Below are 230686 nucleotides of genomic sequence, written 5' to 3' on the forward strand. Positions count from 1 at the left end.
CGGTCCAGGACTTCCTGGCCGCCGTGCAGGCGGCCGGCGTCACCGGGCTGGAACCGGCGCTGTTGAACAACGGTTACCGGGTGTGCGGGGAACTCTGGAATGGCGGCGTGGACGGTGTCCAGGCGGCCAAGGACCTGCAGAGGCGCTATCCGGCACTGACCCTCAAACAAGCGGCTCAATTCGTTCTCGCCGCGGCTGAGAACCTGTGCCCGACAAGTGCCTACGCCGGTGTGTACAACTGGTGGGAATCCGGCGGCGGTGCCGGTGCCGGCGGGGGCGGTGGCGCCGCCGGCGGCGGAGGCGGATGACCGCTGAACTGCTACGAACTCACCAGGTCGAAAATCGCCACGAAAGCCATGTCTCGTCACTGGAAAAGCACGCCGCGGTAGGAGCCGAGGGGCCAGACGTTGCCCTCCGGATCGCTTAGGCCGAACGTGCGTGAGCCGACATCGGTATCGTGCAGCTCAGCCGCAAGGCCGAGTGGCCAGATGATCGCAGGTGCCTCGACACGGCGATTGCCAGGAGCGCATACAGCACCGAAAAGCGCTGGAATGCAAGGCTATCCAGCGTCGCTGCCGAAGACCGACCAGCACACCCGAGACCGAGAAAGTGCGCCACTCCCTCGTCGATGGTCAGTTGGTCGATGTCGGCGACAAACCCACGCTGGTGTCACACTCGATGTCATCGGTGTTACACTCGACTATGCCTACGGCCCGTCCGCGCCACGCCATCACGGAAACCGATGAGATCACCGCCGCGCTTGCGGTAGCACGCAAAGTGTGGCCAGACCTCGCTGACAAGCCGGGCGCACTGCTGCGTCGCCTCATTCTGACCGGCCGTAACAGCCTCGTCCACGACTTCGCCGCCACGGAGCAGGCCCGCCACCAGGCCATTGACGCAACCAGCGGCGCGTTGGCTGGAGTCTTCGGGGCCGGTTATCTGGCCGATCTGCGAGAGGACTGGCCAGAGTGATCCTGTTGGATGCCAGCGTCTTGATCGGGCACTTTGAACCCGCCGACGCGCACCACGCCCAGGCGACGGCACTGCTGACCGCCCACCTGGCGGATACGTTCGCGGCCAGCGTCATCACCCTTGCCGAGGTATATGCCGGTGCCGCACGGGCCGGTCAAGCGCGGCGCCTCAACGAGCTTCTCGAGCAATTGGGCATCGAGGAGTTGAGCCTTCCCGGGGGCGCGGCGCCGCGTTTGGGTGAGCTTCGCGCGGCAACCAATCTGAAGATGCCTGACTGCTGCGTCCTCTACACCGCTGAGCACCACGGCGCGGCGATCGCCACGTTTGACGACAAGCTGGCCGCCCGGGCGGGCGAGGTTGGGATCGCGGTGGTCACCGATGACAGCCGGTAGATGTCACAAGAATCCACCCCGGAATCCCCTGCTCACTTTTCGACCGGAACCGACCTCGGGATTCATTCGGGGAACATTCTTGTGGCGGCGAATCAGTTCGGCCGCGCTGACGCCGCGCGGCGAGCTTTGTGCTGCAGGCTTTTCCAGGGCTGCGCACCAGCGCGCCGACCGCGACACCAGCGTCGAGCAGCGCTGAAGAGATCGCTGCCATCGCGTCCTTTTTGCTGTCCCGCGACGCGTCCTACATCACCGGCACAACGATCGACGCCTCCGGCGGCCGTACCTAGGTGGCTGGTGTTTTTCGCGTGGCGTTGACCGGGTAATCGGGTGCGGTCGGCGAGAATGGTTGGGTGAGTTTGGGTTTGACGCCGAAACAGGCGGATTTGTGGCGGTCGACGGTGGATTTCTGCGAGGGCCGGGTGGCGCCGGACTCGATTTACAGCGTGCTGCACCGGGAGTGCTTCAACTTGTTCGGCGATGAAATGTTCGCCGACTTGTTCACCGATGTCGGCCGGCGCAGCGTGCCGCCGATGATTGTGGCGGTGGTGATGGTGTTGCAGCGCATCGAGGGGCTTTCGGATCGGGAGGCGGTGGATCGGTTCGCGTTCGACGCGCGGTGGAAGTATGCCGCGGGCGGGCTGGACTTCGATTATCCGGGGTTTGTGCACACCGTGTTGGTGGACATGCGCGCGAGGCTGGCCCGCTCGGATCGCCCGGACCGGATCTTTGAGGTCACCCTGCAAGCGGCCAAGGCGGCCGGGCTGGTGGGCCGTAAGCGGGTGCTGGACTCGACCCCGCTGTATGACGCGGTGGCCACCATGGACACGGTCACATTGATCCGCTCGGCGATCCGGGGACTGCTGGCGGTCGCCGGCGCGGAGCTGCAACCCGCGCTGCGGGCGCGGCTGTCCCGCGACGACGACTACGTCAGCGCCGGCAAACCGGTGTGTGACTACGACGACGTGGCGGCGCGCGAGGCGCTGGTGGACGCGCTGGCCCGCGACGCGTCTGCGCTGCTGGCCTGCCTGGATGAGCAGGCGCTGAAGCCCGAGGTGGACAAGGCGGCCAAACTGTTGGCCACCGTGGTCGGCCAGGACCTCGACCAAGACGCCGCCGACGGGATATTCCGCATCGCGCGCCGTGTGGCCGCCGATCGGGTGATCTCCACGGTGGACCCGCAGGCACGCCACGGCCACAAGACCTCCGCGCGGGGTTTCGACGGATACAAGGGTCACATCGCGATCGACCCCGACGCCGAGATCATCACCGCCACCGAAGTCACCGCCGGCAACGCCGGCGACGCCCAACCCGCCACCGACCTGCTGGCCGGCGACCTACCCACTCCGGTGACCAGCGACACCAACACCGCCGACGGAGATTGCGTTGATCCTCAGGACGACTCGAGCCTCGGTGCAAGTGCTGGCACGACGACCGCGGCCAGCGCGGTCGGTGATGGTGATGGCGACGGGAGCGCCCCCAGCGTGTGCGGAGCCCAAGACCAGCGATGCCCGGCGGTTTACGGCGACGCCGCCTACGGTGCGGGCAAACTGCTGGCCGTGTTGGAAACCGCGGGCGCGGAAATCTTCACCAAGGTGCAGCCACCGACCGCGCCGGGTGGCCGCTACGCCAAGGACCGCTTCGTCATCGACCTCGACGTCGGCACGGTCACCTGCCCGGGCGCGGTGACCGTGCCGATCCGCCCGGCCAAGGGCGGCGGCGGCAACGCGGTGTTCGGCCCGGCTTGCGCCTGCTGCCCACTGGCCGAGCAGTGCACCAGCTCAACCGCCGGGCGCACCATCGCGATCAGCCGCTACGAGGCCGAACTCACCCGTGCTCGCACCACCCAAGCAGATCCGGGCTGGGTCGCCGACTACAAGGCCACCCGGCCGAAAGTGGAACGCAAGATCGGCCACCTGATGCGCCGCCGCCACGGCGGCCGCCGTGCGCGCGTGCGCGGCACCACCAAGGTCGCCGCCGATTTCTCCCTGCTGGCCGCCGCGATCAACCTCGCACGCCTGGGTGTGCTCGGATTACACCGGGAAGGCGCAAACTGGGCCGCCGCCACGACCTGAGGCCGGTCGGCGATGCCAACCGGCCCACCAGGACCGCCTGTAGACCAGCCAAGCAACGGAATCGCCAATCCCGACAACCGAATTCACCTGAGCTAGGAACCGCTCACGACCACACGAGCATCGCCCAATAGCCCGACCGGTCAACCAGCGCCCCCACAATGGCCGTTCGACACCAGCCACCTAGGACACTCCCTTGGCGCCCCGACGCGCGCCGCCGTTCGTTCGAAGTCCCCGCACGAACGTCACAATGTGCCGCCGTGCGGCGGAGGGCCAGTCGGCAGTAGCCGGCAGCGGGCTCGCGATCAGCGTGCCGCACACCGCAATATCGGAAGCGTCGACGTCGTCGCGAATAGAGCCGTCGGCCTGGCCCTGCGCGAGGAACTTCGTGATCGCTCCCAGGACCTGCCTGCGCGCCTGGATCGCGGCGTCATCACGAAGCTGCTCAGCGCCTCGTAACGGCATCGCCACCAGTTGATCGGCGAGATTCAGGCATTCGAGCAAATACGATTCGATGGCCTCGGCGCCGGTCAGTCCGTCGGCCGCGATCCGGGCGAGAGTTGCGAGAAGCAGCTCGTAGCCACGCCGCTGAAGCTCCCCCAGCAACGCTGCCCGATCCGCGAAACCCCGATAGAAGGTGCCCACCCCGACACCGGCAGCGTCGGCGATGTCGGTGAGTGGCACGTTATGTCCGCGGCTTGCCATCAATTCGGCGGCGGTGCGCAGAATCTTCTCGCGGTTCTCCAACGCGTCTCGGCGCACGGCCCGGTCTCGACTCCGCTCGGGGCTGGCAGGCATCGGTCGAGTGTCACACACCGATCGCTGACCTACGGGTTGACGTCGCGGACCGTTTGGACAATGCTTCATAGCGGAATAATACTTCCGCTAATACCGGTCCGGAGGGGGAAGGCGCGGCGTGGGCGATTTCAATCAGGCACAAATCGAGGAGTTTCGCGCCAACCGCGGACGGCTCGGCGGAGCGTTCGAGGGAGCACCGGTGCTCCTGCTGCACAGCATCGGTGCTCGCAGCGGACACGAGCGCGTGAACCCGGTGATGTACATGGCCGACGGCGATCGCTATCTCGTATTCGCCTCAGCCGCAGGCGCGGACAACAATCCGGCCTGGTACTGGAACCTGCGGGCGCATCCCGATGCGGAAATCGAAATAGGCGACGACCGTCTCGACGTGCACGCCGTCGAACTAACCGGTGCAGAACGCGACGCCAAGTACGCCTTACAGGCGGAGAAATTCCCGGGATTCGCGGACTACCAACGCAGGACAACCCGCACCATCCCGGTCGTGGCCCTGTTGCCTCGCTCCAGTCCCTCGTGAACACAGTCGTAGCGGCGCTACGAACTCAACTGCACGACAACGTGTTCGAGTACGGCGATGACGAGTACGCCGTAGCGACGAGCCCCGACAATTGCAGCTTCTCTCAGCACCCGCGCGCGGTCGTGCGGCCGTCGTCGCCTGACCAGCTTGCGCGGACGGTCAAGTGCGCGGCGGCCTTCGGTGCCACCATCGTGGTGCAGTCCACCGGCCACGGAGCGGGACGTCCGATCATTGGCGACAAGATACTGCTCGACACCTCTGCCATGAACGCCGTGGCCATCAATCCGAGCACGCGCACCGCTCAGGTCGGCGCCGGCGCGAGGTGGCGGGTTGTGCAGGAATCGACCTGGCAGCACGGTTTGTTGGGTTTGAGCGGGACGTCACCGACCGTGGGTGTACCCGGGTACATCTTCGGCGGCGGCGTGGGATGGCTCACCAGGAAACACGGCCTCGCGTCGGCGGCGTTGCGCTCGGTGGACTACGTCGACGGCACCGGCCAGCTGCGGCACGCGTCCGAGGACGCGAGCGATCCCGTCGATCGTGAAGCGCTGTGGGCGTTTCGCGGCGGCGGGGGCATCGGAATCGCCACCTCCGTGGAGATCGACCTGTTCCCCATCGCCGACTTGTGGACGGGCTACCTCCTCTGGCCGGCTGCCGCGTTGCCCGACGTCGCCGACGCGTGGACCCGAGCACTCGAGTCGGTTACCGAGTCGGTGACCAGCTCCCTGTCGCTATTGCACCCGCCGCCCGTAGGGCCATTCCCCGAGGAACTGCTCGGCGCGCCCGTCGTCCACCTCTCCTATGCCTCGCCAGACGGGCGAGGCGGGCTGGATGCGATGCGTGACGCGCTACATCGCGCCGCCACGCCGATCGTGGACACCACCGGGCCCGGCGACACCGCATCGCTGTCAGCGATACACCTCGACCCACCGTCGGCCGTTCCCGGCCGCGGGACCGGTCGATGGCTGAGCGCAGCCGCGGCCGGCGTCATCGAGGCGATGTTCGACGCGGCGAGGGTCGGCAAGCCCGACGGATTGAACATGATCGAATTGCGCCACACGGCAACCCAAGTCACCGGAGTTGACGGCGCATTGGCCACCGTGCCCGCACCGTTTCTTCTGCACGCCGTCGCGGCGGCCGCCGATGACGGGGCCCGGATCCACGCTGACATGACTCTCCGCCAGTTGGAAACCGCGAGCCACGCCGCGGCGATCGGTCGGTCGGCGCCATCGTTTTGCGATGGACAACCCGAGATTGCCGACGCATTTTCGCCCGCTGAAGTCGCACGACTCCAAGAAGTGCGAGCCAGCCTCGACCCAGCTCACCTATTTGCGGTGCAACGGAATTCAACAATCTAGCGCGGCAACGCAGATGAAGTAAGATTCCCGCTTTCTCCGACCGCGCTGCTCGTGATGAAGCCGAGGGGCGCCTCGTCAAGCGGCGCGACGTCACCGGACCTTCAAACGATCAATGCCGAGATATGCAAGCAATGCCATCAATTCGTTATCGCAGTGCCTCAAGCAAAGGCGACCCTTGATCAGCTCGATTTGTCAGGGCCGCCGCCCAGGCTCCGGTTTCGCACGGGACCTCTTTACGTGGCCGGAGCCAACGGCAGTGACGCGTACGTCGAGGAAATGGTGCAAATGTACATTAAACCGAAGTTACTGCGGGTTTTGAGGTGGTTTGGTGGCTTGACATGCGGTATTGGGCTGTTTGACATTTTGAATGTAGTCAAAATACTGGTGTGTCGCACCTGGTAAGTGGACCGTGATCAGCTATATTGCTGATTATGTCGCGCGGTAGTGGGAAAGTTCACGTAGTCAAAGTTCGGCGGTCTCATGTGAATAAGCAAGGCCAGCAGCGTGATTACGAATCGGTGTATCTACGCCGCACGTTCCGTGACGGCGCTAAGGTCCGCAACGAGACGGTGGCCAACCTGTCGATGTTGCCCGCAGAGACGATTGCCGCGATCGAGGCCACCTTGAAAGGCCAAACACTGGTGGCGGCGGGCTCGGAGTTCGACACCGTCCGTAGCTTGCCGCATGGGGATGTGGCGGCGGTGGCGGCGATGGCGGCCAAGGTGGGTATGTCCGCCCTGCTGGGTCCGGCATGCCGGTCACGGGATCTGGTGTTGGGGTTGATCATCTCCCGGGTGGTTCGGCCGGCGTCCAAGCTGGACACTGTGTCGTGGTGGGCTGACACCACCTTGGGTGCTGATCTGGGTATCGCTGGCGCGTCCACCGACGAGATCTACGCCGCGATGGACTGGCTGGTCGGGCGCCAAGACGGGATCGAAAAGAAATTGGCCGCCAAACACCTTGACCCGCGCGTCAACCCCTCGAAGATGGCGTTGTTCGACCTGTCGAGCACGTGGATGACCGGCAGCCACTGCGAGCTGGCGGCACGCGGGTATTCCCGGGACGGCAAAAAAGGGTTGCCGCAGATCAACTTCGGGGTGCTCGGTGACCGGGAGGGCCGTCCGGTGGCGGTGCGGGTGTTCCCCGGCAACACCGCTGACCCCACAGCGTTCACCAAGATCGTGGCCGATCTGCAAGACACGTTCAAACTCGATGATCTGGTGATGGTCGGTGATCGGGGCATGATCACCACCGCCCGCATCAACGCCCTGCGTGAACTCAACGAAGCGGGTGCGAGTTTCGGGTGGATCACCGCTTTGCGCAACCCGGCGATCGCCGCGCTGGCCGCCGACCAAGGACCCTTGCAGATGAGCCTGTTCGATCAGCAGGACCTGGTCGAGATCGCTCACCCCGACTATCCCGGTGAACGCCTGATCGCCTGCCGCAACCCGGCATTGGCTGACCAGCGTGCCCGCAAACGTACCCAGCTGTTGGCCGCGACCGAGAAACTGCTAGAACCCCTCACCAAGCGGGTGGCAGCCGGCCGGCTCGCCGGGGCCGCTGACATCGGCAAGGCGGTGGGCAAGGTGTTGGGAAAATACAAGATGGCCAAGCATTTCCACACCACCATCACCGACAGCGGTTTCACCTACCACCGCAACCAACACAACATCGATGCTGAAGCCGCCCTCGATGGCATCTACGTGATCCGCACCAGCGTCGACGCCACGGAACTGACCCCAGCCCAGGTGGTGGAATCCTACAAAAACCTGGCCAACATCGAACGTGACTTCCGCAGCATCAAAACCGACGACCTGCAAGTGCGCCCCATCCGCCACCGGCTGCAAGACCGCGTCAAAGCCCATCTGCTGATCTGCATGCTGGCCCGCTACCTGCTCTGGCACCTGCGTAAAGCCTGGGCGCCACTAACATTCACCGACGAAAACCCGCCGGTCCGGGACAATCCCGTAGCCCCCGCACAGCGCAGCACCGACGCCGCGGCTAAAGCCGCCACCAAACAAGACGCCCACGGCCACCCCTTACGGAGTTTCGCTGGCTTACTCCAACACCTCAAGACTTTGACCCGCAACAGGATCCGCTACCACAACACCGACATCGAGATCGACAAACTCGCCGACCCCACCCCCGAACAACGCCGCGCATTCGACCTCATCGAAGCCACCATCCCCCTCACCATCGCCGCATAGCCAGGTAGACAAACACCACACCACCAAACCCGCCAAAACCCCAGCTCAAACCAGGAAAACCCCTACCAAAGCAGCAGTAACTTCGGGTTAAATGACGGGTCGACCCCTGGATAGGAATACTCGCGACGGCGTCACACCCAACCCGGTTGCCGATCCCCCGCTACCCCGCCGGAGGCGGGCAACACGCCAGGGCCATTCATGGATAACCGCTGATATCCACGAGGAAGTACGGCGCCGAGGCGCACGTTCGAAGAATCGACCCCGGCGCGGGATGGGTAGCGAGCAAGCGATCACTCGGCGTCGGCCAGGAACCATTCCACCAGCTGCTACACCAGGTGATCAGGAACCCACCACGTCGAAAATCGCCGCGGCGGAGGTGGGCTCTTCTGCCGTAGTCGTGGGTCTGTGACCAGGGGGCTTGTGGCCCAACGCCGTGTCCTGCTTACGTTTTGGACTGTTATCGGGTTCAAGACGAAGGAGGGTGTACGGCGTTGGGTAAATCCAGGGTATTCGCGACGGTCCTCGGTGGCCAGGACATGGTCGTCGATGACGTGATGATCGAGACGGAGACTTCGCGCGGAAAACAGCCGGTGACCAGCGAGGTGCTGGTGTTTGAGGTGCGGCCCAAGGCGAACCAGGCCAGCCGGTGCTCGCGGTGCCGCAAACGCTGTGCGGGCTATGACGGCGGGGAGGGGATCAGGCGCTGGCGCACCCTGGATCTGGGGACGACGAAGGCCTATCTGCAGGCCGCAGCGCCGCGGGTAGCCTGCCCCGAGCATGGAGTGGTGGTGGCCCACCTGCCCTGGGCGCGGCCCGGGGCCCGTCACACCTGGGCGTTTGAGGACACAGCCGCGTGGTTGACCGCGCATGCCGCGATCAGTGTGGTCGCGGTGTTTTTGCGGGTGGCCTGGCGCACCATCGCCGCGATCGTGGGCCGGGTGGTCGCCGATGGCCGCGACACCAACGACCTGCTGGCCGGGTTGACCCGCATCGGCATCGACGAGATCGCCTACCGCAAAGGCCACCGCTATGTAACCTGCGTCATCGATCACACGACAGGCCGGCTGGTGTGGGCAGCCGAAGGCCGCAACCAGGACACCTTGGGCCGGTTTTTCGACCAGCTCGGCGCCCAACGTGCCGCGGCGTTGACTCACGTCAGCTGTGATGGGGCGGAATGGATTCACGCCGTGCTGCGGGACCGGGCCCCGGGTGCGGTGATCTGCCTGGATCCGTTTCATGTCGTGGCCTGGGCGCTCAAGGCCCTCGACAAGGTGCGGGTGCGTACCATGGCCCGCGCCGGTGTCCGCGACCGGCACGCGATGTGGGCGACCCGCAAGAACCCGGCCGATCTGACCGGTGAGCAACGCACCAGCCTCGCGTCGATCACGGCTACCAACGCCACGCTGTATCGGGCGTATCTGCTCAAAGAGCAACTCCGCGAAGTGTTTCGGGTCAAAGGCCGCGACGGCCATCGCCTGCTGGCCGGTTGGTTGTCCTGGGCGTCGCACTCGCGCATCCCGGAATTCGTTGCCGTAGCCCGCACCGTCCGCCGTCACAAGGAGCTCATCGGCAACACTCTCGACCACCAACTGTCGAATGCCCGCTCAGAGGCGACGAACACCCACCTGCGGGCATTGACCACGCGTGCGTACGGGTTTCACAGCCCTGAGGCGATGATCGGCATGGCCATGCTCACCCGCGGCGGCCTATGCCCCGCACTGCCCGGTCGAGCAGCATGAAACCAGACCCACAGAAACGTCAGGAGACCCCGGAGGTGACGGCCTTGTCGGCGTTCCCCTCGTCGTGCAGCAGCATGCGCACCCCGACGCGGCCGGGCCGGCCGGCATGCGCCGTGCCCTCGACGCGGAACGGACCCACCTTGCCGCGCGACATGAACATCACGTGCCAGCTGACCACCTGAACCTTGCGGGTGCCGGCGGCCTCGGCGGCGAGGTCGGTGGCCGCGGTTTCCAGGACGACGTGCTGGGGCCCGATGTGCAGGGCCGCGTCCGGAGAGGCGAGTTCGGCGCTGAGCGCGGGCAGCACCCAGTGGCCGTCGTCGCGCCGGCTGGCGCCGAAGGCCTGCCACAGCGGCGGCAGGTCGGGCGAGTCCTCGATCACCAGCTCGGTGCCCGAAACATCCATCCTGTCCAGGCCTTCGGGTGGGACACCGATGATGGCCCCCTGGCCCTCGTTGAACGCGAGGACCCGGTCGGGGTGGTCGGCGTCGACGATCGTGCAGCGTCCGTACCCCATGGTCCGGCCCTGGTGCACGATGCCCGATCCGACGATCTCGATCCTGCCGACGTCGTAGCCGGGGTCGACGATCTGCACCGAGGCGATCACGGGGTTGGGCACCGCGACCATGTCGGTCTGGCATCCCTCCGGTGAGGAGATCGCCAGCGGCGCCACCATGAGCCCGCCGGCCTCGTTGCGCATGTCGCGGCGGATGGTCACGGTGTCGTCGGGCTCGCCGAAATCCATCGACGAATGCTTGCGGCCGATGTAGCGGTAGCTCAGCAGACCCGTCCAGCGGCGGTACAGTTCGTCGCGGTAGGCCGCGGAGTCGCCGGCCAACTCCCGGATGTCGCGCAGTTGGTCGCTCAATCCCGGCCGCCTTTCCCCGATGTCGGGCTCCCGCACTGCTGAGCGACTGTACAGACTTCGGGGTCGGTGGGGCCAGGAGCCGATCAGCTTTCGACGGCCTCGAGCAACGCCTCGGCGGCAAGCCGGCCCAGCGCGTCGGACGCGAGCGGGCTGTCGCCGCTGAGCAGCCGGCGGTCCCGGTGAGTCATGCCGGTCATGTCGTCGTTGCGGATCGTCACTCCCTGCTTTGCCAGTAGATCGCCGACGAGCCATGGCAGATGACCGGGCAGGTAACCGATTTCGACGTTCGGCCCCTTGTCGAGTGCGTCGGGGAAGACACAGACCGAGTAGCCCTTGAACGGCGACTCGTCCTTGTCCAGCGCGCCGGCGAGCAACGCGGCCGGGCCGTGACACAGCGTGATGATGAACCTGTCGTTGGCCAGGGCCCAGTCGAGCGTGCGCCCCACCGTCCGGCTGTCGGGGAGTCCCACGACCGCGCCGTGGCCGCCGGGGATAAAGACGGCCAGGTAGGCAGATTTGGGGCCGAGCTCGTGGTCGACGACGTCCGACAGTCTCTTGGGCTGTTTGAGCTTGGGCTTCAGGACCTCGTAGGTCGACAGCACCGCCTCGTCTTCGCGCGGCATGGCCCACAACTCCAGCTTGGCCGGGTAGCCGGAGATGGTCGCGACGTCGACGTCGAAACCCGTCTCCATCAAGTGGTGCAGCGGAAGCAGCGTCTCGACGGGATGGTTGCCGGTGGAGAACATCGTGCCGTTCTCCAGCAGCACGTAGCGCTCCTCGGTCGCGATCAACAGCACCTTCCACCTGCCCCCGGTGTATGCGCCCGGGTGCTGCACACCGTCGAAGTCGGTCTTGGGCGAGGTGTACTCGTTCAGCGAGTACGCGGAGGGGAAGAACGCGTTGTCCTCCGCCTCGTCTGGCCGGGGCTCTTTACTCAGCTCGTCTGCATTGCGCGCCATTCGCGGTGACTGCCCGCGCGGGAGCGCCGGTAAACGCGTATCAGGAGGATCCGCCCCGGCGCACCTGCTTGAACGGCATGCCGCGGTCCGCCGCGTACTCGCGGGGGAAGTTCAGCACCCGCTCGCCGATCACGTTGCGCGCCATCTCGGTCGTGCCGCCGCCGATGCTGGCGGTCTGGCGGCTCAGGTAGCGCGTGCCGATGTCGAGCAGCCCCGCCGCGTCGTCGACGACTGCCGCCGTGCCGGCGACGGCCAGGGCAGTGTCGGTCTCGACGTCGTGCACTTCGGCCATCGAGAGCCGGGTGATCGATCCCGCCGCCGGCGGCAGCGAACCGCCGGCCACGGCGTGGTAGACGTGCTCGGCGAGCTGGCCGTGCACCGCCCGGTGCACCAGAGCCCGGCCGACGCGCTCCCGCGCGCGTTCGCCGCCGCCCGCCTTCTCCACCAACGACAGCAGGTCGATCGAAATGTCCTCGGCGTCAGCGATTCCGGGCCCGCTGGTGTACTCCGAGCCATCCCCCATGGTGCGGCGCTCGTGGTAGAGCTGACGCGACGCGACCTCCCAGCCCTTGCCCGGTTCCCCCACGACGGCGTCGTCGCCCAGCTCGACATCGTCGAAGAACTCCTCGCAGAACTCGACCGAGCCGTTGACCTGCTTGATGCGGTTGATCGTGACACCTGGATGCCGCAGCGGCAGCAGGAACATCGTCAAGCCCTCGTGCTTGGGCACGTCCCAATCGGTGCGGGCCAGGCACAGGCCGTAGTCGGCGGCGAACGCCCAGGTGCTCCACGTCTTGGCACCGTTGAGGATCCAGCGCCCGTCCCGGCGGTCGGCGCGGGTGATGACGCCGGCGAGGTCCGAGCCACCGCTGGGCTCGGACAGCAGCTGCACGAGCACCTCCTCGCCGCGCAGCGCGGCGCCGATGTGGGTGCGCTTTTGCTCCTCGCCGCCCATGTCCAGAATCGTCGCGCAGCAGATGGCGAACGAGGGAACGTTGAGCAGCAGCGGCAGCTCGTAGGCGGCGGCCTCGGCGTCGAACGCCTTCTTGTACTCGTAGCCCAGGCCGAGCCCGCCGCACTCGCGGGGGAAACAGATGCCGGCAAATCCCCCGCCGTGCAGGGTCTTCTGCAGTTCGCGGGCGCGCTGCCAGGACTCCGGCGCGTCGCGCTCGAGGAGTCTGGCCCGCTCGGGATCGAGCGGCGGCATGTTCTCCGCCAGCCAGGCCGCTGCCCGGCTGCGGAATTCCGCGACCGACTCCGTCACCGGTGACCTCCGGGTGCGCTCACCAAGACAGGTTTACACTTCACGGAGTAAATGTCACGCCCAGCCCAACGATCGACCGGAATCGAGCCGCAATGACCGAAGGCGCACCCGACCTGATCGCCGACAGCGACACCGCGACCCTGCTCGCGATCGAGGCCATCAAGCAGCTCAAAGCCCGCTACTGCCGGCACCTCGACGCCAAGGACTGGGCGGCGTGGCGCACGATCTTCACCGATGACTTCGTCAGCGACACCGCCGATGCCGGCGGCAAGGTGATCGCCGGCGCCGACGACTTCGTGGCGTTCCTGCGCGGAACCCTCGGCCGCCCGGCGCAGGTCACCGCGCACCAGGTGCACGCGCCCGAGATCGAGCTCACGTCCACGACGACGGCGCGCGGGGTGTGGGCGCTGCAGGACGTCGTGCGGCTCGCGCCCGGGGTGTCGCTGGTCGGCTACGGCCACTACCACGAAACCTACGAATGCGTCGACGGACAGTGGCTCATCAAGAGCTCCAAGCTGACTCGGCTTCGCGAGGACATCGTCACCCCCCTGTTCTCGATCTACGTGTCCGACCGGATTCGCCGGGTGATCGGCAGGATCGCCGGCCAGCCGGCGGGGCGGTGACCCCCCGATGACCGCCGACACCGTCCTCGTCACCGGCGCGTTCGGGCAAATCGGCAAGCGGTGCACCGAAATCCTGCTCGACCGCGGCCGCACCGTCGTCGCGATGGACCTGCGCACCGACAAAACCGTTGCCGCCCAACGGGAACTGTCCGCGCGCCCCGGCACGCTGATACCGGCCTACGTCGATCTCCTGGATCCGGCCGCGGTGCGCGAACTCGTCGCAACCCACCGGCCCGGGGCGATCATCCACCTCGCGGCGATCGTCTCGCCGCCGTCGTACCGCAACCCCGCGCTGGCCAGAAAAGTCAACGTGGGCGGCACCGAGAACCTGCTGGCGGCGGCTTCCGAATTGCCTGACAAGCCGCTGTTCCTGATGGCCTCCAGCGCCGCGGTCTACGGGTCGCGCAACCCGTATCGCCACCCGGAACGCATCACCGCGGACACCCCGGTGAACCCTATCGACCAGTACGGCCAGGACAAGGTGCTGGCCGAGGCCGCAATCCGCGCCAGCGGCCTGCCGTATGCGCTTTACCGGCTCGCCGGGGTCGCATCCCCGGACACCCAGGGCAGCATCAACGGCGACTACCTGGCGCTCATGCGTTCGATGCCCGGTGACAACCGGATGCACATGGTGGACGCCCGCGACGTGGGGCTGGCGTTCGCCAACGGCGTCGACCGAGCGGCCAGCATCGCGGGCAAAGCGCTGCTCATCGGCGGCGACGAAACGTATGTGATGCTGCAGCGCGACCTGCAGGACGACATGATGGCCGCCGCCGGCCTCGGCCGGCTGGGCCCCGCGGCCAGCCTGCCCGGTGATCCCGAGGACGACCGCGGGTGGAGCTTCACCGGCTGGTACGACACCACCGAGACGCAGGCGCTGCTCGACTTCCAGGAGCACGACTGGCACCAGACCCTGGACTGGATCGCCAAATCCCAGGGCCGCCGGCGCATCGTCGCGCGTGCATTGAGCCCGCTACTGCGGCCGCTCATCTTGGCCGCCCTGCTGCTGCAGCGCCGCCTCGAGGGACGGGGCCCCTACGCCGATCCGTGGGCGCTGATCGCGAAGAAATACGGCCCCGCGGCGCTCGCCGCCGACTAAAGCGTCTCGAAGAATTTGGCGGCCTTGCGGATCGAGTCTTCGACGGGCTCGGGTTTCCAGCCGAGTTCGCGTTCGGCCTTGCCGTGGTCCAGCGGTGACATCAGCTCGGCCATGCGCATGCCGACGTAGGCGAACGGCAGGTCGCGGTGCAGCAAGCCCGCCAACGCGTCGTTGACGCGCGCACCCGCGCGCAGCACCGACATCGGGATACCGATGCGCGGGGGCCGCCTGCCGACGGCGGTGGCGGCGATCTCGTGCAGCTCGCGGACGCTCATGTACCGGTCGGAGATGGTGTAGCGTTCGCCGTTTCGGCCCCGTTCCGCGGCGAGAAGCATTGCCCGGGCGGCGTCTTCGATGCCCACCACCTCCGACGAGTAACCGAAGTAGAACGGGAACCGCCCGGTGGCCACGAGGGCGAGCAGCGAACCGTGCGGGGTCGGCGCCCAGTCGCCGGGGCCATAGGTGGTCGAGATGCACATCGCGACCGCGGGCAGCCCCTTGTCCCGTGCATACGACAGCACCAGGTTCTCCCCGGCCACCCGCGCCTCGATGTACGGTCCGCCCTGGTCCCAGTTGTGCGGGTCGTTCTCGGTGACCGGCCCGGCGTCGCTGATCGCCAGCGTGCCCGCGGTGCTGGTGTACACGAACCTGGTCAGGTCGGCACCCAGTGCCGCGTCCAGGACATGCCGCAGCCCGTCGACGTTGGTGCGGAACAACTGTGCGGGGTCACGCAGCCACATCCGGGCATCGACGACGCAGTAGTAGACGACGTCGCAGCCGCTCATCGCGGCACGCAGGGCGTCGTCGTCGAAGACGTCGCCGTAGCAGCGCTCGACGTCGAGGTCGTCGATGCCCTTGGTGGAGCTGGTGCGGCGCAGCATGACGCGCACGTCGGCGCCCGAGGCGACGAGCTGCCGGGTGACGTGCGAGCCCAGAAACCCGCTGGCGCCGATCACCAGCTTCTTTTTGCGACCCGAAACCGCGCCGGCCACTACCGGTCGATCCATGCCATCTGCGCCTCCGCGTGGTGACCGCCGGCGGGCGGGGTGAGCGCGTCGAGCCTGGCCAGTTGTTCGGGGCTCAGCTCGACGGTGTCTGCGCCGACGTTCTCCTCGAGGCGCGCAACGCGTTTGGTCCCCGGAATCGGGACGATGTCGGAGCCTTTCGCCAGCAGCCAGGCCAGGGCGATTTGCGCCGGGGTGGCGCCGATGTCGGCGCTGATGTCGCGCAGCTCGTCCGCGCTTGCGAGGTTGTGCGTGAAGTTCTCCTCGAAGAATCGCGGATTGGTCTTGCGGTAGTCGGTGTCGGGCAGTTCCCCGGTGGAGCGGATCGCACCGGTGAGAAATCCGCGGCCCAACGGCGAGTAGGCGACGAAGCCGATCCCGAGTTCACGCAGCACGGCCAGTACCCCGTCTTCGGGGTCGCGGGTCCAGATCGAGTACTCCGATTGCACGGCCGTCACGGGGTGCACGGCGTGCGCGCGGCGGATCGTGTTCACCCCGACCTCGGACAGGCCGATGTGCCGGATCTTGCCGGCGGCCACCAGCTCGGACAACGCCCCCATCGTCTCCTCGATCGGGGTGCCGCGGTCCAGCCGGTGTTGATAACAGAGGTCGATGTGGTCGGTCCCCAGCCGCTTGAGCGAACCGTCCACGGCGATGCGGACATTGCCGGGGCTGCTGTCCAGCCCGGCGCGGCCGGTGTGCGACATCAGGCCGAACTTGGTCGCCAGCACGACGCGGTCGCGCCGGCCCTGCAGGGCGCGCGCGACGAGCTCCTCGTTGACGTAGGGGCCATACACCTCGGCGGTGTCGATGAGCGTGACGCCGAGGTCGATGGCGCGATGGATGGTGCGGATGGACTCCGCGTCGTCGCTGCCCGCACCGGCGTAGGCCACGGACATGCCCATCGCGCCCAGGCCGATGCGACCGACGCCGAGGCCACCGAGATTCGCGTGTTTCATGGAGTCATTGTGCCGCGGGCGACTTCGGGCCGCGGCACGGGTACCGTGACCGGCGTGCACCGTAGCGACCCCTCGGAGAGCTGATGGACGGCGCCACCTCCACGCGCCCGGTGCGCAATCTCGCCGTCGACTTCTACCGGGTCTCCGGTGTGGTGCTGATCGTGCTGGGACATTGGCTGGCCGGGTCGGTGACGTACGAGGGCGGGCAGTTCGGCCGCCAGAATCCGCTGGTCGATCTGCCGTGGACCCAGTGGCTGACGTGGTGCTTCCAGGCCGTTCCGGTGTTCTTCCTGGTCGCCGGCTATGCCGGTGGCATCTCCTGGACGCACCGGCGCGCCGGCGACGATTTCTCCCGGCACGCGTGGACCCGGCATCGGCTGGCCCGCGTTCTCGGGCCGACGGCGGTGTACGTCGTGCCGGTGTGGGCCGCCGTGGCGGTCGCGGAATTCCTCGGCGTGTCCGGCTCCCTGCTCGATTACGCGGGCTGGGCGGTGGCCATGCACCTGTGGTTTCTCGCCATCTACCTGATCGTGGTGTCGCTGACCCCCATCGCGGTTGCCGCGCAACGGCGTTGGGGTCTTCGCGTGCCGGCGGCGCTGGCGGTGGGGGTCGTCGCGATCGACGCCGCCTCGCTCCACGGCCACGTCCCCTACCTCGGGTGGCTGAACTACGTGTTCTGCTGGGGGCTGCTCTACCAGCTCGGGATCGCTTGGCACGGCGGACTGCTGGGCGGAATCAGGCCGCTGCTGCTGGCGGCCGGGTCGGCGATTGCGCTGGCTCTGCTGATCGGGCCGGGCGGATATCCCGTCAGCATGATCGGCGTCCCCGGCCAGGCCGTCGAGAACACCACGCCGCCCACCGTGGCGCTGCTGACCTACGGCTGTACCGAGGCCGGTCTGGTGATCGCGCTCGCCCCGGCGCTCAACCGGGTGCTGCGCGCCGGCTGGGTGCGACGGGCGCTGTCGGTCGCCAACACCAACGTGATGGCGCTCTACCTGTGGCACATGATCCCGGTCGTGATCGTCGCGGTCGTCGCCTACCCGGCCGGGCTGTTGCCGCAACCCGTCGAGGGATCGGCGGCCTGGTGGCTGGCCCGACTGGAGTGGGTCGTCGTCCTGAGTGTGGTGACTGGCGCCGAGATGGTCTTGTTGGGTTGGCAGCGAAGGATTTTCGGTGCCCCGCTACCCACGCTGGGGGTCCGGCTCCCCCGCCGCTGGGGCGAAGCTGTCACATTGGCCGGCGCCGCGATGGCGATCTACAGCCTCGAGTTCCTGTCCGCCAACGGCTTCGCTCCGAACGGGCGGTTCCCGTGGGAGGCCGCGACGGTGTTCGCGGCCGGGCTGGTCCTGGCGATGTTTCGACCCGCGGGTCCGCGGCTCAGCCCGTGAACCCGTGGTAGTGCATGACGTGCTTGATCCGGGTGTAATCCTCCAACCCGTACAGCGACAGGTCCTTGCCGTACCCGGAGTGCTTGAAACCGCCGTGCGGCATCTCGGCCACCAGCGGGATGTGGGCGTTGATCCACACGCAGCCGAAGTCCAGCTGCGCCGCCATCCGCGCCGCGGTGTCGGCGCTGCGGGTCCACACCGATGACGCGAGCCCGTATTCGGTGCCGTTGGCCAGCGCGACCGCCTCCCGTTCGTCGCCGAACCGCTGCGCGGTCATGACCGGGCCGAAGATCTCGGTCGCGACCAACTCGTCATCCTGGCGCAGGTCGGCGATCAGGGTGGGCTCGTAGAAGAAGCCGGCCCCGTCCTTGCGGCGGCCCCCGGTGAGGACCCGGGCATGCTCCGGCGTGCCCGACACCAGCCCGGAGACCTTCTCCAGCTGGTTTGCGCTGTTGATCGGCCCGTACAGGATGTCCTCGTCGTCCGGGTCGTAGCCGGTCTTGATCTGGCCCACCGCGTCCGACATGGCCGCCAGGAACTCGTCGTAGATGCCGTCGCCGATGATCATGCGCGTGGCCGCGGTGCAGTCCTGTCCGGCGTTGAAGTAACCCGCCTCCGTCAGGCCGCGCACGGTGGCCGCGATGTCGGCGTCGTCAAAGACGACCACCGGCGCATTGCCGCCGAGTTCGAGGTGCGCACGCTTGAGGTCCTTGGCCGCGCTGGTCGCCACGGCCATGCCGGCCTCGACGGAGCCGGTGATCGACACCAGCTGCGGCACCGGATGCGCGACGAGCTCCGCGCCGGTGTCGCGGTCGCCGCAGACCAGGTTGCACACCCCGGGCGGAAAGATCTCCTGCATCTTCTTTACCATCCAGAACGCCGACGCCGGCGTGGTATCCGACGGTTTGAGCACCGTCGTGCAGCCGGCGGCCAGCGCCGGCGCGAACTTCCACACCAGCATCAACATCGGGTAGTTCCACGGCGCCACCTGGGCGACCGGGCCGACGGGTTCGCGGCGCACCGACGAGGTGTAGCCCGGCATGTACTCGGCCTGGGCGCGGCCTTCGAGGATCCGCGCGGCGCCGGCGAAGAACCGGAGGTGATCGAGCACCTGCGGGATCTCCTCGGATGTCGTCAAGCCGATTGGCTTGCCGGTGTTCTCGCTTTCAATAGCCACGAGTTCCTCGGCGTTGTCCTCGATGACGTCGGCGAGTTCGAGCAGGGCCCGCTGCCGGTCGCCGGGGGTGCGCCAGCGCCACGATTGAAATGCCTGCGCGGCTGCCCGGAATGCCCGGTCGACGTCCTCGGCCGACGAGTTCGGCGCCACGGCATAGGTTTCGCCCGTGGCGGGGTTGACGATGTCCATCAGCTTTCCGTCGGCAGCGGCGGTGATCTCGCCGCCGATGATGTTGTGAAATACCTTGTTCTGCGACATGCGCGCTACCTCCTGCGATGGTTTCACTGTCGGGTGTCCGGGGTGGACCGCGGCAACGTCTGCCCCCGGAAGAACTCGGGGTTCGCGGTCAACGTGTAGCCGGGTGCCACCGAGGCCACACCGAGCACGGCCCCCGACGCCGTCCCCACCGTCCCGGCGGCCAGCCCCCTGGACGGGCTCATCTCATCGGCCGCCGTTGCGGTGGCAGTCGGTTACCGGGCCGGGCGCGACGTCCAACGCCGGGGTCCGATCGAAGAATCCGACGGGCTTGAGCCAGAACGACACCGTGTCGACCGGCATGATCGGCCAGTCCTCCGGGCGGGTGATGTGGTGAATACCGAAGGTGTACCAGAGCACCACGTCGGTGTTCTGGATGGGACGGTCGGCCGCGGTCCACCGGGGCAGGCCGAGGCCGGGCCCGCTCTGGTTCACGAACTCCCCCGCAGGCCAGCGCTCGTCGGGACGGTTGGGAGTGACCCAGACGGTGTGGCCGATGACCCCGGCGCGCTGCAGGACCGGCGAGTCGCGGTCGAACATGGCCGGGATCGCCCCGCCCGGGATCAGCTTGTAGGAGGGGTGGGTGCCCAGACCGTTGGTGGCGTTCTCGTTGACCACCCGCCACGCCCGCTGGGTTTCCCAACAGTAGTCCTGCTTGCCCTCCTGCTCGGTGCGCAGCGGAATCTCCTTCTGCCGCACCGACAATCCGTAGGGGTTGTCCGGCCCCATCGGCACCGGCTCGGTTTCACCGGCGTACACGGTGTTGTCGCTGCCGTCGACGTCGAGGTCGAGTCGCGCGGTGAGGAAATGCTGGTGGTACGGCGCGTAGGTGCGGGTGTCCACGAGCGCTCCCCTCGAGGGCTTCTCACCGGGGTACAGGGCGCTGGTCAGGATCAGTCCCGTGGCCCGAACCTCGCTCTGGATGCTGCCGTCCTGGTAGAAGCGCCAGTACACGAGGTATTCGTAGTTGGCCACGGTCACGTGGAACGACACCGTGAGCCGGCGCGAGCGCCGCACCTCGGCACCGGTCGCTGGGTCGACGTGCTTCCAGAGCACGGCGTCGTCTTCCTCGTGGATGCAGATGGCGTTCTTGATGACATACGGCCGTCCCATGCTGTCGTGCAAGGTCGCGTCCAGATAACGGATCTCGCCCAGGCAGTCGCAGCCCAGCGCCAGGGAGGTCGTCATGAATCCCAGTCCCCACTCGCCGATGTCGAACGCCGTCCGCCGGTAGTGGTCGTCGGACTGGTCACGGTAGGGCACCGTCATCTCCGCGAACGACATCCGGTGGGCGATCGGGCGGATGCGCCCGTGGTCGTTGTAGGCGACGGTGTGCAGCGTCATCCCTTCGCGCCAGTTGAAACCGATTCGCACAGACCAGTTCTGCCATTCCAGCAGGTTTCCGGTGAGGGTGAACGACGGGCCGTCGGGCTGGGTGATCTCCAACGGCCGCAACGGTTCTCTGACACTCGAGTCGCGCAGGCGCCGGGGCACGTGCTCCGGCAGGTACTCGCCCATGATCTCGGGCAACTCCAGCGGCTCCCCTTCTTCGATGTCGAGCACCTCCATGGAGTTCAGGTCGAGAATGCAGTGGAAGCCCCTGAGCTGATGCGCGTAACGATTCGCACCGCCCGGCGATTTGAGCCAGGTGTCCGACCACGCCAGCCGGCGGCCGCGATAGTCCTCCGGGATCAGCACGTCTCCATAGGCCCAGATGTCGGCGAACACGCCGTCCACGTCGGTGATGCCGCGCCGGCGCAGCGCGGCGACGACGCGCGGATCGCGGCGCATGACCTCGTTCGCCTCGCGGAACTCGTCGACCGTGATGTTGGGCTGCACGCCGGGCACCCGGTCCCAGGCCACCACCGCGTCGTCGGTCAGCGAGACCAGCGCCTTGAACGTCGTGTTGGTGTCGCGGTCGAAACACACGACCGCCGCCCGACGGTCGGGCACCGCACCGGTGTCCTCGAACGCGGCGACCGTGGGCTTGCTCGGCTCCTCCAGTGCGATGGAGGCGAAGCGCCAACGGTCGTCCACCGACTTCTCTCGGCGCAGGAGTGCGGCCGCCTGCCGGAACTCGTCCGCGGTGAGCGGGTCGAGCGGGTGGAAGGTCTGGATCTGGGTGTCGGTCATAGCTTGTCTCTACCCACCTCGTCAGGCCTACACGCTCTTCGCCGGGTGGTGGGTTGAGCGCGGCGTCTGGCTACAGCGCTCTCCGGCCCGCCACCCGCCGGGAACGCCGGCGCCGCAACGTGTTTCGCCCGACCCGGCCACCGGCCCGGTCGGGCGGCGGATTCCGACGCCCGCGTCGATTTGGCACCGCTATTTGGGTAGCCTACCCTAACCTACGATGGAAGGATCGCCGTTGCGGAATTCACTCCCGATCGACCCCCATGCCGACGCATCGCGTCGCGCCTGGTTACCCTGCCCGCGCTGCGACTGGGGCCGCAGCAGATGCGCCGAGTGCCGCAGCAGCCGCAACTGCGCGACACACTGGCAGTACCTGCTGAGCAACCAGGCGACGCGCGTCAACCTGCAGTGCCCGAGCTGTGCGACGCTGTGGTCGACCGACACCCGCCATCGGTGACGGCCCCCTCAACGGGGGCGGCTTTTCAGGCCGCCACGGCGGCCCTGGCCACGATCACGGGCACCCGCACGGAGTGCAGCACCGCGTTGCTGACCGAGCCCAGCAGCATGCCGGCCAACCCGCCCCGGCCGTGACTGCCCACGACCACGAGCTGAGCCGAGCCCGCGTTTTCGATGAGCTCATGCGCCGGACGGTCGCGCACGACCAGCCGGCGCACGGTCACGTCGGGATAGCGTTCCTGCCAGCCCGCGAGCCGCTCGGCGAGACTGCGTTCCGCCTCTCCGAGCAGTTCGGGCAGGCCGGATTCCCCGAGGTCGCTGACCGTGAAGTCGCTCCACGCGTGCAGGGCCACCAGGCTCACCCCGCGACGAGAGGCCTCGTCGAACGCGATCCCCGTTGCCAGCTCGGAGGCCCGCGAGCCGTCGATGCCCACCAGGACGTGGGCGTCCGGGGCCGGCAGTTCTCCCGCGTGGATCACGGCGACCGGGCAATCGGCCTGCCGCACCACCGTCGAACTGACCGAACCGATCACGCCGCGGGCCAGCAGTCCAAGTCCGGAACTGCCCACCACCACCATCTCCGCCTCGGCGGACATCTTGATCAGGGTCGCCGCCGGGGTCGCGAAGACCAACTCCCTGCCGATCGGGACCTTGCGGTCGGCCGGCATGGCCTCTTCGGCGATCTTGACGGCGTGCATGATCGCCTTCTTGCCGTCGTCCTCGAGGCGCACCGCCAAGGAATCCGGGTAGGGCATCGGCGGCCAGGTCGCGGTCGGGGTGACCACCGCGTGGACGACCGTCAGTGGAACATTTCTCATCGCCGCGTCACGGGCCGCCCAGGCGACGGCGACATTGGATGCCTCCGAACCGTCGGTGGCGACCACCACGCCGGGCTGTTTCGGTGCTGACATTTCGTACTCCCTCCTTCAGGAGGGACGTTATCGGCGACGGGGATCGCCGGTCGTGAGGCTTTAGTCCCCAACCGGCGGGACGGAGGGCTTCAGCGGCGCCCCGTTGCGTCGCCCGGCCGTAACGGTCCCGTCACCGGCCGGCCACGAGGCGGGGCGTTGCAGCTGCGCGACGACCCAGAACGGCAGGGCCACGAACAACGTGCCGCCGATCAGATTGCCCACCGTGGTGATGCAGATGTTGGTCAGCAGGCCGTGCTCGCCCAAGCCCCAGCCGATCCCGCCGCGCGGCGCCGCCGGATGGAACAGGTTGAGCGTCAAGGGCAGACTCAGGAATCCGGCGTTGGCGACGACGTGCTGGGTGCCGCCGATCACGAAGGCGAACGGGCCGTAGAACGCGAAGGCCATTCCCGCGACGTCGCTGCGGGCCTTGAAGTACATGCACATCGCCGTCTGCAGGAACCATGTGCACACCACCGCCAGCAGCAGCGCGGTCCAGAACGGCTGGCCGGCCTTCTGGGCGCCGACGGCTGCCGCCCGCTCGGCGAAGGCACCCCGATACGGACCTCCGGCGGCGCCGCAGAGGGTGACGAACACCAGCGCGCCGGCGATGTTGCCGACGAGTCCGACGACCACCAGAAACGCGTAGCCACCCACGCTCATCCAGCCTTTCAGCACGGCAAGCAAGCCGGCAGCCATGTCCGCGGTGATCAGCGACATGCCCGAAACCAGGATGAGAACGAACGACATCCCGAACGCCAAACCCATCAGCAGACTCGCGACGCCGGGGGTCTTCACCCCGGTGCTGACGACCAGGGCGAGCAGCACCCCGAAAGCCACCATCGCCCCACCGACCAGGGAACGCATCAGGAACGCCCAACGATGCGTTGCCTTTTCGACCGCCATCGCGGCCACCCGGTCCACCATGGCCCCGCCGCCGAGCGGTTCGCAGGGATCCCCGTCCGCCCGGCCTGCCGGCGGTGCGGTCATCGGAAGGCTGGCTGAAAGCAGCTGAGCCATTGCGATCTTCCTTTCGTGGCGTCAGTGGCCTGCCCGGAACGCGGTGATGCCGCGGAGGACCCCGGCGATGTGCTCGTCGCTGAGCTGCTGTCCGTCGAAGACGTGGCCGAGCAGGAGCCGAAGGTCGAGCATTTGTTGCAGGTAGACCAGGCAGGGCGGGCACTCGTCGAGATGCCCGGTCACGATCGCGCCCCAGCGCCGCGGCTCCGAGTCCACGAGATCGTCGACGAGCCGGACGAATTCGACGCAGTCGATGGCGGGAACTGTCTTGTCGTGGACGGTCATCGTCGGTACCGCTTCTCCAGTGCGTTGCGAAGGTTCCCCCGGGCGCGGTACAGCAGTGCGCGCTGCGCCTCGGCGGACAGGTCCAGGGTGCGGGCCGCCTCTTCGGCGGACATGCCGACGACGTCGCGAAGGATGACCAGCTGCCGCTGTCGCTGCGGCAACGCATCCAGCGCGGCCCGCACGTGGCCGACGATGTCCTGCGTCATCGTCTGGTCCTCGGGGAGGAAGCGCCGCGACGGTGGGGCGCTCCAGTGCCCCGCATCGGGATGCCCGGCGGGGTGCATGCGACCCGACAGCGGGTCGGTGGCCTCGGCCTCAGCCGAGGCCAGCACCTCGTGGTCGCGGATGCGGGACTCGCGGCGCCGATACCGCGACGCGGTGTTCCTGACGATCCCGAACAGCCAGGTGCTCACCGACGAACGGCCCTGGAAGGAACACGAGGACTACATCACCTGCACCCATGCCTCAGACGAAGGGCCTTCGTCGCGCCGAGCGTCACGCGAGCGTGGCGCCCGCGGGGTGTGCCGCCGGGCTCAGGACTCCGACGGTTGCGTCACGAAGTCGATGAGCTCCTCGACCCGGCCGATCAGCGCGGGCTCGAGATCGTTCCAGTCGCGCACGCGCGACCGGATGTGCTGCCAGGCCCTGGCGATGTCCGCCTGGGCGGCGTGCGGCAGGCCCAGGGCCTTACAGGCGCCATGTTTCCATTCCAGGTGCCGCGGCACCTGCGGCCAGGCCTTCAGGCCGAGCCGCTGCGGCTTGACGGCCTGCCAGATGTCGACGTAGGGATGGCCGACGACCAGCGTGTCGTCGCCGCCCGGTCCGCGCCGCACCGCGTCGGCGATGCGCGCCTCTTTCGAACCCGCGACGAGATGGTCGACGAGCACACCGAGCCGGCGCCCCCGGCCCGGACCGAAGTCGGCCACGATGTCCACCAGGTCGTCGACGCCGCCGAGGTGCTCCACGACGACGCCCTCGACGCGCAGGTCATCGCCCCACACCTGGGCGATCAGCTCGGCGTCGTGGCGTCCCTCGACATAGATCCGGCTGGCGCGCGCCACCCGGGCGCGGGCGCGCGGCACCGCGACGGACCCCGACGCCGTCCTGGCCTGGGCAGCCGGCACGGCGCGGCGGGGCGCGGTGAGGATCACCGGTCGCCCCTCGAGGAGGTAACCCGGCCCCAGCGGAAAGCCCCGCGTGCGGCCGTGCCGGTCTTCCAGCTCGACCCGGCCGTATTCGACGCGCACCACGGCGCCGACATAGCCCGTCTGCGCGTCCTCCACCACCAGGCCCGGCTCGGCGGGGTGCTCGGTCGAACGGGGCTTGCGCCGGCCGGCGGCCAGCACGTCGGTTCCATAGCGATCCACCACGCCGGCAATAGTAGGAAGGCCCCGGGGCGATCGGCGGTGCGGCGCGCCCGGGGCCTACGTCACAACGGCGCAACATGACGACTTGGTGGCCACCGGCGCGCCCCCGGCGCGAACGGGCGACCATGACGCAATTCACACAATTCGCGGGTTACCAATTCCAATTGGCATGCGGCAACGGCTGTTCGTGGTCATGCCCGGCGCGCAGAACGTTTGGCCAAGCGTTTACGAGGTACGCCTCTTGTGATTCAGAAATGACGCGAACGAGAGGAGCCACGCATGAAGTTCTCCCGAATCGGGACGACGGCGGTCGCGACCGTGGCCGCAGCGGCGGGCGTCGGGATCGCGAGCGCGCCCGCGGCGTCGGCCGACGCCTACCCCGTCTTCAAGAAGTTCGGCAACCAGGAACGGCTCAACGACGCCGACGGTGCCGTCATCACGGGCTGGACGGTGAGCAACCTGCGCCCGAGCAACGACCCGATCCCGTACCAGCCGCGCGGCCACCTGTGGGAAGCCGACGCGACCGTCAAGGCGATCCGCGGCAACGTCCAGCCGATCATCCCGGACTTCAACGCCCGTGCGGCAAACGGGGACAACTACCCCGAACTCGGCAACGTCGCCACCGCCCAGGGCATGAACCCGGCCGTGGTGAACCAGGGGGACCAACGAAGCGGCAAACTGTATTTCGACGTCGTGGGACCCAATCCCGACAGCGTCGTCTACGACGCCGGGGGCAACGACCTGCTCTTCTGGACGCGCTGAGAACCCGGTCCGCCGCTACGTCACCCCGGGCGCCGGTCCGGTGGCCCGCAGGCCGAAAGATACAGCGGGTAATCCCATGTCGTGAGAAATTGCCGGCCCGCCCGCAGACCTCTTTGGTAAAGGGCGTCCCGTTGCCGGGCGGAAAGGCCGAAATCGATGGGACTGACCTCGTCGGCGGGAACGAAAATGGTGCGCCGAACGGTGCACGGGTCGTCGATATAGGCGTTGTCCTGGTTGCTCATCAGCGTTTCGACGGCGGCAATTCCCAGCGACACCGGCCCGTGCACGGGGTGGGTGGGCGGAATGCCGGGCCGCGCCGAGAGCCGGATGCCGAACGTCGGCCAGCGGGGCCGGCCGTCGGGTTCGTCGAACAACTGCACCGGGAAATCCGACAGCAGTCCCCCGTCGACCCAGGTGGCGCCGGCGACCCGGACCGGTTCGAACACGTAGGGGATCGCCGCCGAGGCGTGCACGGCGTGGGCCACCGGGAAGTCGTCCGGGTCCAGGCCGTAGTCGGGCAGGTCCCACGGGATGCGCACCAGGCGGCGTCGCGACAGGTCGCTGGCCGTCACGACCAATGACCACGCGAATTGTTCGGGCTTCTCGCCGGTGCGCAGGTCGGCGAAGGTGCGCACGCCCAACTCGCCCAGCAGTTCGGCCAGCAGCCGTTCCAGGTAGGCCCCGCGATAGACACCGTCGGACACCAGCAGCGACAGCCCCCCGCCGATGACGGGTACCCGCCCGATCGGGCTGCGGTCGAGGAACTTTCGGTAATCGATGCCGCGCATCACGTCGGCAAGCCGGCTCAGCGGTTCGCCGGCCACCTGCAGTGCGGCCAGCAGCGAGGCGACGATGGCACCCGCGCTGCTGCCGGCGACGCGGGGGAACCGGTAGCCGGCCTCGGCAAGGGCGTCCACCGCGCCGACCAGTCCGATGCCCCGCACGCCGCCGCCTTCGCACACCAGGTCGGCGTGTGCCACGCTCACGTCGCCACCTTAGCCCCGATCCGGCGGGGCGCCGCGCGGCACGCCGGACGGACGGCACTCAGCGAATGCGGTGGCCGTCGGCGCCGAAGAAATGCACGTGCCCGGGCTCGGTATGCAGCCACACGCGGCTACCCCGCTGCGGTGGCCGTCGCCCGTCGGCCCGTGCCACGACGGTCTGGTCGACAGCGTTGCCCGACAGGGTGATCCGCCCGTACAGGTACGCGTCCGCGCCGAGCTCCTCGACCACGTCGACCTGCATCTCGAGGCCCCCGTCAGCGCCGGGGCCGCCGCCCACCGCGAAATGTTCGGGACGCACTCCGACGACCACCTCGGCTCCGAGGGAGGCGACCTCGCGTGGTACCGGGAACCGCCAATCCCCCAGTGAAACAGAAGAATCCACGATCGGCAAGGTGAACAGGTTCATCGCGGGCGAGCCGATGAAGCCGGCCACGAAGACGTTGGCGGGATTGTGGTAGAGCTCGCGGGGTGCAGCGACCTGTTGCAGCACCCCGTCGCACAGCACGGCGACACGGTCGCCCATCGTCATGGCCTCCACCTGGTCGTGGGTGACGTAGACGGTGGTGGTGCCGAGTCGCCGTTGGAGTGCGGCGATCTGGTTGCGCGTCTGGACCCGCAGTTTGGCGTCGAGATTGGACAGCGGCTCGTCCATCAGGAACACCTGCGGACGGCGCACGAGGGCGCGTCCCATCGCCACCCGCTGGCGTTGCCCCCCGGAGAGGTCCTTGGGTTTGCGGTCCAGGTACGGCCGCAGGTCGAGCAGGTCGGCCGCGGCCAGCACCCGCTCGCGGATCTCGGCCTTCGGCGTCCTGGCGATCTTCAACGCGAAGCCCATGTTCTGCGCGACCGTCATGTGCGGGTAGAGGGCGTAGTTCTGGAACACCATCGCGACGTCGCGATACTTCGGGTCGACGTCGGTGACGTCGCGGTCGCCGATGCGGATGCGTCCGGAATCCAGCGTCTCCAGTCCGGCCACCATCCGCAGCGAGGTCGTCTTGCCGCACCCGGACGGGCCCACCAGCACGACGAACTCGCCGTCGCCGACCACCAGGTCCAGCCCGTCCAGGGCCGGCCGGTCCGCGCCCGGGTAGCGGCGGGTCGCCCGTTCGAAACTCACCGAAGCCACGACTAGCCACCGATCCCGGTCACGGCGATGCCGCGGACGAAGGACCGCTGCGCGATGGCGTAGATGAGCACCAGCGGCAGCATGATCAGCATGGACGTCGCCATGAGCACCGGCCAGCGGGCGGCGTACTCCCCGCGCATCCGGACCAGGCCGAGGGTCAGCGTGGCCAGGCTGTCGCGCTGGATCATCAGCAGCGGCCACAAAAAGTCGTTCCACACGTTGACCCATGTGAGCACCGCGAGCACCAGCACCGCGGGCCGGGCGTGGGGCAGCAGAATCCGCCAGTAGACCTGCCACGAGGAGCACCCGTCGAGGATCGCGGCTTCCTCCAGATCGGTGGGCAGGGTCAGGAAGAACTGCCGCATCAGGTAGGTGCCGAACGCGCTGCCGAACAGTCCGGGCACGATCATCGCCCAGGGCGTGTCGACCCAGCCCAGGGTCCGCATCAGGATGAACTGCGGGATGACCGTGACCGTCAGCGGCACCATCAGGGTGGTCAGGTACAGGAAGAACAGCGCGTCGCGCCCGCGAAATTGCAGCCGCGCAAAGGCATATCCGGCCAGCGAGCAGAAGAACACCTGCCCGGCGGTGACGCAGCCGGCGTAGAGCACGGTGTTGAAGAACATCCGCCAGAACGGCATCAACGCGAACACTTCGGTGTAGTTCGACCACTGCGGGTGGGCCGGCAACAGCGTCGGCTCGGTGACCTCACCCTCCTTTTTCAACGATCCCGAGACCGCCCAGGCGATCGGGAACAGCGCACAGCAGGCGATGCCGGTCAGGGCGGTGTAGACGGCCACGGTCCGGATGGCGTTGCGCTTGAACATGCGCGCGGGGTGCTCAGCCAAGCCCACGGGAAGCCTCCCAGGAGCGCCGCCGCGTGATGCGGAATTGCAGCACGGTCAGCACCAGCAGGATGGCGAAAATCACCCATGCCAGCGCGGAGGCGTATCCGAACTCCAGGAACGAGAACGCGTGCTGGAACAGCATGATGCCCAACACGTAGGTCGCGGTCTCCGGACCGCCGTTGGGCCCGTTGAGGACGTACACCAGGTCGAACGCCTGGAAGGCGTGGATGACCGAGATGACGACCACGAACGACATCGCCCCCCGGATCATGGGCAGGGTGATGGAGACGAACTGACGTATCGCGCCCGCACCGTCGATCCTGGCGGCCTCGTAGAGGTTTCCCGGCACCCCCTGCATGGCGGCCAGCAGCACCACGCTGGCGAACGGCACGCTGCGCCAGACGCTGACCATGCACAGCGACACCATGGCCCATTGCGGTTGGACCAGCCAGGGAACCGGGCCCACCCCGGCCCAGCCGAGCACGATGTTGAGCAACCCGTTGTCGGTGTCGAAGACGAACTGCCACACGACCGCCATCACCACCGAGGAGATGGCCAGCGGCAGGAACACGACGGTGCGAAAGATGCCGATGCCCTTGACTTCCCGGCTCAGCACGGCGGCGACGACGAGGCTGACCAGCACGGTCGGCACCACTGTGCCGACCGTGAGCACCACCGTGTTGCGAAGCGCGATGAGAAACAACGGGTCGGAGGTGAGGGCCCCGAAGTTCTTCAAGCCCACGAACTTCGGCGACGTGAACAGGTCCCAGCGCTGAAAGCTCATGTACAGCGAGAAGCCGAGCGGGAACAGCATGAAGACGCAGACCGCGGCCAGGTTCGGCGCCACGAACAGCCGGCCCGCCCGGGCGCGTCGTCGCAGCGGGCGGGCGCCCGAGGAGCGTGTGCGGATCGGTGTCATGGGTTGCGCAGCACCTCGGCGAGGGCGTGCGACATCCCGGCCAGCGTCGTCGCGGGCTTCGACCCGCGCAGCACGGGACCGAAGTTCCGGTCCATCAGGGCGCTGACCTTCTCCCATGCCGGGGTGATCGGCAACGCCTCGGAGTGGGCCGGACCTTCGGTGAGCACGGACAGGTTGCGCAACCGGGCGTGGGCCGCGGCGAACCCGCGGGAGGTCAGCGCGGAGCGTAGCGCCGGCACGAAAAGACACGATTCACCGATCAGAGACTGCCCGACGGGTCCGGTCGCGAATTTGACGAATTCCCAGGCCTGGGCCTTGCGTTGGCTGCTCGCCGAGATGGCCAGGCCGGTGGCGCCGATGTTGGAACAGGCCGCATGCCCCTTCGGCAGCGCCGGCCCCGTCGGAAGTGGCGCGACGTCGAACTCCAGGCCGTCGGCGCGCAGGAACGTCTGATAGCGCCAGTGGCCGCCCAGCGCGATCGCCGCCTTGCCGGCCGCGAACAGGTTGGGCGTGGACATCGACTGGGTCTCCGAGGCGGTGGGCGCCACCTGGTGCCTGGTGGCCAGGTCGGCGTAGAACTGCACCGCCTCGATGAACGCGTCGTCCCCGAAATTGAAGTGGCGGGGGTTCTTCAGCGGGGTCGACCATGGCACGCCGTTGTTCATGGCGAACAGTCCCGCCGACGCATAGGGCAGGAACGTGTCGACGAAGCCCCACTGGGTGGCCCGCCCGGATCCGTCGCGGCTGGTGAGCGCGGTGGCGGCGTTCAGGAACTCGCCGAACGTCCAGGGCTGCGCCCACGTCCCGGGCGGTGCCGGCGCCCCGGCCGCGGCGAACAGGCGCTTGTTGTAGTACAGGTAGTTCCCGGACCACTGCTCCGGGAACGCGAACTGGCCTCCGTTGAACGAGAAGACGTCGTAGAGCGGGCGGATGCGGTCGGCCTCGAGCTGCGCGGCGAACGCCGGATCGCGCGCCAGCATCGTGTTCAGGTCGAGCAACACGCCCCGGTCGGCCAATTCGGAGTAGGTCGATTCCCACGCCATCAGCACGTCGGGACATCGGCCGCCGGCGCAGAACGTCGAGAGCTGCTGCATCACGCCGGGCCCGGACAGCAGTGTCCGAACCTTGATGTCGGGGTGGCGGCGCCGGAACGCGTCGACGACGCGCATCCGGGCGTCGCGTTCGTCCGGGTTGGCGGCGAAGAAGAAGGTGAGCGCGTCGTCGTCACCGGAAGCGCAGCCGCCCGCCCACGGCGTCAGCGCCGCCGCGCTGAGCGCGCCGGCGCCCCGCAGCAGGTCCCGCCGTGCGAACGGCTCGTCGAGCATGGTTCTCCCCGGTCTTCGGTCCTGGCCGGTCGCGCGCCGGCCACGTCTAGTGTCCTTGGTACCCGATGCACGCGTTGTCGCGCGGGCGGCGATCAGGCGGGGAAGTACCGGATCCGGTTGATCGCGTTGGCCCGCCGGGCCACGTCGGCGAACAGGACGGCACGCCCGTGCCCCGAGTTCGTCGCGACGGCGACGGTGGGTCCGGCACCGGCCGTCCCGGTCCAGCCGCCACCCTCGAGGTGCCCGGCGAGCCCGGCGAGGCCGAGGGGCTCGTCGTCGCCCAACGTTATTGCGGCGGTTGGGGACAGCGCGCGCCCCGCGGTGGTCGTGTCGCCACCGGCCACGGCGCCCAGGAACGACTCGACCAACCGCTTGTGCCGCGCCCCCACGCGGCGGAAGCCGGCCATGAAGCCGGCGGTCCCCCGCAATCCCTGGTTGGTCAGCAATCCTCGCGACAGTTGCAGGGCGGGACCGATCGCCCCCGCACCGGCGCCGAGGAACTGCCGCATCATCGCGGGCAACTCCCAGTAGGCTCGCAGCCGGGCAATCCGCCACTGGCCGTTGCCTTCTCGGGGATCTTCCCGAAGGTCGTAGCGCAGGATCGCGGGAATGCACATGGTCACGGCCGAGCACATCGCCACCTCGAGTTCGAGGTCCCGCACGACGATGGTGCCGACCACGACGTCGAGGTCGCGGTGGAACGTGATCGCGCGCGGACCGATGAAAGTGTCGTAGAAGCGGCCGATCTGCCGGTGGCCCACATGCGGCCGCGAACCCACTGGGTCCTCGATGCGGCCGTCCTGCGCGAACAACCCGACCCAGCCGGCGCGGTCGTGCGCCGCCGCCGCCTGCGGCGAGCGCTCCACCGCGGCGAGCAGACGCTCCCGGTCCGGCGGCACGACCATCAGATCGCCTCGGCCAGCTCGACGCCGGCGGCCCGCAGTTCGGCCAGGGCCCGGGCGGCCGAATCCGCGTCGACGGGGCGCGTCAGGTTCACCAGCACGCGCGTCGCCAGACCGGCCCGCGCCGCGTCCTCGGCGGTGCGCTTGACGCAGTGGTCGGTGGCGATGCCGACGATGTCGACCGCGTCGACCCCGCGCCGGCGCAGCCACGCCAGCAGGGAGGTCCCGTCCTCGTCGGCGCCCTCGAAACCGCTGTACCCGGCGGTGTGGGCGCCTTTGCAGAAGACGGCCTCGATCGGGCCGGTGTCGAGGCCGGGAGGAAAGTCCGCACCGGGGCTCCCGGCGATGCAGTGCGGCGGCCAGGACGACGAATAGTCCGGCCGGTCGGAGAAGTGGCTTCCGGGGTCGACGTGGCAGTCCTTGGTCGCCACGACATGTTGGTAGCCCGGACCGCCCGCCAGATATCCGTTGATCGCCTCCGCCAGGGCGGCGCCGCCGGCGACGGCGAGCGGACCACCCTCGCAGAAGTCGTTCTGCACGTCGACGATGACCAACGCCCGCACGGGCTCCACCCTATCGCCGCACCGGCCGCGGAGCGTCGGCTGGGAATACCGGCGCACACCTTCGCCCGGCGGAGGCGGCGGTTTGTTTGCGGGCCCGCGGGGTAACCAGGCTGCCATGTTGATCCGCAGAATCGCGCGGCCGCTGTTGTCGGTCGTGTTCATCGGGCAAGGAATCGATTCATTGCTCAACCCCAAGGCCGCGGCCGAAGCCGCGGCGCCCGCCGTGGGCGGCCTGCAGGCGTTGCCGGATCCGGTGGGCAGCAGCATTCCGAGCAACCCGCAGACGATCGCGCAGATCAACGCGGCCGTCCAGGTGGGGGGTGGCCTGTTGCTGGCCACCGGGCGCATGCCGCGCGTCGCCTCGGCGGCTTTGGCGTTCACCGTGTTGCCGGGCAACCTCGGCGCGCACATGTTCTGGAGCGAGACCGACCCGCAGCGCAAAGCGCAGAAGCGCAAGGAGTTCCTGACCGACCTCAGCCTGCTGGGCGGCTTGATGATCGCGGCCGCCGACACCGCGGGCAAGCCGTCGCTGGGGTGGCGCGGCCGCCGCGCGGCCGAGCGACTCTCGGACGCGGTGTCGTCGGCGCTGCCGGACTTCTCCGAGGGGGTCGACACCGACTTCGACGAGCTCGGCGAGAAGATCGTGCACCGGTTGCAGGCGCGTGCCGAACGCGGCCGCGAACTGGCCCTCGAGGCCGTCGAAAAGGCCGAACCGTTGACGAAGAAGGCACGCAAGCGCGGCGAGAAACTGGCTTCCGAGGTCGCGGAGGTGGCCGAGCAGCCGTGGGCCCGGTCCGCCCGCAGGCGCGGTCGCGAACTGGCCGACGTCGCCCGGGTCCGCGGCGAGCACCTCGCCGAGTCCGCACGCCACCTCGCCGATTCGGCGAACGGCCACGCGGCCGAGGACGCGCTGGAGCGGGTCGGCTCGAAGGTCAAGCGCCGGCTTCGCTGAAGGCGCTAGTGGCGCAGCGGCTTTCAGTCACCAGCGGGTCGCCTCGCCGCCGACGCCGACGCCGACAGATACGCGTCGACGATCGCGCCGACGTCCCGGCCGACATCGACGGTGACGCCGGCCTCGTCGCGGCCGAGGGGTTCCAGCGCCTCGAACTGCGAGCCCAGCAGCGCGACCGGCATGAAATGCCCTGTCCTGGCGGCCAGCCGGTGGCCGATGAGCTCCGGTGAACCGCTGAGGTGCAGGAACTCCACGCGTGGGCAGTGTGCGCGCAACCGGTCGCGGTAGGCGCGCTTGAGCGCCGAACAGCTCGCCACACCACCGGACCGGTGGCCCGCCAGCCACTCGCCGACCAGGTCCAGCCACGGGCGGCGATCGTCGTCGTCGAGCGGTTCGCCGGCGGCCATCTTGGCGATGTTGGCGGGAGGGTGCAGGGCGTCGGCGTCGACAAACGGGACCCGCAGCCGTTGCGCCAGGGCCGAACCCACCGTCGACTTGCCCGAGCCCGAGACACCCATGACCACGATCGGCGACGGCGCACCGGCCGCGGCGCCAGTCACCCGGTGGCCAGGTTGCGGTTCCATTCGACCCAACCGACGCCGCGGCGGCCGTCCGTCGTCGCGACGCCGGCCCAGACGCGCGGGAACTGACTGACCCGCCCTTCGGGGGAAACCAGCCGCACCGGCGCCTGGCCGCGCACGTCGATGTCGGCGACGATCCCGCCCGGGTCGAAGGCCAGCGTCGCATCCAGGGGTAACCCGTTGGCGCCGAAGGCTTCCCGCGAGTCGAGGGTCTGCACCTCGGTGACGTGGTGCTCGGCGTCCTGCACGTAGCCGACGCTGAAGGCCGGGGCCCCGGGTATGCGGATGTTCACCCCGTGCAGGTGGGTGCCGTCCTCGAGGTGCAGCGCGCTCCAGATCCAGTCCATGCTCCACCAGTCGCGCACCCCCCAGGAGTGGTCGCGCTGTCCGGGCACGGAGTCGACGCGGTAGCTCGTGCCGTCCACGCCGACGGTGCCCGAGACCCTGCAGGGGATTTCGTAACGCGTCGTGAGCCGGTACTTGTACGGGGCGCCGTCGGTGGCCCACACCAGATGCATCGTCAGCTCGACCGGAGTTCCGGGCTCCCCGCGCAGCAGCGCCGCCGGGTCGTCATACGCCTGGGCTTGCGCGCGGACGTCGACGCGGTAGGTCTGCAGCGCGGCGGAGGCCGCATGGCCCAGCTCCAGGCCGTTGGCGCTCACCGCCCACGGGTCGGCGGGCAGGGGGACCAGAGTGTCGACGGCGACCGTCGGCATGTCGGGGCCACACAGCAGCGCGTGCACCAATGCCTGCCGCTGGTTGGCGATCAGGCCGAGCCGGAACCAGCCGCCCAATCCCTGTGCGGCATCGGCGAAGTCGGCATACCAGCTTTCGCTCCACAGCGGTTCGGCGGTTGGGGCGTGCGCGAGTTCGTCGTCGTGCGACGGTCGCAGCGGCTCGGGTGTCGCGGCGTCCGGCAGCGTCGCCAGCGCGTCGGTGTCGAGCACGTGCTCACAGTGCCGTTGCAGCATCGTCATGAACATCCGGTCGCCGCGCTCGGTGCGCTCCACCAGCATCGAGGAGACGATCGCCATCATCACCCCGAAAAAGCTCTGGCGGCGCACACCTTCGGCGACGTCGGCGAGGCTGACGGGCGCGTTCGGCCCCAGCGCCTCGTGGTAGGCCCGCAGCAACGCGTCGTAGTGGGCGCGGCGGTCCTGCGCCGACAGGGCGCAGCCCAGAAAGTACGCCAGGTCGGTCAGCGCCGGGCCCCACGAGACGGTCTGCCAGTCGACCACGGTCAACGTGCGGTCGGCCCCCTCGGTGCCGAACAGCATGTTGTCCAGGCGGTAGTCGCCGTGCACCAGGCCCTGGATCCGGCCGGGTTCGGACTCCTGGGCCAGGTAGGCGTCGAACGAGGCCACCAGGCGTTCGCACACCAGGCGGTGACCCGGCTCGATCTGGTCGCCGTAGCGGTCGACGAAACCGGCATACAGCGGGGTGATCATCGCCTGGCGCAGCGGCGACTCGCGGTTGAGCCACGGCGCCTCGGCCAGTGCCGGGTCCCCGAGCAGCGGGCCGTGCAGCCGGCCCAGTTCCTCGACACCGAGGCGGGCCTGTTCGGTTGTGGCACCGGCGATCTCGTCGCCGACGACCGCCGGGCCCGCGTCGCCGAGCAGCAGGTCGAATACGCCGGTCGTGGTGTCGACCGCGCCGTGGTAGCAGGGCGCGACCGGGCCGCCCAGCCGCGGGGCGATGTCGCCGTAGAAGCACACCTCACGTTCGTAGAGACCCAGCGCCAGCCCGGTCTGGCGGCTCATCGGATCGGTCGCGGCGACCTTCAGCACCACCGACTCGGGCCGGTGGGGGCCGGCCGGCCCGTCCGCGTAGGTGAGCCGCACCCGGTAGCACTCGCTCATCTGGCCGGTGCCGATGCGCTCCGCGGTGAACTCCGCGACCGGCCCGGCGCCGATCGCCGCGGTCAGCCAGGGGGCCGTGAGGTCACCGGGTTGTTCGATGATCTGTTCGGTGTCGGCGTGCATGGGGTCAGCGTGCCAGGTCAACGTGCCAGTGAAAAGCCTTCCCAGGCCATCCTGCGGTGCGGATGGGGGTCGAACTCGACGCGGCTCTTGTGGTCGAAGACCATGACGGCGCGGTCCTCGGCGGTGTAGGCGGGCCAGTCCTCGCCCGGTACCCCGGTGTGGCTGAAGGATCGCCAGCGGCGCTGCACCTGGTTGCTGACCCGCAGCGCGGCGCGCCGGTCGGCGGCGGCGGTCAGCAACGCGCCGAACCGGGTCCGGTAGATGTCGAAGACCGCGAACAACTCGGTGGCATGCGTGGCGCCCAGACCCGACCAGCGCAGGGTCCGCGGCGCGTAGTCGTAGCGGTACAGGTAGGTGGGCGCATGGGTGCCGTGGGCCTCGGCGATCTGCCAGGCCGCCGAGCCGAACGCGAAGTCCCCGCCGAGCTGGATGCACGCCGAGGACGCGGGGTAGTCGGGATAGGCGGCGGTGATGCGTTCGCGCGCGGCCGGTTCGGCGTCGGCCAGCAGCTCCTCGATCATCGTCTGGTTGGTGGGCAGCATCCGCAGGAAGCGGGTGAACAACCTGCCCTCTTCGGCGTTGGTCCCCACGATGAGCGGCACCCGGTGCGCGTGCCCGCGCCGCATTGCCTCGACGGGGTCGGCGGGCAGCACGTCGTCACCGAAGACGGGACCGATCGGAAAGGCGCCCAGCCTGTCCTTCATGCCCTGGTCGAGCAGGCGGTGCTGCGCGTCGACCAACTGCTGCGGCGACGCCTGCATCAGGGCCTGCGCGGCGTCCCGGCGCCGCGCGCCGAGCAGTTCGGCGAAGCGCGTCGCGAACTCGGCGGCGGTCTCCTTGGGCCGCGTCATGCCCGCGGCCGGGCTTTCCGCGATCGCCCTGGTGAACAACCCCGCGGCCGCGGGCACCGCCAGCAGCGTGGCGGTGATGTGCGCGCCCGCGCTCTCGCCGAAGACGGTGACGTTGTCCGGTTCGCCGCCGAACGCCGCGATGTTGTCGCGGACCCACTGCAGCGCCAGCACCAGATCGCGCAGGAACAGGTTGCCGTCGATGGGGATGTCCGGTGTCGACAGCGACGACAGGTCCAGGCAGCCCAGCGCCCCCAGCCGGTAGTTCACCGACACATAGACGCAGCCGCGGCGCGCCAGCGCCGCGCCGTCGTACAGCGGCGTCGCCGAGCTGCCCAGGATGTACCCGCCGCCGTGGATGAAGACCATCACCGGCAGCGGCTGGTCACCGCCGGATTCGGGGGTGACGACGTTGAGCGTGAGGCAGTCCTCGCTCATCGGCTGGTACTTGCCGACGCCGAGCAGGGTGTAGCGCCGCTGCTGGGGCGCGCAGCTGGTGAATCCGTGGCAGTGCCGCACGCCCGACCAGGGCCGGGCGGGCTGCGGCGCCCGGAGGCGCAGCGGGCCCAGCGGGGCGCGGGCGTAGGGGATGGACCGCCACCGGTGCACCCCGTTCCGGGTGAAACCTTCGACGGTGCCGGCGGCCGTGTGCGCGCGAACGGTGCGCTCATGCATGACCCGACCGTAACCGACACGACGCGCACAACGCGCGCGCAGCGCCTCATTAGGGGCTGGTTCGTGGCCGTGCGGTTAGCCTGGCTCAATGCGGATCGCCGCGCTGGTCGCGCTGACGTTGCTGGTCGCCGGCTGCTCACACGGCCACCCCGGTCAGCCCCGGCCCTCCGGCCAGGCGCCCGAGACCTCCCCGACGACGACCACCACCGCGTCGGGCAAGCCGGGTCCGCCGGCCGCGGACGCCGCGATCTCGCAGGTGATCGCCTGGATCGAGGCGGGTCACCCCGCCGACCCTGCCGGCTTCCACACCGCAACGCGCGACGGCGTCGTCACCCCACTCGGCGACGACATCGCGTTCACCGCCCAGGCCGGCAAAGTCGCGTGCATGACCGACGCCAAACACACCGGGCCCGCGCCCGTTTGCCTGGTCGAGCTGACCAATCCCCCGCCCGCGCCCGCGACGGCCTACGGCGAATGGAAAGGCGGCTGGGTCTTTTTCGACGGGACGAACCTGCAGGTGGGCGCGGCCCGCGGCGACCCGGGTCCGTTCGTCGACGGTGACGGACCCGTGCTGGCTGACGGGGATTCGCTGTCTTTCGGCGACTACCGCTGCCGGGCCGATCGGTCGGGGGTGTTCTGCGTGAACTACGCCCACCGGTCGGCGGTGCGGTTCGGCACGGCCGGCATCGAGCCGTTCGGCTGCCTGCAGCCCGTGCCGCCGCCCGACGGCGTCGGCCTCGCGTTCGCCTGCTGAGCCCGCACGGGCGCCACGTCCGCAACCGGTCGTGACCTTGGGCTCTATCCGGCGGTGCCGGGTTCGACTTCGCTGGCTGATGAGCGAGCGGAGGTTCCATGGGCGCGGTCGGGGTCGTCGGGCTGGTGGTGGCGGGCGTGGTGATCGCGTCGGTGTTGTGCCTGGTTGCGGTGGGCATCGCCGTCGGATGGGTGCGGCGGCGACCGGCGAACCGTCAGCACGGTGAGCACCCGCGCGGCACGCGATGAGCGTCACGGGTTCCGCGGCGTTGCGGGTCGGACTGACCTCGGAGCAGGCCGCCGCGCGCCTGGATGCCGAGGGACCCAACCGGCTGCCGGTGGCGCGCAGGATCCCGGCCTGGCGGCGGCTGCTCGCCGAGATGGTGCACTTCTTCGCGCTGTTGTTCTGGGTGGCCGGCGCCCTGGCGTTCGTGGCGGGCATGCCGCAGCTGGGTGTGGCGGTGTTCGTCGTCATCGTGCTCAACGGGCTGTTCGCGTTCGCTCAGGAGCAGCGCGCCGAGCACGCGGCCGAACGGTTGAGCGAGCTGCTGCCGCGGCGCGCCACCGTCGTCCGCGACGGGGTGCCGCGGCAGGTGCCGGCCGAAGATCTGGTGGTCGGCGACGTGGTGCTGCTCGCCGAGGGCGACCGCATCTCGGCCGACCTGCGTCTGGACGTCGTGCATGCGCTGGCGGTGGACACCTCGGCGCTCAGCGGGGAGAGCGTGCCCGCGCACCCCGGGGTGGGCGAGGCCGTGCCGGCCGGCTGTTTCGTGGTCGAAGGCGAGGCCCGGGCGACGGTCGAGGCGACCGGCCGGCACACCCGGCTGGCCGGGATCGCCCGCCTCACCCAGGCGCAGCGGCCCGCGCCGACTCCGCTGCGCAAAGAGCTCGACCGGGTGTCGCGCATCATCGCCGTGGTCGCGGTCGTGGTTGGGGCGGTGTTCTTCGGGGTCGCGCTGCTGGTCGGCACGCCCCCCTCCGCCGGGTTTCTGTTCGCGGTCGGCGTAACGGTCGCCGTGGTGCCCGAGGGCCTGCTGCCCACGGTCACCCTGTCGCTGGCGATGGGGGCCCAGCGGATGGCCGGCCGGCACGCGCTGGTGCGCAATCTCGATGCGGTGGAGACGCTGGGGTCGACGACCTTCATCTGCACCGACAAGACCGGCACCCTGACCCGCAACGAGATGTCGGTGGTCGAGGTGTGGATGCCCGACGGCACCGCCACCATCGACGGCAACGGCTACGAACCCGTGGCCACGGTTCACTGGGCCGGGGACGACGCCCCGCTGCGGGACGTCGCATGGGTGGCCGCGCGGTGCTCGTCGGGGCGGGTGAGCGAGAAGGACGGCCGCTGGGTCCCGCACGGCGATCCGATGGAGGCGGCGCTGGACGCCTTCGCGCGCCGGGTCGGCGTCGACACCGACGACGGCGCCCAAGCGGCCCCGGAGCGGGCGCGGTTCCCGTTCGACGCCCGGCGGCGCCGCATGTCCGTGGTCACCGGGAACCGGGTGCTGGTCAAAGGCGCTCCCGATTCGGTCTTTCCGCGTTGCGCGGTCCCGCCCGGCGCGGTCGAGGCGCTGCGGGCGCTGGCCCGCCGCGGCCTGCGCGTGCTCGCGGTCGCCGCGCGAGACCTCACCACCGCCGAAGCGCCGGGTTCGGCGGCCGAGGCCGAGCGCGACCTGACGCTGCTGGGGCTGATCGCGCTGGAAGACCCGCCGCGCCGGGGTCTGGCTGCGGCGTTGGCCGCGTGCCGGCGCGCCGGCATCCGGGTCGCCATGGTGACCGGCGATCACCCCGACACCGCCCGGGCCATCGCCGCCGAGGTGGGCCTGCTCGGGCCGGAGCAACTCGTGGTGACCGGCCGCGACCTGCCTGCCGCGGATGCGGACCTCGGCGCGCTGCTCGACCACGACGGCGTCGTCGTCGCCCGGGTCGCCCCCGAGGACAAGCTGCGCATCGCCCGGGCGCTGCGCCACCGCGGTCACGTCGTGGCCATGACCGGCGACGGGGTCAACGACGCGCCGGCCCTGCGCGAAGCGGCGATCGGGGTGGCCATGGGCCGGTCCGGCACCGACGTGGCCCGCGAGGCCAGCGACCTGGTGTTGCTCGACGACAACTTCAGCACCATCGTCGCCGCCGTCGAACAGGGCCGGGCCACGTTCGCCAACCTGCGCCGCTTTCTGACCTACCACCTCACCGACAACGTGGCCGAGCTCGCCCCGTTCGTCGTGTGGGCACTCAGCGCGGGGACGTTCCCCCTCGCGATCGGGGTGCTGCAGGTGTTGGCGCTCGACATCGGCACCGACGTCCTGCCCGCCCTGGCGTTGGGTGCCGAGCCGGCCGCAGCGCACGTGCTCGATCGGCCCCCGACGCGCGGGCACCTGCTGGATCGGCGACTGTTCGCGCGCGCATTCGGGGTGCTGGGCCCGGCCGAGGCCGCCGTGGAGCTCGGCGCCTTCCTGACCGCGTTCCTGGCCCTCGGCTGGCGACCCGGTGCGCCCTTCCCGCACGGTCCGGCGCTGCTCGCGGCATCGGGGGCCGCGTTCAGCGCCGTGGTGTTCGGGCAGGCGGCCAACGCCTTCGCCTGCCGCAGCACGCTGCGCCCCGCCTGGACCGTTCCATGGCGGACCAACCGTCTGCTGCTGGGCGCCGTTGCCGCCGAACTCGCGATGCTGGCGGCCTTCCTCTATGTGCCACCGCTCGCGCACCTGCTCGGCCAAACCGGCCCGACGTGGGCCGGCTGGCTGACCGCCCTGCTCGCCGTGCCCGCCGTCCTTGCCGCCGACGCGATCCACAAGCGGCTCCGCCGCCGGCGTGCGGGCGACCGCACGCATCACCAGGTGACGGGAAGCTCCTTCATGCCGTAGATGTCGGCCTCTTTGAAGCTCAGCTCTTCCGGCGGCGCGGCCAGTTTCAGCCCGGGCAGCCGCCGCGCCAGCGTGGTGAACGCGACCTGCATCTCGACCCGCGCGAGGTTCTGGCCGATGCATTGGTGCGTGCCGTAGCCGAAACCCAAGTGCCCCCGGGTATTCCGACCGGGATCGAAGGTCTCCGGATCGTCGGTGAACTCGGGATCCCAGTTGCCCGCGGGCAGGTTCATGACGAGGAAGTCGCCGGCACGAACCGCTTGGCCGCCGAGGGTCAGGTCCTCGGTCGCCACGCGATCGACCTGGCTGTGCACGATGCTGAGGTAGCGCATCAGTTCCTCGACGACGTTCGCTGCCGCCGACGGGTCGCCGGTCTCGCCGAGCCGGCGGAACACGTCGGGATTGTCCAGCAGCGCAACGGTTCCCAGCGAGATCATGTTCGCGCTGGTTTCGTGGCCGGCCAGCATCATCACCACACCGGTCATGGCCGCCGTCTCGCGGGTGAGCTGGCCGGTGGTGACGTACCCGGTGACCAGGCGGCTGATCAAGTCGTCGCCGGGGTCGTGGACCCGGCGCTCCACCAGCTCGTGGATGTAGACATACATGGCCCCGAACGACTCGGCCCGCTGCTCGTCGGTCGTGTTCGTCTGCAGCCCCACCGTGGAGTGGTGCTGGAACAGCCCCAGGTCCTCCGCGGGCACACCCAGCAGCATCGCGATGACCAGCGACGGCACCGGCAGCGCGAAGTCGCGCACCAGGTCGGCGGGAGGCCCGGCGGCGATCATCGCGTCGAGATGCTGGTCGACCAGATCCTGGATCTGCGGGCGCATGGCCTCGCAGCGCCGGAAGGTGAAATCGCGAGTCATCATGCGCCGCAACCGATGATGCTCGGGATCGTCGATCCGCGCGAACATCACCGGTATGGTGCTGTCCGGCCCGGCCGGCTTCAGGGCGGCCGGGATGGTGTCGGCGGACAGGCGCGGATCCAGCAGCGCCGCCCTGATGTCGCGGTAGCGACTCACCGCCCAGGCCGGCCGCCCGTGGTACATCACCCGCCGCAGCCCGGGCTTGTCGCGCCAGTCCACGAACTCGGCCGGCGCGGCAAGGGGACAGTGTTCGGCGCGCGGGAGGGGGATGGCGGGCAAGTCGGTTCCGGGGCAGAAGTCCGAAGTTGTTGTCATCACCGGGCTTTCCCATTAAGTGTCAGATGGCTGCCAATTCGATGAGCGTAGAACCCGGCCAACCGACCGTCAACTGTCAGTTACGCTGAGACGATGACGGCGGTTGAAGATCGGCCGCTCCGGTCCGACGCGGCGCGCAACGTCGCCCGCATTCTGCGCAGCGCACGCTCGGTGTTCAGCGAGTTGGGCCCCGACGCTCCCCTCGAGACCGTAGCCCGCCGCGCGGGCGTGGGTGAACGGACCCTCTACCGGAGGTTCCCGACCAAAGCCGCCCTGGTCCGCGCCGCCCTGGATCAAGGCATCGCCGAGGACCTCACGCCGGTGATCGAAGAGGCCCGCCGAGCCGACGACCCACTACAAGGCCTCGCCCACCTGATCGAGGCGGCGATCTCCCTCGGCGCCCGCGAACACCACCTCCTGACCGCCGCGCACCGGGCCGGATCGCTGACCCCCGACATCTCGGTCGCGCTCAACGAGGCCCTCAACGACCTTGTCCGCCGGGGCCAGCGGTGCGGCCGTGTTCGCGGCGACCTGGTGGCCGACGATCTGCCACGGCTGATCGCGATGCTCTACAGCGTGCTGTCGACGATGGATTCGGCCGGCGGTGGCTGGCGCCGCTACGTCGCCCTCGTCCTCGACGCGCTATCCCTCGACGAGCGCCGGCCGCTACCCCCGGCGCCCGCCTTCCGTTATGCGTCCGGGTCGAACAGCTGGCCGCTCTAGCCTCGATTTTTCGTGCGGGTGGGGTTCGGGGGTGCTGAGCCATGAAGATCGCTGAGCGATAGCGATTTTGGGCTTGGGGTGTGTTTGGCCGTCCCGTGTCGCCGGGGTGGGCGGGCTTTCCTATGGCCGGTGGGTCTTTCGGGTCGTCGGGGCGGGTTTGCGGTGGTCAGGGGAAGGCGGCGCGGATGCGCTGCCAGGCGGTTGCGATGGCACCGGCCCAGCGCCAGGTGGCGTCGATGCGCAGCCGTAGTTGGCGGGCGCCGCGGGTGATGCGGGCCGCGACGTGCAGGACCCGGTAGCGGAAGGCGGTGATCTCGCAGCGGGCCAGCTGCGGGGCGTCGGTGAATCCGATCAGTTGGGCCCAGGCGACCAGATCGGCGGCGGCCAGGACGATTTCGAGCCAGGCGGCGTTGGACTGGAAATCATGACAGGGCAGGTTGGCCAGGCCGGCGGCTTTGGCTTCGCGGATGCGGTCCTCGACGCGGGCGTGCTGGCGGTGGCGCAGTTCCAGACCGGCCAGCTGCCCGGGAACCATCCCCGGTGGGGTGTCGGTGATGAAGGCGGTCACCCGCATGCCGTCGATGTCGGTGAAGCGCAGCTGCGCCCCGGGGTGTGGGCGTTCTTTGCGCAGCACCAGCCGGGTCCCGGCAGGCCAGGCCGACAGGTTGACCAGGCCGGTGGCCTCGGCCACCCACGCCCCGTCCCGGATCTGCCCATCGGAGTCGATCCCCGGATACCAGCCATCGCCGAGGTTGAGGGTGTCCACGGCGTCCTGGACCCGGGCATCGACGGGAAACCCGAAGGAGAACCCGACCCCGTGATCGCGGCAGGCCTGGGCAAACTTGTGGGTGGCTCCGGCGGAATCTGAGCGCACCACCACCGCCGGCGCAGCCGGGTTCTGCGGGCCGGGACGCCAATCTGCCGGCAGCGAATCCAAAGCCTGCTGAAGGACCGTGACGTGATCGGCGGCGGTATTGGATCCGGCGTTGCCTTTGCGCAGCAGCCCGGCCAGGGCCTCACCGCCGGCGATCTCCGGGCGGTCCAGAAACGCCAGCAGCGGGTGATGGCCGAACGACTTCTTCCACGTCGGCGCCGCCTGCGCCTTGTTGTCGGAATGGTCGATGACCAGCGTGGCGTCGATGTCGATGTACAGCGGCACACCCGCCGGGGGCGCGGCCCCGGCCGCCCAGGCCGCCGCCCGCGCCGATGCCCGCGCGGTGCGAACCTTCGGCAGGTGCGCGGCATCGATGCGATAATCGATCAGCCGCCACATCGTCGTTGTCGAGGCCTTGGCCCCGAACACATGCTCGCGATCCCCACACAACTGGCCGACCCCGTCGATGCAGTCCGCCCCGTCAGCCACCGCCGCGGCAAGATCGGCGAACACCGCACCCGGGGCATAAGTCCACGGCCCCTTGTAAGTATCGGCCAACACCGCCGTGACCTGCGCTGATAACCCGGTCAGATCGGCCAGTTCCCGCAACAGCCCCATCCCGGCGTGCGACACCACCCCGCGACCGTCCGCCGATACTTTCACCCGCCGCGCCACCGCGATACCCTTCACTTGCGAAGTGCCTTCCGCTCGCCATATGGAAACCTAGAGAATTCCCATTATGCGTTGCAGGACAGGCACTTTCGCGCATCAACACCCAGCTACTTCGGCATTCCGCGAAAAATCCGGGCTAGTCCGAGTTCACGCGTACGAATTCGTTTCGCCGGTACAGCTCCGCGCATGTCGATCGTCTGATCTTGCCGCTGGTGGTGATCGGAATCGAACCGGGAGCCACCATGACCAGGTCCGCGACCCGCAGGTTGTGTGAGTTCGAGACCGCCGAGACGACTTCACGTTTGAGGACGGCGAACTCGTGCATCGCATCCTCGTCGGAATCGCTCCGCTTCTTGACCTCCACGACGACGACGAGCTGCTCCATGCCGTCATCCGGAACGGCGATCGCCGCCACCCGGCCCCGGGTGATCTCCTGGATCGTCGCCTCGATGTCGTCGGGAGCGTGGTTCCGCCCGTAGATGATCAGCAGGTCCTTGATGCGGCCGACGATGAACAGCGCCCCATCGCAGATGAAGCCCAGGTCCCCGGTCCGCAGCCAAGGCCCCTCGGGTGTGCCCGTCGACGGCTCGACCAACACGGCGCCGAAGGTGCGCGCGGTCTCGTCGGGCTTGTGCCAGTAGCCCGTGCTGACGTTGCCCCCGTGCACCCAGATCTCGCCGGTCGTGCCATCCGGACACTCGGTGTGGGTCTCGGGATCGACGATCCGCACGGTGGGCCCTTGCAGCGCGGGGTAACCGACCAGCGCCGTCCCGGTCCCGCTTGCGCACCGTTGCGCCTGACCGCCGGCAAGCTTTTCGGGCTCGAAGTCGACGATCTTGGGGGGTTCACCCTCCGTGCTGGTCGCCACGTACAACGTCGATTCCGCGAGCCCGTAGGTCGGCCGCAACACGGTGTCGCGCAGGTTGAAGCGGGCAAACCGCCGGGTGAAGCGCTCGAGCGTTTCGGGGCGTACCCGTTCGGCGCCGCTGATGATGACCGCCACGTTGCCCAGGTCACGCCCGGCCATGTCGTCGTCCGTCGTCTTACGGGCCGCCAGGTCGAATGCGAAGTTGGGCGCTCCCGTCGACGCGCTGGGATAGGAGGACAGCATCTGCATCCACCGGGCCGGGCGTTCCAGGAAAGCCGCCGGGCTGGTGAGCACCGCACGGCATCCCGCGAGCACCGGTGTGCAAACCCCCATGATCAAACCCAGGTCGTGATAGAAGGGCGTCCACGACACAATGGTGTGATCCGGTGGTTCGATGCCGCCGTTTTGCGAAAAGAAGCCGGCCATCGTCAGCTTGTAATTGATCTGCAGGTTCGCGTAGGAAACCAGCACTCCGGCCGGCCGCCGGGTCGACCCGGACGTGTATTGCAAATACGCCGTGCTCTGGTAGCTGTTTTCCGCGGTGTCGAATCGGGCCGGTGCATCCAGGTCGAGCAAATCGACCTCGATGAACGAGGGAGCTTTTTCCCCGGGCCGGCGCGTGACATGTCCGGCGACGTCGCCGGCGACGGCGGATGTGGTGAGCACGACGGTCGCCGACGCGTCGCGCAGCACCGAGTCGACCCGCTCATCGGCGACCCCGCCCAGCGGCACCGAAAGCGGAACCGCGATGATCCCGGCCTCCAATGCGCCCAGGAAGGCCACGATGTAGTCGAGCCCCTGGGGCGCCGATATCACGGCACGGTCGCCGGGTGAGGCACAAAGCCTGAGTTCGCGCGCGACGTTGCGCACCCGCCGATACAACTGCGGCCAGGTCACGCTTTCGGCGACGCCGGCCCAGTCCCGCTCGTAGTCGACAAACGTGTATGCCACGTCGTCGGGCTGCAGAGCGGCACGTTTACGTAGCAAAACCGGAAAAGGGGTCCCAAGCACGGGCATGAGAGTACCGTGGCCGTCCTCGCTACACCGGCAGAGCGGTCAAGTCCTTTTCTGTCGCTACGAATTGTTCTCCCGAACCGGCGGATGGCCGTCAGGGCCCGGTTCGAGCACCTGAATTTCGCCCGTGGCGCCGTCGACCTCGACGAGGGCTCCGGACGGCAACAACCGGGTGGCGCCCTGGACGTCGACCACACACGGGAAGCCGAACTCGCGGGCCACCACGGCCGCGTGCGACATCGGGCCGCCCAACTCGGTGACCACCGCGGCGGCGTAACAGAAGGCCGCCGTGTAACCGACGTCGGTGACCTCGGCAACGAGGATCTCGCCGGGTTGCAGGTCGTCGATCGTCTCGGGTCGCACGATGCGGACGCGGCCGCGTACCCGTCCGCCGCACACGCCGACGCCGCGCAGGGTTCCCCCGCTGCCCAACGCCACCGTCGAGTCGATCGCGGGTTGCCAGCTTCCGCTGAAGACCGCCGGTGGGACGACTCCGGCCAGCCTGAGCCGTTCGGCCCGGCGGCGCGCCACCAGCCCCGCCACGTCCGCCGGAAGCGCGTCGAGTTCGTCGACCAACAGGTAGAACACGTCATCGGGGGTGCCGAAAACGCCGGCATCGGTCAACCGGCGCCCATATTCCCGCAACAACCCGCGCAGCACCCAGTTGGCGCGCACCATCTTGTCCCGGCGCACCTCACGATCGCGCAGCTGCCGCACGAAAAGCGACGCAACGGGTTTGGCTTGCAACGGGATTCGCGGATGCTGCGGAACCGGCGCCGGCGGCGCACCGATCGCCCGGGTCACCATTCGCACCAGCAATTCCGGATCGTCGGCGTAGCTGGTCGAGAGCATCTCGAGTTCGGCGGGTCCGCGGTGCCCGATCAGATCCAGCTCGGCCAGCACCGCAGCGTGGAATTCGGGAACCTCCACGGCCAGCTTGCCGAGGCGTTCGCCCGGTTCGGCCAATAGCCGTAGCACATCCGGGTCGTGTTGTGCCGCAACCACAAGCCGCTGCACCGCCTCCACGGATCGCGCGCTGACCAGCTCCGGGCCGGCCGGCGGGGCGGTGTCTCGCCCGCACAGGCCGCGCAAGAGCACGTTGTAGGCGGCGCACAACATGAACGACCCCGAGGCCAGCACCCAGCTGTGCACGACGTGATCGCGCGCCAACGCGATCAGGCTGAGGAGCCGGGCGTCGTCGAGACGGGTGGGGTCACCGCCCGCGAGGCGCTCCAATCGGTCGACGTCCGCGACGAAAGCCCGGGTGTCCAGTGTCGAGCCGGCGCTCAGGCCGACTTGGTTGACGGCGAATACCCCGATGTTGCGGACGGTGCGCAGTTGTTTGCGCCCCCAACGCGTCTCCGGCGAGGGGCGCTCCGCACCGAAGATCGGCAGGGACGCCATGCTGGGGCCGAAGAACCCGCTCTTGCTGACCACCGTCGCGGGCTTGACGAACGGCACCGTCTCCGCCATGAAATGCGCCGTTGTGATCGCCCCGTAGAGGCGGTGGGCGAACACCGCGACCATGCGCATCGCGATTTCGCGCTGAATGATCCCCCCTGGCCGCAGCCGCTCGGCGACCCCGACACCGGCAGTGCGCAGGCCGCGAACGGTTACCGACGCCGAGGACGGCGAAAACGGCCCGGGCAGCGCCTCGGACAGGTTCGTGGCCAGGAAGGTCGGGAACCGAGGGTCGATCAAGGTGTCGAACTCGCCGTTGAACCCTTCCGGACCGGCCGGTATGGGCACCACCCCGTCGTCGGCGGGCACGTCGGCGGCGGGCGGGTCGTCGATGGTGGCCAGCCGCCACGGCAGCGAGACCACCCGCCGGCCCACCGTCAGCCGGCCGCGCAGCCCCATCGCCAGGTCCTCGACGCATTCGTCGGCGTTCCATGCCGGTTCGAATCCCCACTCCTCGCGCAGCCGCGAGGTGTCCATCAGCGGGGCACGTTGCAGCACTTCCAGCTCGCAGAGCGAGGTCAGGTGTCGCCGCAGCGGCGCCGCGAACGGGCCGCCCAGCGGCACCATCGGCCGGCCGGCCGCGGCGGCGATCTGACGAAACGTCGGTACGCCCGGCGCGGCGAGATTGACCGGGCCGACTGTGATCCCGGTGTCGAGCAGGGCGCGGGTCAAGACCCGCAGCGCGTCGTCGAGATGGACAACCTGTACCGGCGCATCGGCGGAGCCCTCGGGCAGCAGCGGGAGCGAGAACAGCCGGCGCACCCAGTTGTCGACGCCGCGACCGACGACGAGCGCGCAACGGATCGTCACCGATTCGGCGTCGGAGGCCGCCAGCATCTCCTCGACCCGGGCCTGCTGCACGCCGCCGGGCAGGACCGGAGCGCTCGCGTCGCGCTCTGTGTGCGCGGCTCCGCCCATCCCGTAGACGTGGGCCGACGACGGGAAGACGATGCGCCGAGAACCGTTGTGCGCCATCGCGTCGAGGACGTTGACCGTGCCCCCGAGGTTCACCTGGTCGCCGATGCACTGCTCGGGTCCGGGGGTTTTCGCCCACGCGCAATGCGCGACGACGTCGGCGCCGTCGACGCACAACTTGACCGCGACCGCATCCCGGATGTCGCCTGCGATGAATTCGGCCGTGCTGGGCCAGCTTTCGGGCCGATGCCGCGCCAGCCCGACGACGTCGTGCCCCTGGCTGAGCAACCGGGCGGCGAGCCCGCGCCCCAGGACCCCGCTCGCCCCCGTGATCGCGATTCTCACCGACCGCCCCGGCTACTCATCGTTGTCCAGCAATGCGGCGTTGACCAGGTCGTCGAGATCCATGTCCGCGATGCTCTTCGCCGTGGTCGCGGCCGACGTGGGCTGGCCCCCGACTCCGACCTCGCTGCCGTTGGACTCATCGGCCAACGCCAACAACAGCTCCAGAACCCCCGCCTGGCGCAGACGCTTGATCGGGATCGACGCCACCACCCGCCGGATTTCGTCTTCTCCGGGGGTCGCGGCCGGGGCGGCTTGCCCGGACGTTCCCACGAGTTCGCGGTGCATGTAACCGGCCAGCGCGCCGGAGTTGGGGTAGTCGAAGATCAGCGTCGGCGACAGCGCCAGTCCAGTCGCGGTCTTGAGCCGGTTGCGCATCTCGACCGCGGTCAGCGAGTCGAAACCCAGTTCCTGGAACGCCTGGTCGGGATGGATCGCCTCGGGGCTGGCGCTGCCCAGCACGGTGGCGATACTCGAACGCACCAAATCCAGCAGCACCGCGTGTTGCTCGTCCTCGGGCAGGCCTTCGAGGCGTTGTAACAGAGCCGATTTCGATTTCGCGGCGGCCAGCGAGTCGTCGACCTGGCGCCGGGTGGGCGCGTTGATCAGGTCCACGAACATCGGCGGCAGCGTGCCCCCGTCGAACTTGGTCCGCAGTGCCGCGAGGTCGATGTGTGCCGGCAACACGAACGGCTCGTCGAGGATGAGCGCGGTGTCGAACAACTCCAGCGCCTCGTCCGACGACATGGCCACCACGCCGTCGCGGGCGAAGCGGGCGAAGTCGACGGTCGCCAGTCGCCCGGTCATGGCGCTGGCCTGCTCCCACAGACCCCAGCCCAGCGAGATCGCCGGCAGGCCATGGGCCCGCCGGTGCGCGGCCAACCCATCCAGGAACGAGTTGGCCGCACCGTAGTTGGCCTGCCCCGAGGAGCCCACCAGCGCGGCCAGCGACGAGAACAGCACGAACGCCGACACATCCAGGTCGCGGGTCAACTCGTGCAGGTTCCACGCCGCATCCACCTTGGCCCGCAACACCACATCCATCCGCTCGGGGTTCAGGGAGGTGACGACCGCGTCGTCGAGCGCTCCGGCGGCGTGCACGACGGCCGAAAGCGGATGCTGCACCGGAATATCGGCGATCACCTTCGCCAACGCCTCACGATCGGCCGCATCACAGGCCACCACCTGCACCTCGGCACCGGCCGCACCCAACTCCGCCACCAACTCCGCGGCCCCCGGCGCCTCCGGCCCGCGCCGGCTCACCAACACCAGGTGGCGCACCCCGTGCCGGGCCACCACGTGCCGCGCCAGCGCCGAACCCGCCATCCCCGTGCCACCGGTCACCAGCACCGTGCCAGTAGCCCACGCCCCCGGCATGGTCATCACGACCTTGCCGACATGACGGGCCTGGCTCAGATACCGCAACGCCGCCGGGGCGCGCCGCACGTCGAACGTCGTCACCGGCAACGGCCGCAGCACCCCCGCCTCGAACAACTCGGTCAAATCGGCGAGTATCCGCTGGATGCGGTCGGGGCCGGCCTCGAAGAGGTCGAAGGCGCGGTAACGCACCCCCGGGTACTCCTCGGCGATCGCCTGCGGATCGCGGATGTCGGTCTTGCCCATCTCCAAGAACACCCCACCCGGGGCCACCAAGCGCAGCGACGCATCCACGAACTCACCGGCCAGCGAGTCCAGCACCACATCGAAACCACGGCCACCGGTGACCGCACGGAACTTCTCCTCGAACGCCAGACTCCGCGAATCCGAGATGTGATCGTCGTCGAAACCCATCGCCCGCAAGGTGTCCCACTTGCCCTTGCTGGCCGTGGCAAACACCTCCAAGCCCAGATGCCGCGCCAACTGCACCGCGGCCATCCCCACCCCGCCCGCGGCGGCGTGCACGAGGATGCGCTGACCCGCCTTGACCGAAGCCAGATCCGTCAGCGCGTAGTAGGCGGTGGCGAAGACCACCGATGTGGTCGCCGCGGCGGTGTGCGACCAACCCGAAGGCACCTTCACCAGCAGCCGCTGATCGGTCACGGCGACCGTCCCGGTGCCTTCCGGGAACAGCCCCATCACGCGGTCGCCCACCGCGAAACGCCCATCGCCGGAGGCGGTTTCGACCACCACGCCGGAGGCCTCGACGCCCATGACCGCGTCGGGGTCGGGGTAGAGGCCCAGTGCGATCATGACGTCGCGGAAGTTGGCGGCGACGGCCGACGGTGCGACGCGAACCCGCCCGGGCGCCAACGCCACGTCGGCGTCGGGGATGGGCTCGAGCCTGACATCCTCGAACGTGCCCTGACCGCTCATGCCCAGTCGCCACGGCCCCTGACCCGGGGGCACCAGCACACCGCCGACCGCGCGGCTCCCGCGCACCCGGGCCGTGTACACCGTCCCCTCGCGCAGCACCACCTGCGGCTCACTCACCGCCAGCGCCGCGGCCACGGCCGAATCATCCAGCGGCACATCGGCATCCACGAGCACGATCCGGCCGGGATGCTCGGTCTGCGCCGCACGCACCAACCCCCACACCGCCGCGCCCGCCAAATCGGTGACGTCCTCCCCCGGCAACGCCACCGCACCCCGGGTCGACACCACCAGCGTCGCCGCCCCGTTGCGGGCCAACCACGTTTGCAGCACGTTCAGCACGGCACGTGTGGCCGCGTAGACGTCCGCTACGACGTCGCCGCTCACCGGCGGAGAGTCGAACAGATACGCCGCGGGCTCGACCTCGGTGGTATCGAAGACTGTTGTGCCCCAAGCGAACACCGAGACCGGCCGCACCTCCTCCGGGGGCTGCGCGGACCAGACGACCTCGAAGATGCGATCCGGGCCCGAGTTCGAAGCCGCCGCCAGTAGCTGCTGATCGCTGACCGGCCGCGCCACCATCGTCGACACCGACAGCACCGGCAACCCCAACCCGTCGGCGAGCTCGATCGACATCGCCGACGGACCCGACGGCGCAATGCGCGCCCGTAGCGCCTCCGCGCCCGCGGCGTGCAACGAGACGCGCTGCCAGGAGAACGGCACCAGCACCGAGCCCTCGGGCAACTCGCCCTCCCTGGAAGCCAGGATCACCGCGTGCAGCGCCGCATCCAGCAGGACCGGATGGATTCCGAAGCCGGCCACGGACAACCCGGCGTCGGCCGGCAGGGCCACCTCGGCGAACACTTCGTCGCCGCGCCGCCACATCGCGGTCAGACCACGGAATGCCGGCCCGTACCCGTAGCCGCGTCGGGCCAGAAGCTCGTAGCCCTCGCCGATGTCCACCGGTACGGCCCCCGCCGGCGGCCAGGCCGACAGGTCCGCGCCGGGCTCGACCGATCCCGCACCCAGCACACCCTCGGCGTGTAGGAGCCAGGCGGTGCTCGTTTCGGCGCGCGAGAACACCGAGACCGTGCGCGTGCCCGACTCGCCGGGGCCGCCGACCACCACCTGCACCGCGACCGAGCCGCCAGCGGGTCCTGCCGGCAGAATCAGCGGCGCAGCCAGATTCAACTCCTCGACGACTGCGCAGCCCACCTCGTCGCCGGCGCGGATCGCCAACTCCACGAATCCCGCGCCGGGAAACAGCACGGTGCCACCGACGGCGTGATCGGACAGCCAGCCCTGCGTGGCGGCCGACAGCCGGCCCGTGAGCACCACCCCGCCCGATGCCGGCAAGTCGACCACCGCGCCCAGCAGCGGGTGCTCGCTGACGCCCAGCCCCAGACCGGCGGCGTCGGCGGCCCCACCACCGGCGGAGAGCCAGAACCGGCGCCGCTCGAAGGCGTAGGTGGGCAGTTCGACGAGGTTGGCCGTTCCGATCGCGCGGCGCCAGTCCACATCCATGCCGGTGACGAACCCTTGCGCGAGCGCGTTGGCCAGCGTCGCCGGCTCGGGGCGATCCTTGCGCAGCACCGACGCCGTCAGCACCGGCGCGTCGGACAGCGACTCTTCGATCGCCGCTGCCAGGCCGCCGCCGGGGCCGACTTCCAGGAATCGGGTCACCCCGGCGGAGTGCGCGAACCGGATGCTGTCGGCGAACCGGACCGCTTCGCGGATGTGGCGCTTCCAGTACGACGGCGAGGCGAAGTCGTCTGCGGCCAGTTGCCCGGTCACGTTGGAGACGATCGGGATGCCGGCCCCCGCGGTGGCGAGCCCGGCGGCGACCGCCCCGAATTCGTCGACCATCGGCTCCATCAACGGTGAGTGGAAGGCGTGCGAGACGGCCAGCCGGTGCACTCGGCGGCCTTCCCCGCGGAACCGCTCGGCGATCGCGACCACGCTGTCTTCGGCGCCCGAAATCACCACGGAGGCCGGCCCGTTGACTGCGGCGAGGCCAACGCGGTCGCCCAGCAGCGGCCGCACTTCCTCCTCGGTGGCCTGCACGGCGAACATCGCCCCGCCCGCCGGCAGGGCCTGCATGAAGCGGCCCCGGGCGGCCACCAGCACCGCCGCGTTCTGCAGCGACAGGACGCCGGCGACGTGCGCGGCGGAGAGTTCGCCGACCGAGTGACCCATGACGAAGTCGGGCCGCACGCCCCAGGATTCGAGGAGCCGGAACAACGCCACCTCGACCGCGAACAGAGCCGGCTGGGCGAATTCGGTGGTGTTCAGCAGGTTCTCGTCCTGGCCCCACATCACCTCGCGCAGCGGGCGCAGCAGGTGCCGGTCGAGTTCGGCCACGACGGCGTCGAGGGCCTCGGCGAAGACCGGGTATTCGGCGTGCAGGTCCCTGCCCATGCCGAGCAGTTGGGAGCCCTGGCCGGGGAACACGAAGACGGTCTTGCCCGTCGGTGTGGCGCTGCCCCGCACGACCGAACCGGCCAGGTCGTCGCGCGCCAGCTCGTCGAGGCCGGCCAGCAACCGGTCCCGGTCGGCACCGACCACCACCGCGCGATGCTCGAACACCGACCGGCCCGCCAGCGACCACCCCACATCGGCCACGTCGAGGTCGGGGTGCGCGGCCACATGCTCGGCCAACCGCGCGGCCTGGGCCCGCAGCGCCGTCGCCGACTTCGCCGAGACCACCCACGGCACCACCGGCGGCCGCGGACTCGGCACGCTCTCGGACGCCGGGGCGGCCTCCAGGATCACGTGCGCGTTGGTGCCGCTGATCCCGAACGACGAGATCCCCGCCCGTCGGGGCCGCCCCTCGCCCGTCCAGGCTCGCGCCTCGGTCAACAACGACACCGAGCCCGCCGACCAATCCACGTGCGCGCTCGGTTCGTCGACGTACAGCGTGGCGGGCAGCATCTCGTGGCGCATCGCCAACACCATCTTGATCACCCCGGCCACCCCGGCCGCGGCCTGCGTGTGACCCATGTTGGACTTCACCGACCCCAGCCACAGCGGCTCGTCGCGGTCCTGCCCGTAGGTGGCCAGCAAGGCCTGCGCCTCGATCGGGTCGCCCAGCGTCGTGCCGGTGCCGTGGCCCTCGACCGCGTCCACCTCGGCCGCGCTCAGGCCGGCGTTGGCCAGCGCCGCGCGCAGCACCCGCTGCTGGGACGGCCCGTTGGGAGCGGTCAGCCCGTTGGAGGCCCCGTCCTGGTTGACCGCCGAACCCCGCACCACCGCCAGCACCGGATGACCCAGGCGCCGCGCATCCGACAGCCGCTCCAGCACCAGCATCCCGCCGCCCTCGGAGAAACCGGTGCCGTCGGCGGCATTGGCGTAGGCCTTGCAGCGGCCGTCGACCGACAATCCGCGCCAGCGGCTGAATTCCACGAAGATGTCGGGCGTGGCGTTGACGGTGACGCCGCCGGCCAGGGCCAGGTCGCACTCCCCCGCCCGCAGCGACTGCACCGCCATGTGCAACGTCACCAGCGACGACGAGCACGCCGTGTCCACCGACACCGCCGGGCCCTCCAGCCCCAGCACATACGACACCCGCCCCGAGGCCACGCTCGAGAGCTGGCCGGTCAACCGGAAGCCCTCCACCGGCTCGGCGGCGAACATGCCGTAACCCTGCGTCATCACCCCGGCGAACACGCCGGTGGCGCTGCCGCGCAGCCCGCCCGGGTCAATCCCGGCCCGCTCCAACGCTTCCCAGGACAGCTCGAGGAACATGCGTTGTTGCGGGTCCATGGCCAGCGCCTCGCTGGGGCCGATCCCGAAGAAACCGGGATCGAAGTCACCGACGCCCTCGACGAACCCGCCGGTGCGGGTGTAGCAGGCGCCCGGGACGTCGGGGTCCGGGTTGTACAGCCCGGCCAGGTCCCAGCCACGGTCGCTGGGGAACTCGCTGAGCACGTCGCGGCCCTCCACCAGCATGGCCCAGAGGTCGTCGGGCGAATTCACCCCGCCCGGATAGCGGCACGACATGCCGACGATCGCGATCGGATCGTCGCCGGTGGCGCGCACCGCCGGTGCGTGGGTGACTTCCTGTGGCGCACCGGCGATTTCGGCGCACATGTACCTGGCCAGCCCGTTGGGGGTCGGGTAGTCGAAGATGAGGGTCGGCGACAGCGCCAGTCCGGTCGCCGTTTTGAGCCGGTTACGCATCTCGACCGCGGTCAGCGAGTCGAAACCCAGTTCCTGGAAGGCCTTGTCGGGGTCGACGGCCTCGGGGCTGACGTTGCCCAGCACGGTGGCGATGTTGGATCGCACCAGGTCCAACATGACGGCCTGCTGTTCGGATTCGGGCAGCCCGTGCAGACGCTGCGCCAGAGCCGATTTCGATTTCGCGGCGGCCAGCGAGTCATCGACCTGGCGGCGGGTGGGCGCGGCGACAAGCTCGCTGAACATCGGCGGGACCACGGCGGCGTGCGCTCGCAGCGCGCCGAGGTCGATGCGGGCGGGTGCGACGAACGGCTCGTCGAGGATGAGCGCGGTGTCGAACAACTCCAGCGCCTCTTCGGAGGACAGGGCCAGGATTCCGTCGCGGCCCAGGCGGGCACGTCCGGTGGTGCCCAGCCCCCCGGTCATGGCGCTGGCCTGCTCCCACAGACCCCAGCCCAGCGAGATCGCCGGCAGGCCATGGGCCCGCCGGTGCGCGGCCAACCCATCCAGGAACGAGTTGGCCGCACCGTAGTTGGCCTGCCCCGAGGAGCCCGCCAGCGCGGCCAGCGACGAGAACAGCACGAACGCCGACACATCCAGATCGCGGGTCAACTCGTGCAGGTTCCACGCCGCATCCACCTTGGCCCGCAACACCGCGTCCACACGCTCGGGCGTCAACGACGTCACCACGGCGTCGTCGAGCACCCCGGCGGCGTGCACGACGGCCGAAAGCGGATGCTGCACCCCAATATCGGCGATCACCTTCGCCAACGCCTCACGATCGGCCGCATCACAGGCCACCACCTGCACCTCGGCACCGGCCGCACCCAACTCGGCCACCAACTCCGCGGCCCCCGGCGCCTCGCGCCCGCGCCGGCTCACCAACACCAGGTGGCGCACCCCGTGCCGGGCCACCACGTGCCGCGCCAGCGCCGAACCCGCCATCCCCGTGCCACCGGTCACCAGCACCGTGCCAGCGGCCCACGCCCCCGGCATGGTCATCACGACCTTGCCGACATGACGGGCCTGGCTCAGATACCGCAACGCCGCCGGGGCGCGCCGCACGTCGAACGTCGTCACCGGCAACGGCCGCAGCACCCCCGCCTCGAACAACTCGGCGAGTTCGAGCATGTACTGGTGCATGCGGACGCGGCCGGGTTCGAAGAGGTCGAAGGCGCGGTAACGCACCCCCGGGTACTCCTCGGCGATCGCCTGCGGGTCGCGGATGTCGGTCTTGCCCATCTCCAAGAACACCCCACCCGGGGCCACCAAGCGCAGCGACGCATCCACGAACTCACCGGCCAGCGAGTCCAGCACCACATCGAAACCACGGCCACCGGTGACCGCACGGAACTTCTCCTCGAACGCCAGACTCCGCGAATCCGAGATGTGATCGTCGTCGAAACCCATCGCCCGCAAGGTGTCCCACTTGCCCTTGCTGGCCGTGGCAAACACCTCCAAGCCCAGATGCCGCGCCAACTGCACCGCGGCCATCCCCACCCCGCCGGTGCCGGCGTGAATCAGCACCCGCTGGCCCGGTTGGGCGTCGGCGAGGTGCACGAAGGCGTAGTACGCGGTCATGAACACCGCGGATATGGCGGCGGCTTCGGCGTAGGACCAGTCGGCCGGCATCGGAAGCAGCAGCCGGACGTCGCCGGCGACCCGCGTGCCGTTGCCGTCCGGGAAGAAGCCGAACACCGAGTCGCCGACGGCGAATTCGGTGACCCCCGGGCCGACTTCGACCACCACGCCGGCTCCTTCGCCGGCGAGCAGCGCGTCGTGGGTGAACATGCCCAGGGTGACCATGATGTCGCGGAAGTTGGCGGCGACGGCGCGCACGGCGACTCGAACCTGGCCCGGCTCCAATGGCGCATCGGCGTTGGGGACCGGTTCCAGTTGCAGGTTTTCGAACGTGCCGGCACTGCTCAGGCCCAGTCGCCACGGCCCGTCACCGGGGGGCACCAGCACGCCCCCGGCCGCGCGGCTGCCGTGCACCCGGGCCGTGTACACCGTTCCCTCGCGCAGCACCACCTGCGGCTCGCCCACCGCCAGCACCGCGGCCACGGCCGAATCATCCAGCCGCACATCGGCATCCACGAGCACGATCCGGCCGGGATGCTCGGTCTGCGCCGCACGCACCAACCCCCACACCGCCGCACCCGCCAAATCGGTGACGTCCTCCCCCGGCAACGCCACCGCACCCCAGGTGGACACCACCAGCACGCCGGAGTCGCGCTCGGTGACCCAGGACTGCACGGCGGCCAGCGCCTGGTGCGTGCGCGCGTAGACGTCGGACAGCGGGAGTAATTCGGCCGCAACGGATTCGAAGACTTCGTAAGAGGGCAGTTCGTTCTTGGCCGGCGTCGTCGCCGCGGCCGGCGACCAGATCATTTCGAACAGCCGGTCGGGACCCGAACCCGAAACCGCCGCCCGCAGCTGCTGATCGCTGACCGGGCGGGCCACCATCGCACCCACCGACAACACCGGCAAGCCCAACCCGTCGGCGAGCTCGATGGATACGGCCGACTGTCCGGCGGGCGCGATCCGGGCCCGCACCCCCGTCGCACCCGCCGCGTGCAGCGACACGTTCTGCCACGAGAACGGCAGCAGCACTTCCGCTGTCGGGGAGGCGGACCGGCCGGCAGCCCCGTCCGCCACGACCAGCGCGTGCAGCGCCGCGTCGAGCAGCGCCGGGTGTACCCCGAATCCGTTGACACCACCGGCGGCATCGGGCAACTGCACCTCGGCGAACAGCTCGTCGCCGCGAACCCACGCCGCGGTCAATCCCCGGAATGCCGGGCCGTATTCGTATCCGCGGGCCGCCAGCCGCTCGTACCCGCCGCGCGGATCCACGGCGACGGCGCCGGCCGGCGGCCATACCGACAGGTCCGCGCCCGGCGCGACCGCCCCCGAACTCAACACGCCCTCGGCGTGGCACACCCAACCCGAACCCGGGGCCGAGTCGGAGCGGGAATACACCGAAACGCTGCGCCGTCCCGAATCCTCGGGGGCGCCCACCACGACTTGCAGCGCCGCGGACTCTCCGGGAGCCGGCAACAGCAGCGGCGCCCGCAGCGTCAGCTCCTCGACGACCGGGCAGCCGACCTCGTCGCCGGCGCGGATCGCCAACTCCACGAAGCCGGTACCGGGGAACACCGACACCCCGGAGACCGCGTGGTCGGCCAGCCACTCGTGCGCGCCGGGCGCCAGCCGGCCGGTGAGCACCACCCCGCCGGAGGCCGGCAACTCCACCACCGCACCGAGCAGGGCGTGATCGCCCGCGCCCAGGCCCAGACCGGCGGCGTCGGCCCCGAAGCCTTCGTTCGAGAGCCAGAACCGTCGCCGCTCGAAGGCATAGGTCGGCAGCTCGACGAGGTGCGCCCCGTCCAGTACGCCGCGCCAGTCGACGCCCACACCCGCCACGAATGCGGCGGCGACCGACGCGAAAAAGCGCTCCAGCCCGCCCTCCTCGCGGCCCAGGGTGGGCACCACGATCGCCTGGGCGTCACCACCGGCGCAGTCGTTACCGATGTCTTCGAGCCCGGCGATCAGGGCGGGATGTGGACTGGATTCGATGAACGCGCGATACCCGTGTTCGCAGGCGCTGCGGACGGCCTGCTCGAACTGCACCGTCTGACGGATGTTGCGATACCAATACTCGGCGTCCAGACCCGCTGTGTCCAAACGGCTTCCGGTGACCGTGGAGAAGAAGGCGGTGCGCGTGGAACGCGGTTCGATACCGGACAGCGCCTCGATGAGTTCCGCACGGATGGCGTCGACCTCGACCGAATGCGACGCATAGTCCACATCGATCCGGCGGGTGCGCAGTTCCTGGCCGGCGCAGACCCGCATCAGATCCTCCAGCGCGCCCACTTCGCCCGAGACCACCACCGCCGCCGGGCCGTTGACGGCAGCAATGCCGACGCGGTCACCGTAGGGCGCCGACAATTCCCGCGCCCGTTCGGCGCCGCAGGCGATGGACACCATGCCACCGGGACCGGCCAGTGACCGCAACAGCTTGCTGCGCAACGTCACCACGCGGGCGGCATCGCGCAGGGACAGCGCCCCGGCGACGTAGGCCGCGGCGATCTCGCCCTGGGAGTGGCCGATCACGGCGTCCGGGTTGACGCCGACCGACTTCCACATCTCGGCCAGCGAAACCATCACCGCGAACAGCGCCGGCTGCACGACGTCGACGCGGTCGATGCCCGGGGCGCCCGGCGCCCCGCGCAGCACGTCGATCAGCGACCAGTCGACGAACTCCGAGAATGCGTCCGCGCACGCGGCCATGTGCTGCGCGAACACCGGTGCCGTGGCGAGCAATTCGACGCCCATCCCCAGCCATTGGGAGCCCTGGCCGGGGAACACGAAGACGGTCTTGCCCGTCGGTGTGGCGCTGCCCCGCACGACCGAACCGGCCAGGTCGTCGCGCGCCAGCTCGTCGAGGCCGGCCAGCAACCGGTCCCGGTCGGCACCGACCACCACCGCGCGATGCTCGAACACCGACCGGCCCGCCAGCGACCACCCCACATCGGCCACGTCGAGGTCGGGGTGCGCGGCCACATGCTCGGCCAACCGCGCGGCCTGGGCCCGCAGCGCCGTCGCCGACTTCGCCGAGACCACCCACGGCACCACCGGCGGCCGCGGACTCGGCACGCTCTCGGACGCCGGGGCGGCCTCCAGGATCACGTGCGCGTTGGTGCCGCTGATCCCGAACGACGAGATCCCCGCCCGTCGGGGCCGCCCCTCGCCCGTCCAGGCTCGCGCCTCGGTCAACAACGACACCGAGCCCGCCGACCAATCCACGTGCGCGCTCGGCTCATCGACATGCAATGTCGCGGGCAGCATCTCGTGGCGCATCGCCAACACCATCTTGATCACCCCGGCCACCCCGCCCGCGGCCTGCGTGTGACCCATGTTGGACTTCACCGACCCCAGCCACAGCGGCTCGTCGCGGTCCTGCCCGTAGGTGGCCAGCAAGGCCTGCGCCTCGATCGGGTCGCCCAGTGGTGTCCCGGTGCCGTGGCCCTCGACCGCGTCGACGTCGCCCGCCGAAAGCCCCGCATTGGCCAGCGCCGCCCGCAGCACCCGCTGCTGGGACGGCCCGTTGGGAGCGGTCAGCCCGTTGGAGGCCCCGTCCTGGTTGACCGCCGAACCCCGCACCACCGCCAGCACCGGATGACCCAGGCGTCGCGCATCCGACAGCCGCTCCACCACCAGAATGCCGCCGCCCTCCGACCAGCCGACCCCGTCGGCGGCGTTGGCGTAGGGCTTGCAGCGGCCGTCGACCGACAATCCGCGCCAGCGGCTGAATTCCACGAAAACCGCGGGTGTGGCGTTGACGGTGACGCCGCCGGCCAGGGCCAGGTCGCACTCCCCCGCGCGCAGCGACTGCACCGCCATGTGCAACGCCACCAGCGACGACGAGCACGCCGTGTCCACCGACACCGCCGGGCCCTCCAGCCCCAGCACATACGACACCCGCCCCGACGCCACACTGGACGTCATGCCGGTCAGCCGGTAGCCCTCGACCTCCTCGGCCAACATCCCGTAGCCCTGGACGACGAGGCCGGCGAACACGCCGGTGGCGCTGCCGCGTAGCCCGCCCGGGTCAATGCCGGCCCGCTCCAACGCTTCCCAGGACAATTCCAGCAACATCCGGTGCTGGGGGTCCATGGCCAGCGCCTCGCTGGGGCCGATCCCGAAGAAACCGGGATCGAAGTCGGCGACGCCCTCGACGAACCCGCCGGTGCGGGTGTAAGTCTTGTGGCGCGCGTCGGGGTCGGGGTCGAACAATCCGGCCAGATCCCAACCGCGGTCGGTCGGGAAATCCGACATGACGTCCCGGCCGTCGGCAACCATCTGCCACAGGTCTTCCGGGGTGTCGACCCCGCCGGGGAAACGGCACGACATACCGACGATCGCGATCGGCTCGCTCGACCTTTCCAGCAACGCGCGGTTGGTCCGCTTCAAGCGTTCAACCTGCCCCAGCGCTTTACGCAGCGCCTCGGTCGCATGCTGGAGTTGATCAACCATCACTATCCCTCGCCCTAACCCTCGCCTTTTGGTGGCTGTGGCCCGCCGGATGCGGCTCTCGCCGAGTCACGGGAGCTGCCGTACGACGCGATGTCATGGTCTTTGCGACCAACGTCGTGCTGCTCTCCGACCCAAGTTCGCTGGTGAGTATGGCCAACTCCGGCAGGATTTCAAAACGTCCGATACTCCCGGCTTCTCGAGGAGGACCGGCATCGACATGTGGAAGGCAGCCGAGTGCATGCGATGGCGCGCGCCGGCCTGCCCGGTGACTGATTCGTCCCGCTGACCCCCGGAAACGGGGACATATTCGGCGCGCCGTCCATGGCGCGACTGTACCCGGCCGGCGGCCGAAGGTGGTTACGCGGGCAATCGGGTGCCCGGGCGACAAAGGACACGGTCAGGCCCCCACCCGGCGCCAGCCGTCGGCGGCCCGGGCGGCTGTGATCAGCGTGTCGCACAGCTCGCGAAGTTCCGCTGCCCCGGCACCCTCGTCCAGCGCGGTGGCGACGTCCTCGGCCGCACAACGCACCTGATAGACCCGGTCAGCGAGGTCCGCCGCGTCGTCGGCCGACAGGACCACGGCGTCCTCGGGCACCGCGCCGCCCCCGGCACGGCTCAGCGACGCACGCTGCTCGTATGCCCGCTGCCGGCAGGACTGCCGGCAGTACTGGCGACGGCGGCCCATCCCGGCATCGGCGACGTCTCGACCGCACCAGCGGCACGGTTGGGGGCGGTCGCGGCGGGTCACGCCTGCGACTTTAACCCGCTCAACGCTTGTCGAGCCGCTGTGCGGGTATCATGGGAGGCTGCGTCGCGCGCCCCTCGCGCACGGCCCGGGGAACTACCCTGGCCGTCGCCACGTTTGCCATGCGAAGAGACGTCCGAGAGAACTGCCACCACAGAGCCCACGAGAGCTCAGAGGTCCAAAGGAGTAGCACCTATGGCTGATCGAGTCCTGCGGGGTAGTCGCCTCGGCGCCGTCAGCTACGAGACCGACCGCAACCACGACCTGGCGCCGCGTCAGATAGCCCGGTACCGCACCGAGAACGGCGAGGAGTTCGAGGTTCCGTTCGCCGACGACGCCGACATCCCCGGCACCTGGCTGTGCCGGAACGGCATGGAGGGCACCCTGATCGAGGGCAACCTGCCCGAGCCGAAGAAGGTCAAGCCGCCGCGCACCCACTGGGACATGCTGCTGGAGCGCCGCTCCGTCGAAGAACTCGAAGAACTGCTCAAAGAGCGGCTCGAGTTGATCAGGTCGCGCCGGCGCGGCTGACGCGGCGCGGGGTGAGGCGTCAGGCGCGGTCGGGAGCGCGTGTCCCGCAGGCGTGTGCCGTACGACCCTCGATGCCCCAGCGCGTGACCTTGACCAGCGCCTCACGGATGTTGGACCCGCTCATCTTCGAGACGCCGAGTTCGCGCTCGGTGAAGGTGATCGGCACCTCGACGATGACGAACCCGTTGCACGCGGTACGCCAGGTCAGGTCGATCTGGAAGCAGTAACCCTTGGATTCCACGCGGTCGACGTCGATCTTCTCGAGGACCTCGCGGCGGTAGGCCCGGTAACCCGCGGTGATGTCGTGGACACCGATGCCCAGCGCCATCCGCGAATAGGTGTTGGCGGTCTTGGACAGGGCCAGGCGCCGCCACGGCCAGTTCCGGACGGTCCCCCCGGCGACGTAGCGCGAGCCGATGGCCAGGTCGGCACCCGCGTCGACGGCATCCAGCAAACGGTGCAGCTGTTCGGGCGCATGGCTGCCGTCCGCGTCCATTTCCACCAGCACCGAGTAGTCGCGGCTCAGGCCCCAGCCGAAACCCGCCAGATACGCGGCGCCCAGGCCGTCCTTGGCGGTGCGGTGCAGCACGAACGTGCGGCCGGGATCGGCGGCGGCCAGTTCGTCGGCGAGCCGGCCGGTGCCATCGGGGCTGCTGTCGTCGACGATGAGCAGGTGCACTCCCGGGCACGCCTTCGTCAACCGGTCGTGGATCAACGGCAGGTTCTCCCGCTCGTTGTACGTCGGGATGATCACGAGCGTGCGCTGGCTCGGACGGTTGCCCGGGGCCTGCGGCGCCGGCTGGGCGGTGGTCATTTAGCTCCTCTGTGTCGCCCGAAATAACGCGGTTGTCGGCCGCTCCGGTGGAGCGGAGTCTAGTCACTGCCCTCGCCGGGCGGGACCTGGTCGCCGCCGTCGTCGGGCGGGGGGTCCTGCGAAGTGTCCGAACCGCCCTCGTCAGGCGGTGCGTCGTCCGGGTCGACCGGTCTGGACCTGAGCCGAATCGGACGCGGGAACCACCCATTGTGCCGTATCCCGGCCAGGACGACCGCCCCGGCCACTGCGACCAGAACCCATTGCAGGGTTGGACCCCACCGGGTTGCTGGCGTCAGCCGGGTCTTGAGCCGCACCTGTATGTCCAGATAGGCGGGTTCGAAGAACTCCGTGTGCACCAGCTCGCCGCCGTCCGGCGCGATCACGGCGCTGACCCCGGTGGTGCCGGCCACCACGACGAACCGGTCGTGCTCCACGGCCCGAACCTTGGCGAACGCGAGTTGCTGCTCGCTCATCGTCTTGTTGAAGGTGGCGTTGTTGCTGGGCACGGCCAGCAGCTGGGCGCCGTGCAGCACCGCTTCGCGCGGCTCACGGTCGAAGATCACCTCCCAGCAGGTCGCCACCCCGACCGGCACCCCGCCGATGTGCACGACCCCGCTGCTTCGGCCCGGAACCATGTGGCCGGCCAGGCCGGCGTACCCGGAGAGGTGCCTGAACAGCCACGGCATCGGTAGGTACTCGCCGAACGGTTGCACGATCTCCTTGTCGTGGCGGTCGGCCGGACCGGTGACGGGGTTCCAGACGATCACGGTGTTGGTGTACTCGGGGTCGTCTGCCGGGCGGCCCGGGATGCCGAGCACGGTGCCGACGAGGATCGGCGCGTGGATGGCGGTGGTGGCTTTCGCGATCTGTTGGGCGGCGTCGGCGTTGACCAGCGGGTCGATGTCCGACGAATCCTCCGGCCAGATCACGAACTGGGGTTGCGGAGCGACCCCTGACCGCACGTCCTCGGCCAGCCGCAGCGTTTCCCGGACGTGGTTGTCCAGCACCGCGCGCCGTTGCTCGTTGAAACCGAGACCCAGCCGCGGCACGTTGCCCTGCACCGCCGCGACGGTGACCGCCGGTTCCCCACCCGCGCCGGTCCCGGCGTGCCGCACCTGGGGCCAGACCGCGACCGCGGCCAACAACACCACGCAGATGCACACGCCCGGCAACACGACGGCGGGCGGCCGGTCGGCTTCGTGGCCGGCGCGGGGTTGCGCCCGGCCGCCCCGCGGCCACCACGCGACGATCTCCCGCGCGATCGCCGTGGCGCTGAACCCCACCAGCACGATCGCCGTCGACAGCAGCGCCACCCCGCCGAGATGGGCCAGCGGCAGGAACGGCCCGTCGGATTGACCGAACGCGACCGACCCCCACGGGAAGCCCCCGAACGGGTAGTTCGCCTTCAACCACTCCTGGGCCGCCCACAGCACGGCGAACCAGATCGGCCAGCCGGGCAGCCGGCGCACCACGACGGCGAACAACCCGAACAGGCCCGGAAACAACGCGCACGTCGTCGCCAGCACCAGCCAGGGCATGGCGCCCACCAGAGCGCTGATCCACGGCAGCAGCGGCAGGTAGAGCGCCAGCCCGAACAGGAAGCCGTAGCCCAGGCCGCCGACCGGTGTCGTGGCGCGGTGCGTGAGCACCCAGGCCAGTAGCGCGGCGGCGATGATGGCGGCCCACCACCAGTTCAGGGGCGGAAAGCTCGCGCACAGCAACAAGCCGCCCGCGACGGCCAGCAGCAACCGGGGCAGCCTGGGCATCATCGCGGCCCGGACCGCGGGCAGCCGGGCCAGCACCGCGGCACCCAGCCCCAGCGCGGCCCGGCGCGTCGCGGCGCCCAGGCGTGCGGCCAGGGCCGGACCGGCAGGGACGGGCTGGGGCTCGGGTTCGCCCGCCGGCGGTTCCGCGGGCTCCGACGGCGCCTCGGCCGCGGACTCGTCGTCGGCCGGGACGGTCTCGTCGGCAGCCTCGGCGCGCTCGTCGCGGGCGAACCAGCCCCTAGCCATGGATCACAGCGCCCCGATGCACGGTTCGCCGGCAGCGTGGCACGGGGTCGCCGGGGCCGAGTCGGGGCAACGCCGCAACCCGGGAGCGCGGGTCGGTGGACCAGCGCTGCACGCCGTCCGGCGCCGCCCGGGCCTCCAGGGTCCCGGCGTCCCACACGGCGTATGACGCCGGCGCGCCGGGCACCAGGGTCCCCGCCTTGGCGTCGAGCGCCCCGCCCGCGCGCCAGCCGCCGCGCGTCGCGGCGGCGAAAGCGGCCCGGGGCGAGAGTGCGCTTCCCGCGGTGCGATGGTTGACCGCCGCGCGGACGCTCACCCACGGGTCCAAGCCGGTGACGGGCGCATCGGAACCGAGGGCGAGGGGCACGCCTTGGGATGCTAACAGCGCGAATGGGTTGAGCCGGCTGCCCCGCTCGGCACCGAGTCGCTGCGCGTACATGCCGGTGGGCCCGCCCCACAGCGCGTCGAAGTTGGGCTGCACGCTGGCGATGACGCCCCAGGCGCCCAGTTTGGCGGCCTGCTCGGCGGTGACCATCTCGAGGTGCTCGAGCCGGTGCCCGCATCGGGCGACCGCGGCCACGCCCAGGTCGGCGACGACCGCATCGAACGCCGCGACGACGGCGGCGACCGCGGCATCGCCGATGACGTGGAAACCGGCCGTCACCTGCGCCTGCGTGCATGCACGCACGTGCGCTTCGACGGCGTCGGGGTCCAGGTGGCAGCTGCCGACGCGGTCGGGCGCGTCGGTGTAGGGCTCGTGCAACCAGGCGGTGCGCGACCCCAACGCCCCGTCGACGAACAGGTCGCCGGCCAGCCCGCGAGCACCCGTCTCCTCCAGCAAAGCGCGGGCCCGGGCCGGGGTGGTGACCGCCTCGCCCCAGTAGCCGATCACCTCGACCCCCGGGACGCCCTGGCCGTTCTGGTCCGGCCCGCGCAGCCGCAGCCAGTCGTCGAGGCCCCCGATCTCGGGGCCTGCGCATTCGTGCACGGCGACGATCCCGGACGCGGCGACGGCCCGCAGCGCGGCCGCCCGGGCCTCGGCCAGCTGCGCGTCGGTGAGCAGGCCCCGGGCGACGGCCCGGACGAGGTGATGCGCGTCACCGGCCAGTGGCCGCTCGGCGGCGAAACCGGCGGCCGCGGCCAGGCCGGGAACCAGCCGTCGCAGCGCGGTCGAGGCGAGGGCGGAGTGGACGTCGACGCGGGCCAGGTAGGCGGGCCGATCGCCGAGCACGGCGTCGAGGTCGGCGGTGCCGGGGGCCTCGTTCTCCGGCCACGCCGAGTCGTCCCAGCCGTGCCCCCACATCGGCAGGCCGGGGTGGGCGGCCGCATGGTCACCGATCATCTTCAGGCAGTGCGCACGCGAGGTGGCCGCCCGCAGGTCCAGGCCGCTGAGCGTCAGGCCGGTCGCGCTGAGGTGGACATGGCTGTCCACGAACGCCGGTGCGACGAACCCGCCGTCGAGGTCGTCCACGGTGGCGTCGGGGAACAGCTCGCGGCCGACGGCGTCGCCGCCCAGCCAGACGACGACGCCCCCGCGCACCGCCATGGCGGTGGCATCCGGGTGGGTCGGGCTGTGCACCCGGCCGTTGACCAGCAGCTTGGTCACAGGCCAAACCTAGTCAAACCTGGGCGTGGCGGTGCCGGGGCGATCAGTACGGGCTTCGCGCGGAGCGTTCCCGGGGCCCACCGGCAATCGGGGCGTTCGGCAACGTGGGGGGCTCGCCCTCGGTCACGTCGATGACCTCGCCGTCGATGAAGTCGCGTTCGCCGCTCGGTTCGCCGTGGCGCACACCGGCCGCGAAAGTGGTGATCAGCGGCACCCGCCGCTGCAGGCCGCGCATCGTCACCGCGGCCAGTCCCGAACCGGCGACGGCCCGGATGGGCGGCACCAGCAGCAGGATCCCCAACGCGGTGGTGACCACCCCGGGCACGACGACCAGACCGGTGGCCACCGTCACCAGGGCTCCGTCGCCCAACGCGCGCCGTGGATTCCTGAGGCCGGACCGCACCTGGCCCACGTGGTGGACGAGCTGCGATCCCGCCATCGGCACCATCAGGGCCCACCCGAGCACGAAGCTGGCCAGCAGCACCAACACGGTCCAACCGAACCCGATCGTCGACACCAGCGCGACGATCACCGCGAGCTCGACACCGGCATATATCAGCAACAACCGCCACAGCATGTGACGCCAACGTCTGCGGGCCGGGCCGGAGTTCCCTGGTGGCGAACGACGCGGCTGCAGTTAGATGACGCTATGACAACGATCGAGATCGACACCCCCGACGGACCGATCGACGCGCTGCTGAGCCTGCCGCCGGGGCAGGGCCCCTGGCCGGGCGTGGTGGTGGTCCACGACGCGTTCGGCTACGGCCCCGACAAGGAGGCGACCAACGACCGGATCGCGCGGGCGGGATACGTGGCGATCACGCCGAACCTGTACGCCCGGGGCGGCCGCGCCCGCTGCATCACCCGGGTCATGCGGGAGGTGCTGACCCAGCGGGGCCGCTCCCTCGACGACCTCCTGGCCGCCCGCGACCACCTGCAGGCCATGCCGGAGTGCACCGGCCAGGTCGGTATCGCGGGCTTCTGCATGGGCGGCCAGTTCGCGCTGGTGATGGCGTCCAGCGGCTTCGGCGCCTCGGCACCGTTCTACGGCACTCCGCTGCCGCGCCACCTCGGCGAGACGCTGACCGGCGCATGCCCGATCGTGGCCAGCTTCGGCGCCCGCGACCCGCTCGGCGTCGGCGCGCCGACGCGGCTGCGCGAAACGACCGACGCCAAGGGGCTGACCGCCGACATCAAGGTCTATCCGCACGCCGGGCACAGCTTCGCCAACAAGCTGCCCGCCCAGCCGCTGCTGCGCATCACCGGCTTCGGCTACGACGAAGCGGCGACCGAGGACGCGTGGAGCCGGGTGTTCTCGTTCTTCCGCCGGCACCTCGCGGCGGCGTGGGCCTAGCCGGGACTTCCGGCCGGCCGGAGCTCGAGGCCGACGTTGTTCTGCATCCCGCCGCGCAGCTTGCTGAACAGGTTGAAGACCTTGCCGACGATGCCGTAACGCCTGCCGATCGCGTCGTAGACGGCGCCCGTGTGCGATTTGTCGAGGACGGCCGCGCTGGCTTCGACGGCCTCGCTTTTCGGGTTGCCACGCATGTCGCAGGCGGCCAGCGTGACCCGCGGGGTGTTGCGGATCCGCTTGACCTTCCACGACTTCTCCTGCGTGATCACCAGCAGCCGGTCCCCGTCCTTGTTGTCCAGGGCCGCCCAGACGGGCGTGGGCTTCGGCCGGCCGTCCCTGGTGAACGTGGTCAGCAGGACGTATTGCGACTTGGCGAGGTCGGCAAAGGTGGGCGTCACGGTGTCAACCTACCGCGGCGCCGTCGCCCCCGCTGACGAGAACTCTCGTCATTGGGGACTCGGCGGGCAGCCCGCGAGCGAGGGAGGGGAACTAGCCCTCGAGGTCGCCCTCGGTCTCCAGCAACGCCTGGCGCAGACCGTCGAGCGTCTCCGGTTGCGGGTCGGCCCACATGCCGCGCCCGGCGGCCTCGAGCAGTCGCTCCGCCATGCCGTGCAACGCCCACGGGTTGGACTCCGCCATGAACTTGCGGTTCTCCTGGTCCAGCACGTAACGCTCGGTGAGCTGTTCGTACATCCAGTCGGCCATCACCTGAGCGGTGGCGTCGTAGCCGAACAGGTAGTCGACGGTCGCGGCCATCTCGAACGCGCCCTTGTAGCCGTGGCGGCGCATCGCCGCCATCCAGCGGGGGTTGACGACGCGGGCGCGGAACACGCGCGTTGTCTCCTCCGAGAGCGTGCGGGTGCGGATCGCGTCGGGCCGGGTGTTGTCGCCGATGTAGGCGGCCGGCGCCTGCCCGGTCAGCGCCCGCACCGTGGCCACCATGCCGCCGTGGTACTGGAAGTAGTCGTCGGAGTCGGCGATGTCGTGCTCTCGGGTGTCGGTGTTCTTGGCGGCCACCGCGATGCGGCGGTACTGCCGGTTCATGTCGTCGACCGCCTCCCGGCCGTCCAGGTCGCGCCCGTAGGCGAACCCGCCCCAGGCCGTGTACACCTGCGCGAGGTCGGCGTCGTCGCGCCAGTTGCGGCTGTCGATCAGCTGCAGCAGCCCGGCGCCGTAGGTGCCCGGCTTGGAACCGAAAATCCTTGTGGTCGAACGCCTCTGGTCACCGTGCTGGGCCAGGTCGGCCTGGGCGTGGGCCCGCACGTAGTTGTCGGCGGCGGGCTCGTCGAGGTCGGCGACCAGCCGCACCGCGTCGTCGAGCATCGTGACCACGTGCGGGAACGCGTCCCGGAAGAACCCCGAGATGCGCACGGTCACGTCGATGCGCGGGCGGCCCAGCTCGGCCAGCGAGATCGGCGTCAGGCCGACGACCCGCCGTGACGCGTCGTCCCACACCGGCCGGACACCCAGCAGCGCAAGCACTTCGGCGATGTCGTCACCCGAGGTGCGCATCGCCGAGGTGCCCCACACCGACAGCCCGACGGACCGCGGCCACCGGCCGTGGTCGTCGCGGTACCGGGTGAGCAGCGAATCCGCCAGCGCCACACCGGCTTCCCACGCCAGCCGGGACGGCACCGCCTTGGGGTCCACCGAGTAGAAGTTGCGCCCGGTGGGCAGCACGTTGACCAGGCCGCGCAGCGGCGAGCCCGACGGTCCCGCCGGGACGAAATGGCCGTCCAGGGCCCGCAGCACCTGCTCGATCTCGGCGGCGCTGCCCGCGAGGCGCGGCACGACCTCGGTGGCCGCGAACCGCAGCACCGCCGCGGCGTCGGGGTTGTCGGTGAGCCGGTCCACGGCATCGGCGTCCCAACCGGTGGCCTGCAGCGCCGCGACCAGTTCCCGGGCGGCGGCCTCGGCGGCGTCCACCGAGGAGCGATCGTCGGTGCCGTCCTCGGCCAGGCCCAGCGCCTGGCGCAGCCCGGGCAGCGTGTGCTCGCCGCCGAACAACTGCCGGGCCCGCAGAATCGCCAGCACCAGGTCGAGTTCGGTTTTCCCGGAAGGCTTCTGGCCCAGGATGTGCAGGCCGTCGCGGATCTGGACGTCCTTGATCTCACACAGCCAGCCGTCGACGTGCAGCAGCATGTCGTCGAACGAGTCCTCCGCCGGACGCTCGGACAGCCCGAGATCGTGGTCCATCTTCGCGGCCCGGATCAGCGTCCAGATCTGCTGGCGGATGGCGGGCAGCTTGGCCGGATCCAGCGCCGCCACGTTGGCGTGCTCGTCGAGCAACTGCTCCAGGCGCGCGATGTCGCCGTAGGTTTCGGCGCGCGCCATCGGCGGGATCAGGTGGTCGACGAGCACCGCGTGCGCCCGCCGCTTGGCCTGGGTGCCCTCGCCGGGGTCGTTGACCAAAAACGGGTAGATCAACGGCAGGTTGCCCAGCGCGGCGTCGGGCCCGCACGCGGCCGACATGCCCAACGTCTTGCCCGGCAGCCATTCGAGGTTGCCGTGTTTGCCCAGATGCACCACCGCGTGCGCGCCGAAACCCGCGTCCAGCCAGTGGTAGGCGGCCAGATAGTGGTGGCTGGGCGGCAGGTCCGGGTCGTGGTAGATCGCGACGGGGTTATCGCCGAAGCCGCGGGGCGGCTGCACGAGCAGCACCAGGTTGCCGGATCGCATTGCGGCGATGACGATCTCACCGTCGGGGTTGTTGGTGCGGTCCACGAACAGCTCGCCGGGCGGCGAACCCCAGTGCGCCTGCACGGCCTCGGTCAGCTCGGCCGGCAACGTGGCGAACCATTCACGATAGTCTTTGGCGGACAAGCGGATCGGGTTGCCGGCCAACTGCCGGTCGGTCAGCCAATCGGGGTCCTGGCCCCCGCGTTCGATCAGCGCGTGGATCAGCGCGTCGCCGTCGCCGTTCTCCACCCCGGGCAACTCGCCCACCCGGTAGCCGTGCTCGCGCATCGCCGCCAGCAACGCGACCGCGCTGGCCGGGGTGTCCAGTCCGACGGCGTTGCCGATCCGGGCGTGCTTGGTGGGGTACGCCGAGAACACCAGGGCCACCCGCTTGTCGGCGGGCGCGACGTGCCGCAGCCGCGCGTGCCGGATCGCCAGTCCCGCCACCCGCGCGCAGCGTTCCGGGTCGGCCACATAGGCGATGAGGCCGTCGTCGTCGAATTCCTTGAACGAGAACGGGACCGTGATGATGCGCCCGTCGAACTCGGGCACGGCCACCTGGGTGGCCACGTCCAGCGGGCTCAGGCCGTCGTCGTTGTCGAGCCATTGTTTGCGGGGGCTGGTCAGGCAGAGGCCCTGTAGGATTGGAATATCCAGGGCCGCAAGGTGTTCGACGTTCCAGCTGTCGTCCTCGCCGCCGGCGGATGCGGTGGCCGGTTTCAGTCCCCCGGCCGCCAGAACGGTGACGACCATGGCGTCGGCCTCGCCGAGCCGTTGCAGCAGTTCGGGTTCGGCGGTGCGCAGCGATGCGCAATAGAGCGGGAGGGGCCGGCCGCCGACGTCCTCGATCGCCCGGCACAGCGCCTCGACGTAGGCGGTGTTGCCCGCGAGTTGCTGCGCGCGGTAGTACAGCACCGCGATCGTCGGGCCTGCGGCGCCGTCGGCGGCATCCGCGCGGGCAAGCTCGCCCCAGGTGGGGGTCGCCACCGGCTCGGCGAACCCGTAGCCCGTCATCAGGACGGTGTCCGACAAGAAGGCGTGCAACTGGCGCAGGTTGTCCACGCCGCCGTGGGCCAGATAGATGTGGGCCTGCACCGCGATACCGGCGGCGACCGTCGACAGGCCGGTCAGCTCCGCGTCGGCGGCCTGCTCACCGCTGACCAGCACGGCCGGGATGCCGCTGGCGATCACCGTGTCGATGCCGCTCTGCCAGGCGCGGTAGCCGCCCAGGATCCGCACCACCACGATCGCGGTGTCGGCCAGCAGGGCGGGCAGCTCGTCTTCGGACAGCCGCGACGGGTTGGCCCACCGGTAGTTCTTGCCGCTGGAGCGGGCACCGATCAGGTCGGTGTCGGAGGTCGACAGCAGCAAAATGGTCGGGTCAGCCACCCATCATTCGTACCGCATCGGCCTACCGCTTCGGCCCACCGCATCGGAAGGCGCGGATTCCCGGACCGGTTCACGCCAGCAAGACCCCGCGCGCGACCAGCACCTCGCGTATCTCGTCGAAGATCGACGAGCGCTGCTCGTAGCCCCGCACGACGGCGACCCAGTCGTCGCCGCTCTTGACCGCGAACTCGGCGGCCGCGGTCAGGGCTGCGTAGTACGCCGCGCCGACATCGTCGGACCACATGACCCAGGCCGCCTCGTTGGTCTGGCACAGCGCGCCGATCGACGCGAAGAACGTGTCGAGCGCGCCGTTCTCCCGATCCGGGTTCAGGAAGTACAACAGGTAGGGCAATTCCGAGTACACCCTGTGCAGGAAGCCGGTGATCGCCGGGTTCAGGTACGGGTACGCTCCTCCAGCTTGTCGGTGTCCGCGAATTTCAGCGCGATCGATCCGCGCCAGGCGCGGGCCACCGCCGAGTTCGCGCACACGTCGGCGAGGGTGTTGTGCACCGCGGCGGTGTCTTGCGCCTGCCAGTCGTCGGCCGGGATCTCGATGTGTCGCAGGCTCATGCCGCGAACCGCCGCACCCGCTCGTGCTCAGCACCGATTACGGGATCTGCCCAAGGTGTGTATGTACGCACCACGCCCCCAACATTCACCACGCGACGCACGCCGGGCAATTATCGTCCCACGAGACCGTAGCGCCCGCGACCACGATCTCCGTCGTACCGTAGGGCATGCCTCGAACCCGCGATACCGACGCCTGTCCGGGTGCGTTGCAGGTGCATCGAGCCGCCGACGGCGCACTGGTGCGGGTGCGACTGCCCGGCGGCATGATCACCGCCGACCAGTTGGCGGCGCTGACCGCCGTCTCGAGCGGGCTGGGCTCCGGAACCCTGGAGCTGACCGCACGGGGCAACGTGCAGGTGCGCGGGGTCACCGACGTGACGGCGGTCGCCGAGGCCATCGCGGGGGCCGGGCTGCTGCCCTCGGCGACCCACGAGCGGGTTCGCAACATCGTCGCCTCGCCGCTGTCCGGCCGCGCCGGCGGACGCGCCGACGTGCGGGGATGGGTCGGTGACCTGGACGCGGCGATCTGCGCCGAACCGCGGCTGGCGGATCTGGGCGGCCGATTCTGGTTCAGCGTCGACGACGGCCGCGCGGACGTGTCCGGTCTGGGCGCCGATGTCGGGGTCCAGGTGCTCGACGAAGGTCCGGCCCTGCTTTTGGCCGGGCGCGACACCGGAGTCCGGCCGGCCGCCGCGGGCGTGATCGAGACGCTCATCGGCGTCGCCCTGCGGTTTCTGGAAGTACGCGGAAAGGCTTGGCGGGTGAACGAATTGGCCGACATGCGCGTGCTGCTGCCCGCTGCAGACCCGCGCGGCCCCACGTTTCCCGTCCGCACCAGGCCCCCGGTGGGGTGGATGGCCCAGGACGACGGCCGCGTCACGCTGGGCGCCGCGGTCCCGCTCGGCGTGCTGCCCGCACGCGTCGCGGAGTACCTGGTCGCGGTCCAGGCGCCGCTGGTCGTCACACCGTGGCGCTCTCTGCTGCTCTGTGACCTCGACGAAGCCGTCGCCGACGCCGCGGTGCGGGTGCTGGCACCCCTGGGCCTGGTCTTCGACGAGAACTCCCCCTGGCTGACGGTCAGCGCCTGCACCGGCAGTCCCGGGTGCGCGCACTCGGTGACCGATGTGCGGGCCGACGCCGCACGCTCGCTGGACCCGGACTCCACGGTGCACCGTCACTTCGTCGGCTGCGAGCGGGCGTGCGGCAGCCCGCTGGCCGGCGAGGTGCTGGTCGCCACCGGGGACGGGTACCGGCTGGAGCGCTCCGCGGCGGGTCGCCGCGGAGACGAGCCTTAGGGTGATCGGGTGCTCGACTACACCCGCGATGCGGCGGAAATCTACCGGCAGTCGTTCGCGACCATCCGCGCCGAGGCCGACCTGGGCCGATTCCCCGCCGACGTCGCGCAGGTCGTGGTCCGGTTGATCCACACCTGCGGCCAGGTCGACGTCGCCGGCCACGTCGCCTTCACCGACGACGTCGTGGCGCGGGCCCGCGCCGCCCTGCGCGCCGGCGCGCCGGTGCTGTGCGATTCGTCGATGGTGGCCGCCGGCATCACCGCCGCGCGGTTGCCCGCCGGCAACGAAGTGGTGTCGCTGGTGGCCGATCCGCGCGCGGCCGAACTGGCCGCGCGGCAGCGCACCACCCGCTCGGCGGCCGGGGTGGAATTGTGGGCGAACCGGATGGACGGCGCGGTCCTGGCGATCGGCAACGCGCCCACCGCCCTGTTCCGCCTGCTCGAGCTGATCGACGCGGGCGTCGCCGCGCCGGTCGCGGTGCTGGGCGGCCCGGTCGGATTCGTCGGGTCGGCACAGTCCAAGCAGGAGCTCATCGAGCGTCCGCGCGGCATGTCCTATCTGGTCGTGCGGGGCCGGCGCGGCGGCAGCGCCATGGCCGCCGCCGCGGTCAACGCGGTCGCGAGCGAGAGCGAATGACCGCAGAGGGCACCGCGCGAAGCGCCCCCAGAGGCACCCTGTGGGGCGTCGGGCTGGGACCCGGTGACCCGGAGCTGGTGACCGTCAAGGCCGCCCGGGTGATCGGCGACGCGGACGTGGTGGCCTATCACAGCGCCCGGCACGGTCACAGCATCGCGAGGGGAATCGCCGAGCCGTACCTGCGGCCCGGTCAGATCGAGGAGCACCTGATCTATCCGGTGACCACCGAGTCCACCGACCATCCCGGCGGCTACGCCGGGGCGCTCGAGGACTTCTACGCCGAGGCCACCCGGCGGATCGCGGCACACCTGGACGCCGGACGCAACGTGGCGCTGCTCGCCGAGGGCGACCCGCTGTTCTACAGCTCCTACATGCATCTGCACACCCGTCTGACGGCGCGGTTCGACGCGGTCATCGTGCCCGGAGTCACGTCGGTGAGCGCCGCCTCGGCGGCCATCGCCACACCACTGGTTGCCGGCGACGAGGTGCTTTCGGTGCTGCCGGGCACCCTGCCGGCCGCCGAACTGACCCGCCGGCTGGCCGACGCCGACGCCGCCGTGATCCTCAAACTGGGGCGGTCTTATCGCAATGTGCGGGAAGCGCTTTCGGCTGCCGGCAAGCTGGACGACGCATTCTACGTGGAGCGGGCCAGCACCCCCGGCGAACGTGTGCTGCCCGCCGCGGACGTCGACGCGAGCGGCGTGCCCTACTTCTCGCTGGCCATGCTGCCGGGCGGGCGGCGGGATCGCAGCCCGGCGACGGGCGCGGTGGCGGTGGTGGGACTCGGGCCCGGCGACACCGACTGGATGACACCCCAGACCCGACGAGAGCTCGCGGCCGCGACCGACCTGATCGGTTACGCCGGCTACCTGGACCGCGTACCCGCCCGCGACGGTCAGCGCCGGCATCCCAGCGACAACACCGACGAACCCGCGCGGGCGCGGCTGGCGTGCTCGCTGGCCGAGCAGGGACATGCGGTCGCGGTGGTGTCCTCGGGCGACCCGGGCGTGTTCGCGATGGCCACCGCCGTCCTCGAAGAGGCCAAGCAGTGGCCGGGCGTTCAGGTGCGGGTGATCCCGGCAATGACCGCCGCCCAGGCCGTGGCCAGCCGGGTCGGAGCCCCGCTCGGTCACGACTACGCCGTGATCTCGTTGTCCGACCGGCTCAAACCGTGGGACGTCATCGCCGCCCGGCTGACCGCCGCGGCCGCTGCGGATCTGGTGCTGGCCGTGTACAACCCGGCGTCGGCGTCGCGGACCTGGCAGGTCGGAGCGATGCGCGACATCCTGCTGGCTCATCGCGAACCGGGCACACCGGTGGTGATCGGCCGCGACATCTCCGGGCCCGAGGAAACCGTCCGGGTCGTGCGGCTGGCCGATCTCGACCCCGCCGACATCGACATGCGTTGCCTGCTGATCGTCGGGTCCTCGCAAACGCAGTGGCACTCAGTCGATTCGGGCGACCGGGTGTTCACCCCCCGGCGCTACCCGTTCTGATCGCGCCCGGTCCCGTTTAGCGTCCGACGGCCGGGGTACCACCCCGATGACGATTGCCCGGTAGGCCGCGCGGCGAGCGAAGGTGTTGATGGTGCCCGATTTCGGTTGGACCCGACATCGAACGGTCTCGCTGCCGTGGCGCAGCGAATCGCATGAGTTGGAGATGACTGAGAATCCGCAAAGCAGTGAAACCGGAATTCGGCAGACCGACGTGTCACGGCTGCCGTTCACCGCGGGAGTGGTGCTGGCCATTTCCGGCCTGAACACCGTTGTGCTGGGCCTGTATTCGATAAGTTCGTGGCAGGGCTGGCTGTTCATCGGCCTCGGAATCGCCGTCGGCGCGAGCGCCTCGATGCTGATCGTCCGTCTGCCGTTGGCCTCGCTGGCCGCCGCCGTCGCGGCGTTGGCGTCGTTGACGGTCTCGGCGGTATGGGTGGCCATGTACCCGTGGTTCAACATGGCGGCCACCGGGCTCTTCCTGCTGGCGATCTACGCCCTCGGCCGCACGAAGCTGCGGCTGCGGACCGGGAGAGATCCGCTACGCACCTAGTGGTGCGCGAATGCGCGTGGCCTCAATGCGCGTGGCCCAGGTCCGGCCCCTCGCCGCCGCTGTGCGTCATGTCGTCGGAGGCGAATTCGCTGCCGTCCGTCTGGGTGTCCGCCGTGGCGTTGCCCTCCGGGCGCCGATTCCTGGCTGTCGTCGCGTCCGCGGGCTCACCCAACAGCAGCGAGCGGACCAGGCGACGCGGCCCGAACGGTCGCAGCATCTCGCTGGCTGGGCGGGGCCGCACCTTCAGCGGCCACCAGAACCAGCGGCCGAGCAGCGCGGCGATCGACGGCGTCATCAGCGACCGCACGATCAGGGTGTCGAACAGCAGGCCGAGCCCGATCGTGCTGCCGGCCTGGCCGATCGAACGCAGGTCGCTGGCGACCATCGACATCATGGTGAAGGCGAACACCAGGCCCGCCGAGGTGACGACCCCGCCGGTCTCGCCCATCGAACGGATGATGCCGGTTTTCAGTCCGGCGCCGATCTCCTCCTGGAACCGCGACACCAGCAGCAGGTTGTAGTCGGAGCCGACGGCCAACAGGATGATCAACCCGAACACCGGTGCGATCCAGTTCAGGTCCAGGCCCAACAGGTGCTGCCACACCAGCACCGAGAGCCCGAAGGCCGCGCCCAGCGACAGCAGCACCGTGCCGACGATCACCAGGGACGCCACCAGTGCCCGCGTGATGATCACCATGACGACGAAAATCAGTGTGATCGCGGCAATCCCGACGATCAAGAGGTCGAAATTGGCGCCCGACTGGATGTCGCGGTAGATGGCCGCCGTTCCGGCCAGGTAGAACCTGCCGTCGGTCAGGGTCGTTCCCTTCACCGCATGGTGGGCGGCCTCGAGTTCCGGCTTGACCGCGGCGATGCCCGCCGGGGTCGCCGGGTCCTTCTCGTGGGTGATGATGAACCGCGCGGCCTTCCCGTCGGGCGACAGGAACAGTTTCAGGCCGCGCTGAAAGTCGGCGTTCTGGAAGGCTTCCGGCGGCAGGTAGAAGTAGTCCCCGCTCCGGGACGCGTCGAACGCCTGGCCCATCGCGCTCGCGGTGTCGGTCATCTGCGACATCTGCGTGACCAGCCCGGAGAAGCTGCTGTGGATGGTGAGCAGGCTGCCCCGCATCGACTTGGCGACGGCGATGATCGGCGGAAACTCGGCCACCATCTGCGGCATGATCGCGTCGATGTTGTTGACGTCCTTGATCAGCGTGCTCATGTTCTCGCTGAACTTGTCGACGCCGTCGATCGCCTCGAACACCGACCTCGTGGCCCAGCAGACCGGGATGTTGTAGCAGTGCTGTTCCCAGTACAGGTAGCCGCGCAGCGGCCGCGCGAAGTCGTCGAAGTCCGCCAGGTGGTCGCGCATCTCGTCCAGCGTCGTCTGCATGGCGTGCATGTCGCCGACCATGCGGTGAGTCGAGTTGCTCATCCGGGCCATCAGGCCCTGCATGCGCTCCATCGACCCGATCATGGCGCCCAGGTCGTCGCTCATCTTGAGCATGTCACCCATCCGGTCCTTCATGAACTGAAGGTTCTCCTGGATCGGGATCGACTGGGCGCTGATCTGGAACGGTATGGACGTGTGTTCGATCGGGCCGCCCAGCGGCCGGGTGATGCTTTGCACCATGGCGATGCCCGGCGAGCGGAAGACGTCTTTGGCGACCCGGTCCAGGATGATCATGTCGCCGGTGTTCCGCATGTCGTGATCGCTCTCGATCATGAGGATGTCGGGATTCATCGTGGCGGCGCTGAAATGGCGCTCGGCGGCCTCATAGCCGACGTTCGACGGCAGGTCTTTCGGGATGTAGTAGCGGTCGTTGTAGCTGATCTTCATCGTCGGCATGATGAGGATGCCCACGATCGCGATGGCCAGCGAGGCCGCGAACACCGGGCCGGGCCAGCGCACCGTCGCGGTGCCGATGCGCCGCCAGCCGTGGACCTTGACGGCGCGTTTCGGGTCCAGCAGGCCGAACCGACTGGCCACGGCGACAACGGCCGGTGCCGCGGTGAGCGCGCCCGCGACCACGACCAGCAGGCCCAGCGCCGAGGGAATGCCCAGCGCCCTGAAGTACGACAGCCGCGCCAGGTGGAGGCAGAAGGTGGCGCCGGCGATCGTCAGCCCAGATCCCAGGATGATGTGGAAGGTGCCGCGGAACATGCTGTAGTACGCGGCTTCCCGGTCCAGACCGGCCTGACGCGCTTCCTGGTAGCGGCCGATGAGGAAGATCGCGTAGTCGGTTCCCGCCGCGATCGCCAACGAGGACAGCATGGCGACGACGAACGTCGAGAACCCCAGCAGGTCGTAGTTTCCGAGTATCGCGACAAGGCCTCTGGCCGTGCCCATCTCGAAGCCGACCATGACCAGGACGAGCAGCACCGTGCTGACGGAACGGTAGGCGATGAACAGCATGATCATGATGACGACGCCCGTGACGCCCATCATCGTGAACATGCTCTTGTCGGCGGCTTCGTTCATGTCCGTCGTCAGCGCGGCCGGGCCGGTGAGGTAGACCTTGAGTCCCTGGGGCGGCGATGAGTGGTCGATGGTCTCCCGGACCGCTTTGACGGACTCGTTGCCCAGGGTGCTGCCCTGGTTGCCGGCCAGGTTGAGCTGGACGTAGGCGGCTTTGCCGTCCCGGCTTTCCACACCGGCGGCGGTGAGCGGGTCCCCCCACACGTTCTGGACGTGCTGCACGTGCTTGTGGTCGGCGTCGAGCTTGCGCACCAGGCCGTCGTAGTAGCGGTGCGCGTCCGGGCCGAGTTTGTGATCGCTCTCCAGGACGACCATCGCGATGCTGTCGGAGTCGGACTCGTGGAACGTTGCGCCGATGCGCTTCGCGGCGATCATCGCCGGCGCGTCCTGCGGCGACATGGTGACCGCGTGGTTTCTGGCGACCGACTCGATCGGCGGCACGAGCAGGTTGACGGCCGCGGTCAGCAGCAGCCACCCGATGATGATCGGGACCGCGAAGTTGCGGACGAATCGCATGAATTTCGGGCGCGCTTCGGTGTCTGTGTTCATCCGGCTTTCACCAAGCAAGAGGTTTGGGCGTGGTGGCCGTCCGCCGACCGCTCGTCTTTGACCTCGCCGTTGACGGTTATGCGGCACCCGATGGTGTCGCTGTTGCCTTGTGCCACCAGGTTGGCGATCACCGCCGGCACGGTGGTGGTGATCGTGTAGGTCCAGGGCAGGCTGGTGAAGTTCGCCTGCTCCGGCTGGGCTCTCATGTCCAGGTAGCTCACGCTTCCGACCGTGTCAGCGGGCCCGTAGACCTCGTATGTCACCCGCTTGACGTGGGATGGTTTGAGCGGTTCGGCGCTGCTGCCGGTGGCCGTGAAGATCTCCTCGGAGCCGAACACGCCGCGAAGATTGATGACCGCGACGGCACCCAGGGCGACTGCCACCACGACGACGAGAGGTACCCAAGCCTTCTTGAGAAAGGCCAACATCGGGGTTTCCTTTCGCTCGTGACCTGGTTCCACCGGGTTTGCTCATTGGCAGTTTCACCCCTGCGCCATTGCAGCTTATAGGGCCATTCGACCCTGTGGGCAGTGGCCTTCAGCCATCTGACGTGCGGTTTGTGGCCTGGTTACGCGCCCGCAGCACAATTTATACCATACCCCCCACCGTATTCTGGACGGCCCGGTGACGACCGATCACGACGGCACGAAACAGCCTGCCGGCTGCGTGAATCGGGTAGCACATCCCTCACCCCGGGGCACCCAGACCGCTGACCCATTCGGCGGCCGCATCGACCGTGTCCGTGGTTTGCACGCCCGCCGGCAGCGCCGGCCGCGCCACCATCACGACAGCAACGTCCAGCGCGGCGGCGGCATCCAGCTTCGCCCGGGTCATGTCCCCGCCGCTGTTCTTCGTCACCAGTGCGTCGATGCGGTGCTCGCGCAACAGGGTGAGCTCGTCGTCATAACGATACGGACCGCGGGAAAGGAGCAGGTGACGACGACGCGGCATCCCGGCGCCGTCCGGCGCGGTCACCGCGCGGATCAGAAACCACGCGTCGCTGCCGGCGAATGCCCCGACGCCCGACCGGCCCGTGGTGAGAAACACCCGCGAATAGCTTTGCCCGGCGACGACTTCGGCCGCTTCGGTGTCGGACGCGACGACGATCGCCGCGCCCGGGTCCCAGGCCGGGCGGGCCAACACCAGGTGTGGCATCCGCAATTCGCTGCACGCCTGGGCGGCGTGGGCGGTCATGGTCGACGCGAATGGGTGGGTGGCGTCGACGACGGCGTCGATGCCCTCGTCCTGCAGCCAGCGCCGCAGCCCGTCGACGCCGCCGAATCCGCCGATGCGCACGGGCCCGACCGGCAGGGCGGGGTCGGGCACGCGGCCGGCCAGCGAGCTCACGATGCCGACCCGTGGATGCAGGGTCCGGGCCAGTGCCCGCGCCTCGGCGGTGCCGCCGAGCAGCAACACCCGCATCAGTGCCTGCTCCCTCGGGTCCGCCCGCTCGAATACAGGTAGCTGTCGGTGAATCCCTGCGCGGCCAGCACGTCACCGACGACGATGACGGCGGTCCGGGTGACACCGGCGTCGTGCATCTGCCCGGCGATGTCGGCGAGCGTGCCGCGCAGCACGCTCTCCATCGGCCAGCTCGCGAAAGCCACTACCGCGGCGGGCGTTTCGGGGCGGTAACCGCCCGCGAGCAGCTGTGGGACGATGGCATCGATCTGGGCGGCGGCCAGGTGCAGGACCAGGGTGGCGCCGGATCGGGCGAGCGCGGTCAGGTCCTCCCCGGGCGGCATGGGGGTCGACAGCGTGGCGATCCGGGTCAGCGTCACGGTCTGCGCCACCCCGGGAACGGTCAGCTCTCGCTTCAGCGCGGCCGCGGCCGCGGCGAAAGCCGGAACGCCGGGGACGACCTCGTAGCCGATGCCCAGGGCGTCGAGCCGACGGCACTGCTCGGCCAGGGCGCTGTAGAGCGACGGATCGCCGGAGTGCAGCCGCGCCACGTCGTGACCGGCGGCGTCGGCGTCGGCCAGCTCGGCGACGATCTGCTCGAGCGTGAGCGGGCCGGTGTCAACGACTTTCGCGTCGGGCGGGCACAGCGACACCAGGTCGTCGGGCATGATCGATCCCGCGTAGAGGCATGTCCCGCATCGCTGCAGGATTCGCTGGCCGCGCACGGTGATCAGATCCGCGGCGCCGGGGCCCGCCCCGATGAAGTAGACCGTCACCGCGTCACCGACCACTGGGTGACCGGGTACTGCGGGCGCCAGCCGGTGAACTCGCCCAGGCGTTCGCCCTGATAGTGCTGGAAACGTCGCAGCAGTCCACCGAATCGTGAATGTGCGTGGATCAGCGCGGCTTCCGATTCGGCGGTGACCACGTTGGCGACCAATCGCCCGCCCCGGGGCAAGTTGTCGAAGCATGCGTCGAGCAGACCCGGTTGGGTCAGGCCACCGCCGACGAAGATCGCCGACGGGGTTCCGGCCCCGTCGAACGCCCGCGGCGCGTCGCCGCGCACGTCGATGGTCACGCCCGAGGCGGCGGCGTTGAATTCGACGTTGTGGCGGCGTTTTTCGTCGCGCTCGAACGCGACCGCGCTGCAGCCCGGCCAGCTGCGGCACCACTCGACACCGATGCTGCCCGATCCCGCGCCGACGTCCCACAACCGCTCGCCGGGCCGCGGCGCCAGCGCAGCCAGGGTCACCGCACGCATCGCGTGTTTGGTGATCTGGCCGTCGTGCACGAACGCGTCGTCGGGCAGCGGCGAGATGCGTTCGTCGGGCAGGTAGTGGATGGCGATCACGTGGAGGTCGTCGACGTCCGGCGCGGCGTCGTGGGCCCACTGCCCCGCGGTGCCGTCGCGGCGGCGTTCGCCCGGGCCGCCGAGCTGTTCGAGGGTGGTCATCGTGGAAGCGCCGCGGCCGTGGGCGTCGAGCAGTCCCGCCAGCGTTGCGGGTGTGGTGTGGTCGCGCGAGAGCACGATCGCCCGGCCGCCGCGGCGCACCGCGGTGTCGGGCCGCGCGGTGACCAGGCTGATCACCTCGGTGTCGTGGGCGTTCCAGCCCATCCGGGCGCAGGCCAGCGTGACCGACGAGACGTGCGGCAGAACGGTGACCCGGCCCGCGCCGAACAGCCGGATGAGGGTGCCGCCGATGCCGTGCATCAGCGGGTCGCCGCTGGCCACGACGTGGACGTCGGCGGGCAGGTTCCGCAGGGCGGGAAGCATCGGCGACGGCCACTCCCGACGTTCGGCGGTGACGGTGTCGTCGAGCAGGGCGAGTTGCCGTTTTGCGCCGTAAATAACCGTGGCTCTTGTCAATTCGGTGCGTGACGCCGGCGACAGGCCCGCCATGCCGTCGGCGCCGATCCCGACCACGACGATCATGAGCGCCGCTCTGCATCGTCGGCGGCGCGGATCATCGGGGCATCCTGCGCCACACGAACTGCGGCAACAACCGCATCGCGAAGAACACCGGCCGCAGCGCCCACGGGATCCACACCGTGCGCCGCCCCTTTGCCAGCGCGTGCGCGGTAGCCTCGGCCACCTGCTGCGGGGTGCTCGACAGCGGCGCGGGCGACATGCCCTGCGTCATGCGCCCGATCACGAATCCCGGGCGGACGATCAGCAGGCTGACGCCGCTGCCGTGCAGCGCGTCGGACAGGCCGCTGGCGAAGCCGTCCAGACCCGCCTTGGCCGAACCGTACACGTAGTTGGCGCGGCGCACCCGGATCCCGGCCACCGAGGAGAACACCACCAGCGAGCCCTTGCCGGCTTGACGCATCGTCGTCGCCAAGTGGGTCAGCATGCTGACCTGCGCGACGAAGTCGGTGCGCACGATGGCGGCGGCGTGGGCGGCGTCGGTTTCGGCGCGGGCCTGGTCACCCAGGACGCCGAAGGCCAGCACGGCGGTCGTGATGGGGCCGTGCTGGTCGACGACCGAGGCGACGAACGGGCCGTGCGAGGTCAGGTCATCGGCGTCGAACTCTTCGGTGTGCACTGCCGCCGCGCCGGCGGCTTTCAACGTGGCGACCTGCTCGTCGAGCCGGTCGGCGTTGCGGGCGGCCAGCACCACCGTCGCGCCGGGAGCCAGGCGGCGGGCGAGTTCGACGCCGATCTCGCTACGGCCGCCCAGGATCAGTATCGGGCCTGCGCCCGTGTCATCCACGGCTGCGATTATCACCTGCGCTAGCGTGGGCGGTGATGGCGAACACCACTACCCGGCTCACCGACGACGCGCTGGCATTCCTGTCCGAACGTCATCTGGCCATGCTGACCACGCTGCGCAACGACGGTTCACCGCACGTCGTGGCGGTGGGATTCACCTTCGATCCCAAGACCCACATCGCGCGGGTCATCACCACCGGCGGGTCGCAGAAGGCGGTCAACGCCGACCGCGCCGGTGTCGCCGTGCTGAGCCAGGTCGACGGTGCGCGATGGCTGTCGCTGGAAGGCCGGTCCAAGGTCAACAGCGATGCCGACGCCGTGCGCGACGCCGAGCTGCGCTACGCCCAGCGCTACCGAACTCCCAAGCCCAACCCGCGACGGGTGGTCATCGAGGTGCAGGTGGAGCGGGTGCTGGGGTCCTCGACGCTGCTCGAGCGGGGCGACGGATAGCGGCAGCGGTCGCCGCTAGCCCGAGATCTCTTATTTGACCCCATAAATCTTCAGATCCTGCCTCGGCTTCATGCAAAGAACCCTTCGACGACGGCCAGACGAGCCTCATGATACCTGGATATGGTCGCCGTTCAGTTTTTGATGTCACGCCATACAGCAAAGAGGGGCTTGCCGTCGGCAGCAAGGTACGAGCCTTTAATAATTTCGATAGATACATTCAAGTAATGCGATAGTTCGACCAGTCTATCGATAGCGGCAATTGCAACAACTTTCCCGGCGTGATCAACGAGCGTACGCCGCTCACGTCCCTCGAATAATACCTTCCCGATGCTGTATCCCGGATACAATTCTTCGCGGTCAAATGGCACTCTCACGGAGGGCAAGTCATCACCCCTTACTACCCCCCCGAAAGCGCCATAGAGGTATTTTTCTATGATTTGCATAGATGCTCCTGCGAAACTAAATGCTTCAGGCCCCATGCGATCGGACTCTGTGATGATGTACCAACCATCTGAAAAGTCGATAAAGTTACGCACTTCTCCGCCGCTGTTCCAGATAATCGTTCGGCCGTCGTTTGTCTGCGAGCCTTGAATCATGTCCAAGCCTGCGAGACGAAGCCAGTGCTGCACGTCCGGAGTGAGATCCACGCTGCTCGTCACGTTCGCAATACACCTTTTCTGATCAGGTCGACGACGCTCCTCGCGTTGCCCTCGTCGTCCAGTACCCGGACTTGGATCGAGCCACCCGACTGCCCCACCCCAGGCGCCACCTCTGAAACCTCGATTGTCCATTCTTCTGGTAGCTGACCGAGGGTATACGAATTATAGGGATCGTGCAGCGAGTTGACATGCAGGGCACGCCCTTCCCAAGAGGCGGGTTGGCCGTTTTCCATCACTGCCAAATACTTACCATTTGTTTTGCCAATACGATCCAGTAGCGGACCATGATCCCGGAGGTAATGCTCCGCCTTGGTGTAGACCACCCGAGTATGCGGTACGGCGCCGTCGTTCAGCGGGAAATTGAACCAATGTTCGCCCTTTTCTCCTAGCATATTGAAACGTTCTGCATATTCCTGTTGCGTGTAAACGTGTCCTTGCGGATCGCGCCCGAATGGCGCGTCAGGATCCTTGACCAGTTTCGCCACGGACGGATTAATTCGTGCCGGATCAACCGGATTATCTGCGAAGTCCCAATGTTCTGGCAAGGGTTCGCCATAGTGCTCGTCGATTGGCCCGTCGGTTAAACGATGCCATCCGTCTCCGGTTGGTTCGTCGGAGTGGACTGGATCCTGACGCCCGGTATGCGGCTCGTCCGCGCGGCCACCGTCACCAGGGCCGTGATCTCCGTCGTGGGTTTCCTGCCCGTGCCGGTGCCTTTCCCGTGGATCTCCGTCGCCGTGTTCATGGGGAACACGGCCATTCGACTCGTGTGGCCTGTCGCCGGGTGGAATACCGTCACCTGGTCCGTGTACGCCGGCGCCATGTGGTGCGGGCGTTTCGAATGGGCGACCGCTCGGCGATGTGAGGCTGGGCCCCGGCGGGCGAGATGCGGGCGAGGCGGGGGCTGCTGCTGGTGGTGAGTGTGCGGCGGCGGGTGCCGGTGCCGCCTCGGCGGCTTCTGGGCCAGGTGATGCCGGCGCCCGGGCCGGTGCGTGTTCTGTCAGCTGCGGAGTAACGGACGCAAGACCCTGCGGCGGGGTGGCCGGCGCCCCCGCAGGCTGAGGTGGGCGACCCGCGGCTCGGGGCGCCGATCCGTGCGGTCCACCGGCCGGAACAGCCGGCTCGTGCGCGCCACCCGCGGGCGGGTGCTCGGCCGGGTGCGGTGGGTGCTCGACGGGCGCCGCGGGCGGTTTGTCGGGCGGCAGTCCGACGGGTTGGCCACCCAGCGGGGCCTCGGCCCGGGGGGTCAGGTCCCGGCTGAGGCCGTCGAGGTCTTTGGTCAGCCCGGAACTGGCCTTGCCGATATCTCCCAACGCGCCGCCGGCGCCGGCGACCCGACCGGCGGCTCCCGCACCGCGCCCGGCAACGCCGACGACATCGGCGGCCTGACCACCCTCCTCGGCGGCCCGCCCCGCCGCCGCAGCCCCCTTGGCCCCGGCCCCGGCCTCACCGACCCCGGGCACAACCAGCATCCCGACGTCAAAAAGGTTCTCCCCCAACCCCAATCCCGGCCGATCGCCGCGCCAATCATCCAAATGCAGCAGCGATCTGAACATCTGCTTGTCGGCGTCCACAGCATCCTGTGGGTTGAGGATGTGGTTGAGCAGGCCCGTCCTGGTCATGCCCTTCCAGGCGGGCGCCGCGCCCTCAGGGTCCAGCACAAACCACCGCGGATCCAACCCCTCGATCCCTTTGGCCATCTCGTAGGCGCCTTTGAGGAACCCCTCACCGGTGTTGACCCAGGTGGCGAACGTCGCCGCGACCTGATTGCCGACCTGCTGGCCCAGAAAATGGGTGAACTGGCCGCGCAGGAACCTTTCCATCCCGACCACCAGGCCGTCGATGACCTACACGCCCTCATCCATCGACTGTTCGAACGCCCGCGCCTCGCGACCCAGATTGTGCAGAACCGCGTTGATGTCCTCGGCGATCCTCTTGACCTCGTCGAACGCCTTGCCCTCCAAGACCAACACCACATCGTGGCCGATATCGGCCAGCGACCCCAGCCGTTGCAACAGGTCCCGGATCGCGTTCTGGGCGTGGCTCACCTCGTCGGCGAACCGGTCGAGGGTCGCGGCCAGCTTCCCGCATTGCGCGCCGACGCTGTTGGCGTGCTCACCGAGCTGCGACAACACCGCACCGATCTGCGCGCCCTCGGGGATCTGCTGCTCACCGACGAGCGCATTGGACGCGCCCAGCGCACCCTGCACCCCGCCGATCGCCGCACCGAAACTACGCCAACACCCCGCCGCGGCATACAACGCGCCCACATCGGCGTCGGGCCACACGTCATCGACGAACGCCTGCACCAGCGCCCACCACGGCGGCGGCTGCCCCGGACCCAAGGGTCCCCGGCGGCCCGGGCGCGGCGATCGTGACCGGATCCGGCGACGCCGACAGCACCCCGGCACCCCCACCCAGTGTCGACGCCGCCTCGGCCCGCGAGTAGTTCGACGCCGAAAGCTCGATCTTGGCCCCGTTGAACCGGCACGCGTTGACCACGGCCGCGGCCGCGCTCACCAGCGACTCGGCCGCGCACTGATACGCCAACCCGAACACCGTCCCGGCATGATCGTGCCCGGTGCTGGCCGCAAACCCACCCGTGAGCACCGTGAGATTGGCGGCCAGACCGTCGCCGGCGCCCACCACGGCGGCGCCCGCAGCAGACAACACCGCAGGGTCCACCGCCAACCCAGTCACGCGCGGAATTCTCGCCCAGCCCGCCCGCCGGCGCTAATCACCCAAGGACCGCGCCGCCACGTTAGCCCTCACGAACAAAACAGCACAACTCACGCATTAACAGGCCGGCGCGCTCCCAACGTGATCCGGTGGTGCCCGGCCGGCACCGCGACGGGCGAGCCCGCCGGCTCGTCATCCAGACGCACCTCGACCCCTACCGGCAGCCCGCCGAGCGTGACCTGCGCGGCGGTGTCGGTGGTCACCAAGATCGTCGACGCCGGCAACGCGGCCAGACCGGCACGCGCAACGTCCACCGTGAGGCCGGCGACCCCGGTCAACCGCAGCGTCAGATACGGCATCGGGGCCGGGGGTGCCCCCACCCGCCAGTCCAGCGCGCTGTACACCCCGGGGGTCGGGTCGAAGTTCAGCACCACGCCGCGGTGATAGTGCACCGTGTGCGTCGGGTCCGGCCGCGCGTAGGACCGCGCGTCGACTTCCGCGACGGCGCCGCGCCGCTCCGTCAGCGCGGGATCGGCCGTCAGATCCGACAACCACCACACCCGGTGCGGCCCGATACCCAGGTCGGGGTGCACCAGCTGCGGGTACCACGCGAAGGTGATGTGTCCCGGATCGGCTTGGCGCAGGCCGGTTCCCATGTGGGAGATCGGATCCTCGAACTTGTCCTGGAGCACCCAGGCGAGGTGGTCCTCGAGCGGGTAGGTCGTGAACCGGTGGCGATAGCCCAGCCGGTCGAGCTCGAGTACCTGCTCGGCGACCGAGGCGAACGGCACCAGCTCGTCGATCAGCCCCTGGGCGATGACGTAGGGCAGCCAGCGGGCGTTCACCAGCAGCTTCCACGTGTCGCCTTCGCGGGCGCAGGTCGAGTCCGGATCGACGTCGGCCGGGATGTCGACATCGGGAAGCAACCGGATGCCGCACGCCGGTGGTCCCGCCAGCACCACGGCCTGCGCGAACACCTCGGGGTAGCTCAGGCCCAGCTTGTAGGCCGCGTACCCGCCCATCGAGTAGCCCGAGATCACGGTGCGGTTGGGGTCGGTGCCGAGCTGTTCGGCCACCCGCGCCCACACTTCCCAGACGTCGAGCTCCCCGGTGCCGAAATACCAGGTCGACGGCCCTCGGGCCAGCGGCGTGATCACCACCGAGTCGCGGCCCTCGCAGACCTCGTGCAGCAGGCGCGGGTCGATCGCGGCGAACTGGCTCTGACCGAGCGCCAGCGAGTGCAGCAGCAGTGTCAGCGGCAGCGTCTGGCCGGGCTTGAAGCTCGACGGCACGCAGATCGAATAGGGCTGGACGCGCCCGAGGAACTGCGGCTTGAGGCTGAGAATGTCGTCGGGGGCGACCCCCTGACCCAGCTCGACGGAGGACACGTACCACCGCGTCGACGGGCCGGTGACGACCGGGTCGGGATCGGTCTGGCCGGACGCGAGCCGGTCCCATGCCACCGTGACGGCGAACTCCGACACGTCGCCCTTGGTCAGCGCCGCGGCCTGCGCCGCGTCGGACCAGAAGTTCAGGTGCGGCGCTTCCTGCGCGTTGGTGCGGAAGGCGACGTTGTACACGTTGGGCTGGCCCGGGAGCGCGCCGTGGTCGGCGGGCACGTCGGCGAACCCGTCGCCGGCCTCGTTTGCCAGGCCCGCGCCCACCCGCACCGTCCAGCTCCCGGCGGGATCGGCCAGCGACCTCGGCACCCGCGCCAGAAACGACCGCGACTCCATGTCCACGCTGTGCTCGACCGGCGTGCTCACCTGCGAAGCCAGATCGATCAGCGCGGCGCCGCGCCCCGAGATGCGCAACGCCAGGTCGACGCCCGTCGACCGCACGCCGGCCCCGGCGGGCCAGGTCGCGGCGGCCGAGCGGCCGCGACCGGTGCCGATGACGAACAGCGCGATCGGCACCGAGGCGTCCAGCAGCGTGTTCCAGTCGATTCGCCACCAGATGTCGGTGTCGGTGAGCCCGATGGCGACCCGGAAGATGTCGGCGCCGTTGCGGGCCGCGGGACCGGCCGGATAGACGTAGGTGCCCCGGGGTGGCGCCTGGATCTTCAGGTCCCCGACGGGCAGGCCCGTCGCGCCGTGGTCGTCGTAGATGAAGTCGGTCCAGAAGAAGGCACCGCCGGCCACCCGGCCCGCGCCGCAGGTGCGGGGGAACTCCTCGCCGAACGGCCAGTCCGACGGCACGGGAAGCGGCGGCTCGGGCCACAGCGCCGCCGGCGGTACGCCTTCGGGCATGCCGCCGACCACGACCAGCTCGGCGGGCGGGGCCGGTCCGGGCGCGAGGGTGTGCGCGACGGCGCCGGCGATGTGGCGTGCGACGCGAAGCGGAAGCAACGTGAGATCCCCCAGGAGTGACACCCCGCCCAACCTACGCGGGCACCACGACCAACTCATGCGGCCGGTTGTTGACGGCCAGGGCGCCGTCGGCGGTGACGACGACGATGTCCTCGATGCGCGCACCCCACCGGCCGGGGAAGTAGATGCCCGGCTCGATGGAAAAGGCCATCCCTTCCGCCAGCGGCAGGTCGTTGCCGGAGACGATGTAGGGCTCTTCGTGCACCGACAGGCCGATCCCGTGCCCGGTGCGGTGCACGAAATACTCCGCGAGCCCCGCCTCGGCCAGCACATCGCGGGCCGCGGCGTCGACCTGCTCGGCGCTCACGCCCGGCCGCACCGCGCCGAAGGCCGCGCGCTGGGCGCGCTCAAGCACCGAATAGTGTTGGGCCACCTCGGGTTCGGGGTCCCCGATGCTGTAGGTGCGGGTGCAGTCGGAGTGATAACCGGGCTCATAGGCTCCCCCGATGTCGACGACGACGATGTCGCCTACCCGCAGTTCGCGGTCCGAGTAGCCGTGGTGCGGATCGGCGCCGTGCGGTCCCGAGCCGACGATGACGAACGCGACGTCCGAATGCCCCTCGGCGACAATGGCTTCGGCGATGTCGGCGGCCACGTCGGCTTCGGTGCGGCCGGGAACGAGGAACTCCGGCACCCGGGCGTGCACCCGGTCGATGGCCGCACCGGCCTTGCGCAACGCGTCGATCTCACCCTGCTCCTTGACCATCCGCAGCCCGCGCATCACCCCGGTGGCCAGCACCGGCAGCACGCCGAGCGCCCCTGCCAGCGGCAGCAGGTGCAGCGCCGGCATGGAATCGGTGACGGCGGCCGCGACGGGGCCGCCGCCCAACGCCGCACTCACCAGCGCGTAGGGATCGTCGCCGTCGACCCAATCGCGCACTGCCAAGCCCAGTTCGGTGATCGCAGATCCCTTCAGGGAGGCCAGCTCGAGGCGCGGCACCACGACCATCGGATCGCCGCAGGCCGGCAACACCAGCGCGGTGAGCCGTTCGAACGTCTGGGCCCGCGAGCCGCAGAGGTACCGCAGGTCATAGCCCGGGGTGATCACCAGGGCGTCGAGACCCGCGTCGGCGGTCGCGGCGGACGCCGCCGCCAGGCGGCGGGCATACACGCTCGCGTCGAATCGGTCAGAGTCCACGCCAGCCAGGCTAGCCCGGTGCGGCACCGACGGCGTGAGACCATACCCGGCATGCGATCACCACTGTTGCTGCTCGACGGCGCCAGCATGTGGTTCCGCTCGTACTTCGGCGTGCCCTCCTCGATCACCGCTCCCGACGGCCGGCCGGTCAACGCCGTCCGCGGCTTCATCGACTCCATGGCCGTGGTGATCACCCGGCAGCGGCCCGGCCGGCTGGCGGTGTGCCTGGACCTGGATTGGCGGCCGCAGTTCCGGGTGGACCTGATCCCGTCCTACAAGGCGCACCGGGTGGCTCAGGAAGTCGGCGGGCCGGAACCCGAGGGCCAACCCGACGTCGAGGAAGTCCCGGACGATCTGACCCCGCAGGTCGACATGATCACCGACCTGCTCGACGCGTTCGGGATCCCGATGGCCGGTGCGGTCGGATTCGAGGCAGACGACGTGCTGGGCACGCTGGCGGCGCGGGAACGCGACGACCCGGTCGTCGTGGTCAGCGGCGACCGCGACCTGCTGCAGGTGGTCACCGACGACCCGGTGCCGGTGCGGGTGCTCTACCTGGGCCGCGGGCTGACCAACGCGACCCTGTTCGGCCCCGCCGAGGTGTCCGACCACTACGGGGTGCCGGCGCGGCGGGCCGGGGCGGCCTATGCCGAGCTGGCATTGTTGCGCGGCGATCCGTCCGACGGTCTGCCCGGCGTGCCGGGCATCGGCGAGAAGACGGCGGCGACGCTGCTGGCACAGTACGGCTCGCTGCAGCAGATCGTCGCCGCCGCCGACGACCCGAAATCGAAGATGGCCAAGGGGCTTCGCGCGAAACTGCTGGCCGCCGCCGACTACATCGAGGCCGCCCAACCGGTGGTACGGGTGGCCACCGACGCGCCGTTCACCCTGTCGACTCCGACCGACGCGCTGCCCCTGACGGCCGCCGACCCGCAGCGCACCGCCGAACTGGCCACCGAGCTGGGTGTCGGCTCGTCGATCGCGCGGCTGCAGAAGGCGCTCGACGCGCTGCCGGGTTGACCGCCCCTACTGGGGCCGGCCGACCTCGTAGGTGCCCTTGTTGTCCTGGAAGGTCACCGTCACGTGCTTCTGCGCGCCGTCGATGCTCACGCTGCAATCGAAGCTGGCACCCTTCTTGACGGTCGGGTCGGCGCCGTTGTTGCACTTGACGTCTTTGACGTTGCGGGCGCCGTAGCCGTTGGTCTCATCCGACAGGATCTGTTGGACGCCGGTCTGGGCCTTTTTGATGTCCAGCTTGGTGGTGACGAAAAAGCCGGGCTCCCAGAAGCCGAGCACCAGCACGGCGGCGATGAGCAGAAAGGCGATCACGCCGACCACCCCGACGATCAGCGTGGTCGAGCGCTTCTTGCCCGGTTGCTCATAGGGCGGGAACTGCTGCGGATACTGGCCCGGCTGGCCGTACTGACCGTACTGACCCGGCTGGGCGTACTGACCGGGCTGGCCGTACTGGCCCGGCTGGGCGTACTGGCCCGGCTGGCCGTACTGACCGTACTGAGTCGGCTGGCCGTATTGACCGTACTGGGGGGTTTGCCCACCGTACTGCTGCTCCGGCTGTCCATAGCCGGGCTGCTGCGGGTACTGCTGCTGCGGGTAGGCCTGCTCCCCCTGCTGCTGGTACGGCGAATACCCGGGGGGCGGCGTGTAGGCCGGTGTCTGCCACCCCGCATCCTGGTTCGGCTGCTGCTGCCAGGGCGATCCTTCCTGGGCCGGTTCCGAGGACTGGTCGCCACTGTGACCGGGCGGTTGCCACTGCTGGTCCGGCTCGGATCCCTGCGGTCCGCTCATCGTTTCTCCTCAGCCCCTTGACGTCTTGGCTTCTCGTTACGGTCTCACCGTAGCTTCGGCACAGCCTACCCGGCGTCAACAGCGACGACGCCGCGCCGAACGTCGTTGATGGCCCGCTTGGCGGCCGCCCGCAGCTCAGGATCGAGGGCCGCGTTGCGCACCTGGTCGAGCAGGTCGAGCACCTGCCGGCACCAGCGCACGAAGTCTCCCGCCAGCAACGGCGAACCGGTGCCCGTGACGTCCGCGGCGGCCAGCGCCGCCGTCAGATCGCCGGTCCGCGCCCAGCGATAGATGACGTTGACGAAGCCGTCGTCGGGCTCGCGGCTCGGGGCGATGCGGTGGGCCTGCTCGTCGGCGCGCAGCGCGGTCGACATCCGGGACGTCTGCTGCAGCGCCTGCCGCAACCGCTGGGTCGGCACCTCCGCGGCGGACACGGAGCCGGACCCGTCGCCGCCCCGGGTCTCGTAGAGCACCGCGGAGACCACCGCCGCCAACTCGGCGGGCTTCAATCCCGCCCACGCGTCGGTACGCAGGCATTCGGCCACCAGCAGGTCGCTCTCGCTGTAGATGCGGGCCAGCAGCCGGCCGTGGTCGGTGACGTGAGGATCGGCGGCCGGGCCCTCGATGAAGCCACGCTCGGTGAGCAACCCGACGATCCGGTCGAAGGTGCGCGCCAGCGAATTGGTGGCCGCGGCCACCTTCTTCTCCAGCTGCGCGTTGTCCCGTTCGATGCGCAGGTAGCGCTCCGCCTGACGAACCTGCGCTTCCAGGCCGGGACTGTTGTGCGACGGATGCCGGCGCAGCTGCGCCCGCAACTCCGCCAGCTCCGGATCGTGGAACTCGCCATCGCCGTCACCGCCGCCACGGCGCCGCGACGGGACGGCCAGTCCGGCCACGGCCGAACGCAGCGCCGATGCCAGATCGCGCCGCACGCGCGGCTGGCGGTGTTCGACGTGCTTCGGCAAGGACATCGACCCGAGCGGACCCGGCGCACCCGAATAGTCCGCCGAGGAGATCCGGCCCGCCCACCGGTGTTCGGTCAGCACCAGGGGCCGCGGATCGTCGCTGTCGCGGGCCGACTCGAGCACCACCGCAAGCCCGCCGCGTCGGCCGTGGGTGATGTTGATGATGTCGCCTTTGCGCAGCGCGGCCAGCGCGTCGCTGGCCGCCTGCCGGCGTTGCAGCCGGGAGGCGCGCGATTGCGCGCGCTCCAATTCGGTGATCCGTGCGCGCAGCCGGGCGTAGTCCAGGACCGGCGCCTTCGGCCCACCCAGTTCGGCGGCGATCTCGTCGAGCATCTTGGTGCCCCGCTCGATGCCACGGACCAGGCCGACGACCGATCGGTCGGCCTGGTACTGGGCAAAGGACTGCTCGAGCAGCTGGTGCGCCTGTTCCGGGCCCATGTGCTGGACCAGGTTGATCGTCATGTTGTAGGACGGCGCGAACGAACTGCGCAGCGGGAAGGTGCGGGTCGACGCCAGGCCGGCCACCGCCGACGGTTCGGTGGTCTCCTCGCTGGGCTGCCAGAGCACCACCGCATGGCCCTCGACGTCGATGCCGCGCCTGCCGGCGCGCCCGGTCAGCTGCGTGTACTCCCCCGGTGTCAGCGGCAGGTGCTGCTCGCCGTTGAACTTCACCAGCCGCTCCAGCACCACCGTGCGGGCGGGCATGTTGATGCCCAGCGCCAGCGTCTCGGTGGCGAACACCGCCTTGACCAGCCCGGCGGCGAACAGGTCCTCGACGGTGTGCCGGAACGCCGGCAGCATGCCGGCGTGGTGGGCCGCCAGGCCGCGCAGCAGGCCCTCGCGCCACTCGTAGTAGCCGAGCACCTCCAGGTCGGCGTCGGCGAGGTCGCCGCACCGGTGGTCGATCACCTCGGCGATCTGCGCGCGCTCCTCCTGGGTGGTCAGCTGCAGCGGCGAGCGCAGGCACTGGTGGACCGCGGCGTCACAACCCGCCCGGGAGAACACGAACGTGATCGCCGGTAGCAGGCCCTCGGAGTCCAGGGTCGCGATCACGTCGGGCCGGGCGGGCGGGCGGTAGAACCGCGGCCTGCCACCCGGGCGTCCGGAACCGTGCCGGCGGGGACCTCGCCAGTCCGACATCCGGTCCGCCTCGCGGCGGTGTGCGATGTGGCGCAGCAGGTCCGGGTTGACGCGCGGCTCGCGGTTGCCGTCCTGGGGCGGGCCGGCCTCGGAACCGCGGTAGTCGAACAGGTCGTAGAGCCGTTTGCCCACCAGCACGTGTTGCCACAGCGGCACCGGCCGGTGCTCGTCGACGACCACCGTCGTGTCGCCCCGCACGGTCTGGATCCAGCCACCGAACTCCTCGGCGTTGCTCACCGTCGCCGACAGGCTGACCAGGCGCACCTCGTCGGGCAGGTGCAGGATGACCTCCTCCCACACCGGACCGCGCATCCGGTCGGCGAGGAAGTGCACCTCGTCCATCACCACATGGGAAAGCCCATGCAGGGCAGGGGAATTGGCGTAGAGCATGTTGCGCAGCACTTCGGTGGTCATGACCACCACCGGCGCATCGGCGTTGACCGACAGGTCGCCGGTCAGCAGGCCGATGCGGTCGCGACCGTAGCGCGCCGTCAGGTCGGTGTGCTTCTGGTTGCTCAGCGCCTTGAGGGGCGTGGTGTAGAAGCACTTGCCGCCGGCCGCCAGCGCCAGGTGCACGGCGAATTCGCCGACCACCGTCTTGCCGGCGCCGGTCGGCGCGCAGACCAGCACACCGTGGCCCCGTTCCAGCGCCTCGCAGGCCCGCCGCTGAAAGCCGTCGAGGGCAAACGGCAGCTCGGTGACGAACCGCGTCAGCTCGGCCAGCTCGGTCACGCGGCCGCCCTTGCGCGCCGCGAGGGTACGCAAAATGTCGTCCCTGGCGGCGTGTCGCTGTGCAGACACGCGCGCTCGCGCCTGGAAGCCGGGCTAGGTGACATCGTCGTGCTGCCCGGTGGTGAACGACGGCTCGGGCACCGGGCTGGGCCGCTCGATGACCGAGGCCACGTCGTCGGGGATCTCGGCCTGCGCTTCGCGTCTGGACTTGCGCTTGTCGTGCAGCCGGGCGATCTGGATGGCGAACTCGAGAAGCACCGACAACGCGACGCCCAGTGCCGTCATCGAGAACGGGTCGGAGCCGGGCGTGAACACCGCCGCGAACACGAACATCCCGAAGATCAGGCCGCGCCGCCAGGCCTTGAGCCGCTGGTAGGTCAGCAACCCGGCCATGTTGAGCATGACGATCAGCAGAGGGAATTCGAAGCTGACCCCGAAAACGACCAGCAGGTTGATCAGGAAGCCGAAGTACCGGTCCCCGGACAGCGCGGTCACCTGCACGTCGCTGCCCACGGTCAGCAGGAAGCCCAGCGCCTTGGACAGTACGAAGTAGGCCAGCACGGCCCCGCCGGCGAACAGCACCGCGGCGGGGACGACGAACCCGATCGCGAAACGGCGCTCGTTGCGGTACAGCCCCGGCGTGATGAACGCCCAGAGCTGGTACAGCCACACCGGGCAGGCCAGCACCGCCCCGGCCGTCAACCCGACCTTGAGCCGCAGCATGAACTGGTCGAACGGTGCGGTGGCCAGCAGCCGGCACTGCCCGTCGGCGCTGATGGACGCCCGCGCCGACGCCGGCAGGGAACAGTAGGGATGGCGCAGCCACTCGCCCAGGCTTTCCATCCCGAAGATCGGATGCGAGTACCAGACGAACCCGAAGATCGTGGTGATCAGGATCGCGGCCAGCGAGAGCAGCAGCCGGGTGCGCAACTCGGTCAGGTGCTCGACCAGCGACATCGTCGCGTCGGGATTGGTGCGGCTGCGCCGGTTACGGGGATTGAGCCGCTTCAGCGCGGCGGCGGTGCGCGCTGAAACTTTGGAGACGTTCACGACGCCGGGTCAGTGGTGACCGGGCACCACGGAGATGCTGCCGCGCTATGCCGGGCGTGCTTCAGTGTGACCCTGCTCGGTGGCCGCGGGAGGGTCGACTCGCTGCGCCTGCACGGGAGTGGGGTTCGCCGACGACGTGTCGATCGCGGACGCCTCCGATTTGCTCTCGCTCTGCATTTCACGGATCTCGGATTTGAAGATGCGCATCGACTTGCCCAGCGAGCGTGCCGCATCGGGGAGTTTCTTGGCACCGAACAGGACGATCACGACGACAGCGAGGATCGCCCAGTGCCACGGACTAAGACTGCCCACGTTCATTACCTCCAGACGTCCACCCGATGCTACCGCAGGGTGGCGCGATGCCGGTGGCTCCGCAGCCCGGCGTGGTAGGGGCCGAACCGGTCACGTCTGATCTTGACCCCCGTAGAGCTCGAGCGCCGCCGCCGCGGCGTGCCGCACCCGCCGCGCCAGCGATTCCGGTTCGAGCACCCGGACGGCCGGCCCGAAGCCCAGCACCAGGCGCGTCATCCACTCGTCCGAGGCGTACGTCATCACGGCCTCGCACGATCCGTCGTCCAGCTCGCGGACCTCCCGCATCGGGTAGTACTCGAACATCCACGACGCCGAGGGCGCCACCCGCAGCCTGGCCGACGGCAGTGCCGGGTCGCCGTCGAACAGCGACGTGTCCGGCGGCGCCTGCCGCGCCGGTTCGGGCGGAGCGGCCGGTTCATCCAGCTGGTGCGCGTCCACGATCCGGTCGAAGCGAAACAGCCGGACCCCTTCCGCGTCCCGCGACCACGCCTCCAGGTAGCTGTGGCCGCCGATCAGCAGGACCCGGATGGGGTCAACGACACGGCTGCTCAGGGTGTCGCGTGAGGCCGAGTAGTAATCGAGGACCAGCGCGTGCTGGTCCTGCAGCGCCGTGCGCACCACCGCCGCGACGCGACTCTCGGCCGGCGCCGGCTCGCCGGCGGCCGCCGCCGGCCCCGGGCCCTGGTGCCCGACGGCTCCGGCGGCGGCCTCGATCTTGGCGATCGCGCTGCGCGCCGCCTCGGGATCGACGACGCCCGGAATGTCGGCCAGTGCCCGCAGCGCCACCAACAGGCCGGTCGCCTCGGGCGAGGTGAGCTTGAGCGGCCGGTCGATGCCCGCCGAGAACGTCACCTCGATGGTGTCGCCGGAGAACTCGAAGTCGATGAGGTCACCCGGGTAGTAGCCGGGCAGACCGCACATCCACAGCTGGTTGAGGTCCTCCTCCAGCTGCTTGTCGGACACGCCCAGGCCGGCCGCGGCCTCGGCCCGGGTGATCCGCGGGTTGGCCTGGAAATACGGCACCATGTTGAGCAGCCGGACGAGCCGGGCGGACACGGGTGTCACCGGCCTGCCTCCCCGCCCGCGTGGGCGCGCAACCTGTCCAGCACGTCGTCGCGCAGGGACTGCGGCTCCAGCACGACGGCGTCGGGCCCGTATCCGGCGACGTCGCGCGCCAGGCGCTCGGTGGATCCGATGTCCATCTCGATCACCTCGCCGTCGCGGTCGCCCAGCCGACGCGCGCCCACCGACTTCCCCGCCCGCCGCAGCGCGGTGGCCCGGCCGTCGGCGACCCACACCCGGGCCAGCTCGCCCGTCGGGACCTCCGCTCCGGCGCGGGCGATTTTCTCGGCCACGATGCCGCGCAGGTCCACGCCGGCGGGCACGGTGATCGCACCGCGCGGTCCGATCGGCGTGACCTCGGCCCCGATGCGCGACAGCCGGAAGATGCGCGTGTCGTCGCGGTCGCGGTCGTGCCCGACCAGGTACCAGCGGCCCTTCTCCGTCACCACGCCCCACGGTTCGACGGTGCGCGTGGTGTAGGGCTCGGCCCGCGACGGGCGATGCACGAACCGCACCGCCTGCCCCGATTCGATCGCCGACAGCAGCACGCCGAGAACATCCTCCGAACCGCGCAGACTCGGCACCCCCGCCGGCGAGGCGATGGCCACCGGGGCATCCGGATCCACGTCGACCCCGGCGGCGCGCAACTTGAGCAGCGCGCCCTGCGTGGCGGTGACCATCTCCGGCGACTCCCACAGCTGCGTGGCGACCGCGACGGCGGCCGCCTCGTCCGGGGTCAGCTGCACCGGCGGCAACGCGTAGGCGTCCCGGTTGATCCGGTACCCCTCCGCGGGATCCAGGGCCGAGACCCGGCCGACCTCCAGGGGGATGCCCAGGTCCCGCAGCTCGTTCTTGTCCCGCTCGAACATCCGGGAGAACGCCTCGACGCTGGGGCTGTCGGTGTAACCCGCCACGCTGGACCTGATCTTCTCCGCGGTGATGTAGCCGCGGGTGGACAGCAAAGCGATGACGAGGTTCATCAGCCGCTCGACTTTCGAGGTCGCCATTCGCCCGAGCCTAAAGCGTTCGCGCGGCCGGCGTCTCCCGCCACGCAGCAGACTCGCTACATGCTCGCGATGAGCCGCTTGACCCGCTCGTCGACCGCCCGGAACGGGTCCTTGCACAGCACCGTGCGCTGCGCCTGATCGTTGAGCTTGAGGTGCACCCAGTCGACGGTGAAGTCGCGGCCCGCGGCCTGTGCGGCGCTGATGAACTCGCCGCGCAGCCGGGCGCGGGTGGTCTGCGGCGGGTTCTCGACGGCGTCGGCGATGTCCTCGTCGGTGGTCACGCGCGCGGCCAGGCCCTTGCGCTGCAGCAGATCGAACACACCGCGGCCGCGCTTGATGTCGTGGTAGGCCAGGTCCAGCTGGGCGATCTTGGGGTCGGACAGCTCCATGTTGTAGCGGTCCTGGTAGCGCTGGAACAGCTTGCGCTTGATCACCCAGTCGATCTCGGTGTCCACCTTGGCGAAGTCCTGGCTCTCGACGGCATCGAGTTGGCGGCCCCACAGGTCGACGATCTGCTCGACCTGGGCGTTCGGTTCCCGGGTCTGCAGGTGCTCGACGGCGCGGGCGTAGTACTCGCGCTGGATGTCCAGCGCGCTGGCCTGACGGCCACCCGCCAGCCGGACCGGCCGCCGCCCGGTGGTGTCGTGGCTGACCTCGCGGATGGCCCGGATGGGGTTGTCCAGCGAGAAGTCGCGGAAGGGAACGCCGGCCTCGATCATCTCCAGCACCAGGGCCGCGGTGCCCACCTTGAGCATGGTGGTGGTTTCGCACATGTTCGAGTCGCCCACGATGACGTGCAGCCGGCGGTACTTCTCGGCATCGGCGTGCGGCTCGTCGCGCGTGTTGATGATCGGCCGGCTGCGCGTGGTGGCCGACGAGACACCCTCCCAGATGTGCTCGGCACGCTGGGAGAGACAGAACGTCGCCGCCTTGGGGGTCTGCAGCACTTTGCCGGCCCCGCAGATCAGCTGGCGCGTGACCAGGAACGGCAGCAGCACGTCGGAGATCCGGGAGAACTCGCCGGCCCGCACGATCAGGTAGTTCTCGTGGCAGCCGTAGGAGTTGCCGGCCGAGTCGGTGTTGTTCTTGAACAGGTAGATGTCGCCGCCGATGCCCTCGTCGGCGAGCCGCTGCTCGGCGTCGACCAGCAGGTCTTCCAGCACCCATTCGCCGGCCCGGTCGTGGGTGACCAACTGCACCAGGCTGTCGCATTCCGCGGTCGCGTATTCGGGATGGCTGCCCACGTCGAGATACAGACGGGCGCCGTTGCGCAAGAAAACATTGGAGCTGCGCCCCCACGACACCACCCGGCGGAAGAGGTAGCGGGCCACCTCGTCCGGGGACAGCCGGCGGTGGCCGTGAAAGGTGCAGGTGACACCGAACTCGGTCTCGATGCCCATGATTCGCCGCTGCACCTTACCGAGCGTACTGGGTGCGGGCGCCACTGGTGCGAAAGCGCGGCGGCAAGTGACGTTTTTGCCGACCTTGACGGGTGAAGCAGTCGCGGCGCCGTTCCCGCCGCACAGGTGCGCGGCCACCGGTCAACCCACGCCGAATGCGGGGCCGGACCGCCGATTACCGTGCCACCACGCGGAATTCGGCCAGGGACTCGTCGACGGCACCCTCGAACATCACCCGGCCGCGTCTGCCGGAGCTATTTCGACGGCTCGGCGCCGCCCGAGTCCCCGTCCGCGGAACCGTTGTCGGATTGCGGTAGGAGCGCGTCCAGCGCGGGTCCGGTGATCCGCCGGAAAGCGCGGCGCGGCCGGTTGGCGTCCAGGACCGCGACCTCGAGGCCGGCCACTGCGAGGGAGGACTGATCGTTGCCCGACGTCTCGGCACTGCCCGCCCGCAGCGCGTTCACGGCGATCCGCACCGCGTCGGGAAGCTCGGCGTTCTCGGCGTAGGACTGCTTCAGTGCGGTGGTGACCGGCTCGGTGGTGCCACCCATCACGACGAAGTACGGCTCGTCGGCGATCGAGCCGTCGTAGGTGACCCGGTACAGCTCGGGCGGCTTGGTCTCACCGAGGTGGGCGACCTCGGCCACACACAACTCGACCTCGTACGGTTTGGCCTGCTCGGTGAAGATCGTGCCCAGCGTCTGCGCGTAGACGTTGGCCAACTGGCGGCCGGTGACGTCGCGGCGGGCGTAGGCGTAACCGCGGGTGTCGGCGAACTGGATGCCGCCACGGCGCAGGTTGTCGAACTCGTTGAACTTGCCCGCGGCCGCGAAACCGACCCGGTCGTACAGTTCGCTGATCTTCTGCAGCAGCCGCGAGGGATTGTCGGCGACGAAAAGCACGCCGTCGGCGTAGGTCAGCGCCACCACGCTGCGGCCGCGCGCGATTCCCTTGCGCGCGAGCTCGCTGCGCTCGCGCATCGCCTGCTCGGGCGAGATGAAATACGGGAAGCTCATGACTCTCCCCACAGGTCTGCCTCCGGGCCGAAGGTGTCGGCGCGCGAACGACTCTCGATGACCTCACGCGCCAGTTCGGCGATGCGCTCTTCGGGCACCTCGACCGCGCCCTCGGCACCGATGGTGGCCGCCGTGGGGTAGATCCCCCGCACCAGGTCCGGGCCGCCGGTGGCGGAGTCGTCGTCGGCGGCATCGTAGAGCGCCTCGATGGCCACCCGCAGGGCGGAGTCGGCATCGGTCACCTGCGCGTACAACTTCTTCATCGACGACTTGGCGAAGACCGACCCCGATCCCACCGACTGGTAGCCCTCTTCCTCCATGTTCCAGCCGCCGGCGGCGTCGAACGACACGATCCGGCCCGCCTTCTGGGGGTCCGCGGCGTTGATGTCATAACCCGCCAGCAACGGCAGCGCCACGAGGCCCTGCATCGCGGCCCCCAGATTGCCGCGCACCATGGTGGCCAGCCGGTTGACCTTGCCGGGGAACGTCAGCGGCACACCCTCGAGCTTCTCGTAATGCTCGAGTTCGACCGCGTACAGCCGGGCGAACTCGACGGCGATCGCGGCGGTGCCGGCGATCCCGGTCGCGGTGTAGTCGTCGGTGATGTACACCTTGTTGACGTCGCGGCCCGCGATCATGTTGCCCTGCGTGGAGCGCCGGTCACCGGCGATGACGACGCCGCCGGGGTACTTCAGCGCGACGATGGTGGTGCCGTGGGCGAGTTGCCCACCGGCCTGAGCGCCGGCCCCCAGGCTGGCCGGCAGCAGCTCCGGCGCCTGGCGGCGCAGCAGATCGGCAAACGAGGACAAATCGACGGCTGAGGCTTCGGAAAGCGCGGGGTTAGTGGGCAGGCGGTCGGAAAACTGCCAGGTCACTGTCCACCCTTCTGCACGTACGCGCGGACGAAGTCCTCCGCGTTCTCCTCGAGGACGTCGTCAATCTCGTCGAGCAGATCGTCGGTGTCTTCGGCTAATTTCTCGCGGCGCTCCTGGCCCGCGGCCGCGGTGTCGGTGATGTCGTCGTCATCGCCGCCGCCACCGCCACGCTTGGTCTGCTCCTGCGCCATCGCCGCCTCCTGCATGATTAACAGCCGCGTCACGCGCCTGCTGGTATTTCTCTACCCTACCGTTCCACTCCGACGTTTCCCGGCTCCACACCAGTATTGTCGGGCCCGCGCTGCCCGTCGCGCTTCGCAGGCCCGCAAACAATCGATCACCGGATATCAGCTGGTCAGCTGCTGGACCAGTTCGGCCGCGCTGTCCACCGAATCCAGCAGCGCCCCGACGTGCGCTTTGCTGCCCCGCAGCGGTTCCAGGGTGGGGATGCGGACCAGCGAATCGCCGCCCAGATCGAATATGACCGAGTCCCAGCTTGCCGCCGCGATGTCGGCACCGAATCTGCGCAGGCATTCGCCGCGAAAGTAGGCACGGGTGTCCGTGGGCGGACTGTCGACGGCGTTGAGCACCTGTTGTTCGCTGACCAGGCGTTTCATGGATCCGCGCGCCACCAGCCGGTTGTACAGGCCCTTGTCCAGCCGGACGTCGGAATATTGCAGATCCACCAGGTGCAGCCGCGGCGCCGACCAGCTCAGGTTCTCCCGCTGCCGAAAACCTTCCAGCAGTCGCAGTTTGGCCGGCCAGTCGAGCACCTCGGCGCAGTCCATGGGGTCGCGTTCGAGCTGGTCGAGCACGTGCGCCCAGGTCTCCACGACGTCGGACGCGCGCGGGTCGGGGTCGCGGCTGTCGACCAGTTTTGCCACCCGGTCCAGGTAAACCCGCTGTAGCGCAAGGCCGGTCAGTTCACGACCGTCGGCCAGCGCGACGGTGGCTCGCAGGCCGGGATCGCGGCTGATGGCGTGGACCGCGTGCACCGGCCGGGCCAGGGTCAGGTCGCTGAGGTCTATTCCGTGGGCGGGGCCCTCTTCGATCAAGTCGAGCACGAGCGCGGTGGTGCCCAGCTTGAGGTAGGTCGAGGTCTCCGCGAGATTGGCGTCGCCGATGATCACGTGCAACCGGCGGTACCTGTCGGCGTCGGCGTGCGGCTCGTCGCGGGTGTTGATGATCCCGCGCTTGAGCGTGGTCTCCAGCCCGACCTCGACCTCGATGTAATCGGAACGCTGCGACAGCTGGAAGCCCGGCTCGTCACCAGAGGGGCCGATGCCCACCCGACCGGAGCCGGTCACCACCTGGCGCGACACCAGAAACGGGGTCAGGCCGGCGATGATCGCCGAGAACGGCGTCTGCCGGCTCATCAGGTAGTTCTCGTGCGCCCCGTAGGAGGCGCCTTTGCCGTCGACGTTGTTCTTGTAGAGCTGCAGTTTCGCGGCGCCCGGCACGCTGGCGACGTGGCGGGCGGCGGCTTCCATCACACGCTCGCCGGCCTTGTCCCAGATCACGGCGTCCAGGGGGTCGGTGCACTCGGGCGCGGAGTACTCCGGGTGGGCGTGGTCGACGTAGAGCCGCGCCCCGTTGGTGAGGATCATGTTGGCCGCGCCGACCTCGTCGGCGTCGACCACCGGCGGCGGACCCGTCGACCTACTCAGATCGAAGCCGCGGGCGTCGCGCAGCGGCGACTCGACCTCGTAGTCCCAGCGGGTGCGTTTGGCGCGCTGAATGCCGGCGGCCGCCGCGTAGGCCAACACCGCCTGTGTCGAGGTGAGGATCGGGTTGGCGGTCGGGTCCGACGGCGACGAGATACCGTACTCGACCTCCGTCCCGATAATCCGTTGCATGCCATAAGCCTAGGCCCGACGACGAAGCGGCCCGCGAAGCGGGGCGTGAGGAGTCGGGCGATCCAACCCAACCCGACGACCCTAGACACCCGAGCGGCCCGCGAAGCGGGGCGTGAGGAGTCGGCGGCGAAGACCACGCCCGCGCTCGGTCATCGACCCGGACGCGGCGATATCGCCAGCGCGCGAAGCGCCCCGGCCGTAGGGTGAGCCGTCATGGGCCCTCGCCGCCGTCCGCCGGCCGGACCGTCGGCGGGTGACGCGGCCGAGAGTTGGTTCCTGGCGCGCGGCCTGCCGCTGGTGCTGACACCGCGGGCGCGGGGGCGGCGGCTCTGGCCCCGGTCGGCGCCCGTGTTGGCGGCCTACGCGACGACCGAGGGCTGCGAGCTCGCGATCTGGGTGATCACCGGCGACCGCAACGTCGACATCGTCGGAAACCCGACGGCCGTCGAATGGGGACTGCTGGCCATTCTGGCGGCAATGTTGCCGCTGGCCGCCGTCGCCGGCTGGCTGGTGTCCCGGTTGTCGGGCACCCGCAGCCGCACGGTCGTCGCGGCCATCGCGGTGGCCTTCGCGACCATGACCGGAACCATCGAAACCGGCCCGATTCACGTGCTGCGGATCGCCGCCCTGGTGGCTCTGGTGCTGCTCTTGACCGCCTCCGGCGTCGGGGCGGTGTTCGCCTGGGCGGTGCGGATGACGTTGTCGCACCTCGCGGCAGTCGGCTCCATGGCGGTGCGAGCCCTGCCCGTCGTGTTGCTGACCGTCCTGGTATTCCTCAACCCCTATGTCTGGCTCATGGCGGCGACGATCAGCCAGCAGCGGCTCTGGCTGGCGCTGGCGTTTCTCGTCGCCATCGCGGCGGCGTTCGTCGTGTCGGGGAGCCTGGAACGGGTCCGGCCGATGCTGCGGGCGACTGCCGCCCCGCCCCACGATTGCGAACGGCTGGCCGACACGCCCTTTGCGGATATGCCGGACCCGCCGGTCAGCCCCCGCCTGACCAGGGCCGAACGCCTCAACGTCGTGTTCGTGCTCGCCACCTCGCAGCTGGTGCAGATCCTGGTGGTGGCCGCGGTCATCGCCACGATCTTCTTCGTTCTCGGCCTGATCCTGCTCAGCGAACCCCTGCTCGCCGAATGGACCCACAGCAAGGGTTCGACCCACGGGACGCTGCTGACGATGACGGTCCCGGTACCGCAGGCGCTGATCAACACCTGCCTGTTCCTCGTCGCGCTGGCGTTCATGTACATCGGCGCCCGTGCGGTCGGCGACGGCGAATACCGGTCCACCTTCCTCGACCCTCTGATCGAGGATCTGCACGCCAGCCTGGTCGCGCGCAACCGCTACCGCGGTGCCGTCGCCGCGGCCGCGCCCGCTGTTGACGCCTCGCACCGCACTGGCTAATTTCACCGTGTGTCCGCCCCCGAATCCGACCCCGTAGCGGGTCAAGATGCGACCGACTTGGCCGGGAAGCGTTACGGCGAAGTGCTTCTGGTCCAGATTGACGAGTCGGGCCCGCAGGCCACCGTCTACAACAGCTTCCCGCTCAACGACTGCCCCGCCGAGCTGTGGTTGGCGCTCGATCCCCGGGCCATCGCCACCGAACACGGCGCGGCCGCGGCACTACTCAACGGCCCGCGCTACTGGCTGATGAACGCCATCGAAAAGAAGCCGCAGGGGCCGCAGGAGACGAAGACCTTCGGCGGGATCGAGATGATCCGCCAAGCCACGGTCGCGATGTCGTCGATGAACCCGGCTCCCTACAGCGTCAACGAGGTGGACCGCAACACCGTCTTCGTCTTCAACGCCGGCGAGGAGATCTACGAACTGCTCGACCCCGACGGGCGATGCTGGGTCATGCAGACCTACAGCCAGGTCGCCGATCCGGGCCTGTCACGCACGGACCTGCCCGGGCTTGCCGACCGGCTCACGCTGCCCGAAGGCTGGAGCTACCAACCGCGGGTGCTCACCGAGACCCTGCGCATCGACACCACGACCAAGCCGGCCAAGGTCACTCAGGACGACCTCACCAACAGCTATTCACTCGCCGAGACATAAAATACGAACACCCTGCCCGGCGTGTCGTGTGCGTGGCTTATGTGTCGCGGTGGCGCTACAAGTACTGGCCCAGGTTGGACTCGGTGTCGATGGCCCGCGACGCGCTCGACGACTTGCCGGTGACCAGGGTGCGGATGTAGACGATCCGCTCGCCCTTCTTGCCGGAGATCCGCGCCCAGTCATCGGGGTTGGTGGTGTTGGGCAGGTCCTCGTTCTCGGCGAACTCGTCGACGATCGAGTCGAGCAGGTGCTGGATCCGCAGACCCGGCTGACCGGTTTCGAGCACCGACTTGATGGCGTTCTTCTTCGCCCTGTCGACGACGTTCTGGATCATCGCCCCGGAGTTGAAGTCCTTGAAGTACATGACTTCCTTGTCACCGTTGGCGTAGGTGACCTCCAGGAACCGGTTGTCGTCGATCTCGGCGTACATCCGGTCGACGACCTTCTCGATCATCGCCTTGATGCAGGCCCCTCGGTCGCCGTCGAACTCCGCCAGGTCGTCGGCGTGCACGGGCAACGTCTCGATGAGGTACTTCGAGAAGATGTCCTGTGCCGCTTCGGCATCGGGCCGCTCGATCTTGATCTTCACGTCGAGGCGGCCGGGCCGCAGGATCGCCGGGTCGATCATGTCCTCGCGGTTGGAGGCGCCGATCACGATGACGTTCTCCAGCCCCTCCACACCGTCGATCTCGCTGAGCAGCTGCGGGACGACGGTGGTCTCGACGTCCGAGGAGACCCCGGTGCCGCGGGTGCGGAAGATCGAGTCCATCTCGTCGAAGAACACGATCACCGGCGTTCCTTCCGACGCCTTCTCGCGGGCGCGCTGGAAGATCAGCCGGATGTGCCGCTCGGTCTCGCCGACGAACTTGTTGAGCAGCTCCGGGCCCTTGATGTTGAGGAAGTACGACTTGGCCTCGCGGGCGTCGTCGCCGCGCACCTCGGCCATCTTCTTGGCCAGCGAGTTGGCCACCGCCTTGGCGATCAGCGTCTTACCGCAGCCGGGCGGGCCGTAGAGCAGCACGCCCTTCGGCGGACGCAGCGCGTACTCCCGGTAGAGCTCCTTGTGCAGGAACGGCAACTCGACCGCGTCGCGGATCTGCTCGATCTGGCGGGTCAACCCACCGATGTCGGAGTAGCTGACGTCGGGCACCTCCTCCAGGACCAGGTCTTCGACCTCGGCCTTGGGGATGCGCTCGAAGGCATAGCCGGCCTTGGTGTCGACCAGCAGCGAGTCACCGGGGCGCAGCTTGCGGGGCTTGGTGTCGTCGTTGAGGGCGTCCGGAACACCGTCCGGCAGGTCCTCGGCGACCAGCGGCTCGGCGAGCCACACGATGCGCTCCTCGTCGGCGTGGCCGACGACCAGCGCCCGGCTGCCGTCGGCCAGCACCTCGCGCAACGTCGAGATCTCACCGACCGATTCGAACGTGCCGGCCTCGACGACGGTCAGGGCCTCGTTGAGCCGGACCGTCTGGCCCTTCCGCAGCGACGTGGCGTCGATGTTGGGCGAGCACGTCAAGCGCATCTTGCGGCCCGACGTGAAGACGTCGACCGTGTCGTCTTCGTGTGCGCCCAACAGCACGCCGTAGCCGCTGGGCGGCTGGCCGAGCCGGTCGACCTCCTCGCGCAACGCCAACAGTTGCTGGCGGGCTTCTTTGAGGGTTTCCATCAACTTGGAGTTGCGGGCCGCCAGAGAGTCGATACGGGCCTCGAGTTGATGCACGTCGCGTGCGGTGGGGCCGCCGCCTTGCGAACCGACCGCCTGCTCGAGTTGCTCGCGAAGCAACGCCGCCTCGCGCCGTAGTTCTTCCAACTCGGCAGCATCGCCGCTGGACGGGTTCGACCCCCGGTGGTTACCGAATGCATCAGAACGCTCTGAATCACCCATGTTGCGCTCCTTTCCCACACCAGGAATTGGTGCGGCGGATACTTCAACGCTACCGGCGATTGGCGCTTCATGTGCGGAACCGGATGCCGCCGAAAAGTTAAAACTGTGATGCCGCTGGTAACGTCGCTGTGCAGTCGGGTGGATCGAAAGGGAAGGCGTGACCACAAACCCCCTCGCCACGGGCCCAGCCGCCCTCGCCGGTCCCGGCGCGGGCGCCGCCGGTGTGACGTCCGTTGCATCCGGCGGTGCGGTCTCCGACGCGGACACGCGGCGCCGGGGCTGACCGACTGGATGCGCCGGCAACTCTGCGTTGCGCTGGCCGCCGTGGCCGCGTTCGGGCTCTCGGCGTGTTCGCCCGCCAAGCCCACGGTGTCCTTGCCGCCGTCCTCGCGGGCCGCCCCGACGTCGCCGACGGCGCCGCCTGCGGTGGCCGCTCCCCCGACGGTCCCGTTGCCCGCACCCCGAGCGCTGACCGACGTGCTGAGCCGGCTCGCCGACCCCGATGTCCCCGCCGCCGAGAAGGTGAATCTCATCGAAGGCGCCACGCCCGAGAATGCGGCGACCCTGGACAAGTTCACCACCGCGCTGCGTGACAACGGCGATCTGCCGATGACCTTCGCAGCCAACGACATCGCGTGGTCGGACAAGAACCCCTCCAACGTCAAGGCCATCGTCACCGTCAACACCGCCAAGGCGGACAACGGCAACTTCACCTTCCCCATGGAGTTCACGCCGTCCCAGGACGGCTGGCAGTTGTCGCGGCGGACCGCGGAGATGCTGTTGGCCCTGGGCAAGTCGTCGGCGCCGACGGCCCCGGCCCCACCGAGGTGATCCGCGGGATGTGGATCGGCTGGCTCGAGTTCGACGTGCTGCTGGGCGACGTGCGATCACTCAAACAGAAGCGGTCGGTGGTCCGCCCGGTGGTCGCCGAGCTGCAGCGCAAGTTCAGCGTGTCGGCGGCCGAAACCGGCTCGCCCGAGCTGCATCGCAGGGCCGGCATCGGGGTGGCCATGGTGTCGGTCGACCGCGGCCATGCGGTCGACGTCCTCGACGCGGCCGAACGTCTGGTCGCCGCGCATCCCGAGTTCGAGCTGCTGTCGGTGCGACGGGGTCTGCACCGCAGCGACGACTGGTCGGGCTAGCCGTCGCGTCCCGGCCGCTTGCGGCCCAGCGGCGCCGGGGCCACCGCGCCGGGAGCGAGCCGGCGCGTGAAGATCAGGAACGCGGTGTGCCCGCGCATCGTGTGTTGCGGCCGCACGGCCAGGCCGACGACGTTCCAGCCGCGCTGCAGCGTCTCCCACGCGCGCGGCTCGGTCCAGCACTGCTGCGCCCGCAGCGCCTCCACCGCCTTCGACAGCTGGGGCACCGTGGCGACGTAGACGATCAGGACCCCGCCGGCGACCACCAGCCGCGCCACCGCGTCCAGCACCTCCCAGGGCGCGAGCATGTCGAGGACCGCGCGGTCGAAGGACCCGTCGGGAAAGTCGGAGTCGCAGACGTCGCCGACGATCAGCTGCCAGTTCGCGGGCGGCCGGCCCGGATCGCCGTGGAAATCGGCCACGTTGCGCCGGGCGTGCTCGGCGTGGTCGGCGCGCTGCTCGTAGGAGACCACCCGCCCGTCGGGCCCGACCGCGCGCAGCAGCGAAAGGGTCAGCGCGCCGGACCCGGCTCCGGCCTCCAACACCCGGGCGCCCGGGAAGATGTCGCCCTCGTGCACGATCTGGGCGGCGTCCTTGGGATAGATCACCTGCGGCCCGCGGGGCATCGACATCACGTAGTCGACGAGCAGCGGGCGCAGCACGAGGAACAGGGCGCCGTTGCTGGATTTGACGACGCTGCCCTGTTCCAGACCGATCAGCGCATCGTGTGCGATCGAGCCGCGGTGGGTGTGGAACTCGGCGCCGGGCGTCAGCGACAGTGTGTAGTGCCGGCCTTTGGCGTCGGTGAGCTGGACGCGCTCCCCGCTGGTGAACGGGCCGGTGGCAAGCACGCGGTCCAGCGTGCCAGCCGACTCGCCGGTGCCGGTGCCCGGGGTTGTCGGCGCCCGGTCCTAGGCTGCGGGCATGACAGTCCAGCCGGAGACACGCCCGTCGCGGCCGGCTTCGAAACCGGCTTCGAAACCGGCACTGTCGCCGTCGCGGGCGGCGGACTTCAAGCAGTGCCCGCTGCTGTACCGGTTCCGGGCGATCGACCGGTTGCCCGAGGCCCCGTCGGCGGCCCAGCTGCGGGGTTCTTTGGTGCACGCCGCCCTGGAACGGCTCTACGGCCTGCCCGCGGTGCGGCGCGGGCCCGACACGGCGCGGTCGCTGGTGGAGTCGGCGTGGGAGCACGTGGTCGCGGCGGAGCCCGACCTGGCCGGCGAGTTCGATCCCGACCAGCGGGTCCGGCTGATCGAGGAGGCCCGCGACCTGCTCTCCGGTTACTACCGGCTGGAGGACCCGACCCGGTTCGACCCGCAGTGCTGCGAGGAGCGGGTGGAGGTCGAGCTCGCCGACGGCACGCTGCTGCGGGGCTTCATCGACCGCATCGACGTCGCCGCCACCGGCGAGGTGCGGGTGGTGGACTACAAAACCGGCAAGGCGCCGCCGGCCGCGCGGGCGATGGCGGAGTTCAAGGCGATGTTCCAGATGAAGTTCTACGCCGTGGCGCTGCTGCGTTCCCGCGGTGTGCTGCCCGCCCGGCTGCGCCTGATCTACCTCGCCGACGAACAGGTACTGGACTACTCGCCGGATCACGACGAGTTGCTGCGCTTCGAAAAGACGCTGATGGCGATGTGGCGCGCCATCCAATCTGCCGGTGAGACCGGCGATTTCCGGCCCAAACAGTCACGGCTGTGCGACTGGTGCCCCCACCAGCAGCACTGCCCGCTCTTCGGCGGAACGCCCCCGCCGTACCCCGGCTGGCCGGAAAACTTTGCGGCCGTTGATGTTTCGTCCGACACCTCACCGGCGGCCTAATCCGATGGGGTGAGCGGCGAGAGCTCCTGCAGCATGGTGGGGACGAGTTCGCTGACGGTGGGATGGATGTGCACGGTGCGCGACAGCGTGGTGTAGGGCGCGCCGGCGGACATGACGTCCAGGATGGCGTGAATCGCCTCGTCGCCGCCGACCCCCAGGATGGCCGCCCCCAGGATCTCCTCGGTGTCGGCGTCGACGACGATCTTCATGAAGCCTTGCGTCTCACCCTTTTCCACCGCCCTGCCCACCCGCGTCATCGGCCGCGTGCCGACCATCGCCCTGCGGCCCGACGCGCGGACCTGCGCGACCGTCATGCCGGCCCGGCCCAGCGGCGGGTCGATGTACAGCGCATAGGTGCTGATCCGGTCGCTGACCCGGCGCGGGTCGTCATCGAGGAGATTGGCGGCCACGATCTCGAAGTCGTTGTAGGAGGTGTGGGTGAACGCACCCCTGCCGTTGCAGTCGCCCATCGCCCAGATGTGGTCGACGCTGGTCTTGAGCCCGTCGTCGACCACGACGTAGCCGCGGTCGTCGGTCTGCACACCGGCCGCTTCCAGGCCGAGGTCGTCGGTGTTGGGCCGCCGCCCCACCGCCAGCAGCAGGTGGGTGCCCGCGACCGGTGCCGCACCGGGGCGCGGTGTGAGGTCGAAACCATTGTCGCTATTGGTGATTCGTACATCGTCGGCGTTGAGGAGCACCTCGACTCCTTCGTTCTCGAGGATGCCCAAGATGGCGGCCGACACGTCTTCGTCTTCGCGGGACGCCAGCCTGGGGCCCCGCTCGACCACCGTGACCCGGGACCCGAAGCGCCGGTACATCTGCGCGAACTCCAGCGCGATGTAGCTGCCACCCATGATGACCAGATGCGTTGGCAACGTGTCCAATTCGATGATGGAGACGTTGGTCAGGTAGTCGACGCCGGACAGTCCCGGAATGTCGGGCACCACCGCACGGCCGCCGACGTTGAGGAAGATCCGCTCGCCGCGCAGCAGGTCGTCGCCGACCCGCAGGGTGTGCGGATCCACGAAACGGGCATGACCGCGGACAAAGGTGCAGCCGTCCATGCCGGCCAGCCAGCTCTCGACGCCGTGGCGGTCGGCGAGCATGATCTCGTCCTTGCGCGCCTTGACCTTCGCCATGTCCACGCGCACCGGCCCGGTCACGATGCCGTACTCCGCCCCGCGACGCGCCACCTGCGCGGCCCGCGCGCTGGCCACCAGCGTCTTGGTGGGGATGCACCCGGTGTTGACGCAGGTGCCCCCGACGAATTTGCGCTCGACGACGGCGACGCGCTGCCCGGCGGCCGTCAGCCGACCGGCCAGCGGCGGCCCCGCCTGGCCGGCACCGACGACGATCGCGTCGAAACGCTCCGTCACAGGCTGGCCGTCAGCGCCAGGATCGCGAACCCACCCACCACCGCGACCGCGTCCTCCAACAGCGCGATCGGCAGGTCCTGCCCGCCGCGGGACTCGACCAGTCGCCGGCGCGCCTGGTAACCGCCCATGGTGCCGATCACGGCCCCGATCACACCGCAGCCGAGCGCGGAGAAGGTGAAGTGCCACGCGGCGCCGATCACCGCGGCGGCGAACGCGCCCATCGTGATGCGCGCGGCGAAGGACGGCGGCGCGGTGCGCGGCGGCGTCTTCGGGAGTTTGTCGGTGACGAGTTCGGCGATCGCCAGGACGGTGACGATCGCGACCGTGATGCCATTGCCCATCCAGAACGCCCAGGTGGACTGCAGGTCGATCCACCCGAGCATGGCGGCCCAGGCGACGACGGCGGGAGCCGTCAGGGAACGCAAGCCGGCGACGACGCCGATCAACAAGGCCATCAGCAAAACGAGCACATGCAACACGGGCCCTCCCGGGGACTAAGGCAACGCGGGTGGCGGCTCAGCTACGCGGACGCTAACACAGCCGCGCGCACCGCACCCGCCGTCAGAACCGGCAAAACCGGATGTCAGAGGCGAGGATCGCCTTGGCGCCGATCGCGGCGAGCTCGTCCATGACCTCGTTGACGCCGCGTCGTGGCACCAACGCGCGGATGGCGACCCAATCCGGGTCGGCGAGCGGCGCGATGGTCGGCGACTCCAGCCCCGGCGTGATCGAGGTGGCCTGGTCCAACACCGAGCGCGGGCAGTCGTAATCGAGCATCAGGTACTGCTGACCGAACACCACACCCTGGATCCGGGCCACCAGCTGGTCGCGCGCCGACCTGGCCTGCTGGGCGTCGTAGTCCATGCTTTCGATCAGTACCGCCTCCGAATCGCACAGCGGCTCACCGAAGGCGACGAGGTGGTGCAGGCTCAGGGTGCGGCCGGACCCCACCACGTCGGCGATGGCGTCGGCGACCCCGAGTTGCACCGAGATCTCCACCGCGCCGTCGAGCCCGATGACGGTCGCCTCGATTCCCCGCTCGGCCAGGTCTTTCCGGACCAGGTTCGGGTAGGCGGTCGCGATGCGTTTGCCGGCCAGGTCGGCCGTCGTCCACTTGCGCCCGGCCGGGCCGGCGTAGCGGAAGCTCGACGACCCGAAGCCGAGCGCCAGGCACTCGCGCACCGCCGCACCGGAATCGCACACCAGGTCACGCCCGGTGATCCCGAAATCGAGTTCGCCCGAACCGACGTAGATCGCAATGTCCTTGGGGCGCAGGAAGAAGAACTCGACCTGGTTGACGGGGTCGAGCACCGTCAAGTCCTTGGGATCGGTGCGGCGACGGTAGCCGGCCTCGGCGAGGATCTCGGAGGCCGGCTCGCTCAGCGAACCCTTGTTGGGAACCGCGACACGCAACATGCTCACAGCTTCCGGTAGACGTCGTCGAGGGACAGCCCGCGCGCGATCATCAGCACCTGCGTCCAGTACAGCAGTTGGCTGATCTCCTCGGCCAGGGCGTCGTCGGGTTCGTGCTCGGCGGCCAGCCACACCTCTCCGGCCTCCTCGAGGATCTTCTTGCCGAGCCCATGCACCCCGCCGTCCAGCGCGGCGACCGTGGCGCTGCCGGCCGGTCGGGTGCGGGCACGGTCGCCGAGTTCGGCGAACAGATCCTCGAAGGTTTTCACGGCCAGCGATTCTGTCATGCCGCGACGACCCCATCCCCGGCGAGGGTGCGCAAAATGCCACGCCCACCGGCGTGTCGTCGTGCAGACACGCGCGCTCGGCGGCGCAAACGAGGGGCTCAGTCCTCCGGGTTGTAGCCGAGGTTGGGGCCGAGCCAGCGCTCGGCCTCCCGCAGGGTCCAGCCCTTGCGCTTCGCATAGTCGGCGACCTGGTCCTGGGCCATCCGGCCGATCACGAAGTACTGCGACTGCGGGTGCGAGAAATACCAGCCGCTGACGGCGGCGCCGGGCCACATCGCCATCGACTCGGTCAACTCGATGCCGGTCCGCTTCTTGACGTCCAGCAACTTCCAGAGCGTCACCTTCTCGGTGTGCTCCGGGCAGGCCGGGTAGCCGGGGGCCGGGCGGATTCCCACGTACTTCTCGTCGATGAGCGCCGCGTTGTCCAGCTGCTCGTCGGGCTGGAATCCCCAGAACTCCTTGCGGACCCGTTGGTGCATCCGTTCGGCGAAGGCCTCGGCCAGCCGGTCGGCGATCGACTCCAGCAGGATCGCGCTGTAGTCGTCGTTGGCCGCCTTGAACTCCGCGATCTTGTCAGCGCTACCCAGGCCCGCGGTGACGGCGAAGGCGCCGACGTAGTCGGCCAGGCCGGTGTCCCTGGGCGCGATGTAGTCGCCCAGCGACCGGTTGGGGATGCCGTCGCGGTGCTCGCCCTGCTGGCGCAGGTTGTGCAGCGTGGTCAGCACCTCGCTGCGGGTGTCGTCGGTGTAGACCTCGATGTCGTCCCCGACCGCGTTGGCCGGGAAGAAGCCGATCACCCCGTTGGCGGTCAGCCACTTCTCCTTGATCAGGGTGTCGAGCATCTCCTGGGCCTCGTCGTAGAGCTTGCGGGCGGCCTCGCCGGTGGTCGGGTTGTTGAGGATGTCGGGGAAGCGGCCCTTCATCTCCCAGGCGTTGAAGAACGGCTGCCAGTCGATGTACTCGCGCAACTCGGCGAGATCGTAGTCGTGAAACTCCCGCACACCGAGCCCCTGGGCCGGCACCGGCGGCGTGTAGCCGTCCCAGTCGATCGGCGTCCGGTTGGCGCGCGCCTTCTCCAGCGTCAGCATCGGCCGCTCGTTCTTCTGGGAGTGCCGTTCGCGCAGCGATGCGTAGTCCTTCTCGGTGGCCTCGAGTAGGGCCGGACGCTGCTTGTCGTCGAGGAGGGCGGCGGCGACCGGCACCGAGCGGGAGGCGTCCTTGACCCAGACCACCGGGCCGCTACGGCGCGGCGACACCTTCACGGCCGTGTGGGCGCGTGAGGTGGTCGCGCCACCGATCAGCAGCGGAATCTCCAGCCCCTCGCGTTCCATCTCGACGGCGAAGTTGACCATCTCGTCCAGCGACGGGGTGATCAGCCCGGACAGCCCGATGATGTCGGCGTCGTGCTCCTTCGCCGCGGCCAGGATCTTCTCGGCGGGCACCATCACCCCGAGGTCGATCACCTCGAAGTTGTTGCACTGCAACACGACCCCGACGATGTTCTTGCCGATGTCGTGGACGTCGCCCTTCACGGTCGCCATCACGATGGTGCCGTTGGTGTCCTTGGCCGCTGCCGTGCCGTTCTGCTCTTTCTCTTCCTCGATGAACGGCAGCAGGTACGCGACGGCCTTCTTCATCACCCGGGCCGACTTCACGACCTGGGGCAGGAACATCTTGCCCGAGCCGAACAGGTCACCGACGACGTTCATGCCGTCCATCAGCGGGCCCTCGATCACCTCGATCGGGCGGCCACCGGCGGCGGCGATCTCGGCGCGCAGTTCCTCGGTGTCGTCATCGACGTGGGCGTCGATGCCCTTGACCAGGGCGTGCGTGATCCGCTCGCGGACCGGCAAGGATCGCCACTCCGCAACGGTCGCGTCGCCGGTTCCTTCTTCCGACTTGTTGAACCGCTCGGCGATCTCCAGGAGCCGTTCGGCCGCATCCTCGCGACGGTTCAGGACGACGTCCTCGATCCGCTCCCGCAGCTCGGGGTCGATCGAGTCGTAGGGCACCAGCGCGCCGGCGTTGACGATGCCCATGTCCAGGCCGGCCTTGATGGCGTGGAACAGGAACACCGCGTGGATCGCCTCGCGGACGGGGTTGTTGCCCCGGAACGAGAACGACACGTTCGAGATACCGCCGGAGATGTGCACCCCGGGCAGGTTCTCCTTGATCCAGGCGCAGGCCTCGATGAAGTCGATCCCGTAGGTCGCGTGCTCCTCGATACCGGTCGCCAGCGCGAAGCAGTTCGGGTCGAAGATGATGTCCTCGGCCGGGAAGCCGACCTCTTCGGTCAGGATCCGGTAGGCGCGCCCGCAGATCTGTTTGCGGCGCTCCAGGTTGTCGGCCTGCCCCTGCTCGTCGAAGGCCATCACGACGACGGCGGCGCCGTACTTGCGGCACAGCCGTGCCTCGCGGACGAACTTCTCCTCGCCCTCCTTCAGGGAGATCGAGTTCACGATCGGCTTGCCCTGCACGTTCTTCAGGCCCGCCTCGATGACCTCAAACTTCGAGGAGTCGATCATCACCGGGACGCGACTGATGTCCGGCTCGGCCGCGATCAGCTTGGTGAACCGGTCCATCGCGGCGACGCCGTCGATCATGCCCTCGTCCATGTTGATGTCGATGACCTGCGCACCGACCTCGACCTGTTGCAGGGCGACCGACAGGGCGGAGTCGTAGTCCTCGGCCTTGATCAGGTTGCGGAACCGGGCGGAGCCGGTGATGTTGGTGCGCTCACCGATGTTCACGAACAGCGACTCGTCGGTGATGTTGAGCGGCTCCAGGCCCGAGAGCCGGGTGGCCACCGGGATCTGCGGCACCTCACGCTGCGGCTTGCCCTCGACGGCCTTGGCGATCTCGGCGATGTGCGCCGGCGTCGTGCCGCAGCAACCACCGACGAGGTTGACCAGGCCGGCCTCGGCGAAGTCGGCGATGTAGGACGCCTGACGTTCCGGGTCCTCGTCGTACTCGCCGAAGGCGTTGGGCAACCCGGCGTTCGGGTAGCACGAGACGAAGGTGTCCGCGATCCGCGACACCTCGGCGATGTAGGGCCGCATCTCCGGCGCACCCAGCGCGCAGTTGAGGCCCACCGCGAGCGGCCTCGCGTGCCGGATCGAGTTCCAGAACGCCTCGGTGACCTGACCGGACAACGTCCGCCCGGACGCGTCGGTGATCGTGCCCGAGATGATCAACGGCCAGCGGCGTCCGCGCTCCTCGAACAGCGTCTCGACGGCGAACACCGCCGCCTTGGCGTTGAGCGAGTCGAAGATCGTCTCGATGATGAGCAGGTCGGCACCACCGTCGACCAGGCCGTTGGCCGATTCCAGGTAGGCGGCGACCAGCTGGTCGTAGGAGACGTTGCGGGCCCCGGGGTCGTTGACGTCGGGCGAGATCGACGCGGTCCGCGTGGTCGGCCCGATTGCGCCGGCCACGTAGCGGGGCTTGTCCGGGGTGCTGAACTCGTCGGCGGTCCTGCGGGCCAGTGCGGCGCCGGCGTAGTTCAGCTCGTAGCTCAAATCGGACATGTCGTAGTCGGAGAGCGAGATCGCGTTCGCGTTGAACGTGTTGGTCTCCAGGATGTCGGCGCCCGCCTCGAGGTACTCGCGGTGAATCCCGGCGATGATGTGCGGCTGCGTCAGGCTGAGCAAGTCGTTGTTGCCCTGCAGAGCGGTCGGCCACTCCGTGAACCGGTCGCCGCGGTAGCCGGCCTCGTCCGGCCGGTCGCGCTGAATCGCCGTGCCCATCGCACCGTCGATCACCATGATCCGCCGGCGCAGAGCTGCCACCAGTTCGTCGGTGCAGTCCGGTCGGATGTTGGGCTCGAAGGTCTCTGACGCCGGGGCGCTGTTGGAGGCGTTCACGTACGTTCCTTCCGTAGTGGAAGGCGTCCTTGACTTCGCCGAGCGTGGCGGATACCGGTAGGCAGCCGGAACCGTTGCAACGCCTCTCGACCAGAAAAGTCTACGTCGCCACCCGACGTCTGGACGCCCAGCTCGACCCGACCCGCTCGGCAGTTGCGGAGCCCTCGAGCGCCGGCTCGCGGATCTTGTCGGCCATGTCGGTAGTTAACCAGTTTAACCAAATGGCTGCCGAGCGTATTTCGTGTCGGCCGCGTCGTAGCCGACCACGACACGCTGCGCCAAAGTGTCGAGGATGTCGGTGTCGTAGCGGGGTTTGTTTTCGGCAGCCACCCGCTTAAGGATAGCCGTCCTATGGACTCGGGATTGCCCCCGGCGGCCGGGCCCGCGCCCCCGACCCGCATCGTCGCAGGGCACGAAAGTATTGGCCGCCGCGCCCACACCCCGTCGGGCGCCGCCCGGCGCGCGGCGCGGCCCGCATCGTCACACCGCAACGCCGTACCCTGATTCTGTGACTCCGAGGGATGGCGGGCCCGATGGCAGCGCCGCGCTGCCCGAACTGCACAACACCGTCGTCGTGGCCGCGTTCGAGGGCTGGAACGACGCCGGTGACGCGGCCAGCGACGCGCTCGAGCACCTCGAGGCCATCTGGGAAGCGGAGGCCACCGTCGAGATCGACGACGAGGCGTACTACGACTACCAGGTGAATCGTCCGGTCATCCGCCAGATCGACGGCGTCACCCGCGAGCTGGTGTGGCCGGCGATGCGCATCTCACACTGCCGCCCACCGGGCAGTGACCGCGACGTGGTGCTGATGCAAGGGGTGGAGCCCAACATGCGCTGGCGCACCTTCTGCGCCGAGCTGGTGGCCATCGCCGACAAGCTCAACGTGGACACCGTCGTGATCCTCGGCGCCCTGCTGGCCGACACGCCCCACACGCGACCGGTGCCCGTGTCCGGCGCGGCCTACTCGCCGGAGTCGGCGAAACTGTTCGGCCTGGAGGAAACGCGCTACGAGGGGCCGACCGGGATTGCCGGGGTCTTCCAGGACGCGTGCGTGGCCGTCGGGATTCCCGCGGTGACGTTCTGGGCGGCGGTGCCGCACTACGTGTCGAGTCCGCCCAACCCGAAGGCGACGGTGGCGCTGCTGCGGCGCGTCGAAGAGGTGCTCGACATCGAGGTTCCGCTGGGCGATCTGCCCGCGCTGGCCGAGGAGTGGGAACAGGCGATCACCGAGGTGGCCGCCGAGGACGAGGACCTGGCCGAATACGTGGAGTCGCTGGAGCAGCGCGACGCCGAGGTCGACATGAGCGAAGTCCTGGGCAAGATCGACGGCGACACGCTGGCCGCCGATTTCGAACGCTATCTGCGCCGCCGCCGACCCGGATACGGGCGCTGAGTCCGCCCCGCCGACGAGACCGCCACAATTTGCCGTCGTCGGCGGCGATGCGAAAAAGATCGGCAGTTCAAGGGCAAACCCAGCCGGACGGTGCAAGCGACGACGATAGGACCTGCATGGCCGCGTGCCCCGATCCCGACAGTCCGGTGCCCGGCGGGGACCGCCTCGGCGAAGAGGCCGGCTATCACAAGGGGCTCAAGCCGCGACAGCTGCAGATGATCGGCATCGGGGGTGCGATCGGAACCGGGCTCTTCCTCGGCGCCGGCGGCCGGCTGGCCAAAGCGGGGCCCGGGCTGTTCCTCGTCTACGCGTTGTGCGGCGTCTTCGTCTTCCTGATCCTGCGAGCCCTCGGCGAGTTGGTGCTGCACCGCCCGTCGTCGGGCTCGTTCGTGTCCTACGCCCGGGAATTCTTCGGCGAGAAGGCCGCGTACGTCGTCGGGTGGATGTACTTCCTGAACTGGGCGATGACCTCGATCGTGGACACCACCGCGATCGCCACCTACCTGCACCGGTGGAGCTTCTTCGCCGTCGTCCCCCAATGGCTCCTGGCCCTGATCGCCCTGGCGGCCGTCCTGGGCATGAACCTGATCTCGGTGGAATGGTTCGGCGAGCTGGAGTTCTGGGCCGCGCTGATCAAGGTGTTCGCGCTGATCGCCTTCCTGGTAGTGGGGACCGTCTTTCTCGCCGGGCGCTATTCCATCGACGGACGCAGCACCGGATTGAGTCTGTGGACGGGCCATGGCGGCTTCTTCCCGATCGGTCTGGCGCCCCTGCTGGTGGTCACCTCCGGCGTCGTGTTCGCCTACGCCGCAGTCGAACTCGTGGGCACCGCGGCCGGGGAGACCGCGGAACCGGAGAAGATCATGCCGCGGGCAATCAACTCCGTGATCGCGCGCATCGCGGTGTTCTACGTCGGGTCGGTCGCGCTGCTGGCCCTGCTGCTGCCCTACACCGCCTACAAGTCCGGGGAGAGCCCGTTCGTCACGTTCTTCTCCAAGATCGGCTTCTACGGCGCCGGGGACCTGATGAACATCGTGGTCCTCACCGCGGCGCTGTCGAGCCTGAACGCGGGCCTGTACTCGACCGGCCGCGTCATGCACTCGATAGCGATGAGCGGCAGCGGCCCGAAGTTCGCGAAGCGGATGTCCCGCAACGGCGTGCCCTACGGCGGCATCGCAATGACGGCCGTCATCTGCCTTTTCGGTATCGCGCTGAACGCCTTCAACCCCGGCGAGGCGTTCGAGATCGTGCTCAACGTCGCCGCGCTGGGCATCATCGCGTCGTGGGCCACGATCGTGCTGTGCCAGCTTCGGCTCCACCGGGTGGCGCGCGCGGGGCTCGTGCAGCGCCCGCGGTTCCGGATGCCGCTGACGCCGTACAGCGGCTACGCGACCCTGGCGTTCCTGGTCGCCATCCTGGTGCTGATGGGCTTCGACGCACCGATCGGCACGTGGACGGTGGCATCGCTGCTGGTGATCATCCCGGCCCTGGTCGTGGGGTGGTACGTGGTGCGCCACCGCGTCATGGCCGTCGCGGATCTGCGCGCGGGCCCCGGCGGGCCGCAGCCGCCGATTGCCAACCCGCCGGTGCACCCGCGAGACTGATGCCCGTCGCCACACCCCGCCCGCAGGAGTGAACCGCCATCCGCAATCGCTACGCCGCCACACCACCGCTGTACGGGATGGCCATGGTCTTCCTGGCCATCGCCGTCGTCGCGGTCACCGCATACCTGCACGCGGGCTGGTGGTCGGCCATCGGGTACGGGGCCGCGGCGCTCATCGCCGTGGTCGGCTTCGCGCTGGTCTTCCGCGACCTGTCCTGACGCCCGGCGCGGAAGGGTCAGGCCCCGGGCTTCTGCAAATCCTCGTTGTAGGCGCTCGTGGAGCGGCCGAGCGCGGCGACCTCGGCGTCCATCCGCGGCAACAACTCGGCGGTGGTCCTGCGGATGGGGAACGCCCCGACCGGGGTGGACAGCACCGGCTTGAGCCAGCGGAACGCGCCGACCCAGGGCGGACAGTAGACGTGGTCCCGGCGGCCCTCGATGCCCTTCACCAGGGCGTCGGCGCACTTGTCGACGGTGGTCGTCTTGTTCAGCGGCCAGGGCAGCTTGGCGAGCAGCTCGCCGAACGAGGGCAGGTCGCTCTTGGTGTCGCGGACCAGCGCGGTGTCGATCCAGGACATGTGCGAGGAGCCCACCCCGACGCCCCGGTGGGCCAGCTCCAGGCGCAGCGCGTCGGCCAGGATCTCGACGCCGGCCTTCGACGCGTTGTACGGCGCCAGCCCGGGGGCCGCGGCGTATGCCGCCAGCGACGAGACGACGAGCACGTAGCCACGACGCTCGATCACCGCCGGCAGGGTGGCCCGCACGGTGTGGAACACGCCCAGCACGTTGACGTCCAGCACCCGCTTGAACGCCTCCGGATCGACCTGCAGCACCGACCCGTAACTGGCGATGCCGGCGTTGGCCACGACGACGTCGATGCCGCCGAAGCGTTCGACGGCCTTCGCGGCCGCCGCCTGCATGGCGGGCAGATCGCGCACGTCGGCGACCGCGGTCAGCACCGGGTCCTCGCCGAGCTCGGTGGCCAAGGCGTCGAGCTCGACCTTGTCCAGGTCGGTCAGCACGAGTTTGGCGCCCCTGTCGCGCAGCCGGCGGGCGATCTCGGCCCCGATGCCCCGGGCGCCACCGGTGATGAAGACGACTTTGCCGCGCAGCGATGTCATGGCCCAAAAGGTACCGCCGCGCCGCCTACAGGTCCACCCCGAGCAGCGCATCGACCGCGGTCGCGACCAGCCGCGGCGCGGCGGCGTCGTGGCCGCCGTATTCGAGCGCGTCGGTAACCCAACCATCAAGGGCGGCAAGGGCTTTGGGCGTATCCAGGTCGTCGGCCAGGTAGCGCCGCACCCGGGCGACGACGTCGGTGGCGTCCGGGCCCGACGGCAGCGCCGCCGCGGAGCGCCAGCGCCGCAGCCGGGCCGTCGCCTCGTCGAGCAGCTGCTCGCTCCAGAAGCGGTCGGCGCGGTAGTGCCCGGCGAGCAGGCCGAGCCGGACGGCCGCCGGCTCGACGCCCCGGGCGCGCAGCGCCGAGACCAGGACCAGGTTGCCGCGGCTCTTGGACATCTTGTGCCCGTCCCAGCCGATCATCCCGGCGTGCACGTAGTGGCGGGCGAAACGCCGCTCCCCGCCGACGCATTCGGCGTGCGCGGCGGTGAACTCGTGATGCGGGAAGATCAGGTCGCTGCCGCCGCCCTGGATGTCCAGTCCGCCGCCGAGACGGCTGAGCGCGATCGCCGCGCATTCGACGTGCCAGCCGGGCCGGCCGGCGCCGAACGGCGACGGCCAGCTGGGCTCCCCGGGCCGCGCGGCCCGCCACAGCAGGGCGTCGAGCGCGTCGGACTTGCCCGGCCGCTCCGGGTCGCCGCCGCGCTCGGCGAACAGCCGCAGCATGGTCTCGCGGTCGTAGCCGGACTCGTAGCCGAACTGCAGGGTGGCATCGGCGCGGTAGTAGACGTCGGGGTATTCGTCCTCGACGGCATAAGCCGCGCCGGCGGCGACCATCTTCTCGACGAGCTCGACGACCTCGGCGATCGCCTCGGTGGCGCCGACGTAGTCGTGGGGCGGCAGGACGCGCAGCGCGGCCATGTCCTCGCGGAACAGGGCGACCTCGCGGTCGCCGAGCTCACGCCAGTCGATGCCGTCGCGGTCGGCGCGCTCGAACAGCGGATCGTCGACGTCGGTGACGTTCTGCACGTAGCGGACGTCGTGACCGGCGTCCAGCCAGTGCCGATACACGAGGTCGAACGTCAGGTAGGTGGCGGCGTGCCCCAGGTGGGTCGCGTCATACGGCGTGATCCCGCAGACGTACATGCCGGCGACCGCGCCCGGGCCGGTCCCGACCGTCACCGGGCGGACCTGACGGTCGGAGGTGTCATAGAGCCGCAGCTCCGGGCCGCGTCCCGGCAACTCCGGGACCCCGGGTGAACTCCACGACTGCATGCCCTCGACTCTAAACGCGGTCGGTCACCGGTAGGCGTCGCGTATCGCTCCGAGCAGAATCGACGCCAGCTCCGCGCGGCACATCACGAAGTCGGGCAGGTACGGGTCGAACTGGTTGTAGCGCAGCGGGGAACCGTCGAGGCGCGACGCGTGCATGCCGGCGGCCATCAACACCCCCGCCGGCGCCGCCGAGTCCCACTCCCATTGCCCGCCCGCGTGCACGTAGGCGTCGACCTCGCCGTCGATCACGGCCATCGCCTTGGCGCCCGCCGAACCGATTGCCACCGGCTGGATGGGCAGCATCTGATGGATGCGGTAGAGCACCGCGGGCGGCCTGGTGGCGCTGACCGCGATCCGGATGGTGCCGGTGACGCCGACGCGTGCGGCGTCGGCGGTCACGGTGTCGCTGCGGTACACCGTGTTGCCGCGGGCCGGCAATGCCACTGCGGCGTCGGTGATCTCGCGCCGCCCGTCGGTGGGCCGCTGCCACAACGCGATGTGGACCGCCCAGTCGTCGCGGCCGGGGGTGGAGAACTCCCGGGTGCCGTCGAGCGGGTCGACGATCCACACCCGGTCGCGCTGCAGCCGGACCAGGTCGTCGTGGGCTTCCTCGCTGAGCACCGCGTCGCCCGGACGCTCGGCGCGCAGCCGCCGCAGCAACAGGTCGTTGGCCAGCCGGTCGCCCGCGTCGCCGAGCATCCACGGATGACCGAAGCCGATCTCCTCGCGCACCTTGAGCAGCAACTCCCCGGCGTCGGCGGCGAGATCGGCGGCCAGTGCGGCATCGGTCATCTCATCCGCGTCGGGGCTCACCGTCTCAGTATCGCCGACGCCGCCCGCGCCCCCTCGTCAGAGCCCGCGTCAGAACGCCGGCCACGGAATGGGACGGTGCCGGTTGGGTTCGGGCATCACCGGCTTGTCCAGCAGCACCTGGGCGCGCCCGCGCAGGGCCAGGATCTCGGCCGGGGTGACGAGCCCGGCCAATTCGTCGCACAACGAACCGCGCAGGGCGTAGACGAGGCCGGCGACCGCCTCGCACGTCGGGTCGTCGATCGGCTTGCCGGCCCAGCCCCACAACACCGTGCGCAGTTTGTTCTCGACGTGCAGGCAGACCCCGTGGTCGACCCCGTAGACCCGCCCGTCGATCCCGGACAGGACGTGACCGCCCTTGCGGTCGGCGTTGTTGACCAGGATGTCGAAGACCGCGATCCGGCGTAGCCGAACGTCGTCGGCGTGCATCAGGACGACCTCGTCGCCGGCGTAGTCGTAGGCCCGCAGCACCGGTAGATAGCCCGACTGCGGCTTGCCGGCGGGAAACAAATCGATCAGGTCCGGTCCCGGCCGGGGATCGGAGCCGACCGCGTCGCCGGGTTGCTGCACCCACAGCTGGACCATGCCCGGGCCGGCGGGCCCGTCACGAATCACGCTGTAGGGCACGATGTCCCAACCCAGCTGCGCCGACACCAGGTAGGTGCCGACCTCCCGACCGGCCAGAGTCCCGTCGGGAAAATCCCACAGCGGCTGCTCCCCGGAGACTGGCTTGTAGACGCAGTGCACGGTCGACCGGCCCAGGGTCGCCTCGCACAGGAAGGTGGCGTTGCTGGCCGAGCGGATCCGTCCGAGGATCGTCAGCTCGCCGTCGCGCAGCACCTCTCGCCGGTCATTCGTCGACGTCATCGCCGAGCCCGAGCAGCGCGCCGCGCCTGTAGCCGTTCGTGCGCGCGCAGATGTGGCCGTCAGGGTCCAGCGGCTCCTCGCACAACGGGCAGGGCGGGCGTCCCGCGGAGATGACGCGGTTGGAGCGGCTGGCGAACTGCCGCGCCGACTCCGGCGTCAGGAACACCCGTACGGCGTCGGGGCCCTCCTCGGTGTCGTCGAGCACCACCGAGGCGTCGAACTCGCCGTCGGTGACCGCCAGCAGTTCGACCACCACCGTCTGGGCCTCCGAATCCCAGCCCAACCCCATCGTGCCGACCCGGAACTCCGCGTCGACGGGCGTGACCAGCGGGCTGAGGTCGTCGATCTCGGAGGGCTCCGGCGGCACGGGTGTACCGAATCTGCGGTTCACCTCGAGCAGCAGCGCACCGATGCGTTCGGCCAGCACCGCAACCTGTTGCTTCTCCAAGATCACGGACACCACCCGCGCATCGTGCACGGCCTGGATGTAGAACGTGCGATTGCCGGGCTGGCCGACAGTCCCGGCCACGAATCGGTCGGGGGTGCGGAAGACGTGAATTGCGCGGGTCATGGCACTTCCAAAATACCGACTGTTGGCATCGCTGTGCGATCCGATGGGGGCCCGATCGTCGCGCGGCAGCGAAATCAGTCGGTCGAGCCGCCGATCACCGCGTCGCTGGCCGGCACCGCCGCGGCCGGTTGAGCTTGCCCCTGTCCCCGCTCCTCCCGGGCGTCGTCCTTGGGGGTGGGCGCCGCCCGCAACGCGGCCGAAAGCCGCGCTCCGGTGTGGTTGACGTGCAGCACGAACGGCCGCAGCTCGGTGTAGCGGATGACGCTGACCGAGATCGGGTCGGCGGTGACGCGCTGGAAGCCGTCGAGGTGGATGCCGTAGGCGTCGGCGATCACCGACTTGATGACGTCACCGTGGGTGCACGCCACCCACAGCGCGTCGCCCCCGTGTTGCTCGGCCAGCAGACGGTCGTGTTCGCGTACGGCGGCCACCGCGCGGGCCTGCACCTGTGCCAGCCCCTCACCGCCGGGGAACACCGCTGCGCTGGGGTGGGCCTGGACCACCTTCCACAGCGACTCGCCCGCCAGTTCACCGAGTTTGCGACCCGTCCATTCCCCGTAGTCCACTTCGGCGAGCCGGTCGTCGATCAGCGGCTCGAGGCACAGGGACTCGGCGAGCGGCTCGACGGTGCGCCGGCAGCGCAGCAGCGGGGAGCAGACGACCGCGCGGATCGGCAGGTCGCCGATCCGGTCGATCAGACCGGTCGCCTGCTCACGTCCCTTGTCGTCGAGGTCGACGCCCTCGGACCGGCCCGCGAGGACGCCCGCGGTGTTTGCGGCGGACCGGCCGTGCCGCACCAACATCACGGTCATGCCGCGGCCACCGCAGCCGAGACGACGGCCGAGAGCCGAGCTGTCGTCGAAACCGCAGTCACGACCCCGACGGTACCTGGTGCGGAGGGCTGCCGACCGACCTGACTAGCGTGAGACCGGCACTGCGTGCGCGACCGAGTCGCGCACCGCCGCGGTCAGGCTGCGCTCGTCGGTGAGGTCGATGTCGACCAGGCCGCGGACCGCGGTGGCGACCACCTCTTCGGCCTGCGGAACCGGCCCGGCCAGGCGCGGCCGGTACACCTCGACGACGAGTGCTCGGTGCTCGATGCGGAAGGAGAAACTACGTCCGTCTCCGACCCGCCCGTAGCCACTGGCGAAAATCCCCGTCAACATGTCCTCGACCGCGAAATGGTCGTCTACGACATGCCGGTCAACGGTGACGGTCATGTCGCGACCATACCTCTCCGGTACGGCCCGGTGTCGCCGACATGGCCGTATCGGAAACGAAACCGTTCCTTAGAATTGACCTTTCCGTTATCCGACCCGAGGTTGCCCGTTGCCGTCACGACAGAAATCCGGTAAGCGACCTGTTCAGCGGCGCCTTACCACATTGCTGGGGTTGCTGTCGCTGCTCACGGCGTGCTCCGCGAATCCGCTCGAGGCTCCCCCGCCCACGATCGAACCGGCCCAGCCGGCCGTGTCGCCGCCGCCGACGCAGGAGCCGGCCGGTTCGGTGCGGGCCCTGGCCGGCCACGCCACGGCGGCGGTCTTCGACGGGGCCACCCACCAGCTGGTGGTCCTGACACCCGGTCCCGACGCGGCGGCCCCGGCCGCCCTCACCGCGTTCGGCGATCCGCGGGGTGCGCCACGCGTCGTCACGCTGCCGGGTCCGGCGACGGCGCTGACCGGCGACGGCCACGGCACCGTCTACCTGGCCTCCCCCGGCGGGTACTTCGTGGTCGACGTGGCCAGCGGCCACACGGCCCACGCGACCGTCGCCGGGGCCGGGCAGGCCCAGTTCACCGCGATCGCGCAACGCGCCGACGGCAAGTTGGTGCTCGGCAGCGCCGACGGCGCGGTCTACATCCTCGGCTCCACCACGCCGGACCGTGACGGCACCGCGACCGTCGCCGGCCGGAGCAAGATCTTCGCGCGCGTGGATGCCCTTGTCGCCCGAGGAGATACCACGGTGGCACTGGACCGGGGACAGACCTCGGTGACGGCGATCGGCGCCGACGGCCACGCCCAGCAGGCGCTGCGGGCCGGCGAGGGCGCGACCACGCTGGCCGCCGGCCCGCTGGGCGTGGTGCTGGCCGCCGACACCCGCGGCGGCCAGCTGCTGGTGTACACCGTCAACCCGCTGATGCTGCACCAGGCCTACCCGGTGCGGCAGTCCCCCTACGGCCTGGCCGGTTCCCGCGAGTTGGCCTGGGTATCCCGGACCGAATCGAATACGGTGGTTGGTTACGATCTGTCCACCGGAATTCCCGTCGAAAGGGTGCATTACCCCACCGTGCAGCAACCGAACTCGCTGGCCTTTGACGAAGCGTCGGGCACCCTGTACGTGGTGTCGGGGTCCGGTGCGGGGGTCCAGGTCATCGAGCACGCGGCGGGCGGGCGTTGACCGCGCCGCGCCGGGCCGCGTTGCCCGCGGGCTGGGACACCGAGATGTCCGACGAATACGAGTGGGCGCCGTTGCGCCTGCCCCCGGACGTCACCCGGATCAGCGCGTCCACCCGACTGTCGATCGAGGCCGAATACCGCGGCTGGGAGTTGACCCGGGTGCGGCTCTACACCGACGGCAGCAGACGGGTGTTGTTGCGCCGCAAGAAAACTCGCTTGGACCGGGCCGACGCCACCGGGCGGCGGCCCGACCAGCCGGAACTGTGACAGCCGTCGAACGGCGCGAATCCGCCCATCGCATATACGGTTTGGTGCGCCGGCTGCTGTTCGCCGTTCCGCCCGAACGCATCCACATGCTGGCCTTTGCCGTGCTGCGCGGCGCGGCGGCCGTCGCCCCGGTGCGGCGGGCGCTGCACCGGCTGTTGGCGCCGTCCGATCCGGTGCTGGCCGGCACGGTGTTCGGGGTGCGTTTCCCGGGTCCGCTCGGGCTGGCCGCCGGTTTCGACAAGGACGGCACGGGGCTGCGCACGTGGGGCGCCCTCGGGTTCGGGTATGCCGAGGTCGGCACCGTCACCGCGCGCCCGCAGCCGGGCAACCCGGCCCCCCGCATGTTCCGGCTGCCCGCCGACCGGGCCCTGCTGAACCGGATGGGCTTCAACAACCTCGGCGCGGGCACGCTCGCGGTCCGGCTGGCCCAGCACCGTGCCGCCGTGCCGATCGGGGTGAACATCGGCAAGACGAAGACGACCCCGGCCGCCGACGCCGTCGACGACTATCGGGCCAGCGCCCGCCTGGTCGGCCCGCTCGCGTCGTACCTGGTGGTCAACGTGAGCTCGCCGAACACCCCGGGGCTGCGCGACCTGCAGGCCGTCGAGTCGCTGCGGCCCATCCTGGCGGCCGTCCTCGCGGAAGTCTCGGCGGCTCCCGGGCCCTCGACCCCGGTGCTGGTGAAGATCGCACCGGACCTCTCCGATTCCGACGTCGACGACATCGCGGACCTGGCCGTCGAGTTGGGCCTGGCCGGAATCGTCGCCACCAACACCACCGTCTCGCGCACCGGACTGAGCACCCCCGGTGTGGACCGGCTGGGTCCGGGCGGCATCTCGGGACCGCCGGTGGCGCGCCGCGCCGTCGAGGTGCTGCGCCGGCTTCACGCGCGGGTCGGCGACCGACTGGTGCTGATCAGCGTCGGGGGCATCGAGACCGCCGACGACGCGTGGGAACGCATCACCGCGGGGGCCTCGCTGCTCCAGGGCTACACCGGTTTCATCTACGGCGGCCCCCTGTGGGCCAAGGACATTCACGACGGCATCGCCCACCGGCTGCACGAAGGAGGCTTCGCCTCACTCGGCGACGCCGTCGGCTCGGCGGCCAGGCCGGGACATGCGCCGCCGTGACGCGGGCCCTGCATGCCCCGGCGCCGATGGGTCGCAGGGGGAGCCCGCGTTCGCGATCGGGTGAGCGGGATCGAGTCGCGCTTGAAGTTCAGCGACTCTCGCGCGGGTGGCCGACCATACCGTTCCGGCCGGAGCGCGCATGTCGGGATGACGCGTGGACAGCACGACATCGACCGGTCGCGGTGCGCATGACCTGTCGGCTGCCGCGGCCACCGCAGGGGCGGGCTTTGCGAGCAGCCCGGCGATGTATCCTGCCCACTCCAATTTCGTCACTCCGTCGACGCCCACGGCGTGATAGATACCTCGCCGGGCATTCGTCGCCATGGTCATGGCGGTCACCCGCACGACATGCTCCAATGGAATCGGATAGCGTCTCCGGCCGTCGCAGCGAAGCGGTGCACACTGTCGTATCGCGTTGAACGCTTCGGCAACAAAGTCTCTGCTCCCGAACAACAGCGGGAGACGTATCACCACGTTGTCGCCGTCGCCGAGCAGCAGTTGTTCGGCCTCGGACTTATGACGGCCATACACCTGCTGAGGCGCCACCTGAGCGTCCTCGAAGTAATTCCCGGGGGCCCCGAAGACGTAGTCGGACGAGTAATAAATGACACGACTCCCGATACCTGCCGCCGCCGCTGCCACCTTGCGTAACCCGCGAACGTTGACATCGTAGGAGACCGACGGATTCCGCTCGCACCGATCTGGATCGGACAGAGCCGCAGCGTAAATCACGACGCGAGGTCGGACAGCTTCGATACATTCGACCACGTCACTGCCGGATCGGACGTCAACCCCGCGGGTGTTCGACGCAGTCGGGTTTCGCGAAGCGCTGCTGACCGACACTCCGTATCCAGGTAGCAGCCGGCTCAATGCTTCCCCGACGCGACCGCCCGAACCGAAGATCAGGACGTCAGTGCGCGAAACAGCCATCGGACCAGGGCTTGGAAATCATCGCGTCCACCATCGCATTTTTCGTTCTCACATCAGTCCGACATCGCGATTCTGTCCACCCACACGGCCAGGGCATTCGAACCTGGACCATCGATGTGCTCGCGCGCCGCCAACTTCGCACGGTCAGTCGCCGCACCCACGGCCACACCGTAGCCGGCCATGTGCAGCATCGGCGCATCCGAGTCGCTGTCACCAAAGGCCACGACGTCGTGCATGCCTACGCCGAGGGCCTGGCACAGCACCCGCATCGCCTGCGCCTTCCCTACGCCCTTGCTCTGAATGTCACAGCAATCGCGCCCGCTGGCCACGGCGTCCAAGCTCGAATATGTTTTCATATCGCGGAGCAATTGTTTGCAGGCCGCTTCCTCACCCCGACACATGACTTTCAAAACAGAGATCCCGGCTAGATTCGGCAGCGCATCCGAGGTAAGTCGCTCGTCAACGGTCAAACCAGTCGCTCGTTCTTCCACGTCCATGAATTCGGCGGGTCCGAACGCCAACCAGCGGAGTCCCTCACACAGGTAAAAGTTCACCGCACCGCCAGCGATGGAAAACCGGCGGAGAACCTCGGTCAATTCCCCGGTTATCACAAAACCCTCGGCGATCAACTGCCGGCCGGACGCACTCCTGGCCAGCGCGCCGTTGTAAGCGATCAAGTGCGCGTCCACCCCGATCGCTCGCGCAAGCAACACCAAGGATGCGATCGGCCTGGAGCTGACGAAAACTATCTCAAGCCCTCGCATCTGCAGTTCTCGGAGGGATGCCGCCGTGGCGGTGGCAACCGGGTGGTCCAAGTCCAACAACGTACCATCGATATCGAATGCGACGAGTCGCGCGTGGACATCGTGCATATCGCCTACCCCTCGAGTCGCCATTCATCGTGATCGACATCGTTCATACGACTCAACCCGCTGCGATGCGATTCACTCGAGAACGGCAGTTCAATTGACAGTTTCCGCAGCACATCCGCAAGCAGCAAAGCACCCGTCGCATAGATAGCTACCGCCACATTCGGCGATGCCTCTGGGTGGATATGAAACGGCATGTCGGAACAAAAATGCATGGCCTCGTTGAAGTTGATCCTGAGGTCCATTTCTTCGGTATCCGCGCGCAGAACGTCTGCAACGACCTTCTGCATGGAGTTCTTCAATCGCCGATATATCCTGACCAGATGCGGCGATCTGAAGCCGAATTCGACAACTGCCGCATCGGCCTCGAGACGGTGTCTTATCTCGTGACGGCCCTCATGCAACAAGTCGTAGAGACCGTTGTAGCTGTGCGCCAACTTCCCGATGTCATAGTAGATATCACAGGCGGGATACCCGCGCGGATCGACCAGCCAAAACTTGTCCGATTCCTGATCGTACAAGATGTTCTCTAAGTGCAGGTCACCGTGAATATAGGGCGATACCCCGGGCGGCGCCAATTCTGTCGAGGCACGACTGCTGCGTTCTAATTCGAGCAACATCGCGGGGATGTTCGGTATTACTCTCCCATTGACCTGTAAGCAACGACTCTCTACCAGCAGAGATAATTCCGCGTCGAGATCGATCGAAACTCCGAGACGGTTCCAGACGCGGCTGAAATGGTAGTCCTGCACGTAGGTGGACGGCGGCTCGGCCAGAAACGGCAGGTATGCCTGATGATACTCGTAGTCAAGCACTTGCTTCAGTACAGAAGCCGCTTGATCGGGCGTGATGCGAAGGTTGAGCAGTAAGTCACGGAGGTTTGGCTGGCCGACATAGTCAAGCCCGAGACAGACAGCATCACCTTCCTCGTGGGAAAACAATAATTTCGGGTAGTAAGGGCTGAGCGCGGCCGGAAGACGGGCATAGAAACGCTTCTCATCACCCAACTTAACCGAACCGCGGCCGTCGGCTTGTTTATGAAAATATTTGCGTACGCCCGACTTGGCGAAAGACCCTCCGACGCGAACCGCATCATCGGCGACGAGCTCTTCGACGGTGTAGCGGTGCAAGCCCCTCGTGTCGCTCAATTTGCGCAGTTCAGAATCGAAGGCACACGGGTCGGTACAGTTTATCCTCAGTAAATCTGCGCACTCGAGACGGGCCGCCACGATCTGACCGCTGTCGCTGGGATCCCACACGATGAAATGCGCAGGCAGGCGCACCGACCTCAACGTCAAAAGGCGTACCACCGGAGGTATCAGCTCCCGGCCCGAACGGATGACGATCACGTCGTCGTCGGGAGGACAGTTGTCCATCAGCTCACCGAGATCATCGTTGGCGTAGAGCGTGATCACATCGTTCACGCCGTAGCGTTGAAGCTGATACTGGATGGATTCGTGCAGAGCGTCCGGCTCTGCATTGGAATAGGTTCGTTGCGATTCGTCCACGATTATTCCGTGTACGCGTGCGCTGCGACCGAGCGCTGCCTGGATGAACTCGCTGAGCGGAGCACCCAAAATCTTCGCCAACCTGTCGAGTACGGTGACATCGGTCAGGACGCGTTCACCTCGTTCAACCTCAGACACCCAGCTGACAGCTTTGTCCATCTCGGAGGCCAGCCGCTCACGCGACAAGCCGGCTAAGCGGCGATGTTGGTGGACGAGGTCGGCGACGGTTGATTCAGGCTCAGCCACGATGCCCCATGAGCGGTGATCGCTCGGCCGCACCGTTCGCGGGTCGGGGCCACTGTGGTCTGGGCCTGCGGGCGAAGTTCTCGCTCGGGCAACCGGATCGTGACTGTGCCGACGGTCGTAGGTCCCCAGGCCAGTGCAGTGCAAGGAGGTGCGGTTGCACGCCGGGCAGGGCGCGGGTTCCCGAAACGCGAGCGTCGACACCCGGTGTGTCCAGACCCAAGGGCGGGCGGTCACACATCTCCAACTCGCTGACGAGTGCGAACATCAATGCCTTTCTGGGCTCATCGCAACGTGTTTGTGGCACCGACAACGTGAATGTCAGCCAGTATCGAGGCTACCGAATCCCCAGCCGAGGGTGCCGCCACAGGGTGTATGAGTCAAGCGGTGTAGCTTGCGAGAAAGAAGGTGAGTGCTGTGGCTGGTGCGATGGTCGATGAGAAGACCGCCGAGGTCGTGCTGATCCTTGATCCCGGCCAGCAAAAGATTTTGACGATCTTCATCACCGACACCGACAGCACCGCTGAGACCGTCGCCACACACCAAATACACCTCGCCGGACGCCGCCAAAATCAACACTGGAACGCGCACAAGACCGAACCCGCCTTCGAGGACATACTCGCCGAGCTCCGCGGAACCCTTGTCGTAGAACGAATTACGGGCGCTTTCGCGCCGCGACCTGCCCCTCACGAGTACCGCGACCACGAACTGGCCTGCGCGGCAGCCGCCGCATACTCCAACTGCGAAACTCATAGAGAATGATACTCGGCACTACGCCGTGAGATAGCGCGCGGCGCCACAGGCCGTATTCATCCTGGGCGACTTCGGTTTCCGGGCCGGACAAGGCGCGGTGCGCTTCCTCGATCGGGCAGTTGATCTTGGGGCAACGCCAAAGAACCGGCTTCGGGGTTGCCCGCACGGAGGCGGCCGTCCTCACCGAATCGCATCCAGGCGATGTCGTCGCCAATGGTCTCGGCCTTCCACCCATCAAGCGTCGGGGAGAGCATGGCCAGGTTGGTTTTGCCGCACGAGGAAGGGAAGGCTGCGGCGATCGCGGCCGCGGGCCGCGGGTTGCTCATCTTCGCCCTGGTGGCGCCGAATGTCTTTGCCGCACTGGGGATCATCGTCGCCCACGCCTACGCCGGTCCCGCTCACATTGAGTTCCAGCCGGGAACCTACATCCTGTTCGCAGTACTGTGCGCGGCGGCGTCCTACATCGCCGTGCCCGCGGTGCAGCGACTGGCAATCCCCGAGGCGAGTCCGACGCTGCCGCTGGCCGCATCACTGGGATTGACGTTCTCCTATAACGTCACCATCGGAATTCCGGTCTATATCGAGATCGCACGCCTGTTCAATTGACCGCGCTTTCGCAGATCAGACCTCCACGGCGGCAGGACCTTCACTTCTTGGGCGTGCCGCGCGGCTGGGCCGAGCTTGAACCGGTCGAGGAGCGCCAGATTTCCCACAATCATGGTGCTGAAAGAAGTAGAGTCGAGTCCCATGGTGGAGATCAGCCCTCAGCAGATTGGTGCACTCAAGAATGCGGTCGTTGCCGCGGGAGCGACGGAATATCTCGGGCTGCCACCACAACAGTTCGACGAGTACATACACGCACTGGCCTGGTTCATGGGTGGTCCGCTCGATTCCGTGGATGCGTTTGTTACCCAGGTTCCGGGCACCGTCACCGAAATGGGTGGCGACGCAAACCAGCACCGGGTGTACTGGCTGCGCGGCGACGCGATCGGTTCCCTCGCCGTCGGCCGCACCGAATCCGCGGAGGGTCCGCTGCAGTTGAGCGGGTACGTTCGGCCCGTTTCGGACATCAGACGGCTCGACTTCCGAAACGCTCAGTTCTGCTGGCCTACTCATGGTGGGCCACCGGAGGTGCGCCCTGAGGTGGTACGGATTCGATTCGATGATCTGGCTGTCGCCGTTACGGTCGCCGGCAGACCAAATCAGGAGGCACGCGACCAAGCCCTGTCCTTCATCAGCTCTCTCCAGCAGGCAATGGCCGGGCAGGCCGCCGAACCCCACCACTGAACCGGCGACAAGTCACCCGTGGTCGCGGAGGCAGGCTCCATAGAGTGCAGTTGCAGGCAGTGGCAATGACATCTCCGTGGAAGTAGCCCGTGGATCACGCGCGACGACTGTGTGCCTCAATCGACGCCGTCCGACCCTTACGAAGTCGTGGGCGCGCGGGGTCGGGCCGGTGCATCGGGCTGGGGTGGAGTGCTAACCGACTCAAACTGTTCCCGTGCGCGCCGATCCCGCACTTGTTGACCGTCATCGAGGCTGCAGACGTTGCCGTCATGGCCGGTGTGGAGGGTGCTGATGAAACGAGGATCCTTCCGCGAGCGCGCAGGATCTTCGTCGGTGCGGTCACGGCGTCGTCGGCGTAGTGACGTCACATGATCAGTGATTCAGTCCTGGCCGCTTCCGGTGACGGCGATGCTGGCGGATTTCTCGTCGACGGTGTCGAGGACTTCGCGGCAAGCGCCGCAGTCAACGCACACACCGCATTGGCAGCGTTCCAGCCGCCGGTGTTGCCAGAACCGATCCGGGACAGCCGCGTTGGCCTCGATTTTTCATGGTGGGTCGGGTGCTCCCGTGAGGTGTGCTGAGGTCTGCTGGTGGGCGTGGTTTTCGGTCGCAGGGTAGGTGCCGGCGCCGCGTGTCGTGCGGTGGCGCCGGGTTCCTTGGTCCCGGTGGGTGTTGCTCCTTCCTGGGGTTGTTCGGACAGGTGCCAGGTGGTCAGGGGATCGCCAGCACGCGGTGGAACGCGGTTTCCAGTGCTGTTGCCCAGGGCCAGGTTTGGGGTATTCGCAGGATTTGTTTGCGGGAATGGCTGATGATGCGGGCTGCGGTGTGCAGCAGCCGGTAGCGCAGGGTCTGTGGTTCGGCGACGGCCAGGGTGCCATCGAGCAGCAGCAGCCGGGTCCAGCACAGCAGGTCGACGGCCAGGGCGACTGCGGCCACCCACGCGCGGTTCATCGCATAGGACGATGACGGCCATTTGGCCAGGCCGGTGTCTTTGGCGCAGCGGATGAATCCTTCGACGCGGGCGTGCACCCGGTGGCGGGCTTCCAGACGCTGGGCTTGCCCGCCGGCGGTGTTGGTGGCCACCGGTTGGTAGCGGTAGCCGTTGGTCTGCTCGAACAGCGAGAGTTGTGCTCCGGTCTCGATGGGTTCGCGGCGCACCAGGATCCGCATCCCCGCTGGCCAGGTGGATAGTTTGTCGCCGCCGCGGCTTTCCCGCAGCAGGCCGGTGACCTCGGCGACCTGTGCGTCCTCGCGCGGGGTGCCGGTGGCATCCAGTGCTGGTTCCCACCCGGTCTCGGGCAGCAGCGCCAGCGCGGCACGCACCCGGGCATCCAGGTCGAAGCCGACCGAGTACGCGATGCTGTAGCCGGCGCGGGTGTTGAGCTTGGTGATGTGGTCGATCACCTTGTGGCTGGAGCCCGCACCGTCGATGGTGATCAGCAGGTTGTGCCGCCACTTGGCGGGGATCGCGGCGATCGCGGCGTCGATGATGGCGATGTGATCGGCGGCGGTGTTGGAGCCGGCGTTACCGGCTCGCGCGATGATGGCCAGCAGCTCGCCGGTATTGTCACACCACGCAGTCAGCGGATGAAAACCGTATCCGCCCTTGAAATTTCCCGCTGCCGATTCCTTATCGGAGTACGAGGTGATCAAGGTGGCGTCGATGCGGATGCAGATCACATCATCGAGATCACCGTAGCAGGTGGCCACCGGCGGAATCTTCCCGTGGCGGGCCTCGATGCGCTCCCATACCCGGGCGCGGACCCGATCCCGCGCCAGCGCCAGCGCCAGCCGCCCCAGCGCCGCGTCGTCGAGTTCGTTGAGTGCCCGCCATGCCGTGGTGGTCGAGGCGACCGGCCCGAACACCCGCTTTTGATCGCCCAGGACCGCGATGTCGCAGATGCTGGTCGCGCCGTCGGCGATCCCCACCGCCAGGTCCCGCATCACCGCTCCCCGGTCGTGGACCACGTCGGGCCGGTACAGCGCATCCGACAATGCGCCGGTCAGCCCCGTCTTATCGGCCAACATCCGGGTGATCACACTGCCGGTGTGTGACACCACATCGTCGCCGCGGACCTCCACGTCGAGGTGCCGGGACCATTCTGTTGTAGCCTGCATCTGAAAGGTGCACCCGTTCTCTGGATTTTCCGAGCCTTAACAACCCTGATTATCCTTGAGCGAGTGCACTTTTCGCGTCTAAGACACCCCAAAGCCGACCATCCCCGTGAAAAATCGAGGCAAGCTTGTGCCATACCGGGCTGCCCGAGCGGGTCATGATCTGCATGGAGGCTGCGACGTATTCGGAGTCGGTGATCTGCACGCCGAGCTTGGGTTCGGCGGCCTCCAGCGGCCCCATGCAAAATGCGATCACGTACATGGTGCGCCCGGCCATCGCCCCGCGATACTCCTCGGTCATCACCGTTTTCATGTCGACGGGATCCATCCAGTTGTTGGTGGGCCCCGCATCGGAGGAATGCTGGGAGCAGATGAACGTCCGGTCCTCCACGCGGGCGACATCCTCGGGGTCTGACGCGCACCAGAAGGAGTTGGGCTTTTTCGACAGCGCGACGAAGGTGCCTTTATCGACGAGAAGTGTGGTCAGCCTGCGCCATTCGGCCTCGGAGCCATCGCACCACACGACCGCGTCGGGGCTGGTCAGCTCAGCCACGTTGTTAACCCAGTCCACGATCGCGGCAGCGGCGGTCGGCGCGGTGTCGAGGCCGGTGATGATGGCGGTGCTCATAATGATTCCCCTACGCAATGTTGGTGTTGGGCCATTGGCCGATGTGGCGCGGCGTCGGCGTGGCGGATCGGGCGACGCGGCGAGCGATGCTCGCCCAGGGCCCGGGCCACCTCCGCGTCCACCGTGGGTACCAGCAACGATTCGGTTAGCGCGGGCACGATCTGGCCGGTCGGGGTGATCGCCGCCAGCGCTCGAGCACACGCCACGAGGACGTCGATCGTCAACCTCACGCCGTTGCGCCCGCACAGGGCGGCCAGCAGGCCGGGCAGTACCAATGCGCCGTAATCGAACCGCTCGCGCGGCAGTCTCAGTGTGCGCCCGGGCGCAGCGGTGTCGGGAGCGCTGCCGGCGAGGTCGATCAGCAGGTCTGCGTGCGCCATGACGGCGCGCAGCGGATAGTCCTCCGCGGCGCGCTGGTTCCAGCAGACACCCGGCGCGGATCGGCGTGCGGTCGCGGACAAGGGCTGCGTAATTTTCCATCACCGTCCACGCGAGCCGGTCCGGATCTTGTGCGCACGGTCCTGGTGCAGAGCTTGGTGATCTGGGGGCTCTGACCCCGATTACGCCGACGTCGATTCCAGTGACATCCGGGCCGGTTACCACGAATGCGCCTCCATTCTGGGGTTTTGCCGCCATTGATGTTCCGTTCCCGCCAACCCTGTCCACGCATGATACGCATATTAGAAAGTCTGCAAGTAGTGGGGAAAAGGGTCCGCCTTCCGCCGTCCGTTCAGCTCCTCGACTCGGCCACCAGTGCTTCCGGAAGGTCTTCGAGGGTTTCAGCCTGACCCGCGACCACCCCGCTGAGGATCGATCGGGCGACGCCCAACAGCTCGGCCACCTGCGGTGAGGTCAGCGTGTAGCACACCGACAACCCCTGCCGACGAGCGGTGACCAGACCGGCGCGGCGCAGGATGGACAGCTGCTGAGAGAGATTGGCCGGCTCGATGCCGACCTCGGGCAGCATCTCGGATACCGCGTGTTCGCGGGCGCTGAGCAACTCGAGGATCCGGATGCGGGCCGGATGACCCAGTGTCTTAAAAAACTCCGCCTTCATCCGGTACAGCGGCTGGCGTGCGTCCGTCACGATGCCCTCCCAACCGACCAAAGTATTTGTTACTTGCGAAGTTTAGCAAAGTGCTGCAATAGGGGGAAGGGTGCCGATGCGCGCTCACAGGTCGTTGCCGGCGTAGGACAGATTGAAGCTCTTGTTGGTCAGCGGGAAGTCGGGGACGATCGTGTCGGTCATGGCGACCGGCAGTGCGGGCCAGTTGAACCAGGACGGGTCGACGATCTTGGCGCGCGTAATGCGCGAATCGGCGTCGATCTCGACGCGGTGCACAATGGTGCCGCGCCAGCCTTCCACGATGCCGACTCCGCTGCGCGGGCTCTCCATCACCGGTGTAGGTGTCCTGTATTGGATGGGGCCACCGTGTGATTCGACCAGGTAGCCCGCCAATACGGCGGAGGCCGCAAATTCGTCGCGCCGGACCGTGTAGCGCGCCAGGACATCGCCGGTCGGCTGGCTGATCTCAGTGATGGGCAGCGTGGTGGTGGGATGCTCGAGTCGGGCGTCGGTGCGGATGCCGCTGGCGCGTGCGACATAGCCCAGGCAGCCCATGGCGCGGGCGTCGTCGGCGGCGAGCAGGGCGGTGCCGGCGAAGCGGTCGTAGACGACGCTGTTACCCAGCGTGAGCTCGGCGACCTCGGCGAGGTCGGCGGCGAGGCGGCGCAGCTGCCCGGGATCGGGCAGCTGGTGCAAGGTAACCCCGCCCGGGCGGATGGCCCCGCGCAGCAGCCGGTGCCCGGTGACGGCGGCGTTGATGCGAAGTAGTTGTTCGCGGATGCGTTGTGCATGCCCGTTGGCCAGCGCGAATCCGACGTCGTTGGCGAGCGCACCGAGATCGGCGGCGTGATTGTAGAGCCGTTCCAGCTCCACGATCATGGCCCGCAGCCGGTGGGCGGGGTCGGGCAACGCCATCCCGAGGGCGTCTTCGACAGCGAGGCTGTGCGCGAGGGCGTGCGCTGCGGACGTGTCGCCGCTGACCCGTTCGGCGAGCTCCACCGCATCACCGGCGATGCGGCCGTGGAAGAGTTGCTCGAGGCCGCGGTGCAGGAACCACAGCCGCGCTTTTAGCCGCAGCACGGTTTCGCCGACGACGGAGAACCGGAAGTGACCGGGCTCAATCAGCCCGGCGTGCACCGGGCCGACCGGGATTTCATAGACCCCGGTGCCGTTGACCGTGAGGAACGGGAAGTGGCCGCTGGACGCGAACTGCGGCGCCGGGCCTGCGTCGACACGCATCGGGTGCCAGCCTTCGGGCCAGTGCGCGTGCCGAACCAGGCGGCGGGGGCGGGGATGCCCCTTCGGCCGGATGCCGTACAAGTCGAGCATTTCGCGTTCGAAGCGGCCCGCCGGGAAAGACAGATACGCCAGCGACTGCACCGACGGACTACCAACGGGGACGATACATTCGAGCTCGACACGGCGGTCGGGCCAGCCGGCGACGAACAGGTAGATGACCCGCAGCCGGTCACCGTCGTCGTGGGCGGCAACCAGCGCCAGCCGGAAACCGCTCGCCAGGAGTTCTTCGGCCTTGTCGGTCAGCCCGTCGTCGGACACCCGGTACCGCAACCACGTCGGGCTCACCGAACTACTCCCAGGTGGCTGGCCGCGGTCATGAACAGCTGAGCCAGCGGCCCGGCGGTGACGCCCAGGACGCACGAGGCGGCGACGCCGACGAGCAGGGCCCCCGCGACGGTGGCGGGCACGGGGATGGGGGGCGCGGCGCCATCGGCCGCAGCGCCGAGCAGCATGCGGCCCGCATTGCGCACCAGTGCGGCGAAGGCGATGGCGATCAGCAGCATCGCGGCGCCGAGGACCCACGCCAGCCGGGCATCGGCCAGCGAGCGGGCGATGGCCAGCTCGCTGGCGAACATGGCGAACGGCGGCAAGCCGAGCAAGACGATCAACCCGACGGCGAACGTCCCCCCGATCAGCCGCGAGCGTTGCACCACCGCGGTGATATCGGCGATGGCGGTGGAGCCGTGTGCAGCCTGCAGTTGTCCGCTGGCGAGAAACAACACCGTCTTGCCGATACCGTGCGCCAGGACGTGCAGCAGCAGCGCCGCGATCGCCACTGCGGTCCCGGCGGCCGCGGCGATCGCGATCAACCCCATGTTCTCCATCGACGAGTACGCGAGCATTCGCTTGACATCGCCTGTCACGGTCAGCATCAGCGCCGCGATCACCAATGTGGCCAGCCCGACCGTGAGTAGACCTTCGCGCAAAAACGCCGGACCGGCGGCGGCGTCGACGATCGGTTTGAGCCGCAGCAGCACCGAAATCGCGACCGAGAGCAACACCCCGCTCATCAACGCCGACACCGGGGCCGGTGCCTGGCTGTGCGCGTCGGCCAGCCAGGTGTGAAATGGCGCCAGACCGGCCTTGGCGCCGTAGCCGATCAGTAGCAGACCGCCGGCGAGTCGGGCGACCGCCGGATCCAGGGTGTGTGCCTGCTCGGTCAGCATGTCGAGGTTCAGTGCGTCAGTGACCGGCGCGCCGGCGTGACGGGCGGCGAAGTACAGCAGCACGGTACCGAGGAAGGCGATCGCGATACCGACCGAGCAAATGATGACGTATTTCCAGGTCGCTTCCAGCGCGGTGCGGGTGCGGCGGTGCCCGACCAAAAAGGCGGTGATAACGGTGGTGGCCTCGACGGCCACCCAGATCACACCGATGTTGTTGGCGCACACCGCTAGGACCATCGCGGCGAGGAAGGCGGGCGTGAGCGCCCCGTACAGCCGGGCCCCGCCGGCGTCGGTGTGGCCGTGGGCGCGTTCGGCGTCGATGTAACCGATGCTGGCCCAGGTGGCCAGGGCGCCGACGACTCCGATGACGATCAGCATGGTGACTGACAAGGCGTCCACGCGCAGCAGGCCACCGAGCGCCAGATGTTGACGCGACCCGACACCGAGTCCGAGCAGCGCACCGCAGCCCAGCACCGTGGCCGCCGAGAGAACTGTCAACGATGCGGTGAGGCGGCGCCACCCGAGCGCCACCGCAGCACCCGAGGCCGCCAGCGGTGCGAGTATCGCGGCCAATAGCAGGCTTGTCATCAGTCGCGTAGCTCCCGTAGTTGGTCGAGGTCGGCGCCCCCGAAGGTACGGCGCAGGCGGCCGGTAAGCACTCCGATGACGATCACGGCGAACAGCACGTCCAGTGAGGCACCGAGCTCCACGATCAGCGGCACACCGGCGGTCAGCAGGAACGCGGTCGCGGCGATCCCGTTGTCCAGCATCAGAAATCCCGCGGCCTGAGACAAGGCATGCAACCGGGTCGTCATCACGAACAGGGCGATCAGAATCACCCCGAACGCGGCCGGGACCGCATTGGTCGTGGCACTCGGTTCCAGGTTGGCCATCGGCCGGGTGACCGCGAACGCGACAACGGTCAGCGCCGCCGCGATCAGCAAGGAGGTCGCCGTGTTGATCAGGGGGGTCGCTTCGCGGTGGTCGCGTTGCTCGGCGCCCACTGCGCGGGCCAGCAGCCACGGCAAAACCAAGGCACGCAGCAGTAGTACCGCGACGCCCACGGTGATCAGTGCCGGGTCGTTGTCATGCGCTCCCCGCACGATGGGAATGGTGGCCAGTGCGATGCCTTGCCAGGCCAGCAGGCGCCCGATGGCGCGCACGTCGCGGCGCCACACGATCAATACCGCCGCCAACAGGAGACCGCCCGCGGCGAAATCGGTCATGATCGCGAAGTTCATTGCTGCCTCTCTAGCCCTGGGCGGTGAAGAAGTCGGCCGCCGTCACCGCGAGCAGGGCAAGCAGAAAAGAACCGGACAGCAGCTCGGGCACCCGGAACAGGCGCAGTTTGGCGATGAATACTTCGGCTGCCGCGAGCAGCACCGCCAGCACAGCAATTTTGACCGCGATCGCCGCGAGGCCGATCAAGACGTCGAGCGGGCGCGGGTGCCCGCCGGCGATTCCCCACGGCAAGAACAGATTGGCCAGCAGCGCCAGCAATACGGTGAGCCGCATCCCGGAGGCCCATTCGACCAGCGCCAACTTCGGGCCCGCGTACTCGAGAACCATCGCCTCGTGCACCATCGTCAATTCCAGGTGCGTGGCCGGGTTGTCGACCGGCAGCCGCCCGGTCTCGGCGATGATCACGATCACCAGCGCGACGAACGCCAGCACTCCGGTCAGTGACGCCACCTGTCCGGGATGGCTGAGGGTGTTGGCTACCAGGGCACCGAGATTCGCCGATCGAGCGGGAATGGAAAGCGCGAACACGGCGAGCAGAATCGTCGGTTCCACCAGTGCGGCGATGGTGATCTCGCGGCTGGCGCCCATGCCGCCGAACGACGTGCCGGTGTCGATGCCCGCGAGAGTCAACGCGACGGTGCCGACGAACAGCAGACCGACGACGGCGAACAGGTCGGCGGCAGCATCCAGCGGGGATCCGATCGCGACGATCGGTGCGATCGCGGCTATGAGCAGCGTCGTCCCGGCGACGATCGCCGGGGCGGCAGCGAATACCACCGTGGTGCCCTGCGGGGTGATTTGCTGTTTGCCCAACTGTTTGCGCAGGTCGCGCCAGGGCTGCAGCACCCCGCCGCCGGCACGCCCCTCCAGCCGCGCCCGCACCTGCCGCATGACGCCGATCACCACCGGCGTGCCGAACATGACCGCACCGATCTGGGCGGCGCCCGCGACGTAGGAAAAGACGTTCATCGGGCGATCACCAGCACCACCAGGACACCGAGCATGCCGTAGGCCAGGTAGAGGTGGACGCTGCCGGTGTGTGCCCGCCGGACCAACTCGGCGGCCGCTGCCACCGCCCCGATGATCGGGTTGTAGAACCGCTCCTCGATCGCATCGGCGATCCGGGCCCGATAGGTGACGGCCTCCGCCAGGTACCGCGACTCGGTCAGATGGGTGATCTCGATGTCGGTGTCGGGGCGCAGCACGTCGTCGAACACCCGCTGCAGGGGCTCCGCGAACGACGTGGCGGTGTATTGCATCCGTGGACTGAGTTCTTCTGCACCACAGGCCCACAACGGCAGCGTCACCGAAGCAGGACGCCGCCGCGAGCGCCAACTCGCCGCGCCAACCGCGACCAGCACAGCGACAGTCAACGCCGCGGCGATCACGCCCGGCGCGATCGACCCGTTCACGCCCGGCAGCCGCAGCACGGCGCCGAAGTCGGTGAACGCAACGTCGTGGGAAGCGCACAGCCCGGTAAGCACGCGCCGCAATGTGGACCCGACAACCAACGGCGCCACCGCCACCACGACGCATGCGGTTGCGGCGAGCGCCATTCCGGCGAGCATGCTGAGGGGCGCCTCACCCGCGCCGGCAGCGGGCTGCGAGCGTGGGCGGGCCAAAAAGCCGATGCCGAATGCTTTCACCATCGCCGCCACCCCGAGCCCGGTCGTGAGCGCGACCGCCCCGACCGCCAGGGGCGCCGCCAACGCCAGGGCCGTGTGGTGCTGCGGCGTGGCGTGAATCAAGGACTGGACCAGCAGCCACTCGCTGACAAAACCGGCGCCCAGCGGTAATCCGGATGCACCCAGGGCGGCAACACCGAACAGGACCGTCGTCGCAGGCATCCGCGGGGCCAGGCCGCCGAGCCGGTCCAGGTCGCGCAGCCCGGTCGCGGCCAGCACCGATCCGGCCGCGAGAAACCCCAAACACTTGAACGCCGCGTGCCCAACCAGGTGCAGCATCGCCGCGGCCATCGCGATCGTGGCCGCCGAGTGCGCGCCCGAATCCGCGAACAGCGTCGCTGCACCCAAGGCGAGGGTGATCAGGCCCATGTTTTCGGTCGTCGAATAGGCAAGCAGCCGTTTGAGATCGGTCGCTACCGACGCCTGCAACACCCCATAGAGCGCGGATAGGGCGCCGACGACCAACAGGGTCAGTCCCCACCAGCGCGGACCCGGGCCCAACAACTGCAGATCGAAGCGCACGATGCCGTATACCCCCAGGTTGACCATCGCCGCACTCATCAGCGCCGACACCGGGCTGGGGGCCTCGGGATGGGCCCGCGGTAGCCACGCATGCAGCGGCAACAGACCCGCCTTGGACCCGAACCCGGCCACCGTCAGGACGAACACAGCGGTCCGCGCACCCCCGCTCACCCGCGTCAGGTCCGCGAACCGGTCGGCGCCGCCCGATGCCGACAACACCATCAGCCCTACCAGGACGGCGACGAACCCGAGCTGGGTCATCACCGCGTAGAACAGTCCCGCCGAACGGACCTCCGGCCGGGTGTGTTCAGCCAGCACGAGCAGCAGCGAAGCGATCGCCATCAACTCCCACGCCAGTAGAAAGGTGCTAATCGAGCCGGCGGCCGGCACGAGCAGCATCGCCGCGACGAACAGCGGCACCACCGCCAGCGGGACCCGGCTCGCAAGGTGGTGGTAGCCGATCAGGTAAACGCCCACCGCGATCGCGACCGCTCCTGTCACCGCCATGAAAAACCCGCCCGTTGGGTCGAGGCCCAACCACACCCCCGAAAGCGGTAGCAGCCAGCCGATGTGCACCGGCCGCGTCGACCCGAAAATCCCCAGCAGACCCAGCCACACCCCCAACCCGCCGACACAGCTCGTCAGGACTCCCGACACCGCGCGCCGGAAGCCGTCCCCGGCCAACAACTTCGGCGGGGCCGCCGCGGACGCCGCAGCCGGCGTCAACGTCACGGTCATCTGCCGGTCACCGATCGCAGGGCCGCGACGATGTCGCCCGGAGTCGGCGGACACCCCGGAATCTCGACGTCGACGGGCACCACCTCACCCACCGCACCGACGACGCCGTAGGCATCCCTGAACACCCCCCGGTTGAGGGCACAGTCCCCGCATGCGATCACCACCCGCGGCCGCGGAGTCGCTGCCACGGTGTTTTGCAGCGGCTCGGCCATGTTGCGCGTCACCACACCGGTCACCAGCAGCGCATCGGCGTGCCGCGGGGAAGCCACCAGCCGCGCGCCGAACCGCTCCGCGTCGTAAACCGGGCCGAAGGCGCCCGAGATCTCCACCTCGCACCCATTGCAGGACCCGGCATCGACGTGGCGGATCTGCAACGAACCCTTCACGCCAGCAGGCGATTCCATCACCACAGCCGGTGCCGGCCCAGCAGGCTCCACGACGCGGCCAACCCGCATGATCTTACCGATCCACCCCATCCGGGCCACCCCGCTACCGGACGTCCGACAGGCCGTCGGCGCGCAAGTCTTCCAGCACCGCAACGCGGTCGCTCAGCATCCCGGTCAACACTTTGCGCGCCACCGCGAGCAGTTCGGCGATATCGCGCGAGGCGATCGAGTAGATCACCGTGTTGCCGTCCTTGCGCGCATCGACCACCCCGGCCCGCCGCAACACCCCCAGCTGCTGAGACAGGTTCGATGACTCCAATCCCACCTCGGGCAGCAATTCGCCCACCGAACGGTCCTCCACCGCGAGCAGCTCCAGAATCCTGATGCGTGCCGGATGCCCAAGCGTCTTGAACAACTCACCCTTGAGCTTGTAGAGCGGCTCGGACATCACCGGTCTCCTGAAGACTTCCGATTTCTTACCTTCTATTGATTGAAGAATTTATCATATAGCCGACTGATGGACCAGGAGTGCCTGTATTGGCCACCAGCGCATCGCCGGTCGGTGAGCCGAACCGGGGCGGCGACCACGGATCTGCGGCCACGGCCGCGCCTCGCGGGGTGTCGAAGTCGTTCTAGTTTTACCTCGGCTACATCCGCAACAGCCACGCGCAAAGACATCGAAGTGCTCGGAGTGCGCTCCCAAGCCCTGGCCAAGCAGGCCTGGGCGCAGGGCCGATTCGATCGCGAAGTCATCCCGCTGAAGGCGCCCGTCGTCGACGCGGAGGGCAACAAGACCGGCGAAACGCAGATCGTTTCTCGTGACCAGGGCCTGCGCGACACCACCGAAGAGTCCCTGGCCAGGCTCAAGCCGATCCTCGAGGGCGGCATCCACACCGCCGGCACCTCCTCCCAGATCTCCGACGGCGCCGCCGCGGTGTTGTTGATGGACGCCGAGCGCGCCCAGTCGCTCGGGCTGCGGCCGCGCGCACGGATCGTCGCCCAGGCACTCGTCGGCGCCGAACCTCGGTTCCACCTCGACGGCCCGGTGCAGGCCACCACCCGGGTGCTGCAGAAGGCAGGCATGAAGATCGGCGACCTGGACCTGTTCGAGGTCAACGAGGCCTTCGCATCGGTAGCGCTGTCTTGGGCGCAGGTACATCAGCCCGACATGGACAAGGTCAACGTCAACGGCGGCGCCATCGCGCTGGGCCATCCGGTGGGCTCCTCGGGCTCACGACTGATCACCACCGCCCTATACGAGCTCGAGCGCCGTGGCGAGTCGACCGCCCTGATCACGATGTGCAACGGTGGCGCGTTAGCCACCGGCACCATCATCGAACGGATCTAGGTGGCTGGTGTTTTTCGCGTGGCGTTGACCGGGTAATCGGGTGCGGTCGGCGAGAATGGTTGGGTGAGTTTGGGTTTGACGCCGAAACAGGCGGATTTGTGGCGGTCGACGGTGGATTTCTGCGAGGGCCGGGTGGCGCCGGACTCGATTTACAGCGTGCTGCACCGGGAGTGCTTCAACTTGTTCGGCGATGAAATGTTCGCCGACTTGTTCACCGATGTCGGCCGGCGCAGCGTGCCGCCGATGATTGTGGCGGTGGTGATGGTGTTGCAGCGCATCGAGGGGCTTTCGGATCGGGAGGCGGTGGATCGGTTCGCGTTCGACGCGCGGTGGAAGTATGCCGCGGGCGGGCTGGACTTCGATTATCCGGGGTTTGTGCACACCGTGTTGGTGGACATGCGCGCGAGGCTGGCCCGCTCGGATCGCCCGGACCGGATCTTTGAGGTCACCCTGCAAGCGGCCAAGGCGGCCGGGCTGGTGGGCCGTAAGCGGGTGTTGGACTCGACCCCGCTGTATGACGCGGTGGCCACCATGGACACGGTCACATTGATCCGCTCGGCGATCCGGGGACTGCTGGCGGTCGCCGGCGCGGAGCTGCAACCCGCGCTGCGGGCGCGGCTGTCCCGCGACGACGACTACGTCAGCGCCGGCAAACCGGTGTGTGACTACGACGACGTGGCGGCGCGCGAGGCGCTGGTGGACGCGCTGGCCCGCGACGCGTCTGCGCTGCTGGCCTGCCTGGATGAGCAGGCGCTGAAGCCCGAGGTGGACAAGGCGGCCAAACTGTTGGCCACCGTGGTCGGCCAGGACCTCGACCAAGACGCCGCCGACGGGATATTCCGCATCGCGCGCCGTGTGGCCGCCGATCGGGTGATCTCCACGGTGGACCCGCAGGCACGCCACGGCCACAAGACCTCCGCGCGGGGTTTCGACGGATACAAGGGTCACATCGCGATCGACCCCGACGCCGAGATCATCACCGCCACCGAAGTCACCGCCGGCAACGCCGGCGACGCCCAACCCGCCACCGACCTGCTGGCCGGCGACCTACCCACTCCGGTGACCAGCGACACCAACACCGCCGACGGAGATTGCGTTGATCCTCAGGACGACTCGAGCCTCGGTGCAAGTGCTGGCACGACGACCGCGGCCGGCGCGGTCGGTGATGGTGATGGCGACGGGAGCGCCCCCAGCGTGTGCGGAGCCCAAGACCAGCGATGCCCGGCGGTTTACGGCGACGCCGCCTACGGTGCGGGCAAACTGCTGGCCGTGTTGGAAACCGCGGGCGCGGAAATCTTCACCAAGGTGCAGCCACCGACCGCGCCGGGTGGCCGCTACGCCAAGGACCGCTTCGTCATCGACCTCGACGTCGGCACGGTCACCTGCCCGGGCGCGGTGACCGTGCCGATCCGCCCGGCCAAGGGCGGCGGCGGCAACGCGGTGTTCGGCCCGGCTTGCGCCTGCTGCCCACTGGCCGAGCAGTGCACCAGCTCAACCGCCGGGCGCACCATCGCGATCAGCCGCTACGAGGCCGAACTCACCCGTGCTCGCACCACCCAAGCAGATCCGGGCTGGGTCGCCGACTACAAGGCCACCCGGCCGAAAGTGGAACGCAAGATCGGCCACCTGATGCGCCGCCGCCACGGCGGCCGCCGTGCGCGCGTGCGCGGCACCACCAAGGTCGCCGCCGATTTCTCCCTGCTGGCCGCCGCGATCAACCTCGCACGCCTGGGTGTGCTCGGATTACACCGGGAAGGCGCAAACTGGGCCGCCGCCACGACCTGAGGCCGGTCGGCGATGCCAACCGGCCCACCAGGACCGCCTGTAGACCAGCCAAGCAACGGAATCGCCAATCCCGACAACCGAATTCACCTGAGCTAGGAACCGCTCACGACCACACGAGCATCGCCCAATAGCCCGACCGGTCAACCAGCGCCCCCACAATGGCCGTTCGACACCAGCCACCTAGTGGCGTGCGCGATTCGCGTCACCTTCATCTCTCCTGTGCGGCCCGCTGCGTACGAGTTCGTTGAGCAACGTGGCGCACAACTTGGTGGGCGCCAAGGGCACTCAGGTGGTGTATCCGGGCACGGGGCCTAAGCCCATGTGCCTTCACCGCGGCGTGCGACGCCACCGGCGTTGCGCTGGCGCCGTCGCAGATCTGACTGGCCAGCGCCGCCGTCAGACGGCCACCCGCCACGAGGCAGTTCAGGCTCGCCATCTTCTCCAGGCTGGTCTCGCGCGGGCACTCATCCACCATGAGGTCACCGACCGGCACGATCTCGTTGTCGAAGCGGCCTTCGTCGATCGCGGCGCGGGCGCGCTGGTGACTCTGCAGTGCCCAGCGCTGCATCTCTTCGCGGCCGATGTCCCACTTCTCAGCAATCAGTTCGGCGGCGCGGAACCGCGAAACCTCTCTTCGCTATAACGGCGCTCCCAGCCGATCGAACCCTCAAACGAGGTCTGGAACCCGAACCGCTGGCCGACGGCCATCGCGGAGGCGATCGGAATCATGCTCATGTTCTGCACACCGCCTGCAACCATCAGCTCGGCGGTGCCGCTCATCACCGCCTGCGCGGCGAAGTGCAGCGCCTGCTGGCTCGAGCCGCACTGGCGATCGACGGTGACACCAGGAATGTGCTCGGGGAAACCGGCGGCGAGCCACGCCGTGCGCGCAATGTTGCCCGCCTGCGGTCCGATCGCATCGACGCAGCCGAAGACCACGTCGTCAATCGCTGCCGGATCGACCTGATTGCGCTCCAGCACATGGGTGATCACCAGAGCACCGAGATCGGCGGGATGCACCCGGCACAACGCGCCGCCCTTCTTGCCGACCGCGGTGCGAACGGCGTCCACGATGTATGCCTCACACATCCAAATCCTTCCCGGCGGGCCCAAGCTTTCCAAACCGCGCCCAACAGAATCGAATTCATCGGTGGCCCCTGAAGCGGAATCGCCCGCACCCTAACCAAGCAAGTGCTTGGTCGGCGCTAGCACGTGCGGAACCTCGAGCAAACTGTGAGCAACGTCGCGGTTGCCCGCCTATGCGAACCCGGTATCTCTTAGATTGCTAATATTCGAAACTGATTGAATAATGCCGCGGCCCGATCGGCCGAGACCTCGACCGGCAGTGGCGCATCGCAGCCAGGAGTCCGATGAGTAACGACCCACGACGGCGTCGTCGACCGACCGCCCTGCAATACCTCGCGTACTGCTACGGAGCGGTCCTGCCCGCCTCGATGCACGACTGGGTGCGCAACGACCTGACCGGCAAAGGCGCCGCACGGCGGACCATGATCCGGGCCGTCATTCCTGCCTTTCTGGTACTCGCCCCGTTCTGGCTGATCCCGACAACGCTGTACGTCCACGCCAGCATGACCCTGCCGATTTTCCTTCCGTTTATCTTGTTCACGCATGCGCTCAACAAGGTGTGGCGCCGCCACCGACTGGCCCAGCATGGTTTCGATCCCGACATCGTCGACGACTACATACGCAAGCGCGACGCCCACGTCCACCGCGCCTACATCGAGCGCTACGGCCCCCGGCCATAGCCAGCCAAAACCCGACCGCGCACCGACCTGAGTCGGGCGCAACGCTGCTCAGCCGGAACGAAAGTAGTGACCAGCCGTGTTCGGTGATGACGAATCAGCAGTGGGTTGATCTGGCAAAACTGATGTCCTTCGTTCACTGACATATCCCCCACCTACCTCGTTGGCAAAGGCCAACACCTCTGCGAAGGAGAAGTTCACGGCCGAAGCGGTCATCGTCGAAGCGGTGCGATCACCGATCGGTAAGCGCAACGGCGGTCTATCCGGTGTACACCCCGCCGAACTGTCGGCTCAGATACTGAACGGGTTGGTGCAGCGCGCCGGTGTGGATCCGGTCCTCGTTGACGACGTCATCTGGGGATGTGTGATGCAGGCCGGTGAGCAGGCCCTGGATGTCGCCCGTACCGCGGTGCTCACCGCCGGCTGGCCCGACACCGTCCCGGGTGTAACCGTGGACCGTCAGTGCGGGTCGAGCCAGCAGTCGGTGCACTTTGCCGCCGCCGGCGCGGTGGCCGGCCACTGCGACATCGTCGTTGCCGGCGGTGTCGGGTCGATGTCGCGAACCCCGATGGGCTCGTCGCTGGCCAATGGTGGGCACCCCTACCCGGAGGCATTCCGTGCCCGCTACACCCAGACCCCCAACCAGGGCCTCGGCGCGGAGATGGTCGCACAGCGGTGGGGCTTCGACCGCACCTCACTGGACCAGTTTTCCCTGGACTCTCACGAAAAAGCCGCCACAGCACAGGATTCCAGCGCCTTCGATGACGAGATCGTGACGATCAAGGACCAGGACGGAAACCCGGTGAGCACCGACGAGGGTATCCGCCGTGGCACCACGCTGGAGAAGATGGCTCAGCTCAAGGCCGCGTTCACCGAGGAAGGTGTGATCCACGCCGGTAACTCGAGTCAGATTTGCGATGGCTCCGCCGCGCTGCTGTTCATGTCGGTCGAGAGGGCAAAAGCCCTGGGGCTCAAACCACTTGCGCGCGTGCACACCGCGGTGCTGGCCGCTGCCGACCCGGTGATCATGCTCAGCGCACCCATCCCGGCGACCCAGAAGGCACTGCAGCGGTCCGGTCTGGGCGTCGACGATATCGGCGTGTTCGAGATCAACGAAGCGTTCGCTCCGGTGCCGATGGCCTGGCTGAAAGACATCGGCGCCGACGAGAAGCGTCACAACCCCAATGGTGGCGCCATCGCGCTGGGCCACCCTCTCGGTGGGTCGGGAGCGCGCATCATGACCACGATGCTGTATCACATGCGGGACAAAGGGATTCGGTTCGGCCTACAGACCATGTGCGAGGGTGGCGGTCAGGCCAACGCGACCATCGTCGAATTGCTGTAGCGCAACGCAGAGCATCCTCGGTGTCCCCAATCCGCTTGGGGCCGCGGCCGACCGGGCGCTCGGCGCGCACGCGCTCGAGCTGCGCCGTCGACTGTGATGTCGCGCGACAGGCACACCATGATGCGAACTTGAGTGCGATCCCGGCCGGGCCGACAAATTGAGGTGCAGAACCCGGCGCCGCCCTACTGCTGTTCGTAGGTGCCGTAGATGTAAGCCCGCGCGATCGCGTGCTGGAAGAGGTTGAACCCCAGGAAAGCGGGGCTGGCGTCCTCGGTGAGATCCAGCTTGTCGACGTCCACGGCGTGCACCGCGACGTAATACCGGTGCACACCGTGACCCGCGGGCGGCGCGGCGCCGACGTAGCGGCGCATACCGGCGTCGTTGACCAGGGTCACCGCGCCCCCCGGTAGCTCACCGCCGTCGCCGGCGTCCTCGGGCAACTCGGTGACGTCGGCCGGCAGGTTGGCCACCGCCCAGTGCCAGAACCCCGACAGCGTGGGGGCGTCGGGGTCGTAAACGGTGACCGCGAAGCTGCGGGTCTGCGCCGGGAACCCCGACCAGCTCAACTGCGGGCTGACGTCCTCGCCGCCCGCACCCATGATCCCGCTGATCTGCGGTGTGGCCAGCGGCTCGCCGTCGGTGATCGAGTCGGATGTCAGGGTGAACGTCGGCAGCTTGGGCAGCGCGTCGTACGGGTCGGGCGAGCTCATCAAAAGTCCTCTCGTGGCGTGATATTTCCGGCTAACTCGGCTAACAATGGGTCAGGAAACGTGCCAGCACCTCGGTGCCGAACCTCAACGAGTCGACGGGTACCCGCTCGTCGACGCCGTGGAACAGGGCGGCGAAATCCAGCTCGGGCGGCAGCCGCAGCGGACTGAACCCGAAGCACCGAATGCCCAGGCGCGCAAAGGCTTTCGCGTCAGTCCCGCCGGAAAGCATGTACGGCACCGTCCGGCCGTCCGGGTCGAGTGCGAGCACCGCGGCATTCATCGCGTCGACCAGGTCACCGTCGAAGGTGGTCTCGTAGGACGGCAGGTCCCGGATCCATTCCCGCGTCACGTCCGGGCCGATGAGCTCGTCGACCTCGGCCTCGAACGCCGCCTTGCGGCCCGGCAGGATGCGGCAGTCCACCACCGCCTCGGCGGTCGCGGGGATGACGTTGGCCTTGTAGCCGGCCTTGAGCATCGTCGGGTTCGCGGTGTCGCGCAGCACCGCGTTCAGCATGCGCGCCATCGGGCCCAGCTTCTCGATCGTCCCCTCCAGGCCCGGGGAGTCCGTGTCGAACGCGATGCCGGTCTCCTCCCCCACGGCGGCCAGGAACTGGGCCACCGCGTCGGTCATCACCAGCGGGAACCGGTGCCGGCCCAGCCGTGCCACCGCCTCGGCGACGGCGGTGACGGCGTTCTGCTCGTGCACCATGGAGCCGTGTCCCGCCGGGCCCCGGGCGGTCAGCCTCATCCACGACAGGCCCTTCTCGGCCGTCTCGATCAGATATAGCCGGCGTTCGCCGCCGTCGCGGCGCGGCACGGTCAGCGAGAAGCCGCCCACCTCGCCGATCGCCTCGGTGACGCCGTCGAACAGGTCGGGACGGTTGTCGACCAGCCAGTGCGCTCCGTACTGACCGCCGTGCTCCTCGTCGGCGACGAAGGCGAACACCAGATCGCGTGGCGGCACGACGCCCGCCCGCTTCAACTGGCGGGCGACCACGATCATCATGCCGACCATGTCCTTCATGTCGACCGCGCCGCGGCCCCAGACGTAGCCGCCCTCGACGGCGCCGGAGAACGGGTGCACGCTCCATTCGGACGGCTCGGCGGGCACCACGTCGAGATGCCCGTGGATCAGCAGCGCTCCGCGCCCGTTGTCGGCGCCCTCGAGGCGGGCGAACACGTTGCCCCGGCCGGGAGCGCCCGACTCGACGTACTCGGTCTGGTAGCCGACCTGTTCGAGCTGCTCGGCGACCCACCGCGCGCACTCGGCCTCGCCCTGCGTCGTCTCCGGTTCGCCGGTGTTGGTGGTGTCGAACCGGATCAGCCTGCTGACGACCTCGACGACGTCGTCGCCCGGGTTGTCGGGAACCACGGTCTGCCCACGATCAACGGTCACAACCCAAATTCCTACCATTGCCGGGGTTCGGGGGCGGTCTCAGCAGCTGGGTTGGGCCGGGGCGGGCGAATCCGATAGCCTTAGCTGCCGACCCGAGCGGTTGGTCTTGTCCGAGTGGCGGAATGGCAGACGCGCTAGCTTGAGGTGCTAGTGCCCTACTAATGGGCGTGGGGGTTCAAGTCCCCCCTCGGACACATCCGGCGACACGACTCAGGTCGGCAGTCGCCGTGACTCGCCGAAGATGCGGGTCGTAGTCGAGACGCAGGCCCAAGCTTGCGTACACCTCGGCGCGCTCAGCTCCGGTTGCCGCGCCGAGGATGACCGACAGTCCGCCTAACTCCTTAACTAACTCACTGATCTCGGCGGCACACATGGCGCGGGGCCGCGCCACTCGCTCAACGCGTGCCCTCAGCTCGTCGCGCTCGGCGGTACGTTGACGCAACGCAGCAGTTAGATCCTCAACGGCCACGCCAGACTCCACGGCGGTGATCAAGGCAGCCACTTTGGCATTCGCCTCGCTCAGCTGGCGCTGCAAGGCGGCGTAGCCAGGTCCGGCCGCCGGGTCCACGTCTTGCCCGCGTGCGAGGTCTTCTGGATCGGCCAGAGTGGCGATCCATTCGTCGAGTCGCGCTGTCACTGCGTCTTCGCGGAGATAGACGGTGCGCGGATGATCACTCAGGTCCACAGGTACAGAACGTGACTTGCCGAACTCACAACGGTAGAGGATCCGCGTTGTTTGCTTCCCCGGCCGGGCGGCGCCCTGCATGCGGCGTCCACATGCGGCACAGAACAGCAGCCCGCGCAGCGCATATGGCACCGTCGATTCTCTGCTACACACAAGACCCGGACCCCGCCGCGCCTGCATCCGAAGTCGGACAGCCCGCGCCAGCTCGTCAGTGATCAGCGCTTCGTGCGTTCGCCGGTCAGGTGCGATCCAGTCGACCTCGTCACGCCACCGCATGCGAGTCTCGTACCCGGCAGCGACATCGTCGGGGTTGACCAAGACCTCGTATTTCTCCTGCTTGCCCCACACACGAATACCGCGGTACGCCGGGTTGTCGAGGATTGCGCGGATCGCCGAATGGGACCATCCGCGCGGATCACGGTGCCGGTTCCGCTCCGGGTCATATTGGCTTGGTGATGGCACTCCATCGTCGGTGAGCTGCTGTGCGATGAAGCGCAAGCCAGCACCATCGGCGTACATGCGGTAGATCCGCTCGACGACCGAACATGTCGCGGGGTCGGGTTCGAGACGATGGAGCCGCTGCCCAAGACTTGCCTTGGCAGGGTTGGGATGCGGGCCGGCATCGACGAGTCGATACCCGTACGGTGGGCGACCGCCGAGGTATCTGGTTGTGTCCTGCGCGAGTGCCGACATCGCGGTACGGACGCGCATCTGGATTCGTGCGCGTTCTCCCTTGCTCATACCGCCGAAGAGCGTCATCACGAGGTCGTGTGCCTCGGATCCGGGATCAACCGCTCCGCCGACTTCAGGCACCCATAGGCCAACCCCGTAGTGCGTGAGCACCGGGAAAGTGAGCGCAAATTGCGGTCCGTAGAACGCGCGAGCAGGTTCCCCGATCACCACGGCATCGAAGCCACGGTCACGAGAAGTGACATCTGCAAGCAGACGTGAAGCCTCCGGTCTGCGTTTCCAGGGAAGCGAACGGCTTTGACCTATATCGAAGTAGTCGACAGCGAGGACTCCGCCATGCGGAGTGATCAGATCGATGGCACGACGTTTCTGCCAGCTGCGGCTCGCCTCGGGATCTTGAGCGTCCTCGGTACTCACTCGGCCATAGAAAGCGAACCTGAGGCTCATGCCACTTCCCTTCGTGATCCGCGGGTCCGGTCCCGCACAGCCAGTATGACGTTTACCAGCGCGCGGTTGGCCTCGCGCGGAAGCCGATTCCGGTTCGGCAGGTCAATTTGAACACCTCCCTCTGACATGCTCGGTGCATTAATTCGAGCGTCACATTCGGAGCGAGCATGTGGGGTTGGGCATCGTTCAGCCATCGCTTGCCCCTGGTGGATCCCAATGCTGGCTGCGTGTGTGGCGACGGGCTTCCACTAGTCCGATGCGGCGGATGTGAATACGTTGGAGGGCCGCGGAATAGACGAGACTGCGATCGCCGAGGCTGCCGGGGCCGGCACGGTCAAACTCCCACGCCACCAGATCATCGCCACCGGCGAAGTCACAGTCGGGATCGTATTGGTATGCAGTGCTTTTCGAGCTTTCCTGACGCGTCCAAATGGCGCGCTGTTCGCGCAGCACGGTCATGGTAGTCGAATAACGGCGGGATTTGCTGGTGATGTGGCCGCGGAATCCGAGGGTGTGCAACCACCGCCCGATGCCGGACAGTCCTTTGTCCGCGAGATCGCTGATGGTGGTCAGGATGGTCCGCACATGCTCGGACACGTCCAGGTCGGGTATGGCTTCCGTAGATAGGCGGCGTGCGCTGATTCCGAGGGCTGCCAAGGATTTGGTGACATACTTGGCGAGATAGCGCGCCACCAGCCGGCTAGACATGGACCGGCTTGAGCCTGAATTGTGCTCATTTGGCGGCGGATCCACCGATGCGGTTAGCGGTTGGGTGTCGATCTGTGTGCCGAACCGTATCGTCTGCCCACCGCCATCGGCTGTCGGGTCGTTGACGGTGAGTGTGACGGTGCGGATGGCGTACTGGATGACCTTAGCGAGTTCGACTGCACCGATAGGTGATTCCCACCCGGGGCGGTCAAGGTCGTCGTGGGGATCCAGGCGGATCAGTGCGTGGATGTGTGGGATAGCGCGGGCTTGCAGTTCGACGATCTTGATGAAGCTCACTCGCACCGTATCCGGGTCAACTCCGGCGGCTTTCAGGCTTTTGCGTAGGGCGCGCCGCAGGGTGATGGTGAAGCGTCGCCACAGTTCGGGCAGGTGCCACGTGAACAGCACATGCCCGGCATAGTCGTAGCACTCCGGACACAGCGGCTGGCCGACCCGCTCGTCGCCATGATCATGGGACATGCTGCACCACAATTGTTTTCCATGCGGGCAGCGTCGGTAGCCGCCGACCCGGTGCTGGTCGCGGCACACCTGCGCTGCCTTCTCCCGTGACTTCGTGGCGGTGTGGACGGCCCCGAAGCTCGGTGCGGTGAGAGTGACAAACACTTGCGGATGATCGGCCACCGTGGTGGGCATGCCGTGGTGACCGCCAGCGGCACCGGCGTGCACGAGTTGCCAGGTGTCGCGGGCGTAGAGATCCGAGCAGGAGGGGCAGATGTGGGCGCGACGGTTGTTGCAGCGCGTCCATACCACCCGCTGACGCCCGTACTCATCGGCACCGATCAGCTGGATGGGGTGGGCGCAGAATCCGACGGATTCTGCTCGTCGCCACCAGGATTCGTATCCCATCGAGGCGGCGCGCCGCACCATCTGCTCGACCACCCGGGCGGTGTCAGCTGTATCCGGAACACCCGGTAGGACAAGCTGCGCCGATGTCGTGGAGCTATTCACCGCTGCCCTCACTCGCGGTGTGGCCGGTATCGGTGTTGTGTGGCTGGTGGGGCTTGTTCGGTCGCCTCGCGGTTCGGCGGAACCGGCTGGCCAGGGCGGTAATGTCGTGGTCGGTGACGTGAAAGGCCCGCACCCGCTGGGCGTGGGCGGTGCCGTCAACCATCATGTAGCCCACCCCGGGGGTGGTGTCGGGGATGCGGTCGCATTCTGCCCCGGCATCGCGCGCCCCTTGGCCGAGGACCATGGTGGTTTGGGTGGCTTCGGTCAGCCGCAACCCGATCCGCACCGTGAACAGCTGCCGTACCGGCAGGGTGTCTTTGGCCGGGTCTTGGACCGCGGCGACCACGCTGATGCCGACTGCGCGGCCTTGGGAGAGCAGCAGGCCCAGGAGTTGTTCGACTTCGGTGCGGACCTTGCGGTCGGTCACGTATGCGGTCAGTGCGGCGATCTCATCGATCACCGCAACGAACAACGGCTCCGACGTCGTGGGGGTGTGTAGGCGGGTGTGGCCGCGCAGACGATTCGCCCGGGCGTGCATCACCGTGACGAGCTGGCGTAGCAACTCCAGGGTGGTGTCGGTGGCGTCGTGGGTGAACACGGTGAACAGGGGTGCTCCGGCACCGAGTTCCATGCCGCCTTTGGGGTCGATGACACACAACCGGACCAGCCCGGTCTTCACCGCGGGGGCAATGCCGGCGATCAACGACCACAGCACTGAGCCTTTGCCTGCGCCGGTTGCCCCGGCGATCAGCACGTGGTGACCGAGCAGCGGCACCTGCCACCAATGTCGCGTTTCGGTGATCCCGACCCGCACCGACACCAGATCGACCGGGGTGGCCGGGGTTGGCATGGGCAGGGCGATCGGTTCAGCCAGCACGTCTGCGCGCATTAACGTGATGCGCAGTTCGCCGGGCGAGATGGCGGTGATGCTGATGCGGCCGGCGCGCCACGCGGCGGCCAGCGCGTCGGACTGTTTATGCCAATCTGCCACGGACTGGCCGGTGACGATCCGCACCACGAGCACATCGGTGGTTTTACCGATCGTCACCGTGCGCAGGGTGGGAGTGAGAGTGCGTCCGCCGAGGGTGGCGGTCAGGCCGTGCAAGGTGCAGGTCGATTCCCAGGTGCGGGTGTAGCGCGACCACGTGAGCCAGCGCCGCCGTACCGGTTCGGTCACCCAGGCGCGAAATGACCCCGGTTGGAGCCAGGCCCAGCCCGCATACCCGGCACTGCACACGATCGCGCAGATCAGGCCCACGCGTGGGCCGTGGCTGATAGCAAGGACGAGGCTGGCGATGATGGGCACGCTGATCGCCGGGAACAGCACCGCCCACCACAGCACATACCCGGATGCGGTGAACAGCGACATGACCAGTTCTCCGAACCAGTCGTCATCGCCTGATCCACTGTTGGTGGTGTTCTTCTTGTTCGATGTCATGAGAGATGCCCTCCGTGAGCGTGTGGTCAACAGCAATGCCCGGGGTGTCGGGGTGGCGGGGTGCGATGATCTGCTCACCGCACCCCACACCCGCTTGGGGGTTGTTACTTCTGCGGGCGTGTCTGCTCACTCGGCGCAGCACCACTGGCGGTGGCGGCGGTGAGGGCATCAGCACGGAACGCCACCCCGCTGCGATCACCTTGGGCCCACGGGATGGCCACCAGACCAACTACCGAAACAGGCTGCGTGACTGTCACTTTGGGGTCTCCTGCCACAGTGACAATGAGCACTTCGCCGCCGGAGTCATCCAGCGCGAGGACCTGGGTGGCGTACATCGGCATCCCGGTGGCGGTGTCGACTTTCGGGGCGCCGGTTTCGAAGTTCAGCCGTGGCTCAGGAGCGCGGGTGACGATAAAACGAGTCCCAGACGTATCGATTCTCAAACGCATTGTCCTACTGGTCCTTTCGTGAGCTGTTGACGCCGGTCCGGCGCTGGACTCAGTTCACGTGGACATCACGGACGTTGCGAGAGACATATGCCGACATTTCCGACACATCCACGGGCATTTCGGACACGGCCCGGACATACCCACGGACATCACACCGGCACTATCGCCGCCGGGTGGCGGCAGTCGCATGGCAAACTAGACACCACGCGCTGAGGGATGGATACGGACGACACGGGAAGATGTGCGCTGGCACGATGGACGAGCAGGACGGCACCGAGGCCGCCATCACTCCCAACGATCGCCTCGTGCAGCGGCTACACGCCAAAGGTCTGTCCTCGCAGCGGTTCGCCACCGCGGTGGGTGTCGATATCAAGTCGGTGCGACGCTGGCTGGCCGATAGCGACTACAGAATTCGCGAACACAACGCCCACAGAGCCAGCGAGGTGCTCGACTGCACCCCGCATGACCTGTGGCCCAACCAGTACCCACCCTCCACCGCGAGCGCAGTGGCAACAGCGTCTGCGGGTGGGCCGTTCACCGCGACCCTGTATGCCAGCCGCACCCAGCTACCCATCACCATGTGGCAGCAGCATTTCGCCGACGCCACCACCGGCATCGACATCCTCGTCCTGGCGGCCACGTTCCTGTTCGACACCCTCGACGGATTCCTCGACACCCTGCTCGCCGCCGCCGCCCGCGGTGTGACGGTGCGGTTTCTCGTCGGGGACCCCGACACCCCCACCACGATCCTGCGCGGCGAGGAGGAAGGGATCGGCGAGGCCGTCATCGCCCGCTGCCGCACGTCCGTGGAACTGCTCGCCCCTCACGCCGGCACCCCGGGGCTGGACATCCGCACCCACGACACCGCGCTCTACACGTCGATCTTTCGGGTCGATGACGCCATGATCGTCAACTTCCACATCTACGGCTCAGCCGGGCGCAACAACCCTGTGCTGGTTCTGTCACGTCACCACGAGCCACGGCTCTGGGCCACCCTTGAAGACGCTTTCACCCAGGTCTGGGACCATGCCAGACCGCTGACCTCGAAAGGCTGACCCCGATGCGCACCGACTACTACAACGACCCCAACGCCCCGGCGCCCAACAGTGTCGTTCCGTCGGCCTCGGCCATCGTCACCGACGAACACGGTCGCATTCTGCTGATCAAACGCCGCGACAACACCCTGTGGGCGCTACCGGGCGGCGGCCACGACATCGGCGAAACTATCGCCGACACCGCCGTGCGGGAAGTCAAAGAGGAAACCGGGCTTGACGTCAAAGTCACGGGTCTGGTCGGTGTCTACACCAATCCCCGCCACGTGGTCGCGTTCACCGATGGCGAAGTCCGCCAGCAATTCTCGCTCCTGTTCACCACCACGGTGCTCGGCGGCACCCTTGCCATCGACCACGAAAGCACGGACATCGCCTGGACTGCACCCGACGAGATCCCTAACCTGGATATGCATCCGTCGATGAGGCTGCGCATCGAGCACTACCTGCAACACCGCGACGGCCCCTACCTCGGCTAACCGGCTGGGTTTATAGCCAGTCGCGTACTCGCCGGACGGCCGCCAACAATTCGTCGCGGCCCGCGTCGACCGCCCGGTGCACCGGGTCCTCGGATCCATAACGCGACAGCACGTCGCGTAACCGATCGCGCGGTGATATCGGCGCCCCGTCAGGTCCGGTCGTCAGATCGCAAAAAGTCAGCACATCAAGGAAATCGCTGGGCGGATCACTGAACGCGGATAAGCCTGACAAGCCCCGCTCGGCAGCCTCCGCGTGCGCTCCGGTATGAAAGGCCACCAAGGAGGCGGCCAGCTCCCCGAAGCCGGCCGCTCGCACGTACTCCGCTCCATCGAGCGGATGAAACCCGGTCCGGCGCAACGACGATGCGTAACCGATATCGTGCAGCCACGCCGCTGCGACCAGACAGTCCGCTGTCTGGGGATCGAAACGCCGACTCAACCGCTCGGCAGTCGCCGCGACGCCCCGGACATGCGCCAACCGCCGCGGCTGCTCAGCCAGCCGCGTCTCGGTCTCGCGCCGTGCACGCTGCGTCAGAACCCCGCTCACAGCCGCCAGCTTACGAGCCACAGCACCATGACGCAGCCCCCTCGCAGCTTATGACGTAGATCCTGGAGGCCAGGATCTGCGAGGAACGGCGGCTACCTGCAGGCTTCGCTACGCTCGCTCTGCTCCCGTACGCTGGCGCTCCCGTCCGCGCCGCTCCCTGCGCTTCGCCCTCCGTCCGCCGCCACGCACACATGCACCCACGACCGGCGCCGGAACTAAGTCGCAGGCCACCACAGCTCTGGCATCACGACGAAGCGCAGCTGCCCTCGCTCCTCGCCGCATCGAGACGCCGCGAGCGGCAGGCTGGACCAACAGCCGCCTGACCGTCGTTGACCTGCGATGTGAGAACTTTCTTTACTGGTATCAAGAACTAGAGTCCGATACGTTTGGCAATGATCTCATTCATGATTTCGTTGGTGCCGCCGCCTATTCCGAGAATCCGGCAGTCTCGGTAGTGTCTCTCGATCTCAGACTCACGCATGTAGCCCATCCCACCAAAGATCTGAACCGCCTCATTGACCACGTAGTCGCACGCATACACAGCGGTGTTCTTGGCCATCGACACCTCGGCAACGACATCCTCCCCCGCTAGCCACCTCTGCATGACCGCACGGGTATAGGTGCACGCCACGTCGACCTGTCGAGCCATCTCCGCGAGCTTATGGCGAATGACCTGGCGCCCCGTCAAGGGTCTACCGAACGTTTCACGCTCCCGCGCCCAACTCTTGGCGAGATCGAGAGCCCGACCCGCCGTCGCGTACGCCTGGACGGCGATGCCGAGCCGTTCAGCCTGAAATTGCTGCATGATCTGCAAAAACCCGCTGTTTGCTGCCCCCACCAGGTTCTCAGCCGGTACGCGAACGTCGACGAAAGACAACTCGGCGGTGTCGCTACATCGCCATCCCATCTTGTCCAACCGGCGGGACACTTCGAATCCAGGCGAATTCTTGTCGATCACGAGCAATGAAACTCCACCGTAACCCGGTCCGCCGGTGCGTACCGCCGTAGTAACGAAGTCCGCCCGAACTCCGCTGGTGATGAACGTCTTTGCTCCGTTGACCACGTAGGTGTCGCCGTCGCGCACTGCGCGTGTGCGCAAATTCGCGACATCTGAACCTGCCCCAGGCTCGGTAACGCCCAGCGAGCCGATCATCTTTCCTGCGAGCGTCGGACGGACATATCGTTCAATCAGGGCGTCGGAGCCATTGGCGGCAATGTGGGGAAGGGCAATGCCATGGGTGAACAAGGCGGCGCAGACGCCAGTGGACCCGCCTGCGGCCAGGATGGCCTCAGTGACCAGTGCAGAGTCAATCGCATTGCCGCCGCTGCCGCCGACTTCTTCCGGGAACCCGATTCCGAGAAGCCCCACCTCGGCAGCATTGAGATGCAGGTCGCGCGGAATCTCACCCACGTGCTCCCATTCCGCTAGCTTCGGCGCGATTTCACGTTCCACGAAAGACCGCGCCATTTGGCTCAGCGCTCGTCGCTCCGGCGTGGTCCACACCTCCGGGGCGATAGCGAAACGAGCAGCCCCATCCCCGCTTGCCGTGGTCGTGCCAGCGTCCGTCATCTCAGCCTCCAGAGAATTTGATAAATGATCTATGAGGTGTCTGATGCTTGCCGTCCTCACGACGGGAAAGAAGGACGCGACGCCAACCACCCAAGCGGCCCGGCCGCATGATCTGCAGCGACGCAAGGACATGAAGACCAGCAGTGGGCATGATGCTCTTCAGAACCGGACCAGCCCTCGGATGTTTTTTCCTGAACGCATATCCTCGTAGCCCTCATTGATTTGGTCGAGGGAGTATTCGCGGGTGACCAATTCATCGAGCTTCAACAACCCAGCGGAGTACAGCTCGACCAGTCGCGGAATATCGTGCGGCGCATTGGATGAGCCATACAAAGCGCCACGAATCTGCTTCTCGTAAAGCGTCATTTCAAGCAGTGATCCTGAGATCGATGAGTCGTCGGGGTGCCCGATGGCCGTGACCACGACGCGCCCGCGCTTTCCGACCAAGGCCAGCGCTTCCGCGGTGTAGGAGGCCTCAGCCACATCGGTGGTGAGGATGCAGACATCAGCCAGCTTGCCCAGCGTCATATCGCTGACCAGCGACCAAGCTTCATCCATCGAGGCCGCGGTGTGCGTCGCACCGAACCCGCTCGCTTGCTCTCGCTTGAACTTCACCGGATCGACCGCCACAATCGCCAGCGCTCCCGCGATTCGCGCGCCCTGAATCGCATTCATTCCGATTCCGCCCGCTCCCACTACCACGACGGTGTCCCCGGCGCGCACCTCCCCAGTCCGCACCGCAGATCCGTAACCGGTCGTGACGCCGCAACCGATCAAGGCTGCCCGATCCAGGGGGATTCCGCCGTCAATCTTGACCACGGACGCCTGCGGCACCACTGTGTACTCGGAAAACGTCCCGAGCAAACACATCTGCCCGACGTCCTCGCCTCGTGCGTGAAAGCGATAGGTGCCGTCGATCTGCGGTCCCATCATGAGCGCCGCTCCCAACTCACAGAGATTGCCCATGCCGCGCGCGCAGTACGAGCAGCGCCCACACGAGGGAAGGAAGGTCAAGATGACAGAATCACCTTCGGACAGTTCCTCAACCCCTTCGCCGCACTCCACGACTGTGCCAGCACCCTCATGACCCCCCACTACCGGCAATGGGATCGGGAGGTCGCCGGTCACCAGATGTTCGTCGGAATGGCACAAGCCGGTGGCCGCCAGCCGCACGAGGACCTCCCCGGGACCTGGCGGATCCAAATCGACTTCTTCGACCTCCCACTTCTGCTCCAAGCCCCACAAAACAGCCGCACGTGTCTTCATGTTGAAGTCCCTTCTATCGAATTACGCTTCTCGAGTAGTTATCCCGACCGCGCACGGTGGTCGCGCGAACTGTCCTGGATGATCTCCGGGCACATCGCCCAGAGGCCCGCGCCGCTCACCCGTGCCCGGGCGCGGTACCGCACCGACATCACACATTGAGCAGGTCGTGACGCTTGTCGGCCTCAAGGATTGCCCGGTATTCCGGAAAGAGGTTCTTTGCCTGCGGTATGAGCTTGATCAGTTTGGTGACAGGACCTTTCGCTCGTACAGTTCCTTTCGCCATCGCCATGGTCAAGTTCACCTTCCCCAACCAGAACCTGTTGCCGGTATCCGCGGACATGAACAATTCGACATTCGGTGTAACGCCACTGTCCGCGCCGGTCTCTACGACCTTCTCCGGCATATCCACGGTTAGTACCGCATCCGGATCGGTGTAGTGGATCCGTAACACCACCCCGGACCCGGCAAGTCTGTTCGCAAGGTCTTCGTTCTCCAAACCTCGTCGAAAGATGCCGGCGAGGTAGCGGTAAACCTCTTCCGCATCAGCGAAGACAGCCATCGTGATTCTCCCTTCTTATGACACAATTCAAAGCGCTCAAATAAATCTGCTGGGTCGCAACCAGTTCGGCTTGCTCCGAAGCAATCAGAACTCATAGGAGTAGATCTCCTGCCTCCCTCAGCGCCTCCGCGAGTCGACGTTCGGCTGTCGGCAATTGCGCAGCCACGGACGCGGCGCCGCTCGCTCTTCGGTGCGGATCTGCACCGCGGTCATAAGCGGCGTGCGCAACCGCGGTCCACAACTCAGATGCGGTCTTTGCAGCCTCCGCTGCTTTAAACGCAGGTTCGAAACTCAACTCTTCAGCGACGCGCCGACATCCACGTGCTTGCAGATCTCGGAACAGACCGCCTCCGGTTCCGGCTTTTTCGATGAAGGCGCTCAGCGCAAACAAGGCTCCGTCGAGGGTGTCGTCGTCAAAGATCTTCGGCCACCGCTTGAGATCCTCCACAAAAGTCGATACCCCTGGTAGCCCACGCACCTGAATTTCACAATCGGAGTCCTCGGTGATCGGCGCGCTCACACACGAACCCTGCATCGCGTCCGCGGACCTACGGAAGGCCGACCGGGCAGCATTGCCGAGATCTGGTGCCGCGCCGGGCCACTCGACTACGTAGGTGGTGTGCCGCGTGGGGACGGGAAATCCCGTCGATGCCCGCGCCTTCCGTAGATTCTCGTAAGGCACGGCTTGAGGTGTATCGCGATCGTTATCGACCACGAAGGCGAGTTCCTCGTCGTCGTCGTACCCTACGATCACGACATCGTGCCGGCTCATACTCAGACGCGTTCTCAGATAGGGCAATTCGGCGATGTCAGTCCACACCATGACCGGCGTACCGGCATCGATCTGTTCGGTCACCCATTTCCACCCGAGATCGGGGTCGTCTGTCGAACGACACTCGAAGCGCGCGCCCAACCGGGTCAAGTATTCGTCTTCGAGGTCCGCGCTGCGTCCAACGAGGTAGATCGGTGGACGTAGGTGGGCCGAGCGAACATACGAGAAGTCGAGGGCCCCGCCGAGAGCAAACACGATGCCTTCGTCCGGGGTGTCATCACCCCAACGGATCCCGGCCCATTCGGTCAAATCCCGAAGAGCCCCCGATCCGCAGTGGCCGCCCATGTCGTGGCGATACGGCACCACCATCGATGCCATCAGTCCTCCTCCTCTAGATGACTAACGTGCGGGCGGCAACTCCTCTGAGTCATAGGGAACGCGAGATGATTTCCTTCATCACCTCGTTCGTGCCGGCATAGATTTTTTGCACGCGCTGATCCACCCACAACCTCGAGATGGGGTACTCGGTCATGTAGCCATATCCGCCGTGAAGCTGCATACAGTCATCGAGTACCTTCATCGCTCGCTCAGTGGTCCACCACTTCGCCATGGCGACGGTCTGCACGTCGAGTTGACCCGCAAGGTGCAGGTCGATGCAGTAGTCGAGGAACACTCGTGCGATGCGCGTTTCTGTCGCGGCTTCAGCCAGCGTGAACTTAGTGTTCTGAAAGCCAAAGACAGGCCGACCGAACGCCTCCCGCTCACGGGTGTACTTGAGCGTCTGCTCCAGGGCAAGTTCCATCGCTGCGACAGCCCCCACCGCGACGATGAGTCGCTCTTGTGGCAGCTGCGTCATCAGCTGAATGAAGCCCTGTCCCTCAGACTGGCCCAGTAGATGCGAGCGCGGAACTCTCACTTCATCGAAGAACAACTCGGAGGTGTCCTGGCCGCGCTGGCCGATTTTGTCGAGAACCTTGCCGCGCCGGAATCCCGCCCGGTCAGCCTCGACAACGATCAAAGAGATGCCCGCAGCGCCCTGGCTCGGATCTGTCTTGGCAACAACGATGATGAGGTCGGCCTGTTGGCCGTTGGTGATGAAAGTCTTGGAGCCGGTGATCACGTACTCGTCACCGTCCAGGAGGGCTTTTGTCTTGACGCTCTGCAGATCGGACCCGGTCCCCGGTTCTGTCATGGCGATCGCCCCGATCATTTCACCGGACGCCATCTTGGGAAGCCACTGCGCGCGCAGCTCTTCAGTCGCGTACTGCAGGATGTAGTGGGCGACGATTCCGCTGTGCAGTCCCGCGCCCCATGAGCTGTCACCTATGCGGGCCTGCTCTTCAAGCACGACCGCTTCGTGCGCGAAAGTGCCACCGCCTCCGCCGTATTCCTCAGGTATAGACATGCAGAGCAGGCCCAGCTCGCCTGCTCGGTTCCACAGTTCTCGGTCGACGTGGTGCTGGTCTGCAAAGCGGTTCGCATGCGGCGCCAATTCGGCCGAGAAGAACTTCGCAGCGAGGTCACGAAGCTCGAGTAATTCGGCATTCATCCAGGGAGAGATTGGTGAGGACATGATTACCTTCCGACAGTTGGAATTTCAGGGATTTGACGTTATGACGTTTCGATTTCGATGAGGTATTCGCCGGCAGAGTGGCGCGCACGGATGGCCTTTTTGTCGTACTTTCCGACGCTCGTTCTCGGAATATCGGACACGAAGCTCCATCGCTCGGGAATCCACCATTTGGCGACTTTGTCCGCAAGGAACGATCGGAGTTGGTCAATGTCAACATCGGTTCCGGGGTGGACGACGACAAGCGCCAACGGCCTTTCCTGCCATTTATCGTCCGCGACGCCGACTACCGCCGCTTCGTACACGGCAGGGTGGCCGATCAGCGTGTTTTCCAGCTCCACCGAGGAGATCCATTCGCCACCTGACTTGATGACGTCTTTCGAGCGGTCGGTCAGTGTCAGATAGCCCTCGGCCTCGATCTTGCCCACATCACCGGTACGCAGCCATCCTTCGTCGAACTTCTCCGTATCGTTGTCTCCGAAATAGGACCCGGTGATCCAGGGACCGCGCGCCTGGATCTCCCCAACTGATTGCCCGTCCCACGGCACGTCTTTCCCGTCGTCGTCCCGCAACCGGATTTCGACACCGCAGATCGGCCGGCCCTGGGATGCGCGCAGCTCCCAGCGCCGCGTCGCGTCGGCTCTGTGAGGCGGACGTGCAACGGTCGCCAACGGAGAGGTTTCGGTCATACCCCAGGCCTGCACAATGGGCACGTCGTACTTCTCTTCGAATGCCCGCATCAACGAAAGCGGAACAGCAGACCCCCCGCACGCGACCAGCCGTAACGAAGAAATGTCCCGCTCAGGGTGCGAATCCAGATATCGGTCGACATCGTTCCAGATCGTCGGCACTGCACCGGCCAAGGTCGGTCTGGTGTCTTCGATGATCGACACCAACGGTTCGGCTTGGAGATACCGGTCAGGCAGTACCAGATCCGCACCGGACATCAACGCTGCGTAAATAAGCCCCCACGCATTGGCGTGAAACATTGGGACGATGGCCAGCAGACGGTCGGCCTCGCTGACTGACAAAGCGTTAGCTGTGCAGGCGGTCAGGGAGTGAAGGTACGTCGAACGGTGGCTGTAGACGACGCCTTTGGGATCTCCGGTGGTACCGCTCGTATAACACATGGCCGCGGCGGACAGCTCGTCGAGCTCAGGCCAGTCGAATGATTCTTCTTGGCCGGCAAGCACTTCCTCGTAACGCAGAACGGTCTTCCCGCATCCCTGTAGCGGGGCAAGGTCGCCCTCTCCGGTGACGATGACGGTGTGCACCGACGCCATCGCTGGGAGCGCGCGCGCCAACAACGGGGCAACCGAAGCGTCGACTAGGACGATCTGATCGCTCGCGTGGTTGGCGATGTACGCCAGTTGCTCTGGGGCCAAACGAATGTTGAGCGTGTGCAGGACCGCGCCCATGGAGGGAATCGCACAGTAGGCCTCCAGATGTTCCTGGTTGCTCCACTGGAAGGTGGCCACGCGTTGGTCTGCCGTGACGCCAAGACTGCGCAGCGCATTGGCAAGGCGAGCCACTCGCGCCAGCACAATGCGGTAAGGCGTTCTCCGATATCCATTTCCGGTCGGAGTGACGACCTCGCTGTCACCGTGTATGGCTGCCGCATGCTGGACGATCGCCGACACCGTGAGCGGAACATTTTGCATTGTGCTTTGCATCGTGTAGTGCCCTTTCAGGCGAAGAGGTCGGGACGGCTGTTCGGCTGATCGATGAATGTGCCGTAATGCGTTCTCAGTGCTTGCAGGATGTCTGCTAGGGGTAGATCGTCGTAGGCTCCCCGGTCGCGCAGATACTCCATGTGCTGGGTGCCGTCAGCGGTGAAACCATGGAGTAGCGCGTCGCTACGGCCGTCGAACTCGATCGGCGAGACACCGAAGCGTGCGCACAGCTCGCGATTGAACGCCGGGGTGGCCTTTACCCACGCACCGTTGAGGAACATGAGACTGTAGCCGTGGTAGACGAAAACGTCGCTACCACCCATCCGCTCGCGCAATGCCTTGGTCTGGAGGTGGTTTCGGACGTCGGCGAACCCCAGCCGCGCCGGGATTCCCGCCGCTCGGCACGCTGCAGTCAAGAGCACGGCCTTCGGGACGCAGTAGGCCCGTTCTGCGGTCGCGACGGTGCTGGCGCGATACGCGTGCGGGTTGTCGGTCACCGTGTAGGGGTCGTACCAAATGGAGTCACGGACCGCGGTGAAGATGGCGATGGCCTTCTCGGTGTCGCCGCAGGCATCACGGATCGTCGATGACACGAAGTCACGTACCGAATCTTGTTGCCAGTCAAGAAACTCCGTGGGTTCGAGGTAGGGCCTGTGGTCGACGGTCATCGGCGCTTCAACTGCAACGGAAGTCCGTCCACCGGAATGGGCAGGGAGGTGTTGTCCCATCGGACGTGATAGTTCTCCGGCACCGTCCAGGTGAGCGAACGCAGCATCCTGTGCAGGATTGCTTTGACCTCGAGCGTCCCGAATTGCATGCCGATGCACTTGTGCGCTCCACCTCCGAACGGAACCCAGGCGAATCGGTGGTGTTGGTCTTCGCGCCGAGGCTCGTCGAAACGTGAGGGATCGAACCGCCCCGGATCACTCCAGATCGTTCGATCGAAGTGATTTACGGCAGGCGTTATAGCGCATAACGTGTTCGAGGGGATGTGATATCCATCGATGGCGACATCTCGAACCGTCTTGCGCATCACCAGCGGAACAGGTGCAAGCAGTCTGAGCGCTTCCTTGATCACGAGGTCGATGACCGTCATCTTCTCCAGGGCCTCGATGTCCGGCAACCCGTCACCGATGGCCGCGGCTTCCGCAGCCGCAGCCTCCTGCCACTGCGGATACTTGGCAAGGAAATAGGTGACCGCTGTGGTGGTGATCGTCGAGGTGTCGTGGGCCGCCATCATCAAGAAGATCATGTGATTCACCACATCCTCGTCGGAAAACCGCTCCCCGTCTTCGGTCGTGGCTTGACAGAGAGCAGCGAACAGATCCTCCGTTTCACCGGCTCGCGCGGCCGGCAGATGCCGGAAGAAGTAGTCCTCCAAAACGCGCCGCCCTTGCACACCAGCGCGGAATCTGGTTCCCGGAAGCGGAGCACGCACAAGGGAACTCGCCGCCCGGACCGTAGCGACGAACGCCTTGTTGACAGCATCGCTCTCGTCCTTGCCGCGGCCGCCCATGAAGACGTCGGTAGCGATGTCGAGGGTGAGTTCCTTCAACAGTGGGTAGATTCGAACCGACGGGCCCACCGGCCACGCAGGCACTGCCGAGCGAACGCATGGCGTTACCTGTTCGACGTATCCGGTCAGGCGCGGACGCGTAAACGCCTCCTGCATGATGCGCCGGTGCATCAAGTGCTCGTCGAAGCTCATGAGCATCAAACCGCGATGGAAGAAGGCGTCGATCAGGAAGGACCAGCCATCCTGAGAGAATGCCTTCGCTTCGCTCGTGAACGCCTCTCGAGTGGCGTCAGGGCCGGCGATGACCACCATCTTGGTGCCGAACGCGCCCATCCACGACACCGAACCCAGACGGTCGTAGCGCTCTCGACTGAAATCCGAGCCGAATCGGATGTAGTCGAGCGTGTGACCTACGAAGGGCAGTCCGGCATCCCCCCGGACGGCTTTCAATCCACTGCCCGCGGGTGCCGGTGCCAGTTCACGAACCGGCCAGTCCCGGCTCCATCGACGCCATCTGTCGTCGACGGCGTGAGGCGCGGGGACCATGATCACAGAGGACAACCGCTCCTTCACGTGGTGCGCAGGTGCGAGAAGGTGATTCGTCATGGTTCCTCCTGGACGCTGGGCCGCTTTGACGGCGTCCACCAGTCTTTACAAAGATGCCATTGATGTCAATATCTAGACATTATTGGCCTAGCGGTTAAGTGCGCGTCTCGTGCCCTTAGTCGGCCAGGCTCGGTTCTGCAGGGTCTCCGACCTTTAGACGCCCGACGTTTCTCAAGACGTAATCGCCGCTGTGCGGCTTCCGGGTAAGGAGTCGATAAACCAAGGTAGGCCCCGGCCAGTTCGTCGGGATTTCCCCGCTCGAGGTTCGATACCAGCTCGCACACAGCGCCCACACCGACCTCCGTAGTCGCCTTCTCAAGCGCGTGTTGTAGCGTTGCGCGCTCTCCGCCCTGACATCGATCGCATGACCCGGATGAGCAGCCACGGCTTTGATGAGCGTTGCGATGTGACGGACTTGTGACTCGATCATGTAGAGGATCGACCCCGAGCCCACATTCGTGTTGGGACCATAAAGCAGGAACAGGTTCGGGAACATGGGGACAGTGATGCCCAGATATGCGTACGCCTGGGTCTTCCAACCCTCGGCCAAGGAGACTCCGCGAGAGCCGCGCACGGACATCGGGGCGAGAAAATCGGTGGCGCGAAACCCGGTTCCGTAGATCACGACATCTGCAGGACGAAACTTTCCATCCACGGTCTTGACACCGTTGTCGCAGAGCTCTGCGATAGCCTTCGGCACCAACGACACGCGATCACTCGCGATTGCTGGATAGTAATCATTCGAGAACAGCACTCGCTTGCACCCTGGCGCGTCCGAAGGCATCAATTGCTCGCGCAAAGATGGGCTAGCAACCTGCCGATGTAGGTGGCGGCGCGCGATCGCACCGAGGACGCGTGAGAGGGGCTTCGCGTCGACTAGCCTCGATTTTTCGCGCGGCTTGACCGGGGCGGGCTGACCCAGCTGGGGCGGGCTGGTGATGTTGATTGTGGCGTGTGGGTGTGACCGTTCGCCCGGTGTCGCTCGGTGGCGGGCTTTCCAGGGCCGGGATGGTCTTTCATGTGGTTGGGCCAGGGGGAAGCGGTTAGCCAAAGGCGGCGCGGATTTGGGTCCAGGCCGCGGCGATAGCGTGTGCCCAGCGCCAGCTGGCGTCGATACGCAGCCGGGTTTGTCGGGCGCTGCAGGTGATGCGGGCGGCCACATGCAGGACGCGGTAGCGGAATGTCGCTATTTCGCAGCGCGCTAACTCGGGGTGGTCGGTGAAGCCGATGAGTTTGGCCCAGGCGATCAGATCGGTTGCTGCCATGATGATTTCGAGCCAGGCGGAATTGGCGTCGAAGGCGTTGAACGGCAAGTTGCGCAGGCCGGTGGCTTTGGCTTGACGGATCCGGTCTTCGACGCGGGCGTGTTGGCGATGCCGCAGTTCCAGCCCGGCGAGCTGACCGAGCACCACACCGTCGGGGGTGTCGGTGAGAAAACCGGTAATGCGGTGTCCCTCGGAGTCGGTGAACCGCAGCTGCGCACCCGGATGCGGGCGTTCCTTACGCAGGATCAACCGGGTACCGCTCGGCCATTTGGACAAGTCCACCAGCTCGGTGGCTTCGGCGACCCAGGCGCCCTCTCGGATGCCGCCGCCGGAATCGATCGCTGGATACCAGCCATCGGCGCTGTGGAGCACCTCGACCGCGTCGCGGATCGGCGCGTCGATTGCTGCTCCCAGGGAAAACCCCACCCCTGATTTGCGGCAGACGGCCGCAAACCCGTAGGTGGCGCCGGCCGAGTCCGAGCGGATCAGCACCTTGGGGGCATCCGGATTGTCCGGGTCGGGGCGGTATTGCGCCGGCAGCGACGCCAACGCCTGCTCAAGCACGCTGATGTGATCGGCGGTGGTATTGCTTCCGGCGTTGCCCTTGCGTAACAGCCCGGCCAGCGCCTCCCCGGCGGCGATGTCGGGGCGGTCCAAAAACACCAGCAGCGGGTGAAACCCGAACGTCTTTTTCCAGGTCGCCGCGGCGTTTTCTTTGTGATCGGAATGATCGACGGTGATGGTCGCATCGACATCCAGATGCAGCCAACCATCACGGTCGGGGGCAGCACCGGCGGCCCAGGCCTGTTGGCGGGCATGGGCACGGGCGGCCCGGATCCGCGGTAGGTGAACGGCGTCGATGCGCTCATCGACCAACCGCCACAGCGTGGTTGTCGAGGCGACCTGACCGAACACGTGCTCACGATCCCCCCACAACTGGCCAACCCCATCGACACAATCAGCACCGTCGGCCACCGCGGCGGCCAGATCGGCGAACACATCCCCGGGCGCATGAATCCACGGCCCTTGGTAGGTGTCGGCCAACGCGGCTGTGACCTGCGAGGACAGCCCGGTCGAATCAGCGATCTCACGCAACATGCCCACCCCGGCGTGCGACACCACGCCATGGCCGTCCGCCGACACTTTGAACCGAGAAACCGCTGCGCTACCCTTCACCTAGAAAGTGCCCTCCCGCTCGGAATGATGGACCTTCAGCAGTCTTATTATCCCTTGCAGGACAGGCACTTTCGCTAAATCAGCAGCGTGTCACGCCAACTCGCGCGCAAAATCCAGGCTAGCGTCACAGCGAGCAACTCGAAAATTAGCCATACCGCGAAACGCTCGAGGCGCAGCGCCATCGGCAATAACTCGCTCACCCTGTCGTGAAGGACTCCATACCTGCTGTCCCACTTCGGCAAGATCCACGGAGCCGTGCGCTGATATAGCGTGACATGCTCCGCCTCCTGGGCGATGTGTGGCACGAATTGGATGGCACTAGCTCCTGTGCCGATGACGGCTACTTGCTTGCCGCGAAGCGAAACCGATCGGTCCCAACGCGCCGAATGAAAGCGCGGCCCCTGGAAGGTGTCTGCGTCGGCAATAACGGGTACGTGGGGCAAGGAGAGCTGACCCACGGCCGAGACGACGACATCGCAGGTTATTGTCTCGTTCGAGTTCGTAACCAGGGTCCAACGCCCTGGCTGGTCATCGAAGGTCATTGCGACAACTTCGGTCTGGGTACGCAGATGCGCGGCCAGTCCGCCACTCTCCACGAGTTGTTGGAGGTACTTGAGTATCTCGGGCTGCTCGGCATATCGCCGTGACCAACGAGGATTGGGCTTGTACGAGAGTGAGTACAACGCTGACGGCACGTCGCAGGCCGCTCCCGGATAGGTGTTGTCACGCCAAACACCCCCGATGTCTGCAGCCTTTTCCAGGATCGTGAAGTTCGTGAACCCGTCCTTCTTCAGCCGGTGGGCCATCGCAACCCCGGCGAAGCCGGCCCCGATGATCACGATCGACGGATCGTACGCGCGACAGGCCGTCGCGAAGTTGCTGCTCATGAGGCAGAGACGACTGACTTCACGCTGCGGCGGTCGAGGTGGTGTAGGTGTAGGAGCATTGCCTGTTCGGACACTTTCACCTGACTTCCGAGGCTTCAAGGAAGCGTCCCGCTCGATGAATCGCGTCTCGGGCTTCGGGAAGAATCCGGAACATAGCCTGGAATACATGGATCTGTCCCCGGTATACCTGGATGTCGACGTGGGATCCAGCTGATTGAAGTCGCTCGGCGAGACGGCGCGAGTCATCGATCAACATTTCTCTCCCGCCCACCTGAATGAGGATCGGCGGCATCGAGGTGAGGTCCGCGTCAAGCACGCTGAGGCGCGGATCTCCGCGATCTGCGCCACCTACGTAGAGGTCAAGAGCGCGCGCCGCTGATTGAGCGGAGGCAAAAGGATCCCGGCGGCGAAGTTCACGCGCTCTGGCAAGTTCGCACCTGAGATCCAGGACGGGAGACATCAGCAGCATCGCATCAGGGAGCGGCAATCCAACTGCACGAGCGCCCAAGGCCGTGGCCATCGTGAGCTGACCGCCCGCTGAATCGCCGGCAACCGCGACGGTGCGCTGACAAGAACCCGGGGACCCTCCGCTGGTAAGCCAGCGATACGCATTCAGCGCATCGTCCGCGGCTGCGGGATAGGGATACCGCGGGGCAAGACGATACTTCACTGCGAAGATGGGGCGCCCGCTCGCCGAGGCGAGTTCACCAAGAAGACCGCGGTGCGTCTCCGGCGAGCACATAGAATAGGCGCCGCCGTGGATGTACAGCAAAGGGTTGGCATGCGGATTAATGGCAGGCGTGGTGATCCAGTCCCCACGAACCGGGCCTCCGGCGAATACAGTGTCAACCTTGCGCACTGTGACGCCGCGCCGAGGCCGTGAGGCTACGAGCGCTGTTCGAAGCACGCGATCCATCACCGCAAGTCCGTAGGCGTTTGATGGCATCAGCTGCGCCAGTGGCCGCAGCGTGGTTCGCGAGGACATCGCGACGAGATGACTGGCAAGACTGGGCTGCCAGTCAGGGGCATCCATTCTGGTCACCGGGGACACACCTCTTCGGGCCGATTCTCGAATCGGTAGTCCGAGAGGCGAAAGGTGCGGCTCCGCCAATAGGTCTCCAGAGTCGTTGATGGACGGAGTGGAACGTCACCGTGCCTGTCGAAGTAGTAGCTGTTGGCACTGGAACAGCTCGGCTGCCAGAAAACCTGTCTGTGACGCCGCCTTAGCACTTCGGCGAAATAACGGTCGTTCGCCTCCTTCTTGACCTCCACCCAGTTAGCACCCAGCGCCCGCGCGCGACGAAGACACCGGACGATGTGCCGACTCTGCGCCTCGATGAGCGTGAAGTACGAGGAACCGTTGTAGCCGTACGGGCCGAAGATGTTGAAATGATTCGGAAATCCCGGGACGCTCACCCCTTCGAAGGCCTGCAGTCGATGCTCGCCCCACCATGTAGCCTGCTCCAGCCCGCCGCGTCCCTTCAATACGTAAGTAGGCATGTTGCCCGACTCCATCACTTTGAAGCCGGTGGCCAGGATCAAGACGTCAATGGGATGAGCTTTGCCGTCTCGAGTATGGACGGATGCATGGTCGATATGGGTTATGCCGCTCGTCTCGAGCGAAACGTTGGACCGGTTGTAGGTTGCGAGATAGGAATTGTGGAAGCTGGGTCGTTTACAGCCCAACGAGTAGCGCGGAATGAGTTGTTCTCTCGTCGTCGGGTCATGGACCTCACGCCGCATGTACCGCTTTGCGGCGCTCTCCATGACATCGGCGAACGGTATCACCGTATGAAAGTGAGCGGCGATTGGGAAAGTGATTTCCACGAACGCCTGGCTGGCGGTCCGGGTCGCCAATTGTGCCCCCGGCAGGAAATGTAGAAGCCTTCCACCCCACGTCGGTATGGGGAAGTCTGGCTTCGGCAGACAATAAATTGGAGTTCGCTGAAATACCGTCAGACTCTCTGCTTTCTTTGCGACTTCGGGTATCAGTTGCACCGCCGATGCACCGGTACCGATTACTGCAACCCTCTTCCCGCTGAGATCTTTGGCATTGTCCCATCTAGCCGTGTGGAGCGTAACGCCGGCGAAATCTCGCACCCCCTTGATTTCAGGCCACTTTGGCCGACTGAGAACGCCGGAGCAATTTATCACGAAGCGTGCCGTGAACTCCTCACCATTGGCACTGGTCAAATGCCACCGTGTTGCGTTCTCGTCGAAACAAGCCTCGGTAATGGTTGTGTTGAAACGAATATGGTCCCAGAGCCGATACTTTTCAACACATCGCTCGGCATAGGCTTTGAGCTCATTGCCGTGGGCGTACGTGCGCGACCAAGAGGGCCGCATTTCGTATGAGAATTGATAACTGAACGACGGTATATCGACAGCGATACCCGGGTAGGTGTTCCAGTGCCACGTACCACCTACGCCATCGGCGTCATCAACCATCAAGAAGTCGGTAAATCCCGCCTTCATCAAGCTAATGCCAGACCCGATGCCGGAAAATCCAGCTCCTATGATAATTATCTCGTAATTACGGTCGGACTTGCGATCCATTCCTGTATTTCACCGTTCTGACGGTCAGCCTTGCAAACTTGTATTCAGAGTGATTGCGTCAGCTCGACGTGTGTATCGTCGCGCCGGGTTATCACGTAATCATGAGGATCCAAGCGGGATAGTTCTCTCATAAACTGGGTCGCGAAACCTGGGTACATCGTGCCGTTGTAGCCGTCCTCGGTCAAATACCAACTGCTGCACCCCGAATTCCAAGTCGTTCGTCGAAGGCGGCGCTGAATTTCGGAGTGATAGCGGTCCTGACGATCCTCCCTCACATCCAAAGTGCCGATGTCATTTTGCTGAAGGAGCTTGATCGCCTTGACTATATAGTCAATTGCAGCCTCCATATATACGAGCGCCGAGTTGTGGCCTGGCCCCGAATTCGGTCCGAAAGTGAAGAATAAGTTCGGATACCCGGCCACGCTCACGCTCTTGAAGGCAAATGTCCCCTGAGACCATTCATCGCCGAGCTTCCGACCGCCGAGGCCGCTAATCGGGAACGGGGTGCCACGTTTGGCCACATCGAAGCCAGTGGCAAATACGATACAGTCCACTTCGTGCTCGACACCGTCGGCGGTCCGAACACCGTTGGGTGACAATGTGGCGATCGGCCAGCTGATCAGCTTGCAGTTATCCGCCTGTAGCGCAGGGTAATAATCACTGGTCATGAGCATGCGCTTGCATCCAGGCCTGAAATGGGGCGTCAACTGACGTCTCAACCAGGAGTCTTTCACCTGCCGACGGAGATGAGCCTTGGCCGCCAGCTGTATCGCGGACGTCGCGGCGGTGTTCCAGACCATACCCACTGCCATCACTTCGTGGGCCCAAAACCACGCGTCGCGGAGCGCTTGTTCGCTCACCGGCAGGTGTGTGAAGGTCGAACGCGCCCAGGCCGGATGCCTGAAGTTCACCCTGGGCAACACCCAGCCGGGCGTTCTCTGGAAGACTTTGACCGAGGCAGCCGACTTTACGAGCTCGGGAATGATCTGAACCGCGCTCGCGCCTGTCCCGATGACTGCAACCCTCTTACCGCCGAGATCGTAGCCATGGTCCCATCGAGCGCTGTGGATCTTTTTTCCACCGTACGAGTCAATACCCCGAATATCGGGAAAGCTGGCGTTGGCAAGTGGTCCACTGGCCATCACAACTGACCGGGTGTGATACCGCTTTCCATCTGCCGTGTCGGCCATCCAGATGCCGGCACTCTCATCGAATTCCAAGGCAGTCACGTCGGTATCAAACTGGATGAACCGGGCAAGATCGTACTTGGCGACCATATCGTCGATATATTCGAGGATCTCAGCGCTCCCCGAGTAGGTACGAGTCCAGCCCGGATTCGGCTCGAACGAGTAGGAGTAGAGAAGCGAGGGAATATCGCAGGCCGCACCGGGATAAGTATTGTCTCGCCAGGTGCCTCCGACGCGATCTGACCGTTCCAGGATGACCAAGTCATCCGTGCCCTCTTGAAGCAGTCTGATCGCCGCACCGATACCTGCGAACCCGGCGCCGACGATCAACGTCGTCGTGGTGCCTGTCATTTGGCAACCGGTTCGTAGGTCAGTTCGTCCGTCCAGGATGGCGGCCGACCGAAAATCTGAACAGGGAAAACATCGATCGCATTGCCAAGGCGCTGAGACACGAAGTGCAGAGGCTGGGACCGCTTGATGGACGACGACATGTGCGCCTTCAAGATGTGATAGCCGGGCACCCTCCGCGTATGCTCACTGCGATCGCCGACATTGGCATACCGCGTCACTGCGTTGTATAACTTCTCCTCGGACAGACCCATAGCGTTGAGATTCATCAACATGCGCGTCAGGAGCGGGATATACAGCAAAGCGCCGGTGAGAATTCGCGGGTCGACAAGAGCACCCGCAGTTTGAATGGCGTGGATTCGCATCGGGCTGGCGCCCAGGTCATTCAAGACCTGGAAGCCAACCGCGAGATGCCTTGATTCGTCGCTGTTGACCTTGTTGAACACCTCCCCGCACACAGGGTCGTCAACCTCATCGAGGAGAAACTTCAGCAGCGCTCCATCGAGCGCAGTCTCCAGTGCCGGAATCGCGGCCCCGATGACGGTCAGGGGCAGGGCTTCCGCATAACGGTCCAGCCATTCGATGACCAGCCGAATATTCTTGTTCGGGACCGGTTTCTCGCCTTCCTCGAGCATGCCCCAGCGACGCATCAAGGCAAGTTCGGCATTGGCGTGACGCTGCTCCTCGGCGTGAAAGTAACGGTAAATGTCTCCGAGCGCTTCGAATGGCGCCTTTGGAGCCATCGCGGCGAAGGCACGTGCTCCAACATGCTCAATCCACACCACGTCGGACATGAATTGCTTGAGTTTGGGACGCTGTTCATCGGTGATCAGTTCCGCGCCAGGGGCGTTCCAATCGATATCGGCAAGAGCCCATTGCTTGTTTTTGATTGTCTCGAGCATGTCACTGTATGCGAAAGCCATTTTCCCTGCTCCTCTACTCGGCTGAATCGTTCCATGAGGCCATGCGCTCCACGAGGCCCAGCGTGCGAGTAAAGGGGCCGGGTAGGGCTCTCTTGAGTTGCCACAAGACTTTGGCATCGAGTTGGGGTACTACATAAATTTGTCCGCGATCGTGCGCGTTCAACGTCGTTCGAGCAACGTGCTGTGGCGAAATGCCGGTCCATTTCATCAGGTTGGCCGCGAGTCTTGCAGCCGCCTCGTCGATTTGAGGATTGTTGACGATGTTCGTCTTCACGAAGGTGGGGCAAAGCACTGTGACGTTGATGTCAGTACCGCTCAGTTCGGCCGCCAATGTCTCCGACAGAGCGAGCACCCCGGCCTTGCTCACGTTGTAAGCCGCCATCCGAGGGGCCGAGCCAAAGCTCGCTGCCGACGCCACATTGATGACTCCGCCATGCCCATTGCTGCGGAGCCGAGGCACAAAAGTCTCGCAGCCGTAGATAACGCCCCAGAGGTTGACAGAAATCGCCGCGTTCCAGTCCTCGATCGACGTCGCGCCGATGCGGTTGCCGCCCGCACCGATTCCGGCGTTGTTGATGACGAGGCTCGCAGCCTTCTCGAACCAGTCTTCGCTCACATCAGCGAGGTTGCGGACCTGCTCAAGATCGGTGACATCGCATGCGATGTCGAAGCCCTCGCCGCCAGCCTGCCTCACCAACTCTGCCGACTCTTTTGCAGTGACGGGATCTTTGTCGGCGCACACCACGCGTCCACCTCGGCGCGCAAGCTCCACGGCGAATGCGCGGCCGATACCGCTTCCTGCGCCCGTGACGACTGCATCGGCGCGGTGCGTTCTGCCTGGTGCGCCGCCGAAGGGCAGCAATCTCATCCGTCTGCCTTTCGGGTCGCGACATGGACGTCTGCTGTGGGGAAACTCTCATCTGGGGGCACCAGCCACCATTGGTGTCGCATGCCACCAGTTTGGTGGTGGAACGAGCACCTTGTCAAGATGGAGAGGTGCGGTCGAGAAACAAGCGCTGGGGTGGTCGGACCGGGGCCGAGCGTCGTGCCGAGCGACGGCAGCAATTGATCGAGGCCGCAACCGAGATTTGGAGTGAGAGCGGTTGGGCCGCGGTCACTATGCGCGGCGTATGCGCCCGCACAGGGCTGAACGATCGATACTTCTACGAGGGCTTCAAGACGCGCGATGAGCTGCTCGTTGCTGCGTGGGATGGCGTCCGCAATGACATGCTCGGCGAGGTCGCCGCGCTCTTCAACGAGCGTGCGAATCGGCCGCCGATCGAAACCATCACCGCGGCGATCACCATCGTGGTCGACCGGATCGCACGCGATCCCGGCCGGGCACGCATCCTCCTCGCTCAGCATGTCGGTAGCTCACCGCTACAAGACCGCCGCGCCGTGGCGCTACAGGAAGCAACGCAGTTGGTCGTTGAGGCAAGCCGGCCACACCTCCGACAAGATGCCGACGAGATAGCCCTTCGCATGGACACCCTGATCGCTGTCGGGGGATTCGTCGAAGTCATCACCGCCTGGCACTCCGGTTTGCTTGCGGTGACCGAGAAAGAAGTGGTCGCGCACACCAGCAGACTTGCTGAAACCCTGGCTCAACGCTATGTCATCAGCGACTGATCGAGGCTCACAACAGGGCCAGCCAGCCCCGTGGCGATCGCTGCGAACCGCATTTGCGGGTCCGACCGCCACCTTCACCGGCCACCGAGCACCGAATCCGTGAGTCGACCGACGCGTCGCACCCTGTTCGGAAGGAGCGACGCAGGAACGGTGCTCCTGCGTCGCCGCACTTCCGCATCTTTGCTATCCCGACGAAGCGATAACTCGCTGTGAACCGTCTTGGTCGAACAGTTCTTTGCTCCAATGCTCCAGGACCGCGGCGCTGTCCCAATCATCAGGATGGAAACCCGGGCGATTGTAGGAACGGAAACGCCGCAGCGCATCGGCGGTGAACATCGGGGTGCGACTGAAGCGGTACAGACTGCGCACCAACGTGACCGGGTTATATGAGGCTTTGTCAGCGGCCATGGACAGGGCAGTCTGCAGAATGAGTTCGCCGAACAGAATTACTGAAGCGATCCGCATGCCGCGTACACGGGTGCGCTCGGTTCCTCCCACGAGCCGATAGACATCGAAGGCAACCGCTTTGTGCTCCGACTCCTCGAAGGCATGCCACAGCAGAATCGGTCGAACCTCTGTCTGTCCGATGAGCTTCTGGGCGTCTTCGCTGGTAAGAATGATTTCTGCCAGCGTAGCGGTGTAGTGCTCCAACGCGGAGGTCATGGACAGCCGCATTTCCGGCGAAAAGCGCCGTTCCAATCGCTTGATCAGGCGTGCGACATGACGGTCGATTCGCGCCGTCGGATACCCCATGACCTGGAGTCGCTCGTTGAGGAGACGATGCTGGTGTCGATGTGTGGCCTCTTGTCCGATGAAACCCTTGACCGCTGTATCCAATTGGGGATCGTCGATGGAGCTCTGGAAGTTCCTGACCGATCGGATGAAGAAATCCTCGCCTTCCGGGAACGTCGCAGAAAGCACCGAGATGAAATGGCTCATCACCAGGTCGCCATCCACGAAGTGTTGCCGCTTCGTGGAGGTCGGCATCGGAAAACGAACACGCCTGGGTTTTGGCAGCACGCGGGTCCTGGTCCGGGCTTGATCTTCCGACACTGGAGGTCCTTCCTCGAAGTTGGATCTGACTTTATGCCTTGTCAGATAAGACTGCCAGACTGTAGGACATGAGTCCAGCACGTGTTTATGGCGGGCTGTCCGCAGCTCAACGCGATGCGCAGCGCCGCGTGATGTTGATTGATGCCGCGGTCTCAATCATGGGCACCCACGGAGCTACCGCGTGCACCGTGACCGCCGTGTGTGCGAAGTCAGGAGTGACGAGCCGGTACTTCTACCAGCAGTTTCGCGACCGAGACGCACTCTTGCGCGCGGTATTTGCCAAGATCTCCGCCACCTTCCAGGCGGTGATAACCAGCGCCATTCCGGACGACACGGTTGCTCCTCAAGAACTCGCTTACGCTCCGATCAAGGCCCTGGTTCAGGTGATCGAGAACGATCCCAGCATGGCCCGCATACTGTTTGTCGAATCGGGCGCAGAACCCCTCCTTCGGCAGCTGCGAAGCGAGCTGATGACCGATTTTGCGGAGCTGGTGCTCAGAGAGGCCCGCTTGCACCTCGATATACCCAGCGAGGTGCTTCAAGTCGCAGATCTCGCCGCCACCTACGGTGTCGGGGGCCTGTTCGAGATACTCCGTCGCTGGATAGACGGACAACTGAACCTCTCGACTGAAATGCTTATCGAGCACTGTGCGGGTTTTCTCGGCAGTCTCGGCCTATATACCCTCGGGCAGGCGCCTGATCAGGCCGCTCCGCGGCTGGCCGCAGTTGACGAGACCCGATAGATTCTGACCGACCCGGATTTATATACGACTCGGTTGGCTGAGGCGCATGGCGCGACGCTGATAATCACTGCTGGCGTTCACCCGAGATCGCGACCGTAGACTCCACGCGCGCCGGACGAGGAACTCGATACGACCTAGCAAGGGCCCTGTGTGTGCCGTCGCGCCCGCAGTCAATTCCTTTGATCGCTCGATCTGCAGCGAAGCGCACCGCTTCGATCCATCGCGCTTCGACGGAATCGCGGCGCGGGAAACAAATCTGACGCAAGCCCTGCCGCCGTTGTCACCTGATGTTAATTGCGGCTAACATCAGCGCCTAGCAGATGACGTCGATGCTCGCCCGGAGGGAAAATTTTGGTACAGGTCTTGCCCGACCGGGTCGACGACACCGCGCCCGGGTATCTCAAGAACCGCGAAGGACTGAGCGCGCAACTCCACACCATCGTGGAGCAACTGGCGCTGGTCAACGGCGGCGGAGGCGCGAAATACGTTGCGCGCCACCGCAAGCGGGGCAAGCTGCTCGTCCGCGAGCGCATCGAGCTGATGCTCGACCCCGACACGGCGTTCCTCGAACTATGTCCCTTCGCCGCCTGGGGCAGTAAGTTCCCCGTCGGCGGTAGCGTGGTGGTCGGCATCGGCGTAGTCGAGGGCATCGAGTCGATGATCATCGCCCACGACCCCACCGTCCGCGGCGGCGCATCGAACCCCTATACCTTCCGCAAGGTGTTCCGCGGCATGGCCATCGCGCGGGAGAACCGACTGCCCATCATCAACATCGTCGAGTCTGGCGGCGCCGACCTGCCCACACAGGCAGACATCTTCGTGCCCGGCGGACAGCTGTTCCACGACTTGACACAGCACAGCGCAGCGGGGCTGCCGACACTGGCCTTGGTCTTCGGCAACTCCACCGCTGGAGGTGCGTACGTCCCGGGCATGTGCGACTACGTCGTGATGGTTCGCAACCGTTCCAAGGTGTTCCTCGGGGGTCCGCCGCTGGTCAAGATGGCCACGGGCGAGGTCTCCGATGACGAGTCGCTCGGCGGCGCCGACATGCACGCCCGCACCTCGGGGCTGGCCGATTACATGGCCGAGGACGAGCAGGATGCGATCCGCATCGGCCGTCGCATCATGGCGCGGCTCAACTGGCGGAAGAACGGCCCCGGACCCACCACGCCGCCGCACCCACCGGTGCACGACCCCGATCAGCTGCTCGGCATCGCGTCGGTCGATCCGAAGGTGCCCTTCGACCCCCGCGACGTCATCGCCCGAGTGGTCGACGGCTCGGCCTTCGACGAGTTCAAACCTCTCTACGGCACGTCACTCGTCACCGGCTGGGCCTCGATCCACGGCTTCCCAGTCGGCATCCTCGCCAACGCACGGGGCATCCTGTTCAGTGAGGAGGCCGAGAAAGGTTCGCAGTTCATCCAACTGGCAAATCAGATCGACACCCCCCTCATCTTCCTGCAGAACACCACCGGTTTCATGGTCGGTGCCGAGTACGAACAGGGCGGCATCATCAAGGACGGCGCCAAGATGATCAACGCCGTATCCAACAGCACGGTCCCCCACGTGACCATCACCATGGGTGCGTCCTACGGTGCCGGGAACTACGGCATGTGCGGGCGATCGTACTCGCCGCGTTTCCTATTCGCTTGGCCTAACTCGAAGTCGGCCGTGATGGGTCCGGCGCAACTGGCCGGAGTGCTGTCCATCGTGGCGCGCGAGTCCGCCGCCGACCGCGGGCTGCCCTTCGACGAGGAGGCCGACGCCCAGATGCGCGCCGCCGTCGAGGAACAGATCGAGCGCGAATCCGTCGCACTGGCCAACAGCGGCCGACTTTACGACGACGGGATCATCGATCCCCGCGATACGCGGACCGTTCTCGGGTTCTGCCTGTCGGTGATCCACAACGGCGAGGTCCGTGGCCAGCGTGGCTACGGCGTGTTCCGGATGTGATGGCGATGCCCAAGATCCGCAAGGTCCTGGTCGCCAACCGTGGCGAGATCGCGCGGCGGGTGTTCCGCACTTGCCGCGATCTCGGCATCGCCACCGTCGCGGTCTATTCCGACGCCGACGCCGACGCGTGGCACGTCGCCGACGCCGACGAGGCCGTGCACCTTCCCGGCTCGTCTGCCGCTGAGACCTACCTCGACATCCACCGGATCATCGCCGCTGCCTCGCTCACCGGCGCGGACGCAGTACACCCCGGCTACGGCTTCCTTTCGGAAAACGCCGGGTTCGCGCGCGCCTGTGCCGCCGCCGACCTCGTCTTCATCGGTCCGCCGCCCGGGGCGATCGACGCGATGGGCTCGAAGCTGCAGGCCAAGAAGACGATGTCCGACGCGGGGGTGCCTGTGCTGCCCGGTGGCGACACGACGGGGCTATCGGCCGAGCAGCTGGCGAAGCTGGCCGCCGACGTCGGCTACCCCGTGCTGGTCAAGGCCAGCGCCGGCGGCGGTGGCCGAGGCATGCGCATTGTCGCGTCGCCGGACGAGCTCGACGAAGCGGTCACCTCCGCTTCGCGTGAGGCCGCCGCCGCGTTCGCCGACGGCACCGTCTTCCTCGAGCGTTACGTCCAGCGCCCACGCCACGTCGAGATCCAGATCATGGCCGACACGCACGGAAACGTCGTCTCTCTGTTCGAGCGCGAGTGCTCCGTGCAGCGTCGACACCAGAAGGTGATCGAGGAGGCGCCGTCACCGGTCGTCGACGACGCGTTGCGCGCTCGGATGAGCGAGGCCGCCATCGCCGCCGCGCGCGCCGTCGGCTACGTAGGCGCCGGGACGGTCGAGTTCGTCTACGACGCCGCTCAGGATGGCAAAGCCGACTCCTTCGCCTTCCTCGAGATGAACACCCGGCTGCAGGTCGAGCACCCGGTTACCGAGCTGATCACCGGCCTCGACCTGGTGCGTGCCCAGCTGCTCGTAGCCATGGGCCGCCCGCTGCCTGAGGAGATGCACAACCCGCGAATTCGCGGTCACGCGGTCGAGGCCCGTCTGTGCGCCGAGGATCCGGCCGATGACTACCGGCCCTGTACCGGCACCCTGCGCACCTTGGATGTCCCGGCGCTTGCCGGCGTGCGGGTTGACTCGGGTTTTCGTGCCGGTTCGGTCATCAGTCATTACTACGATTCGCTGCTGGCCAAGGTCATCGCGTGGGCACCAACGCGCGACGAGGCACTTGCCAGCCTCTCGGCGGCGCTGGCCGGCGCCCGTATTCACGGCGTGACCACCAATCGCAACCTGCTTGTTCGCGTCCTGCGCCATGACGAGTTCGCCGGGCGGGGCACCGACACTGGGTTCCTTGACCGACACGACGTCGCCCAACTCGGCGCTGCCCTCCCAGACACGCAGTCCGAGCGCCTGCACGCCGTCGCGGCGACCGTGGCCGGGGTGGCCGCGCGGCGTGCCGTCGCAACTCTGCAGGCCACGTTGCCCGCCGGCTGGCGCAACAACCCTTCGCAGCCGCAGACCACGACCTGGCAGACCCAGGGTGGGCGCGAAGTGCGCGTCGGGTACACGTTAGGTTCGACAGGGACCTGCCTGCAGGTCGACGACGAGCCGTTGGCCGACGTCGAGGTTGTCGAGGGCAGTAGCGAGCGGGTGGTGCTGCGCGTCGACGGGGTGCGCCGCACTTATGATGTCGTCCTCGACGGCGATGTTGCCCACCTCGACTCGGTCGCCGGCTACTCCGCCCTGCGGCTGGCGCCACGCTTCGTCGACCCGAGCACTCTCAACCCGCCCGGGTCGCTCACCGCGCCGATGCCGGGCTCGGTGATCCGACTACCGGTCGCCGAGGGCGAGACGGTCTCGGCGGGCCAAACCCTTGTCGTCCTGGAGGCGATGAAGATGGAGCACACCGTCGCGAGCCCGATCGACGGGGTGCTGAGCGCCCTGCCGGTCCAGGTCGGCCATCAGGTCTCGAGCGGTGACGTCCTCGCCGTGGTCGAGGCGGTGGACGGCGGTGAAGTGGCGTCGGACGCCACCGAGCTCTAATGAACCCGGCGCGCTCCCGATCGGTGGCGCGTCGATACCGATGTGAGGAGTGTCATGGAATTGCACGAGACAGAGGAACGTCAGGACCTGCGCAAGGCGGTCGCCGAGATCGCCAAGGACTTCGGACACGAGTACTACCTGGAAAAATCGCTGGCCGGCGCGAAGAGCACCGAGCTGTGGCAGGCCGTGGGCAAACAGGGCTTCCTCGGGGTGAACCTTTCCGAGCAGTACGGCGGCGGCGGCGGCGGCATCTACGACATGCAGATCGTCGGTGAGGAGCTCGCCGCGGCGGGCTGCCCGCTGCTGATGACCGTCGTCTCGCCAACCATCTGCGGCACGATCATCCAGGCATTCGGCAGTGAGGAACTCAAGCAGCAGTGGCTGCCGGGCATCGCCAGCGGCGAGACGATCATGGCATTCGCAATCACCGAGCCGGACGCGGGCTCGAACTCGCACAACATCTCCACGACCGCGAAACGCGACGGCGACGACTGGGTCATCAACGGCACCAAGTACTACATCTCCGGTGTCGACGAAGCCGAAGCGATCCTGGTCGTCACCCGAACGTCTACCAACGACAGTGGTCGCGGACTACTCAGCCTGCTCGTCGTGCCCACCGATGTCCCCGGGCTCACCAAGTCACTCATCCCGGTCCAGGCGGTCACTCCAGAGAAGCAGTTCACTCTATTCTTCGATGACGTCCGCGTGCCGGCCGCCAACCTTATCGGCACGGAGAACGAGGGCCTGCGCCAGGTCTTCATGGGCCTGAACCCGGAGCGAATCATGGGGGCAGCGCTCGGCAACGGCATCGGCCGTTACGCGCTGGATAAAGCCGCCGATTACGCCCGCAACCGCCACGTGTGGGGAGCGCCGATCGGCTCGCACCAGGGCGTATCGCACCCCCTCGCCCACGCCAAGATCCAGGTCGAGCTGGCCCGGTTGATGACCCAGCGTGCCGCCGCCCTGCACGACGCCGGCGATCCGGGGTCGGGTGAGGCGTCGAACATGGCGAAATATGCCGCAGCCGAGGCGGGCATCCTGGCGCTCGACCAGGCGATTCAGACCCACGGCGGCAACGGCATGGCCACCGAGTACGGCCTCGCCACGTTGTGGGGTCCGGCCCGGCTCATGCGCACCGCGCCGATCAGCCGCGAAATGATCCTCAACTTCGTGGCGCAGCACAGCCTGAAACTGCCCGCGTCCTACTGAGTCGCCGCGGACGGAAAGGGAATCGCATGCAACTCGGCATCGGTCAGTGGGTGACCCGGCGCGCCTTCCTCAACGGCGGGCGCACCGCGTTGATCAGCAACGGCGCGCACATCACCTACGCCGACCTCGATCGGCGCACCAACCAGGTCGCCGCCGCACTCATCGCCCTCGGCGTGCGCAAGGGCGATCGGGTCGCGATGCTGCTGGTCAATTCGACCGAGTTCATCCAGGTGCTGCTGGGCTGCGCCAAAATCGGCGCACTTGCAGTTCCGCTCAACGTGCGCCTTGCCGGACCCGAGATCGGCTACATCCTGGCCGACTCAGGCGCCGATGTTCTGGTCTTCCACGAGCCGTTCGCCGCGCAGGCCAAGAGCGCCGTCACCGAGTCCGGAGTCCGCGTGCGCCATGTCGTACGCGCCGGTGGGGCGCCGGCGCCGGGCGAGCTCGGCTACGAAGACGTCGTCTCGGGCGCCGCGCCCGAACCGCTCAACGGTGACGTCGACGGCAGCGACCCCGCGTTCATCATGTACACGTCGGGGACGACGGGCCGACCCAAGGGCGCGATCCTCACCCACGACAACCTGCTATGGAACGCGATCAACGTCCTCGGCACCGACATCGGCCTGCGGGGCGAGGACGTCACCGTCGCGGTGGCGCCGTTGTTCCACATCGGCGGGCTGGGAGTACACACCCTGCCGCTGCTCTACGTCGGCGGCACCAGCGTCATCATGCCGTCCTTCGAGCCGCGAGCTACGCTGCAGGCGATGGCCGACCACCACGTCACGGTTCAGTTCATGGTGCCGGCCATGTGGACCGCTCTCACACAGGTGTCCGACTTCGACTCCTTCAACCTGTCTGCGCTGCGTTTCGCCATGGGCGGCGGGTCGCCCGTCCCCCTCACGGTCATCGACTTCATGCGCGAGCGAGGCGTGCCCTTCACCGAGGGCTTCGGCATGACCGAGACCGCTCCCCTGGTGACCGTCCTCGACGCCGAGAACATCAGCACGCGGGCCGGGTCGATCGGCCGCGTCGCGATGCATGTCGACGCCCGCATCGTCGACGACGACGACCGCGACGTCGCGACCGACACCGTGGGCGAACTGATCGTGCGCGGTCCGAATGTGTTCACCGGCTACTGGATGAAGGCCGATTCGAGCGCCGAGGCGTTGCGCGGGGGCTGGTTCCACACGGGCGATCTCGGGCGCATGGACGCGGAGGGCTTCATCACCCTCGTCGACCGCAAGAAGGACATGATCATCTCCGGCGGCGAGAACGTCTACCCGATCGAGGTCGAGCAGGTCCTCTTCCGCCACCCGGCGGTGTTCGACGCCGCCGTGATCGGCGGTAAGGACGCGAAGTGGGGCGAACGCGTCGTCGCGGTCGTGGTTGCCGACCCGGCGACGCAGGCGCCGAGCGCCGAGGAGATCGTGGCGTGGTGCCGGGAGCGGCTGGCACACTTCAAGTGTCCGCGTGACGTGCACTTCGTCGCCGAACTGCCGCGCAACGCCACCGGCAAGCTGCTCAAGACCGAGCTGCGCGCGCAGTTCACGGGCATCGAGGGCGGAGTCGTTTTGCGCTGAGTCGTGCCGCTGCACATCGCGGGTTCGGAGCAGGGCCCCTAAATCATGAACTGAGAAAAGGATCGACAGCATCGGCGGGGGCTAGCGGTTTCGTTCACCTCCCTCGATTCGGTGCGGCGGGTGCCGACGCAGGCAACCCCAGCGTCGGTAGGATCCCAGCCCAGCGGATCGGACGGCGAACAACGTAACCACAAATCGACAGGAGGCCTGAAAGTGGCCGGTTTGCGCCGCAAACTGCTCCTCGAGGCCGCCGCCGACCTGTTCGCGCGGCAAGGCTTTCACGCCGTGGGCATCGACGACATCGGTGCCGCAGCAGGGGTGAGCGGGCCGGCCGTCTACCGGCACTTTCAGAACAAGGACGCGATCCTTCGCGAGTTATGCGACGCCGCCATGACTGAGCTGCTGGCCGGCGCCCGGCGCGCCACCACGGCCGGCACACCGACGGAGGTCCTGCACGCCCTTGTCGACCTGCACGCGGCCTTCGGCGCGCGACGACGCGGCCTGTTGGCCGTCTACGCCCGCGAGCACCGCTCGCTGTCGCCGCTGGCGACCCGTGCCCTGCGACGCCGACAGCACAGCTACGAGTCCTTTTGGGTCGAGGCACTCGTACGAGCACGGGGCGATCTGGACCGTGAGCGCGCACAGGGCCTGGTCGCCGCCGTGCTGTCATTGCTCAACGCGTCCGCGTACATGCCGGCGTCGCTGGACGACGCGACGATTGAGGCGATGCTGGCCGCCGCGGCCGTTGCGGCGCTGTTCAGCCGCGCGGTTACACAGCAGGTAGACGGCGCCCCGCACCGGATTTAGTGTGTGTCGAGCAGCGACTGGGGAATGTCCACCATGCGGGACCGCACGTATTCCCCGAGCCCCTTGGCCTGTGCGTCCAGCCGGGTCGAGGAGGCCACCCCGTCACCGAGCAAGCCGTGCACCACCACGTTGAGGGCGCGCAGGTTCGGCAGTTCGAAGCGCTCCATGGGCAGGTGCGCCGTCTCCGGCCCGAGCAGAGTGCGCAGCCGCTCGACGCTGAGGTAGTCACGCGCCCACGCGTACCCAGGGTCATCCCGTGCCCACAGGCCGAGGTTAGCGTTGCCGCCCTTGTCTCCGGACCGCGCGCCGAGTACCGACCCGAGCGGCGCGCGACGTGTCGGCCCGGACGGCACTGGCAGCTTCGCGAGCGCGGCGATCCTAGCCGGCGGGACGGCACCGGTCGGCGGGTCGGGGATCTCGTGCCGTGTGCCGTCGGCGTCGACGAGTACGTGCGTGAGGGCCGACCGCGCTACGTAGGCCGGCCGGTAGACGCCGAAGGCGGTCTCCGAGGACGGTGGCGTGGTGGTGTGGAAGCCGGCGAAACCAGCCAGGGCGATCTCCATGACCCCCCCCCGGAGAAGGCTCGGCCCACCTTGCGCGGGTCGGCGTCCTTCACCGTCACACGCAGGTGCGCGCAGGCTTGCTCGTTCGTCGGTGCGTCGGAGACGTCGAAACGCAACAGCCTCACGTCGACTTCGTCGAAGGCGTCGCGTCCGCCGAGAACGTCGAAGAGCTGCTGTTCGGCGAAAGCCGCCTTGGCCCCGATGTCGAGGCCGGTGAGCACCATGGTCATTGTGTTACGGAAGCCGCCCACCTCATTCAACGCCACCTTCAACGTGTCCGGCGGCGGACTGCCTTTCGTACCGCTGATCGCGACGCGGTGCTCACCCTGTTGAGCCAGCCGGATGGTGTCGAAGTGGGCGACGACGTCGGGGCCGAGGTAGGCAGGTTCAGCGGTCTCGTAGAGCAGCTGGGCGGTGACCGTGCCGACTGAGACCAGTCCCCCGGTGCCGGGATGCTTCGTGATCACCGAAGAGCCGTCCTCGGCGACCTCGGCGATCGGAAACCCCGGGTAGCGGCGGTCCGTGATCTCGTCCAGGAACGCGTAGTTGCCGCCCGTCGCCTGAGGGCCGCACTCGATCACGTGCCCGGCGACGACCGCGCCCGCGAGCCGATCCCAGTCGGCGGGTGCCCAGGCGTGCCACCAGGCGGCTGGACCGACGACCAGGGATGCGTCGGTGACCCGGCCGGTCACGACGACGTCGGCGCCCGAACGCAGCGCCTCGGTGATGCCCCAGGCGCCGAGGTACGCGTTGGCCGATACCGGTTTGATGTCGCCGACGGGCGGCGTGATTGCGTGGAGGTCGCCACGTAGGTCGTCGCCCTCGACGTGAGCGACGCGCGCGGTGAGGCCGAGACGGGCGGACAGCTCGCGCAACGCGGCGGCCAAGCCGGCGGGATTCAGCCCGCCCGCGTTCGCGACGACCTTGATGCCATGATCGAGACAGGTGCCCAGCACCTGTTCCATTTGGGTGAGGAAAGTCCGCGCGTACCCGCCGGACGGGTCTTTGGCCTGGGCCTTGGCCAGGATGAGCATGGTCAGCTCGGCCAGATAGTCACCGCACAGGACGTCGATCGGTCCGCCCTCGACCATCTCGCGGGCTGCGGCGATGCGGTCGCCGTAAAAGCCGGAGCAGTTGCCGATGCGGACCGGGACGCTCACCGCTGACGCCCTGCAAACTGGCCCGCCACGCGCCCGCCGCCAGGGGGCCCCGCGAAGGCCTGGGCGATCGCGAGCCACTGGTCGGCCAGCGGGCCGTCGGCGACCAAAGCGGTGTCGTCGCGGTGGCGGCGTTGGGTGACCAACAGGCAAAAGTCGAGCGCCGGCCCGCTCACGCGGTTGGCCGCGTCGGCTGGCCCCCACGTCCAGACGCTGCCGTCCGGAGCGGTCAGCTCAACGCGTACCGGGTCCGCGGGCAGGTCCAGACCGTTGGCCAGGTAGCTGAACGCGCGTGCACCCACCCCGATGTGGGCCACGTGACGCAGCCGTGCCGTGGCCTCGCGGGTCGCGCCGAGCGCGTCGACGACGTCCTGGCCGTGCGCCCAGGTCTCCATGAGTCGCGCTGTCAGCGACGAGACCGCGCTCATCGGCGGCCCGAACCACGGCAGGCGGGTCGCCGGGTCAATGTCCGCGAACGCCGCAACGAGGGCGGCACGCGACGTGTCGAACCACGCGAGCAGGTCGGCAGCCGGCATTTGACGGTAGCGCTCGGCGATGACGTCGGGTGAGATGGCTCCGTCGGCCATCATCGGCAGGTAGTCGCTGCTGAACCCGTCGGGGTCGGTGGCCGAGCGCACCGCGACGTCGTCGAAGAACGCCAGATGGCTGATCTGGTCGCGGATCGTCCAGCCCACGGCCGGAGTCGGCGCGTCCCAGCCGCGCGGACCTTCGGTCAGCGGCGCGACCAATCCGCGTAGGGCTGCCGTCTCCGCTTCGATGTCGGTGATAACCGACTGCATGCTCACCGCCATGTCAGTGTCCCTTCCACTGCGGCGCGCGCTTCTCGCGGAACGCCGCCGGGCCTTCCTGCGCGTCGTCGCTCAGATAGACCGGCTCCCATATCTCGTCGGCCAGGTCGTACGCGGCGGCGAGGTGGTGCTGCGCCGAGAGGTACACGGTGCGCTTGGACGCGAGCACGGACAGCGGTGCGTTCGCGGCGATGCTGAGCGCCAACTGCTGGGTACGCTCGCGTAACTGATCGGCCGGCACCACCTCATTGACCAAGCCGACCTGGTGGGCGCGCGCGGCGGTGATCGGGTCGCCGGTCAGCAGGATTTGCATGGCAACGCGCGGGGGCACCAGCCACGACAGGGGTGTCGCCCACGGCGAACCGCGGCCGACCTTGACCTCGCTGACGGCGAAGGTCGCGTGTTCGGCGGCCACGACCAGGTCGCACTGCTGCGCGAGCAGGAAGCCCCCGGCGAACGCGACACCGTTGACGGCCGCGATCGTCGGCTTCGCGACATCGATGTTGCGGCCGAACTGCGGAGCGAAGTCCTTCGGGGGCACCTTGAGCGCGTTCTGCGCCATCTCCTTCAAGTCCCCGCCGGCGCAGAACGCCTTATCGCCCACGCCGGTGAGGACGAGCACCTTCGCCGCGTCGTCGTCATTGAAGCGGAGTACCGCGTCGATAAGCCCCGTGCGCACAGCGTTGTTCAGCGCGTTGCGCGCCTCGGGCCGGTTGATCGTCAGCCAGGCCACGCTGTCGACGACCTCGTAGCGAATCGGTTGCTCGGCCACCGAGCCTCCGTCCCTCACCGTCGTCTCGCATGTGAGTGGCAGTTCACCCCGGCACCTCGACAAACGGGTCGGCCAGCTCAACGGTGGCTTCACTCGGCACGCACGGACCATCTTCGCTCGAGACGAGCAACTCGAGGTCGACGAGGCGCCGTCCGCCATCGTCGCGTTTGGCCACGACCTTGCCGCTCAGGGTCGCGGTCTGGCCCGGGTAGATCGACCGGATCATTGAGATTCTGCGGCGCCGGATGAGCGCGTCGGGTCCGGCCCATTCGTTGAGGCCGCGGTCGATGAAGCCATGGAAGAAGAGGGTTGACAGGTAGATTGTGCGCTGGCCCTGGCTGCGCGCGTAGTCGGGGTCGTGGTGACCGGGGAACCAGTCCCATGTCGAAGCCGCGTTCATGCAGATGCGCTTGTAGCTGATCTCGATCGAGACGGGCGTCAGGGTGTCGCCGACGGCGATGTCCTCGAACCGCACGGGGAAGCGGACCATGCTGTGCTCGGTGGATCCGTTCATGATGCGCCTTCACTATCGGCGGTGTCGTATCGGAAGAGCACGTTGGTGTTGCGGCCGATGACCTCACCGTGCTGGTCGGAGAACGTACTCACCGTGGTGATGAACACGCCGGTGCCCACCCGCGTCGTCTTCGGCTCGGAGATCGAGGCGATCTCCTCCACGATCGACACGTGATCGCCTACCCGGGGCCGGCGTTCGAACTCCGTCGTCGTCGAGGCGTTGATGATGTGGTGGCCCGGCAACGGGACGCTGAGCGCGAACATCATGTCGGCACGCGCTAGGTACCCGGGCACCCACTGCGGCGCGAAGCCGAGGCTCATCAGCAGCCCGGGCGGGCAGTCCTCACCCTCCCAGTAACGGGGGTTCGCGTCCTCGACGAGCGAGCAGTAGTACAACACCATCGAGCGGTCGATCGGGAACCACGCACGCCGCGGTTCGGAGCGATGACCGACCCACGCCCGGCCTTCGTCGAAGGTCCCGAATGTCATCCCGAGGCCGGTGACGTCGCTCGTTGGCGCGCTCACCGGGCCACCTGCACGACGGCGCTCCCCTTTATCGCGGGTTCGCCGGACTGGCGCGTGACCACGAGTTCGAGGTCTGCCACCTGCTGCCCTCCGGCCTCGCGCACGCCGGTGACCCTGCCGCCGAAGCTGAGCAGGTCACCGGGCCATACCTGACCGGTGAACCGGATGCGGAACGAGCGGATGTTGGCCAGCCCCACCCAGGCGGTCAGCCGCTGGGCGAGCACACCGCCGTGCAGCAGTCCCATACCGAACACACCGGGCATGCCGGCCGCGCGGGCGAACTCCTCGTCATGGTGGATCGGGTTGAAGTCGCCGCCGGACCCGGCGTAGCGGACGATGTGCGAGCGCGTCAGCGGGCCGAACTGTGAGCTCGGCATCTCGTCGCCGGCGGCCAACGCCACCGGCGCGGGGGATGTCGTCATTGGGTGGAGCCTCCGGTTTCGATCAAGACGTCGGTCTGGCGCACGACGAGTTCGTCGCGCTGGTTGGTGAAGTCGGTCTCGATCGTCACGATTGTCATGGTGCCGCCGCGCTTGCCCTCGCGGCTGGTCACGTTCGACACCCGACGCGTCTCGGTGAGCTCGTCGCCGACGACCACCGGCGCGAAATACTCCCAGCCGCACTCACCGTGCAGTACGCGTCGCAGGTCGAGCCCGAGGGCGCCGAACATGTCGTCGTCGGCGCGCCAGTGAGCCGAGGAGACGACGAAGGTCGGCGGAGCGGGGATCGCGCCGAAGCCGGCGGCGCGGGCCGCTGCGGCGTCCTGGTAGATCGGGTCGTGGTCGTCGAGGGACAGCGCGAACTCGCGCACTTTGGACCGGTCGACGGGAAATGTGGTGCTCCCGAGTTGCGTCCCGATGAGCGATGCGTCAGCCACTCTGGTCACCTTTCCCGCCGGCGAAGGCCGGTGCACAATCGCGAATGAGGCTGCCTAGGTTCTCGGCGATGCGCTCGGGCGCGAGGCCGATCGAGGGTGAGTAGAGAACGATGTGGTCCAGCACGCCCTCGTAGCGGCGCAGCCCTTCTCGGACCTCGGCGGCGGTGCCGGCCACCGCCATCGCGTCGATCATGTCGTCGGTGACGGCTGCGAACATGGCCGGCAGGTCACGCCGCGCGAACGCGTCGCGAATCGCCGCCCCCTGCCTGGCGAAGCCGCTCACATCGAGAACGTGTTCGTAGGTCTTCACCGAGGAGTAGAACGCGATCTGCTGCGCGGCCTCACGGCGTGCGATCTGTGGGTCGTCGTGCACCGCGCAGATGACCATCGAGACGATCTCAATGTCGGCGGGATCGCGTCCGGCCCGCTCCGCACCGCGCACGACGGCTGGGCGGGCGACCTCCTCGACGTAGGTCGTGGTGAATAGCGGATGACCGGCCAACCCGTCGGCGACGCGCCCTGCCACCTCGCACATCCGCGGACGCACGCCCGCGGTGATGATCGGGATGGCCCGCTGCGGCGGCGCGACGTCGCCGGTCGGGACGAGATTCATCCGATAGAAGCGACCCTCATGGCGCACGGGGCCCTCGTGCAGGTTCCAGATCCGACGCACGAGCGGGACCAGCTCCTCCATGCGCAGAGCGGGAGCGGAGGTGTCCTCCACGCCGTGCCAGTCGCTCATCATGCGGCGTGTGCCGTTGCCGAGCCCGAGCACGACGCGCCCGCCTGAAAGCTCGTCGAGGTCACGCGCCTCGGTGGCGAGCACGAGCGGGCTGCGCCCGACGCCATACAGGATCGACGACCCGATGCGGCAGCGCTTTGTGCGCGCGGCCATCGCGGCCATCGAGATCGAGCCGGAGCGCGAGTAGAACTCCGAGGCCCAGGCGGCGTCGAAGCCGGCGAGGTCGGTAGCCTCGGCGGTCTCGACAAGGGTGGCCAAGTCCGCGCCGAGCACCGAGACCCCGTACGTGCTCACGACGCCGCCGGCCTGAATCGGACCAGCCCAAGGTCCTCGTTCACCCGCTCGAACACTGCGCGCACTCTTGCGCCGATCGCAACTTCATCGGGGGCCACGCCCTCGAGACTGGCCAACAACTGCGGCCCCTCGTCCAGACGAACGAGCACGACGACGTACGGCTCGCTGCGCGGGAACGAGTCCCACGGGGGGCGGTACACCGGCGCGAAACTGACGATCTCACCAGTACCCGCCGCGGTCTCCCAGGCCAACTCACCGTCATGGCAGACGGGACACACCAGCCGCGGGTAGAGGAACGGGTGGCCGTTCGCGCACCGCTGGAAGACGAGTACGCCGCGGGCCGCTGCTGCGAAGTAGGGACGGTTGACATCGGTCAGCGGCGGCAGCGCCTCAGGATCGTGCAGACCGTCGAGGGAACTCGAAGCTGCGGTCATGACGCTCCCTCCATCACCATGCTGACGTGACTGCACAGCATCGAGCCGTAGCTGTGCACGAACGCGGTGTCCGCCCCGAAGACCTGACGGCCCTCGGCGCGACCGGGACAACTGCCAATAACCCTCGAGGATCTGCGAAATGCCAGAGGAGGTCCCGGTGTGCCCGAACCGGATCAGGCCGCCGTCGGTGTTCACCGGAAGGTCGCCCCCCGGATCGGCGCGGCCGTCACGGTAGAAATCGCCTGCCCCGCCGGGCTTCACGAAGCCCGCCTCCTCCAGGATCATCGCCGGGTTTGAGGCGAAGGCGTCGTAGAGCAAGGCGATGTCGATGTCGGCCGGCGCCCGTCCGGAGCGCTCGAAGGCCATCGGACCCGAACGGGCGGCCCCGGTACGACCCGGGCGGGCCAGCGAGGTCAGAAAACCGTGGGTGTGACCCTCTCCAAACCCGAGCAGGTGTACCGGCCGGTGTTTGCCCGCGCGAGCCCGGCGGGCCGAGCCCAGCACGAGCGCGCCACCGCCCTCGCAGGGAATCGAGCAGTGGTAGAAGTGGAACGGCCCGGCGATCGGGCGGGACGCCAGCACGTCCTCCACAGTCAGGCGTTGTGAGCGGTGCGCGATCGCCGCGGGATTCAGCGCGGCCCACCGGTCCTGCGACGCGGTGACCTCGGCGATGTCCGCCTTGCCCTGTCCCGTCTCGTGCATCCAGGCCTGCGCGATCAAACCGTACAGCGCCGGCACGGAGGGTCCGTAGGGCATCTCGAACGCGTGGTCACACACCAGCGCCATCAGTTCGCGCCCGCCATCGCGGATCGGTGGAAACTTGCCCGCCGACACGACCAGCACCGTCTCGGCCTCGCCCCGGGCGATGACGTTACTCGCCATGCGCGTCATGGCCAGATGGGTCCCGCCGCCAAGCTGACAGGTCATCTGAAGTTTCAGGTTGTGCAGCCCGAGATAGTCCATGAGGTCCTCGGACAGGAAGATCGAACCCTCGTTCGTCATCGGCCCGGCGCACACGAGACCGTCGACCTCGTCTGGGACCACCCCTGCGTCGGCGAGAGCCGCGACCGCGGCGCGCACATGCAATTCAGTGGAGGTGTACGGAACGTTTCTTCCTGGAGCGACTTCGGCGGCACCGATGATGGCCGGCTGGTCGTGTGGCATCCGGACTCCTTCCGACCACGCGTTCAACGCCGGTCCCGACGTGAACGACGGTTAGCATAGCGTGACTAGGGGGTCCGCGTCACCCCCGGCCCGCACCCGCCGCCAGCGCGGTATGGATTCTCTGGATGTCGTTGCGCCTCTTCCCAAGAGGGTGCTGCGATGACCGAAACCCGCGCCGATCGTGTCGTTTCTCGACGATGTCCAGGTGACAGATGAGGCCGATCGCGAAGCCCGCTGGTTCCGGTGGACGCCCGGCACGCGCCCGGGCGGAACTTTGCGCGCTCAGTCGCGCGTTTTTCTGAAGTGGCGCGGTGACCGACCGGTCCACCGTTTGAACGCATGTGTGAAGTTCGTGAGGTCCGCGTACCCGAGTTCTGCCGCGATCTCGCTTACAGACACCGATCTGTCGAGAATTCGCAGAATTGCTCGCTCCTGCAAGAACGACTGACGTAATTCTCGAAAGGTGGTCCCCTCTTCGCGCAGGCGCCGCTTCAACGTGCTCGGGGATATCGAGAGCTCGCCCGCCGTCCGGCTGATGTTCGTTTTTCCGGGATCTTTCTCGAGCAGGTCCCTTACTTTTTCGGAGACCGACGTGTCACGTCGTTGATCGAGAGTTCGCTGCAAATCGGTGACGGCAATCCGGTACGCCACAGGATCGGAGAATCGACAGACCTCCTCCAGCGTAGCCGCGGGAACGTGGACGAACGAGCTGGGGGCGTCGAAGAAGATCCGACCCGCCAACACTTCGTCATGAAGAACCCACGACTCCGGCGCTGAATGACTCAGATGCAGTTCAATATTCGGTACGGCACCCGCGAGCATGTCGAGCAGACGCAACAGCGCCAGCCCACCGTAGGTGACGGCCAGGCAGTTCAGGCCCGCGTCACCGGTGCGACCGGTGAGCCCGATCGTGAGGCCGCGTTCCGTCGAATGGAACGACGGGCTGAGGGCTGTGGTGATCACCGGCAGATAAGCAAGCAACTCGACAACCTCGGCTACCGAGCCCGCGCTGACCAAGGGAACACTGAGTGCCCCAAAGGACGTCAGTTTGGCGTGTTCAGCGAACGCGAAACCCAGACGGGTTCCCTGATCACAATCGAAATCGGAATATATCTCCCTGAACCACCGTAAGGGGACCTGCGCGTCGCGGCCCACCAACATCGACTCGGTGACGTGCTCGCGAACCATGATGCTGCGCAGCGCAATGCTGGCGTCATGCCCCAGCGCCTCACTGTCCAGCATCTGCAGGAAAGCCAGCGCTGGCATACCCGAGTCGTCGAGTTTCACGTGCCTCCCTGCGCGTGAGCTAAAAACACAACTCTTTGACTCCTGCGAGTCTAGCGACGCTGGTCACGCGCGACAACACTAAAAAGAGAAGTTCCAGATTGAGGAGAGTTAATCATGGCAGTCGTCACCTTCGTCTCTCATGACGGCGAGAAGTACGAAGCCCCCTTGGCCGAAGGGCAGTCCTTGATGCAGATTGCGGTCAATAACGCGGTGCCCGGCATCGACGGCGATTGCGGAGGGGAAGCCGCATGCGGAACATGCCACGTGATCGTCGCTCCCGAGTGGTCGGACACGGTGGGACTCTGCGGCGCCAACGAAGAGGAGATGCTCGCGATGAACCCCGAGCGTCAGCGGACGTCGAGGCTGTCCTGCCAGATGGCCGCCTCCGAGGCATGGGATGGCTTGACGGTCGAGCTACCTGAGTTCCAGCTCTGAAACAACGTCATGGATTTGGAGGAAACAATAATGAGTATTCCCGCGGCAGTGGCCGCCAAAGCCCAGTCTGCCGTGCCTCTGGAGCTGCAAATCCGCGGCGCACACCTCTACGACAAGACACGTCGGTGGGTAACCGGAACCAATGGTAAGAAGATCTTCACCGAGACGCCCATTCCTCCGGTCGAGGACGTCGATATCGCCGACATCGATCTCAGCAACCCGTTCCTCTACCGCCAAGGCCGCTGGAAGTCCTACTTCGAACGCGTGCGCAACGAGGCGCCGGTGCATTACCAGGCTCGCAGTCCGTTCGGCCCGTTCTGGTCGGTGACCCGCCACGCGGACATCATCGCCGTCGACAAGAACCACGAGGCTTTCTCCGCAGAGCCGTTCATCATCATCGGGAGACCGCCTCGTTTTATGGACATCGCCATGTTCATCGCGATGGATCCGCCACAACACGACTTGCAGCGCGCTTCCGTCCAAGGGGTTGTCGCGCCGAAGAACCTGCGCGAGATGGAGGGGCTGATCCGCTCGCGTGTCCAGGAAGTGCTGGACGATCTACCGGTGGATCAGCCGTTCAATTGGGTGCACCACGTCTCCATCGAACTGACAGCGCGCATGCTCGCGACCCTGCTGGACTTCCCGTACGAGCAGCGGCACAAGCTCGTGGAATGGTCGGACCTCGCCACCTCCATGGAGCAAGCCAATGGCGGTCCTTCCGACAACGACAGAGTGTTTCGTGGCATGGTCGACATGGCGAAGGGGCTCAGCGCTCTCTGGCATGACAAGGCGGCCCGTACCGCCAACGGGGAGCGACCGGGCTTCGATCTGATCACGATGCTGCAGGCCAACGAGGACACTAAGGATCTCATCGACCGCCCGATGGAATTCCTCGGCAATTTGGTATTGCTGATCGTCGGGGGAAACGACACGACTCGCAACTCGATGAGCGGAGGGGTTCTCGCCTTGAACCAGTTCCCCGATCAGTTCGAGAAGTTGAAGGCGAACCCTGACCTGATTCCCAACATGGTGTCCGAGATCATTCGCTGGCAGACCCCGTTGGCGTACATGCGCCGAGTCGCGAAAAAAGACATCATGTTGAACGGGCAATTCATCCGCAAGGGCGACAAGGTCGTGATGTGGTACGCCTCTGGTAACCGCGATGAGCGTGTCTTCGAGCGGGCCGATGAGTTGATCATCGATAGGAGCAACGCCCGCAATCACATCTCGTTCGGGTTCGGCGTGCACAGGTGCATGGGAAACCGACTTGCTGAGTTGCAGCTTCGAATCCTGTGGGAGGAATTGCTCCCTCGCTTTGAGAACATCGAGGTGGTCGGCGAACCCGAGTATGTGCAATCGAATTTCGTCAGGGGTATCAGCAAGCTGATGGTTCGCCTCACTCCCAGGCCGAGTGCATGACTCCCGAACGAGCGGTGATCGTCGGCGCGAGCCACGCCGGCGCGCAGTTGGCAGCTAATCTTCGAAGGGAGGGGTGGTCTGGGGAGGTCGTGCTCATCGGCGACGAGGGGGGACTGCCCTACCACCGGCCTCCGTTGTCGAAGGGATACCTGGCCGGCAAGAACGGCCTCGACGACCTCCTGATTCGCGGCGCTGATTTCTACGAAAAGCAGCACATTCGACTCTTGAATGCGACCGTGGAGGCGATCCACCGGAGTGCCAAGCGTGTGTCTCTGAGCACCGGCGACACGCTGACGTACACCAAGCTCGCGTTGTGCACCGGCGCAAGGGCCAGACGACTCCCCACACCAGGGGTGGATCTTCCCGGAATTCACTACCTGCGTACCGCTGCAGACGTCGAGTTGATCCGTGCCGCCGCCACACCGGGTCGGAGGGTTGTGATCGTGGGCGGCGGTTACATCGGGTTGGAAACGGCGGCCTCGCTGTGTTCGCTCGGCATGAACGTCACCGTCCTCGAGGCAACCGAGCGTGTACTCGAAAGGGTCACCGCGCCGGAGGTTTCCGCGTTTTACACGCGAATCCACCGCGGCGAGGGAGTGGAGATCCGAACACACGCCCTCGTCGAAGCCTTCTCCGGTAACGGTGGGGTGCAGGAGGTCGTGCTGGCTGACGGCGAATCGATCCCCGCCGACTTGGTCATCGTCGGCGTCGGTGTGGTGCCGAACACCGAGCTCGCCTCGGCCGCAGGATTATCCGTCGACAACGGCATCGTGATCGACGACCAGGCCCGCACCAGCGACCCCGACATCGTGGCCGCCGGCGACTGCACGAGCCACACCATGGCTCGATACGGCTCGCGTATTCGTTTGGAATCCGTATCGAGCGCCGGCGAGCAGGCCAAGATCGCTGCGGCGACAATCTGCGGAAAACACAGCGCAATCGCTGCGCTTCCGTGGTTCTGGTCCGACCAGTACGATCTCAAACTCCAGATTGCCGGTCTCAACGCCGGATACGACGAACTGTTGCTCAGTGGTGACCCGTCGCGTGACCGTGACTTCAGCTGCTTCTACTTCCGCGAGGGCGAACTCATCGCCGCCGACTGCGTCAATCGTCCTCGCGATTTCATGTCCAGTAAGCGGGCCATCAGCCAGCAGCTCCGAGTTGACCGCTCAGAGCTCCTCGCCGGCTCGATCTGACACGAGAGCTTGCTGGCTACAAACTGTGGACAACTCCCAGGTACCTGAGTGCTACGCGGGAGATCCGCTCACCGGTGGTGGCGATGTCCGCGGCGGGGAGTACAACATGACTCACTGTCAGTCGCACCAGAACATCTGCGACCTCCTCAACGTCTTCGGGATCGAGATCGTCGAAGTGGTCGTTAAACCACGTGATCAGAGCCGCGGAGCAGAGCTGAAGCAGGGAAGCCGACGTCGGCAGAAGAGGTAGGACTCCAGTAGACGACGAGCCACCGCGATCATTCCCCGAAGCGTTGGACGTCAGAACTGCCTTGAGGAGCGGGCTGTCTTCTGCTTCACAGAGGGTGAATTGCACCGCTGCGGTGATGCCGCCCCGCACGTCGCCCACGTGTTCGGCAAGGACGGCAAGAATGCCTTCCATAAAGCGCTGGCCCTCCGACACCACAAGCGCGTCGCCGAGCCCCTGTTTGTCGCCGAACTCTTTGTACAACGTCGGGCGGGAGACGCCGACCGATTCGGCAACCTCGCTCATCCGGACCTGATCCCAGCCCTTCTCGATGGCGAGTTCTCGTGTCGCCCTCAAAACCTTTTCGCGCACATGCCGGCGGAAAGACACCCGCACTGGTTCAGTTGGCATAGGAGCAGGATAGGCGCCAGCCCTACATGGGCAGTCAACCGACAGCAGGGTTCATATGGTCCTGTCGAGGAATTCGACGACCGCCGTCGAGAATGCGTCGTTGTTGTCGCCGGCAATCATGTGTCCCGCGCCCGACACGTCAACGGTTTGCGCGTGCGGAACGACGGTCAGGAAATGCCTTACTGTCTCTTCGGAGACGATGTCAGATAGTAGGCCCCGGACCAGCAGCGTTGGCGCGGACACCTGCCGCGCACCATCGAGAAGGAAGGCGCTCATCATCTCGAAGTACTCAGCGCCCTCGTCTGGATCACCCTGCAGGAACTGGAAATTCGACGTCACGAAGGCTGGATCCCATCGCCAGGACCAGCGACCGTCTTCGCGACGGGCGAGGACTTTTCGGAGCCCGTCGAGGTTTTCGGGGCGAGGGCGGTGCGGGTTGTAGGCGGCGATCACGTCAGCGGCCGACTCTAGGCTGTCGAAACCTTCGGGGTGTGCCGACATGAACGCTACGACTCGTCGGGCGCCGTCCATCTCCATTCTCGGAGTGACGTCAACCAGCACGACGGCCTGCCATAGATCCGGCGGGGCGAGCAAGTGTGTTCCGAGAATGGTCAACCCGCCCAGAGATGCGCCGATTGCGGCGACGGGGCGGCCGGAATCGGCGTATGAGCGCACGGCCAATAGGTCGGACCCCAGCCGGTCCATGTCGTAGCGTCCGTCGGGGTCCCAGTCGCTGTCCCCGTGTCCCCTGGTGTCGTACGCGGCCACCGTGTATCCCCGCTGGTGCAGGCGTTGGGCGGTGACGTCCCAGGCGTGTCGGCTTTGACCGCCGCCGTGAAGGAGCAACACGACCGCCCGCGGTGCGTCACAGTGGTAGAGGTCGACGGCCAGCGCCAGCCCGTCTGCCGTGGGCACGCGCTCGACCACAGGAGCCGACGAATCGCCTGTTCTCTTTGCCGACATCAGGAGCTCGTCTTCGGTGCGACGACGGTGACGGTTCCCTGGGCCGCACACACCGCTCTGCCGTCGTTGCAGATGTCGATCCGCGCCACCCCGCTGGTTCTGCCCAGCGCGATGATCTCAGCTGTGGCTACACAGGTGCCGCTGGAGACCGGACGAAGCAGATTCAGTTTGAACTCCGTTGTCGCGACCCAAGATCCCAGTGGAATCACGGGATAAAACACCACGCCGAGGCAGTGGTCGACCATGGCCGATAAGCAGCCCCCATGCAGGTTGCCGAACGGCGTCTTCAGGTCGTCGCGTGCGTCCATCTCCGCGACGAGCCGTCCCGCAGCGAATTCGGTGTGACGGAAGCCGAGGTAACCGGCCAACCCGCCCGTGGTTTCTGCTGCGCTCTTGAGTTGCTCAGCGACCTGTTCGTTGAACGTGGTGAATTGCACAGGCCCTCCTACCTCATCTGCCGTCGAGACATTACTCCATAGATGTCACATCGGTCGAGCGTGGTCACCCGCCAGGATCGCCGGAAGGAGAAACCTCGACAGAAACGCCCGGAGTCCGTCACGACTGCGCTCCCGCGGCCCTCGAACAGTCAGCAGGCTCAGTATCGTGCGGACAACCCACTCGGCGGCGTCGTCGACGGAGACGCCCGGTTCCACGCAACTCCAGTGTCTGGTGAAGATGGGACGCAGAAATTCGGTGACGATTTCGAAGAGGGACGTCGAGGTCCCCGCCGCGAGACCCACGCCGGCTAGTTCCTCGTCGCTGCCGAACAACAATCCGATGATCTCTTCGCGGCGCGCGGCCTCAACCGTGTATTCCACGAAGTCGACGAGCGCGGAGCCCAGGTCGGCGTGCGCCGCGATCCGCGGGCTGATGCGGTCGAGATAGCGCTCGGCGGCGCGAATGATGACGCCCGACATCACCGCCTCCCGACTGGGGAAGTAGCGATACACCGTTGCCCTGGACACACCCGCTGTTCTGCCGATGTCCTCCATAGTCGTGCCCACCACACCGCAACTCTCGAGGCACCGCTCGGCAGCATCGAGCAACCGGTCGCGAGCGGACCCACGATCTGTCGGCGCGGCGGCGCCCCATCTCAACAACCTCGTCGACACACAGCCAGTATGCCGCGCGCGCACACCATTGTGACTTGCCCACGCACATGACACCATCGCAGTTATGTCTCAAGTCAGCCCCGTGGCCCTGAGCGGATGCCGATGCCGATGTTGGTAGAAGCGCGTACCCCGGTTGTCGTCGGCGTGGGCGAAGTTACCCATCGCGGGAACGACTTCGTGGACCCGATCGACTTGGCGGTAGAAGCCGCACGCCGCGCGGTCAAAGACGCAGGTCGCCCGGTCGAGCGGCGCATCGACACCGTCGCGACTCCCGGCATCCTGGTCATACCGCGCGACAATCCCGCCAGCAGGATCGCCGAAGCGATGCACATCAGTCCCGCCCGCCGCATCAGCTGTCCCGTCGGCGGAAACACCCCGCAGTATCTCGTCGAGGTGTTGGGTGGCGAAATACGCGAAGGCCGTGCAGATGTCGTCCTGGTCGTCGGGGCGGAGAGCGGGCATTCCGCACGCAAGCTTCAGGGCAGGGCACTTCTCGACTCGCCGCCCCCACCCCGCTCCGGCGACGAATCCCTGGGCGACGCCCGCCCCGGGCTGAGTCAAGCCGAATTGTCGGTGGGTCTGAGTTGGCCGCACGAGGTGTATCCCATCTTCGAGTCCGCGATCGCCGCGCGCCACGGCCGCGACTTCGATGCTCAACGGGAGTGGCTGGGCACGCTGATGGCACCGTTCACAGCCGAGGCGGCACGCCATCCGGAACAGGCCTGGTTCCCACGCGCACGAAGTGCCACCGAACTCAGCGAAGTCACCGCGGAAAACCGCATGGTCTGCTTGCCCTATCCCAAGTTGCTCAACAGCATCATGTCCGTCGACATGGCTGCCGCCTTCATTCTCATGGCGGCCGAGGTGGCGGACGAATTGGGCGTCGCGCGCGATCGTTGGGTCTTTCCCTGGTCAGCAGCGACTTGCAACGACGTGTACTTCCCCGTGGAACGGCCGGACCTCAGTCGCTCATCGGGTATCGAGGTAGCGGCACGGAAGGCTCTCAATGCGGGGCGGTTGACCATCGACGACATCCGGTGGTTCGATCTCTACTCCTGCTTCCCGTCGGCAATTGAGATGACTGCCGAGGCTCTCGACTTGGACCCCCTCGACGACAGAGGCCTCACAGTAACCGGAGGCCTGCCGTATCACGGCGGTCCCGGAAACAATTACGTCAGCCACTCGATCGTTGAGATGGTCCGACGGTGTAGACGCGACCCAACCGATGTCGGACTCGTCACCGGCCTCGGGTGGTATTCGACGAAGCATTCGGTCGGTCTGTGGTCGGCCACCCCGCCACCAACCGGGTGGCGACTGCTCGACACGGCGGTCGAGCAAGCTCAGATCGATTCATCGAGGTTGGGTGTCGCAGGCGTCGACGAGGCGACCGGTTGCGCGACAGTGGACGGATACACCGTCGTCTACGACCGAGACGGGCAACCTCGATGGACTCCGATCATCGCGCACCTGTCCGACGGGCGAAGAGTCGTCGCACGCAGCGACGATCCGCAGATTGCCGAGGCGATGGGCGGGGAAATGTATGTAGGTAAAACGGTGTGCCTCCGAAACACAGGGTCGTTCACCGGATTCGAGCTTCCATGATCGCCGAGGCGATGGTGCTGACCGGACCGCGGAGTCTGCAGCGGCGCCAGATGATCATCCCCGACGTCGGCGACCGGGGTGCGATCCTGCGAGTTGAAGCATGCGGTCTGTGCGGAACAGATCACGAACAATTCACCGGACACCTGCCTGCCGGCTTCTCATTCGTTCCAGGGCACGAAATCGTCGGCATCGTCGAACATGTCGGCGCTGCGGCCGGCCAACGCTGGGGTGTACAAGCCGGCCAGCGCGTGGCCGTTGAGGTGTTCCGGTCCTGCCGAGACTGCCCCGAGTGCCGCCGCGGCGAATACCGGCGGTGCGCGGTGAACGGCATCGCCACCATGTTCGGGTTCGTCGACGTGGAGATCGGCGCGGGCTTATGGGGCGGATACGCCACCCATGTGGAGCTTCCGTGGGACGCGATGCTGCTCCCGATTGCCGAAGACATGGACCCCGTTCTCGCCACGTTGTTCAACCCTCTCGGGGCCGGTATCCAATGGGGGGCGACTCTTCCCGACACCAAGGCCGGGGACGTCGTAGCGATCCTGGGGCCCGGCATCCGCGGAATCTGTGCGGCGGTGGCGGCCAAAGAGGCGGGAGCCGCGTTCGTCGCGATGACCGGCGTCGGCCCACGCGACGAACAACGACTGGCCATCGCCAGATCATTCGGTGTCGACCTGCCCATCGATGTATCGCAGGACGATGCAGCGACCGCGCTTCAGCGTGAGACAGGCGGACGGCTTGCCGACGTGGTCGTCGACGTCACCGCCAAAGCACCCTCCGCGTTCGCCGATGCCGTCGGCCTTGCCAGGCCCGGCGGCACAATTGTGGTGGCCGGCACCCGCGGAGGAGGCGGCGCGCCCCGGTTTGAACCAGACTTGTTGGTCTATAAAGAATTACACGTCGTAGGCGCACTCGGCGTGGAGTATCCCGCCTACCGGGCAGCCCTCGAGATTCTCGCCATGGGCCGCTGGCCGTTCGACCGGATCACCAGAGAATCAACCGGATTCGCTGGGCTCGCACAGCTGCTCACTTCGCTTGCAGATGAAAGTGCCCGATCAAGTGGGGCGCTCCACAACGTCTTTTTGCCCACGCCCTAACGGCGGTGCAGAGGTTCAACAGAGAGGGCCACCCGTGACCATGGCGGAACGCGTACCGATGCTCGACCGTGAGCAGGCCCAGCTGCGAGCTGCCGAATGTGGGTTGCCCGAAGAGTTGGCAGAGCTGTCGGTATTCCGCGTGGCACTTCATCAGCCGCGTGTGGCGGTTGCGCTGTATGGGCTGCTGGACGCGTTACTCTTCCGCGGTTCCCTTGACGCGCGGCTACGCGAGCTGGTCATCTTGCGCATCGGCTGGATCACTGGCTCCGAATACGAATGGACTCAACATTGGCGAATCGCCACACTGCTCGGCGTGCCTGAGCGTGATCTCCTCGCGGTGCGCGACTGGCAGAATTCCGAAAGCCTCGGGCCAGTCGAGCGTGCGGTCCTCGCAGCGACCGATGATGTGGTACGCGACGGGGTCATCTCCGAGGAAAACTGGGCTGGGTGCCAGAAGGCGTTCAATAGCGATCACGCGGTTTTGGTCGAACTTGTCGGAGCAATCGCCAATTGGCGGCTCTTTTCGATCCTGCTTCGATCTCTGAATATTCCGCTTGAGTCCGGTACCGACGGCTGGCCGCCCGATGGGCGAGCTCCTCGGCGTCGCGATTGAGCGAAAAAGGTGGACCGGTGCTTGACCGAAGCGGTCAGCGCCCCAATCGCCAGACCACGACCCGTGTCGTAGACGGACAAGTCCCCCCTCGGACACAATTTCTTAGCTACGCAGATTCAAAATCTGTCTGAACTGGTTTGAAGTGGGTGTCTGTGTTTGCTGATGCCGATTGGGCTTCGTGTTGACGGCGTGAACGGGATTCAGGCACCGAGAATGTGGGTCAACCTCGCGATGGGCAGTAACAGCGCGCCTCCCACAGATGCGCTTTGCGGGTGACCAGGACCTCCAGTATCGCCCCCGGCGACCCAGTTCCAGGCAGGTGGACAGTGGACGCCTAACGGATCAGGCCAGCCACTGGCGCTGTGCACGGGAGCGTTTTTTGGGAAAGCAGAAACAGATCAGCATGTCGGTGTCACGTGCTATCAGTACGCTGTGACTCTCGACGTGCCCAATGATGCACCCCTGCACCGCTTCATGCGGTACGTACGACCGCCTGCGGATCGAACCAGCGCACAACGTGAGGCTGGGCCACTGTTTCCACTCCGACCGAGTACACGCAAGCTACGCGTCGCCGTCGATGTGCAGACCTTGGGTGAGCCCACCCTGGAGCTGGTGCGAATCCTTGCTCGGGATGAGGAAGTCGAACCGCTTCTTCTCGTCCAGAACGACGAGTCGGAGCCCACGAGATGGATGCAGGCGCTCGGATGTCGCCGTTGGTACCAGTTCACATTCACGACGGTTACCGAGGCGCCGAAGTTCATGGACTCATCGACGGTCGGAGTTTCCGGCTACGAGGACGGCAGACGTACTTTGGCGACCTCCGGGCACTTCTTCAGCGTTTACGCACAGCTTGACGAAGCTGCCCGCTCTGGGTACTCCGACGACTCTGGAATCACTCTCGCGGATCGCCACCGTGCCGCAGCCCTAGCAAGCGCATCAGGGGCAACTGGGGCTGATGTCATCGTGACCGCTGCGCCCACCGCCGGACGGGATGATGTCGCTGACAACGATCTGGTCGTGAGCGTGACGCCGAGCCAATTGGTGCCGTTGTTCGGTCTTTACCTTCGAATGACGGGTAATCCCGTGCTAACAACTACCAAAGGACAATTGGCAGGTGGGGGCAGTTTCGTCCGCACCTACAACGCAACCTCGGTCGCGGACCTGTACCTGGCTGGCGTCGACGCGTCAGTTCCGCATCTCACAGCTATCCGTCTGATGGCGACGGCGGGCGGCGACCGTGAACTCGTTGAGTCTATGATAGCGATTGGCCTGCGCCTCAGCCGAGCCGCGCGTGCGGTGGACCATCTACTCGCGGCCCTCGGCAGTGGCACCTCATCCGAAATGCAGCGGTCCGACATGTCCGAGACCGCTGCAGAGGCGTTCGACCGCATGCTCTTGTACCTCTGTGCGGCAATGGACAGATACGCACGCGTTACTCGAACATTGTTCGACACCAGCCTCGATCCCGACAAGCAGCGTGGGTCCCTCACCTCGTTGGACGAACTGCGCTCAGTTATCGGGAAGTTCGAACCAACCGATAGCTCAGAGCTGGAATCATTGGGCTCATACGCTTGGGTTATCGGACAGTTGCGCAACCGAATTCACGCCATTCCCCTCGATACCCAGCACCAGTTGTCGCGAAGCTATGGCTCGTCCACAACGGTAGCGATCACTCTCAATGGGCTCGAAGAGTTCGAACCCGCCGTCACGCCGCTCAATCAAGACCAACTGGACAGGCTGGGAGTCTGGAAAGCGCAGTCATCCAATCCATTTCAACCAAGTGCATATGTTGCCGACATCGCCACACTAGCGACAACACTCTTTATGGAGACGCTGCGCTATCTGGAAGAGTTCTCGCACTTCATCATTCGCAACAAGACGCTGGCCACAGTCACCACCCAGAAGCACCCCGTACTGGGATGCTGGGCAGATGATCCCCGCCCGATGCCGGGCGCCTTGCCAAACGAACTCCTTTATCGAGAAATGCTGGGATGGGCGGACTTCGGCTGACCTCTGATGCACCTAGTGTCCCCCGCCGGAAATTCGTTGAAGATATTTGGCGAGTGAGTCGAGGATCTCTTCGGCGGTCTTTTTCCAGACGAATGGCTTGGGGTCGGCGTTCCAGTGCTTGATCCAATTTTTGATGTCCTTTTCCAGTGCCGCAACGCTTTTGTGGACGCCACGTCGCAGGAGCTGGTCGGTGAGGAACCCGAACCAGCGCTCGACCTGGTTGAGCCAGGAGGAGCCGGTCGGGGTGAAATGCATATGGAAGCGGGGATGTTTGGCGAGCCAGTCGTTGACCGCGGGCGTCTTGTGGGTCGACAGGTTGTCGCAGACCAGGTGCACGTCGAGCTCGGCGGGTACGGCCTTGTCGATGGTGACCAGGAATTTCTTGAACTCGACCGCCCGGTGTTGGGGGTGGAGTTGGGAAATCACGGAGCCGTCGGCGATGTTGAACGCCGCGAACAGGTCGATCACGCCGTGACGGGCGTAGTCGTGGGTCCGCCGCTCGGGCATGCCCGGCATCATCGGCAGCACGGGTTGGGACCGATCCAACGCCTGAACCTGGCTCTTTTCGTCGACGCACAGGACGACGGCCTTCTCCGGCGGATTGTGGTAGAGGCCGACAACATCGACGACCTTGTCGACGAACAGTGGGTCGGTGGACAGTTTGAACCCGTCGCTTAAATGCGGTTTCAGCTCGAACTTGCGCCAGATCCGCCCGATCGTCGAGGGCGACAGGCCGCTGCGCTTTGCCATCGAGGTCCGCGACCAGTGTGTCGCGTTGGCCGGCTTGTGTTCCAGCGTCGTCACGATCACCTCTTCGACCTTGTCCAACAGGATCGACGGCGGGCGACCGGTACGCGGCTCGTCGACCAGCCCATCGAGCCGCTTGTCGACAAACCGGGTACGCCATTTGCCCACCGTGGGCTGTGACACACCCAATTTCGCGGCCACCGCCTTGTTGGACAAACCCTCGCCGCAGGCCAGGATGATCCGTGACCGCAACGCCAATGCCTGCGACGACTTCGGCCGCCGTGACCACCGAACCAGAGTCTCACGCTCCTCCTCGGTCAAGGCCAACTCCGCCGTCGGTCGCCCACGCGATGCCATACACGAATCATCCCATCCACCACCGTGATTCGTTGCGGAACGCCGCCGAAGCCCATCGATTACAATTATGTAACGAATTAATGGCGCAGGACACTAGCGCTCGAATCAAGTGATGTCACGCCAACGTCATGTCCAGTCCCCCGTCGCCAGGGCGACGACTCCAAGATCTGTCGACGTGGAGGAGGTCTGCCCACTCGCCGAGGCTGTTCGCGGCGGCGAGGTCGAGCTGTGTCCGCCGACCTGATACGACTCCTCGGTCATCTGGTGATCGCGCTCATCGAAAGTCCCCAGGTGTGCTCGCCGAAATTCCTCACCTGTGAGCAGCGGTCAGTGTAGTGGTTGGCGGGTGCCGGTGGTTGTTCGGCGTAGCGTTTCGGCGGCGGCGTGGTGGTCGCGGAGGCGGTAGGACTCGCCGTCGAGGTTGATGACGACAGAGCGGTGCAGTAGGCGGTCGAGCATGGCGGCGGCCACGGTGGTGTCGCCGAGGATCTCTCCCCAGGCTCCCACGCCGCGGTTGGTGGTGATGACGATGCTGGTCTTCAAATACCGTTGGGAGACAACCTGAAACAGCGCTGAGGCCGCCTCGGCGGGCAACGGCAAGTAGCCCAGCTCATCGATCACCAGGAGCGTCGGTCCGGCATAGAACCGCATCGTTGTGGCCCAGCGTCCCTCGATCGCTGCGCGGTGACACCGTGCAGCCAGATCGGCGGCAGTGGTGAAGTAGGTGCGGTAGCCGGCATGTGCTGCGGCCCTTGCCAATCCGACCGACAAGTGCGTCTTTCCTGTACCCGGGGGCCCGACGAGCAAAATGTTGGTCGCCGATTCCAGGTAGCGGCAGGTCCCGAGTTCGTCGATCAGCTTGCGGTCGATCCCGGCGGCGGCATCAACGTCGAAGTCTGCCAGGGTGGCCGGGGTGGGCAGGCAAGCGAACCGCAACCGGCCGGCCAGCCGCCGAGCGGTGGAGGCCTCGACTTCGACGGCCAAGAGCCGCTCCAGGGCCACCGTCAGCGACAGGTTCTCGGTGGTGGCCTGGTCCAGGACCGCGGGTAGGGCTTCGGCGGCCGCGGCCAGTTTCAGTTCGGCCAGGTGCGAGCGCAGCTGCTGATACCGCGAAGCGGCCGCCGACGGTGTTTCCTGGGCGGTCATGGTGGTGGTCTTGGCGGTGCGTGGGCTGGGGGTCATTGGATGGTCCTGTTCTGGGCGGCCCGCTCGTAGACGGACAGATCGATGACGGTGGAATCGGGTGACGGAGTTGAGGGTTGATGTTCAGAACTGTCGGCTTGTTTGATCCCGAGGAGTTGTGCGGCCGCGGCTTTTGCGGCCGGGCCCGGTGGGATGCGTTCCTTGCGCCGGTGCGGGCGTCCGGTAGCCGCGGTGGCCATCGCGGCGGTGTCCAGGGCGATGACATGGCCGCTGTCACGTACCGTGACGCCGAGCCCGTCGGCGGCCATGCGGTGCCGGGCGACCACGATTCCGCTCGTGGTGGCGATGTCACAAAACTGGGCCCCGACCGGATGGGACACCACGACCTGGGCGGCGGCCAGCTCCGGAGGCACCGAGTAGCGGTTACCGCGATACGACACCAGCGCTTGCCGCGACGCCGTGCGGGCCTCGGCCAGGATCACCGGATAGGCCATCGCCGGCACCGGCTGTAGCGGCTCTGTTTTGGCCACCACCGCCACCGAGGACCGGCCCTCAGCGGTGGCGCGGATGCGGGTGTCGCCACGGACCCCGGCGAAGCGATCCAGGCTGGCTTGGGCCTGCTCGACGGTGGCCTCGTCGGCCAGCGTGCGCCACCAGCGTTGCGCGGCGGTGTGGTTGACCTTTTCCACCACTCCCTTGCGGTTGCCGCGCCGCGGCGGGCAGATCGCCACACAGACCCCGTAGTGCTTGGCCACTCCGGCGAACGAGGCGCTCACCCGTCCCGAGCCGGGGTCGCAGACCGTGGCCATCCGGTCAAAGCGCCACACCCGGGTGCACCCGCCCAGGCCGCGGGTCGCGCGGTCCAAGCCGGCGACCAGGTGCGGCTGATCCTGGCAGGGCGCCAGGAAGCCGCGCCACTTGCCCGAATGGGCCAGCGAGCCGACCAGCAGGTGCGCGGTCTTGCCCCACCCCCACGATGCCGGCGGATCGGGCAATTCCAGCCAGTCCCATTGGGTTTCCTCACCCGGGGCGTGGGGGATCACCGCGTTCGGGCGCTGGGTGGCGGTCCGGCAGGCTTCACAGACGGGGCGTAGATTGCGGACGCGGATGTTGCGGGTCAGGCTCTGATACGACAGCCCGAACCCCAGCTCCTCGAGCTCGTCGAACAGGGTGCGGGCCCACAGGTGCGGGTCCTCGGTCAACCTGGCGGTGACGTAGTCGACGAACGGCTCGAACGGATCGGGGTCGGGGCGGGCACGCACCCCGGGTTTGCCGTCGCCGGCCAGATACTTGCGGACCGTCTTGCGGTCAAAGCCGGTGTGGCGGGCGATCGCCGAGATCGTCCAACCACGCTTGGCCAGGGCATGTACTTCCATATCGTTCTCCCATGTGAGCATGAGAAAGCGGGCCTCCTTCGGGCAGTGCTGCAGGCGTCAGACACCAGCAGCATCGAAGGAGGCCCGCCCTTCTCGGCGGAGCCACACGGGTGGGGAATTTCGATGAGCGTCAGTGGGGAATTTCAGTGAGCGCGATCACTGGAGCGTAGCGGTCATCGATGTCGGCCACGGCGGATGCGCCGCGGGGCCGTGACCGCAATGTTTTCCACGACGTGGACTCCGTGAACGACACCGTCAGGACACCAGCGGAAGTGCAGTTTCAATGATCGCCTTTCCGAAGTCCGAGTCGGCCGCGGCGACGATCGAGGTGGCTCCGCTGCGACGCCGAAAGACCGAAACTCTTGACTTTGTAGCGTGTTTCTAGTTACTCTTGACACACCGCAAGCCTTAAGGGGATCATTGTGAACAATGATGTCAAAGACATCGCCGAATGGGCCAGGTCGCAGGGCTGGACCGTCCTCGACGACACAAAGGGATACAGCCGGTTCTACGATCCGCAGGGCAATTACGTGACGTACTACCCAGCTAGCCCGAGCCGTCCGAATCGGCGGATGGCCGACTTGAAGGTGGACCTGAAGAAGGCGGGCTTACAGATCCCACCCCCAAGCAAGAAAGAACAGCGGTCGCAACGCAGGAAGGGAGAGACAAAGTGAACGACGATTGGGTTATCTCCTTCACCTTCAACGTCGACCCGTCGATGGAGACGATGGACCGCTGGGAGACCCAACTCGAGGGCCTCGACGGTTCGGTCGCGCGGATCCCCGGCCACGGCGTCGATGTGACGACGTATGCATCGGGCGGTATGTCCGTGATCGAAGCTGCCGAGAAGATGGCCAACGAGGTTATACACATCGTTCATGCGGAGCCGGTCGGCATGGAGGTGATGCGGGAAGCGCAGTGGCAGCGCCGGGCGGACGAGCCGACGTTGCCAGAGTTGATGTCGGCCGCCGAGATCGCTGAAGAGCTGGGCATTTCCCGTCAGCGCGTGCACCAGCTGCGCCGCACTGCGATGTTCCCTGCGCCGTTGGCGGATCTGCGCGGAGGTGCAGTATGGGATGCCGCCGCGATTCGGAAGTTCAGCAGCGACTGGAAGCGTCAGCCCGGACGGCCGGCAGGCGACTTCTACGTGCAATATGAGCACTTCGTTGAGGGCCAATGGCAGCTGGACACGACGTTCGGTCCGACGACAGAACATCGGGCTTGGGCTTTCTACAAGCAGGCGATCGAGCACCCACACATGCGCTACGTCCGGCTGATGCGCGGTGCAGACGACTTAATCGCGTCACACGAGTAGCTCCCGGCTGGCGTTCAGCGCCCCAATCGCAAGATCGCAACCCGTGTCGCAGGTGGCCAAGTCCCCCCTCGGACACAAATTGTTAGCTATGCAGATAAAAATCCCGCCCTGAGCTTGGCGAGGGCGGGTTCTTTATACTTGCTAATGTCGATTGGGATCGCGTTGATGTCCTAGCTCGGTCCTACGACTCTTATGCGCGTCACAATCTTCGGGATGCAGTACTGCCCCGTTGGGCTGTCGTGGCCACAGCTGGAGTGCTCACACCTGAAGCGACGTCTGGTTTTCTGGGTTCAGTGCCGCGAAAAGCTTGACCTGTCGGCGCACTGCCATCGGCTGCCGCTCGATCGCTGCCAGGCCGTCCAGCAGCACGTTGATGTCTGCGAGCGCTTTCTCCAGCCACGGCCTGAGCACGTTGCACTTGATCTCAACCACGTGCGAGATGAAGGCGGTGTCGTTCCTTGGTGGGTGGTGCGCTACTGCGAGCGCGGCCAAGGCACTATCGATGGATTTGATGACCACCTCGATCTGCTCGCGCGTCGGCACCATGAACCGGTGCTTCTTCGCGTTCAGATACGTCCGTAGTTCGCCTATTTCTGCCTCCACGACACTTCCGGGAAGGAGGCCTCGATCCACGTTGCCGACTGCTCGCACTAAACGGAATTGCGAGTTGAGGCGCGTTCGCAATTCCACACGCAGAGCTGCCTGGCGTTCGTCGAAAGGAGCGCTCTTCGCATTGTGTTGGCGCTGATGGTCAGCCCGATACCGAGAGCGGTCATGAACAGGCCAAAGACGGTTGAGATGACGGTGAAAGTGTTCATGCTGCGGAGTGTACGGAGGCACGGTGCACGCACCCGCCGACCGAAACGACCACGGCAGTAAGACAGCCACGAAGGGCTCTCAGATCCGAACCCCTCTGGTGAGCGCAGTGGTCATCCGTCTCGGCCTCGGTGGATGCGCTGTGGGACAGTAACCGCAGTGCCTTCCGCGCGTGGCTTCCGGGAACGACGCTGTCAGGACACCAACGGAAGTGCAGCCTCAATGATCGCCTTGCCGAAGTCCGAGCCGGCCGTGGTGGCGATCGAGGTGGCTAGCGAAGTCATCGCTTTCGTGGCCAACTCCTTGAACCGGCCCACCTTCGGCGCCTCCGAATCCGACTCTGCACGGATTTCCAACGCCAACTGCTCCGCGTCCGTCCGGACCCGGTCGTCGGTAATGGCGAGCACCGCCCGCTCTATGGCGTCGACGAGGGTCTGGGCCTGCTCAACCTTCTGCTGGACGTTGACGGTCTGCGTGACATTGCTGCTCTCGAACGCGACCGCGACGCCGCTGCTGCCCTCAATGTGGAGGTAGGGGCTGTTCACCTCGACGACGCCGGGAAGGTCGCGGACCGACCTGCCGGAGGCGGCGTACTTCTCGCCATAGGGGGTGAGATGCGGTCGGACAACGACCCGCTGCGCGGTGCCGATGTTGACGGACATTCAGGGTGACCACCTGGGGGTGGGGTTCCGGCGTTGAGGGTGAGGATGCTTCGGCGGGATCTGAGCGGCGGCATGGTGACGACGCCCCCTGTTCCCGGGGTTACGGTGGCCTGGGTTCGTTTCGGCGATCATCGTGGCGCCGGATGTTCGTGGCCGGGGGATCGACTGGCGCAGTGACGGTTCCAGCCCGGGGCGGCCAACACGAGATGACCCCTTCCCGACTGGCATCGTGGTAGACCATCTTGGTGCTTCATGTCCTCCCGAGCACCCGATGATCGTCGTCCGCACCGTCGAGTGGGCCGAGCAGGCCCTGGGCGCCGGCGAGCTCGGCTGTCCGCACCCCGGGTGCGGCGGCGCCCTCACACGGTGGGGATACGGCCGCCGCCGGCGCGTCCGTAGCCTCGGCGCGCGGACCCTCGACGTGCGCCCCAGGCGGGCACGATGCACCCGCTGCGCCAGCACCCAGATTCTGCTGCCGGCCACCCTGCAGCCACGTCTGGCCGACACCACCGAAGTGATTGGCGCCGCCCTGGCCGGCAAGGCCGGCGGCCACGGACATCGCCGTATTGCCACCGCGCTTGACCGCTCGCCGTCGACCGTGCGCCGCTGGATACGCCGCGCCACGCGCAGCGTTCATCTGCAATGGCTATGGCAGCGCGGCAGCCAGGCCCTCATCCGGCTCGACCCCGACGCGTTCAACCAGCTGCCTCGCGCCAGCAACCCGCTGCACAACGCGCTTATCGTCCTGGCCGCCGCCGCCTGCGCGGCCCGCCAGCGGCTGGGCTTGACCGAACCCCTATGGACGCTGATCGGCGTGCACACCCAAGGCCGGCTTCTGGCCGCACCGACCTGAACCGCCCACATCGCCCGGACCAATCCGGCCGGGCCGGCGATCCCGCTCGCCCATTCCCGGCCGGCACCGTGAACACCACCGCCGGCCGACACCGTCACCGCGAGCATCACAGCGTCAGCGTGAACACCAAATCGCGCTAATCATCCTCACCGAGAACGCCGCCAACATGCTCACCTTGAACGCCGGTCAACATGCCGATTCCGTCGACGTAGCCTTCGTCCTTGAGCCACTCAACCGCCGCGTTCAACTCCACGCGGGTGACCTCGGTGTCCGACCAGGAAGTCGCGGCCATGAAGGGCGCGGGCAGGGCCTCCGCGATGGCCGCCCCGTCGACCCGCAGACCGTACAGCCACGCCAGCACGCCGTCCCGCAAATTCCACAGGCGCTCGGCTTTGTTCATCCCCAGTTCCTCCTCCAGCTTGGTCATGCCAGCGTAGGACGGGGTTACGACGCATCCGCCCCGCCGCGATATGTCCGGTCACCAGCAGTCCCCCAGGATGCGCCAGGTGGCAGTCGGGACACACGTGCGGTTTCCCGGACTTGCCCACGCCTGCCTTCGACGGGGCGCCCGCGGCGTACGAGCACTGTACGGGTTCCACCTTCAGGAGGTACGCGGACTGAAATCAACCGAGCATCAGACGATATGGCACCGCCACCGGCGCTGGCAGCGTCCAGCGCTCACAGTCAAGGCGTGACACCCAACTCGTCGCGAACACGACCGAGGAGATCCTGTGCCAAAGCCGCGAAGCTGGGCGCTGTGATGGGGTTGCCGCCGTCGACCGCCGCGGCAGCCTGCGGCAGGGCCGAAGTCGCTGACGTGCCTTCCTTTTCGAGAAAACCCAACGCGCGGACGCTGACATCTCGTGCGTGCGAGTCGGCGATATGCAGGCGAAAACCGACAGTCAAATCATCGGTGTCCACAGCTTGAAGCAGGCGCAGCATGTCCAACGCGTCTTTCTGCTTCACCCGCTTGCCTTCGGCCTTGATGTCGTTGAGCCGTTCCTCGAACTTGACGATCTTGGCGACCAAGAGTGCGGCCGGTCCTGCGACATTGACCTGAACGCAGCGATGATCGCCTGGGTCTAATGCGTGCAGAGTGTGCGGGCCATTGTCGACGAGGGCGGGTTCCAGACCGGCCGTCGGTCTGGCAGACCACTTTCCGTGCCCCATCAGCCGCGCTGAGCGTGCATCTTTGGCCGTGCGACCTGACTGAAACGGTGCAACCATGATGTCGACTGCCACTTCGCCGCGGCCCGTCCATCGACCAGGGTTTGCGCCCTGGTTGAAGCCCGCAGCTGCCATGGCAGCAGTGATTTCAGGGCTAGTTTTCAGCGACTCCGCATTAAGGGCCAGGTCGCCGTCGGTGGTCATCGGTGGTTCAACAAAGTCGCCAGCACCAGTGTGTAAATACACGGCTTGGGCGCCGACGACGATGATCGTCGACAGGTGCCCATCGAGCGCGTCAAGAGCGTCGAGCAGTACGGCTCGCGCCGCGACATACTCTGGTGCGTGAACGAACTCATTCTCTCCAGGCATCGTCGCTCCTTGCCAATACGTCGATGAGCTGCTCGGCCTCTTGGGCGAGGCGGCCTTTGGGAAGGGTCAGCAGGTCCGCGAGCACCTGGGAGACAGGTGCGACCCGCAATCCCGTCGCGGTGATGTCCGCACTGGTGAGCAATGTGCGATCTCGCGGGGTCGTGATCATGACGTTGCTGGTCGCACGGTCGCCGCGGACGAGCCCGAAACTGCTGGCGGTACTGGTGATGTCCTCGGCGTAGAGAGTGAGCACAGTCAGAGGAACAACTGAGGTGATGTCCGTGGGAAGGTACTCGCGGGCGGCAGCCGAGCCGGTGGCGGTTATGTCGTCGCGCCCCCGGATTCGGTCGAGGGTGCGTGCGACACCTCGTGGCGCGATGTAGTCCAGGACAACACCATTGCCGTTGGTGAAGCTGTAGTCGGTAACCCAGCGATCGAGGAGGGTGCGTTTCCGTACGCGGATGATGGTGCCGTCCTCGGATCGCTCGATCGCTCCGGCATCGACCAGAGTTGGCATCAGTTTGGAGACCGCTGCGGCGCTGCTCGACGACAGATCCGCAAGTTCGCGGATCCCCCACGGTGGTTGTCGTTCGAGGAGGGTGCGGATGGTGCGCGCTGTGGCGGGGCCGGTGAGGCGGACGGTTGCCGTCGACTCTCGGGGCCGCGGCGGTTTGGACGCACCCTCTAGGCGGATCAGCACCGGCGGATCGGAGGCCGTCAGGCTGACCCAGCCGGTCGTGTCCAGGTAACTGATGTTGGCCTCGTCCAGTTCACGCCGGAGCGGCGGGCTGACGTACTCGCTGACGTACAGCAGAGGAGCGTCCCCGAGGGCGGAGGCCATGGTGCGCAGCTGCCTTGTGATGTCCTGCACCGGGAGGCGATTCGTCGACAGCTTCACTTCGGCCAGGAAATCGACGGCGGCGCCGTCGTCGGTGGTCAATGTCATCCGGAAATCGAAGGCGCGGTCGGGTTCGATGTCGGTCTCAACACGCCAGGACGGCGGCAGTCGCGAGCGCAGCGTCTCGACCGCTGCGTTACGCACATCCGTTTCTCGAATTGCCGCATTTCGCACCATGAGAAACATGGTACTTTGCGAAACAGAGCAGGACAACAGGATCAACGACCACCGAGTCTAGGTGGGTTCGTCTTCCCTGGAACGGACGCCGAGGGCACCTGACGCGGCCGAGACGCCCGACCTTGCCGGCGCAGCCGCAGTCATCACCAGCCGTAAGAAAGCTGCTGATCATCAACTCAACTCAAAGACCTGAACTCGTGTCGCACATGGCCAAGTCCCCCCTCGGACACGCGACTGAGGCGAGCGAAATGAATGCTCGCATTCATTTCCGAGCCGCCGGAGTGTGTTGAGCGGCGAAGCCGCGATCACACATCCGGCGCGATGACTCAAGTCGGCCGTCGCCTTGACTTGTCGCAGATGCGGATCGTAATCAAGGCGGAGCCCCAGGCTCGCGTACACCTCGGCGCGTTCCGCCCCGGTCGCCGCACCGAGCACGCTCAGTAGTGACATGTACAAATTACGGTTCAGTGAGTGTACAGTTTACGGTGTGGATGTATCCGTGACCGAGTTGCGCGCACACCTCAGCGATTGGCTCGACCGAGCTCGGGCCGGTGGTGAGGTCGTCATCACCGACCGTGGGATTCCGGTCGCGCGACTGACCGCGGTGGACAACGCAGGCGCCTTGGAGCGTCTCACGGCCGAAGGCGTGATTGGCAAGGCCACTGCGCCGCGGCCCGTCGCTTCGGGCCGGCCCAGGCCCCGACCGCGACGGCCGGTGTCTGACCGGGTCAGCGACCAGCGGCGCTGACCGGTGCCGCTCGTCTACTTCGACGCCAGCGCCTTCGTCAAACTTCTCACCACCGAGACAGGAAGCTCGTTGGCGACAGCGCTATGGGACGGCTGCGACGCCGCACTATCCAGCCGCCTGGCCTACCCCGAAGTCCGCGCTGCACTCGCCGCAGCAGCCCGCAATCACGACCTAACCGAAACCGAGCTCGCCGGTGCCGAGCGTGAGTGGGAGGACTTCTGGGCCGCCACCCGCCCAGTCGAACTCACCGCGACGGTTGAACAGCACGCCGGCCACCTCGCCCGAGCCCACGCCTTGCGCGGAGCCGACGCAGTTCATCTGGCCAGCGCGTTGGCTGTCGGTGAACCCGGCCTGATCGTCGCTGTCTGGGACCGACGCCTGCACACCGGAGCCCAAGCCGCCGGGTGCAGGGTCGCCCCCGCACAACTCGACCCTTAGCCCGGCCGCGGACGACGATCAATTTCTTAGCTAGCAGTGTCCGTAAATCCGCTCCGAACTGCATCGGAGTGGATTTTTTGTGATTGCCTATGTCCACTCGCCACCGACACTGACCCCCACAACTAACGGGTCGGTCTGTCGCGAACTCGCCCGGGAGGCCGACGACGTGGTGTGCGCGACCATGCCGCCCCGATTCGAGGCCGTCGGGCAGGTCTACGACGACTTCCACCAGGTCGGCGACGACGAGGCCCGCGAACTTCTCGGCACGCCGACCGGCTGAGGCCCGCGGCGGCTACTTCGCCGGGTCGTCACGTCGGCCGTCGCCGGGCACACCCGCTTCAGTGGCGGCTTCCTCGAACGACTCGGTGACGTTGGCGTCCGCGGCGGGCCGTTCGTCCGCAGCTTCCTCCGGATAGTCGACGTATGCGGCCGCATCGTCGGCCGCGGGCTCTTCGCCCTGCTGTTCCTCGCCCGCGCCACGCTGCTGACGTTCGCGCAGGGCGTCGATGATCAACAGCACCACGCCCAGGACGCTGGCGCCGATACACACCCACGCCACCAACTCGTTGCTGGTGACGACCGCGAACACCAACGCAACCAGCCCGATGAGGGCCAACACCAGCGCGATGATCAGCATCGGGTCATCCTCCAGCCGACGAGGGAACGTTCAGGTCCAGGCCGGCTCCAGGGCGCCGACCGCGGGGGTCCGCTAGTTGTTGCCCCGGTTGAATTGGTCGAACCCGCCGGCGTCGGCGCTGGAGTCGACGGGTGCGGCAGATCCGCGCTGGCCGAGCTCCTCGAGCTGAGATTCCAGGTAGGTCTTGAGCCGGGTGCGGTACTCGCGTTCGAAGGTACGCAGCTGTTCGAGGCGGCCTTCGAGCACCGTGCGCTGCTGGTTGATGGTCCCCATGATCTCGGAGTGCTTGCGCTCGGCGTCGGCCTGCAGGGCGTCGGCCTTCTCCTGGGCCTGGCGCAGCTGCGCCTCCGAGCGGGTCTGCGCGTCGGACAGCATCGCCTCGGCGCGCTGCCGGGCGTCGGCCACGGTGGTCTCGGCGGTGTTGCGAGCCTCGGTGAGGATCTGGTCGGCGTTGGCGCGGGCATCGGCGAGCATCTTCTCCGATTCGGCCTTGGCCGTGCTGGTGAGCCGGTCGGCGGTGTCCTGCGCCAGCGTCAGCACCCGGGCGGCCTTCATGGCCTGCTCCTCGTTGCTGCCTGACGGCTCCGCGGGCGCGGCGGCCACGACGGGCGCCGGCTTGGCCGGCTCGGGTTCGGGCTCGACGACGGGAATCGCCTGCGTGGCCTGGGCGGCGACCGCACCCCCGGCACCCCCGCCGGAGGCCAGTTCCTGGTCGAGTTCCTCGATCCGCTGGCGCAGATCGGAATTCTCTTCGATGAGCCGCGTCAACTCGGTTTCTACGAGGTCAAGGAAGGCGTCGACCTCGTCTTCGTTGTAGCCCCGCTTGCCGATGGGTGGCTTACTGAACGCCACATTGTGGACGTCGGCTGGTGTAAGCGGCATTGTTTCGTCCCCTCAAGTTCCTGTCAAACGTTCCAGAAAGTGTAGAACGGAGTGCTAGCCGTCGTGCAACTGCCGTCCATCCTGTCACACCAGACCCGAACGTTGCCGATTAGGCCAATTTATAAGAACGGATTTCAGACATCGAGGCCAATAAAATCCCAATCCTCGGAAATTTGAAATCGCGCGCGCCAAATCGAGGCTGAAACGTGGCCGAACCGTCTTCCTACCGGTGCCCCGTTTGCCGGCAACCCTCACGCCGCGGCGCCGAACGCCAACTGCATACCGATGAAGGCGACGAGCAGCAGCACCATGATGGACAGGTCGAAACGCACCGCGCCGATGGTCAGTTGCGGGATCAGCCGGCGCAGCAGTTTCACCGGCGGATCGGTGATGGACATGATGATCTCCAGGATCACCACGGTGACGCCGGTGGGATGCCAGTCCCGGCTGAACGAGCGGATGAACTCGACGACCACCCGGGCGATGAGCAGCAGCCAGAAGATGAACAGCGCAAAACCAAGAATCTGAAAGAACAGAACCAACGGGAGACCCGACCTTACCGATGAGATGTCAAGCGCCGCACGCTAGGCGGTCATCGTCAGCGTACCGACTGCGACCGCGGGCACACATCTGAGCCGGGTACGGCCCGTGTGGGCGGGGACGCCCGAGCCCTGCCGCGGCGCGCAGCGGGCCCCTACTGGTAGGCGTAGAACCCGGTCTCGGCGATCCGGCGGCGCTCCTCCGGCGTCACGTCGACGTCGGCGGGTGACAGCAGGAACACTTTGGTCGCGACCTTGTCGAACGAGCCGCGCAGCGCGAACGCCAGGCCGGCCGCGAAGTCGACCAGCCGTTTGGCGTCGGCGTTGTCCATCGAGACCAGGTCCATGATCACCGGGGTGCCGTCGCGGAACCGCTCGCCGATGGTCCGGGCCTCGCTGTAGTCCTTGGGACGCAGCGTGGTGATCTTCGACATCGGACTGCCCTCGTCGAACAGCATCGCCATCCGGCGCGGGTCCATCGCCAGCGCGCCGCGGGTGGAGTTGCGCAGCCACGACCCGAAGCGTTGTTGCCGGGGCATGTCGGGCCGCTCGAACTCGCGGGGGTGGACCGAACCGTAGCGGGGCTCCTCGGCGTAGCCGCCGCGGTACCCGGGCGGGGCATAGTCGGCCGGCTCGCCGCGCGGGTCCCGGGGGTCCCGAAGGTCCCGGGGGTCCTCGTAGTCGCGCCCCTCGTAGCGGCCGTAACCGTCGTCGAAGCGCGGGCGGGGGAAACCGCGGGAGGGCGCACGGTCGTCGTAGTACTCGTCGTCGTAATCCTCCATCGGGGCCATCCCGAAATAGGCCTTGACCTTGTGCAGAGTGCTCATCGTGTTGACCCCTTCTAGCCCTGGGAAGGTTCTCGCAGTGGTGTTGTCTGTGATGAAGATGTGACTACAGTGACTACTCACGGTGACGGTAGCGGCCGCGGGCCCAATAGCGCGGTACCGACACGCACACAGGTCGAACCGTGTTTGACGGCGATCTCGAAGTCGGCGGACATGCCGGCCGACAGGCCGACCGCCCCGGGGTGCGACTGCAGCACCCGCCGGTGTTCGGCCTGGAGCCGGTCGAAGGCCCGCTCGGGGTCCCAGGTCAGCGGCGGGACGGCCATCAGCCCGACCAGTTCCAGGGCCGGGGCACCGGCGACCTTCGCGCACAGCTCGTCGACCGCGCCCGGCGCCCCCACGTCGACGCCGCCGCGGGACACGTCCCCGTCGAGGCTGACCTGGACGTAGACGCGCAGCGGCTGCTGCCGGCGGGCCTCGGCCAGCGCCTTGGCCACGGCCTTGTCGAGGGCGGTCACCAGCCGCGGGCTGTCGATCGAGTGCGCGGTGTGCGCCCACTGGGCCACCGACCGGGCCTTGTTGCGCTGGATGTGGCCCACCATGTGCCAGTTGACGGGCGGCAACTCGGTGCGCGGCGCGGCGCCCGCCAGCCGGGCCAGTTCGGCCACCTTGGCCGAGGCCTCCTGTTCCCGCGACTCGCCGACGGCCCGGCAGCCCAGGCGGGCCAGGATCGCCACGTCGGTGGCGGGGAAGAACTTGGTGATCGGGAGAAGTTCGATCTCGGCGACGTTGCGGCCCGCCGCTTCCGCCGCCGCGGCCAGTCGCGACCGCACGGCCGCCAGGGCGTGCGTCAGTTCGGCTTCGCGGTCGCCGTCGGGCAGACCCCCCGTCACCGCGGTCACTCCATCCAGACCAGCGACGCCAGCCGGCCCGTCGGCGCGCCCCGGCGGTGGCTGAACAGCGTCGGGTCCGCCACCGTGCAGCGGGGGTCGACGTCGATCGAGGTGACGCCCAGATCCCTCAACTGGCGGGCGATCCCGGCGCGCAGGTCGAGCCCGGGCGTCCCGGCCGAGGTGGTGGTGCGGCTGCCCGGCAGGGCGTCCTCGACCTCGTCGGCCATCGCGGCGGGCACCTCGTAGTTGGCGCCGCTGACCGCCGGGCCGAGCAGCACCGAGACGTCGGCGACCTGCGCGCCCAGGCGCTGCATGGCCTCCACCGCGCGGTTCACGACGCCGCGCTGGGCGCCGACCCGGCCGGCGTGCACGGCCGCGACCACCCCGGCGCGCGCGTCGGCCAGCAGCACCGGCACGCAGTCAGCCGTCACCACCGCCAGCGCCAGCCGCGGCGTGCCGGTCACCAGCGCGTCGGTGTCGCCGACCGCGCCCTCGCGCGGCCCGTCGACCACCTCGACGCGGTCCCCGTGCACCTGGTCCATCCACACCACCCGATCGGCGCCGAGGCCGGTGGCGGCGGCCAGCCGGCTCCGGTTGGCCGCGACGGCCGCCGGGTCGTCGCCGACGTGGTCGCCGAGGTTGAAGGTGTCGAACGGCGGCTTCGACACGCCGCCCGCGCGGGTCGTCGTCACTCGCCTGATCCGAAGGCTCACCCCACCAGTATCGGGAAAACGTTGGCGGCCAAGCGGCCCCGACATCGTTGTCTGAGGAGGTCGGGACCGCATTGTGACCTCCACGGTCTCAGCGGCGCATGAAAGGCGGCACGTCGACGTCGTCGTCGTCGCCGCCGATGTTCAGCGTCGCCCCGTTGGTGTGCAGCGGCACGCTGACGGCGTCCACCGGCTCGAACAGCGTCGAGCTGAGCTTGCCCGCCTTCGCCGACTCGATCCGGTGCGCCCCGCCGCCGCCCGCGGCGCTGCCTTCGGCGCCGTCGCCCACGACGGGCCTGCGGCCCGGTCCGGCGGCGTCGAAGCCCGCGGCGATGACCGTGACCCGCACCTCGTCGCCGAGCGAGTCGTCGATGACGGTGCCGAAGATGATGTTGGCGTCCTGGTGGGCCGCGTCCTGCACCAGCGACGCCGCCTCGTTGATCTCGAACAGGCCCAGGTCGCTGCCGCCGGCGATCGACATCAGCACGCCCTGGGCACCCTCCATCGACGCCTCCAGCAGGGGCGAGTTGATGGCGATCTCGGCGGCCTTGAGCGAGCGGCCCTCACCGCGGGCCGAGCCGATCCCCATCAACGCGGTGCCCGCGCCGGACATGATGCCCTTCACGTCGGCGAAGTCGACGTTGATCAGGCCCGGCGTGGTGATCAGGTCCGTGATGCCCTGCACGCCGTTGAGCAGCACCTCGTCGGCGCTGCGGAAGGCGTCCATCAGCGAGACGGCGGCGTCGCCCATCTGCAGCAGCCGGTCGTTGGGGATCACGATCAGGGTGTCGCAGCTCTCCCGCAGGGCGGCGATGCCGGTTTCCGCCTGATTGCCGCGCCGCTTGCCCTCGAAGGAGAACGGCCGCGTGACGACCCCAACGGTCAGCGCGCCGAGCTTGCGGGCGATGCTGGCGACGACGGGCGCGCCCCCGGTGCCGGTCCCGCCCCCTTCGCCGGCGGTCACGAACACCATGTCCGCCCCGCGCAGCAGCTCTTCGATCTCGTCCTTGGCGTCCTCGGCGGCCTTGCGGCCGACCTCGGGGTCGGCGCCGGCGCCGAGCCCGCGCGTCGAGTCGCGGCCCACGTCGAGCTTGACGTCGGCATCGCTCATCAACAGCGCCTGGGCGTCAGTGTTGATCGCGATGAACTCCACGCCCTTGAGTCCCTGTTCGATCATCCGGTTGACGGCGTTGACACCGCCGCCACCGATACCCACGACCTTGATGACGGCGAGGTAGTTGTGTGGGGGGGTCATCATTCGTTTTCCTCCCTGATGGGCTGGTGTCCCGGTTGGGGGTCTCACTGTGAGCTTCTCCGGATGGTGGCGGAACGCCCTCCTGGCAAACCCTCAACCTCTACCTCAGGCTTAGAGTTATGTCAGGTAGTTCCGCGCAAACAGAACGGTATGGGCACCGCACCCGCTAACCCCGCAGGCGCGCCGACACGCGGCGCGGTTTTTTTCTGCCCGGCGGGCGTGGCGCTACTTGACGGTCGGCAGGTCCGGGCTGGACACGTCGTAGGTCCGCCCCGGCTGGGTCAGCAGCGCGGCCAGCTTCTCGGCCTTCTCCCCGGTGCGGTCGGTGGTCCCCCAGATCACCACCCGCCCGTCGCCCAGCGTCAGCGTGATCGAGGACACCGAGGGCGCAGCGACGCGGCTCACCTGGGCGACCACGTCGGGGCTCAGCGCGGTCAGCACCTGCAGCGCGGCCTTGGTCGCCGGGTCGCTCGGCCCGGGGTCGGCGACGTCGAGGTAGGGCAGGGCCGGCGGCGGCGGCGCGGTCGCGAAGTCGACGCCGTCGCGGTCGAACAGGTGCGGGCCGTCCGGGAAGTCCACCACGACCACCGGAATCCGCTCGACGATCGTGATCCGCAGCGCCGAGGGGTACTGCCGCTGCACGCGGGCGCTGGCCACCCGCCGGATCGTGGCCACCCGGTCGGCGACCTGCTTGGTGTTGATCTGCAGCAGCGGCGTCCCGGGCCGCACCCGCGCCACGTCCAGGACCTCTTCGCGGGTCACCGCCCCGGTCCCGCTGACCACGATGTCGCGGGCCGACATCGCGGGCGTGAAATACAGGACCAGCCCCAGCCCGATCCCGACGAGCACCAGAACCACCGTGGCCAGCAGCATCTTCAGGCCCCGGACGACGCCGCGGGCCACGGGCTTGGGCTCGGCGGCCACGCGCCCGCCGGCCCGGCGCTTGGCCTCGCGGCGCGCCTCCTCGATGGCCGTGGCACGCGCCTGCGCGGCGCGGCGCTCGGCCCGTTCCCGGCGGGCCCGCCGCCGTGGGCCCTCGAACTCGGCCTGCCCGGCCTCGGGCGCCGCCTCCTCGCCGCCGCCGGTCGTCAGCGGTTCGGTGACGGCGCTGTCGGCGCGGCCCGCGGACCCGTCGGTGCCCTCGGCGGACTCGGAGGCCCCGGTGGCCTCGGCGGTCGCAGGGGAATCCGGCGCGGGGCCGGCCTCCTCGCCCACCACGTCGGTCGGCGCGGCCCCGGTCGGCTCGGGGTTCGGCTGGCTCATCGCGCCGTCCCCGGCCGCCCGGGTGCGGTGCGGTTGGCCCGCACCCGCAGCGCGGTGACGATCTCGGGGCCCAGCAGGGTCACGTCGCCCGCGCCCATCGTGACGATGACGTCGCCGGGACCGGCGGCCGCGGCCACCTCTGCGGCAACCGCGGAGAAGTCGGGCAGGTAGCGCACCGGCGCGCTGACGTGCCCGG

General features: G+C 67.5%; 201 protein-coding genes, 1 tRNA gene and 13 pseudogenes (2 of these 215 only partly in view). 68 read left to right on the forward strand and 147 right to left on the reverse strand.

What is annotated here, in order from left to right; all coding sequences use genetic code 11:
- The 5 genes from ACJ512_RS16255 to ACJ512_RS16275 form a co-directional block, all read left to right on the forward strand.
- A protein-coding gene (locus ACJ512_RS16255; protein WP_407688918.1) for a DUF732 domain-containing protein crosses the window boundary here: on the forward strand, positions 1 to 308 show its 3' portion. It extends 748 nt beyond the left edge of the window; the window shows 308 of its 1056 coding nt (coding positions 749-1056); its start codon lies off the left edge, out of view; the stop codon is at positions 306 to 308.
- A 301-nt stretch (positions 309 to 609) separates the two neighbouring features.
- Entirely contained in the window at positions 610 to 972 is a 363-nt protein-coding gene (locus tag ACJ512_RS16260) for a hypothetical protein (RefSeq protein WP_407688917.1), read from the forward strand.
- A complete protein-coding gene (locus ACJ512_RS16265; protein ID WP_407688916.1) occupies positions 969 to 1364 on the forward strand; it encodes a type II toxin-antitoxin system VapC family toxin in 396 nt (131 codons plus the stop codon). The genes ACJ512_RS16260 and ACJ512_RS16265 overlap by 4 nt, the downstream gene beginning before the upstream one ends.
- Before the next feature lie 128 nt (positions 1365 to 1492).
- Positions 1493 to 1651 carry an SDR family oxidoreductase gene (locus ACJ512_RS16270; protein ID WP_461479763.1) on the forward strand — a complete coding sequence of 53 codons (159 nt, stop codon included), beginning with the start codon at positions 1493 to 1495 and terminating at the stop codon, positions 1649 to 1651.
- A 63-nt stretch (positions 1652 to 1714) separates the two neighbouring features.
- Positions 1715 to 3436, forward strand: coding sequence for a transposase (locus tag ACJ512_RS16275; protein ID WP_407689781.1), 1722 nt, complete (start codon positions 1715 to 1717; stop codon positions 3434 to 3436).
- A gap of 180 nt (positions 3437 to 3616) precedes the next feature.
- On the opposite strand, the gene ACJ512_RS16280 is transcribed toward ACJ512_RS16275, so the two are convergent.
- Positions 3617 to 4231 carry a TetR/AcrR family transcriptional regulator gene (locus ACJ512_RS16280; protein ID WP_461479764.1) on the reverse strand — a complete coding sequence of 205 codons (615 nt, stop codon included), beginning with the start codon at positions 4229 to 4231 and terminating at the stop codon, positions 3617 to 3619.
- A 118-nt stretch (positions 4232 to 4349) separates the two neighbouring features.
- Here ACJ512_RS16280 and ACJ512_RS16285 point away from each other — a divergent pair, with 118 nt between their 5' ends.
- The 4 genes from ACJ512_RS16285 to ACJ512_RS16300 all read left to right on the forward strand — a co-directional run bounded on the left by ACJ512_RS16285 (position 4350) and on the right by ACJ512_RS16300 (position 10070).
- Complete coding sequence (locus ACJ512_RS16285) at positions 4350 to 4766, forward strand: nitroreductase family deazaflavin-dependent oxidoreductase (RefSeq protein ID WP_407689753.1); 417 nt, start codon at positions 4350 to 4352, stop codon at positions 4764 to 4766.
- Positions 4763 to 6124: an FAD-binding oxidoreductase gene (locus ACJ512_RS16290; protein WP_407689754.1), complete on the forward strand. Its 1362-nt coding sequence runs from the start codon at positions 4763 to 4765 to the stop codon at positions 6122 to 6124. The genes ACJ512_RS16285 and ACJ512_RS16290 overlap by 4 nt, the downstream gene beginning before the upstream one ends.
- Positions 6125 to 6555: 431 nt before the next feature.
- Positions 6556 to 8331, forward strand: coding sequence for an IS1634 family transposase (locus ACJ512_RS16295; RefSeq protein ID WP_461479765.1), 1776 nt, complete (start codon positions 6556 to 6558; stop codon positions 8329 to 8331).
- Between the two features lie 491 nt (positions 8332 to 8822).
- The gene (locus tag ACJ512_RS16300; RefSeq protein WP_407689820.1) at positions 8823 to 10070 is read left to right on the forward strand and encodes an ISL3 family transposase; all 1248 of its coding nucleotides are present in this window, start codon (positions 8823 to 8825) and stop codon (positions 10068 to 10070) included.
- 19 nt (positions 10071 to 10089) lie between these two features.
- Here ACJ512_RS16300 and ACJ512_RS16305 read toward each other — a convergent pair whose 3' ends face one another.
- The 3 genes from ACJ512_RS16305 to ACJ512_RS16315 form a co-directional block, all read right to left on the reverse strand.
- Entirely contained in the window at positions 10090 to 10938 is an 849-nt protein-coding gene (locus ACJ512_RS16305; protein WP_461479766.1) for a hypothetical protein, read from the reverse strand.
- An 83-nt stretch (positions 10939 to 11021) separates the two neighbouring features.
- Positions 11022 to 11897, reverse strand: coding sequence for a glyoxalase III HchA (gene hchA / locus ACJ512_RS16310; RefSeq protein ID WP_407687713.1), 876 nt, complete (start codon positions 11895 to 11897; stop codon positions 11022 to 11024).
- A gap of 40 nt (positions 11898 to 11937) precedes the next feature.
- Positions 11938 to 13104, reverse strand: a complete 1167-nt coding sequence (locus tag ACJ512_RS16315) for an acyl-CoA dehydrogenase family protein (RefSeq protein ID WP_407687739.1) — start codon at positions 13102 to 13104, stop codon at positions 11938 to 11940.
- A 149-nt stretch (positions 13105 to 13253) separates the two neighbouring features.
- On the opposite strand from ACJ512_RS16315, the gene ACJ512_RS16320 reads away from it, so the two are divergent.
- Together ACJ512_RS16320 and ACJ512_RS16325 are read left to right on the forward strand one after the other, a co-directional pair.
- The gene (locus ACJ512_RS16320) at positions 13254 to 13784 is read left to right on the forward strand and encodes a nuclear transport factor 2 family protein (protein ID WP_407687714.1); all 531 of its coding nucleotides are present in this window, start codon (positions 13254 to 13256) and stop codon (positions 13782 to 13784) included.
- Positions 13785 to 13791: 7 nt separating this feature from the next.
- A complete protein-coding gene (locus ACJ512_RS16325) occupies positions 13792 to 14883 on the forward strand; it encodes an NAD-dependent epimerase/dehydratase family protein (RefSeq protein WP_407687715.1) in 1092 nt (363 codons plus the stop codon).
- Here ACJ512_RS16325 and ACJ512_RS16330 read toward each other — a convergent pair.
- A complete protein-coding gene (locus ACJ512_RS16330) occupies positions 14880 to 15890 on the reverse strand; it encodes an NAD-dependent epimerase/dehydratase family protein (RefSeq protein WP_407687716.1) in 1011 nt (336 codons plus the stop codon). The two genes, ACJ512_RS16325 and ACJ512_RS16330, sit on opposite strands and share 4 nt — an antisense overlap.
- On the reverse strand, positions 15875 to 16846 hold the full coding sequence (locus ACJ512_RS16335; protein ID WP_407687717.1) for an aldo/keto reductase: 972 nt from the start codon (positions 16844 to 16846) through the stop codon (positions 15875 to 15877). The genes ACJ512_RS16330 and ACJ512_RS16335 overlap by 16 nt, the downstream gene beginning before the upstream one ends.
- Positions 16847 to 16929: 83 nt before the next feature.
- On the opposite strand from ACJ512_RS16335, the gene ACJ512_RS16340 reads away from it, so the two are divergent.
- Positions 16930 to 18234 (forward strand): acyltransferase family protein, encoded by a 1305-nt coding sequence (locus tag ACJ512_RS16340; protein WP_407687718.1) that lies wholly within the window; start codon positions 16930 to 16932, stop codon positions 18232 to 18234.
- Here ACJ512_RS16340 and ACJ512_RS16345 read toward each other — a convergent pair.
- The 8 genes and pseudogenes from ACJ512_RS16345 to ACJ512_RS16380 form a co-directional block, all read right to left on the reverse strand.
- The gene (locus tag ACJ512_RS16345) at positions 18224 to 19669 is read right to left on the reverse strand and encodes a gamma-aminobutyraldehyde dehydrogenase (protein ID WP_407687719.1); all 1446 of its coding nucleotides are present in this window, start codon (positions 19667 to 19669) and stop codon (positions 18224 to 18226) included. The two genes, ACJ512_RS16340 and ACJ512_RS16345, sit on opposite strands and share 11 nt — an antisense overlap.
- Before the next feature lie 23 nt (positions 19670 to 19692).
- Positions 19693 to 19851 (reverse strand): hypothetical protein, encoded by a 159-nt coding sequence (locus tag ACJ512_RS16350; RefSeq protein WP_407687743.1) that lies wholly within the window; start codon positions 19849 to 19851, stop codon positions 19693 to 19695.
- Position 19852: 1 nt separating this feature from the next.
- Positions 19853 to 21799 carry a primary-amine oxidase gene (locus tag ACJ512_RS16355; protein ID WP_407687720.1) on the reverse strand — a complete coding sequence of 649 codons (1947 nt, stop codon included), beginning with the start codon at positions 21797 to 21799 and terminating at the stop codon, positions 19853 to 19855.
- Between the two features lie 479 nt (positions 21800 to 22278).
- Positions 22279 to 23163 carry a universal stress protein gene (locus tag ACJ512_RS16360; RefSeq protein WP_407687721.1) on the reverse strand — a complete coding sequence of 295 codons (885 nt, stop codon included), beginning with the start codon at positions 23161 to 23163 and terminating at the stop codon, positions 22279 to 22281.
- A gap of 60 nt (positions 23164 to 23223) precedes the next feature.
- Positions 23224 to 24180, reverse strand: coding sequence for a formate/nitrite transporter family protein (locus ACJ512_RS16365; protein ID WP_407687722.1), 957 nt, complete (start codon positions 24178 to 24180; stop codon positions 23224 to 23226).
- 21 nt (positions 24181 to 24201) lie between these two features.
- Positions 24202 to 24465, reverse strand: a complete 264-nt coding sequence (locus ACJ512_RS16370; protein ID WP_407687723.1) for a hypothetical protein — start codon at positions 24463 to 24465, stop codon at positions 24202 to 24204.
- Positions 24462 to 24932 (reverse strand): annotated as a pseudogene (locus ACJ512_RS16375) (RNA polymerase sigma factor); the annotation flags it as partial. The gene ACJ512_RS16370 and the pseudogene ACJ512_RS16375, both read right to left, overlap by 4 nt.
- Positions 24933 to 24998: 66 nt before the next feature.
- On the reverse strand, positions 24999 to 25835 hold the full coding sequence (locus ACJ512_RS16380) for a DUF3097 domain-containing protein (RefSeq protein WP_407687724.1): 837 nt from the start codon (positions 25833 to 25835) through the stop codon (positions 24999 to 25001).
- 276 nt (positions 25836 to 26111) lie between these two features.
- Here ACJ512_RS16380 and ACJ512_RS16385 point away from each other — a divergent pair, with 276 nt between their 5' ends.
- A complete protein-coding gene (locus ACJ512_RS16385) occupies positions 26112 to 26594 on the forward strand; it encodes an MPT63 family protein (RefSeq protein ID WP_407687725.1) in 483 nt (160 codons plus the stop codon).
- Positions 26595 to 26614: 20 nt separating this feature from the next.
- On the opposite strand, the gene ACJ512_RS16390 is transcribed toward ACJ512_RS16385, so the two are convergent.
- From ACJ512_RS16390 to pncA, 7 genes are all read right to left on the reverse strand, one after another.
- A complete protein-coding gene (locus ACJ512_RS16390; RefSeq protein ID WP_407687726.1) occupies positions 26615 to 27580 on the reverse strand; it encodes a patatin-like phospholipase family protein in 966 nt (321 codons plus the stop codon).
- A 58-nt stretch (positions 27581 to 27638) separates the two neighbouring features.
- Positions 27639 to 28724 carry an ABC transporter ATP-binding protein gene (locus ACJ512_RS16395; RefSeq protein ID WP_407687727.1) on the reverse strand — a complete coding sequence of 362 codons (1086 nt, stop codon included), beginning with the start codon at positions 28722 to 28724 and terminating at the stop codon, positions 27639 to 27641.
- Positions 28725 to 28726: 2 nt separating this feature from the next.
- Complete coding sequence (locus ACJ512_RS16400) at positions 28727 to 29551, reverse strand: carbohydrate ABC transporter permease (RefSeq protein WP_407687740.1); 825 nt, start codon at positions 29549 to 29551, stop codon at positions 28727 to 28729.
- Positions 29552 to 29564: 13 nt separating this feature from the next.
- The gene (locus ACJ512_RS16405; protein ID WP_407687728.1) at positions 29565 to 30491 is read right to left on the reverse strand and encodes a carbohydrate ABC transporter permease; all 927 of its coding nucleotides are present in this window, start codon (positions 30489 to 30491) and stop codon (positions 29565 to 29567) included.
- A complete protein-coding gene (locus ACJ512_RS16410; protein WP_407687729.1) occupies positions 30488 to 31816 on the reverse strand; it encodes an ABC transporter substrate-binding protein in 1329 nt (442 codons plus the stop codon). Before ACJ512_RS16410 ends, ACJ512_RS16405 begins: the two co-directional genes overlap by 4 nt.
- 92 nt (positions 31817 to 31908) lie before the next feature.
- A complete protein-coding gene (locus tag ACJ512_RS16415) occupies positions 31909 to 32721 on the reverse strand; it encodes a ketosteroid isomerase family protein (RefSeq protein ID WP_407687730.1) in 813 nt (270 codons plus the stop codon).
- Complete coding sequence (pncA, locus tag ACJ512_RS16420) at positions 32721 to 33281, reverse strand: pyrazinamidase PncA (RefSeq protein ID WP_407687731.1); 561 nt, start codon at positions 33279 to 33281, stop codon at positions 32721 to 32723. The genes ACJ512_RS16415 and pncA overlap by 1 nt, the downstream gene beginning before the upstream one ends.
- A 115-nt stretch (positions 33282 to 33396) precedes the next feature.
- Between pncA and ACJ512_RS16425 the strand changes: the two genes are divergently transcribed.
- A complete protein-coding gene (locus ACJ512_RS16425) occupies positions 33397 to 34233 on the forward strand; it encodes a DoxX family protein (protein ID WP_407687732.1) in 837 nt (278 codons plus the stop codon).
- Between the two features lie 23 nt (positions 34234 to 34256).
- Here the strand turns inward: ACJ512_RS16425 and ACJ512_RS16430 are convergent, their stop codons facing one another.
- Genes ACJ512_RS16430 through ACJ512_RS16440 form a run of 3 tightly spaced genes read right to left on the reverse strand, consistent with a single transcriptional unit; the run spans position 34257 to position 38319 of the window.
- Positions 34257 to 34751, reverse strand: a complete 495-nt coding sequence (locus tag ACJ512_RS16430) for a gluconokinase (protein WP_407687741.1) — start codon at positions 34749 to 34751, stop codon at positions 34257 to 34259.
- 38 nt (positions 34752 to 34789) lie between these two features.
- Positions 34790 to 36796: a DUF7064 domain-containing protein gene (locus tag ACJ512_RS16435; RefSeq protein WP_407687742.1), complete on the reverse strand. Its 2007-nt coding sequence runs from the start codon at positions 36794 to 36796 to the stop codon at positions 34790 to 34792.
- Positions 36797 to 36813: 17 nt separating this feature from the next.
- Positions 36814 to 38319 (reverse strand): carboxylesterase/lipase family protein, encoded by a 1506-nt coding sequence (locus ACJ512_RS16440; RefSeq protein ID WP_407687733.1) that lies wholly within the window; start codon positions 38317 to 38319, stop codon positions 36814 to 36816.
- 88 nt (positions 38320 to 38407) lie between these two features.
- On the opposite strand from ACJ512_RS16440, the gene ACJ512_RS16445 reads away from it, so the two are divergent.
- From ACJ512_RS16445 to ACJ512_RS16455, 3 genes are all read left to right on the forward strand, one after another.
- Positions 38408 to 39073: a hypothetical protein gene (locus tag ACJ512_RS16445; protein ID WP_407687734.1), complete on the forward strand. Its 666-nt coding sequence runs from the start codon at positions 38408 to 38410 to the stop codon at positions 39071 to 39073.
- Positions 39074 to 39171: 98 nt separating this feature from the next.
- Positions 39172 to 39321, forward strand: coding sequence for a hypothetical protein (locus ACJ512_RS16450; protein WP_407687735.1), 150 nt, complete (start codon positions 39172 to 39174; stop codon positions 39319 to 39321).
- Positions 39318 to 41936, forward strand: a complete 2619-nt coding sequence (locus tag ACJ512_RS16455; protein ID WP_407687736.1) for a cation-translocating P-type ATPase — start codon at positions 39318 to 39320, stop codon at positions 41934 to 41936. The genes ACJ512_RS16450 and ACJ512_RS16455 overlap by 4 nt, the downstream gene beginning before the upstream one ends.
- On the opposite strand, the gene ACJ512_RS16460 is transcribed toward ACJ512_RS16455, so the two are convergent.
- On the reverse strand, positions 41903 to 43117 hold the full coding sequence (locus ACJ512_RS16460; RefSeq protein ID WP_407687737.1) for a cytochrome P450: 1215 nt from the start codon (positions 43115 to 43117) through the stop codon (positions 41903 to 41905). The genes ACJ512_RS16455 and ACJ512_RS16460 overlap by 34 nt on opposite strands.
- A 93-nt stretch (positions 43118 to 43210) precedes the next feature.
- Here ACJ512_RS16460 and ACJ512_RS16465 point away from each other — a divergent pair, with 93 nt between their 5' ends.
- Positions 43211 to 43840 (forward strand): TetR/AcrR family transcriptional regulator, encoded by a 630-nt coding sequence (locus ACJ512_RS16465; protein ID WP_407687738.1) that lies wholly within the window; start codon positions 43211 to 43213, stop codon positions 43838 to 43840.
- A gap of 166 nt (positions 43841 to 44006) precedes the next feature.
- Here ACJ512_RS16465 and ACJ512_RS16470 read toward each other — a convergent pair whose 3' ends face one another.
- From ACJ512_RS16470 to ACJ512_RS16490, 5 genes are all read right to left on the reverse strand, one after another.
- Positions 44007 to 45404, reverse strand: a complete 1398-nt coding sequence (locus ACJ512_RS16470) for an IS1380 family transposase (RefSeq protein WP_461479767.1) — start codon at positions 45402 to 45404, stop codon at positions 44007 to 44009.
- A gap of 118 nt (positions 45405 to 45522) precedes the next feature.
- Positions 45523 to 47271, reverse strand: a complete 1749-nt coding sequence (locus tag ACJ512_RS16475) for an AMP-binding protein (RefSeq protein WP_407689618.1) — start codon at positions 47269 to 47271, stop codon at positions 45523 to 45525.
- A gap of 57 nt (positions 47272 to 47328) precedes the next feature.
- The gene (locus ACJ512_RS16480; protein ID WP_407689617.1) at positions 47329 to 49989 is read right to left on the reverse strand and encodes a sugar epimerase family protein; all 2661 of its coding nucleotides are present in this window, start codon (positions 49987 to 49989) and stop codon (positions 47329 to 47331) included.
- A gap of 12 nt (positions 49990 to 50001) precedes the next feature.
- The gene (locus ACJ512_RS16485) at positions 50002 to 62508 is read right to left on the reverse strand and encodes a type I polyketide synthase (protein WP_461479768.1); all 12507 of its coding nucleotides are present in this window, start codon (positions 62506 to 62508) and stop codon (positions 50002 to 50004) included.
- A 397-nt stretch (positions 62509 to 62905) separates the two neighbouring features.
- Entirely contained in the window at positions 62906 to 63256 is a 351-nt protein-coding gene (locus ACJ512_RS16490) for a hypothetical protein (RefSeq protein ID WP_407689245.1), read from the reverse strand.
- 192 nt (positions 63257 to 63448) lie between these two features.
- On the opposite strand from ACJ512_RS16490, the gene rbpA reads away from it, so the two are divergent.
- Complete coding sequence (rbpA, locus tag ACJ512_RS16495; RefSeq protein ID WP_407689244.1) at positions 63449 to 63784, forward strand: RNA polymerase-binding protein RbpA; 336 nt, start codon at positions 63449 to 63451, stop codon at positions 63782 to 63784.
- A 19-nt stretch (positions 63785 to 63803) separates the two neighbouring features.
- On the opposite strand, the pseudogene lnt reads toward rbpA, so the two are convergent.
- The 3 genes and pseudogenes from lnt to ACJ512_RS16510 form a co-directional block, all read right to left on the reverse strand.
- Positions 63804 to 66418: pseudogene (gene lnt / locus ACJ512_RS16500) on the reverse strand (apolipoprotein N-acyltransferase).
- A gap of 184 nt (positions 66419 to 66602) precedes the next feature.
- Entirely contained in the window at positions 66603 to 68153 is a 1551-nt protein-coding gene (locus tag ACJ512_RS16505) for an amidohydrolase (protein WP_407689247.1), read from the reverse strand.
- A gap of 103 nt (positions 68154 to 68256) precedes the next feature.
- Positions 68257 to 68790, reverse strand: a complete 534-nt coding sequence (locus ACJ512_RS16510; protein ID WP_407689243.1) for an FxsA family protein — start codon at positions 68788 to 68790, stop codon at positions 68257 to 68259.
- A gap of 72 nt (positions 68791 to 68862) precedes the next feature.
- Here ACJ512_RS16510 and ACJ512_RS16515 point away from each other — a divergent pair, with 72 nt between their 5' ends.
- Positions 68863 to 69567 (forward strand): dienelactone hydrolase family protein, encoded by a 705-nt coding sequence (locus ACJ512_RS16515; protein ID WP_407689242.1) that lies wholly within the window; start codon positions 68863 to 68865, stop codon positions 69565 to 69567.
- Here ACJ512_RS16515 and ACJ512_RS16520 read toward each other — a convergent pair.
- The 4 genes from ACJ512_RS16520 to ACJ512_RS16535 form a co-directional block, all read right to left on the reverse strand.
- The gene (locus ACJ512_RS16520) at positions 69564 to 69965 is read right to left on the reverse strand and encodes a PPOX class F420-dependent oxidoreductase (RefSeq protein ID WP_407689241.1); all 402 of its coding nucleotides are present in this window, start codon (positions 69963 to 69965) and stop codon (positions 69564 to 69566) included. The two genes, ACJ512_RS16515 and ACJ512_RS16520, sit on opposite strands and share 4 nt — an antisense overlap.
- A 91-nt stretch (positions 69966 to 70056) precedes the next feature.
- On the reverse strand, positions 70057 to 73635 hold the full coding sequence (cobN, locus tag ACJ512_RS16525) for a cobaltochelatase subunit CobN (protein ID WP_461479769.1): 3579 nt from the start codon (positions 73633 to 73635) through the stop codon (positions 70057 to 70059).
- A 70-nt stretch (positions 73636 to 73705) separates the two neighbouring features.
- Entirely contained in the window at positions 73706 to 73999 is a 294-nt protein-coding gene (locus ACJ512_RS16530; protein WP_407688859.1) for a hypothetical protein, read from the reverse strand.
- A gap of 29 nt (positions 74000 to 74028) precedes the next feature.
- The gene (locus tag ACJ512_RS16535; RefSeq protein WP_407688860.1) at positions 74029 to 74205 is read right to left on the reverse strand and encodes a hypothetical protein; all 177 of its coding nucleotides are present in this window, start codon (positions 74203 to 74205) and stop codon (positions 74029 to 74031) included.
- Between the two features lie 167 nt (positions 74206 to 74372).
- On the opposite strand from ACJ512_RS16535, the gene cobG reads away from it, so the two are divergent.
- From cobG to ACJ512_RS16555, 4 genes are all read left to right on the forward strand, one after another.
- Positions 74373 to 75500, forward strand: coding sequence for a precorrin-3B synthase (gene cobG / locus ACJ512_RS16540; protein ID WP_407688861.1), 1128 nt, complete (start codon positions 74373 to 74375; stop codon positions 75498 to 75500).
- 9 nt (positions 75501 to 75509) lie between these two features.
- Positions 75510 to 76136: a precorrin-8X methylmutase gene (locus tag ACJ512_RS16545; RefSeq protein WP_407688862.1), complete on the forward strand. Its 627-nt coding sequence runs from the start codon at positions 75510 to 75512 to the stop codon at positions 76134 to 76136.
- On the forward strand, positions 76133 to 77632 hold the full coding sequence (locus tag ACJ512_RS16550) for a precorrin-2 C(20)-methyltransferase (protein WP_407688863.1): 1500 nt from the start codon (positions 76133 to 76135) through the stop codon (positions 77630 to 77632). Before ACJ512_RS16545 ends, ACJ512_RS16550 begins: the two co-directional genes overlap by 4 nt.
- A gap of 163 nt (positions 77633 to 77795) precedes the next feature.
- The gene (locus tag ACJ512_RS16555) at positions 77796 to 78182 is read left to right on the forward strand and encodes a hypothetical protein (protein WP_407688864.1); all 387 of its coding nucleotides are present in this window, start codon (positions 77796 to 77798) and stop codon (positions 78180 to 78182) included.
- Positions 78183 to 78204: 22 nt separating this feature from the next.
- On the opposite strand, the gene ACJ512_RS16560 is transcribed toward ACJ512_RS16555, so the two are convergent.
- The 6 genes from ACJ512_RS16560 to ACJ512_RS16585 all read right to left on the reverse strand — a co-directional run bounded on the left by ACJ512_RS16560 (position 78205) and on the right by ACJ512_RS16585 (position 85322).
- Positions 78205 to 81207, reverse strand: a complete 3003-nt coding sequence (locus ACJ512_RS16560; protein ID WP_407688865.1) for an MMPL/RND family transporter — start codon at positions 81205 to 81207, stop codon at positions 78205 to 78207.
- A complete protein-coding gene (locus ACJ512_RS16565; protein ID WP_407688866.1) occupies positions 81204 to 81635 on the reverse strand; it encodes an MmpS family transport accessory protein in 432 nt (143 codons plus the stop codon). The genes ACJ512_RS16560 and ACJ512_RS16565 overlap by 4 nt, the downstream gene beginning before the upstream one ends.
- A gap of 259 nt (positions 81636 to 81894) precedes the next feature.
- Entirely contained in the window at positions 81895 to 82632 is a 738-nt protein-coding gene (locus tag ACJ512_RS16570) for a cobalt-precorrin-6A reductase (protein WP_407688874.1), read from the reverse strand.
- Positions 82629 to 83384, reverse strand: a complete 756-nt coding sequence (cobM, locus tag ACJ512_RS16575; RefSeq protein ID WP_407688867.1) for a precorrin-4 C(11)-methyltransferase — start codon at positions 83382 to 83384, stop codon at positions 82629 to 82631. Before cobM ends, ACJ512_RS16570 begins: the two co-directional genes overlap by 4 nt.
- Positions 83381 to 84541, reverse strand: a complete 1161-nt coding sequence (gene cbiE, locus ACJ512_RS16580; RefSeq protein ID WP_407688868.1) for a precorrin-6y C5,15-methyltransferase (decarboxylating) subunit CbiE — start codon at positions 84539 to 84541, stop codon at positions 83381 to 83383. The genes cobM and cbiE overlap by 4 nt, the downstream gene beginning before the upstream one ends.
- 31 nt (positions 84542 to 84572) lie before the next feature.
- Positions 84573 to 85322, reverse strand: a complete 750-nt coding sequence (locus ACJ512_RS16585; protein WP_407688869.1) for an SDR family NAD(P)-dependent oxidoreductase — start codon at positions 85320 to 85322, stop codon at positions 84573 to 84575.
- Between the two features lie 35 nt (positions 85323 to 85357).
- On the opposite strand from ACJ512_RS16585, the gene ACJ512_RS16590 reads away from it, so the two are divergent.
- The gene (locus tag ACJ512_RS16590; RefSeq protein ID WP_407688870.1) at positions 85358 to 85771 is read left to right on the forward strand and encodes a F420-dependent biliverdin reductase; all 414 of its coding nucleotides are present in this window, start codon (positions 85358 to 85360) and stop codon (positions 85769 to 85771) included.
- 131 nt (positions 85772 to 85902) lie between these two features.
- On the opposite strand, the gene ACJ512_RS16595 is transcribed toward ACJ512_RS16590, so the two are convergent.
- The 6 genes from ACJ512_RS16595 to ACJ512_RS16620 form a co-directional block, all read right to left on the reverse strand.
- Complete coding sequence (locus tag ACJ512_RS16595; protein ID WP_407688871.1) at positions 85903 to 86430, reverse strand: TNT antitoxin family protein; 528 nt, start codon at positions 86428 to 86430, stop codon at positions 85903 to 85905.
- A complete protein-coding gene (locus ACJ512_RS16600) occupies positions 86427 to 88253 on the reverse strand; it encodes a glycohydrolase toxin TNT-related protein (RefSeq protein WP_461479770.1) in 1827 nt (608 codons plus the stop codon). The genes ACJ512_RS16595 and ACJ512_RS16600 overlap by 4 nt, the downstream gene beginning before the upstream one ends.
- 24 nt (positions 88254 to 88277) lie before the next feature.
- The gene (locus ACJ512_RS16605; protein WP_461479771.1) at positions 88278 to 88739 is read right to left on the reverse strand and encodes a WXG100-like domain-containing protein; all 462 of its coding nucleotides are present in this window, start codon (positions 88737 to 88739) and stop codon (positions 88278 to 88280) included.
- Positions 88720 to 89130 carry a hypothetical protein gene (locus tag ACJ512_RS16610; protein ID WP_461479772.1) on the reverse strand — a complete coding sequence of 137 codons (411 nt, stop codon included), beginning with the start codon at positions 89128 to 89130 and terminating at the stop codon, positions 88720 to 88722. The genes ACJ512_RS16605 and ACJ512_RS16610 overlap by 20 nt, the downstream gene beginning before the upstream one ends.
- Before the next feature lie 89 nt (positions 89131 to 89219).
- Positions 89220 to 91517, reverse strand: a complete 2298-nt coding sequence (locus tag ACJ512_RS16615; RefSeq protein WP_407686594.1) for an alpha/beta hydrolase-fold protein — start codon at positions 91515 to 91517, stop codon at positions 89220 to 89222.
- Positions 91492 to 92616, reverse strand: a complete 1125-nt coding sequence (locus ACJ512_RS16620; protein WP_407686593.1) for a M24 family metallopeptidase — start codon at positions 92614 to 92616, stop codon at positions 91492 to 91494. Before ACJ512_RS16620 ends, ACJ512_RS16615 begins: the two co-directional genes overlap by 26 nt.
- A gap of 51 nt (positions 92617 to 92667) precedes the next feature.
- Between ACJ512_RS16620 and ACJ512_RS16625 the strand changes: the two genes are divergently transcribed.
- Positions 92668 to 93636 carry a 5'-3' exonuclease gene (locus ACJ512_RS16625; protein ID WP_407686592.1) on the forward strand — a complete coding sequence of 323 codons (969 nt, stop codon included), beginning with the start codon at positions 92668 to 92670 and terminating at the stop codon, positions 93634 to 93636.
- 6 nt (positions 93637 to 93642) lie between these two features.
- Here the strand turns inward: ACJ512_RS16625 and ACJ512_RS16630 are convergent, their stop codons facing one another.
- From ACJ512_RS16630 to dop, 11 genes are all read right to left on the reverse strand, one after another.
- The gene (locus tag ACJ512_RS16630; protein WP_407686591.1) at positions 93643 to 94422 is read right to left on the reverse strand and encodes a DUF4333 domain-containing protein; all 780 of its coding nucleotides are present in this window, start codon (positions 94420 to 94422) and stop codon (positions 93643 to 93645) included.
- Positions 94423 to 94487: 65 nt separating this feature from the next.
- Positions 94488 to 97259 (reverse strand): DEAD/DEAH box helicase, encoded by a 2772-nt coding sequence (locus ACJ512_RS16635; protein ID WP_407686598.1) that lies wholly within the window; start codon positions 97257 to 97259, stop codon positions 94488 to 94490.
- 93 nt (positions 97260 to 97352) lie between these two features.
- A complete protein-coding gene (gene tatC, locus ACJ512_RS16640; RefSeq protein WP_407686590.1) occupies positions 97353 to 98309 on the reverse strand; it encodes a twin-arginine translocase subunit TatC in 957 nt (318 codons plus the stop codon).
- 45 nt (positions 98310 to 98354) lie between these two features.
- Positions 98355 to 98621, reverse strand: coding sequence for a Sec-independent protein translocase subunit TatA (gene tatA, locus ACJ512_RS16645; protein ID WP_369738789.1), 267 nt, complete (start codon positions 98619 to 98621; stop codon positions 98355 to 98357).
- A 90-nt stretch (positions 98622 to 98711) separates the two neighbouring features.
- Positions 98712 to 99647: a helix-turn-helix transcriptional regulator gene (locus ACJ512_RS16650; protein WP_461480131.1), complete on the reverse strand. Its 936-nt coding sequence runs from the start codon at positions 99645 to 99647 to the stop codon at positions 98712 to 98714.
- A 35-nt stretch (positions 99648 to 99682) separates the two neighbouring features.
- The gene (locus tag ACJ512_RS16655) at positions 99683 to 100690 is read right to left on the reverse strand and encodes a helix-turn-helix transcriptional regulator (RefSeq protein WP_407686588.1); all 1008 of its coding nucleotides are present in this window, start codon (positions 100688 to 100690) and stop codon (positions 99683 to 99685) included.
- Between the two features lie 56 nt (positions 100691 to 100746).
- Positions 100747 to 102105 carry a Pup--protein ligase gene (pafA, locus tag ACJ512_RS16660; RefSeq protein WP_407686587.1) on the reverse strand — a complete coding sequence of 453 codons (1359 nt, stop codon included), beginning with the start codon at positions 102103 to 102105 and terminating at the stop codon, positions 100747 to 100749.
- Positions 102106 to 102344: 239 nt separating this feature from the next.
- Positions 102345 to 103106, reverse strand: a complete 762-nt coding sequence (gene prcA / locus ACJ512_RS16665) for a proteasome subunit alpha (protein ID WP_407686586.1) — start codon at positions 103104 to 103106, stop codon at positions 102345 to 102347.
- Positions 103103 to 103981: a proteasome subunit beta gene (gene prcB, locus ACJ512_RS16670; RefSeq protein WP_407686585.1), complete on the reverse strand. Its 879-nt coding sequence runs from the start codon at positions 103979 to 103981 to the stop codon at positions 103103 to 103105. The genes prcA and prcB overlap by 4 nt, the downstream gene beginning before the upstream one ends.
- Positions 103978 to 104172, reverse strand: a complete 195-nt coding sequence (locus ACJ512_RS16675; RefSeq protein ID WP_407686597.1) for a ubiquitin-like protein Pup — start codon at positions 104170 to 104172, stop codon at positions 103978 to 103980. The genes prcB and ACJ512_RS16675 overlap by 4 nt, the downstream gene beginning before the upstream one ends.
- Positions 104173 to 104328: 156 nt before the next feature.
- A complete protein-coding gene (dop, locus tag ACJ512_RS16680) occupies positions 104329 to 105837 on the reverse strand; it encodes a pup deamidase/depupylase (RefSeq protein WP_407686584.1) in 1509 nt (502 codons plus the stop codon).
- Between the two features lie 213 nt (positions 105838 to 106050).
- Between dop and ACJ512_RS16685 the strand changes: the two genes are divergently transcribed.
- Together ACJ512_RS16685 and ACJ512_RS16690 are read left to right on the forward strand one after the other, a co-directional pair.
- Positions 106051 to 107238, forward strand: coding sequence for a hypothetical protein (locus ACJ512_RS16685; RefSeq protein WP_407686583.1), 1188 nt, complete (start codon positions 106051 to 106053; stop codon positions 107236 to 107238).
- Between the two features lie 9 nt (positions 107239 to 107247).
- Positions 107248 to 107892 (forward strand): hypothetical protein, encoded by a 645-nt coding sequence (locus ACJ512_RS16690; protein WP_407686582.1) that lies wholly within the window; start codon positions 107248 to 107250, stop codon positions 107890 to 107892.
- A gap of 55 nt (positions 107893 to 107947) precedes the next feature.
- Here the strand turns inward: ACJ512_RS16690 and arc are convergent, their stop codons facing one another.
- On the reverse strand, positions 107948 to 109777 hold the full coding sequence (gene arc / locus ACJ512_RS16695; protein ID WP_407686581.1) for a proteasome ATPase: 1830 nt from the start codon (positions 109775 to 109777) through the stop codon (positions 107948 to 107950).
- A gap of 291 nt (positions 109778 to 110068) precedes the next feature.
- Here arc and ACJ512_RS16700 point away from each other — a divergent pair, with 291 nt between their 5' ends.
- Both ACJ512_RS16700 and ACJ512_RS16705 read left to right on the forward strand, forming a co-directional pair.
- Positions 110069 to 110608 carry a lipoprotein LppK gene (locus ACJ512_RS16700; protein ID WP_407686580.1) on the forward strand — a complete coding sequence of 180 codons (540 nt, stop codon included), beginning with the start codon at positions 110069 to 110071 and terminating at the stop codon, positions 110606 to 110608.
- A gap of 8 nt (positions 110609 to 110616) precedes the next feature.
- Positions 110617 to 110919: a DUF503 domain-containing protein gene (locus ACJ512_RS16705; protein WP_407686579.1), complete on the forward strand. Its 303-nt coding sequence runs from the start codon at positions 110617 to 110619 to the stop codon at positions 110917 to 110919.
- Here the strand turns inward: ACJ512_RS16705 and trmI are convergent.
- A complete protein-coding gene (trmI, locus tag ACJ512_RS16710) occupies positions 110916 to 111767 on the reverse strand; it encodes a tRNA (adenine(58)-N(1))-methyltransferase TrmI (RefSeq protein WP_407686578.1) in 852 nt (283 codons plus the stop codon). The genes ACJ512_RS16705 and trmI overlap by 4 nt on opposite strands.
- A 73-nt stretch (positions 111768 to 111840) precedes the next feature.
- Between trmI and ACJ512_RS16715 the strand changes: the two genes are divergently transcribed.
- Entirely contained in the window at positions 111841 to 112734 is an 894-nt protein-coding gene (locus tag ACJ512_RS16715; protein ID WP_407686577.1) for a RecB family exonuclease, read from the forward strand.
- On the opposite strand, the gene ACJ512_RS16720 is transcribed toward ACJ512_RS16715, so the two are convergent.
- The 5 genes from ACJ512_RS16720 to metH all read right to left on the reverse strand — a co-directional run bounded on the left by ACJ512_RS16720 (position 112731) and on the right by metH (position 119673).
- Positions 112731 to 114110: an FAD-containing oxidoreductase gene (locus tag ACJ512_RS16720; RefSeq protein WP_407686576.1), complete on the reverse strand. Its 1380-nt coding sequence runs from the start codon at positions 114108 to 114110 to the stop codon at positions 112731 to 112733. The two genes, ACJ512_RS16715 and ACJ512_RS16720, sit on opposite strands and share 4 nt — an antisense overlap.
- Entirely contained in the window at positions 114107 to 114589 is a 483-nt protein-coding gene (locus ACJ512_RS16725) for a DUF4126 family protein (RefSeq protein ID WP_407686575.1), read from the reverse strand. Before ACJ512_RS16725 ends, ACJ512_RS16720 begins: the two co-directional genes overlap by 4 nt.
- Before the next feature lie 82 nt (positions 114590 to 114671).
- On the reverse strand, positions 114672 to 115526 hold the full coding sequence (gene hisG / locus ACJ512_RS16730) for an ATP phosphoribosyltransferase (RefSeq protein ID WP_407686574.1): 855 nt from the start codon (positions 115524 to 115526) through the stop codon (positions 114672 to 114674).
- A 2-nt stretch (positions 115527 to 115528) separates the two neighbouring features.
- Positions 115529 to 115810: a phosphoribosyl-ATP diphosphatase gene (locus ACJ512_RS16735; protein WP_407686573.1), complete on the reverse strand. Its 282-nt coding sequence runs from the start codon at positions 115808 to 115810 to the stop codon at positions 115529 to 115531.
- A 98-nt stretch (positions 115811 to 115908) separates the two neighbouring features.
- Positions 115909 to 119673, reverse strand: a complete 3765-nt coding sequence (metH, locus tag ACJ512_RS16740; protein ID WP_407686572.1) for a methionine synthase — start codon at positions 119671 to 119673, stop codon at positions 115909 to 115911.
- Between the two features lie 508 nt (positions 119674 to 120181).
- Here metH and ACJ512_RS16745 point away from each other — a divergent pair.
- The 3 genes from ACJ512_RS16745 (at position 120182) to ACJ512_RS16755 (ending at position 122891) form a co-directional block, all read left to right on the forward strand.
- Positions 120182 to 121069 (forward strand): PAC2 family protein, encoded by an 888-nt coding sequence (locus ACJ512_RS16745; protein ID WP_407686571.1) that lies wholly within the window; start codon positions 120182 to 120184, stop codon positions 121067 to 121069.
- 116 nt (positions 121070 to 121185) lie between these two features.
- Entirely contained in the window at positions 121186 to 122673 is a 1488-nt protein-coding gene (locus ACJ512_RS16750; RefSeq protein ID WP_407686570.1) for an amino acid permease, read from the forward strand.
- A 77-nt stretch (positions 122674 to 122750) separates the two neighbouring features.
- Positions 122751 to 122891 (forward strand): hypothetical protein, encoded by a 141-nt coding sequence (locus tag ACJ512_RS16755; RefSeq protein ID WP_407686569.1) that lies wholly within the window; start codon positions 122751 to 122753, stop codon positions 122889 to 122891.
- Positions 122892 to 122908: 17 nt separating this feature from the next.
- Here the strand turns inward: ACJ512_RS16755 and ACJ512_RS16760 are convergent, their stop codons facing one another.
- The 7 genes from ACJ512_RS16760 to ACJ512_RS16790 form a co-directional block, all read right to left on the reverse strand.
- On the reverse strand, positions 122909 to 123793 hold the full coding sequence (locus ACJ512_RS16760; protein ID WP_407686568.1) for an SDR family oxidoreductase: 885 nt from the start codon (positions 123791 to 123793) through the stop codon (positions 122909 to 122911).
- A 25-nt stretch (positions 123794 to 123818) separates the two neighbouring features.
- Complete coding sequence (mshC, locus tag ACJ512_RS16765) at positions 123819 to 125066, reverse strand: cysteine--1-D-myo-inosityl 2-amino-2-deoxy-alpha-D-glucopyranoside ligase (protein WP_407686567.1); 1248 nt, start codon at positions 125064 to 125066, stop codon at positions 123819 to 123821.
- Positions 125067 to 125090: 24 nt separating this feature from the next.
- Positions 125091 to 125858, reverse strand: coding sequence for a 3'(2'),5'-bisphosphate nucleotidase CysQ (locus tag ACJ512_RS16770; RefSeq protein WP_407686596.1), 768 nt, complete (start codon positions 125856 to 125858; stop codon positions 125091 to 125093).
- Between the two features lie 69 nt (positions 125859 to 125927).
- Positions 125928 to 126743: an SCO1664 family protein gene (locus tag ACJ512_RS16775; RefSeq protein ID WP_407686566.1), complete on the reverse strand. Its 816-nt coding sequence runs from the start codon at positions 126741 to 126743 to the stop codon at positions 125928 to 125930.
- Positions 126727 to 127314, reverse strand: a complete 588-nt coding sequence (locus tag ACJ512_RS16780) for a DUF3090 domain-containing protein (RefSeq protein ID WP_407686565.1) — start codon at positions 127312 to 127314, stop codon at positions 126727 to 126729. Before ACJ512_RS16780 ends, ACJ512_RS16775 begins: the two co-directional genes overlap by 17 nt.
- A 74-nt stretch (positions 127315 to 127388) precedes the next feature.
- Positions 127389 to 128126, reverse strand: coding sequence for a histidine phosphatase family protein (locus tag ACJ512_RS16785; protein ID WP_407686564.1), 738 nt, complete (start codon positions 128124 to 128126; stop codon positions 127389 to 127391).
- Positions 128127 to 128231: 105 nt separating this feature from the next.
- Positions 128232 to 128534 carry a hypothetical protein gene (locus ACJ512_RS16790; RefSeq protein WP_407686563.1) on the reverse strand — a complete coding sequence of 101 codons (303 nt, stop codon included), beginning with the start codon at positions 128532 to 128534 and terminating at the stop codon, positions 128232 to 128234.
- Between the two features lie 172 nt (positions 128535 to 128706).
- On the opposite strand from ACJ512_RS16790, the gene ACJ512_RS16795 reads away from it, so the two are divergent.
- From ACJ512_RS16795 to ACJ512_RS16805, 3 genes are read left to right on the forward strand one after another with little or no spacing between them, the layout of a single operon-like run.
- Positions 128707 to 129711, forward strand: a complete 1005-nt coding sequence (locus ACJ512_RS16795) for a YncE family protein (RefSeq protein ID WP_407686562.1) — start codon at positions 128707 to 128709, stop codon at positions 129709 to 129711.
- Positions 129708 to 129977, forward strand: coding sequence for a DUF5703 family protein (locus ACJ512_RS16800; protein WP_407686561.1), 270 nt, complete (start codon positions 129708 to 129710; stop codon positions 129975 to 129977). Before ACJ512_RS16795 ends, ACJ512_RS16800 begins: the two co-directional genes overlap by 4 nt.
- Before the next feature lie 32 nt (positions 129978 to 130009).
- Positions 130010 to 131107, forward strand: coding sequence for a quinone-dependent dihydroorotate dehydrogenase (locus tag ACJ512_RS16805; protein ID WP_407686595.1), 1098 nt, complete (start codon positions 130010 to 130012; stop codon positions 131105 to 131107).
- Here ACJ512_RS16805 and ACJ512_RS16810 read toward each other — a convergent pair.
- The 3 genes from ACJ512_RS16810 to ACJ512_RS16820 are packed head-to-tail and all read right to left on the reverse strand — an operon-like array spanning position 131054 to position 134660.
- Complete coding sequence (locus ACJ512_RS16810; RefSeq protein WP_407686560.1) at positions 131054 to 132037, reverse strand: SDR family oxidoreductase; 984 nt, start codon at positions 132035 to 132037, stop codon at positions 131054 to 131056. The genes ACJ512_RS16805 and ACJ512_RS16810 overlap by 54 nt on opposite strands.
- Before the next feature lie 53 nt (positions 132038 to 132090).
- Positions 132091 to 132909, reverse strand: a complete 819-nt coding sequence (locus ACJ512_RS16815; RefSeq protein ID WP_407686559.1) for an HAD-IIB family hydrolase — start codon at positions 132907 to 132909, stop codon at positions 132091 to 132093.
- A 5-nt stretch (positions 132910 to 132914) separates the two neighbouring features.
- Positions 132915 to 134660, reverse strand: coding sequence for a helix-turn-helix domain-containing protein (locus ACJ512_RS16820; RefSeq protein WP_407686558.1), 1746 nt, complete (start codon positions 134658 to 134660; stop codon positions 132915 to 132917).
- Positions 134661 to 135074: 414 nt separating this feature from the next.
- Between ACJ512_RS16820 and ACJ512_RS16825 the strand changes: the two genes are divergently transcribed.
- Positions 135075 to 135419, forward strand: a complete 345-nt coding sequence (locus ACJ512_RS16825; protein ID WP_407686557.1) for a hypothetical protein — start codon at positions 135075 to 135077, stop codon at positions 135417 to 135419.
- 133 nt (positions 135420 to 135552) lie between these two features.
- On the opposite strand, the pseudogene ACJ512_RS16830 reads toward ACJ512_RS16825, so the two are convergent.
- Positions 135553 to 135712: pseudogene (locus ACJ512_RS16830) on the reverse strand (phosphoenolpyruvate carboxykinase domain-containing protein); the annotation flags it as partial.
- On the opposite strand from ACJ512_RS16830, the pseudogene ACJ512_RS16835 reads away from it, so the two are divergent.
- The 3 genes and pseudogenes from ACJ512_RS16835 to ACJ512_RS16845 all read left to right on the forward strand — a co-directional run.
- A pseudogene (locus ACJ512_RS16835) lies at positions 135711 to 136016 on the forward strand (sodium-dependent bicarbonate transport family permease); the annotation flags it as partial. The pseudogenes ACJ512_RS16830 and ACJ512_RS16835 sit on opposite strands and share 2 nt — an antisense overlap.
- Before the next feature lie 141 nt (positions 136017 to 136157).
- The gene (locus ACJ512_RS16840; protein ID WP_407686556.1) at positions 136158 to 136697 is read left to right on the forward strand and encodes a hypothetical protein; all 540 of its coding nucleotides are present in this window, start codon (positions 136158 to 136160) and stop codon (positions 136695 to 136697) included.
- A 368-nt stretch (positions 136698 to 137065) separates the two neighbouring features.
- Positions 137066 to 137278, forward strand: a complete 213-nt coding sequence (locus ACJ512_RS16845; protein ID WP_407686555.1) for a hypothetical protein — start codon at positions 137066 to 137068, stop codon at positions 137276 to 137278.
- A 130-nt stretch (positions 137279 to 137408) separates the two neighbouring features.
- On the opposite strand, the gene ACJ512_RS16850 is transcribed toward ACJ512_RS16845, so the two are convergent.
- The 11 genes and pseudogenes from ACJ512_RS16850 to ACJ512_RS16900 all read right to left on the reverse strand — a co-directional run bounded on the left by ACJ512_RS16850 (position 137409) and on the right by ACJ512_RS16900 (position 147995).
- A complete protein-coding gene (locus ACJ512_RS16850) occupies positions 137409 to 138815 on the reverse strand; it encodes an IS1380 family transposase (protein WP_461479773.1) in 1407 nt (468 codons plus the stop codon).
- A gap of 121 nt (positions 138816 to 138936) precedes the next feature.
- A pseudogene (locus ACJ512_RS16855) lies at positions 138937 to 139440 on the reverse strand (phosphoenolpyruvate carboxykinase (GTP)); the annotation flags it as partial.
- Complete coding sequence (locus tag ACJ512_RS16860; protein ID WP_407689284.1) at positions 139437 to 139901, reverse strand: hypothetical protein; 465 nt, start codon at positions 139899 to 139901, stop codon at positions 139437 to 139439. The pseudogene ACJ512_RS16855 and the gene ACJ512_RS16860, both read right to left, overlap by 4 nt.
- A gap of 269 nt (positions 139902 to 140170) precedes the next feature.
- The gene (locus tag ACJ512_RS16865) at positions 140171 to 140497 is read right to left on the reverse strand and encodes an ArsR/SmtB family transcription factor (protein WP_407689285.1); all 327 of its coding nucleotides are present in this window, start codon (positions 140495 to 140497) and stop codon (positions 140171 to 140173) included.
- A 114-nt stretch (positions 140498 to 140611) separates the two neighbouring features.
- Entirely contained in the window at positions 140612 to 142090 is a 1479-nt protein-coding gene (locus ACJ512_RS16870; RefSeq protein ID WP_407689283.1) for a hydrogenase large subunit, read from the reverse strand.
- Positions 142087 to 143559 carry a proton-conducting transporter transmembrane domain-containing protein gene (locus ACJ512_RS16875; RefSeq protein ID WP_407689282.1) on the reverse strand — a complete coding sequence of 491 codons (1473 nt, stop codon included), beginning with the start codon at positions 143557 to 143559 and terminating at the stop codon, positions 142087 to 142089. The genes ACJ512_RS16870 and ACJ512_RS16875 overlap by 4 nt, the downstream gene beginning before the upstream one ends.
- Positions 143559 to 144212, reverse strand: a complete 654-nt coding sequence (locus ACJ512_RS16880; protein WP_407689281.1) for a hypothetical protein — start codon at positions 144210 to 144212, stop codon at positions 143559 to 143561. The genes ACJ512_RS16875 and ACJ512_RS16880 overlap by 1 nt, the downstream gene beginning before the upstream one ends.
- 10 nt (positions 144213 to 144222) lie before the next feature.
- On the reverse strand, positions 144223 to 145182 hold the full coding sequence (locus ACJ512_RS16885) for a respiratory chain complex I subunit 1 family protein (protein ID WP_407689280.1): 960 nt from the start codon (positions 145180 to 145182) through the stop codon (positions 144223 to 144225).
- Positions 145179 to 147158, reverse strand: coding sequence for a proton-conducting transporter transmembrane domain-containing protein (locus ACJ512_RS16890; protein ID WP_407689279.1), 1980 nt, complete (start codon positions 147156 to 147158; stop codon positions 145179 to 145181). Before ACJ512_RS16890 ends, ACJ512_RS16885 begins: the two co-directional genes overlap by 4 nt.
- On the reverse strand, positions 147155 to 147634 hold the full coding sequence (locus ACJ512_RS16895) for an NADH-quinone oxidoreductase subunit B family protein (RefSeq protein ID WP_407689278.1): 480 nt from the start codon (positions 147632 to 147634) through the stop codon (positions 147155 to 147157). The genes ACJ512_RS16890 and ACJ512_RS16895 overlap by 4 nt, the downstream gene beginning before the upstream one ends.
- Before the next feature lie 13 nt (positions 147635 to 147647).
- The gene (locus ACJ512_RS16900; protein WP_407689277.1) at positions 147648 to 147995 is read right to left on the reverse strand and encodes a lsr2/espR transcriptional regulator; all 348 of its coding nucleotides are present in this window, start codon (positions 147993 to 147995) and stop codon (positions 147648 to 147650) included.
- A gap of 213 nt (positions 147996 to 148208) precedes the next feature.
- Between ACJ512_RS16900 and ACJ512_RS16905 the strand changes: the two are divergent.
- Together ACJ512_RS16905 and ACJ512_RS16910 are read left to right on the forward strand one after the other, a co-directional pair.
- Positions 148209 to 148892: pseudogene (locus ACJ512_RS16905) on the forward strand (thiolase family protein); the annotation flags it as partial.
- Positions 148893 to 148955: 63 nt separating this feature from the next.
- Positions 148956 to 150677, forward strand: coding sequence for a transposase (locus ACJ512_RS16910; RefSeq protein WP_461479751.1), 1722 nt, complete (start codon positions 148956 to 148958; stop codon positions 150675 to 150677).
- Between the two features lie 274 nt (positions 150678 to 150951).
- On the opposite strand, the pseudogene ACJ512_RS16915 reads toward ACJ512_RS16910, so the two are convergent.
- Positions 150952 to 151766: pseudogene (locus ACJ512_RS16915) on the reverse strand (thiolase family protein); the annotation flags it as partial.
- Positions 151767 to 152047: 281 nt separating this feature from the next.
- Between ACJ512_RS16915 and ACJ512_RS16920 the strand changes: the two are divergent.
- Positions 152048 to 152443 (forward strand): DUF5313 domain-containing protein, encoded by a 396-nt coding sequence (locus tag ACJ512_RS16920; protein WP_407688287.1) that lies wholly within the window; start codon positions 152048 to 152050, stop codon positions 152441 to 152443.
- Positions 152444 to 152603: 160 nt separating this feature from the next.
- A complete protein-coding gene (locus ACJ512_RS16925; protein ID WP_407688288.1) occupies positions 152604 to 153785 on the forward strand; it encodes a thiolase family protein in 1182 nt (393 codons plus the stop codon).
- A 182-nt stretch (positions 153786 to 153967) separates the two neighbouring features.
- On the opposite strand, the gene ACJ512_RS16930 is transcribed toward ACJ512_RS16925, so the two are convergent.
- The gene (locus tag ACJ512_RS16930) at positions 153968 to 154498 is read right to left on the reverse strand and encodes a YbhB/YbcL family Raf kinase inhibitor-like protein (protein WP_407688289.1); all 531 of its coding nucleotides are present in this window, start codon (positions 154496 to 154498) and stop codon (positions 153968 to 153970) included.
- A gap of 37 nt (positions 154499 to 154535) precedes the next feature.
- Positions 154536 to 155909: a M20/M25/M40 family metallo-hydrolase gene (locus ACJ512_RS16935; protein WP_407688290.1), complete on the reverse strand. Its 1374-nt coding sequence runs from the start codon at positions 155907 to 155909 to the stop codon at positions 154536 to 154538.
- A gap of 90 nt (positions 155910 to 155999) precedes the next feature.
- On the opposite strand from ACJ512_RS16935, the gene ACJ512_RS16940 reads away from it, so the two are divergent.
- Positions 156000 to 156085, forward strand: a tRNA-Leu gene (locus tag ACJ512_RS16940).
- Here the strand turns inward: ACJ512_RS16940 and ACJ512_RS16945 are convergent.
- The 4 genes from ACJ512_RS16945 to ACJ512_RS16960 all read right to left on the reverse strand — a co-directional run bounded on the left by ACJ512_RS16945 (position 156067) and on the right by ACJ512_RS16960 (position 161277).
- Positions 156067 to 157713, reverse strand: coding sequence for a recombinase family protein (locus ACJ512_RS16945; protein WP_005086570.1), 1647 nt, complete (start codon positions 157711 to 157713; stop codon positions 156067 to 156069). The two genes, ACJ512_RS16940 and ACJ512_RS16945, sit on opposite strands and share 19 nt — an antisense overlap.
- A 186-nt stretch (positions 157714 to 157899) precedes the next feature.
- The gene (locus ACJ512_RS16950) at positions 157900 to 159390 is read right to left on the reverse strand and encodes a replication initiator (protein ID WP_005086571.1); all 1491 of its coding nucleotides are present in this window, start codon (positions 159388 to 159390) and stop codon (positions 157900 to 157902) included.
- Complete coding sequence (locus tag ACJ512_RS16955; RefSeq protein WP_005086572.1) at positions 159383 to 160828, reverse strand: FtsK/SpoIIIE domain-containing protein; 1446 nt, start codon at positions 160826 to 160828, stop codon at positions 159383 to 159385. Before ACJ512_RS16955 ends, ACJ512_RS16950 begins: the two co-directional genes overlap by 8 nt.
- A gap of 104 nt (positions 160829 to 160932) precedes the next feature.
- The gene (locus tag ACJ512_RS16960; RefSeq protein ID WP_005086573.1) at positions 160933 to 161277 is read right to left on the reverse strand and encodes an SCO3933 family regulatory protein; all 345 of its coding nucleotides are present in this window, start codon (positions 161275 to 161277) and stop codon (positions 160933 to 160935) included.
- Positions 161278 to 161531: 254 nt separating this feature from the next.
- Here ACJ512_RS16960 and ACJ512_RS16965 point away from each other — a divergent pair, with 254 nt between their 5' ends.
- The gene (locus ACJ512_RS16965) at positions 161532 to 162332 is read left to right on the forward strand and encodes a hypothetical protein (protein WP_005086574.1); all 801 of its coding nucleotides are present in this window, start codon (positions 161532 to 161534) and stop codon (positions 162330 to 162332) included.
- A 5-nt stretch (positions 162333 to 162337) separates the two neighbouring features.
- On the forward strand, positions 162338 to 162805 hold the full coding sequence (locus ACJ512_RS16970) for an NUDIX hydrolase (protein ID WP_005086575.1): 468 nt from the start codon (positions 162338 to 162340) through the stop codon (positions 162803 to 162805).
- 10 nt (positions 162806 to 162815) lie between these two features.
- Here ACJ512_RS16970 and ACJ512_RS16975 read toward each other — a convergent pair whose 3' ends face one another.
- The 17 genes and pseudogenes from ACJ512_RS16975 to ACJ512_RS17055 all read right to left on the reverse strand — a co-directional run bounded on the left by ACJ512_RS16975 (position 162816) and on the right by ACJ512_RS17055 (position 182094).
- Positions 162816 to 163352 carry an HD domain-containing protein gene (locus tag ACJ512_RS16975; RefSeq protein WP_005116484.1) on the reverse strand — a complete coding sequence of 179 codons (537 nt, stop codon included), beginning with the start codon at positions 163350 to 163352 and terminating at the stop codon, positions 162816 to 162818.
- A 370-nt stretch (positions 163353 to 163722) separates the two neighbouring features.
- Complete coding sequence (locus ACJ512_RS16980; protein WP_005086577.1) at positions 163723 to 164922, reverse strand: acyl-CoA dehydrogenase family protein; 1200 nt, start codon at positions 164920 to 164922, stop codon at positions 163723 to 163725.
- Between the two features lie 159 nt (positions 164923 to 165081).
- The gene (locus ACJ512_RS16985) at positions 165082 to 166188 is read right to left on the reverse strand and encodes an NDMA-dependent alcohol dehydrogenase (protein WP_005086578.1); all 1107 of its coding nucleotides are present in this window, start codon (positions 166186 to 166188) and stop codon (positions 165082 to 165084) included.
- Between the two features lie 148 nt (positions 166189 to 166336).
- Positions 166337 to 166747 carry an SCP2 sterol-binding domain-containing protein gene (locus ACJ512_RS16990; protein ID WP_005086579.1) on the reverse strand — a complete coding sequence of 137 codons (411 nt, stop codon included), beginning with the start codon at positions 166745 to 166747 and terminating at the stop codon, positions 166337 to 166339.
- Between the two features lie 91 nt (positions 166748 to 166838).
- Entirely contained in the window at positions 166839 to 167897 is a 1059-nt protein-coding gene (locus ACJ512_RS16995) for a BtrH N-terminal domain-containing protein (RefSeq protein WP_005086581.1), read from the reverse strand.
- 49 nt (positions 167898 to 167946) lie between these two features.
- A complete protein-coding gene (locus tag ACJ512_RS17000; RefSeq protein WP_005086582.1) occupies positions 167947 to 169092 on the reverse strand; it encodes an acyl-CoA dehydrogenase family protein in 1146 nt (381 codons plus the stop codon).
- 38 nt (positions 169093 to 169130) lie between these two features.
- Positions 169131 to 170750, reverse strand: a complete 1620-nt coding sequence (locus tag ACJ512_RS17005) for a fatty acid--CoA ligase (protein WP_005118169.1) — start codon at positions 170748 to 170750, stop codon at positions 169131 to 169133.
- 26 nt (positions 170751 to 170776) lie between these two features.
- Entirely contained in the window at positions 170777 to 171430 is a 654-nt protein-coding gene (locus ACJ512_RS17010) for a transglutaminase-like domain-containing protein (RefSeq protein ID WP_005086585.1), read from the reverse strand.
- The gene (locus tag ACJ512_RS17015) at positions 171427 to 172884 is read right to left on the reverse strand and encodes a cytochrome P450 (RefSeq protein WP_005086587.1); all 1458 of its coding nucleotides are present in this window, start codon (positions 172882 to 172884) and stop codon (positions 171427 to 171429) included. The genes ACJ512_RS17010 and ACJ512_RS17015 overlap by 4 nt, the downstream gene beginning before the upstream one ends.
- 115 nt (positions 172885 to 172999) lie before the next feature.
- Positions 173000 to 173764, reverse strand: a pseudogene (locus tag ACJ512_RS17020) (flavin-containing monooxygenase); the annotation flags it as partial.
- Positions 173765 to 173927: 163 nt separating this feature from the next.
- Positions 173928 to 175325: an IS1380 family transposase gene (locus ACJ512_RS17025; protein WP_407689789.1), complete on the reverse strand. Its 1398-nt coding sequence runs from the start codon at positions 175323 to 175325 to the stop codon at positions 173928 to 173930.
- Between the two features lie 119 nt (positions 175326 to 175444).
- Positions 175445 to 176212 (reverse strand): annotated as a pseudogene (locus tag ACJ512_RS17030) (flavin-containing monooxygenase); the annotation flags it as partial.
- Positions 176213 to 176288: 76 nt separating this feature from the next.
- Positions 176289 to 177254 (reverse strand): alpha/beta hydrolase, encoded by a 966-nt coding sequence (locus ACJ512_RS17035; RefSeq protein ID WP_016895701.1) that lies wholly within the window; start codon positions 177252 to 177254, stop codon positions 176289 to 176291.
- Positions 177251 to 178768: a flavin-containing monooxygenase gene (locus ACJ512_RS17040; RefSeq protein WP_005086591.1), complete on the reverse strand. Its 1518-nt coding sequence runs from the start codon at positions 178766 to 178768 to the stop codon at positions 177251 to 177253. The genes ACJ512_RS17035 and ACJ512_RS17040 overlap by 4 nt, the downstream gene beginning before the upstream one ends.
- A gap of 44 nt (positions 178769 to 178812) precedes the next feature.
- Complete coding sequence (locus ACJ512_RS17045; RefSeq protein ID WP_005086592.1) at positions 178813 to 180306, reverse strand: flavin-containing monooxygenase; 1494 nt, start codon at positions 180304 to 180306, stop codon at positions 178813 to 178815.
- Entirely contained in the window at positions 180303 to 181226 is a 924-nt protein-coding gene (locus tag ACJ512_RS17050; protein ID WP_005086594.1) for a hypothetical protein, read from the reverse strand. Before ACJ512_RS17050 ends, ACJ512_RS17045 begins: the two co-directional genes overlap by 4 nt.
- 13 nt (positions 181227 to 181239) lie before the next feature.
- Positions 181240 to 182094 (reverse strand): SDR family NAD(P)-dependent oxidoreductase, encoded by an 855-nt coding sequence (locus ACJ512_RS17055; protein WP_005086595.1) that lies wholly within the window; start codon positions 182092 to 182094, stop codon positions 181240 to 181242.
- A 128-nt stretch (positions 182095 to 182222) separates the two neighbouring features.
- Here ACJ512_RS17055 and ACJ512_RS17060 point away from each other — a divergent pair, with 128 nt between their 5' ends.
- Entirely contained in the window at positions 182223 to 182855 is a 633-nt protein-coding gene (locus ACJ512_RS17060; RefSeq protein ID WP_005086596.1) for a TetR/AcrR family transcriptional regulator, read from the forward strand.
- 183 nt (positions 182856 to 183038) lie between these two features.
- Here ACJ512_RS17060 and ACJ512_RS17065 read toward each other — a convergent pair whose 3' ends face one another.
- Entirely contained in the window at positions 183039 to 183908 is an 870-nt protein-coding gene (locus tag ACJ512_RS17065) for a metal-dependent hydrolase (RefSeq protein ID WP_005086597.1), read from the reverse strand.
- Between the two features lie 68 nt (positions 183909 to 183976).
- On the opposite strand from ACJ512_RS17065, the gene ACJ512_RS17070 reads away from it, so the two are divergent.
- From ACJ512_RS17070 to ACJ512_RS17095, 6 genes are all read left to right on the forward strand, one after another.
- Complete coding sequence (locus ACJ512_RS17070) at positions 183977 to 184651, forward strand: TetR/AcrR family transcriptional regulator (RefSeq protein ID WP_005086598.1); 675 nt, start codon at positions 183977 to 183979, stop codon at positions 184649 to 184651.
- 351 nt (positions 184652 to 185002) lie between these two features.
- A complete protein-coding gene (locus ACJ512_RS17075) occupies positions 185003 to 186604 on the forward strand; it encodes an acyl-CoA carboxylase subunit beta (protein ID WP_005086599.1) in 1602 nt (533 codons plus the stop codon).
- Positions 186605 to 186609: 5 nt separating this feature from the next.
- A complete protein-coding gene (locus ACJ512_RS17080) occupies positions 186610 to 188643 on the forward strand; it encodes an ATP-binding protein (RefSeq protein ID WP_005116476.1) in 2034 nt (677 codons plus the stop codon).
- 54 nt (positions 188644 to 188697) lie between these two features.
- Positions 188698 to 189852, forward strand: coding sequence for an acyl-CoA dehydrogenase family protein (locus tag ACJ512_RS17085; RefSeq protein WP_005086601.1), 1155 nt, complete (start codon positions 188698 to 188700; stop codon positions 189850 to 189852).
- A gap of 26 nt (positions 189853 to 189878) precedes the next feature.
- A complete protein-coding gene (locus ACJ512_RS17090; RefSeq protein ID WP_005086603.1) occupies positions 189879 to 191432 on the forward strand; it encodes an acyl-CoA synthetase in 1554 nt (517 codons plus the stop codon).
- A 213-nt stretch (positions 191433 to 191645) separates the two neighbouring features.
- Complete coding sequence (locus ACJ512_RS17095) at positions 191646 to 192239, forward strand: TetR/AcrR family transcriptional regulator (protein WP_005086604.1); 594 nt, start codon at positions 191646 to 191648, stop codon at positions 192237 to 192239.
- Here the strand turns inward: ACJ512_RS17095 and ACJ512_RS17100 are convergent.
- The 11 genes and pseudogenes from ACJ512_RS17100 to ACJ512_RS17150 form a co-directional block, all read right to left on the reverse strand.
- Positions 192236 to 193962, reverse strand: a pseudogene (locus ACJ512_RS17100) (acyclic terpene utilization AtuA family protein). The gene ACJ512_RS17095 and the pseudogene ACJ512_RS17100 sit on opposite strands and share 4 nt — an antisense overlap.
- Positions 193959 to 194771, reverse strand: a complete 813-nt coding sequence (locus ACJ512_RS17105) for a TIGR03084 family metal-binding protein (protein WP_005116473.1) — start codon at positions 194769 to 194771, stop codon at positions 193959 to 193961. The pseudogene ACJ512_RS17100 and the gene ACJ512_RS17105 overlap by 4 nt, the downstream one beginning before the upstream one ends.
- A 1-nt stretch (position 194772) precedes the next feature.
- A complete protein-coding gene (locus ACJ512_RS17110) occupies positions 194773 to 195540 on the reverse strand; it encodes an enoyl-CoA hydratase/isomerase family protein (protein ID WP_005086608.1) in 768 nt (255 codons plus the stop codon).
- Between the two features lie 43 nt (positions 195541 to 195583).
- Positions 195584 to 196054 carry a hotdog family protein gene (locus ACJ512_RS17115; RefSeq protein WP_005086609.1) on the reverse strand — a complete coding sequence of 157 codons (471 nt, stop codon included), beginning with the start codon at positions 196052 to 196054 and terminating at the stop codon, positions 195584 to 195586.
- Positions 196051 to 196542, reverse strand: coding sequence for an FAS1-like dehydratase domain-containing protein (locus tag ACJ512_RS17120; RefSeq protein ID WP_005115562.1), 492 nt, complete (start codon positions 196540 to 196542; stop codon positions 196051 to 196053). The genes ACJ512_RS17115 and ACJ512_RS17120 overlap by 4 nt, the downstream gene beginning before the upstream one ends.
- A gap of 32 nt (positions 196543 to 196574) precedes the next feature.
- A complete protein-coding gene (locus ACJ512_RS17125; RefSeq protein ID WP_005086611.1) occupies positions 196575 to 197000 on the reverse strand; it encodes a dihydroxy-acid dehydratase in 426 nt (141 codons plus the stop codon).
- Positions 196997 to 197455, reverse strand: coding sequence for an FAS1-like dehydratase domain-containing protein (locus tag ACJ512_RS17130; RefSeq protein WP_005086612.1), 459 nt, complete (start codon positions 197453 to 197455; stop codon positions 196997 to 196999). The genes ACJ512_RS17125 and ACJ512_RS17130 overlap by 4 nt, the downstream gene beginning before the upstream one ends.
- Positions 197448 to 198491 carry an LLM class flavin-dependent oxidoreductase gene (locus ACJ512_RS17135; protein WP_005086613.1) on the reverse strand — a complete coding sequence of 348 codons (1044 nt, stop codon included), beginning with the start codon at positions 198489 to 198491 and terminating at the stop codon, positions 197448 to 197450. Before ACJ512_RS17135 ends, ACJ512_RS17130 begins: the two co-directional genes overlap by 8 nt.
- Entirely contained in the window at positions 198488 to 198925 is a 438-nt protein-coding gene (locus tag ACJ512_RS17140; protein ID WP_005061010.1) for a Zn-ribbon domain-containing OB-fold protein, read from the reverse strand. The genes ACJ512_RS17135 and ACJ512_RS17140 overlap by 4 nt, the downstream gene beginning before the upstream one ends.
- A pseudogene (locus ACJ512_RS17145) lies at positions 198922 to 200089 on the reverse strand (thiolase family protein). The gene ACJ512_RS17140 and the pseudogene ACJ512_RS17145 overlap by 4 nt, the downstream one beginning before the upstream one ends.
- Before the next feature lie 282 nt (positions 200090 to 200371).
- Positions 200372 to 201376 (reverse strand): helix-turn-helix domain-containing protein, encoded by a 1005-nt coding sequence (locus ACJ512_RS17150; protein WP_005086614.1) that lies wholly within the window; start codon positions 201374 to 201376, stop codon positions 200372 to 200374.
- A 114-nt stretch (positions 201377 to 201490) separates the two neighbouring features.
- Here ACJ512_RS17150 and ACJ512_RS17155 point away from each other — a divergent pair, with 114 nt between their 5' ends.
- Genes ACJ512_RS17155 through ACJ512_RS17165 form a run of 3 tightly spaced genes read left to right on the forward strand, consistent with a single transcriptional unit; the run spans position 201491 to position 204426 of the window.
- Positions 201491 to 201811, forward strand: coding sequence for a 2Fe-2S iron-sulfur cluster-binding protein (locus ACJ512_RS17155; RefSeq protein ID WP_005086615.1), 321 nt, complete (start codon positions 201491 to 201493; stop codon positions 201809 to 201811).
- A 30-nt stretch (positions 201812 to 201841) separates the two neighbouring features.
- Positions 201842 to 203230, forward strand: a complete 1389-nt coding sequence (locus ACJ512_RS17160; RefSeq protein WP_005086616.1) for a cytochrome P450 — start codon at positions 201842 to 201844, stop codon at positions 203228 to 203230.
- Complete coding sequence (locus ACJ512_RS17165) at positions 203227 to 204426, forward strand: NAD(P)/FAD-dependent oxidoreductase (protein WP_005086617.1); 1200 nt, start codon at positions 203227 to 203229, stop codon at positions 204424 to 204426. Before ACJ512_RS17160 ends, ACJ512_RS17165 begins: the two co-directional genes overlap by 4 nt.
- 16 nt (positions 204427 to 204442) lie before the next feature.
- On the opposite strand, the gene ACJ512_RS17170 is transcribed toward ACJ512_RS17165, so the two are convergent.
- The 4 genes from ACJ512_RS17170 to ACJ512_RS17185 form a co-directional block, all read right to left on the reverse strand.
- Complete coding sequence (locus tag ACJ512_RS17170; protein WP_005116470.1) at positions 204443 to 205024, reverse strand: TetR/AcrR family transcriptional regulator; 582 nt, start codon at positions 205022 to 205024, stop codon at positions 204443 to 204445.
- Between the two features lie 90 nt (positions 205025 to 205114).
- Positions 205115 to 206026 carry an alpha/beta fold hydrolase gene (locus ACJ512_RS17175; RefSeq protein WP_005086619.1) on the reverse strand — a complete coding sequence of 304 codons (912 nt, stop codon included), beginning with the start codon at positions 206024 to 206026 and terminating at the stop codon, positions 205115 to 205117.
- On the reverse strand, positions 206026 to 206463 hold the full coding sequence (locus ACJ512_RS17180) for a PaaI family thioesterase (protein WP_005086620.1): 438 nt from the start codon (positions 206461 to 206463) through the stop codon (positions 206026 to 206028). Before ACJ512_RS17180 ends, ACJ512_RS17175 begins: the two co-directional genes overlap by 1 nt.
- 45 nt (positions 206464 to 206508) lie before the next feature.
- Positions 206509 to 207195, reverse strand: coding sequence for a TetR/AcrR family transcriptional regulator (locus ACJ512_RS17185; protein WP_014850466.1), 687 nt, complete (start codon positions 207193 to 207195; stop codon positions 206509 to 206511).
- A 51-nt stretch (positions 207196 to 207246) separates the two neighbouring features.
- Here ACJ512_RS17185 and ACJ512_RS17190 point away from each other — a divergent pair, with 51 nt between their 5' ends.
- The 4 genes from ACJ512_RS17190 (at position 207247) to ACJ512_RS17205 (ending at position 212460) form a co-directional block, all read left to right on the forward strand.
- The gene (locus ACJ512_RS17190) at positions 207247 to 208740 is read left to right on the forward strand and encodes an acetyl-CoA acetyltransferase (protein WP_005110545.1); all 1494 of its coding nucleotides are present in this window, start codon (positions 207247 to 207249) and stop codon (positions 208738 to 208740) included.
- A complete protein-coding gene (locus tag ACJ512_RS17195) occupies positions 208737 to 209837 on the forward strand; it encodes a zinc-dependent alcohol dehydrogenase (protein ID WP_005086624.1) in 1101 nt (366 codons plus the stop codon). The genes ACJ512_RS17190 and ACJ512_RS17195 overlap by 4 nt, the downstream gene beginning before the upstream one ends.
- A 34-nt stretch (positions 209838 to 209871) precedes the next feature.
- Positions 209872 to 210450, forward strand: coding sequence for a carboxymuconolactone decarboxylase family protein (locus tag ACJ512_RS17200; RefSeq protein ID WP_005086626.1), 579 nt, complete (start codon positions 209872 to 209874; stop codon positions 210448 to 210450).
- Between the two features lie 579 nt (positions 210451 to 211029).
- Positions 211030 to 212460 carry a hypothetical protein gene (locus ACJ512_RS17205; RefSeq protein WP_234821265.1) on the forward strand — a complete coding sequence of 477 codons (1431 nt, stop codon included), beginning with the start codon at positions 211030 to 211032 and terminating at the stop codon, positions 212458 to 212460.
- A 12-nt stretch (positions 212461 to 212472) separates the two neighbouring features.
- On the opposite strand, the gene ACJ512_RS17210 is transcribed toward ACJ512_RS17205, so the two are convergent.
- The 3 genes from ACJ512_RS17210 to ACJ512_RS17220 form a co-directional block, all read right to left on the reverse strand.
- A complete protein-coding gene (locus ACJ512_RS17210; protein WP_461479774.1) occupies positions 212473 to 213564 on the reverse strand; it encodes an IS630 family transposase in 1092 nt (363 codons plus the stop codon).
- A 327-nt stretch (positions 213565 to 213891) separates the two neighbouring features.
- Entirely contained in the window at positions 213892 to 214746 is an 855-nt protein-coding gene (gene istB / locus ACJ512_RS17215; RefSeq protein ID WP_005116465.1) for an IS21-like element helper ATPase IstB, read from the reverse strand.
- The gene (locus ACJ512_RS17220) at positions 214743 to 216104 is read right to left on the reverse strand and encodes a Mu transposase domain-containing protein (protein WP_005118249.1); all 1362 of its coding nucleotides are present in this window, start codon (positions 216102 to 216104) and stop codon (positions 214743 to 214745) included. The genes istB and ACJ512_RS17220 overlap by 4 nt, the downstream gene beginning before the upstream one ends.
- Before the next feature lie 401 nt (positions 216105 to 216505).
- On the opposite strand from ACJ512_RS17220, the gene ACJ512_RS17225 reads away from it, so the two are divergent.
- Together ACJ512_RS17225 and ACJ512_RS17230 are read left to right on the forward strand one after the other, a co-directional pair.
- Positions 216506 to 216757: a hypothetical protein gene (locus ACJ512_RS17225; protein ID WP_005116458.1), complete on the forward strand. Its 252-nt coding sequence runs from the start codon at positions 216506 to 216508 to the stop codon at positions 216755 to 216757.
- Positions 216754 to 217398 (forward strand): P-loop NTPase family protein, encoded by a 645-nt coding sequence (locus ACJ512_RS17230; protein ID WP_005116457.1) that lies wholly within the window; start codon positions 216754 to 216756, stop codon positions 217396 to 217398. The genes ACJ512_RS17225 and ACJ512_RS17230 overlap by 4 nt, the downstream gene beginning before the upstream one ends.
- Before the next feature lie 258 nt (positions 217399 to 217656).
- Here the strand turns inward: ACJ512_RS17230 and ACJ512_RS17235 are convergent, their stop codons facing one another.
- From ACJ512_RS17235 to ACJ512_RS17245, 3 genes are all read right to left on the reverse strand, one after another.
- Complete coding sequence (locus ACJ512_RS17235) at positions 217657 to 218001, reverse strand: hypothetical protein (RefSeq protein ID WP_407689604.1); 345 nt, start codon at positions 217999 to 218001, stop codon at positions 217657 to 217659.
- 47 nt (positions 218002 to 218048) lie between these two features.
- On the reverse strand, positions 218049 to 218216 hold the full coding sequence (locus tag ACJ512_RS17240) for a hypothetical protein (RefSeq protein ID WP_407689605.1): 168 nt from the start codon (positions 218214 to 218216) through the stop codon (positions 218049 to 218051).
- A gap of 192 nt (positions 218217 to 218408) precedes the next feature.
- Positions 218409 to 218876 (reverse strand): hypothetical protein, encoded by a 468-nt coding sequence (locus ACJ512_RS17245; protein WP_461479775.1) that lies wholly within the window; start codon positions 218874 to 218876, stop codon positions 218409 to 218411.
- 271 nt (positions 218877 to 219147) lie between these two features.
- On the opposite strand from ACJ512_RS17245, the gene ACJ512_RS17250 reads away from it, so the two are divergent.
- Complete coding sequence (locus tag ACJ512_RS17250; RefSeq protein WP_407689831.1) at positions 219148 to 219729, forward strand: helix-turn-helix domain-containing protein; 582 nt, start codon at positions 219148 to 219150, stop codon at positions 219727 to 219729.
- 136 nt (positions 219730 to 219865) lie between these two features.
- Here ACJ512_RS17250 and ACJ512_RS17255 read toward each other — a convergent pair whose 3' ends face one another.
- The 3 genes from ACJ512_RS17255 to ACJ512_RS17265 all read right to left on the reverse strand — a co-directional run bounded on the left by ACJ512_RS17255 (position 219866) and on the right by ACJ512_RS17265 (position 222340).
- Positions 219866 to 220156, reverse strand: coding sequence for a hypothetical protein (locus ACJ512_RS17255; RefSeq protein WP_461479776.1), 291 nt, complete (start codon positions 220154 to 220156; stop codon positions 219866 to 219868).
- 257 nt (positions 220157 to 220413) lie between these two features.
- Complete coding sequence (locus tag ACJ512_RS17260; protein WP_407689248.1) at positions 220414 to 221265, reverse strand: hypothetical protein; 852 nt, start codon at positions 221263 to 221265, stop codon at positions 220414 to 220416.
- Complete coding sequence (locus ACJ512_RS17265) at positions 221249 to 222340, reverse strand: hypothetical protein (protein WP_407689249.1); 1092 nt, start codon at positions 222338 to 222340, stop codon at positions 221249 to 221251. The genes ACJ512_RS17260 and ACJ512_RS17265 overlap by 17 nt, the downstream gene beginning before the upstream one ends.
- 442 nt (positions 222341 to 222782) lie before the next feature.
- Here ACJ512_RS17265 and ACJ512_RS17270 point away from each other — a divergent pair.
- The 3 genes and pseudogenes from ACJ512_RS17270 to ACJ512_RS17280 form a co-directional block, all read left to right on the forward strand.
- Positions 222783 to 223088 (forward strand): annotated as a pseudogene (locus tag ACJ512_RS17270) (type II toxin-antitoxin system Phd/YefM family antitoxin); the annotation flags it as partial.
- A gap of 3 nt (positions 223089 to 223091) precedes the next feature.
- Positions 223092 to 223526: a type II toxin-antitoxin system VapC family toxin gene (locus ACJ512_RS17275; protein ID WP_407689250.1), complete on the forward strand. Its 435-nt coding sequence runs from the start codon at positions 223092 to 223094 to the stop codon at positions 223524 to 223526.
- A gap of 133 nt (positions 223527 to 223659) precedes the next feature.
- Positions 223660 to 223806: pseudogene (locus ACJ512_RS17280) on the forward strand (phosphoribosyltransferase); the annotation flags it as partial.
- Between the two features lie 12 nt (positions 223807 to 223818).
- On the opposite strand, the gene ACJ512_RS17285 reads toward ACJ512_RS17280, so the two are convergent.
- From ACJ512_RS17285 to murC, 9 genes are all read right to left on the reverse strand, one after another.
- Complete coding sequence (locus tag ACJ512_RS17285) at positions 223819 to 224163, reverse strand: SUR7/PalI family protein (protein WP_407689251.1); 345 nt, start codon at positions 224161 to 224163, stop codon at positions 223819 to 223821.
- 72 nt (positions 224164 to 224235) lie between these two features.
- Positions 224236 to 225045, reverse strand: coding sequence for a DivIVA-like cell division protein Wag31 (gene wag31, locus ACJ512_RS17290; RefSeq protein ID WP_407689252.1), 810 nt, complete (start codon positions 225043 to 225045; stop codon positions 224236 to 224238).
- 251 nt (positions 225046 to 225296) lie between these two features.
- Positions 225297 to 225587, reverse strand: a complete 291-nt coding sequence (locus ACJ512_RS17295) for a YggT family protein (protein ID WP_067900480.1) — start codon at positions 225585 to 225587, stop codon at positions 225297 to 225299.
- Positions 225588 to 225739: 152 nt separating this feature from the next.
- A complete protein-coding gene (locus ACJ512_RS17300) occupies positions 225740 to 226411 on the reverse strand; it encodes a cell division protein SepF (protein WP_407689253.1) in 672 nt (223 codons plus the stop codon).
- 77 nt (positions 226412 to 226488) lie between these two features.
- Complete coding sequence (locus ACJ512_RS17305; RefSeq protein ID WP_407689254.1) at positions 226489 to 227262, reverse strand: YggS family pyridoxal phosphate-dependent enzyme; 774 nt, start codon at positions 227260 to 227262, stop codon at positions 226489 to 226491.
- 5 nt (positions 227263 to 227267) lie between these two features.
- Positions 227268 to 227975: a peptidoglycan editing factor PgeF gene (gene pgeF, locus ACJ512_RS17310; RefSeq protein ID WP_407689255.1), complete on the reverse strand. Its 708-nt coding sequence runs from the start codon at positions 227973 to 227975 to the stop codon at positions 227268 to 227270.
- Between the two features lie 88 nt (positions 227976 to 228063).
- Positions 228064 to 229227 (reverse strand): cell division protein FtsZ, encoded by a 1164-nt coding sequence (ftsZ, locus tag ACJ512_RS17315; protein WP_407689257.1) that lies wholly within the window; start codon positions 229225 to 229227, stop codon positions 228064 to 228066.
- A 225-nt stretch (positions 229228 to 229452) separates the two neighbouring features.
- Positions 229453 to 230490, reverse strand: a complete 1038-nt coding sequence (gene ftsQ, locus ACJ512_RS17320; RefSeq protein ID WP_461479777.1) for a cell division protein FtsQ — start codon at positions 230488 to 230490, stop codon at positions 229453 to 229455.
- Positions 230487 to 230686 carry the end of a UDP-N-acetylmuramate--L-alanine ligase gene (murC, locus tag ACJ512_RS17325; RefSeq protein WP_407689745.1) on the reverse strand. Its footprint extends 1270 nt past the window's final position, so only the last 200 of its 1470 coding nucleotides appear in the window; the start codon falls outside the window, past its right edge; it ends in the stop codon at positions 230487 to 230489. Before murC ends, ftsQ begins: the two co-directional genes overlap by 4 nt.

The sequence above is a fragment of the Mycobacterium cajalii genome (genome assembly GCF_045809005.2).
Taxonomy (GTDB): Bacteria; Actinomycetota; Actinomycetes; order Mycobacteriales; family Mycobacteriaceae; genus Mycobacterium.

Excerpts from the sequence above, each read along its gene's own strand:
- ACJ512_RS16280 (WP_461479764.1), bottom strand. The coding sequence starts at position 4,231 with ATGCCTGCCAGCCCCGAGCGGAGTCGAGACCGGGCCGTGCGCCGAGAC.
- ACJ512_RS16295 (WP_461479765.1), top strand. The coding sequence starts at position 6,556 with ATGTCGCGCGGTAGTGGGAAAGTTCACGTAGTCAAAGTTCGGCGGTCT.
- hchA (WP_407687713.1), bottom strand. The coding sequence starts at position 11,897 with ATGGCGCGCAATGCAGACGAGCTGAGTAAAGAGCCCCGGCCAGACGAG.
- ACJ512_RS16315 (WP_407687739.1), bottom strand. The coding sequence starts at position 13,104 with ATGCCGCCGCTCGATCCCGAGCGGGCCAGACTCCTCGAGCGCGACGCG.
- ACJ512_RS16320 (WP_407687714.1), top strand. The coding sequence starts at position 13,254 with ATGACCGAAGGCGCACCCGACCTGATCGCCGACAGCGACACCGCGACC.
- ACJ512_RS16325 (WP_407687715.1), top strand. The coding sequence starts at position 13,792 with ATGACCGCCGACACCGTCCTCGTCACCGGCGCGTTCGGGCAAATCGGC.
- ACJ512_RS16330 (WP_407687716.1), bottom strand. The coding sequence starts at position 15,890 with ATGGATCGACCGGTAGTGGCCGGCGCGGTTTCGGGTCGCAAAAAGAAG.
- ACJ512_RS16335 (WP_407687717.1), bottom strand. The coding sequence starts at position 16,846 with ATGAAACACGCGAATCTCGGTGGCCTCGGCGTCGGTCGCATCGGCCTG.
- ACJ512_RS16340 (WP_407687718.1), top strand. The coding sequence starts at position 16,930 with ATGGACGGCGCCACCTCCACGCGCCCGGTGCGCAATCTCGCCGTCGAC.
- ACJ512_RS16345 (WP_407687719.1), bottom strand. The coding sequence starts at position 19,669 with ATGTCGCAGAACAAGGTATTTCACAACATCATCGGCGGCGAGATCACC.
- ACJ512_RS16350 (WP_407687743.1), bottom strand. The coding sequence starts at position 19,851 with ATGAGCCCGTCCAGGGGGCTGGCCGCCGGGACGGTGGGGACGGCGTCG.
- ACJ512_RS16355 (WP_407687720.1), bottom strand. The coding sequence starts at position 21,799 with ATGACCGACACCCAGATCCAGACCTTCCACCCGCTCGACCCGCTCACC.
- ACJ512_RS16360 (WP_407687721.1), bottom strand. The coding sequence starts at position 23,163 with ATGTCAGCACCGAAACAGCCCGGCGTGGTGGTCGCCACCGACGGTTCG.
- ACJ512_RS16365 (WP_407687722.1), bottom strand. The coding sequence starts at position 24,180 with ATGGCTCAGCTGCTTTCAGCCAGCCTTCCGATGACCGCACCGCCGGCA.
- ACJ512_RS16370 (WP_407687723.1), bottom strand. The coding sequence starts at position 24,465 with ATGACCGTCCACGACAAGACAGTTCCCGCCATCGACTGCGTCGAATTC.
- ACJ512_RS16385 (WP_407687725.1), top strand. The coding sequence starts at position 26,112 with ATGAAGTTCTCCCGAATCGGGACGACGGCGGTCGCGACCGTGGCCGCA.
- ACJ512_RS16400 (WP_407687740.1), bottom strand. The coding sequence starts at position 29,551 with ATGTTCAAGCGCAACGCCATCCGGACCGTGGCCGTCTACACCGCCCTG.
- ACJ512_RS16405 (WP_407687728.1), bottom strand. The coding sequence starts at position 30,491 with ATGACACCGATCCGCACACGCTCCTCGGGCGCCCGCCCGCTGCGACGA.
- ACJ512_RS16410 (WP_407687729.1), bottom strand. The coding sequence starts at position 31,816 with ATGCTCGACGAGCCGTTCGCACGGCGGGACCTGCTGCGGGGCGCCGGC.
- ACJ512_RS16415 (WP_407687730.1), bottom strand. The coding sequence starts at position 32,721 with ATGGTCGTGCCGCCGGACCGGGAGCGTCTGCTCGCCGCGGTGGAGCGC.
- ACJ512_RS16425 (WP_407687732.1), top strand. The coding sequence starts at position 33,397 with ATGTTGATCCGCAGAATCGCGCGGCCGCTGTTGTCGGTCGTGTTCATC.
- ACJ512_RS16430 (WP_407687741.1), bottom strand. The coding sequence starts at position 34,751 with ATGGGTGTCTCGGGCTCGGGCAAGTCGACGGTGGGTTCGGCCCTGGCG.
- ACJ512_RS16435 (WP_407687742.1), bottom strand. The coding sequence starts at position 36,796 with ATGCACGCCGACACCGAACAGATCATCGAACAACCCGGTGACCTCACG.
- ACJ512_RS16440 (WP_407687733.1), bottom strand. The coding sequence starts at position 38,319 with ATGCATGAGCGCACCGTTCGCGCGCACACGGCCGCCGGCACCGTCGAA.
- ACJ512_RS16445 (WP_407687734.1), top strand. The coding sequence starts at position 38,408 with ATGCGGATCGCCGCGCTGGTCGCGCTGACGTTGCTGGTCGCCGGCTGC.
- ACJ512_RS16450 (WP_407687735.1), top strand. The coding sequence starts at position 39,172 with ATGGGCGCGGTCGGGGTCGTCGGGCTGGTGGTGGCGGGCGTGGTGATC.
- ACJ512_RS16455 (WP_407687736.1), top strand. The coding sequence starts at position 39,318 with ATGAGCGTCACGGGTTCCGCGGCGTTGCGGGTCGGACTGACCTCGGAG.
- ACJ512_RS16460 (WP_407687737.1), bottom strand. The coding sequence starts at position 43,117 with ATGACAACAACTTCGGACTTCTGCCCCGGAACCGACTTGCCCGCCATC.
- ACJ512_RS16465 (WP_407687738.1), top strand. The coding sequence starts at position 43,211 with ATGACGGCGGTTGAAGATCGGCCGCTCCGGTCCGACGCGGCGCGCAAC.
- ACJ512_RS16475 (WP_407689618.1), bottom strand. The coding sequence starts at position 47,271 with ATGCCCGTGCTTGGGACCCCTTTTCCGGTTTTGCTACGTAAACGTGCC.
- ACJ512_RS16485 (WP_461479768.1), bottom strand. The coding sequence starts at position 62,508 with ATGGTTGATCAACTCCAGCATGCGACCGAGGCGCTGCGTAAAGCGCTG.
- rbpA (WP_407689244.1), top strand. The coding sequence starts at position 63,449 with ATGGCTGATCGAGTCCTGCGGGGTAGTCGCCTCGGCGCCGTCAGCTAC.
- ACJ512_RS16505 (WP_407689247.1), bottom strand. The coding sequence starts at position 68,153 with ATGGCGGTGCGCGGGGGCGTCGTCGTCTGGCTGGGCGGCGACGCCGTC.
- ACJ512_RS16510 (WP_407689243.1), bottom strand. The coding sequence starts at position 68,790 with ATGCTGTGGCGGTTGTTGCTGATATATGCCGGTGTCGAGCTCGCGGTG.
- ACJ512_RS16515 (WP_407689242.1), top strand. The coding sequence starts at position 68,863 with ATGACAACGATCGAGATCGACACCCCCGACGGACCGATCGACGCGCTG.
- ACJ512_RS16535 (WP_407688860.1), bottom strand. The coding sequence starts at position 74,205 with ATGAGCCTGCGACACATCGAGATCCCGGCCGACGACTGGCAGGCGCAA.
- cobG (WP_407688861.1), top strand. The coding sequence starts at position 74,373 with ATGCCTCGAACCCGCGATACCGACGCCTGTCCGGGTGCGTTGCAGGTG.
- ACJ512_RS16550 (WP_407688863.1), top strand. The coding sequence starts at position 76,133 with ATGACCGCAGAGGGCACCGCGCGAAGCGCCCCCAGAGGCACCCTGTGG.
- ACJ512_RS16555 (WP_407688864.1), top strand. The coding sequence starts at position 77,796 with ATGACTGAGAATCCGCAAAGCAGTGAAACCGGAATTCGGCAGACCGAC.
- ACJ512_RS16560 (WP_407688865.1), bottom strand. The coding sequence starts at position 81,207 with ATGAACACAGACACCGAAGCGCGCCCGAAATTCATGCGATTCGTCCGC.
- ACJ512_RS16565 (WP_407688866.1), bottom strand. The coding sequence starts at position 81,635 with ATGTTGGCCTTTCTCAAGAAGGCTTGGGTACCTCTCGTCGTCGTGGTG.
- cbiE (WP_407688868.1), bottom strand. The coding sequence starts at position 84,541 with ATGATCGTCGTGGTCGGGATCGGCGCCGACGGCATGGCGGGCCTGTCG.
- ACJ512_RS16590 (WP_407688870.1), top strand. The coding sequence starts at position 85,358 with ATGGCGAACACCACTACCCGGCTCACCGACGACGCGCTGGCATTCCTG.
- ACJ512_RS16600 (WP_461479770.1), bottom strand. The coding sequence starts at position 88,253 with ATGGAAAGGTTCCTGCGCGGCCAGTTCACCCATTTTCTGGGCCAGCAG.
- ACJ512_RS16615 (WP_407686594.1), bottom strand. The coding sequence starts at position 91,517 with ATGAGTTGGTCGTGGTGCCCGCGTAGGTTGGGCGGGGTGTCACTCCTG.
- ACJ512_RS16625 (WP_407686592.1), top strand. The coding sequence starts at position 92,668 with ATGCGATCACCACTGTTGCTGCTCGACGGCGCCAGCATGTGGTTCCGC.
- ACJ512_RS16630 (WP_407686591.1), bottom strand. The coding sequence starts at position 94,422 with ATGAGCGGACCGCAGGGATCCGAGCCGGACCAGCAGTGGCAACCGCCC.
- ACJ512_RS16650 (WP_461480131.1), bottom strand. The coding sequence starts at position 99,647 with ATGGTGCCGTATTTCCAGGCCAACCCGCGGATCACCCGGGCCGAGGCC.
- ACJ512_RS16655 (WP_407686588.1), bottom strand. The coding sequence starts at position 100,690 with ATGGCGACCTCGAAAGTCGAGCGGCTGATGAACCTCGTCATCGCTTTG.
- prcA (WP_407686586.1), bottom strand. The coding sequence starts at position 103,106 with ATGAGCTTCCCGTATTTCATCTCGCCCGAGCAGGCGATGCGCGAGCGC.
- ACJ512_RS16675 (WP_407686597.1), bottom strand. The coding sequence starts at position 104,172 with ATGGCGCAGGAGCAGACCAAGCGTGGCGGTGGCGGCGGCGATGACGAC.
- dop (WP_407686584.1), bottom strand. The coding sequence starts at position 105,837 with ATGCAACGGATTATCGGGACGGAGGTCGAGTACGGTATCTCGTCGCCG.
- ACJ512_RS16685 (WP_407686583.1), top strand. The coding sequence starts at position 106,051 with ATGGGCCCTCGCCGCCGTCCGCCGGCCGGACCGTCGGCGGGTGACGCG.
- arc (WP_407686581.1), bottom strand. The coding sequence starts at position 109,777 with ATGGGTGATTCAGAGCGTTCTGATGCATTCGGTAACCACCGGGGGTCG.
- ACJ512_RS16700 (WP_407686580.1), top strand. The coding sequence starts at position 110,069 with ATGCGCCGGCAACTCTGCGTTGCGCTGGCCGCCGTGGCCGCGTTCGGG.
- ACJ512_RS16705 (WP_407686579.1), top strand. The coding sequence starts at position 110,617 with ATGTGGATCGGCTGGCTCGAGTTCGACGTGCTGCTGGGCGACGTGCGA.
- ACJ512_RS16715 (WP_407686577.1), top strand. The coding sequence starts at position 111,841 with ATGACAGTCCAGCCGGAGACACGCCCGTCGCGGCCGGCTTCGAAACCG.
- hisG (WP_407686574.1), bottom strand. The coding sequence starts at position 115,526 with ATGTTGCGTGTCGCGGTTCCCAACAAGGGTTCGCTGAGCGAGCCGGCC.
- ACJ512_RS16735 (WP_407686573.1), bottom strand. The coding sequence starts at position 115,810 with ATGACAGAATCGCTGGCCGTGAAAACCTTCGAGGATCTGTTCGCCGAA.
- ACJ512_RS16750 (WP_407686570.1), top strand. The coding sequence starts at position 121,186 with ATGGCCGCGTGCCCCGATCCCGACAGTCCGGTGCCCGGCGGGGACCGC.
- ACJ512_RS16755 (WP_407686569.1), top strand. The coding sequence starts at position 122,751 with ATGGCCATGGTCTTCCTGGCCATCGCCGTCGTCGCGGTCACCGCATAC.
- ACJ512_RS16760 (WP_407686568.1), bottom strand. The coding sequence starts at position 123,793 with ATGACATCGCTGCGCGGCAAAGTCGTCTTCATCACCGGTGGCGCCCGG.
- mshC (WP_407686567.1), bottom strand. The coding sequence starts at position 125,066 with ATGCAGTCGTGGAGTTCACCCGGGGTCCCGGAGTTGCCGGGACGCGGC.
- ACJ512_RS16770 (WP_407686596.1), bottom strand. The coding sequence starts at position 125,858 with ATGACCGATGCCGCACTGGCCGCCGATCTCGCCGCCGACGCCGGGGAG.
- ACJ512_RS16775 (WP_407686566.1), bottom strand. The coding sequence starts at position 126,743 with ATGACGTCGACGAATGACCGGCGAGAGGTGCTGCGCGACGGCGAGCTG.
- ACJ512_RS16780 (WP_407686565.1), bottom strand. The coding sequence starts at position 127,314 with ATGACCCGCGCAATTCACGTCTTCCGCACCCCCGACCGATTCGTGGCC.
- ACJ512_RS16785 (WP_407686564.1), bottom strand. The coding sequence starts at position 128,126 with ATGACCGTGATGTTGGTGCGGCACGGCCGGTCCGCCGCAAACACCGCG.
- ACJ512_RS16790 (WP_407686563.1), bottom strand. The coding sequence starts at position 128,534 with ATGACCGTCACCGTTGACCGGCATGTCGTAGACGACCATTTCGCGGTC.
- ACJ512_RS16810 (WP_407686560.1), bottom strand. The coding sequence starts at position 132,037 with ATGGCTGTTTCGCGCACTGACGTCCTGATCTTCGGTTCGGGCGGTCGC.
- ACJ512_RS16815 (WP_407686559.1), bottom strand. The coding sequence starts at position 132,909 with ATGCACGATGTCCACGCGCGACTCGTCGCATTCGATATCGATGGTACG.
- ACJ512_RS16840 (WP_407686556.1), top strand. The coding sequence starts at position 136,158 with ATGGTGGAGATCAGCCCTCAGCAGATTGGTGCACTCAAGAATGCGGTC.
- ACJ512_RS16845 (WP_407686555.1), top strand. The coding sequence starts at position 137,066 with ATGATCAGTGATTCAGTCCTGGCCGCTTCCGGTGACGGCGATGCTGGC.
- ACJ512_RS16850 (WP_461479773.1), bottom strand. The coding sequence starts at position 138,815 with ATGCAGGCTACAACAGAATGGTCCCGGCACCTCGACGTGGAGGTCCGC.
- ACJ512_RS16865 (WP_407689285.1), bottom strand. The coding sequence starts at position 140,497 with ATGAAGGCGGAGTTTTTTAAGACACTGGGTCATCCGGCCCGCATCCGG.
- ACJ512_RS16875 (WP_407689282.1), bottom strand. The coding sequence starts at position 143,559 with ATGACAAGCCTGCTATTGGCCGCGATACTCGCACCGCTGGCGGCCTCG.
- ACJ512_RS16880 (WP_407689281.1), bottom strand. The coding sequence starts at position 144,212 with ATGAACTTCGCGATCATGACCGATTTCGCCGCGGGCGGTCTCCTGTTG.
- ACJ512_RS16885 (WP_407689280.1), bottom strand. The coding sequence starts at position 145,182 with ATGAACGTCTTTTCCTACGTCGCGGGCGCCGCCCAGATCGGTGCGGTC.
- ACJ512_RS16890 (WP_407689279.1), bottom strand. The coding sequence starts at position 147,158 with ATGACCGTGACGTTGACGCCGGCTGCGGCGTCCGCGGCGGCCCCGCCG.
- ACJ512_RS16895 (WP_407689278.1), bottom strand. The coding sequence starts at position 147,634 with ATGGGGTGGATCGGTAAGATCATGCGGGTTGGCCGCGTCGTGGAGCCT.
- ACJ512_RS16920 (WP_407688287.1), top strand. The coding sequence starts at position 152,048 with ATGAGTAACGACCCACGACGGCGTCGTCGACCGACCGCCCTGCAATAC.
- ACJ512_RS16935 (WP_407688290.1), bottom strand. The coding sequence starts at position 155,909 with ATGGTAGGAATTTGGGTTGTGACCGTTGATCGTGGGCAGACCGTGGTT.
- ACJ512_RS16945 (WP_005086570.1), bottom strand. The coding sequence starts at position 157,713 with ATGAGCCTCAGGTTCGCTTTCTATGGCCGAGTGAGTACCGAGGACGCT.
- ACJ512_RS16955 (WP_005086572.1), bottom strand. The coding sequence starts at position 160,828 with ATGACATCGAACAAGAAGAACACCACCAACAGTGGATCAGGCGATGAC.
- ACJ512_RS16960 (WP_005086573.1), bottom strand. The coding sequence starts at position 161,277 with ATGCGTTTGAGAATCGATACGTCTGGGACTCGTTTTATCGTCACCCGC.
- ACJ512_RS16965 (WP_005086574.1), top strand. The coding sequence starts at position 161,532 with ATGGACGAGCAGGACGGCACCGAGGCCGCCATCACTCCCAACGATCGC.
- ACJ512_RS16970 (WP_005086575.1), top strand. The coding sequence starts at position 162,338 with ATGCGCACCGACTACTACAACGACCCCAACGCCCCGGCGCCCAACAGT.
- ACJ512_RS16980 (WP_005086577.1), bottom strand. The coding sequence starts at position 164,922 with ATGACGGACGCTGGCACGACCACGGCAAGCGGGGATGGGGCTGCTCGT.
- ACJ512_RS16985 (WP_005086578.1), bottom strand. The coding sequence starts at position 166,188 with ATGAAGACACGTGCGGCTGTTTTGTGGGGCTTGGAGCAGAAGTGGGAG.
- ACJ512_RS16990 (WP_005086579.1), bottom strand. The coding sequence starts at position 166,747 with ATGGCTGTCTTCGCTGATGCGGAAGAGGTTTACCGCTACCTCGCCGGC.
- ACJ512_RS16995 (WP_005086581.1), bottom strand. The coding sequence starts at position 167,897 with ATGGCATCGATGGTGGTGCCGTATCGCCACGACATGGGCGGCCACTGC.
- ACJ512_RS17000 (WP_005086582.1), bottom strand. The coding sequence starts at position 169,092 with ATGTCCTCACCAATCTCTCCCTGGATGAATGCCGAATTACTCGAGCTT.
- ACJ512_RS17005 (WP_005118169.1), bottom strand. The coding sequence starts at position 170,750 with ATGCAAAATGTTCCGCTCACGGTGTCGGCGATCGTCCAGCATGCGGCA.
- ACJ512_RS17010 (WP_005086585.1), bottom strand. The coding sequence starts at position 171,430 with ATGACCGTCGACCACAGGCCCTACCTCGAACCCACGGAGTTTCTTGAC.
- ACJ512_RS17015 (WP_005086587.1), bottom strand. The coding sequence starts at position 172,884 with ATGACGAATCACCTTCTCGCACCTGCGCACCACGTGAAGGAGCGGTTG.
- ACJ512_RS17040 (WP_005086591.1), bottom strand. The coding sequence starts at position 178,768 with ATGGATCGCAAGTCCGACCGTAATTACGAGATAATTATCATAGGAGCT.
- ACJ512_RS17045 (WP_005086592.1), bottom strand. The coding sequence starts at position 180,306 with ATGACAGGCACCACGACGACGTTGATCGTCGGCGCCGGGTTCGCAGGT.
- ACJ512_RS17050 (WP_005086594.1), bottom strand. The coding sequence starts at position 181,226 with ATGGCTTTCGCATACAGTGACATGCTCGAGACAATCAAAAACAAGCAA.
- ACJ512_RS17055 (WP_005086595.1), bottom strand. The coding sequence starts at position 182,094 with ATGAGATTGCTGCCCTTCGGCGGCGCACCAGGCAGAACGCACCGCGCC.
- ACJ512_RS17070 (WP_005086598.1), top strand. The coding sequence starts at position 183,977 with ATGAGTCCAGCACGTGTTTATGGCGGGCTGTCCGCAGCTCAACGCGAT.
- ACJ512_RS17080 (WP_005116476.1), top strand. The coding sequence starts at position 186,610 with ATGCCCAAGATCCGCAAGGTCCTGGTCGCCAACCGTGGCGAGATCGCG.
- ACJ512_RS17085 (WP_005086601.1), top strand. The coding sequence starts at position 188,698 with ATGGAATTGCACGAGACAGAGGAACGTCAGGACCTGCGCAAGGCGGTC.
- ACJ512_RS17090 (WP_005086603.1), top strand. The coding sequence starts at position 189,879 with ATGCAACTCGGCATCGGTCAGTGGGTGACCCGGCGCGCCTTCCTCAAC.
- ACJ512_RS17105 (WP_005116473.1), bottom strand. The coding sequence starts at position 194,771 with ATGGCGGTGAGCATGCAGTCGGTTATCACCGACATCGAAGCGGAGACG.
- ACJ512_RS17115 (WP_005086609.1), bottom strand. The coding sequence starts at position 196,054 with ATGAACGGATCCACCGAGCACAGCATGGTCCGCTTCCCCGTGCGGTTC.
- ACJ512_RS17120 (WP_005115562.1), bottom strand. The coding sequence starts at position 196,542 with ATGACATTCGGGACCTTCGACGAAGGCCGGGCGTGGGTCGGTCATCGC.
- ACJ512_RS17125 (WP_005086611.1), bottom strand. The coding sequence starts at position 197,000 with ATGACGACATCCCCCGCGCCGGTGGCGTTGGCCGCCGGCGACGAGATG.
- ACJ512_RS17140 (WP_005061010.1), bottom strand. The coding sequence starts at position 198,925 with ATGACCGCAGCTTCGAGTTCCCTCGACGGTCTGCACGATCCTGAGGCG.
- ACJ512_RS17155 (WP_005086615.1), top strand. The coding sequence starts at position 201,491 with ATGGCAGTCGTCACCTTCGTCTCTCATGACGGCGAGAAGTACGAAGCC.
- ACJ512_RS17160 (WP_005086616.1), top strand. The coding sequence starts at position 201,842 with ATGAGTATTCCCGCGGCAGTGGCCGCCAAAGCCCAGTCTGCCGTGCCT.
- ACJ512_RS17165 (WP_005086617.1), top strand. The coding sequence starts at position 203,227 with ATGACTCCCGAACGAGCGGTGATCGTCGGCGCGAGCCACGCCGGCGCG.
- ACJ512_RS17175 (WP_005086619.1), bottom strand. The coding sequence starts at position 206,026 with ATGTCGGCAAAGAGAACAGGCGATTCGTCGGCTCCTGTGGTCGAGCGC.
- ACJ512_RS17185 (WP_014850466.1), bottom strand. The coding sequence starts at position 207,195 with ATGGTGTCATGTGCGTGGGCAAGTCACAATGGTGTGCGCGCGCGGCAT.
- ACJ512_RS17190 (WP_005110545.1), top strand. The coding sequence starts at position 207,247 with ATGTTGGTAGAAGCGCGTACCCCGGTTGTCGTCGGCGTGGGCGAAGTT.
- ACJ512_RS17195 (WP_005086624.1), top strand. The coding sequence starts at position 208,737 with ATGATCGCCGAGGCGATGGTGCTGACCGGACCGCGGAGTCTGCAGCGG.
- ACJ512_RS17210 (WP_461479774.1), bottom strand. The coding sequence starts at position 213,564 with ATGGCATCGCGTGGGCGACCGACGGCGGAGTTGGCCTTGACCGAGGAG.
- istB (WP_005116465.1), bottom strand. The coding sequence starts at position 214,746 with ATGACCCCCAGCCCACGCACCGCCAAGACCACCACCATGACCGCCCAG.
- ACJ512_RS17220 (WP_005118249.1), bottom strand. The coding sequence starts at position 216,104 with ATGCTCACATGGGAGAACGATATGGAAGTACATGCCCTGGCCAAGCGT.
- ACJ512_RS17240 (WP_407689605.1), bottom strand. The coding sequence starts at position 218,216 with ATGAACACTTTCACCGTCATCTCAACCGTCTTTGGCCTGTTCATGACC.
- ACJ512_RS17245 (WP_461479775.1), bottom strand. The coding sequence starts at position 218,876 with ATGTCCGTCAACATCGGCACCGCGCAGCGGGTCGTTGTCCGACCGCAT.
- ACJ512_RS17250 (WP_407689831.1), top strand. The coding sequence starts at position 219,148 with ATGATCGTCGTCCGCACCGTCGAGTGGGCCGAGCAGGCCCTGGGCGCC.
- ACJ512_RS17255 (WP_461479776.1), bottom strand. The coding sequence starts at position 220,156 with ATGACCAAGCTGGAGGAGGAACTGGGGATGAACAAAGCCGAGCGCCTG.
- ACJ512_RS17260 (WP_407689248.1), bottom strand. The coding sequence starts at position 221,265 with ATGCCTGGAGAGAATGAGTTCGTTCACGCACCAGAGTATGTCGCGGCG.
- ACJ512_RS17265 (WP_407689249.1), bottom strand. The coding sequence starts at position 222,340 with ATGGTGCGAAATGCGGCAATTCGAGAAACGGATGTGCGTAACGCAGCG.
- ACJ512_RS17285 (WP_407689251.1), bottom strand. The coding sequence starts at position 224,163 with ATGCTGATCATCGCGCTGGTGTTGGCCCTCATCGGGCTGGTTGCGTTG.
- wag31 (WP_407689252.1), bottom strand. The coding sequence starts at position 225,045 with ATGCCGCTTACACCAGCCGACGTCCACAATGTGGCGTTCAGTAAGCCA.
- ACJ512_RS17300 (WP_407689253.1), bottom strand. The coding sequence starts at position 226,411 with ATGAGCACTCTGCACAAGGTCAAGGCCTATTTCGGGATGGCCCCGATG.
- ftsZ (WP_407689257.1), bottom strand. The coding sequence starts at position 229,227 with ATGACCCCCCCACACAACTACCTCGCCGTCATCAAGGTCGTGGGTATC.
- ftsQ (WP_461479777.1), bottom strand. The coding sequence starts at position 230,490 with ATGAGCCAGCCGAACCCCGAGCCGACCGGGGCCGCGCCGACCGACGTG.